193 protein-coding genes, 1 other RNA gene, 3 pseudogenes and 1 riboswitch (2 of these 198 cut by a window edge) are annotated in these 228,454 nt (G+C 73.1%); of the genes and pseudogenes, 88 read left to right on the forward strand and 109 right to left on the reverse strand.

Going from position 1 to position 228,454, the window contains the following annotated elements; translation table 11 throughout:
* A protein-coding gene (locus ACH4EB_RS01145; protein WP_398345146.1) for a PLP-dependent aminotransferase family protein crosses the window boundary here: on the reverse strand, nt 1-659 show its beginning. 724 nt of this gene lie to the left of the window's left edge; the window shows 659 of its 1,383 coding nt (coding positions 1-659); its start codon is at nt 657-659; its stop codon lies off the left edge, out of view.
* Between the two features lie 164 nt (nt 660-823).
* Between ACH4EB_RS01145 and ACH4EB_RS01150 the strand changes: the two genes are divergently transcribed.
* The gene (locus ACH4EB_RS01150; protein WP_398345712.1) at nt 824-1,696 is read left to right on the forward strand and encodes an alpha/beta fold hydrolase; all 873 of its coding nucleotides are present in this window, start codon (nt 824-826) and stop codon (nt 1,694-1,696) included.
* 165 nt (nt 1,697-1,861) lie between these two features.
* Nucleotides 1,862-3,787, forward strand: a complete 1,926-nt coding sequence (locus ACH4EB_RS01155; protein WP_398345147.1) for an anthranilate synthase family protein — start codon at nt 1,862-1,864, stop codon at nt 3,785-3,787.
* On the opposite strand, the gene ACH4EB_RS01160 is transcribed toward ACH4EB_RS01155, so the two are convergent.
* From ACH4EB_RS01160 to ACH4EB_RS01180, 5 genes are all read right to left on the reverse strand, one after another.
* Nucleotides 3,753-4,769 (reverse strand): 2-hydroxyacid dehydrogenase, encoded by a 1,017-nt coding sequence (locus ACH4EB_RS01160; protein ID WP_398345148.1) that lies wholly within the window; start codon nt 4,767-4,769, stop codon nt 3,753-3,755. The genes ACH4EB_RS01155 and ACH4EB_RS01160 overlap by 35 nt on opposite strands.
* 197 nt (nt 4,770-4,966) lie before the next feature.
* Nucleotides 4,967-5,995, reverse strand: coding sequence for a 6-phosphofructokinase (locus ACH4EB_RS01165; protein WP_398345149.1), 1,029 nt, complete (start codon nt 5,993-5,995; stop codon nt 4,967-4,969).
* 245 nt (nt 5,996-6,240) lie between these two features.
* On the reverse strand, nt 6,241-6,885 hold the full coding sequence (locus tag ACH4EB_RS01170; RefSeq protein ID WP_398345713.1) for a response regulator: 645 nt from the start codon (nt 6,883-6,885) through the stop codon (nt 6,241-6,243).
* 23 nt (nt 6,886-6,908) lie between these two features.
* The gene (macS, locus tag ACH4EB_RS01175; protein ID WP_398345714.1) at nt 6,909-8,141 is read right to left on the reverse strand and encodes a MacS family sensor histidine kinase; all 1,233 of its coding nucleotides are present in this window, start codon (nt 8,139-8,141) and stop codon (nt 6,909-6,911) included.
* 112 nt (nt 8,142-8,253) lie between these two features.
* Complete coding sequence (locus tag ACH4EB_RS01180) at nt 8,254-9,021, reverse strand: lysophospholipid acyltransferase family protein (protein ID WP_398345150.1); 768 nt, start codon at nt 9,019-9,021, stop codon at nt 8,254-8,256.
* Between the two features lie 186 nt (nt 9,022-9,207).
* On the opposite strand from ACH4EB_RS01180, the gene ACH4EB_RS01185 reads away from it, so the two are divergent.
* From ACH4EB_RS01185 to ACH4EB_RS01195, 3 genes are all read left to right on the forward strand, one after another.
* Nucleotides 9,208-10,005, forward strand: coding sequence for an alpha/beta hydrolase (locus tag ACH4EB_RS01185; RefSeq protein ID WP_398345151.1), 798 nt, complete (start codon nt 9,208-9,210; stop codon nt 10,003-10,005).
* Nucleotides 9,992-10,711: a hypothetical protein gene (locus ACH4EB_RS01190; protein WP_398345152.1), complete on the forward strand. Its 720-nt coding sequence runs from the start codon at nt 9,992-9,994 to the stop codon at nt 10,709-10,711. Before ACH4EB_RS01185 ends, ACH4EB_RS01190 begins: the two co-directional genes overlap by 14 nt.
* A 196-nt stretch (nt 10,712-10,907) precedes the next feature.
* On the forward strand, nt 10,908-12,131 hold the full coding sequence (locus tag ACH4EB_RS01195) for a hypothetical protein (protein WP_398345153.1): 1,224 nt from the start codon (nt 10,908-10,910) through the stop codon (nt 12,129-12,131).
* A 17-nt stretch (nt 12,132-12,148) separates the two neighbouring features.
* On the opposite strand, the gene ACH4EB_RS01200 is transcribed toward ACH4EB_RS01195, so the two are convergent.
* The 6 genes from ACH4EB_RS01200 to ACH4EB_RS01225 all read right to left on the reverse strand — a co-directional run bounded on the left by ACH4EB_RS01200 (nt 12,149) and on the right by ACH4EB_RS01225 (nt 17,302).
* The gene (locus tag ACH4EB_RS01200; protein WP_398345154.1) at nt 12,149-12,850 is read right to left on the reverse strand and encodes an endonuclease/exonuclease/phosphatase family protein; all 702 of its coding nucleotides are present in this window, start codon (nt 12,848-12,850) and stop codon (nt 12,149-12,151) included.
* Between the two features lie 102 nt (nt 12,851-12,952).
* Nucleotides 12,953-13,894: an ROK family glucokinase gene (locus tag ACH4EB_RS01205; RefSeq protein WP_398345156.1), complete on the reverse strand. Its 942-nt coding sequence runs from the start codon at nt 13,892-13,894 to the stop codon at nt 12,953-12,955.
* A gap of 88 nt (nt 13,895-13,982) precedes the next feature.
* The gene (locus tag ACH4EB_RS01210) at nt 13,983-14,522 is read right to left on the reverse strand and encodes a DUF5304 domain-containing protein (RefSeq protein WP_398345157.1); all 540 of its coding nucleotides are present in this window, start codon (nt 14,520-14,522) and stop codon (nt 13,983-13,985) included.
* Between the two features lie 107 nt (nt 14,523-14,629).
* Complete coding sequence (locus ACH4EB_RS01215) at nt 14,630-15,838, reverse strand: ArsA family ATPase (RefSeq protein WP_398345158.1); 1,209 nt, start codon at nt 15,836-15,838, stop codon at nt 14,630-14,632.
* A gap of 2 nt (nt 15,839-15,840) precedes the next feature.
* Nucleotides 15,841-16,314, reverse strand: a complete 474-nt coding sequence (locus tag ACH4EB_RS01220; RefSeq protein WP_398345159.1) for an SRPBCC family protein — start codon at nt 16,312-16,314, stop codon at nt 15,841-15,843.
* A gap of 223 nt (nt 16,315-16,537) precedes the next feature.
* The gene (locus ACH4EB_RS01225; protein WP_398345715.1) at nt 16,538-17,302 is read right to left on the reverse strand and encodes a metallophosphoesterase; all 765 of its coding nucleotides are present in this window, start codon (nt 17,300-17,302) and stop codon (nt 16,538-16,540) included.
* A 321-nt stretch (nt 17,303-17,623) separates the two neighbouring features.
* Here ACH4EB_RS01225 and ACH4EB_RS01230 point away from each other — a divergent pair, with 321 nt between their 5' ends.
* A complete protein-coding gene (locus tag ACH4EB_RS01230) occupies nt 17,624-19,420 on the forward strand; it encodes an AMP-dependent synthetase/ligase (RefSeq protein ID WP_398345160.1) in 1,797 nt (598 codons plus the stop codon).
* An 81-nt stretch (nt 19,421-19,501) separates the two neighbouring features.
* On the opposite strand, the gene ACH4EB_RS01235 is transcribed toward ACH4EB_RS01230, so the two are convergent.
* A complete protein-coding gene (locus ACH4EB_RS01235; RefSeq protein WP_398345161.1) occupies nt 19,502-20,644 on the reverse strand; it encodes a glycosyltransferase family 4 protein in 1,143 nt (380 codons plus the stop codon).
* Between the two features lie 138 nt (nt 20,645-20,782).
* Between ACH4EB_RS01235 and ACH4EB_RS01240 the strand changes: the two genes are divergently transcribed.
* Complete coding sequence (locus tag ACH4EB_RS01240) at nt 20,783-22,228, forward strand: glycosyltransferase 87 family protein (protein WP_398345162.1); 1,446 nt, start codon at nt 20,783-20,785, stop codon at nt 22,226-22,228.
* On the opposite strand, the pseudogene ACH4EB_RS01245 reads toward ACH4EB_RS01240, so the two are convergent.
* From ACH4EB_RS01245 to ACH4EB_RS01265, 5 genes and pseudogenes are all read right to left on the reverse strand, one after another.
* Nucleotides 22,111-23,394 (reverse strand): annotated as a pseudogene (locus ACH4EB_RS01245) (hypothetical protein); the annotation flags it as partial. The gene ACH4EB_RS01240 and the pseudogene ACH4EB_RS01245 overlap by 118 nt on opposite strands.
* A gap of 40 nt (nt 23,395-23,434) precedes the next feature.
* Nucleotides 23,435-24,463 (reverse strand): NlpC/P60 family protein, encoded by a 1,029-nt coding sequence (locus ACH4EB_RS01250; protein WP_398345163.1) that lies wholly within the window; start codon nt 24,461-24,463, stop codon nt 23,435-23,437.
* 267 nt (nt 24,464-24,730) lie between these two features.
* Nucleotides 24,731-25,765, reverse strand: a complete 1,035-nt coding sequence (locus ACH4EB_RS01255) for an NlpC/P60 family protein (RefSeq protein WP_398345164.1) — start codon at nt 25,763-25,765, stop codon at nt 24,731-24,733.
* A 418-nt stretch (nt 25,766-26,183) separates the two neighbouring features.
* Nucleotides 26,184-27,560 (reverse strand): NYN domain-containing protein, encoded by a 1,377-nt coding sequence (locus tag ACH4EB_RS01260; RefSeq protein ID WP_398345165.1) that lies wholly within the window; start codon nt 27,558-27,560, stop codon nt 26,184-26,186.
* 31 nt (nt 27,561-27,591) lie between these two features.
* Nucleotides 27,592-27,831, reverse strand: a complete 240-nt coding sequence (locus ACH4EB_RS01265; protein WP_031004082.1) for a hypothetical protein — start codon at nt 27,829-27,831, stop codon at nt 27,592-27,594.
* Between the two features lie 319 nt (nt 27,832-28,150).
* Between ACH4EB_RS01265 and ACH4EB_RS01270 the strand changes: the two genes are divergently transcribed.
* Nucleotides 28,151-28,870 carry a rhomboid family intramembrane serine protease gene (locus tag ACH4EB_RS01270; protein ID WP_398345716.1) on the forward strand — a complete coding sequence of 240 codons (720 nt, stop codon included), beginning with the start codon at nt 28,151-28,153 and terminating at the stop codon, nt 28,868-28,870.
* Nucleotides 28,867-29,148 carry an Lrp/AsnC ligand binding domain-containing protein gene (locus ACH4EB_RS01275; RefSeq protein ID WP_031004087.1) on the forward strand — a complete coding sequence of 94 codons (282 nt, stop codon included), beginning with the start codon at nt 28,867-28,869 and terminating at the stop codon, nt 29,146-29,148. The genes ACH4EB_RS01270 and ACH4EB_RS01275 overlap by 4 nt, the downstream gene beginning before the upstream one ends.
* Nucleotides 29,149-29,226: 78 nt before the next feature.
* Here ACH4EB_RS01275 and ACH4EB_RS01280 read toward each other — a convergent pair whose 3' ends face one another.
* The 6 genes from ACH4EB_RS01280 to ACH4EB_RS01305 form a co-directional block, all read right to left on the reverse strand.
* Nucleotides 29,227-30,693, reverse strand: a complete 1,467-nt coding sequence (locus ACH4EB_RS01280; protein WP_398345166.1) for an aminotransferase class V-fold PLP-dependent enzyme — start codon at nt 30,691-30,693, stop codon at nt 29,227-29,229.
* Between the two features lie 172 nt (nt 30,694-30,865).
* Nucleotides 30,866-30,983: riboswitch (SAM riboswitch) on the reverse strand.
* Between the two features lie 85 nt (nt 30,984-31,068).
* Nucleotides 31,069-32,133 (reverse strand): anthranilate phosphoribosyltransferase, encoded by a 1,065-nt coding sequence (trpD, locus tag ACH4EB_RS01285; RefSeq protein WP_398345167.1) that lies wholly within the window; start codon nt 32,131-32,133, stop codon nt 31,069-31,071.
* Nucleotides 32,134-32,279: 146 nt separating this feature from the next.
* Nucleotides 32,280-33,917 carry a cytochrome bc complex cytochrome b subunit gene (locus ACH4EB_RS01290; RefSeq protein ID WP_398345169.1) on the reverse strand — a complete coding sequence of 546 codons (1,638 nt, stop codon included), beginning with the start codon at nt 33,915-33,917 and terminating at the stop codon, nt 32,280-32,282.
* The gene (locus ACH4EB_RS01295) at nt 33,914-34,978 is read right to left on the reverse strand and encodes a Rieske 2Fe-2S domain-containing protein (protein ID WP_398345170.1); all 1,065 of its coding nucleotides are present in this window, start codon (nt 34,976-34,978) and stop codon (nt 33,914-33,916) included. The genes ACH4EB_RS01290 and ACH4EB_RS01295 overlap by 4 nt, the downstream gene beginning before the upstream one ends.
* Complete coding sequence (locus ACH4EB_RS01300) at nt 34,975-35,784, reverse strand: c-type cytochrome (RefSeq protein ID WP_398345171.1); 810 nt, start codon at nt 35,782-35,784, stop codon at nt 34,975-34,977. The genes ACH4EB_RS01295 and ACH4EB_RS01300 overlap by 4 nt, the downstream gene beginning before the upstream one ends.
* 79 nt (nt 35,785-35,863) lie before the next feature.
* The gene (locus ACH4EB_RS01305; RefSeq protein ID WP_031004096.1) at nt 35,864-36,484 is read right to left on the reverse strand and encodes a heme-copper oxidase subunit III; all 621 of its coding nucleotides are present in this window, start codon (nt 36,482-36,484) and stop codon (nt 35,864-35,866) included.
* 298 nt (nt 36,485-36,782) lie between these two features.
* Here ACH4EB_RS01305 and ACH4EB_RS01310 point away from each other — a divergent pair, with 298 nt between their 5' ends.
* The gene (locus ACH4EB_RS01310; RefSeq protein ID WP_398345172.1) at nt 36,783-37,184 is read left to right on the forward strand and encodes a hypothetical protein; all 402 of its coding nucleotides are present in this window, start codon (nt 36,783-36,785) and stop codon (nt 37,182-37,184) included.
* Nucleotides 37,185-37,215: 31 nt separating this feature from the next.
* Here ACH4EB_RS01310 and ACH4EB_RS01315 read toward each other — a convergent pair whose 3' ends face one another.
* From ACH4EB_RS01315 to coxB, 4 genes are all read right to left on the reverse strand, one after another.
* A complete protein-coding gene (locus tag ACH4EB_RS01315) occupies nt 37,216-38,490 on the reverse strand; it encodes an Ig-like domain-containing protein (protein WP_398345173.1) in 1,275 nt (424 codons plus the stop codon).
* A gap of 109 nt (nt 38,491-38,599) precedes the next feature.
* On the reverse strand, nt 38,600-38,998 hold the full coding sequence (locus tag ACH4EB_RS01320) for a cytochrome c oxidase subunit 4 (RefSeq protein ID WP_030593216.1): 399 nt from the start codon (nt 38,996-38,998) through the stop codon (nt 38,600-38,602).
* Entirely contained in the window at nt 38,995-40,725 is a 1,731-nt protein-coding gene (gene ctaD / locus ACH4EB_RS01325; protein ID WP_125047521.1) for a cytochrome c oxidase subunit I, read from the reverse strand. Before ctaD ends, ACH4EB_RS01320 begins: the two co-directional genes overlap by 4 nt.
* The gene (gene coxB, locus ACH4EB_RS01330; RefSeq protein ID WP_385238471.1) at nt 40,722-41,684 is read right to left on the reverse strand and encodes a cytochrome c oxidase subunit II; all 963 of its coding nucleotides are present in this window, start codon (nt 41,682-41,684) and stop codon (nt 40,722-40,724) included. Before coxB ends, ctaD begins: the two co-directional genes overlap by 4 nt.
* Nucleotides 41,685-41,964: 280 nt before the next feature.
* Here coxB and ACH4EB_RS01335 point away from each other — a divergent pair, with 280 nt between their 5' ends.
* Nucleotides 41,965-43,353, forward strand: a complete 1,389-nt coding sequence (locus ACH4EB_RS01335) for a cysteine desulfurase/sulfurtransferase TusA family protein (RefSeq protein WP_398345174.1) — start codon at nt 41,965-41,967, stop codon at nt 43,351-43,353.
* Nucleotides 43,354-43,487: 134 nt separating this feature from the next.
* Here the strand turns inward: ACH4EB_RS01335 and ACH4EB_RS01340 are convergent, their stop codons facing one another.
* A complete protein-coding gene (locus tag ACH4EB_RS01340) occupies nt 43,488-44,462 on the reverse strand; it encodes a carbohydrate kinase family protein (protein ID WP_398345175.1) in 975 nt (324 codons plus the stop codon).
* A gap of 141 nt (nt 44,463-44,603) precedes the next feature.
* Between ACH4EB_RS01340 and ACH4EB_RS01345 the strand changes: the two genes are divergently transcribed.
* Nucleotides 44,604-44,852, forward strand: coding sequence for a hypothetical protein (locus tag ACH4EB_RS01345; RefSeq protein ID WP_398345176.1), 249 nt, complete (start codon nt 44,604-44,606; stop codon nt 44,850-44,852).
* 98 nt (nt 44,853-44,950) lie between these two features.
* Nucleotides 44,951-46,477, forward strand: a complete 1,527-nt coding sequence (locus ACH4EB_RS01350) for a hypothetical protein (protein WP_398345177.1) — start codon at nt 44,951-44,953, stop codon at nt 46,475-46,477.
* Between the two features lie 170 nt (nt 46,478-46,647).
* Here ACH4EB_RS01350 and ACH4EB_RS01355 read toward each other — a convergent pair whose 3' ends face one another.
* The gene (locus ACH4EB_RS01355; RefSeq protein ID WP_031004115.1) at nt 46,648-47,001 is read right to left on the reverse strand and encodes an iron-sulfur cluster assembly accessory protein; all 354 of its coding nucleotides are present in this window, start codon (nt 46,999-47,001) and stop codon (nt 46,648-46,650) included.
* Nucleotides 47,002-47,314: 313 nt separating this feature from the next.
* Here ACH4EB_RS01355 and nadA point away from each other — a divergent pair, with 313 nt between their 5' ends.
* Complete coding sequence (gene nadA / locus ACH4EB_RS01360) at nt 47,315-48,502, forward strand: quinolinate synthase NadA (protein ID WP_398345178.1); 1,188 nt, start codon at nt 47,315-47,317, stop codon at nt 48,500-48,502.
* Nucleotides 48,503-48,609: 107 nt separating this feature from the next.
* Here nadA and ACH4EB_RS01365 read toward each other — a convergent pair whose 3' ends face one another.
* The gene (locus tag ACH4EB_RS01365) at nt 48,610-49,158 is read right to left on the reverse strand and encodes a Uma2 family endonuclease (RefSeq protein WP_398345717.1); all 549 of its coding nucleotides are present in this window, start codon (nt 49,156-49,158) and stop codon (nt 48,610-48,612) included.
* Nucleotides 49,159-49,302: 144 nt separating this feature from the next.
* A complete protein-coding gene (locus ACH4EB_RS01370; protein ID WP_398345179.1) occupies nt 49,303-49,671 on the reverse strand; it encodes a hypothetical protein in 369 nt (122 codons plus the stop codon).
* A gap of 345 nt (nt 49,672-50,016) precedes the next feature.
* Between ACH4EB_RS01370 and ACH4EB_RS01375 the strand changes: the two are divergent.
* Nucleotides 50,017-50,861 (forward strand): annotated as a pseudogene (locus ACH4EB_RS01375) (helix-turn-helix domain-containing protein).
* Nucleotides 50,840-51,039, forward strand: a pseudogene (locus tag ACH4EB_RS01380) (DUF397 domain-containing protein). Before ACH4EB_RS01375 ends, ACH4EB_RS01380 begins: the two co-directional pseudogenes overlap by 22 nt.
* Before the next feature lie 81 nt (nt 51,040-51,120).
* Here the strand turns inward: ACH4EB_RS01380 and ACH4EB_RS01385 are convergent.
* The 5 genes from ACH4EB_RS01385 to ACH4EB_RS01405 all read right to left on the reverse strand — a co-directional run bounded on the left by ACH4EB_RS01385 (nt 51,121) and on the right by ACH4EB_RS01405 (nt 57,842).
* Nucleotides 51,121-54,282 carry an efflux RND transporter permease subunit gene (locus ACH4EB_RS01385; protein WP_398345180.1) on the reverse strand — a complete coding sequence of 1,054 codons (3,162 nt, stop codon included), beginning with the start codon at nt 54,280-54,282 and terminating at the stop codon, nt 51,121-51,123.
* A 272-nt stretch (nt 54,283-54,554) separates the two neighbouring features.
* Nucleotides 54,555-55,241, reverse strand: a complete 687-nt coding sequence (locus tag ACH4EB_RS01390; protein ID WP_398345181.1) for a response regulator — start codon at nt 55,239-55,241, stop codon at nt 54,555-54,557.
* Complete coding sequence (locus ACH4EB_RS01395; protein WP_398345182.1) at nt 55,238-56,536, reverse strand: sensor histidine kinase; 1,299 nt, start codon at nt 56,534-56,536, stop codon at nt 55,238-55,240. Before ACH4EB_RS01395 ends, ACH4EB_RS01390 begins: the two co-directional genes overlap by 4 nt.
* A gap of 79 nt (nt 56,537-56,615) precedes the next feature.
* Nucleotides 56,616-56,894: a hypothetical protein gene (locus ACH4EB_RS01400; RefSeq protein ID WP_398345183.1), complete on the reverse strand. Its 279-nt coding sequence runs from the start codon at nt 56,892-56,894 to the stop codon at nt 56,616-56,618.
* A gap of 147 nt (nt 56,895-57,041) precedes the next feature.
* Entirely contained in the window at nt 57,042-57,842 is an 801-nt protein-coding gene (locus ACH4EB_RS01405) for a PspA/IM30 family protein (protein WP_398345184.1), read from the reverse strand.
* Between the two features lie 303 nt (nt 57,843-58,145).
* Here ACH4EB_RS01405 and ACH4EB_RS01410 point away from each other — a divergent pair, with 303 nt between their 5' ends.
* The 3 genes from ACH4EB_RS01410 (at nt 58,146) to ACH4EB_RS01420 (ending at nt 60,823) form a co-directional block, all read left to right on the forward strand.
* Nucleotides 58,146-58,742 (forward strand): DUF3043 domain-containing protein, encoded by a 597-nt coding sequence (locus tag ACH4EB_RS01410; protein WP_398345185.1) that lies wholly within the window; start codon nt 58,146-58,148, stop codon nt 58,740-58,742.
* Between the two features lie 98 nt (nt 58,743-58,840).
* Nucleotides 58,841-59,557 carry a class I SAM-dependent methyltransferase gene (locus ACH4EB_RS01415; protein WP_398345186.1) on the forward strand — a complete coding sequence of 239 codons (717 nt, stop codon included), beginning with the start codon at nt 58,841-58,843 and terminating at the stop codon, nt 59,555-59,557.
* A 156-nt stretch (nt 59,558-59,713) separates the two neighbouring features.
* On the forward strand, nt 59,714-60,823 hold the full coding sequence (locus ACH4EB_RS01420) for a S1C family serine protease (RefSeq protein WP_398345187.1): 1,110 nt from the start codon (nt 59,714-59,716) through the stop codon (nt 60,821-60,823).
* Between the two features lie 95 nt (nt 60,824-60,918).
* Here the strand turns inward: ACH4EB_RS01420 and ACH4EB_RS01425 are convergent, their stop codons facing one another.
* Nucleotides 60,919-61,128, reverse strand: a complete 210-nt coding sequence (locus tag ACH4EB_RS01425; protein ID WP_398345718.1) for a hypothetical protein — start codon at nt 61,126-61,128, stop codon at nt 60,919-60,921.
* Between the two features lie 239 nt (nt 61,129-61,367).
* On the opposite strand from ACH4EB_RS01425, the gene ACH4EB_RS01430 reads away from it, so the two are divergent.
* The 5 genes from ACH4EB_RS01430 to ACH4EB_RS01450 all read left to right on the forward strand — a co-directional run bounded on the left by ACH4EB_RS01430 (nt 61,368) and on the right by ACH4EB_RS01450 (nt 67,676).
* On the forward strand, nt 61,368-62,636 hold the full coding sequence (locus ACH4EB_RS01430) for a bifunctional adenosylcobinamide kinase/adenosylcobinamide-phosphate guanylyltransferase (protein WP_398345188.1): 1,269 nt from the start codon (nt 61,368-61,370) through the stop codon (nt 62,634-62,636).
* Nucleotides 62,637-63,006: 370 nt separating this feature from the next.
* Nucleotides 63,007-64,056, forward strand: coding sequence for a class I SAM-dependent methyltransferase (locus tag ACH4EB_RS01435; RefSeq protein WP_398345189.1), 1,050 nt, complete (start codon nt 63,007-63,009; stop codon nt 64,054-64,056).
* A gap of 10 nt (nt 64,057-64,066) precedes the next feature.
* Nucleotides 64,067-65,113, forward strand: a complete 1,047-nt coding sequence (gene cobT / locus ACH4EB_RS01440; protein ID WP_398345190.1) for a nicotinate-nucleotide--dimethylbenzimidazole phosphoribosyltransferase — start codon at nt 64,067-64,069, stop codon at nt 65,111-65,113.
* Nucleotides 65,114-65,205: 92 nt separating this feature from the next.
* Nucleotides 65,206-66,975, forward strand: a complete 1,770-nt coding sequence (locus ACH4EB_RS01445) for a phosphatidylglycerol lysyltransferase domain-containing protein (RefSeq protein WP_398345191.1) — start codon at nt 65,206-65,208, stop codon at nt 66,973-66,975.
* Complete coding sequence (locus ACH4EB_RS01450) at nt 66,972-67,676, forward strand: hypothetical protein (protein WP_398345192.1); 705 nt, start codon at nt 66,972-66,974, stop codon at nt 67,674-67,676. The genes ACH4EB_RS01445 and ACH4EB_RS01450 overlap by 4 nt, the downstream gene beginning before the upstream one ends.
* 116 nt (nt 67,677-67,792) lie before the next feature.
* Here the strand turns inward: ACH4EB_RS01450 and ACH4EB_RS01455 are convergent, their stop codons facing one another.
* Nucleotides 67,793-68,530, reverse strand: coding sequence for a hypothetical protein (locus ACH4EB_RS01455; protein WP_398345193.1), 738 nt, complete (start codon nt 68,528-68,530; stop codon nt 67,793-67,795).
* 78 nt (nt 68,531-68,608) lie between these two features.
* On the opposite strand from ACH4EB_RS01455, the gene ACH4EB_RS01460 reads away from it, so the two are divergent.
* Entirely contained in the window at nt 68,609-69,421 is an 813-nt protein-coding gene (locus ACH4EB_RS01460; protein ID WP_398345194.1) for an adenosylcobinamide-GDP ribazoletransferase, read from the forward strand.
* Between the two features lie 42 nt (nt 69,422-69,463).
* Here the strand turns inward: ACH4EB_RS01460 and ACH4EB_RS01465 are convergent, their stop codons facing one another.
* From ACH4EB_RS01465 to ACH4EB_RS01485, 5 genes are all read right to left on the reverse strand, one after another.
* On the reverse strand, nt 69,464-70,357 hold the full coding sequence (locus ACH4EB_RS01465; RefSeq protein ID WP_398345195.1) for an endo alpha-1,4 polygalactosaminidase: 894 nt from the start codon (nt 70,355-70,357) through the stop codon (nt 69,464-69,466).
* Entirely contained in the window at nt 70,354-71,049 is a 696-nt protein-coding gene (locus tag ACH4EB_RS01470; RefSeq protein WP_398345196.1) for a spherulation-specific family 4 protein, read from the reverse strand. The genes ACH4EB_RS01465 and ACH4EB_RS01470 overlap by 4 nt, the downstream gene beginning before the upstream one ends.
* A gap of 141 nt (nt 71,050-71,190) precedes the next feature.
* A complete protein-coding gene (locus tag ACH4EB_RS01475) occupies nt 71,191-72,654 on the reverse strand; it encodes a hypothetical protein (RefSeq protein WP_398345197.1) in 1,464 nt (487 codons plus the stop codon).
* Nucleotides 72,651-74,150, reverse strand: coding sequence for a GT4 family glycosyltransferase PelF (gene pelF / locus ACH4EB_RS01480; protein ID WP_398345719.1), 1,500 nt, complete (start codon nt 74,148-74,150; stop codon nt 72,651-72,653). The genes ACH4EB_RS01475 and pelF overlap by 4 nt, the downstream gene beginning before the upstream one ends.
* 661 nt (nt 74,151-74,811) lie before the next feature.
* Entirely contained in the window at nt 74,812-76,905 is a 2,094-nt protein-coding gene (locus tag ACH4EB_RS01485; RefSeq protein ID WP_398345199.1) for a hypothetical protein, read from the reverse strand.
* A gap of 366 nt (nt 76,906-77,271) precedes the next feature.
* Here ACH4EB_RS01485 and ACH4EB_RS01490 point away from each other — a divergent pair, with 366 nt between their 5' ends.
* From ACH4EB_RS01490 to ACH4EB_RS01515, 6 genes are all read left to right on the forward strand, one after another.
* A complete protein-coding gene (locus ACH4EB_RS01490) occupies nt 77,272-78,822 on the forward strand; it encodes a leucyl aminopeptidase (protein WP_398345200.1) in 1,551 nt (516 codons plus the stop codon).
* A gap of 322 nt (nt 78,823-79,144) precedes the next feature.
* Complete coding sequence (lpdA, locus tag ACH4EB_RS01495) at nt 79,145-80,533, forward strand: dihydrolipoyl dehydrogenase (protein WP_398345201.1); 1,389 nt, start codon at nt 79,145-79,147, stop codon at nt 80,531-80,533.
* Between the two features lie 54 nt (nt 80,534-80,587).
* On the forward strand, nt 80,588-82,387 hold the full coding sequence (sucB, locus tag ACH4EB_RS01500) for a 2-oxoglutarate dehydrogenase, E2 component, dihydrolipoamide succinyltransferase (protein ID WP_398345202.1): 1,800 nt from the start codon (nt 80,588-80,590) through the stop codon (nt 82,385-82,387).
* A 176-nt stretch (nt 82,388-82,563) separates the two neighbouring features.
* Nucleotides 82,564-83,187: a GntR family transcriptional regulator gene (locus ACH4EB_RS01505; RefSeq protein WP_365848327.1), complete on the forward strand. Its 624-nt coding sequence runs from the start codon at nt 82,564-82,566 to the stop codon at nt 83,185-83,187.
* A gap of 216 nt (nt 83,188-83,403) precedes the next feature.
* Nucleotides 83,404-86,064, forward strand: coding sequence for a pyruvate dehydrogenase (acetyl-transferring), homodimeric type (gene aceE / locus ACH4EB_RS01510; protein WP_398345204.1), 2,661 nt, complete (start codon nt 83,404-83,406; stop codon nt 86,062-86,064).
* A 315-nt stretch (nt 86,065-86,379) separates the two neighbouring features.
* Nucleotides 86,380-87,351 (forward strand): helix-turn-helix transcriptional regulator, encoded by a 972-nt coding sequence (locus ACH4EB_RS01515; protein ID WP_398345205.1) that lies wholly within the window; start codon nt 86,380-86,382, stop codon nt 87,349-87,351.
* Between the two features lie 36 nt (nt 87,352-87,387).
* On the opposite strand, the gene ACH4EB_RS01520 is transcribed toward ACH4EB_RS01515, so the two are convergent.
* Nucleotides 87,388-88,386 (reverse strand): SDR family oxidoreductase, encoded by a 999-nt coding sequence (locus ACH4EB_RS01520; protein ID WP_398345206.1) that lies wholly within the window; start codon nt 88,384-88,386, stop codon nt 87,388-87,390.
* A 132-nt stretch (nt 88,387-88,518) separates the two neighbouring features.
* Between ACH4EB_RS01520 and ACH4EB_RS01525 the strand changes: the two genes are divergently transcribed.
* From ACH4EB_RS01525 to ACH4EB_RS01535, 3 genes are all read left to right on the forward strand, one after another.
* Nucleotides 88,519-89,037, forward strand: a complete 519-nt coding sequence (locus ACH4EB_RS01525) for a DUF4240 domain-containing protein (RefSeq protein WP_398345720.1) — start codon at nt 88,519-88,521, stop codon at nt 89,035-89,037.
* 133 nt (nt 89,038-89,170) lie between these two features.
* Entirely contained in the window at nt 89,171-89,764 is a 594-nt protein-coding gene (locus tag ACH4EB_RS01530; protein ID WP_398345207.1) for a TetR/AcrR family transcriptional regulator, read from the forward strand.
* Nucleotides 89,761-90,615: an alpha/beta fold hydrolase gene (locus ACH4EB_RS01535; RefSeq protein ID WP_398345208.1), complete on the forward strand. Its 855-nt coding sequence runs from the start codon at nt 89,761-89,763 to the stop codon at nt 90,613-90,615. The genes ACH4EB_RS01530 and ACH4EB_RS01535 overlap by 4 nt, the downstream gene beginning before the upstream one ends.
* Before the next feature lie 37 nt (nt 90,616-90,652).
* Here the strand turns inward: ACH4EB_RS01535 and ACH4EB_RS01540 are convergent, their stop codons facing one another.
* Entirely contained in the window at nt 90,653-91,144 is a 492-nt protein-coding gene (locus tag ACH4EB_RS01540; protein ID WP_398345209.1) for a GNAT family N-acetyltransferase, read from the reverse strand.
* Nucleotides 91,145-91,185: 41 nt separating this feature from the next.
* On the opposite strand from ACH4EB_RS01540, the gene ACH4EB_RS01545 reads away from it, so the two are divergent.
* Both ACH4EB_RS01545 and ACH4EB_RS01550 read left to right on the forward strand, forming a co-directional pair.
* Nucleotides 91,186-92,118: a TIGR01777 family oxidoreductase gene (locus tag ACH4EB_RS01545; protein WP_398345721.1), complete on the forward strand. Its 933-nt coding sequence runs from the start codon at nt 91,186-91,188 to the stop codon at nt 92,116-92,118.
* Between the two features lie 910 nt (nt 92,119-93,028).
* Entirely contained in the window at nt 93,029-94,255 is a 1,227-nt protein-coding gene (locus tag ACH4EB_RS01550; RefSeq protein WP_398345210.1) for an FAD-dependent oxidoreductase, read from the forward strand.
* Nucleotides 94,256-94,422: 167 nt separating this feature from the next.
* Here ACH4EB_RS01550 and ACH4EB_RS01555 read toward each other — a convergent pair whose 3' ends face one another.
* Nucleotides 94,423-95,997, reverse strand: a complete 1,575-nt coding sequence (locus ACH4EB_RS01555) for a regulator (RefSeq protein ID WP_398345211.1) — start codon at nt 95,995-95,997, stop codon at nt 94,423-94,425.
* Between the two features lie 367 nt (nt 95,998-96,364).
* On the opposite strand from ACH4EB_RS01555, the gene lipB reads away from it, so the two are divergent.
* From lipB to ACH4EB_RS01575, 4 genes are all read left to right on the forward strand, one after another.
* A complete protein-coding gene (gene lipB / locus ACH4EB_RS01560; RefSeq protein ID WP_398345212.1) occupies nt 96,365-97,180 on the forward strand; it encodes a lipoyl(octanoyl) transferase LipB in 816 nt (271 codons plus the stop codon).
* Nucleotides 97,181-97,357: 177 nt separating this feature from the next.
* Nucleotides 97,358-98,308 (forward strand): lipoyl synthase, encoded by a 951-nt coding sequence (gene lipA, locus ACH4EB_RS01565; protein WP_398345213.1) that lies wholly within the window; start codon nt 97,358-97,360, stop codon nt 98,306-98,308.
* Between the two features lie 234 nt (nt 98,309-98,542).
* Complete coding sequence (locus ACH4EB_RS01570) at nt 98,543-98,761, forward strand: hypothetical protein (protein WP_398345214.1); 219 nt, start codon at nt 98,543-98,545, stop codon at nt 98,759-98,761.
* Between the two features lie 10 nt (nt 98,762-98,771).
* A complete protein-coding gene (locus ACH4EB_RS01575) occupies nt 98,772-99,485 on the forward strand; it encodes a DUF4191 domain-containing protein (protein ID WP_398345215.1) in 714 nt (237 codons plus the stop codon).
* Nucleotides 99,486-99,946: 461 nt separating this feature from the next.
* Here ACH4EB_RS01575 and ACH4EB_RS01580 read toward each other — a convergent pair whose 3' ends face one another.
* Nucleotides 99,947-100,414 carry an RDD family protein gene (locus tag ACH4EB_RS01580; RefSeq protein WP_398345216.1) on the reverse strand — a complete coding sequence of 156 codons (468 nt, stop codon included), beginning with the start codon at nt 100,412-100,414 and terminating at the stop codon, nt 99,947-99,949.
* Nucleotides 100,415-100,834: 420 nt separating this feature from the next.
* Here ACH4EB_RS01580 and glnA (ACH4EB_RS01585) point away from each other — a divergent pair, with 420 nt between their 5' ends.
* Nucleotides 100,835-102,244: a type I glutamate--ammonia ligase gene (gene glnA, locus ACH4EB_RS01585; RefSeq protein ID WP_031004201.1), complete on the forward strand. Its 1,410-nt coding sequence runs from the start codon at nt 100,835-100,837 to the stop codon at nt 102,242-102,244.
* 99 nt (nt 102,245-102,343) lie between these two features.
* Here the strand turns inward: glnA (ACH4EB_RS01585) and ACH4EB_RS01590 are convergent, their stop codons facing one another.
* A complete protein-coding gene (locus ACH4EB_RS01590) occupies nt 102,344-103,561 on the reverse strand; it encodes a Shedu anti-phage system protein SduA domain-containing protein (protein WP_398345217.1) in 1,218 nt (405 codons plus the stop codon).
* Nucleotides 103,562-103,845: 284 nt separating this feature from the next.
* On the opposite strand from ACH4EB_RS01590, the gene ACH4EB_RS01595 reads away from it, so the two are divergent.
* Entirely contained in the window at nt 103,846-106,143 is a 2,298-nt protein-coding gene (locus ACH4EB_RS01595) for a germacradienol/geosmin synthase (protein WP_398345218.1), read from the forward strand.
* Between the two features lie 129 nt (nt 106,144-106,272).
* On the opposite strand, the gene ACH4EB_RS01600 is transcribed toward ACH4EB_RS01595, so the two are convergent.
* From ACH4EB_RS01600 to ACH4EB_RS01620, 5 genes are all read right to left on the reverse strand, one after another.
* Entirely contained in the window at nt 106,273-106,635 is a 363-nt protein-coding gene (locus ACH4EB_RS01600) for a hypothetical protein (RefSeq protein WP_398345219.1), read from the reverse strand.
* A gap of 204 nt (nt 106,636-106,839) precedes the next feature.
* Complete coding sequence (locus tag ACH4EB_RS01605; RefSeq protein ID WP_398345220.1) at nt 106,840-107,418, reverse strand: hypothetical protein; 579 nt, start codon at nt 107,416-107,418, stop codon at nt 106,840-106,842.
* Nucleotides 107,415-108,959, reverse strand: a complete 1,545-nt coding sequence (locus ACH4EB_RS01610; RefSeq protein ID WP_398345722.1) for a sensor histidine kinase — start codon at nt 108,957-108,959, stop codon at nt 107,415-107,417. Before ACH4EB_RS01610 ends, ACH4EB_RS01605 begins: the two co-directional genes overlap by 4 nt.
* A 221-nt stretch (nt 108,960-109,180) precedes the next feature.
* Nucleotides 109,181-110,017, reverse strand: a complete 837-nt coding sequence (locus ACH4EB_RS01615; protein ID WP_398345221.1) for a response regulator — start codon at nt 110,015-110,017, stop codon at nt 109,181-109,183.
* A 312-nt stretch (nt 110,018-110,329) separates the two neighbouring features.
* Nucleotides 110,330-111,871, reverse strand: coding sequence for an AMP-binding protein (locus tag ACH4EB_RS01620; RefSeq protein ID WP_398345222.1), 1,542 nt, complete (start codon nt 111,869-111,871; stop codon nt 110,330-110,332).
* 389 nt (nt 111,872-112,260) lie between these two features.
* On the opposite strand from ACH4EB_RS01620, the gene ACH4EB_RS01625 reads away from it, so the two are divergent.
* On the forward strand, nt 112,261-112,734 hold the full coding sequence (locus tag ACH4EB_RS01625) for a hypothetical protein (protein ID WP_398345223.1): 474 nt from the start codon (nt 112,261-112,263) through the stop codon (nt 112,732-112,734).
* An 81-nt stretch (nt 112,735-112,815) separates the two neighbouring features.
* Here ACH4EB_RS01625 and ACH4EB_RS01630 read toward each other — a convergent pair whose 3' ends face one another.
* A complete protein-coding gene (locus tag ACH4EB_RS01630; protein WP_398345224.1) occupies nt 112,816-113,727 on the reverse strand; it encodes a Gfo/Idh/MocA family protein in 912 nt (303 codons plus the stop codon).
* 172 nt (nt 113,728-113,899) lie between these two features.
* On the opposite strand from ACH4EB_RS01630, the gene ACH4EB_RS01635 reads away from it, so the two are divergent.
* Nucleotides 113,900-114,550: a rhomboid-like protein gene (locus tag ACH4EB_RS01635; protein WP_398345225.1), complete on the forward strand. Its 651-nt coding sequence runs from the start codon at nt 113,900-113,902 to the stop codon at nt 114,548-114,550.
* 303 nt (nt 114,551-114,853) lie between these two features.
* A complete protein-coding gene (locus ACH4EB_RS01640; protein WP_398345226.1) occupies nt 114,854-115,468 on the forward strand; it encodes a winged helix-turn-helix domain-containing protein in 615 nt (204 codons plus the stop codon).
* Nucleotides 115,469-115,471: 3 nt separating this feature from the next.
* Here the strand turns inward: ACH4EB_RS01640 and ACH4EB_RS01645 are convergent, their stop codons facing one another.
* A complete protein-coding gene (locus ACH4EB_RS01645; RefSeq protein WP_398345227.1) occupies nt 115,472-116,422 on the reverse strand; it encodes a lysophospholipid acyltransferase family protein in 951 nt (316 codons plus the stop codon).
* Nucleotides 116,419-117,297 carry a GNAT family N-acetyltransferase gene (locus ACH4EB_RS01650; protein WP_398345228.1) on the reverse strand — a complete coding sequence of 293 codons (879 nt, stop codon included), beginning with the start codon at nt 117,295-117,297 and terminating at the stop codon, nt 116,419-116,421. Before ACH4EB_RS01650 ends, ACH4EB_RS01645 begins: the two co-directional genes overlap by 4 nt.
* A gap of 552 nt (nt 117,298-117,849) precedes the next feature.
* Here ACH4EB_RS01650 and ACH4EB_RS01655 point away from each other — a divergent pair.
* The 6 genes from ACH4EB_RS01655 (at nt 117,850) to ACH4EB_RS01680 (ending at nt 123,853) form a co-directional block, all read left to right on the forward strand.
* A complete protein-coding gene (locus tag ACH4EB_RS01655) occupies nt 117,850-118,095 on the forward strand; it encodes a DUF397 domain-containing protein (protein WP_361143235.1) in 246 nt (81 codons plus the stop codon).
* A gap of 148 nt (nt 118,096-118,243) precedes the next feature.
* On the forward strand, nt 118,244-120,220 hold the full coding sequence (locus tag ACH4EB_RS01660; RefSeq protein WP_398345229.1) for a hypothetical protein: 1,977 nt from the start codon (nt 118,244-118,246) through the stop codon (nt 120,218-120,220).
* 167 nt (nt 120,221-120,387) lie between these two features.
* Nucleotides 120,388-121,347 carry a metal-dependent hydrolase gene (locus ACH4EB_RS01665; RefSeq protein WP_398345230.1) on the forward strand — a complete coding sequence of 320 codons (960 nt, stop codon included), beginning with the start codon at nt 120,388-120,390 and terminating at the stop codon, nt 121,345-121,347.
* A gap of 1 nt (nt 121,348) precedes the next feature.
* Nucleotides 121,349-122,443 (forward strand): PDR/VanB family oxidoreductase, encoded by a 1,095-nt coding sequence (locus ACH4EB_RS01670; protein WP_398345231.1) that lies wholly within the window; start codon nt 121,349-121,351, stop codon nt 122,441-122,443.
* 112 nt (nt 122,444-122,555) lie between these two features.
* Nucleotides 122,556-123,272, forward strand: a complete 717-nt coding sequence (locus ACH4EB_RS01675) for a TetR/AcrR family transcriptional regulator (RefSeq protein ID WP_398345232.1) — start codon at nt 122,556-122,558, stop codon at nt 123,270-123,272.
* A 53-nt stretch (nt 123,273-123,325) separates the two neighbouring features.
* Nucleotides 123,326-123,853, forward strand: coding sequence for a GNAT family N-acetyltransferase (locus tag ACH4EB_RS01680; RefSeq protein WP_398345233.1), 528 nt, complete (start codon nt 123,326-123,328; stop codon nt 123,851-123,853).
* A gap of 380 nt (nt 123,854-124,233) precedes the next feature.
* Here ACH4EB_RS01680 and pulA read toward each other — a convergent pair whose 3' ends face one another.
* From pulA to ACH4EB_RS01695, 3 genes are all read right to left on the reverse strand, one after another.
* Complete coding sequence (gene pulA, locus ACH4EB_RS01685; protein ID WP_398345234.1) at nt 124,234-126,873, reverse strand: pullulanase-type alpha-1,6-glucosidase; 2,640 nt, start codon at nt 126,871-126,873, stop codon at nt 124,234-124,236.
* Nucleotides 126,874-126,932: 59 nt separating this feature from the next.
* On the reverse strand, nt 126,933-128,345 hold the full coding sequence (locus ACH4EB_RS01690; protein WP_398345235.1) for an alpha-amylase family protein: 1,413 nt from the start codon (nt 128,343-128,345) through the stop codon (nt 126,933-126,935).
* A gap of 194 nt (nt 128,346-128,539) precedes the next feature.
* Nucleotides 128,540-128,956: a hypothetical protein gene (locus tag ACH4EB_RS01695; protein WP_398345236.1), complete on the reverse strand. Its 417-nt coding sequence runs from the start codon at nt 128,954-128,956 to the stop codon at nt 128,540-128,542.
* Between the two features lie 258 nt (nt 128,957-129,214).
* On the opposite strand from ACH4EB_RS01695, the gene ACH4EB_RS01700 reads away from it, so the two are divergent.
* Both ACH4EB_RS01700 and ACH4EB_RS01705 read left to right on the forward strand, forming a co-directional pair.
* Nucleotides 129,215-132,031, forward strand: a complete 2,817-nt coding sequence (locus ACH4EB_RS01700) for a BTAD domain-containing putative transcriptional regulator (RefSeq protein WP_398345237.1) — start codon at nt 129,215-129,217, stop codon at nt 132,029-132,031.
* 36 nt (nt 132,032-132,067) lie between these two features.
* On the forward strand, nt 132,068-132,538 hold the full coding sequence (locus ACH4EB_RS01705; RefSeq protein ID WP_398345238.1) for a hypothetical protein: 471 nt from the start codon (nt 132,068-132,070) through the stop codon (nt 132,536-132,538).
* Between the two features lie 69 nt (nt 132,539-132,607).
* On the opposite strand, the gene ACH4EB_RS01710 is transcribed toward ACH4EB_RS01705, so the two are convergent.
* From ACH4EB_RS01710 to ACH4EB_RS01735, 6 genes are all read right to left on the reverse strand, one after another.
* A complete protein-coding gene (locus tag ACH4EB_RS01710) occupies nt 132,608-133,264 on the reverse strand; it encodes a 1,4-alpha-glucan branching protein (protein WP_398345239.1) in 657 nt (218 codons plus the stop codon).
* An 86-nt stretch (nt 133,265-133,350) separates the two neighbouring features.
* Nucleotides 133,351-134,430, reverse strand: a complete 1,080-nt coding sequence (locus ACH4EB_RS01715) for a LacI family DNA-binding transcriptional regulator (RefSeq protein ID WP_398345240.1) — start codon at nt 134,428-134,430, stop codon at nt 133,351-133,353.
* Nucleotides 134,427-136,055, reverse strand: a complete 1,629-nt coding sequence (locus ACH4EB_RS01720; RefSeq protein ID WP_398345241.1) for a glycoside hydrolase family 13 protein — start codon at nt 136,053-136,055, stop codon at nt 134,427-134,429. Before ACH4EB_RS01720 ends, ACH4EB_RS01715 begins: the two co-directional genes overlap by 4 nt.
* A 1-nt stretch (nt 136,056) precedes the next feature.
* Complete coding sequence (locus tag ACH4EB_RS01725) at nt 136,057-136,896, reverse strand: sugar ABC transporter permease (protein ID WP_398345242.1); 840 nt, start codon at nt 136,894-136,896, stop codon at nt 136,057-136,059.
* A complete protein-coding gene (locus tag ACH4EB_RS01730) occupies nt 136,896-137,858 on the reverse strand; it encodes a carbohydrate ABC transporter permease (protein WP_398345723.1) in 963 nt (320 codons plus the stop codon). Before ACH4EB_RS01730 ends, ACH4EB_RS01725 begins: the two co-directional genes overlap by 1 nt.
* Before the next feature lie 14 nt (nt 137,859-137,872).
* Complete coding sequence (locus ACH4EB_RS01735) at nt 137,873-139,135, reverse strand: extracellular solute-binding protein (RefSeq protein WP_398345243.1); 1,263 nt, start codon at nt 139,133-139,135, stop codon at nt 137,873-137,875.
* Nucleotides 139,136-139,486: 351 nt separating this feature from the next.
* Between ACH4EB_RS01735 and ACH4EB_RS01740 the strand changes: the two genes are divergently transcribed.
* The 3 genes from ACH4EB_RS01740 (at nt 139,487) to ACH4EB_RS01750 (ending at nt 143,244) form a co-directional block, all read left to right on the forward strand.
* Nucleotides 139,487-141,094 (forward strand): glycoside hydrolase family 13 protein, encoded by a 1,608-nt coding sequence (locus ACH4EB_RS01740; protein ID WP_398345244.1) that lies wholly within the window; start codon nt 139,487-139,489, stop codon nt 141,092-141,094.
* 91 nt (nt 141,095-141,185) lie between these two features.
* Complete coding sequence (locus tag ACH4EB_RS01745; RefSeq protein WP_398345245.1) at nt 141,186-142,277, forward strand: LacI family DNA-binding transcriptional regulator; 1,092 nt, start codon at nt 141,186-141,188, stop codon at nt 142,275-142,277.
* Nucleotides 142,278-142,407: 130 nt separating this feature from the next.
* The gene (locus tag ACH4EB_RS01750; RefSeq protein ID WP_398345246.1) at nt 142,408-143,244 is read left to right on the forward strand and encodes a phosphatase PAP2 family protein; all 837 of its coding nucleotides are present in this window, start codon (nt 142,408-142,410) and stop codon (nt 143,242-143,244) included.
* A gap of 34 nt (nt 143,245-143,278) precedes the next feature.
* On the opposite strand, the gene ACH4EB_RS01755 is transcribed toward ACH4EB_RS01750, so the two are convergent.
* Both ACH4EB_RS01755 and glnA (ACH4EB_RS01760) read right to left on the reverse strand, forming a co-directional pair.
* Complete coding sequence (locus ACH4EB_RS01755; RefSeq protein ID WP_398345247.1) at nt 143,279-146,314, reverse strand: bifunctional [glutamine synthetase] adenylyltransferase/[glutamine synthetase]-adenylyl-L-tyrosine phosphorylase; 3,036 nt, start codon at nt 146,312-146,314, stop codon at nt 143,279-143,281.
* A 70-nt stretch (nt 146,315-146,384) separates the two neighbouring features.
* A complete protein-coding gene (glnA, locus tag ACH4EB_RS01760) occupies nt 146,385-147,746 on the reverse strand; it encodes a type I glutamate--ammonia ligase (RefSeq protein ID WP_398345248.1) in 1,362 nt (453 codons plus the stop codon).
* Between the two features lie 318 nt (nt 147,747-148,064).
* Here glnA (ACH4EB_RS01760) and ACH4EB_RS01765 point away from each other — a divergent pair, with 318 nt between their 5' ends.
* The gene (locus tag ACH4EB_RS01765; protein ID WP_398345249.1) at nt 148,065-148,682 is read left to right on the forward strand and encodes a hypothetical protein; all 618 of its coding nucleotides are present in this window, start codon (nt 148,065-148,067) and stop codon (nt 148,680-148,682) included.
* Between the two features lie 34 nt (nt 148,683-148,716).
* On the opposite strand, the gene ACH4EB_RS01770 is transcribed toward ACH4EB_RS01765, so the two are convergent.
* Both ACH4EB_RS01770 and ACH4EB_RS01775 read right to left on the reverse strand, forming a co-directional pair.
* A complete protein-coding gene (locus tag ACH4EB_RS01770; protein ID WP_398345250.1) occupies nt 148,717-149,619 on the reverse strand; it encodes an alpha/beta fold hydrolase in 903 nt (300 codons plus the stop codon).
* On the reverse strand, nt 149,616-150,320 hold the full coding sequence (locus ACH4EB_RS01775) for a DUF998 domain-containing protein (RefSeq protein ID WP_398345251.1): 705 nt from the start codon (nt 150,318-150,320) through the stop codon (nt 149,616-149,618). The genes ACH4EB_RS01770 and ACH4EB_RS01775 overlap by 4 nt, the downstream gene beginning before the upstream one ends.
* Nucleotides 150,321-150,509: 189 nt before the next feature.
* Here ACH4EB_RS01775 and ACH4EB_RS01780 point away from each other — a divergent pair, with 189 nt between their 5' ends.
* Nucleotides 150,510-150,965 carry a hypothetical protein gene (locus ACH4EB_RS01780; protein ID WP_398345253.1) on the forward strand — a complete coding sequence of 152 codons (456 nt, stop codon included), beginning with the start codon at nt 150,510-150,512 and terminating at the stop codon, nt 150,963-150,965.
* A 93-nt stretch (nt 150,966-151,058) separates the two neighbouring features.
* Complete coding sequence (locus tag ACH4EB_RS01785) at nt 151,059-152,702, forward strand: multicopper oxidase family protein (protein WP_398345255.1); 1,644 nt, start codon at nt 151,059-151,061, stop codon at nt 152,700-152,702.
* 127 nt (nt 152,703-152,829) lie between these two features.
* Here ACH4EB_RS01785 and ACH4EB_RS01790 read toward each other — a convergent pair whose 3' ends face one another.
* From ACH4EB_RS01790 to ACH4EB_RS01805, 4 genes are all read right to left on the reverse strand, one after another.
* Entirely contained in the window at nt 152,830-154,050 is a 1,221-nt protein-coding gene (locus ACH4EB_RS01790; protein ID WP_398345256.1) for an MFS transporter, read from the reverse strand.
* A gap of 281 nt (nt 154,051-154,331) precedes the next feature.
* Entirely contained in the window at nt 154,332-155,255 is a 924-nt protein-coding gene (locus ACH4EB_RS01795; RefSeq protein ID WP_398345724.1) for an endonuclease/exonuclease/phosphatase family protein, read from the reverse strand.
* A 410-nt stretch (nt 155,256-155,665) separates the two neighbouring features.
* Nucleotides 155,666-156,322, reverse strand: a complete 657-nt coding sequence (locus tag ACH4EB_RS01800; protein WP_398345257.1) for a TetR/AcrR family transcriptional regulator — start codon at nt 156,320-156,322, stop codon at nt 155,666-155,668.
* Nucleotides 156,319-157,941 carry an MFS transporter gene (locus tag ACH4EB_RS01805; protein ID WP_398345258.1) on the reverse strand — a complete coding sequence of 541 codons (1,623 nt, stop codon included), beginning with the start codon at nt 157,939-157,941 and terminating at the stop codon, nt 156,319-156,321. Before ACH4EB_RS01805 ends, ACH4EB_RS01800 begins: the two co-directional genes overlap by 4 nt.
* 188 nt (nt 157,942-158,129) lie before the next feature.
* On the opposite strand from ACH4EB_RS01805, the gene panB reads away from it, so the two are divergent.
* The 3 genes from panB (at nt 158,130) to ACH4EB_RS01820 (ending at nt 161,090) form a co-directional block, all read left to right on the forward strand.
* The gene (gene panB / locus ACH4EB_RS01810) at nt 158,130-159,050 is read left to right on the forward strand and encodes a 3-methyl-2-oxobutanoate hydroxymethyltransferase (protein ID WP_398345259.1); all 921 of its coding nucleotides are present in this window, start codon (nt 158,130-158,132) and stop codon (nt 159,048-159,050) included.
* Nucleotides 159,051-159,198: 148 nt separating this feature from the next.
* Complete coding sequence (locus tag ACH4EB_RS01815; protein ID WP_398345260.1) at nt 159,199-160,251, forward strand: ATP-binding cassette domain-containing protein; 1,053 nt, start codon at nt 159,199-159,201, stop codon at nt 160,249-160,251.
* Entirely contained in the window at nt 160,248-161,090 is an 843-nt protein-coding gene (locus ACH4EB_RS01820; RefSeq protein ID WP_398345261.1) for an ABC transporter permease, read from the forward strand. Before ACH4EB_RS01815 ends, ACH4EB_RS01820 begins: the two co-directional genes overlap by 4 nt.
* Before the next feature lie 24 nt (nt 161,091-161,114).
* Here the strand turns inward: ACH4EB_RS01820 and ACH4EB_RS01825 are convergent, their stop codons facing one another.
* On the reverse strand, nt 161,115-164,843 hold the full coding sequence (locus ACH4EB_RS01825; protein WP_398345262.1) for an AfsR/SARP family transcriptional regulator: 3,729 nt from the start codon (nt 164,841-164,843) through the stop codon (nt 161,115-161,117).
* Between the two features lie 378 nt (nt 164,844-165,221).
* Here ACH4EB_RS01825 and ACH4EB_RS01830 point away from each other — a divergent pair, with 378 nt between their 5' ends.
* A complete protein-coding gene (locus ACH4EB_RS01830) occupies nt 165,222-166,010 on the forward strand; it encodes a site-2 protease family protein (protein ID WP_398345263.1) in 789 nt (262 codons plus the stop codon).
* Nucleotides 166,011-166,033: 23 nt separating this feature from the next.
* On the opposite strand, the gene ACH4EB_RS01835 is transcribed toward ACH4EB_RS01830, so the two are convergent.
* From ACH4EB_RS01835 to ACH4EB_RS01875, 9 genes are all read right to left on the reverse strand, one after another.
* Nucleotides 166,034-166,330: a hypothetical protein gene (locus tag ACH4EB_RS01835; protein WP_398345264.1), complete on the reverse strand. Its 297-nt coding sequence runs from the start codon at nt 166,328-166,330 to the stop codon at nt 166,034-166,036.
* Nucleotides 166,331-166,423: 93 nt separating this feature from the next.
* On the reverse strand, nt 166,424-167,665 hold the full coding sequence (locus ACH4EB_RS01840; RefSeq protein ID WP_398345265.1) for a helix-turn-helix domain-containing protein: 1,242 nt from the start codon (nt 167,663-167,665) through the stop codon (nt 166,424-166,426).
* A gap of 68 nt (nt 167,666-167,733) precedes the next feature.
* Entirely contained in the window at nt 167,734-167,931 is a 198-nt protein-coding gene (locus ACH4EB_RS01845; protein WP_398345266.1) for a hypothetical protein, read from the reverse strand.
* A 202-nt stretch (nt 167,932-168,133) separates the two neighbouring features.
* Nucleotides 168,134-168,886, reverse strand: coding sequence for an NADPH-dependent F420 reductase (gene npdG, locus ACH4EB_RS01850; protein WP_398345267.1), 753 nt, complete (start codon nt 168,884-168,886; stop codon nt 168,134-168,136).
* A gap of 13 nt (nt 168,887-168,899) precedes the next feature.
* A complete protein-coding gene (locus ACH4EB_RS01855; protein WP_398345725.1) occupies nt 168,900-169,718 on the reverse strand; it encodes a carbohydrate ABC transporter permease in 819 nt (272 codons plus the stop codon).
* Between the two features lie 89 nt (nt 169,719-169,807).
* Complete coding sequence (locus ACH4EB_RS01860; protein WP_398345268.1) at nt 169,808-170,761, reverse strand: carbohydrate ABC transporter permease; 954 nt, start codon at nt 170,759-170,761, stop codon at nt 169,808-169,810.
* A 107-nt stretch (nt 170,762-170,868) separates the two neighbouring features.
* Nucleotides 170,869-172,269: an ABC transporter substrate-binding protein gene (locus ACH4EB_RS01865; protein WP_398345269.1), complete on the reverse strand. Its 1,401-nt coding sequence runs from the start codon at nt 172,267-172,269 to the stop codon at nt 170,869-170,871.
* Nucleotides 172,266-173,396: an exo-alpha-sialidase gene (locus tag ACH4EB_RS01870; RefSeq protein WP_398345270.1), complete on the reverse strand. Its 1,131-nt coding sequence runs from the start codon at nt 173,394-173,396 to the stop codon at nt 172,266-172,268. The genes ACH4EB_RS01865 and ACH4EB_RS01870 overlap by 4 nt, the downstream gene beginning before the upstream one ends.
* Before the next feature lie 326 nt (nt 173,397-173,722).
* On the reverse strand, nt 173,723-173,953 hold the full coding sequence (locus tag ACH4EB_RS01875; RefSeq protein WP_398345271.1) for a hypothetical protein: 231 nt from the start codon (nt 173,951-173,953) through the stop codon (nt 173,723-173,725).
* Nucleotides 173,954-174,020: 67 nt separating this feature from the next.
* On the opposite strand from ACH4EB_RS01875, the gene map reads away from it, so the two are divergent.
* On the forward strand, nt 174,021-174,878 hold the full coding sequence (gene map, locus ACH4EB_RS01880) for a type I methionyl aminopeptidase (RefSeq protein WP_398345272.1): 858 nt from the start codon (nt 174,021-174,023) through the stop codon (nt 174,876-174,878).
* Nucleotides 174,879-175,104: 226 nt separating this feature from the next.
* Entirely contained in the window at nt 175,105-175,794 is a 690-nt protein-coding gene (locus ACH4EB_RS01885) for a heme oxygenase (biliverdin-producing) (protein WP_398345273.1), read from the forward strand.
* Nucleotides 175,795-175,938: 144 nt separating this feature from the next.
* On the opposite strand, the gene ACH4EB_RS01890 is transcribed toward ACH4EB_RS01885, so the two are convergent.
* The 3 genes from ACH4EB_RS01890 to ACH4EB_RS01900 form a co-directional block, all read right to left on the reverse strand.
* Nucleotides 175,939-176,715 carry a PhzF family phenazine biosynthesis protein gene (locus ACH4EB_RS01890; protein WP_398345274.1) on the reverse strand — a complete coding sequence of 259 codons (777 nt, stop codon included), beginning with the start codon at nt 176,713-176,715 and terminating at the stop codon, nt 175,939-175,941.
* Nucleotides 176,716-176,897: 182 nt separating this feature from the next.
* Nucleotides 176,898-178,532, reverse strand: a complete 1,635-nt coding sequence (locus tag ACH4EB_RS01895; protein ID WP_398345275.1) for an HtaA domain-containing protein — start codon at nt 178,530-178,532, stop codon at nt 176,898-176,900.
* Nucleotides 178,533-178,576: 44 nt separating this feature from the next.
* The gene (locus ACH4EB_RS01900) at nt 178,577-180,022 is read right to left on the reverse strand and encodes an HtaA domain-containing protein (RefSeq protein WP_398345276.1); all 1,446 of its coding nucleotides are present in this window, start codon (nt 180,020-180,022) and stop codon (nt 178,577-178,579) included.
* Nucleotides 180,023-180,161: 139 nt separating this feature from the next.
* Between ACH4EB_RS01900 and ACH4EB_RS01905 the strand changes: the two genes are divergently transcribed.
* From ACH4EB_RS01905 to ACH4EB_RS01920, 4 genes are all read left to right on the forward strand, one after another.
* Nucleotides 180,162-181,208 carry a hemin ABC transporter substrate-binding protein gene (locus ACH4EB_RS01905; RefSeq protein WP_398345277.1) on the forward strand — a complete coding sequence of 349 codons (1,047 nt, stop codon included), beginning with the start codon at nt 180,162-180,164 and terminating at the stop codon, nt 181,206-181,208.
* Nucleotide 181,209: 1 nt separating this feature from the next.
* Nucleotides 181,210-182,358, forward strand: coding sequence for a FecCD family ABC transporter permease (locus tag ACH4EB_RS01910; RefSeq protein ID WP_398345278.1), 1,149 nt, complete (start codon nt 181,210-181,212; stop codon nt 182,356-182,358).
* A complete protein-coding gene (locus ACH4EB_RS01915; RefSeq protein ID WP_398345279.1) occupies nt 182,355-183,209 on the forward strand; it encodes a heme ABC transporter ATP-binding protein in 855 nt (284 codons plus the stop codon). Before ACH4EB_RS01910 ends, ACH4EB_RS01915 begins: the two co-directional genes overlap by 4 nt.
* Nucleotides 183,210-183,384: 175 nt before the next feature.
* Complete coding sequence (locus ACH4EB_RS01920) at nt 183,385-184,362, forward strand: hypothetical protein (RefSeq protein WP_398345280.1); 978 nt, start codon at nt 183,385-183,387, stop codon at nt 184,360-184,362.
* Nucleotides 184,363-184,446: 84 nt separating this feature from the next.
* Here the strand turns inward: ACH4EB_RS01920 and ACH4EB_RS01925 are convergent, their stop codons facing one another.
* Together ACH4EB_RS01925 and ACH4EB_RS01930 are read right to left on the reverse strand one after the other, a co-directional pair.
* Nucleotides 184,447-185,193, reverse strand: a complete 747-nt coding sequence (locus tag ACH4EB_RS01925; RefSeq protein WP_398345281.1) for a bifunctional DNA primase/polymerase — start codon at nt 185,191-185,193, stop codon at nt 184,447-184,449.
* Between the two features lie 214 nt (nt 185,194-185,407).
* Nucleotides 185,408-186,010, reverse strand: coding sequence for a TetR/AcrR family transcriptional regulator (locus tag ACH4EB_RS01930; RefSeq protein WP_398345282.1), 603 nt, complete (start codon nt 186,008-186,010; stop codon nt 185,408-185,410).
* A 124-nt stretch (nt 186,011-186,134) separates the two neighbouring features.
* Between ACH4EB_RS01930 and ACH4EB_RS01935 the strand changes: the two genes are divergently transcribed.
* Entirely contained in the window at nt 186,135-186,323 is a 189-nt protein-coding gene (locus ACH4EB_RS01935) for a DUF6243 family protein (RefSeq protein ID WP_398345283.1), read from the forward strand.
* A 106-nt stretch (nt 186,324-186,429) separates the two neighbouring features.
* Entirely contained in the window at nt 186,430-187,260 is an 831-nt protein-coding gene (gene ddaH, locus ACH4EB_RS01940; RefSeq protein ID WP_398345284.1) for a dimethylargininase, read from the forward strand.
* An 88-nt stretch (nt 187,261-187,348) separates the two neighbouring features.
* Here the strand turns inward: ddaH and ACH4EB_RS01945 are convergent, their stop codons facing one another.
* From ACH4EB_RS01945 to ACH4EB_RS01960, 4 genes are all read right to left on the reverse strand, one after another.
* Nucleotides 187,349-188,335 (reverse strand): small ribosomal subunit Rsm22 family protein, encoded by a 987-nt coding sequence (locus ACH4EB_RS01945; RefSeq protein ID WP_398345286.1) that lies wholly within the window; start codon nt 188,333-188,335, stop codon nt 187,349-187,351.
* Nucleotides 188,336-188,407: 72 nt separating this feature from the next.
* Nucleotides 188,408-189,553 (reverse strand): serine hydrolase domain-containing protein, encoded by a 1,146-nt coding sequence (locus tag ACH4EB_RS01950; RefSeq protein ID WP_398345726.1) that lies wholly within the window; start codon nt 189,551-189,553, stop codon nt 188,408-188,410.
* Between the two features lie 56 nt (nt 189,554-189,609).
* Nucleotides 189,610-190,929, reverse strand: coding sequence for a multidrug effflux MFS transporter (locus tag ACH4EB_RS01955; protein ID WP_398345287.1), 1,320 nt, complete (start codon nt 190,927-190,929; stop codon nt 189,610-189,612).
* A gap of 178 nt (nt 190,930-191,107) precedes the next feature.
* Nucleotides 191,108-192,712, reverse strand: coding sequence for an alkaline phosphatase D family protein (locus tag ACH4EB_RS01960; RefSeq protein ID WP_398345727.1), 1,605 nt, complete (start codon nt 192,710-192,712; stop codon nt 191,108-191,110).
* 322 nt (nt 192,713-193,034) lie between these two features.
* On the opposite strand from ACH4EB_RS01960, the gene ACH4EB_RS01965 reads away from it, so the two are divergent.
* The 6 genes from ACH4EB_RS01965 to ACH4EB_RS01990 all read left to right on the forward strand — a co-directional run bounded on the left by ACH4EB_RS01965 (nt 193,035) and on the right by ACH4EB_RS01990 (nt 200,008).
* Nucleotides 193,035-193,967, forward strand: coding sequence for a DUF4429 domain-containing protein (locus tag ACH4EB_RS01965; protein WP_398345288.1), 933 nt, complete (start codon nt 193,035-193,037; stop codon nt 193,965-193,967).
* 47 nt (nt 193,968-194,014) lie between these two features.
* Nucleotides 194,015-194,839, forward strand: a complete 825-nt coding sequence (locus ACH4EB_RS01970) for an SDR family oxidoreductase (RefSeq protein ID WP_398345289.1) — start codon at nt 194,015-194,017, stop codon at nt 194,837-194,839.
* 256 nt (nt 194,840-195,095) lie between these two features.
* Complete coding sequence (locus ACH4EB_RS01975; RefSeq protein WP_398345290.1) at nt 195,096-196,175, forward strand: trypsin-like serine peptidase; 1,080 nt, start codon at nt 195,096-195,098, stop codon at nt 196,173-196,175.
* 429 nt (nt 196,176-196,604) lie between these two features.
* Nucleotides 196,605-197,492, forward strand: a complete 888-nt coding sequence (locus tag ACH4EB_RS01980) for an SAM-dependent methyltransferase (RefSeq protein ID WP_398345291.1) — start codon at nt 196,605-196,607, stop codon at nt 197,490-197,492.
* 54 nt (nt 197,493-197,546) lie between these two features.
* Nucleotides 197,547-199,745, forward strand: a complete 2,199-nt coding sequence (locus ACH4EB_RS01985; protein WP_398345292.1) for an ArnT family glycosyltransferase — start codon at nt 197,547-197,549, stop codon at nt 199,743-199,745.
* Nucleotides 199,746-199,930: 185 nt separating this feature from the next.
* Nucleotides 199,931-200,008: a 50S ribosomal protein bL37 gene (locus tag ACH4EB_RS01990; RefSeq protein ID WP_370443954.1), complete on the forward strand. Its 78-nt coding sequence runs from the start codon at nt 199,931-199,933 to the stop codon at nt 200,006-200,008.
* A gap of 135 nt (nt 200,009-200,143) precedes the next feature.
* Here ACH4EB_RS01990 and ACH4EB_RS01995 read toward each other — a convergent pair whose 3' ends face one another.
* The 3 genes from ACH4EB_RS01995 to rnpB form a co-directional block, all read right to left on the reverse strand.
* Nucleotides 200,144-200,644: a peptidylprolyl isomerase gene (locus ACH4EB_RS01995; protein ID WP_398345293.1), complete on the reverse strand. Its 501-nt coding sequence runs from the start codon at nt 200,642-200,644 to the stop codon at nt 200,144-200,146.
* 714 nt (nt 200,645-201,358) lie between these two features.
* Nucleotides 201,359-201,664 (reverse strand): hypothetical protein, encoded by a 306-nt coding sequence (locus ACH4EB_RS02000; RefSeq protein WP_398345294.1) that lies wholly within the window; start codon nt 201,662-201,664, stop codon nt 201,359-201,361.
* Nucleotides 201,665-201,894: 230 nt separating this feature from the next.
* An RNA gene (gene rnpB / locus ACH4EB_RS02005) (RNase P RNA component class A) lies at nt 201,895-202,297 on the reverse strand.
* Nucleotides 202,298-202,417: 120 nt separating this feature from the next.
* Here rnpB and ACH4EB_RS02010 point away from each other — a divergent pair.
* Nucleotides 202,418-203,137: a hypothetical protein gene (locus ACH4EB_RS02010; protein WP_398345295.1), complete on the forward strand. Its 720-nt coding sequence runs from the start codon at nt 202,418-202,420 to the stop codon at nt 203,135-203,137.
* Here ACH4EB_RS02010 and ACH4EB_RS02015 read toward each other — a convergent pair.
* Nucleotides 203,124-204,587: an RNB domain-containing ribonuclease gene (locus ACH4EB_RS02015; RefSeq protein ID WP_398345296.1), complete on the reverse strand. Its 1,464-nt coding sequence runs from the start codon at nt 204,585-204,587 to the stop codon at nt 203,124-203,126. The two genes, ACH4EB_RS02010 and ACH4EB_RS02015, sit on opposite strands and share 14 nt — an antisense overlap.
* 131 nt (nt 204,588-204,718) lie before the next feature.
* Here ACH4EB_RS02015 and yaaA point away from each other — a divergent pair, with 131 nt between their 5' ends.
* Nucleotides 204,719-205,516 carry a peroxide stress protein YaaA gene (yaaA, locus tag ACH4EB_RS02020; RefSeq protein ID WP_398345297.1) on the forward strand — a complete coding sequence of 266 codons (798 nt, stop codon included), beginning with the start codon at nt 204,719-204,721 and terminating at the stop codon, nt 205,514-205,516.
* 74 nt (nt 205,517-205,590) lie between these two features.
* Nucleotides 205,591-206,244, forward strand: coding sequence for a bifunctional 4-hydroxy-2-oxoglutarate aldolase/2-dehydro-3-deoxy-phosphogluconate aldolase (locus tag ACH4EB_RS02025; protein WP_398345298.1), 654 nt, complete (start codon nt 205,591-205,593; stop codon nt 206,242-206,244).
* 187 nt (nt 206,245-206,431) lie between these two features.
* On the opposite strand, the gene ACH4EB_RS02030 is transcribed toward ACH4EB_RS02025, so the two are convergent.
* The 4 genes from ACH4EB_RS02030 to ACH4EB_RS02045 all read right to left on the reverse strand — a co-directional run bounded on the left by ACH4EB_RS02030 (nt 206,432) and on the right by ACH4EB_RS02045 (nt 211,573).
* Nucleotides 206,432-208,498 (reverse strand): alkyl/aryl-sulfatase, encoded by a 2,067-nt coding sequence (locus ACH4EB_RS02030; RefSeq protein ID WP_398345299.1) that lies wholly within the window; start codon nt 208,496-208,498, stop codon nt 206,432-206,434.
* 271 nt (nt 208,499-208,769) lie between these two features.
* Entirely contained in the window at nt 208,770-209,963 is a 1,194-nt protein-coding gene (locus ACH4EB_RS02035; protein ID WP_398345301.1) for a bifunctional RNase H/acid phosphatase, read from the reverse strand.
* A 3-nt stretch (nt 209,964-209,966) separates the two neighbouring features.
* On the reverse strand, nt 209,967-210,710 hold the full coding sequence (locus ACH4EB_RS02040; protein WP_398345728.1) for a zinc ribbon domain-containing protein: 744 nt from the start codon (nt 210,708-210,710) through the stop codon (nt 209,967-209,969).
* Nucleotides 210,707-211,573 (reverse strand): Nif3-like dinuclear metal center hexameric protein, encoded by an 867-nt coding sequence (locus ACH4EB_RS02045; RefSeq protein ID WP_398345302.1) that lies wholly within the window; start codon nt 211,571-211,573, stop codon nt 210,707-210,709. The genes ACH4EB_RS02040 and ACH4EB_RS02045 overlap by 4 nt, the downstream gene beginning before the upstream one ends.
* A 335-nt stretch (nt 211,574-211,908) precedes the next feature.
* Between ACH4EB_RS02045 and ACH4EB_RS02050 the strand changes: the two genes are divergently transcribed.
* Both ACH4EB_RS02050 and ACH4EB_RS02055 read left to right on the forward strand, forming a co-directional pair.
* On the forward strand, nt 211,909-213,294 hold the full coding sequence (locus tag ACH4EB_RS02050) for a hypothetical protein (protein WP_398345303.1): 1,386 nt from the start codon (nt 211,909-211,911) through the stop codon (nt 213,292-213,294).
* Nucleotides 213,295-213,444: 150 nt separating this feature from the next.
* Nucleotides 213,445-213,609 (forward strand): hypothetical protein, encoded by a 165-nt coding sequence (locus tag ACH4EB_RS02055; RefSeq protein WP_398345304.1) that lies wholly within the window; start codon nt 213,445-213,447, stop codon nt 213,607-213,609.
* A 112-nt stretch (nt 213,610-213,721) separates the two neighbouring features.
* Here ACH4EB_RS02055 and ACH4EB_RS02060 read toward each other — a convergent pair whose 3' ends face one another.
* From ACH4EB_RS02060 to ACH4EB_RS02070, 3 genes are all read right to left on the reverse strand, one after another.
* Nucleotides 213,722-214,684 carry a 3-oxoacyl-ACP reductase gene (locus ACH4EB_RS02060; RefSeq protein WP_398345305.1) on the reverse strand — a complete coding sequence of 321 codons (963 nt, stop codon included), beginning with the start codon at nt 214,682-214,684 and terminating at the stop codon, nt 213,722-213,724.
* Between the two features lie 62 nt (nt 214,685-214,746).
* Nucleotides 214,747-215,832: a Zn-dependent alcohol dehydrogenase gene (locus ACH4EB_RS02065; RefSeq protein WP_398345306.1), complete on the reverse strand. Its 1,086-nt coding sequence runs from the start codon at nt 215,830-215,832 to the stop codon at nt 214,747-214,749.
* Nucleotides 215,833-215,946: 114 nt separating this feature from the next.
* Nucleotides 215,947-216,825, reverse strand: a complete 879-nt coding sequence (locus ACH4EB_RS02070; protein ID WP_398345307.1) for a MaoC/PaaZ C-terminal domain-containing protein — start codon at nt 216,823-216,825, stop codon at nt 215,947-215,949.
* Between the two features lie 368 nt (nt 216,826-217,193).
* On the opposite strand from ACH4EB_RS02070, the gene ACH4EB_RS02075 reads away from it, so the two are divergent.
* Together ACH4EB_RS02075 and ACH4EB_RS02080 are read left to right on the forward strand one after the other, a co-directional pair.
* Nucleotides 217,194-218,513: a sensor histidine kinase gene (locus ACH4EB_RS02075; protein WP_398345308.1), complete on the forward strand. Its 1,320-nt coding sequence runs from the start codon at nt 217,194-217,196 to the stop codon at nt 218,511-218,513.
* Between the two features lie 70 nt (nt 218,514-218,583).
* A complete protein-coding gene (locus ACH4EB_RS02080) occupies nt 218,584-219,222 on the forward strand; it encodes a response regulator (RefSeq protein WP_398345309.1) in 639 nt (212 codons plus the stop codon).
* Between the two features lie 18 nt (nt 219,223-219,240).
* Here the strand turns inward: ACH4EB_RS02080 and gcvH are convergent, their stop codons facing one another.
* The 5 genes from gcvH to ACH4EB_RS02105 all read right to left on the reverse strand — a co-directional run bounded on the left by gcvH (nt 219,241) and on the right by ACH4EB_RS02105 (nt 225,115).
* Nucleotides 219,241-219,636, reverse strand: coding sequence for a glycine cleavage system protein GcvH (gene gcvH, locus ACH4EB_RS02085; RefSeq protein WP_398345310.1), 396 nt, complete (start codon nt 219,634-219,636; stop codon nt 219,241-219,243).
* A 93-nt stretch (nt 219,637-219,729) separates the two neighbouring features.
* Nucleotides 219,730-220,509: an SDR family NAD(P)-dependent oxidoreductase gene (locus tag ACH4EB_RS02090; RefSeq protein ID WP_398345311.1), complete on the reverse strand. Its 780-nt coding sequence runs from the start codon at nt 220,507-220,509 to the stop codon at nt 219,730-219,732.
* The gene (locus ACH4EB_RS02095; protein ID WP_398345312.1) at nt 220,502-221,950 is read right to left on the reverse strand and encodes an MFS transporter; all 1,449 of its coding nucleotides are present in this window, start codon (nt 221,948-221,950) and stop codon (nt 220,502-220,504) included. The genes ACH4EB_RS02090 and ACH4EB_RS02095 overlap by 8 nt, the downstream gene beginning before the upstream one ends.
* Nucleotides 221,951-222,120: 170 nt before the next feature.
* Nucleotides 222,121-223,317: a lipid-transfer protein gene (locus tag ACH4EB_RS02100; protein WP_398345313.1), complete on the reverse strand. Its 1,197-nt coding sequence runs from the start codon at nt 223,315-223,317 to the stop codon at nt 222,121-222,123.
* A 58-nt stretch (nt 223,318-223,375) separates the two neighbouring features.
* Entirely contained in the window at nt 223,376-225,115 is a 1,740-nt protein-coding gene (locus ACH4EB_RS02105) for an acyl-CoA dehydrogenase family protein (RefSeq protein WP_398345314.1), read from the reverse strand.
* A 277-nt stretch (nt 225,116-225,392) separates the two neighbouring features.
* Between ACH4EB_RS02105 and ACH4EB_RS02110 the strand changes: the two genes are divergently transcribed.
* The 4 genes from ACH4EB_RS02110 to ACH4EB_RS02125 form a co-directional block, all read left to right on the forward strand.
* The gene (locus ACH4EB_RS02110) at nt 225,393-226,043 is read left to right on the forward strand and encodes a class I SAM-dependent methyltransferase (protein ID WP_398345315.1); all 651 of its coding nucleotides are present in this window, start codon (nt 225,393-225,395) and stop codon (nt 226,041-226,043) included.
* Between the two features lie 21 nt (nt 226,044-226,064).
* Nucleotides 226,065-227,024 (forward strand): N-acetylmuramoyl-L-alanine amidase, encoded by a 960-nt coding sequence (locus ACH4EB_RS02115; RefSeq protein WP_398345316.1) that lies wholly within the window; start codon nt 226,065-226,067, stop codon nt 227,022-227,024.
* A 175-nt stretch (nt 227,025-227,199) separates the two neighbouring features.
* Entirely contained in the window at nt 227,200-228,036 is an 837-nt protein-coding gene (locus ACH4EB_RS02120) for a DUF5336 domain-containing protein (protein ID WP_398345318.1), read from the forward strand.
* A 205-nt stretch (nt 228,037-228,241) separates the two neighbouring features.
* On the forward strand, nt 228,242-228,454 hold the start of the coding sequence (locus ACH4EB_RS02125; protein WP_398345319.1) for an LLM class F420-dependent oxidoreductase. It continues 798 nt past the right edge of the window; 213 of the gene's 1,011 nt are visible here — the first part of the coding sequence; it begins with the start codon at nt 228,242-228,244; its stop codon lies off the right edge, out of view.

The following is a 228,454-nucleotide window of genomic DNA, read 5'->3' on the forward strand; positions in this document are numbered from 1 at the left end:
GCGCCGCGGTGGGCTTCCCGTACGGCGTCCGGGCGCACGCCGTGCCCGTCGCCGGCCAGGGGTACGAGGGTGCAGCCGAGGCGGGCGGCGACGGACTTGACCAGGGGGTAGGTCAGCGCTTCGACGCCGAGGCGGCCGCCGGGCGGCACCAGTGAGGCGAGCGCGCCGGCGATGGCCTGGCGGCCGTTGCCCGCGAACAGCAGGCCGGCGGGGTCGGGGCGGAAGTCCGCGCGGGTCAGGAGGGCGGCGCAGGCCTCGCGGGCGGGCGCGGAGCCGGTGGCGGGGGCCACGGCCAGGGCCGCGCTCAGGACGTCGGGGCGCAGCAGGGGCTCCAGCCCGCGGGCGAGGAGGGCGGCCTGCCCGGGGACCTCGGGGTAGTTGAGTTCGAGGTTGGTCCGGGTGCGGCGGGCGGGGTCGGCGGGTTCGGCGAGCGCGGGCCCGGGGGCGTGCTGGGCGGCGCGTACGTAGGTGCCGCGGCCGACCTCGCCGACGGTCAGGCCGCGGCGGGCCAGTTCGCGGTAGACGCGGGTGGCGGTGGAGCCGGCGATGCCGTGGGCGCGGGCGAAGGCGCGCTGGGTGGCGAGCCGGTCGCCGGGGCGCAGGCGCCCGGCGGCGATGTCGGCCGCGACGGCGTCGGCGATACGACGGTAGTCCTCCACGGGCCCTCCCGGCCGTCGTGCCATGCACCGGCATTGCACCGAGTGCAATGTTTTCATTGCACCGCGATGATGCGCGCCCTAGCATCGGGCCGTCAACAGGCCGACCGCCACGAACCGACACACCGACGAACCGACGGACAGGGGCAGTCGTGCTGCGCACAGCCATGGTCAACGGCATCACCACCGCATACGAGGACACCGGAGGCACCGGAGACACCGAAGGCACCGAAGGCACCGGAGACACCGGCGGGGAAACGGTCCTTCTGGTCCACGGGCATCCCTTCGACCACACGATGTGGGCCCCGCAGACCGCCACACTGGCCGCCGCCGGCCACCGCGTCCTCGTCCCGGACCTGCGCGGCTACGGCGCCTCCCAGGTGGTGCCGGGCCCGACCCGCCTGGAGACCTTCGCGGCCGACCTCGCCGCCCTCCTGGACCACTTGGAGGTGCGCGACCGCATCGTCCTCGGCGGCCTGTCGATGGGCGGCCAGATCGCCATGGAGTTCGCCCGCCGCTTCCCCGGGCGGCTGCGGGCCCTCGTCCTCGCGGACACCTCCGCCGGCGCCGAGACCCCCGAAGGCCGCCGGAACCGCGACGCCATGGCCGACCGGCTGCTGCGCGAAGGGATGCGCGGCCACACGGAGGAGGCCCTGGCCAAGATGGTCTCGCCGCGCACCGTCGCCACCCGGCCCGCCGTCGCGGACCACGTACGGCGCATGATGCTCGGCACGCCGCCCGAGGGCGCGGCCGCCGCGCTCCGCGGCCGCGCGAAGCGCCCCGACTACACCGACTCGCTGACTCGCCTCGCCGTACCCGCCCTCGTCCTGACCGGCCGCGACGACACCTACACCCCGGTCGCCGACGCCGAGTTCCTGCGCGCCCGCATCCCGGACGCGCGGCTGACCGTCATCGAGGACGCCGCGCACCTGCCCAACCTGGAACAGCCCCGGGCCTTCGACGCCGCGCTGACCGCCTTCCTCCGGACGCTTCCCGCGGCTCCCGCCGCGGCACCGCTCCGGCGGCCCGCCCTCGGGTAGGGTGACGCCCATGCACGCGCAACCGGCCATGAACATGAACTGGTGGTGGACCGCTCATCCGGCGGCCCACTGATCGCGCGTACCACTGACATCGCGAAGGCCGCCCGAGGGGCGGCCTTCCGTGGTGTGCGGGCCGTTCCTCCCCTCCTGGAAGGAACCGCCGCCATGCCTCGCTCCACCGCCGACGTCCTGCGCCGCCTGCTGGCCCCCGGCTGCCCGCCGTTCGCCCTGCTGCACCGCCGTACGCCCGGCCGCCCCGCCGCCGACACCGTCGAGGTGCTGGTCGGCGCGGTGACCGAGGTGCCGCGACTGGCCGACATCCCGCTCGGCGACGGTGTGCCAGCGGGCGGCGCGGCGGTCACCGACGCGCTGGCGCTCGTACCGTTCCGGCAGATCCGCGAGCGCGGGTTCGACGTCCGCGACGACGGCACGCCGCTGGCCGTCCTGCGCCCGGCCGAGACGTACGAACTGCCGTCGGCCGAGGTGCTGGCGCACCTGCCCGCCCATCAGGTCCGGGTGGAAGGCGGTGCCTTCGACGTCGGCGACGACGCGTACGCCGGGATCGTCGAGCGCGTCCTGCGGGACGAGATCGGGACCGGCGAGGGCGCCAACTTCGTCATCCGGCGCACCTTCCAGGGCGCCATCCCGGACTTCGGCACGGCCGACGCGCTGGCCCTGTTCCGGCGGTTGCTGGCCGGTGAGCGCGGCGCGTACTGGACGTACGTCGTGCACCGGCCGGGCGTACGCACGCTGGTGGGCGCCAGCCCCGAGGTGCACGTGCGGATGTCCGGCGGGACGGTCGTGATGAACCCGATCAGCGGCACCTACCGCTACCCGGACGGGGGCCCGAGCGCGGAGCACCTGCTGGAGTTCCTGGGCGACCGCAAGGAGGTGGAGGAGCTGTCCATGGTCGTCGACGAGGAGCTGAAGATGATGTGCACCGTCGGCGACAAGGGCGGTGTGGTGATCGGGCCGCGCCTCAGGGAGATGGCGCACCTCGCGCACACCGAGTACGAGCTGCGCGGGCGCTCCTCGCTCGATGTGCGCCAGGTGCTGAAGGAGACGATGTTCGCCGCGACCGTCGTCGGCTCGCCGGTGCAGAACGCCTGCCGGGTGATCGGGCGCCACGAGGCGGGCGGGCGCGGCTACTACGCCGGTGCGCTGGCCCTGATCGGGCGGGACGCGGGCGGCGCGCAGACGCTGGACTCGCCGATCCTGATCCGTACGGCGGACATCGGCGCGGACGGCGGGCTGCGGGTGGCGGCCGGCGCCACGCTCGTGCGGGCCTCCGACCCGCGCGCCGAGGTCGCCGAGACGCACGCCAAGGCCGCCGGGGTGCTGACCGCGCTCGGCGTGCGCCCCGCGCCGGACCGCGGCGCGGACGCGGACCGGCGGCCCCGGCTGGCCGACGACCCGCGGGTGCGGGCCGCGCTCGACGCCCGCCGCGCGGACCTCGCGCCCTTCTGGCTGCGGATGCAGAGCGCCGAGCCGACCGCCGCGCTCTCCGGGCACGCGCTGGTGATCGACGCGGAGGACACCTTCACCGCGATGCTGGCACACCTGCTGCGCGCCTCGGGGCTGACGGTGACCGTGCGCCGGTACGACGAGCCGGGGCTGCGGGACGCCGCGGCGGCCCACGAGGGGCCGGTGGTGCTCGGCCCCGGCCCCGGCGACCCGGCGGACGCCGCCGACCCGAAGATGCGGCTGCTGCGCGCGCTGACCGCGGAGCTGGTCCGCGGCCACCGGCACGGCCTGCTCGGCGTCTGCCTCGGCCACGAGCTGATCGCGGCGGAACTGGGCCTGGAGATCGTCCGCAAGGAGGTGCCGTTCCAGGGCGCGCAGGAGCGCATCGACTTCTTCGGCCGCCCGGAGACCGTCGGCTTCTACAACACCTTCACGGCCCGCTGCGACGAGGCGGCGGTGGCCGAACTGGCCATGCACCGGGTCGAGCTGAGCCGGGACGCGGGCACCGGTGAGGTGCACGCGCTGCGCGGCCCGGGCTTCGCGGGGGTGCAGTTCCACCCGGAGTCCGTGCTGACGCTGGACGGGGCGGCGATCACCGCGCACCTGCTGGCCGCTGTCCTGGTGTGACGAGGAGGTTCTCGTTGGTGCGGCCGGCCAGGTAGTCCTCGACATTGCGTACGGTGGCGTCGACGATCTGGCCGACCGCGTCCTCGGTGAAGTACGCCTGGTGCGAGGTGACCAGCACGTTCCCGAAGGTCATCAGGCGGGCGAGGGTGTCGTCGTGGATGACTTCGAGGGACTTGTCGAAGAAGAAGAGTCCGGCCTCCTCCTCGTAGACGTCCAGACCGACACCGGCGAGCCGGCCGGCCTTGAGGGTCTCCACCAGCGCCGCGGTGTCGACGAGGCCGCCGCGGCTGGAGTTGACCAGGATCGCGTCGTCCTTCATGGCGGCCAGCGCGGCGGCGTCGACGAGGTGGCGGGTCGATTCCATCAGCGGCACGTGCAGGCTGATCAGGTCCGACTCGGCGAACAGCCGGTCCTGGTCGACATAGCGCAGGCCCAGCTCGGTGCAGCGCGGGTTCTCGGCGATGTCCCAGCCCAGCAGGTTCATCCCGAAGCCGTGGGCGATCCGGGTGAACGCCTCGCCGATCTTGCCGGTGCCGAGCACGCCGACGGTGCGGCCGTGCAGGTCGCGGCCCATCAGCCCGTCGAGGCGGAAGTCGAAGTTGCGGGTGCGGTTGGCGGCCCGGACGATCCGGCGGTCGACGGCCAGGGCCAGCCCCCAGGCGAACTCCGCGACCGAGTACGGCGAGTAGGAGGAGACCCGGCCGACGGTCACGCCGAGGTCGGCCGCGGCCTGGAGATCGATGTTGTTGTAGCCGGTGGCACGCTGGGCGATCATCTTCGTGCCGCCCACCGCCAGCTCCTGGATCACCTCGGCGCACAGGTCGGCGTTGACGCTGACGCTGACCACCTCGTAGCCCGCGGCGATGGGGGCGGTGTCGCGGTTGAGGAAGACGTCGAGGCAGCGGACCTGGTGGCGGCCGGCGAAGGCCTCCGCCAGCAGCGGCCGCTCGTCCGCCTGCACGCCGAACGCGATGATCTCCACGGTGTCTCCCGACGTTGCCGGTCATGCGGTCCGGTCACCTTCGCCCGCTTCGGGGCATATGCGGCGACACGGCCGAATATACGGCGCGGAGCGCGACCCGGCCGCCCGCCCGGCACGCACGGCGACGTCCGGGCGGGTACGGCGACACGCGGGCGCGTACGGCGCCGTGCGGGTCCGGCCGCACGCCGCCCGCCGGCTCAGCCGAAGAAGACCCCCGCCTCCGCGTACAGCTTCGGGTCGACGGTCTTGAGCTTCGCGGTCGCCTCCGCCAGCGGCACCCGGACGATGTCCGTGCCGCGCAGGGCGACCATCGTCCCGTAGTCGCCGTCGCGCACCGCGTCGATCGCGTGCAGACCGAAGCGGGTGGCCAGCCAGCGGTCGAAGGCGCTGGGCGTGCCGCCGCGCTGGGTGTGGCCGAGCACCGTCGTACGGGCCTCCTTGCCCGTACGGTCCTCGATCTCCTTGGCCAGCCACTCGCCCACGCCCGACAGCCGCACGTGCCCGAACGAGTCCGTCGACCCGTCCTTGAGGACCATCTGGCCGTCCTTGGGCATGGCCCCTTCGGCGACCACCACGATCGGCGCGTACCGCACCTTGAAGCGGGACTCGATCCAGGCGCAGACCTGGTCGACGTCGAAGCGCTGCTCGGGGATGAGGATGACGTTGGCGCCGCCGGCCAGGCCGGAGTGGAGCGCGATCCAGCCCGCGTGGCGGCCCATGACCTCGACGACCAGGACGCGCATGTGCGACTCGGCGGTGGTGTGCAGCCGGTCGATGGCTTCGGTGGCGACGCCGACGGCGGTGTCGAAGCCGAAGGTGTAGTCGGTGGCGGACAGGTCGTTGTCGATCGTCTTGGGCACGCCGACGCAGGGCACGCCGTACTCGCCGGAGAGCCGGGCGGCGACGCCGAGGGTGTCCTCACCGCCGATCGTGATCAGCGCCTCGACCTCCTCCTTGGCGAGGGTGTCCTTGATCCGGCGGACGCCGTCCTGCTGCTTGAGGGGGTTGGTCCGCGAGGAGCCGAGGACCGTGCCGCCGCGGGGCAGGATGCCGCGTACGGCGGGGATGTCGAGCGGTACCGTGTCGCCCTCCAGGGGGCCGCGCCAGCCGTCCCGGAAGCCGACGAAGTCGTAGCCGTACTCCTGGACGCCCTTGCGCACCACGCCTCGGATGACCGCGTTGAGACCGGGGCAGTCACCGCCGCCGGTCAGTACTCCGACCCGCATCGCTTCTTCACCTTCATCCCGTGAGGGGCCGCGCACCCGCCGGTGGCCGCGCGCGGCCGTGCTGTGCCGACGCCGGTCACGCTAATGGTGACGCACGTCACCCAGGGATGGGGAGGAAAGCGAATTCCCCGGAAACGCCGGGGACTTGGCGCGATGCGTTCACTCGTACGAGAGCATTGCACCCACGCGGCCGACGCCTCACGGGACGTACGGACCGGCTCGGGACCGAGGTCCGGCCCCGGCAATCAGACCTCGTCGAGGCCGCGTTCTATCGCATACCGGACCAGTTCGACGCGGTTGTGCAACTGGAGCTTGCCCAGGGTGTTCTGCACGTGGTTCTGGACCGTGCGGTGCGAGATGACCAGCCGCTCGGCGATCTGCTTGTACGACAGCCCCTTGGCGACCAGGCGCAGCACCTCGGTCTCCCGCTCGGTGAGCTGCGGCGCGCCCGGCTCGTCCTCGGCGGCCGGGGCGGGCTCGGTCGCCAGCCGGCGGTACTCCCCCAGCACCAGCCCGGCCAGGCCCGGCGTGAACACCGGGTCGCCGGCCGCCGTACGGCGCACCGCGTCCAACAGTTCCTCGGTGCTGGCCGACTTGAGCAGATAGCCCGTCGCGCCGGACTTGACGGCCTCCAGCACATCGGCGTGCTCGCCGCTGGCGGAGAGCACCAGCACCCGCAGCGCGGGATCGGCGCCGACCAGCTCCCGGCAGACCGTCACCCCGGGCAGGCCCGGCAGATTGAGGTCCAGCACCAGGACGTCGGGCGCCGCGGCCTGCGCGCGACGCACCGCCTGTGGCCCGTCCCCGGCCGTCGCCACCACCTCGAACCCGGCCTCGGCCAGGTCGCGGGCGACCGCGTCCCGCCACATCGGGTGGTCGTCGACCACCATCACCCGCACGCTCTGCGGCTCGCTCACGCCGTGCTCCTGCCCCGTTTCCGGCCCTCGGGCGCACCGCCCTTGGGGACTTTCAGCTCCACTTCCGTGCCCTGGCCGGGGACCGAGATCCACTCGGCGCTGCCGCCCAGGTCCCGCAGCCGGCCGCGGATCGACAGGGCCACCCCCAGCCGGCCCTCGCGCTCGGCGTCCGCGAGGCGGCCTTCGGGAATGCCGGGGCCGTCGTCCCGGACCGTCACGACCACCTCGTCCGGCTCGTCCTCCACCAGGATCCACGCCTGCGCCCCGGCACCCGCGTGCACCCTGACATTGTCCAGGGCGGCGCTGACAGCGGCCGCCAGCTCCGCGGCGGCGGCCGCCGGGAGCACGACGGGCGCGCCCGGCTCGGAGAACGTGACGCGGGCGCCGGCGTGCGGCGCCAGCAGGGCCCGTATGTCGCAGGGCCCGGCGTCGGGGCCGTCCGCGGCACACGGCACCGGCGTGGCCGACGCCTCCTCCGGGGTGCGGACCGCGGCGTCCCCGGTACCGGAGCCGGCCGTGCGCGGCGGCACCAGCCCGCTGGAGACCAGCGTGCGCAGCGCGACCTCCTGCTCGCCCGCCATCCGGCCCAGCTCGGCCGCCTCGCCGCCGATCGCGGCACCGCGCCGCTGCACCATGGCCAGGACCTGGAGGACGCTGTCGTGGATGTCCCGGGCCAGCCGCTCCCGCTCACGGGTGGCGGCCTCGATCTGGAGGGCGCGGGCGAGGGTGCGCTCACTGGCGCGGGCCACCTCGACCACGTAGCCGATGGCGACGCTGGCCACCCACACGAGCACCACGTTGTGGATGGTGTCGCGGGCGAACTCCTGGCGCTCGACCAGGTTGACGACGGCGACCAGCGCGGAGGCCACCGCGGCCCAGCGCCAGCCGCCCTTGATGGCGAAGCCGAGCACCGCGCCCGCCGTCCAGATGGAGGGCAGCGTCGGCCCGCCGCCCATGATCCGGGCGTGGCTGTCCGCCACCAGGGTGAGCAGGATGCCGCCGAGCGCGAAGGACAGGTCGCCGATGAGGAAGGCCCGGGTGCAGCGCTCCGCCGAGGTCGTACGGCGCCAGGTGAAGGCCATCCACACGGTCAGCGCCGTCATGTAGGCGGCGGCGACGAGGGGGTGGGCGTACTCGCGGTAGGAGACCACGAACAGGACCAGGACGTAGGCCAGGGTCAGGACGCGGTATCCGGTCAGCGCCCGCCACAGCGGGAGCTCCACGGACATCCGGACCGCGCGCTGCGGCCGTCCCCTGCCCTTGCCCTTGCCCGCCACCGTGCCGGCCGCGGGCCGTATCTCTGCCTCTGCCATTTCGCCCCCACCCTGTGCCGGGGCGCGACTACGCCCCGGTGCCGGTCCTGCCCTGCTGGTCCGCGGCCGGTGCGGCCTGTCCCTTGCCGGCCTTGGCCGCCTTCTCCGCCTCGGCCTTCTTCTTGGCCGCCTCCGCGATCTGCCGCTTGGCGGCGGTCGCGTAGATGTCCACGTACTCCTGGCCCGACAGCTTCATGATCTCGTACATGACCTCGTCGGTCACCGAGCGCAGGATGAAGCGGTCGCCCTCCATGCCGTGGTACCGGCTGAAGTCCAGCGGCTTGCCGATGCGGATGCCGGGCCGGATCATCTTCGGCATCACCTTGCCCGGCGGCTGCACCTTCTCCGTGTCGATCATCGCGACGGGGATGACCGGGGCGCCGGTGGCCAGCGCCACCCGGGCCAGGCCGCCGGGCTTGCCGCGGTAGAGCCGGCCGTCCGGCGAACGGGTGCCCTCCGGGTAGATGCCGAACAGCTCACCGCGCTCCAGCACCTCGATGCCGCTCTTGATCGCCGCCTCGCCCGCGCCGCGCCCGCCCGAGCGGTCCACGGGAAGCTGGCCGACCCCCTTGAAGAACGCGGCGGTCAGTTTGCCCTTGACGCCCGGGGAGGTGAAGTACTCGGCCTTGGCGATGAAGGTGACCTTGCGGTCGAGCACCGCGGGCAGGAAGAAGGAGTCCGAGAAGGACAGATGGTTGCTCGCCAGGATCGCGGGTCCCGTTGCGGGGATGTTCTCCAGGCCCTCCACCCAGGGACGGAAAGCCAGCTTCAGCGATCCGCCGATGGAAAACTTCATTGCGCCGTAGATCAACCCACTGCCTCCTGTGTGTGACGCAAAGACCTTAACCTGCCCCGGCGGCCCCCTCTTCTCGGCGGGCTCCGAGGGGGCCGCCGGACCTACCCGCCCGGCGCCGCTCCGCGTAGGCTTCCGGTGACCCGCGCAACCCGTTGCCGCCCGGCCCCTCACCGATCGGAGTCCCCGGTGCCGCTGCTTCCCGGAGCCGAGCCGTTCCGCCGCGACGGCGGCCGGACCGGCGTCCTCGTCTGCCACGGTTTCACCGGCTCCCCCCAGTCCGTACGCCCCTGGGCCGAGTACCTGGCCGACCGCGGCCTGACGGTCTCCCTCCCGCTGCTGCCCGGCCACGGCACCCGCTGGCAGGACATGCAGCTCACCACCTGGCAGGACTGGTACGCCGAGGTCGACCGCGAGCTGCGGTCGCTGTCCGAGCGGTGCGAGCGGGTCTTCGTGTGCGGCCTGTCGATGGGCGGCGCGCTGGCGCTGCGGCTGGCCGAGCGGCACGGTCCGGCCGTCAGCGGTCTGGTGCTGGTCAACCCGGGCAACAAGGTGCACGACGCCGCCGCCCCGCTGCTGCCGGTGCTGCGGCATCTGGTCCGTACGACCAAGGGCCTGGTCAACGACATCGCCAAGCCCGGGTCCGAGGAGATCGGCTACCACCGGGTGCCGCTGCACGCCGCGCACTCACTGCGCCGCTTCTTCCAGCTCGTCGACGCCGAACTGCCCCGGGTCACCCAGCCCTTGCTGGTGATGACCAGCCCGCAGGACCATGTCGTGCCGCCCGCCGACTCCGAGCGCATCCTGAGCCGGGTGTCCTCGAAGGACGTACGGCAGACGCTGCTGGAGCGCAGCTTCCACGTCGCCACGCTCGACCACGACGCCGAGCGGATCTGCCAGGACACCTACGACTTCATCGCCCGTCTGGCGCCGAGCGTGCGCGCGGGCGTGAAGAGTGAGGAGACGGCTTCCGGTGGAGGAGCGTAGCCCCCGCGATCCCCGCGATCCGCTGGACGAGGAAGCCGCCTGGGCCGAGATCGTGGCCGGGTACGGCACGGCGCCCGCCTTCCCGGACGAGGAGGGGCCGTCCGGTACGGGCCCGAAGGCGGCCGGCGGGCCGTCCGGCGGCGACGGTACGGGCCCCGGGCCGGACCGCGCCGATCCGGCCGAGTCGGGCAAGGACGGTGCCGACGGCGGGCGGCGGGCCGACGGCAAGCCCCCGGAGAAGACCGGCCCGGGGCGTCCGGACCGCCCCGACCGCACGGACCCGGACGACGGCGGTCCGACGGTCGAGGAGCGCCCGCGCGGCGAGTCCTCTCCCGGCGCGCCGGACCGGCCGGGCGGCAACTCCGTCGGCAGCTTCGTGGTCTTCGCGCCCGGGGTCGGCCCGCGCGACTGGTCGGCGTCCGAGGCGTCCGACGGCGACGCCGACGGGACGGACGAGGGGCACTTCGTGCCGCCCGAGCCGCCTCCGCTGCCGAAGGGCGACGCGACGGCCACGTTCGCCTGGATCGCGGTGCTCGGCGGGCCGCTGCTGCTGGTGCTGATGGTGCTGTTGCAGCAGCCCGTCACCTGGTGGATCACGCTGCTGGGCATCGGCGGTTTCCTGGGCGGCTTCGCCACGCTCGTGGCCCGGATGAAGCACGACGACGAGGACGACGAGGACCTGCCCGGCGGTGGCGCGGTCGTATGACCGCACCGGCCGCCGCGGGCGGCCGGACCCCCGTCCCCCGCCCGGGCAGGGGTTCACCCTCGCGCGCCGGGTGTCCTGAGCGATGTTGACGCTCCGAACGGGGAGGATCACGCCGAGTATCCGGCCGTGTTCCCGGGAGGACCCCGTGCGCCATCCGCTCTCGTCATCATGCCCACGTCCACGTCGTCGGGCCCGGGTGGCCACGGCCGCCGCGGCGGCCGCCGCGGTGACGGGCCTGCTGGCCACCACGCCCGCCGCCGCCGGCCCGCCGCGGCAGGTCCCGGGGCCGGGGGGCGCGGTGGTCTCCCTGGGTGACTCCTACATCTCCGGCGAGGCCGGGCGCTGGGCCGGCAACACCGACGCCAACCCGGCCAACTACCCCCGCATCGACGCGCTGGGCCCGACCGCGTACTTCGACAACGCGGACCGCACCGCCGAGCGGATCGCGAAGTGCCACCGCTCGCGCTCCGCCGAGATCCACCTCGGACTGCCCGGCACCGCGAGCGAGAACCTGGCCTGCTCCGGTGCCCGTACCGACTCCTTCCTCGCCCCGAAGGGCGTCGCCAAGCCGGGCCTGGACTTCTCCTACGCGGCGGGCGTGCCCGGCCAGGCCGGACAACTGGAGGAGTACGCCCGCGACCACCACGTGGACATGGTCGCCGTCTCGGTCGGCGGCAACGACTTCCGCTTCGGCGACGTGGTCACGTCCTGCGTCCTGGCATACCTGAGCCCGCTGCCGAAGTCGTGCAGCCAGGACGCGGCCAACCGGGCCAGGTTCTCCGACCGGGCGGTGGAGCAGCGGGCGGACGACATCGCGGGCGGGCTGCGCAACGTCGGGCGGGCGATGCTGCGGGCGGGCTACGAGGCCGACGAGTACGACGTGGTCGTGCAGAACTACCCGGCCCCCATCCCGCACGGCCGCGACTTCCGCTACCCGGCGGCGCTGGGCGCGCGCCAGACGCTGGGCGGCTGCGCGTTCACCGACCGGGACGCCGACTGGGCGGTGGACACGGTGCTGCCGGCGGTCAGCCGTGCGGTCGAGCGGGGCATCGACAAGAGCGGGCTGGCCAACGTCCGTTTCCTCGACCTCACGCACAGCTTCGACGGGCACCGCCTGTGCCAGCGCGGCGTCGGGCTGGTCGAGCCGGTGCGCGGCACGGTGAGCCGGTGGACCGACCCGGGGGCCGCCGACAAGACCGAGTGGGTGAGCTGGGTACGGACGGTCACCGCGGTGCTGCCGCCGTTCCAGACGCAGGAGGCGCTGCACCCGAACCACTGGGGCCAGTTGGCGCTGCGGAACTGCCTGCGGCAGGCGTACACCGCGGTGAACAGCGACAAGGCCCCCAAGAGCCGGCTCACCTGCACCGGCGGCGGCCCCGGCCTCAACGAGCGCGGTGAACCGCGGATGAAGCTGTCCTGAGCCGCGCCGGGTGCCGGTTACGCGGCCGGCACCCGCAGGACGGCCAGCACCGGCAGGTGGTCCGTGGCGGCGAGCAGGTCGCCGCGGCGAACGCCCGGCAGGTCGTACGGTACGCCGCAGGCCAGCACCTCGACGCCGTCGGTCGTGAAGACGGCGTCGATGCGCTGGTGCGGGTCGTGGGGCGTGGAGGTGAACTCCCCGCCCCACGGCGCCGCCGCCCAGGCGTCGGTGAGCGAGCCCGCCAGCAGCCGGAAGGCACGCCCGTCCGGCCGGTCGTTCAGGTCGCCGGCCGCGACGGCGTACGGGGTGTCCAGCGCGCGCAGCCGCTCCAGCAGCAGGCCCGCCTGGGCGAGGCGCTCGTCGGCCCGGAGGCTGAGGTGATGGCTGAGCAGGCCGATCCTGGCGCCCCCGACCCGTACCACCGCGGTCGCGAAACCGCGCTGGTGCAGGCCGGGGGTGCGGGGCAGCAGGACGTCCTCGGTGCGTTCCACGTGGGCGCGCAGCGAGGACAGGATCATCGGGCCGGCGGCGGTGGCGCCGCCCGTCACGTACACCAGGTCCGTCGCCCGGCAGAGCTTCGCCACGCTCTTGCGCCAGCGGAAGAAGCGCGGCGCCTCCTGCACGAACACGACGTCCGGGGCGCAGGCCCGGATCACCCGGGCCAGCGCCGCGCGGTCGTCGCGCAGGGACCGGACGTTGTAGCTGAGCACGCGGAGCACGGCCGAGCCGCTCCGCTCCGCTCCGTCTCCGTGCGATGCGAGGTCCTGGGAAGCGGAGCCCGGCCCGGTCCGGGCCGCGGGCAGCTCGGCCGGCACCGCGGGTCAGCCCTGGCGCGCCAGGTCGGCGGCGCCGACCAGTCCGGCCTTGCCGCCGAGCTGGGCGGCGAGCACCTGGGCGTGCGGCCGCCACTGGTTGCCCACCAGCCAGCGGCGGAAGGACTTGCGGATCGGGTCGAGGACCAGTTCGCCCTCGTCCGAGACGCCGCCGCCGACGATGAAGGCGGACGGGTCGAAGAGCGAGGCCAGGTCGGCCAGGCCCGCGCCGGCCCAGCGGGCCAGTTCGCGGAAGGAGTCGACGGCGACCGGGTCGCCCTGGCGGGCGGCCTCACTGATGTGCCGGCCCTCGATGCCCGCGGAGGTGCCGTCGCCCAGCGACAGCAGGACCTCGGCGTTCTCGGGGGTGGCGAAGGCGCGCTGGCGGGCGTAGCGCAGCAGGGCGCGGCCGGAGGCGTACTGCTCCCAGCAGCCCTGGCTGCCGCAGCCGCACAGCAGGCCGTCCGGTACGACGCGGATGTGGCCGAACTCGGCGGCGACGCCGAACCGGCCGCGGCGCAGCTTGTTGCCGATGATGATGCCGCCGCCCAGGCCGGTGCCCAGGGTGATGCAGATGACGTCGCTGTGGCCCTGGCCGGCGCCGAAGCGGTACTCGCCCCAGGCGGCCGCGTTGGCGTCGTTCTCGACGACGACGGGCAGGCCGACGCGCTGCTCGACCTTGTCCTTCAGCGGCTCGTGGCGCCAGTCGATGTTGGGCGCGAACAGGACGGTGGCCCGCTTCTCGTCCACGTAGCCGGCGGCGCCGATGCCGACGGCCTCGACCTGGTGGTCGGCGCCGACGGTGCGGACCGCGTCGGCGATGGCCTCCGTCAGCTCGTCGGTGGCCTGCGGGGTCGGCACCTTGCACGTTTCGAGGATCGTGCCCTCTTCGTCGACCACGCCGGCCGCGATCTTCGTGCCGCCGATGTCGACGCCGATGGTGAGTCCCATGTGTCCCTCAGTTATTGGTCGTACCCCGCCGCGTACAACCGTACCGGAGTGCGGGGCGGCGCCCGTGCCCTCCGGCGGGGGACGCGGGTCAGTCGAGGTCGATCCGCTCGGTGCCCGTCGGCCCGTCGTCGTCGCGGCGGGAGCCCTGGTCACCGCGCTGGTCGCGGGCGTCACCCGGGCCGTCGCCGGTGTCCGGTCCGGTGGCCTCCCGCGCGTCGGCCGGCGCGGCCTCGCCCGCCGCCTCGCGGGTCCAGCGGCGCTCGCCGCTCTCGACGGCCGAGCGGTAGGCGGCCAACAGCTCGGACCCGGCGGCGGCGAGGTGGTCGAAGACCTCCGGGTTGCGCTCGACGACCGGCTCGACGGCGGCCTTGGCCTGCCGGAAGAGCTGCTGTACGGCGCCCTGCGCGGCCATTCCGGCGAGCGCGCCCGGCAACTGGAGGCCGGCGAGCTTGTCGGTGAAGGCCTCCGCGAGGCGGCGCAGCTCCTCGGCGGCGCTGCCCGGCGGCGGGCCGTACTGCGCGCGACGCCGGGCCTTCTCGGCCGCGAGGTCCTCGGCACAGGCCGTTTCCCAGGCATCGGCGTCGAACTGGTCCGTACGGTCGGCGGGGCGCTCGGTGGCATCGCTCATGGCGGACTCACTCCTGCGGCGGCGAGGCGGATCTGGACCCGTCGCGTGCGCGGCGGGTTCGCGGCGGTGCTGCTTCTCCCGACGTTACCCGAACGGCGGCGGGCCGTTCAGCGACCGCGGGGCCAGAGGTCCGGGTCGGGAGTGAAGCGGATGTGCAGCGCGCCGTCGCGCAGCCCTGCGCCGGAGACCGAGCAGCGGCGCAGCGCGGAGGGCAGGGTGCGTATCCGCCGAAAGCGGCCGACGGTGACGATGACCTCGTCACCGCGCCGCAGCAGTCCGAGGCCGTCGCGTTCGGCGCCCGGCAGCGGCACCCGCCACACGAGGATGCCGTCCGAGGCGAGCCGGTCCTCGACGGTCCAGGGGTCCGCGGTGTCGCCGGGTACGGCCGGTTTCCCCGTGGCCCCGCGGACCAGCGCGTCCAGCTCTTCGAGGCCCTCGGGGTCGCGTCCCAGGTGGGGCACCTCGACGACCGGCGCTTCGGGGAACTCCGCGCGCAGCGCCTTGAGCGCGCTCTGCTGCTGTCCGGAGAGGGCGGCCAGGAACGGGTCGGCCGACCCGGTGGGCAGCAGCCGGTTCACGACGACGGCGTCGGTGCGGTGGCCGTACAGGGCGAGGCCCGAGCGCACCTCGCGCAGGTCCGCGACGGCGGCCGGGCCCGCTTCGGTGACGATCCGTACGGTCGTGCCGGGGTGGTCGATGATCCGCTGCACGGCGGCGAGTTCGTGCTCCCAGCGCTCCGCGGCCTCGTACAGCTTCTGCGTGGGCATCTGGACGCCCGCCAACTGCGCCAGCACCGGCCGCAGCGCGCGGGCGGCCTGTCGCTCGGGCGGCAGCAGGCGGCGCAGGTAGCGGCGTGCCTGGCCGGGCAGGGCGAGCAGGGCGACGGCGTCGGCGGCGGGCGGCATGTCGACGACGACCGTCCGCGGGCCGTCGGGCCCACCGGCCGCCTCATGGGCCGCGCGCAGCTCGTGGAGCAGCGCGAACGCTTCCGCGCCCGGCAGTTCGGTCAGTTCGTCCTCGTCCAAGGGGGCGGCGCCGAGGAGGTCGAGGGCGGCTGCCGCGCGCTCCTGGAAGGCGAGGGTCTCGCGGCGGAAGTGGTCGCCGGCGTCGACGCACCGGGCGTGCAGGCCGGGGGCGACGGGCACCGGGCCGTCGCCGGGGCGGCCGAGGCGGGTGCCCAGGACGCGTTCCGCCGCGCCGCCGCAGGCGGTGAGCAGCAGGACGCGCTCACCGCGGCGGGCACCGGCCAGTGCGGTGGCGGCGGCGAGGGTGGTGCGGCCGGCGCCGCCGGGGCCGGTGACGAGGACGGTACGCACGGTCAGAGGCTCTTGGCCTCGCCGGCGGGGGCCGCGGGGCCGCTCTCGACGCGCTTCTTCAGCCCGTCCAGCGCGCGGTCGATGATGACCTTCTCGGCCTTCCGCTTGATCATGCCGAGCATCGGGATCTTGACGTCCACGGTGAGCTGATACGTCACTTCGGTGTGCGCGCCGTCGGCCAGCGGGACCAGCCGGTAGGAGCCGTCGAGCGTGCGCAGCATCTGGGACTTCACCAGCGACCACTTCACCTCGTGGTCGCTGATCCAGGTGTAGGCGAGGGTGTGGTCGTCCTTGATCGCGCCGGCGTCCAGCAGCAGGCGGACCTGCTCGGCACGGCCCTGGTCGTCCTTGCTGAGGATCTCGGCCTCCTTGACCTCGCCGGTCCAGTCCGGGTAGCGGTCGAAGTCGGCGATCACTCCCATCACCTCGGCGGGTGCCGCCTCGATCGTGATGCTAGAGCTGGTGTGTTCGGCCATCGCCGTGACTCCTCCATGCCGATTCGTGCCGGTCCGCCAGACGCGTATCCCTGCTGCTGAAGGCTACCGCGCGGCGAAAGGGGCCCGGACAGGCTCCCCGGCCGATCCGGTCGGCCCCGGCGGCGGCCCCCGAAGGTCCTTCGGAGACGGCCCTCAGGAGGCTCCCGGGAAAGATCCGGGAAAGGGTCCCGGAAAGGTCCCCGGGCGATCCTTCGGAAGGCCGTCACCACTCCAGGACGTACGGCGTTCCCGTCGCGTTGAAGTGCCCCACGTTGACGCACTCGGTGGCACCGACGCGTACCCGCGGGGCCAGCGGCTGATGCACGTGTCCGAAGAGCGCGTAGCGGGGGCGGGTCCGGCGGATCGCGTCCAGCAGGGCCGCGCTGCCGCGTTCGAAGCGGCGGGCGACGACGTCGTAGCACAGCTCCGGGACGTCCGGCGGGATGTGGGTGCACAGCACGTCCACCTCGCCGACGGCCTCGACCTTGGCGGCGTACTCCTCGTCGCTGATCTCGTACGGGGTGCGCATCGGCGTCGTCAGTCCGCCGCCGACGAAGCCGAAGACGCGGCCGCCGATCTCCACCCGCTCACCGTCCAGGACGGTGGTGCCGGGCCGGGCGTACTCGGGCCACAGGTGAGGGAGGTCCACGTTGCCGTACGTGGCGTACGTCCGCTCGGGGAGAGCGGCGAACAGTTCGGCGTACTGCCGGCGGACGGCTGCCTCGATGACGGCCGTCCGGCCGCCGCCCTCGCGTTCGACGGCGCCCCAGAGCCGCCGGCCCAGCGCGCGGGCCTCCTCGAAGCGGCGGGCGGTGCGCAGCTCGACCAGCCGGTGGGCGTTCTCGACGCCGAAGAGGTCGGGGAAGATGCCGCGCGAGTGGTCGGCGTAGTCGAGGAAGAGCACCAGGTCGCCCAGACAGACCAGGGCGTCGGCCCCGTCGCCCGCCGTGGCGAGGTCCCGCCCGTTGCCGTGTACGTCGCTGACCACATGCACTCGCATGACGGTCACCCTAGATCGAAAGGCGTACGGCCGGGAGGGGGTTGGACGTGCCGCCGGGAGAGGGGTCCGACCTGCGGTTACTTCCCGGTCACCGAAAGCCTGGTCTAGTCTGCGCGAAGCAGTCCCAAGGCGTGTCCGGACGCGTGTCACGCAGCGTGTGACGCATCGAACATCTGGGCGTAACCCCCTATCCCAAAAGCAATACCGGTGGGTAACGTCCGGGCAGTCCACCACCCCCCTGCCTGATCATGGACCGCAGCCGGCCAGCACACAGCGTCGTGACGCCGGCGCCGATGAGGAGCAGCAGTCTTGCGCGAGTTCAGCCTTCCGGCCCTGTACGAGGTCCCCGCGGACGGCAACCTGACGGATCTGATCCGCCGCAATGCCGCGCAGCACCCCGATGTCGCCGTCATGGGCCGCAAGGTCGACGGCCGGTGGCAGGACGTGACGGCCACCGTCTTCCTCGCCGAGGTACGGGCCGCCGCCAAGGGCCTGATGGCCGCCGGCATCCGGCCCGGCGACCGGATCGGCCTGATGTCGCGCACCCGCTACGAGTGGACGCTGCTGGACTTCGCGATCTGGAGCGCGGGCGCGGTCACCGTCCCCGTCTACGAGACGAGCTCCGCCGAACAGGTGCAGTGGATCCTCGGCGACTCCGGCGCGGTGGCCTGCCTGGTGGAGTCCCCCGCGCAGGAGGCCGCCGTCGAGTCCGTACGCGACCGGCTGCCCGCGCTGGAGAACATCTGGCAGATCGAGCGGGACGCGATCGCCCGGCTGCGCGCGGCCGGCGCCGGCGTCACCGACGAGGAGGTGGACGAGCGCAGCGCGCTCGCCGACGCCGACTCCCCCGCCACCATCGTCTACACCTCCGGCACCACCGGCCGGCCCAAGGGCTGTGTGCTCACCCACCGCAGCTTCTTCGCCGAGTGCGGCAACGTCGTCGAACGCCTCAAGCCCCTCTTCCGCACCGGCCACTCCTCGGTCCTGCTCTTCCTGCCGGTGGCACACGTCTTCGGCCGGCTGGTCCAGGTGGCCTCGGTCATGGCACCCATCAAGCTCGGCCACGCCCCCGACATCAAGAACCTCACCGACGACCTCGCCGCCTTCCGCCCCACGCTGATCCTCGGCGTCCCGCGGGTCTTCGAGAAGGTCTACAACGCGGCACGGGCCACGGCGCAGGCCGAGGGCAAGGGCAAGATCTTCGACCGGGCCGCCGGAACGGCCATCGCCTACAGCCGCGCGCTGGACACCGGGGCCGGGCCCACCCTCGGCCTGCGGATCAAGCACAAGCTCTTCGACAAGCTGGTCTACGGCAAGCTGCGCGCCGTGCTCGGCGGCCGCGCCACCCACGCGATCTCCGGCGGCGCGCCGCTGGGCGAGCGCCTGGGCCACTTCTTCCGGGGCATCGGTTTCACGGCCCTGGAGGGCTACGGCCTGACGGAGTCCTGCGCGGCCACCGCCTTCAACCCGTGGGACCGGCAGAAGATCGGTACGGTCGGCCAGCCGCTGCCCGGCTCGGTGATCCGCATCGCCGACGACGGCGAGGTGCTGCTGCACGGCGAGCACCTGTTCACCGAGTACTGGAACAACGAGTCGGCGACCAAGGAAGCGCTCTCCGACGGCTGGTTCCACACCGGTGACATCGGCACCCTCGACGAGGACGGCTACCTCGCGATCACCGGCCGCAAGAAGGAGATCCTGGTGACGGCGGGCGGCAAGAACGTCGCCCCGGCCGTCATCGAGGACCGCATCCGCGCGCACGCGCTGATCGCCGAGTGCATGGTCGTCGGCGACGGCCGGCCCTTCGTCGGCGCGCTGGTCACCCTCGACGAGGAGTTCCTGCCGCGCTGGGCGGCGGAGCACGGCCGCCCGCCCGGGCAGAGCGTCACCGAGCTGAGCGCGGACCCGGAGCTGCTGGCCACGGTCCAGCGGGCGGTGGACGACGGCAACGCGGCCGTCTCCAAGGCCGAGTCGGTACGCAAGTTCCGCATCCTGCCGACGCAGTTCACCGAGGAGTCCGGACACGTGACGCCGTCACTGAAGCTCAAGCGCAACGTGGTGGCGAAGGACTTCGCCGAGGAGATCGAGGCGATCTACCGCGCGTGACGCGCGGACCGGCACCACTACCACCGTCCCGGACGCCGGGCGGGCCGCGCGCTCCGGCCCGCCCGGCGTCCGCGCGTACGGCTACAGCAGTGCCTCAAGCCGTTCGGCCAGCAGGTCCCAGCGCCACTTCTCCTCCACCCAGGCGCGGCCGCGCTCGCCCATGCGGCGGCGGGCGGCGGGGTCCGTGAGGAGCGCGACGACGCGTTCGGCGGTGACCGTCGGGGAGCCGCCCGGGACGACGTACCCCGTCTCGCCGTCCAGCACGGCGTCCGGCGCGCCGCCGGAGTCGCCCGCCACGACCGGGAGCCCGGTGGCGGACGCCTCCAGGTAGACGATGCCCAGGCCCTCGACGTCCAGCCCACCGCGCCGGGTGCGGCAGGGCATCGCGAAGACGTCGCCCGCGCCGTAGTGGGCGGGCAGTTCCTCCCACGGGACGGCGCCGGTGAAGCGCACCGCGTCCGCGACGCCCTTCTCCCCGGCGAGCGCGTGCAGCCGCTTCTCGTACGGACCGCCGCCGACGATCAGCAGCACCGCGTCCGGCACGTCGGCCAGGATGCGCGGCATCGCCTCGATCAGGGTGTCCTGGCCCTTGCGCGGCACCAGCCGGGAGACGCACACGACGACCGGCCGCTCGGCGAGCCCGAGGCGGGCCCGTACCGCGTCGCCGCCCGAGCCGGGGTGGAAGGTCTTCTCGTCCACGCCGGGCGGCAGTTGCGTCATGCGCCCGGCGGCGGCCGGTGTCAGCGCGGCGGCGATCCGCGAGCGGGTGTACTCGCCGAGATAGGTGATCGTGTCGGTGCCCTCGCCGATCCGCCGCAGCAGTTGACGGGAGGCGGGGAGCTGCGCCCAGCCCGCCTCGTGCCCGTGCGTGGTGGCCACGATCCGGCGGGCGCCCGCCCGGCGCAGCGCCGGCGCCATCAGGCCGAGCGGCGCCGCGGCCCCGAACCACACCGAGGAGCAGCCGTGCCGGCGCAGCAGGCCGGTGGCCGTCCGGGTCACCCTGGGCGTCGGCAGCAGCATCGTCGTACGGTCGCGGACGACCGGGAAGGGCTGCTCGGCGTCGAAGCGGGCGGTGGCCGCGACGCCCTCCTCGCTCCGCTTCCAGGTGGAGGCGTAGACCACGACCCGGTCCGGGTCCAGGCGCAGGGCCATGCTGTGCAGGAAGGCCTGGATGCCGCCGGGGCGGGGCGGGAAGTCGTTCGTGACGATCAGCGTCTTGTCCATTGCCCTGGCACAGTACCGCCTCACCGGACACGTACGGCGGGGGCCGCCCCGGCACGTGCGTGACTCGTCTACGGTCGTGACACGGCGCCGTCCGCCGGTACGGGCGCGGGCGGCCGGAGACGACGGGACGAGATGGTGATGAGCGGGGCCGGCAGTCGGCGGCCGAGGGACGCGGTGCGCACCCTGGCACCGCCGGTGGCGGTGTGGGCCGCGACCCGGGCGGTGCTCCTGCTGTGCGTGTTCAAGGTGCTGGTGCTGCCCGGACCGGACGTGACCAGTGACATCTCGGGGATCTACCACGGCTGGTCCGAGGTGCTGCGGTCCGGTGCCTTCCCGGAGTCCGACGTGACCTGGCAGTACCCGCCGGCCGCCGCGCTCCCCGTCCTGTCCCCCGGGCTGCTGCCCTTCCTGGACTACGCCTCGGCGTTCTTCCTCCTGGCCTGCGCCGCCGACGCGGTCACCTTCGCGCTGCTCCTGTACGCGGGCCGGCGGCCGGGCAAACGGCTCACCGGCGCCTGGGTCTGGACGGCGGGCGTCGCCCTGCTCGGCCCGACCGCGTACGCCCGGTACGACCTGATGGTCACCGCCGTGGCCGTCGCCGCGCTCTTCGCCGCCGCCCGGCACCCGCGCGTCTCCGGCGCCCTGATCGCCTTCGGAGCGCTCCTGAAGGTCTGGCCGGTGCTGCTGCTGACCGGCGCGCCTCTGCGAGGGCGCCGCGGGCGGGAGATGTGGGGCACCGCGGCGCTCGGCGCACTGGCGCTCACGCTGCTCTTCGCCGTGTGGGCCCCCGGCGGGCTGGCCTTCCTCACCTTCCAGCGCGACCGGGGCACGGAGGTGGAGTCGCTCGGCGCGCTCGTCTTCCACCTCGCCCGGCAGTTCGGCTGGGACGGCGAGGTGCTGCTGAGCTACGGCTCCGTGGAGTTCGTCGGCCCGTACGTGTCGCTGGTCAGTTCCCTGGCGCTGGTGCTGACCGTGGCGGCCTTCGGCTGGCTGCTGCTGTGGCGGCTGCGGGCGCGGAGGTTCACGTCCGGCACGCTCGCCGACGCCGCCTTCACCGCCGTGCTGCTCTCCGTCACCACCAGCCGGGTCATCAGCCCGCAGTACATGATCTGGCTGGTCGGCGCGGCGGCCGTGTGCATGACGCTGCGGGCGAGCCGGATGGGGCTGCCCGCCGTCCTGGTGCTGCTGGCGACCGGCGCGACGCTCCTGGAGTTCCCCGTCTGGTTCGCGGACGTCGTGGCCAGTGAGGGGCGCGGTGTGGTCCTGCTGACCGTACGCAACGCCCTGCTCGTGGCCGCCTCGCTGGCCGCCTGCCGCCGGCTGTGGCGTTCGACGGTCACCGGGCCGCGGCGGCAGGAGGGCGGCCCGCTGCGGCGGACCGCCGGGCACGGGCGGGGAGCCGCGGCGGAACCCGGTTCGGTGGCGACGCCCCGGGCGGCGGCACCGGCGCGCCCCGCGCCTCAGTTGAGCTGCCGCACCACGTACGACTGCCACCGCCGGGTGAACTCGGCCGGACTCAGGCCCAGTTGGTCACGCATCGCCCGTCCGGCGCTCTCCTTGCCGCCCCGGCCCGCCGCCCGGTAGAACGCGCCCAGCTTCCGCTCGCCCCAGTTGTCGGCGATCATGCGGCAGGCCAGCCAGCCGCTCTCGTAGGCCCGGGCCAGCTCCCGCGCGCCGCGGCTGAAGCGGAAGTCGCCGTCGGCCGGGAGCCGGGACGGCGGGCTGCCCTTGGCGACGGCGTGGGCGAGTTCGGGGGCGGTGGCCGCGGCCGGGCGGCCGCCGCCGCGGTAGGCGGCCCAGTCGGCGAAGCCCTCGGAGAGCCAGAGCGGGGTGGCGGACGTGGTGGCCGTGCGCGTCGCGACATGGGCGGCCTCGTGCGTCAGCACCGTCTGGCGCCCGGCGGCGGACAGTTCGCCGTACGCCTCCGGGTTGACGACGACCCGGTCGGCGGGGGCCGCCGGTGCCGCGCCCGCCTCGCCGGTCGTGACGGCGGCTATGCCCCGGTAGCCGGAGGGGTCGGTGGAGTTCAGCAGCTCCGCCATCCGGTCCAGGGACTGCGGTGCCTCGACGACCACCCGGCCGGCCCACTTGCCGGGCCACACCGTCCCGACGGCGGGCACGGCCGCGTCCGTACGGTCCGCCAGTTCGCGCAGCGCCGCGGTGCCGCGGCGCACCCCGAGGACCAGGCTGTGACGCCCCGCGACCACCTGGACCGGCCCCTGGTCCCACAGTTGACGCGCGCTGCGCCGCCCGCTCCGGGCACCGTCCGTGTCGGAGCTGATCAGCCACCGGCCGCCGCGGTCGGTGAGGGTCAGGTACTGGACGGAGGTGACCGGCACGGCGTCGTAGCCGGTCAGCCGGTAGCGCAGCCGCACCTCGGCGGCCACCCGGCGGCCGTCCGCCCCGACCACCGCCGGCAGGCCGAACGCGTCGGTCTTCACCAGCTCGTACGACCAGGAGGCCAGCGGAACCCGGGCGAGGTGGGCGAACACCGACCGCTGCCGACCGCGGAAACCGGCCGCGCGCGGGTCGACCGAGGCGAGGAAGGCCCCGGCGTCCCGGTCGCGCACCGCGGCCGCGCGCCGGTCCAGCATCCGCTGGATCCCCGGCGGGGCGTCGGCCGCCCCGGCCGGGTCCTCACAGCCCGCGAGCAGCGGCAGCAGCAGCGCGAGCGGCAGGACCGCGCAGAGCGCCGACCCGACCCGCCCGGTCCACCGGACCTTCCACCGCTGCGCCTGTTGACCTGCCACGCGGCTGATCGTAAGCACCGTCCCGGGATACGGACAGCGGTCAGGGTCGGGTTACGGACGAGATCGGCATCATGCCGACGGGGTCCGAGCGCACCCGGGCACCCGGGTACGGCGCGTGCACCACCTGTCCGTTGCCCACATACATACCGACATGGCTGGCGTCGTCCCGGTAGATGACCAGGTCCCCGGGCCTGGCCTGACTGACCTGAACCTGCTGCCCCGCGCCGCGCTGGGCTTGCGAGGTGCGCGGGATGGACACTCCGGCGCGCGCGTAGGCCCACTGCATCAGCCCGGAGCAGTCGAAGGCGGTGGGCCCGGACCCTCCCCAGGCGTACGGGGAGCCGATCGCCGCGCGCACCGCCTGGACCGCGGTCCCGGCCCGGCCGGAGGCGGGCGACGCCCCGGACAGGTCGGGCAGCGAACGACCGACCCCGCGGTTCGCCCGGTCGTACGCGGCCCGGTCGTCGTCGGTCAGTGAATTCAGCAGGCGCCGCGCCGCGGCCAGCTTGCCCTCGACGTCCTTCTTGTGGCGCGCGACGTCCCGCCGGCTCGCCTCCAGGGCCGCCAGCTTCCCGGTCGCCTCCCGGCGCTCCTGCTCCAGGCCGCGCTGGGCGCCCTGGAGTTCCCGCAGTTCCCCGGCCTGTTCGCCGTGGACGCGGTCCAGGACGGCGGCCTTGTCGAGGTAGTGCGCCGGGTCCTCGGACAGGATGAGCTTGAGGGCCGGGTCCAGGCCGCCGGAGCGGTACTGGGCGGAGGCGACGGCGCCGAGCCGGCCGCGCAGCCGGTTGACGTGCTCCTGGCCGCGGGCCACCCGGTCCTGGAGGGCCGCCACCTCGGTCCGCAGCTTCCGCGCCCGTTCGTTGGCCCCGTTGAACTGCTCGGTGGCCTTCTCGGCCTGCTCGTAGAGGGCGTCGACGCGCGAGGTGACCTCGGCGGGCGCCGGGCCGGGGACGGCGTTCGCCGCTCCCGCGGACAGGGCCGCGGCGGCGGTGACCGCGGCGGCGGACAGGACGGTGGCCCTGGTCGCACCGGCCAGGCCGGACTGTGAGACACGGCGGTGGGACGCCACGTGAGGCCGCACTCCCTTCCGTGCAGCCCCTGCCGCCCGGGGCGGGCGGACGCGGAACCGGCGGCTGCGAGGGCAGACAGTAACGGCGCCGGTGGCCCGCGGCCAAAGACCCGCAACGGCCGCCGCCGGTGGGGAAAAAGCCGCCCCGCCGGTGACTGCGCAGGTCACCGGCGGGGCGGGAAGTCAGCGGCAGGCACCGCAATTCGCCCGATCGGGCGGCAGTGGCGGGCGGTTCACGCGGGCACGGGAACCGGGCCCCGCCCGCGTTCAGACGCGGACGCCGAACTGGAAGGGCATGTTGTTGATCGACTCGTAGCGCACGGACGCGCCCGGCTTCGGCGCGTGCAGCACCTGGCCGTTGCCCGCGTACAGGCCGATGTGGTGCAGGTCGCCGTAGAAGAGCACCAGGTCGCCCGGCTTGAGGGCGCTCTGCGAGCCGATCCGGGTACCGGCGTTGGCCTGTGCCTGCGAGGTGCGCGGCAGCGACTGGCCCGCCTGCTGGTACGCCCAGGAGGTCAGCCCCGAGCAGTCGAAGGAGGACGGGCCGGTGGCGCCCCACACGTAAGGAGAGCCGATCTTGGAGGCGGCGGCGGACAGGGCGGCGGCGCCGCGCTGCGAGGCCGGCACGTCGTTGCCCAGGTCGGGCCGCTCGTTGCCGCGGCTGGAGCGGCTCTTCTGCTGCTCCTCCCGCTGGAGCGCCTCCTTCTCCTTGGCGGTCAGCGTGTTGAGGAGTTCCTGCGCCTTGGCGAGCTTGCCCTTGATCTCGTCCTTCTTGTCACCCAGTGCCTTGCGGGTGTCAGAGAGGTCCTTGATCTTGCCCGCGGCCTCCGCGCGCTCCTGGGCGAGCCGGCGCTGCTTGTCCGCGATGGTCTTGAGCTGCTCGGCCTGCTTGCCGCTCAACTGGTCGAGGGTGGCGGCCTTGTCGAGGTAGGTGTCCGGGTCGCCGGAGAGGAAGAGCTGCACGGACGGGTCGATGCTGCCGCTGCGGTACTGGCCGGAGGCGACGGCGCCGAGGCCCTTGCGGAGCTGGTTCAGCTCGCCCTGGCCGCGGGCGACCTTGTCCTGGAGGGCGTCGACCTCCTTCTGCAGCTTCTCCTGGTTCTCCTTGGCCCCGTTGAACTTCTCGGTGGCCTGCTCCGCCTGCTCGTAGAGCTTGTCGACCTCGGACTTGACGTCTTCCTTCTTCGGCTTCGGGTCGGCGTGGGCGGCCTGGGACGAGAGGGCGACGGCTGCGGCGGCGGTCGCGGTGAGGACGGTCACGCGCGTGCGGCTCGGCTGCTTGGGTCGACGGTGGGACGCCACGGAGGCGAGCTCCTTCTTCCTTCAGCCGCCTACCGGGCGTGGGGGGTACGGGACCCCGGCTCCGCGTGAACACCGCGGACTCGGCGGTTCCTTCACTGTTCATCCCGGGTGGATGATCAACTGCATGAAGGGTTGAGGCCTGACCTTAGTAACCGAGTTGTGATCGCTTCAAATCCTCACCGGAAAAAACTGCTGGATGCTCCTCATCCTTTACCAACATCACACACGCAGTAATGGCCACTTGACGCACAGACACGAACGGCAGGCATGAAGTGCCTCGTTGATGGGTACACCTTTACCTCCGTCCCGAGCGCCACAACCGGCCGCGGACTCCCCCGCGAGCACACCGGCGAGACCTGCCCCGCAGCCCTCGTCGGGACACCCGTTCCGGACACGTCGTACGGACGGAACGTACGACTCAGATACGGGCAAGCCGCTTGAGCAGCAAGGCCGATGCGACCGGCCGTGCCCCCGCCTTGGCCACCCCGTCGGCCACCTCGCGGTCCGTGGAGACCACCACCACCGGCCGGCCGGGCGGCTCGGCCCGTACGAGCTGGCGGATCAGCTCATCCGCCGTCACACCCGGTTTGCTGAACAGGACACGGACCCCGCGCGGCGGCGCGAGCAGCACCGGCGCGGCCAGCTCCGCGCCGTCGAAGACACACGTCATCTCCGCGCCGGTCTGCGCGGCCAGCACCGACAGGCCGCCCAGCAGCCGCAGCCGCTGCTTGTCCAACGGCATCGTGGGATAGCCGGTCTTGGTGACGTTGTAGCCGTCCACGACCAGGTGGGCCTGCGGCAGCGCCAGCAGTTGGTCCAGCAGGGCGGGGTCGGTCTCCGACAGCGCGCGCGTGGCGATGTCCTTGGGCGTCATCTTGCCCGGGGCCACCGCGTCGACGGTATCCGCCGGGTGGGTGTCGGCGGGCGGCAGCGCCAGCTCCCGGCGCAGCCCCTGGGCCGCGTCCAGGACGGTGTCCAGCAGCAGCCGCAGCCGCATGTCCTCGACGCTGCGGCCCTCGCGCGTGGCACGGCGGCTGGCCTCCAGCAGCGCCTCGACCTCCGCGACACGGGCCTTCAGGCGGCGCGCCTCGCTGTCGGCCACGGTCTTCTCCTGCGCGGCGGCGGCCCGTACGGACTCCACCTCCGCCGCGGCCTTGCGCGCCGCCGCCTCGCCCCGCTTGACGTCGCTGAGCGCGCTGCGCAGCTTGCGCTGCAACGACTCGTTCTCCTTGCGCAGCGCGTCCAGGTCGCCGCGGGTGCGCTCGGCCTCGGCGCGGGCCTGCGCGCGGACCTGCGCCAGCTCCTCGCGCAGCGCGGCCAGCTCGCGTTCGGCCTCCTCGCCGGCCTGTTCCGCGCGGGCGCGCTGCGCCTCCTCGCCGGCCGCCGCGACCAGCTTGACCCAGCCCTCGGGACGCAGCACATAGGCCGCCGCCGCGACATCGAGCGGGTCGGCGGCGGCGGGCGGGGTGCCGTTGTCCAGCGCCTCGGCCAGTTCCGGCTGGGCCTCGCGCAGCCGGCCGGCGATCCGCTGCCGGAAGACCGCGTCGTTCTCCAGCGCGGCGGCCATCGCGTTGCCCGCGAACTTGGCCCGGCGGCTGGGGGTGAACCGGGCGTACTGGCGCAGCGGCGGCGGGAGTTCGGCGACCGTCAGGCCGCCGAAGGACTCCGCGGTGAGCGCCACGACACGGCGCCGCACGCCCTCGGGCAGCGGACGGTCGAGCACCTCGTCCGCCTCGGCCGCACCGGCCTCGGCATCGTGCTCCGCCCCCGCAGGCCCTTCTGGACGCTCCACCACTGCTGCATCGCTCCGATCTCAGGCGCTCGACTCAGGCACTGGCGCCCGGCCGGTCGACCAGCTCGATCTGGTCGACCGCGTTGCACCAGCGGCAGCGCACGGACTCGATGCTCTCACTGAGCACCTCGCGTTCCTCCACCTTCGGCTCCCCGGCGAGGTCGAGGTGGAGGTACTCCACGACCTCGGAGCGCCGGGTCACGTCGAAGCGCGTCAGATTGCCGCACAGCGTGCAGCGCCACCGGGTCCCGTCCGTCGGCAGGGGAACAGCCATGGTGTCGTCCTCTTTCGTCACGCTAGGGCGAGCGGGGCCCGTGCTGTCGTTCGGGGGGGTTCCCGCGGTGCGCCGTCGGACTGCGGAAGTACGCGGGGTACTGCCCGTCAGAGTCTGTGCCATAACCCCGGCCGGGGTTATGGCACAGGCTCTTACCCTACGTCCTGACGCGTGTACGGTGCGGGCCCGCCCGGGGGGCGGGACGCGGCGAGGCACTCTGTCCCGATTGCCCGTATTACGGCATGATCACTTCATGACGGCCCCGCCCCTGTTCCCCCGGACGCCCCGCGCCCGCTCGGCGCTGACCGTGTTCTCCCGCATGACGAACGTCCTGATCGCGCTGTGCTGTGTGGTCTTCGTCGTCGGGCCCGCCTCCGGCCTCAACGGCATATACGGCACCGGCGACGCCGTCGTCCAGGCACAGACCGCGTACTTCGAACACTGGGGCGTCATCCCGCGCGACCTGTGGAGCGGCTCGCCGAGCGCGCTGCTCACCCCGCTGACCGCCCTCTTCGTGCACGGGAGCTGGCTGCACCTGCTGGGCAACGTCCTCTTCCTGTACGTCTTCGGAGGCATGACCGAGAACCGGATGGGCCGCCTGCCGTTCACCCTCTTCTACCTCGTGACCGGCTACCTGGCGCTGATGGGCTACGCGGCCGCGCACGCCTCCTCGGGACAGACCCTGGTCGGCGCCTCCGGGGCGATCTCCGGGGTGCTGGGGGCGTTCCTGTACCTCTTTCCCAGGGCCCGGGTCACCAGCATCTATCCGTTCCTCTTCTTCCTGCCGCTGCGCTTCCCCGCCTGGATCGTGCTGCTGTTCTGGTTCGTGCTCCAGTGGATCGCCGCGCAGCGCGACCCCAGTACCCCGGGTGTGGCCTACCTCGCCCATGTCCTGGGCTTCGCGGTGGGCTTCGTGTACGCCTGGGTGCGCTACCGGCCGAGCCCCGCTCCGCCCGAGGAGACCGCCGCGGCCCCCGGTAGTGTGGAGTCCGCCGGAACGGCGAAGCAGCAGACGGCCGAGGGAGAGAGCCAACCGTGATCACTTCGATCGTGCTCATCAAGACCAGCGTGGACCAGATCCCGGAGATCGCGGAGAAGATCGCCGCGCTGGAGGGCGTCAGCGAGGTCTACTCGGTCACCGGTGCGCACGACCTGATCGCGCTGGTGCGGGTGGCCAAGCACGACGACCTGGCGGACGTCATCCCGGGCCGGATCAGCAAGGTGCCCGGCGTGGCCTCCACCGAGACGCACATCGCGTTCCGTACGTACTCCCAGCACGACCTGGAAGCGGCCTTCGCGATCGGCCTGGACGCCTGATCCGGGTCGCCCCCGCGTACGAGGCCCGCGCCGCGGCGCCCGGACAGCGGAGCGCCGCGACGCGGGCGGTCAAAGGGGCTACGCCGCCGTGTCCGGCACGCAGCGGCCGTCCTCGGTGCGGTAGCTCCACCGCGCGCCCTGCGTCACCAGCTCCTTGACGGCCCGTACGAAACGGTCCACGTGCTCGTCCGGTGTGCCGGCCCCGAAACTCACCCGGATGGCGTTCAGGCTCCGCTCCCCCGGTGCCCCTTCGGGCGCGCCGCATTCCCCCGGGGCCTCGGACTCGGCGCCCAGCAGGGTCCGTACGAGCGGGTGCGCGCAGAACAGCCCGTCGCGCACGCCGATGCCGTACTCGGCGGAGAGCGCCGCCGCGAAGTGCGAGCTGTTCCAGCCCTCGACGACGAAGGACAGCACGCCCACCCGCGGGGCGTCGTCCCCGAACAGCGAGAGCACCGTGACCTCGGGCACCTCCGCCAGGCCCGCCCGTACCCGCTCGACGAGCCGCTGTTCCCGGGCGACCAGGCCCTCGAAGCCCGCCTCGGTGAGCGCCTTGCAGGCGGCGGCGATGGCGTAGGCGCCGATGACGTTGGGCGAGCCGGCCTCGTGGCGGGCCGCGGTGGTGTGCCACTCCACGTCCACGCCGCCGTCGGCGCGGCGGGCGACCGTGCGGCTGGCGCCGCCGCCCGCGAGGTACGGCTCGGCCGCCCGGAGCCAGTCGGCGCGCCCGGCCAGCACGCCGGCCCCGAAGGGCGCGTACAGCTTGTGGCCGGAGAAGGCCACCCAGTCCACGTCCAGTTCCGCGATGTCGACCGGGTGGTGCGGGGCGAGCTGGGCGGCGTCCAGGACGATCCGGGCGCCGTGCGCGTGTGCCGCGGCGGCCAGCTCCCGTACGGGCCACAGCTCACCGGTCACGTTGGACGCGCCGGTCACGCAGACCAGCGCGTTGCTGTAGGGCTCGCGCTCGGCCAGCGCCCGCTCCAGCGTGTCCACCGCCTGCCGCGGGGTGCGGGGAGCGTCGAGGTACGTCACCTCGACATCCGCGCGCTGCTCCCAGGGCAGCAGCGAGGCGTGGTGCTCGGTCTCGAAGACGAACACCCGGGTACCGGCCGGCAGCACGGCGGCCAGCAGGTTCAGCGAGTCGGTGGTGGAGCGGGTGAAGACCACCTGATCGCCCTCCCGCCGCCCGCCACCACCCCTGCCGGTCCGGGCTTCGCCCGGGCCCCCTTCGATCCGGCACCCGAGGAAGCGGGCGACCTCCGCCCGGCTGTTCTCGAACAGATCGGTGGACAACTGCGAGAGGTAGCCCGCGCCACGGTGGACGCTGCCGTAGTACGGGGCGTACGCGGCCACGTCGTCCCAGACGCGCTGGAGCGCCGGGGCGCTGGCGGCGATGTCCAGCGCCGCGTACTCGACCTCACCACCGGTGACGAGCGGGACCAGCACGTCCCGGCCCAGCACGGGCAGCGGGGCGCAGACGGCGGCAGCGGAGGCGGTATCAGTGGTGGAATCAGTGGTGGAATCGGTGGCGGCAGCGGAAACAGGCATGGCGAACTCCCGTGAAGGCAGGGCGACTTCGCTGCGGGGCGCGCACGCCGAAGCGGGGCCGGCCGACAGCGGTGAAGGGAAAAGGGGGTGCGGAAAAGGGGCCCGTACGGCCCTAACGCATTCGCTGCATCATGAGAGATCTCCCTCAAGGACCAGGATCCCTGGCACGAGGGATCCGCGCTTGCCGCAGACCTCGCTGCCTGCGACCTGGTCATCACCCGGGGCACCCCGCCACGGACGGAGGGTTGCCGGACAGCGGGCCGGGGCCGTAGTCGCTGTCACTCGTGACCTGGGCAGAATCATGCCACACGATCGGGAACGCGCAAGGCCCGGTCCGCATCCCGGACCGGGCCCCGCGGCACACCCCTGCCGCCGTCAGGCGTTGCTGGCCGCCACCCAGCGGTCCAGCGCCCGGCGGGCCGCGCCCGAGTCGACGGCCTCGGCGGCCCGCTCGATGCCCGCCGAGATCTGCTCGGCCAGCGGCGCCCCGGTCGGCTCCAGGGCCACCAGCGCCGCCGCGGAGTTGAGCAGCACCGCGTCCCGTACCGGCCCGGGCTCGCCGCCCAGCACGCGGCGCGCCACGTCGGCGTTGTACGAGGCGTCGGCGCCGCGCAGCGCCTCCACGGGCACCAGGTCGATGCCCACGTCCCGCGGGTCGAAGGTCTCCTCGCGGATGCCGCCGTCCCGTACGATCCACACCTTCGACGTGGCCGTGGTCGTCAGCTCGTCCAGTCCGTCGTCGCCCCGGAAGACCAGGGCGCTGGAGCCGCGTTCGGCGAGGACCCCGGCCAGGATCGGCGCCATCCGCGCGTCGGCGACGCCGGTGGCCTGCGCCCGTACCCGCGCCGGGTTGGTCAGCGGGCCCAGCACGTTGAACGTCGTACGGATGCCCAGTTCGCGCCGCGCGGGCGCCACGTGCCGCAGCGACGGGTGGAACTTGACCGCGAAACAGAAGGTGATCCCGGCCTCCTCGGCGACCTCGACGACCCGGCGCGGGGCCAGGTCCAGGTTGACGCCCAGCTTCTCCAGCACGTCGGACGCGCCGCTGGCCGACGAGGCGGCGCGGTTGCCGTGCTTGACGACCTTCGCGCCGGCGCCGGCCACCACGATCGAGGACATCGTGGAGATGTTGACGGTCTTGGCGCCGTCGCCGCCGGTGCCGACGATGTCCACGCTCGGGCCCGGCACCTCGATGAGGTTGGCGTGCGCGTACATCGCCCGTACCAGGCCGGAGATCTCCGCGACGGTCTCGCCCTTGGCCCGCAGCGCCACCGCGAACCCGGCGACCTGCGCGTCGGTGGCCTCGCCGCGCATGATCCGGTCCATCGCCCACGCGGTGTCGTCGGCGCCCAGGTCCCGGCCCTGGAGGAGGGCGTCCAGCACACCCGGCCAGGTCTGGGCCGCCACGCTGTCGCCGCCACCCGGGGTCACAACGTTCATGGTCCACACTCCTGGATTCGTGTCCTGCTGGTGCCGAAACCCTATCCGGCGCCGTGGCGTGCCGAAGGGCCCCGCCCAATGTATGGACGGGGCCCTCTGGGTGGCGTACTTACGCGGGGGTACTGCCGTGCGTCACACGGCGGCGATCAGTGGTGGCCGTGGCCGCTGGTGATCTCCTTGTACTCCTCCGGGGTCGGCTTCGGGATGACGTTGTCCTCGCCGTAGTAGCCCTTGGAGAGCTTGGCGCGGAGCTTGGTCGTCCGCTTGACCTTCCGCTCGACACCGTTCTCGTCGACCTCCGGGCCGATCTCGAACGGCTTGGGCTGCTCGTGCTGGGTGAGCGTGTGGAGCTGCTCCTGGTTGAGCGGCTCGTGCACCTCGATGAACTCACCGTGCGGCAGCCGCTTGATGATGCCGGACTCGCGTCCGTGCAGCACCTTGTCGCGGTCCCGGCGCTGCAGACCCAGGCAGATCCGCTTGGTGACGATGAAGGCGAGCACCGGCCCGACGAAGAAGCCGATCCGGACGAACCAGGTCAGCGAGTTCAGCGACAGGTGGAAGTGGGTGGCCCACAGGTCGTTGCCGCCGCCGATCAGCATGATGAGGTAGGCGGTCAGCCAGGCCACACCGAAGCCGGTACGGGTCGGGGCGTTGCGCGGGCGGTCCAGGATGTGGTGCTCGCGCTTGTCCCCGGTGACCCAGGACTCGACGAACGGGTAGACCGCGATCGCGACCAGCACCAGCGGGAAGATGAGGATCGGGATCAGCACACCGAAGTTGATCGTGTGGCCCCAGATGTCCCACTCCCAGCCGGGCATCACACGGACCAGACCCTCGGCGAAGCCCATGTACCAGTCGGGCTGGGCGCCGGTGGACACCTGGTCGGGCCGGTACGGGCCGATGGCCCACACCGGGTTGATGCTGGCGATCGCCGCGATCACCGAGATCACGCCGAAGACCAGGAAGAAGAAGCCTCCGGCCTTGGCCATGTAGACCGGCAGCAGCGGCATGCCGACGACGTTCTTGTTGGTCTTGCCGGCACCCGGGAACTGCGTGTGCTTGTGGTAGAAGACCAGGATCAGGTGCGCCACCAGCAGACCCAGCATGATGCCGGGCAGCAGCAGCACGTGCACCGTGAAGAACCTCGGGATGATGTCGTGCCCCGGGAACTCCCCGCCGAAGATGAACATCTGCAGGTACGAGCCGACCAGCGGCATCGCCAGGATGACACCCTCGATGAAGCGGACGCCGGTGCCGGAGAGCAGGTCGTCCGGCAGCGAGTAGCCGGTGAAGCCGGTGAACATGCCCAGCACCAGCAGCAGGAAGCCGAACAGCCAGTTGACCTCGCGCGGCTTGCGGAAGGCGCCGGTGAAGAACACCCGCATCATGTGCACCATCATGCCGCCCAGGAAGACCAGGGCCGCCCAGTGGTGGATCTGCCGGATGAGCAGACCGCCGCGCACGTCGAAGCTGATGTCCAGCGTCGACTCGAACGCCTGCGTCATCCGGATCCCGTGCATGGGCACGTACGAGCCGTGGTAGGTCACCTCGGCCATGCTCGGGTGGAAGAACAGCGTCAGGTAGACGCCGGTCAGGATGATGATGATGAAGCTGTAGAGGCAGATCTCGCCCAGCATGAAGGACCAGTGGTCCGGGAAGATCTTGCGCATGTTGGACTTGGCGAGGCTGTAGATGCCCAGCCGGCCGTCCGCCCAGTCGGCGATCCGCTCGCCCCGCGGCGCCTGGCCGCGGCGCGTGGTGGTCGCGCTCGTCTCGTTACTCATCCGCGCTCCCAGAAGCTCGGGCCGACGGGCTCCGCGAAGTCGCTGACGGCTTCGAGGAAGCCGTCCTTCACCGTGATGTGCAACTGCGGCAGGGCGTGTCCGGCGGGGCCGAAGATGACGCGTCCGCCGTCGGACAGGTCAAAGGTCGACTGGTGGCAGGGGCACAGCACGTGGTGCGTCTGCTGCTCGTACAGGCTGATCGGGCACCCCACGTGGGTGCAGATCTTCGAGTAGGCGACGATGCCCTCGTGCGACCAGTCCAGTTCCTGCTTGTCCTTGATGTTCTGCGGCTGGATCCGCACGAGCATCAGGGCGTCCTTGGCGATCTTCTGGTTGAAGTCGTGGTCGTCCTCCTCCAGGCCCTCGGGCTTGGCGAAGGTCAGCGAACCGACCGCGATGTCCTCGGGACGCAGCGGAAGGTTGGTCGACTGGTTGACCAGGCGGATGCCCTTCTTCCAGCCGGTCGTGCGGAGCTTCTTCTCCGGCAGCGGACCGAGGTCGCGCAGCAGCACCACACCGGAGAGCGGCACCAGGGCCAGCGCGCCGAACATGGTGTTGCGGACCAGCTTCCGGCGGCCCATGCCCGACTCTGCCGCACCCTGGCGGAAGTCGTCCATGACCTTGGCCTTGACGTCGGGCGTCGCCTCGATCGGGTGCCGGTCGTCGGCGACCTCCTCGTCGGACATCAGCGTGCGGGCCCAGTGGACCGCGCCGGCGCCGATGCAGAAGAGCGCCACACCGAGCGTCAGACCGAGCCAGAAGTTCAGCGCGCTGACGTGGCCGAACGGCCAGATGTAGGTGATCTGGTCGACCGGGAAGATCACGTAGGCGGCGATGAAGCCGACCGTCGCGAGCATCGACAGGGTGAAGAGGAAGGCGACCGCGCGCTCGGAGCGCTTGGCGGCCCGCTCGTCGATGTCCTGGATGCGGGGCTCGTGGGGCGGCAGCCCCGGGTCGGCGAAGGGGTTCTCCGCCGTCTCGACCGCGCCGCCGTGAGCCGTGTCCCGCTCACTGGGGAGGTTCTTTTCTGGCACGTCTTCGTGTCGTCCAGTCTCACTCATGACTTCTTGGCCTTCGTAGTCCGGGCTGCGACCCAGATGGCGACCGCGATCAGCGCGCCCAGGCCGGCGATCCAACCGAAGAGGCCCTCACTGACCGGGCCGAGACCGCCCAGGCCCAGACCACCGGGGCTGGGGGTGTCGTCGCTGTTGACGGCGCCGAGGTAGGACACGATGTCCTTCTTGTTCTGCGGGGACAGCGAACCGTCACCGAAGGAAGGCATGTTCTGCGGGCCGGTCTCCATGGCCTCGTAGATGTGCTTCGGGTCCACGCCCTCAAGCGACGGTGCGAACTTGCCGTTGGTCAGGGCGCCGCCCTTACCGGTGAAGTTGTGGCACTGCGCGCAGTTCGTACGGAACAGTTCACCGCCCTTGGCGATGTCCGCGCCGTCCTTGCCGTACTGGTCCTTGCCGGGCACGCTGGGACCGGCACCCAGCGACGCGACGTACGCCGCGAGCTGGTCGATCTCGGCCTGGCTGTAGATGTTCTTCTTCCGCGGCACCTGGGCGCCGGGCTGCTGCGCCGGCATCCGGCCGGTACCGACCTGGAAGTCGACGGCGGCGGCGCCCACGCCGACCAGGCTCGGGCCGTCGGAGGTGCCCTGACCGCCGGTGCCGTGGCAGCTTGCGCAGCCGACGGCGAAGAGCTTCTTGCCCTCCTTGATGGCAAGAGACTGGGCGGTGTCATCGGCCTGAGCCTTGTCCGCAGGCGCGAACGCGGCGTACAGCCCCCCAGTGACCGCCAGCGCGAAGAGTAGGACGACGAGCGCCGCCAGCGGATGGCGCCGTCGTGCGGAGAGCTTTTTCACGGATTACCCCGGTGTCAGGATCTTCTGCGTCGATGCTTTGGCTATGTCTGTCTGAAATGCGGTTCCGGTACGGGACCGGTCACCGGATCAGGTAGATCGTGGCGAAGAGGCCGATCCAGACGACATCGACGAAGTGCCAGTAGTAGGACACGACGATGGCCGCGGTGGCCTGTTCGTGGGTGAACCTCTTGGCCGCGTACGTCCTGCCCAGGACCAGCAGGAAGGCGATGAGTCCGCCCGTCACGTGCAGTCCGTGGAAGCCGGTGGTCAGGTAGAACACCGAGCCGTACGGGCCGGACGAGAGCGAGAGGCCCTCCTCCTTGACCAGATCGGTGTACTCGAAGACCTGACCGCCGATGAAGATCGCACCCATGATGAAGGTGACCACGAACCAGGTCCGGAGCTTCTTGACATCGCCGCGCTCGGCCGCGAACACACCAAGCTGGCAGGTCAGCGAGCTGAGTACCAGGATCGTGGTGTTCGTCGCGGAGAACGGAAGATTCAGCGCATCGGCGGATTCCTTCCAATACTCGGTCCCGGTCACCGATCGGAGGGTGAAGTACATCGCGAAGAGGGCCGCGAAGAACATCAGCTCGGAACTCAGCCAGATGATGGTTCCGACGCTGGTGAGGTTCGGCCGATTGACCGACGGGTGCGCGTGCCCGGTTTCTACTGTCGTTGCTGTCGCCACGACCGACATTATGTCGGTCGCTTATCCCGCCCTCACTCCGGGGGGTGCCGTTCGGTGTGTCAAGGGCGTATGCCCTGCTCGTACGGCCCACCGCGACAGTCGCCCGAAGGGAGGACCCGGGACCCGCCGGACGGCCCCGTACCCCCGCCCCGACCAGTCCTGACGGGCCGTCGGCCAGATCTTGGATCGTGCCGAACCCTCCTGCGCGCCGCCGTACGAGCAGTAGCATCCGCGCAGGAGGCACCTCCCGGCGGCGGCCGGGCGAGGCCCCGCCCGAAGCCGTACCGCCGAGATGTGTGGAGGAACGATGCAGGCGACTGCCACGGTGCTGGTCTACAGCGACAACGCCGACACCCGCGAGCAGGTACGGCTCGCGACGGGCCGCCGGCCTGCCGCCGACGTGCCGCCGGTGGAGATCCTGGAGTGCGCGACCCTCCCCGCCGTCCTGGCGGCCCTGGAGCAGGGCGGGATCGACGTGTGCGTCCTGGACGGCGAGACGGCGCCCGCGGGCGGCATGGGCGTCTGCCGGCAGATCAAGGACGAGATCTTCCACTGCCCGCCGGTGCTGCTGCTCATCGGCCGCCCGCAGGACGCCTGGCTGGCGACGTGGAGCCGCGCGGACGCCGCTGTGACGCATCCTGTGGACCCCGTGGCCTTCACGGACGCCCTGGCCGGGCTGCTGCGCCGCAGGCTCCTCACGGGCGCCTGAGCGGCCCCCTGGAGGCCGTTCTGAGGGCCCTTCAGGTCTGCGGGCGCAGCCGGGCGGCATTCTCGGGTCCCGGCCGCTGGTCCTGCTCACCTGTGGTGCTGGGCTTGTTCTTGTCCAGCGCGCTGCCCTCGCGCCACTGCTTCCACGACATGTTCCAGTCGCCGAAGCCGTTGTCGAAGGGCGTCATGGTCTCGCCGCCGCTGTTGACGACCTTGACGATGTCGCCGACCCGCACGGTGTCGAAGAACCACTTGGCGTTGCCGGTGGACATGCCGGTGCAGCCGTGGCTGACGTTGGCGGCGCCCTGCGACCCCACGGACCAGGGCGCCGCGTGCACGTACTCACCGCTCCAGGTCACCCGGGTGGCCCAGTAGACCGGCAGGTCGTAGGAGTCCGAGCTGCCCGACGGGATGCCGATGCTCTCCCCCCGCATCCGTACGAAGCCCTCCTTGCCCAGGATGACCTTGGTGCCGTTGCGGGTGGAGTAGCCGGGCTTGCCGGTGGTGACGGGGATGGTGTTGATCTCCTCGCCGTTGCGGGTGACCGTCATGGTGTGCGCGGCGGCGTCCGTGACGGCCTCCACCCGGTCCCCCGTACGCAGCTTCACGGGCTTGGCGGGGCCCCCGTACAGCCCGCCGGTGATCTTCAGGCCCTCCAGGTTGCTGCGGACCTCGATGTCGGCGTGCGTGGGCCAGTACTCGCGCGGGCGGAAGTGCAGCGTCTTGCTGTCGACCCAGTGCCAGGAGCCCTCCACGCGCGGGCTGGAGCGGACCTTGAGGGCGCCCTCCACGATCGCGCGGGCCTTGGGGTCCTTGACGGGCTTGCTCAGCGCCGCCGTGACGGGCTGCCCGACCCCGTACGTGCCGTTCTCGGGCCCGAGCTTGACGCTCAGCCGGTCGCCGGTGTCCTCGGTGTCGATCCGGAGGACCTTGCGGCCCGGGGCGCCGTCCTCGTCCTCGGTGCTCACCCGCACCGTGTAGCGGGTGCCGGCGGCCAGCGGGACGGTGGTGCGCCACTGCTTGCCGTCGGCGGCCAGTTCGCCCCTGATGTAGCGGCCGGAGGCGTCGGTGGCGGTCACGTCCGTGATCCGGGCCTCGTCACCGGTGGTGGAGATCTCCAGCGGCTTGTCCGGGTCCGCCTTGTGGCCGTCTCCGGGCGCGTTGGCGGCGATCTGCCCGGCCGCGTCGTACGGCGCGGCCGAGAGCGGGTCCGACGACGAACCGCCGCAGGCGGTGGCGCCTGCCGCCAGGGGCGCCAGCAGGAAGGCGCAGCCGAGCGCCGTCCGGTGTCGTGGTCTGTGGCTCATGACCCCAAAGTAGGAAAGTCCCCCGGCCGCGGCGCGCTGGAGGACTGCAAACGGGCGGGCCCGGACACCTGGAGAGGTGTCCGGGCCCGCCCGTGGTGCGGGGACCGCGTCACTGCGTGCGGTTCTCGCCCCGGTAGTACTCGAAGACCCAGCCGAACAGGCCGATCAGGATGACCGGGGCCGAGAAGTAGAGCAGCCACCAGCCGAAGACGACGCCCAGGAAGGCGAGCGCGCCGCCGACGCCCAGGGACAGCGGCTGCCAACTGTGCGGGCTGAAGAAGCCCAGCTCACCGGCGTCGTCGGAGACCTCGGCCTCGTCGTTGTCCTGTGCTCCGGCGTCCACCCGGCGCGCCGTGAAGGCCAGGTAGTAGCCGATCATGATGCACAGGCCGAAGGCGAGGAACAGCGCGGTGGTGCCCGCCGGCTCCTTCGACCAGACGCCGTAGACGATCGCCATGGCGAGGACGAAGACGGAGAGCCAGATGAACATCTTGCCCTGGATCTTCACTTGCCGACCTCCTTGCCGCCGAACAGCGCCGTGTCCTTCTGGCCCTCGTTCTCGACGGCTTCCAGCGCCGCGATCTCGGGGTGGTGCAGATCGAACGCCGGGGATTCGGAGCGGATGCGCGGCAGCGTGAGGAAGTTGTGCCGCGGCGGCGGGCAGGAGGTCGCCCACTCCAGCGAGCGGCCGTAGCCCCACGGGTCGTCGACCTCGACCTTCTTGCCGTACTTGGCCGTCTTCCAGACGTTGTACATGAACGGCAGCATCGACAGACCCAGCAGGAACGAGGCGATCGTCGAGATCGTGTTCAGCGTGGTGAAGCCGTCCGCGTTCAGGTAGTCCGCGTAGCGCCGCGGCATGCCCTCGGCGCCGAGCCAGTGCTGGACCAGGAAGGTGCCGTGGAAGCCGACGAACAGCGTCCAGAACGTGATCTTGCCGAGCCGCTCGTCGAGCATCTTTCCGGTGAATTTCGGCCACCAGAAGTGGAAGCCGGCGAACATCGCGAAGACGACGGTGCCGAAGATGACGTAGTGGAAGTGCGCCACGACGAAGTACGAGTCCGAGACGTGGAAGTCCATCGGCGGCGACGCCAGGATGACGCCGGTCAGACCACCGAAGGTGAAGGTGATCAGGAAGCCGACGGCCCACAGCATCGGTGTCTCGAAGGACAGGGAGCCCTTCCACATCGTGCCGATCCAGTTGAAGAACTTCACACCGGTCGGTACCGCGATCAGGAAGGTCATGAACGAGAAGAACGGCAAGAGCACGCCGCCCGTCACGTACATGTGGTGCGCCCAGACGGTGACCGAAAGGCCCGCGATCGAAATCGTCGCCGCGATCAGACCGATGTAACCGAACATCGGCTTCCGGGAGAAGACCGGAATGACCTCGGAAATGATGCCGAAGAACGGCAGCGCGATGATGTACACCTCGGGGTGTCCGAAGAACCAGAAGAGGTGCTGCCAGAGCAATGCGCCGCCATTGGCCGCGTCGAATACATGTGCCCCGAATTTACGGTCCGCCTCCAGGGCGAACAGCGCGGCCGCCAGGACCGGGAAGGCCAGCAGGACCAGCACACCGGTCAGCAGGACGTTCCAGGTGAAGATCGGCATCCGGAACATCGTCATGCCGGGAGCGCGCATGCAGATGATCGTGGTGATGAAGTTGACCGAGCCGAGGATCGTACCGAAGCCGGAGAAGGCCAGACCCATGATCCACATGTCGGCGCCGACGCCCGGCGAGCGGACCGCGTCCGACAGCGGCGAGTAGGCGAACCAGCCGAAGTCCGCCGCACCCTGCGGGGTGAGGAAGCCGGCCACCGCGATCAGCGAGCCGAAGAGGTACAGCCAGTACGCGAACATGTTCAGCCGCGGGAACGCCACGTCGGGCGCGCCGATCTGCAGCGGCATGATCCAGTTCGCGAACCCGGAGAACAGCGGCGTCGCGAACATCAGCAGCATGATCGTGCCGTGCATCGTGAACGCCTGGTTGAACTGCTCGTTCGACATGATCTGCGTGCCGGGACGAGCGAGCTCGGCGCGCATCAGCAGCGCCATCAGGCCGCCGATGCAGAAGAACGCGAACGAGGTGACCAGGTAGAGCGTACCGATGGTCTTGTGGTCAGTGGTCGTCAGCCAGCTCACCACGACGGAGCCGGGAGACTTCTTTCGGGCGGGTGGTGCTGCCGGAGCCGTTGCGGCGGCGGCACCCTGAGGTTCGTTGAGGATGCTCACTTGTTGTTGGTCTCCGCGTTCCTGGCGTGATCCGTCTGCTTGATGCCCGACGGCAGGTAACCGGTCTGGCCCTTCTTCGCCAGGTCCTTCAGGTGCTCCCGGTACTTCTCGGGGGAGACGACCTTGACGTTGAAGAGCATCCGGGAGTGGTCGACGCCGCAGAGCTCGGCGCACTTGCCCATGAAGGTGCCCTCCTTGTTGGGGGTCACCTCGAAGACGTTGGTGTGGCCGGGAATGACGTCCTGCTTCATCAGGAACGGCACCACCCAGAACGAGTGGATGACATCACGCGACGTCAGGACGAACTGGACCGTCTCGCCCTTGGGCAGCCACAGGGTCGGACCCGGGTTGCCGGTCTGCGGGTTCCGCGTGCCCGGGATGCCCTCGTCGTACACGCCGTCGGCGCCGGCGGGGACATTCTTCTTCCACTTGTCCGGGATCGCGTCGAGTTCCTTGGAGTCGATGTTCGTGGTGTCGGCCTTGCCGTCCACGTTCTCCAGGTAGTTGAACGCCCAGCTCCACTGATAGCCCACCACGTTGATGACGTGGTCGGGCTTCTTCGAAGTCTTGAGGAGTTCGCTCTCATCGCGCGCGGTGAAGTAGAAGAGCACCGCGATGATGATGAACGGAACGATGGTGTACAACGCCTCGATGGGCATGTTGTACCGCGTCTGTGCGGGGACCTCCACCTTGGTCCGGCTGCGGCGGTGGAAGATCCAGCTCCAGATGATCAGGCCCCACACCAGCACGCCCACTGCGAGGGCGGCGGCCCAGGAGCCCTGCCAAAGGGAGAGGATCCGCGGCGCCTCTTCAGTAGCCGGATTGGGCATGCCGAGGTTGGGAAAGTCCTTGTATGTGCAACCGGTCGAGGTTGCCAGGACCAGTCCCGCAGCCAGCACCTGCGGCAGCTTCCGCCGCATCGGGCGCCGCGACGAGCGGTCGGAGCCGTTGGGACTCACGTAGCGCCTTCCCGAGAGTCTCGCCCGCGAGACCGGCTGCGGCCGTCTCGCTGGTCGGTCGCCGGCCCTGGCACGGGCAGGGGTTTGGATGTTTATGCGGACCAAACCCTACTGGACGCTATTTGGGGTCGCGCGGGGAGGGTGCCCAACGCGCCGCACGGCTCCCCGAAGGGGTGGCTGCGGCATCCGGGGGAAGCCCCCGGAGCCCCGGAATGCCGGGCTCCGGCAGCCATCTGACGCCGCGCCCGGCACCGGCTCACGACGCGCTAGCGTCTGGGGCGTGTCCTACTTCGATGCCGCCTCGGCCGTTCCGCTGCACCCGGTCGCCCGGGAGGCCCTGCTCGCCTCGCTCGACGAGGGCTGGGCCGACCCGGCGCGCCCCTACCGGGAGGGCCGCCGCGCCCGGCTCCTGCTGGACGCCGCGCGGGAGGCCGCGGCGGAGGCCGTCGGCTGCCGCCCCGACGAGCTCGTTTTCACTCCATCGGGGACGCAGGCGGTGCATTCGGCCATGTCCGGCACGCTCGCCGCGCGTCGGCGTGTCGGCCGCCACCTGGTGCACTCCGCGGTGGAGCACTCCTGCGTCCTGCACGCCGCCGCGGCCCACGAGGCGGCGGGCGGCACGGTGACCGAGGTCGGCGTGGACCGTACGGGCCGGGTGGCCGCCGGGGACCTCGCCGCCGCGCTGCGCCCGGACACCGCGCTGGCGGCCCTGCAGTCCGCCAACCACGAGGTGGGCACCGAGCAGCCGGTGGAGGAGGCTGCGGCGGCCTGCCGGGAGGCGGGCGTACCGCTGCTGGTGGACGCCGCCCAGTCGCTCCCCTGGGGGCCGGTCGGCGGCGCCTGGTCGCTGCTGACGGGCAGCGCGCACAAGTGGGGCGGTCCGCCGGGTGTGGGACTGCTGGCCGTGCGCAAGGGCACCCGGTTCGCGCCGCAGGGCCCGCAGGACGAGCGGGAGTCCGGCCGGGTGCCGGGCTTCGGGAACCTGCCCGCGGTGGTCGCCGCGGCGGCCTCGCTGCGGGCCGTACAGGCGGAGGCGGCGGCCGAGGCGGTACGGCTGCGGGAGCTGGTCGGCCGCATCCGGGCGCGGGTGGCCGAGGCGGTGCCCGACACCGAGGTCGTCGGAGACCCCGTGCGCCGGCTCCCCCATCTGGTCACCTTCTCGTGTCTCTATGTCGACGGGGAGACCCTGCTGCACGCGCTGGACCGGGCGGGCTTCTCCGTCTCGTCCGGGTCGTCCTGCACGTCCAGCACGCTGACGCCCAGCCATGTGCTGCGGGCGATGGGGGTGCTGTCGGAGGGCAACGTCCGGGTGTCGCTGCCGGCGGGCACCGCCGAGGCCGACGTCGACCGCTTCCTGGACGTCCTCCCGGAGGCGGTCCGCTCCGTACGGGAGCACCTGGGCGCCCCGGCGGCCGCGCGGCCGGAGACCGCCCCCGCCCCCGCCGCGGAACACGTCGTGGACGCGCTGGGCAAACGCTGCCCGGTGCCCGTCATCGAGCTGGCGAAGGTGATCGGCGACGTGCCGGTGGGCGCCACCCTGACCGTCCTGGCGGACGACGAGGCGGCGCGGCTGGACATTCCCGCGTGGTGCGGGATGCGGGGCCAGGAGTACGTGGGCGAGCGGGCGGCCGGGCGGGGCACCGCGTATGTGGTGCGGCGCCTCGTCTGACCGGGGCGGCCGACCGGCCGGGCGGCCGCGGGCGTACGGACCGGGAGCGCCCCGGCACCGTACGGCCCGGGGCCGCCCCGGAACCGCACGGTGCGGCGGCCCGTGCCCGGACCGCCGCACCCGCGAGGACCGGATCAGGCCAGATGCGCCTGGATGTCGGCGGCGGCCTCGTGCCCGTACGCCTTGGTGAAGCGGTCCATGAAGTTGCTGCGGTGCAGCTCGTACTCCTGGGTGCCGACGGTCTCGATGACCAGCGTCGCCAGCATGCAGCCGACCTGCGCGGCGCGCTCCAGGCCGACGCCCCAGGCCAGACCGGACAGGAAGCCGGCGCGGAACGCGTCGCCCACGCCGGTCGGGTCGGCCTTGGTCTTCTCCTCGGCGGTGCCGACGACGATGTCCGGCTCGCCGGCCCGCTCGATCCGGACGCCGTCGGCCCCCAGCGTCGTCACCCGGGTGCCGACCTTGGCCAGGATCTCCTCGGAGGTCCAGCCGGACTTGGACTCGATGAGGCTCGACTCGTACGCGTTGTTGAACAGGTAGGCGGCGCCGTCCATGAGGGTACGGATGCCCTCGCCGTCCATCCGGGCGATCTGCTGGGAGAAGTCGGCCGCGAAGGGGATGCCGCGGGTACGGCACTCCTCGGTGTGGCGGACCATGGCCTCCGGGTCGTCCGCACCGATCAGGACGAGGTCGAGGCCGCCGACGCGCTCGGCGACGGCCTGCAGCTCGATCAGCCGCGCCTCGCTCATCGCGCCGGTGTAGAAGGAGCCGATCTGGTTGTGGTCGGCGTCGGTGGTGCACACGAAGCGGGCGGTGTGCTTGACCTCGGAGATGCGGACCGAGCGGGTGTCCACACCGTGCCGGTCGAGCCAGGCGCGGTACTCCTCGAAGTCGTTGCCGGCGGCGCCGACCAGGATCGGCGCGGTGCCGAGCTGGCCCATGCCGAAGCAGATGTTGGGGCCCACGCCTCCGCGCCGGACGTCGAGTTCGTCGACAAGGAAGGAGAGGGAGACCGTGTGCAGTTGATCGGCGACCAGTTGGTCGGCGAAACGGCCGGGGAAGGTCATCAGGTGGTCGGTGGCGATGGAGCCGGTGACTGCGATACGCACGACGGGTCTGCTCCTGCGGAAGGCGGAAGGACGGGACGGACGTTGGTCAACGGTACCGGCTGGCCCGATCCGCTCCCACCAGCAAAAACTACCCAATAGTAGGGCTTTCTTCGCGAGGCGGAAGATGCGTACGGTGCCCGTATGACCAAGCATGTGAAGGGCGTCACACCCCGTTCGGCCGGCGTTCGCGCCGCCGTCCCCCGCTCCGTCCCCGGCTCGGCGGACGGACCGGAGTCCATGGCCCAGTTGCTGGGTGACTGCGCGCGGATGGCGCCGCACTGGCGCAGCGGCCGCCAGGCACCGCCGCCGCCCGCCCGCGAACTGCACGGCATCAGCGTCCCCGCGTCCTCGAAGGCCCTGGTCAGCGGCATGTCCGAGTACGGGGACTGAGTCCGGGGGAACCGCGGACGCGTCGGCTCCGTCCAACCGGCGTCCTCCCCACGGAGGGGGACATGTCAGTTGTTCAGCGGAGCCGAAGGAGCGATGCGGTGAGCACCGAGGACACTCCCCCCGCGTCCGGCGGGGAGCATTCCAGCGACGACACCCGGGAGACGACCGCACGGCGGCGGCGCAGCCCGCTGATCGCGGCCTCGGTGGCCGCGGCGGTGCTGTTGGCCGGCGGTGGCGCGGCGTACTGGGCCTCGACCGCCGCCGGCGGCGGGGACAGCGGCGCCGGTGCCCGTCCGGAGGGCGGCCCGCCGCCGCTCGCCCTGGACGGTCACGCGAAGGAGGCGGGCTCGCGCAGCGGGATCGCGCCCGGCGAGCCGAACCCGCAGGGCTCGGGCTACCGGGCGACGGGCCAACTGCCCGAAGGCCCCTCCTCGGCGCCCGTCTACCGGCCCGGCCAGGTCACCCAGGAGGCGGTGGCCCGGCTGGCGAAGGCCCTGGGCCTGCCCGGCAAGGTGCGCTCGGACGGCGACTCCTGGAAGGTGGGCGGCCTGACGCGGGACGCGCGCATCCCCGTCCTCCAGGTGGCCAAGAGCGGCACGGGCGCCTGGACGTACTCGCAGTACGGCACCCCCGGCGGGACCGGCTGCGCGGAGCCCGCGCCGAAGGGCGGCGGCAGCGGCTCGCAGGCGGGCGGGCCCGGCTGCCCGTCCTACCGGGGCGGCGACGGCACCACCCAGGGGGACGCCAGCGGCACGGACGCCGTCTCCCGGGAGGAGGCCGAGAAGGCGGCGCAACCCGTTCTGGACGCGCTCGGGCAGAAGGACGCCGAGCTGGACGCGAGCGGGCTGTCCGGCGCGGTACGCATCGTCAGCGCCAACCCGGTCGTCGGCGGGCTGCCCACGTACGGCTGGCAGAGCGAGATCCAGATCGGCTCGGACGGCCAGGTCGTCGGCGGCAGCGGGCAGTTGGCGCAGCCCGTGAAGGGCGACACGTACCCGGTGCAGAGCGCCGAGAAGACGCTGGAGCGGCTCAACGCCGCGCACGGCGGCGCGGACTCCGGCTCCGGCGGGTGCGCGACGGCCGAGCCGCAGAAGAAGGCCGACGGCCGGGGTGTCGAGCCGTGCGCGGGCAACGCCGCCGCGCGCAAGCCCGCCGACGTGACCGGCGCGGTCTTCGGGCTCTCGGCCCAGTACGTCGACGGCCGCCAGGCGCTGGTGCCCTCGTGGCTCTACACGGTGCGGCAGACGGGCGCCGGCACGGTCACGCACCCCGCCGTCGACCCAAAGTACGTCAAGGACGGCGACGGCGGCGCCTCCGCGCAACCGCCCCGCAGCGGCAAGCCGTCGGGCAAGGCCGGGGCGATGGGCCTGGAGTCGTACTCGCTCAGCGCGGACGGCAAGTCGCTCAAACTGCACTTCTGGGGCGGCGTGTGCAGCACCTACTCGGCCACCGCCGAGCAGACCGGCAAGAGTGTGCGGGCCGAGGTCATCGGCAAGGAGAAGAAGCCGAACCAGATCTGCGTGAAGATGGCGAAGCAGTTCACGCGGACGGTGCCGCTGGACAAGCCGCTGGCCGGGCGGGACGTGATCGACGCGGCCACGGGCAAGGAGGTCCCGGCGCAGTAACGCCGATGGTTCCGGGCGACGAATGACCGGATCTCGCGTACCCCGGGCCTCGCGCGCCCCCGAGGCGCCCGCCCTCCCGAGACTCTCGCCCCCGGCGGACACGACAACGGCGGCGCTCCCCCTGAGGGGAGCGCCGCCGTCGTACGTTCTGCCGTCCTTCGCCGAGCGGGTCAGCTAAAGGAGTCGCCGCAGGCGCAGGAGCCCGTGGCGTTCGGATTGTCGATCGTGAAGCCCTGCTTCTCGATGGTGTCGACGAAGTCGATCGAGGCGCCGCCCAGGTACGGGGCGCTCATCCGGTCGGTGACGACCTTGACTCCGTCGAAGTCCTTGACGACATCGCCGTCGAGCGACCGCTCGTCGAAGAAGAGCTGGTAGCGCAGTCCGGAGCAGCCGCCGGGCTGGACGGCCACCCGCAGCGCGAGGTCGTCGCGGCCTTCCTGCTCCAGAAGGGCCTTCACCTTCGACGCGGCCGCGTCGGACAGGATGATGCCGTCGCTGACGGTGGTCTCGTCCTGAACGCTCATCTACATCTCTCCCGGGTTGTACGGACCGCTTGCCCTCGGCTGCAACCGACGGGGCCCGGAATTCATTCCGGCTGGCGCGACGTGTACTCGTTCTTTCGTCTTTCATGCTCGCACACCGGGGCGGGGTCGCGGGCGGTCCGGGCACAGGGATGCGTCACATCGACGCTATGCCCATCGTCAAAGTGACGTGAAGCGGCTATGATAGATAGCGTCAAATCGACGAAAAGGGTTCCGGCGTCACCGCCGGCCCCCGGTGCCGGAACCGGCTCTCCATTGGAGCGGCTACGCCGCGCTCATACACGGAAAAGAGAGGGTGCGTGTCGTGACCACCGCCCAGCCCCTGGACGTCCAGCCGACCCCGCTCGCGCTGCTCCTCCTCGGCCGCGAGGCCGATGCCAAGAGCGAGCGCGGCGTGGACTGCCCCGGCGATCTGCCGGCCCCGTCCGACCCCGGACTCGTCGAGCGGGCCCGCGCCGCCAAGGCGAAGCTCGGCGACCGGGTCTTCGTCCTCGGACACCACTACCAGCGCGACGAGGTCATCGAGTTCGCGGACGTGACCGGCGACTCCTTCAAGCTGGCGCGCGAGGCGGCGGCCCGGCCGGACGCCGAGTACATCGTCTTCTGCGGTGTCCACTTCATGGCCGAGTCCGCCGACATCCTGACCTCCGACGACCAGCAGGTCGTCCTGCCCGACCTGGCGGCCGGCTGCTCCATGGCCGACATGGCGACGGCCGAGCAGGTCGCGGAGTGCTGGGACGTGCTCACCGAGGCCGGCGTGGCCGAGCAGGTCGTCCCGGTCTCGTACATGAACTCCTCCGCCGACATCAAGGCCTTCACCGGCAAGCACGGCGGCACGATATGCACCTCCTCCAACGCCAAGCGGGCGCTGGACTGGGCCTTCGAACAGGGTGAGAAGGTGCTGTTCCTGCCCGACCAGCACCTGGGCCGCAACACCGCCGTACGCGACATGGGCATGTCCCTGGACGACTGCGTCGTCTACAACCCGCACAAGCCCAACGGCGGCCTGACCGCCGAGCAGCTCCGCGCGGCGAAGATGATCCTGTGGCGCGGGCACTGCTCCGTGCACGGCCGGTTCTCGCTCGAATCCGTCGAGGACGTACGGGCCCGGATACCCGGCGTGAACGTCCTCGTGCACCCCGAGTGCAAGCACGAGGTCGTCGCCGCCGCCGACCACGTGGGCTCCACGGAATACATCATCAAGGCCCTGGAAGCCGCCCCGCCCGGCTCCAAGTGGGCCATCGGCACCGAACTGAACCTCGTCCGCCGCCTGGCCAACCGCTTCGCCGCCGAGGACAAGGAGATCGTCTTCCTCGACAAGACGGTCTGCTTCTGCTCCACCATGAACCGCATCGACCTCCCGCACCTGGTCTGGGCCCTGGAATCCCTGGCGGACGGCAAACTCGTCAACCGCATCCAGGTCGACCGGGAAACGGAGAGCTTCGCCAAGCTGGCGCTGGAGCGGATGCTGGCGCTGCCGTAGGGCACCTTGGGCGCGCAGGACCAAGGCCCGTGGGGCCCGCACCGGCCGGGGAGGCCGGTGCGGGCCCCACGGCCACGTGGTGGTGCCGTGACGCACGGCAGCCGGGGTCAGGGCACGAGGCTGTCGAGGTCGATGTCGACGAGGAACGGTACGGAAACCCTCAGCCGGTCCCGGTGAATGCCGGTGGCCACATAGGCGCAGGTCATGCCGTCGAATTCATAGGTGTGGACGGCGGGGACGCCGGCCTCGTCCTCGATGCGCCAGAAGTGGGGGATCTTGGCTTGTGCGTACTTGAAGGGCTTCAGGGACCTGTCACGGTCCGCTGATTCCTCCGAGACGACTTCGATGACCAGGGCAACGTCTTCGGGCGCGTACCAGGTCCGGTCGGGATCGTACGCGGCGGTGGTGACCAGGATGTCCGGCTCGGGGCGGCTCTTCTTGTCGAGCCGGACGGTCATTTCCCGCTCGGTCTCGAACCCGGCAGGGGCGGATTGCCGCAGGGCAAAGGTCAGGTTCTCCACGAGCCGGGAGTGCCAGGACCGCTGCGGCGACATCATGAAGATCAGGGCTCCGTCGATGAGTTCGGTGTGCCGCGGCGCCTGAGGGAGGTGGTCGAGGTCGTCGGCTTCCCAGCCACTGGGCCTCGGCGGGATCATCCAGTCGGGGAGTTCGGCGGTCACGGCTTCCTCCAGGCGCCTCGAAGACGGCGGTCAGGGGCCTTGATCCCGGATCGCGGACGCGGTCGGACGGCTGATGCCAGCGTAGTTGATACGGCTGGCGGACACGGCCCACGGCCCGGCTCACAGATAGATCTGCCGTCGGCAGCCGCAGCAGAACGTCTTGCCGCCGCTTCGCTCGGTCGCCCCGTGCGCACAGGGCGGCGCCTCGTCCCGCGTCAGCCGGGCGCCCCGGCTGACCGCGATACGCAGTACGTCGCGCAGCGCGCGGCGCAGCTCCCCAGGACCGGCGTCCGCCGTCACCAGGTCCTCCGCGGCCCTCAGCAGCCCTTCCTCCACCTCGTCGGCGAGCAAGGACAGAAGGCTCCCCGCGTCATCCGTGCTCAGATAGCACGCCCCACCCCCGGGCGCGGCCCACGGAAGCAGTCGCAGCGGTACGCCGCGCCGTTCACCGGTCATCGCGCCGTGGATCCGGCGCGGCTCGACCGCCACGCACGGAACTCCTCCGGCGACAGGGCATACGGCCGTACCAGCGCGCTCGCCTCCCCGCACAGCGGAACCTCGGGCCGCCGGCGCGGCGCCCTGACGGCGGACCCGTAGTACTTGGCCGGTACCGGCAGCGGGACGGCTGCCCGCTGCCGCCCGCACATCAGCGCCGCGGCGAACCGCGCGATGCGATGAAACCGCGATGCGATGAAACATGGGTTCTCGCCTTCTACAACGCCCTTGAACACCCGGCGACCACCGTGTGCATCACCATCGTCACCGTGTGACGTGGGCCTCAACAGGGGCGTGCCGTCCCATCGTTGAGATGGGGACGGCAGAGAGGCGGACGCCGTGAAATTCACACCCCAGAACCTGACCCCGTACGTCTCCGCCCGCCACTACTTCGGCTCCGAACAGCGCCGCCTGCGCGAGGCCGCGAAACTGTCGCTGGTGCAGTTGGCATCCGTGGTCAGCTCCAGCAAGAGCACCCTGGCCCGCATCGAGACGGCGGAACTGATGCCCCCCCGACCTGCCGCCCCGGCTGGACGCGGCCTTCGGAACGGGGCGAGTACTTCCACGGGCTGTACCAACTCGCGAAGCGGGAAGCGCATCCGGATCAGTACCGGCGGTTCATGGATCTGGAGGCGCGGGCCGAGACGATCGAGAACTACGAGCCGCAGGTTGTGCCTGGGCCGTTCCAGACGGAGGCGTACGCCCGAGTGCTGCTCCGCTGCCAGGAAGACCTGACCGAGGAGCAGGTCGAAGAACGGGTCGCAGCACGAATGTCCCGCAAGGAGCGCCAACAGACGGACTCTGCTCCCTTCCGCTGGGCGATCATCGATGAGTCGGTGTTGCGGCGGCAGGTCGGCGACAAGAGCTGCATGTCCCAGCAGTTGGCTTCGCTGCTGGAGCAGGGGAATACTCCAAACAGCGAGGTTCAGATGATGCCCTTCAGCGCCGGCCCTCACTCACTGATGAGCGGCGCCCTGACTTTGCCGGCACTGCCCAACGGCTCCACAGCAGCCTACGAAAAGGGCATCGAGGCCGGTCACCTCTGCGAGGATCCGGAAGCGGTGAAGAAGTGGCGGCGGCAGTACGAAGTGCTGCGCGCCAACGCTCTCTCCCTGACTGAGTCGGCGGAGCTGATCCGAAAGGCGATGGAGGACCACAAACCATGCGACACACGCCCGAGCTGAGCGCGGCCCGCTGGCGCAAGAGCAGCTACAGCAACACCAATGGGGGCAACTGCGTCGAGATCGCCGAAGACTTCCCCGGCATCGTCCCCGTACGCGACAGCAAACCCCCCACGGCCCCATACTCACCTTCCCCACCGCCTCCTGGACCGCGTTCATCGCTGTCCTCAAGGCGGCCTGACGCAGCAGCTCAGCCCGTCCCGGAGACCTCCTGGGACGGGCTGGACCATGGCTGCCGGACGGGCCGGTCGTGCCGGAGGCGTCAGACGCCCGCCGGCTCCGCCGTGCGGGGCTCCGGTTCGTCGGCGGCTTCGGCCCGGCGGGCCGCCCGCTTGGCCGCGCGCCGTTCCTTGCGGAGTTCGATCATCGCGTAGAGCGTCGGAACGAGGAGCAGCGTCAGGAGGGTGGACGTGATCAGGCCGCCGATGACGACCACGGCCAGCGGCTGGGAGATGAAGCCGCCGTCGCCGGTGATGGAGAGGGCCATCGGGAGCAGGGCCATGATCGTGGCGAGGGCCGTCATCAGGATCGGGCGCAGGCGGTGGCGGCCGCCCTCGACGACGGCTTCGACGACGCCGTAGCCCTGGGCGCGGTACTGGTTGATCAGGTCGATCAGCACGATCGCGTTGGTGACGACGATGCCGATGAGCATCAGCATGCCGATCATCGCCGGGACGCCCATCGGGGTGCCCGTGGCGACCAGCAGGCCGATCGCGCCGGTGGCCGCGAACGGGATCGAGATCAGCAGGATCAGCGGCTGGACGAGGGACCGGAAGGTCGCGACCAGCAGCATGAACACGATCGCGATGGCGGCGAGCATGGCCAGGCCGAGCGAGGAGAACGCGTCGCTCTGGTCCTGGGAGACACCGCCGATCTCGGCGGTGGCGCCCTCCGGCAGCTCCAGGTCCTTGATCTTGGACTGGAGCTGGGCGGTGACCGCGCCGGTGTTGTCGCCGGTCGGCTTGGCCGTGACGGTGGCCGACCGGGCGCCGTCGATACGGGTGGTCTGCACCGGGCCCGCGACCGTACGGATCGTGGCCAGGTCGCCGAGCTTCGCGGGGCCGGCCGGGGTCGGTACGGCCAGGTCGCGCAGGCCGGCCTCGGAGGTGACCGGGTGGGCGGACTTGATCACGACGTCCCGCTCGGTGTCGTCGATCGTCGCCTTGCCGCTGGTGGTGCCGCGCACCGCCTGGGCGACGACCTGGCCGAGGGTGGCCTGGCTGTAACCGGCCGCCGCGGCCTTCGCGTTGGCCTGGACGGAGATGCGGGGCACGCTCCGTGCCAGGTCGCTCTGCACGTCGGTGACGTGGTCGAGCCCGGCGACGGTGGCCCGTACCTGCTCGGACGCCTTCTTCAGTACGTCCGCGTCGGCGGCCTTGACCACGACGCTCAGGTCCTGGCTGCCGAAGCCGCCACCGGAGGAGACGGTGGTCTCGCCGATGTCCTTGCCGAGCTTGTCGAGTGCGGCGCGGAGCTTGTCGGTGACCTTGGCGGAGTCCGCCGAGTCCTTCAGCTTGAGCTGGTAGGACGCCTGGTTGGCGCCGCTGCCCCCGCCGAAGGCCGCCATGAAGCCGGACGAGCCGACGGTGACCTGGTAGTCCTCGACCTCGTCGAGCCCGCCGAGGACCTGCTCCACCTTCTTGGCCTGCGCGTCGGCGGCCGCCAGGCTCGTACCGGGCGTCAGCTCCTGCTTGATGCTGAGGGTGTCCTGGTCGCCCTGGTCGAAGAAGTTGGTCTTCAGGAGCGGGGCCATGCCGAAGGTGCCGAGGAGGACGACGACGGCGATGACCAGGCTGGTGACGCGGCGGCGGGTGGCGAAGCGCAGGACGGGGACGTACAGGCGCTGGAGCGGGCTGCCGCTCTCCTTGGCCTCGGCGGCCCGGCGCAGCTCCTCGGGGTCGGTGCCCTCGGGAATCTCCGGGGCGCGCAGGAACCAGTAGGAGAGGACCGGGACGACGGTCAGGGAGACGAGGAGGGAGGCGAGCAGGGCGACCGTCACGGTGATGGAGAACGAGCCGAACAGGGCGCCGACCATGCCGCCGACCACGCCGATGGGCAGGAAGACCGCCACCGTGGTGAGGGTGGAGGAGGTGATGGCGCCGGACACCTCGCGAACGGCGGTCAGGATGGCCTCGCGGCGCTCCTCGCCGTAGCCGAGGTGGCGTTTGATGTTCTCCAGGACGACGATCGAATCGTCGACGACCCGTCCGATGGCGATGGTCAGCGCGCCGAGGGTGAGCATGTTCAGCGACAGGTCGCCGGTCCACAGCACGATCAGCGTGATGACGACGGACAGCGGAATGGAGACCGCGGTGACCAGCGTCGAGCGCAGGCTGAGCAGGAAGACCAGGATCACGATCACGGCCATGACCAGGCCGAGCAGGCCCTCGGTGGTCAGCGACTCGATGGACTTGGAGACCGCGGGGCCCTGGTCGGAGACGACCGTGACCTCGGTGCCCTTGCCGAGGGCCGTACGGATGCCGGGCAGTTGGTCCTGGACGGCCTCGGAGATGTCGACGGCGCTGCCGTCCTGGCCCATGGTCACCATGACGGCCAGGCTGGGCTTGCCGTTGGTGCGGGTGAGGGAGGCCGGGGTGGCCTGCTCCTCCGTGACGGTGGCGACGTCACCGAGGCGGACCGGCTTGCCCGCCGCGCCGCCCCCGGAGCCGCCGGGGCCCGCCGCCGGGGTGAGCGTCAGGTCCCGGATCTGCTGCGCGGAGGTGAAACCGGAGCCGACCTGGACGGTGTTGCTGCGGCCCCGCTCGGCGAACGAACCGGCGGGCACGGACGCGCCGCCCGCCTCCAGCGCCTGGCCGAGCGCCGCGGCCGTCATCCCGGCCTGCGCGAGCTTGGCGTCGTCGGGGGTGACGGCGACGACGCGGTCCCGGACGCCGTCCACGGTGACCTGGCCGACGCCCTCGATGTTCTTCAGGCCGGGCACCACGCTGCGGTCGAGCCGGTCAGCCAGCGCCTGCTGGTCCGTGCCGGTCGCGGAGACGGCCAGCACGACGGCCGGGATGTCGTCCGTCGAACCGGCCACGACCTGCGGGTCCACGTCCTTCGGCAGCTTGGCCCGGGACCGGTTGACGGCCTGCTGCACGTCGGCGACCAGCCGCTTGGAGTCGTTGCCGTAGTCGAACTGGGCCATGATGACGGCCGAGCCCTCGCTCGCCGTCGAGGTGACGCCCTTGATGCCGTCGACCGCCTGGATTCCGTCCTCCAGCGGTTCGATCACCTGCTTCTCGACGACGTCGGGCGAGGCACCCTGGTAGGGCGCCAGCACGGACACCATGGGCAGTTCGATGGTGGGCAGGAGCTGCTGTTTGAGCTGGGGGATCGCGATGGCGCCGAAGGCGACCGCGACGATCGACATCAGCGCTATCAGGCCCCGCTGTACGAGGCTGAGTCGGGACAGCCAGGACATGGGTGGGGTCTCTCTTCTGTTCTGTACGGCGGTTCTGTACGGCCGTTCCGTACGGCGTTGTCGTACGGCGTTGTCGTACGGCACCGCCGCACGGCGTGGCGGTACGCACTGCCGCACGGCGTGGCGGTACGCACTGCCGCACGGCGTTCCGGCGGGCGGGCACCACTGGCCCGCATAAACGATCCGCCACGCCCCACCCGCTTTTCCTCGATCGCAGGTCGGTTTCCGCCCCACCCGCCGTACAGCGATCGGAGTACGGCGGTCTCCACCCGCTACTGCACCCGTGGGCGGACCAGCCCCGATTCGTACGCGATGACGACGAGCTGCGCCCGGTCGCGCGCGCCCAGCTTGGCCATGGCCCGGTTGACGTGCGTCTTGACCGTGAGCGGACTGACCGCGAGCTGTTCGGCGATCTCGTCGTTGGACAGGCCGCCCGCGACCAGCCCGAGCACCTCGCGCTCCCGCCCGGTCAGCGCGTCCAGCCCGGCCGCCCCCGGCCGCCCGGGGCCGCCCTCGGCCGGCCCCTCCCCCTGGGCCAGGAACTTGGCGATCAGCCCCTTCGTCGCGGCCGGTGACAACAGCGCCTCCCCGGCCGCCGCGATCCGGATGGCGCTGAGCAGCTCGTCCGGCTCGGCCCCCTTGCCGAGGAAACCGCTGGCCCCGCCGCGCAGCGCCTGCACCACGTAGTCGTCCACCTCGAAGGTGGTCAGGATGACCACGCGTACGGCGGTCAGCCCGGGATCGGCGGTGATCATCCGCGTGGCCGCGAGCCCGTCCACCCCCGGCATCCGGATGTCCATCAGGACGACGTCGGCTCCCGTCGCCCGCGTCAGCTCATACGCCTCGGCCCCGTCGGACGCCTCCCCCACCACCTCCATGTCGGGCTCGGAGTCGACGAGGATACGGAAGGCACTGCGCAGGAGCGCCTGGTCGTCGGCGAGCAGAACTCTGATGGTCACTCGGGCTCCCCCGGGCAGCAGATGCGGCCGGACCGGCCGGCCCGGTCGGTGGCTTGCGCCGCCTGGAGCGGCAGGTGTACGCGTACCCGGAAGCCACCGGCCGGGCGGGGGCCGGTCTCGACGGTGCCGCGCAGGGCGGCGACGCGTTCGCCCATGCCGATCAGGCCGTGGCCGCCGCCCGGCCCCGGGGCGCCGGGGCCGTGGTCCGGGCCGGTGCCGTCGTCCAGGACCGTGACGGTCAGGGTCTCGGCGTCCCGCACGATACGGACCGTCGCCCGGGCGCCCGCGCCGGCGTGCTTGTGCACATTGGTCAGCGCCTCCTGGACGACGCGGTACGCGGTGAGGTCGATGGCCGCGGGCAGCGCGTCCACCGGCCCCGGGACGTCGAGTGCGACGGGCAGGCCGGCGCGTTCGAAGCCGTCCACGAGCTGATCCAGCACGCCGAGGCCCGGCGCGGGTTCGGTGGGCGCCTTCGGGTCGTCGCACTGGCGCAGCAGGCCGACGGTGGCGCGCAGCTCGTCGAGGGCCGAGCGGGAGGCCTCGCGTACGTGCGCCAGCGCCTGCTTGGCCTGGTCCGGGCGGCTGTCCATGACGTGCGAGGCGACCCCGGCCTGCACATTGACCAGGGCGATGTGGTGGGCGACCACGTCGTGCAGCTCGCGGGCGATGCGCATCCGCTCCTCGGCGACGCGGCGCCGCGCCTCCTCCTCGCGGGTGCGCTCGGCGCGTTCGGCCCGTTCCCGGATGGCGGCGACGAAGGCGCGCCGGCTGCGGACCGCGTCACCGGCCGCGGCGGCCATGCCGGTCCACGCGAAGATCCCCAGGTTCTCCTGCGCGTACCAGGGACGGTCCCCGAGGAGCATCGCGGCGGCGGTGAGCACGACGACGGTCAGCGCGCCGACGCGCCAGGTGGTGGAGCGGTCCGTGCGGGCGGCGAGGGTGCACAGCGCGATGACCACGGAGCAGAAGACCGGGGCGCGCGGCGCCCCGCTCTCCAGGAGCAGTTCGAGGACGGTGCAGACGCCGGTGACCGCCAGGACGCTGCGCGGGAAGCGGCGGCGCAGTACGAGGGCGCCGCCGGCGGCGACGGCGAGGACCACGGTCGTGCCGGTCAGTTCGCGTCCGCCGAACCGGGGCCCGTGCGGTCCGTGCGGCTCGGCCACCGCGCCGACCAGAACCGTCACGACGACGGCGAGTGCCAGCGCGGCGTCGAACGCGCGAGGGTGGGCGCGTATCCAGGCGAGCGGGCCGCCGCCCGGACGCGGACCGGGCTGCCCGGGGGCGAGGGGAGTCACGGGAAAACGGTAGCGCCCCGGTCCCGTGCGGGATCCGGGGCGCTGCCCGCGCTGGAGGTGGTGCGGGCCGGGCGGCAGGTCAGCCCGGGATCAGACCGTCGTCGCTGAGCATCTGCCTGACCTCGTCGAGGGAGGCGTCCCCGGCGGGCAGGATCAGCTCGGACGGCTCCAGGGCGTCGTCCGGCAGCGGGCTGCCGAGGCGGCGGACCGCGTCGAGAAGGGCCCCGAGGGTGCGCCGGAAGCCTTCCTCGTCGCCGCCCTCCATCTCCTCCAGCAGCTCGTCGTCCAGCTTGTTCAGCTCGACGAAATGCGCGTCGTCGAGCTTCACCTGCCCCTCCCCCATGATCCGTACGATCACGACGGTCTCCTTCTGGTCCGGTGCGACGGCTTGGTCCGGTGCGCGGACCCGGTCCGGTGCGGCGGCCTGGTCCGGTGCGCGGACCCGGCCCGGTACGCGGGCCCGGCCCCGTGCAGCGGTCCCGACGAGGCTAACCGCCGCAGGCCGTCACTGCTTGTCGAAACGCGGCTGCCCGGGCTGCGCCTGCGGGGCCTGCTGCCCCTGGCCCGCCTGGCCGCCCTCGATGGCCTGCTTGTCGGCGCCCGGGCCGGCCAGCTCGGCCTTCATCCGCTGGAGCTCCAGCTCGACGTCCGTGCCGCCGGAGAGGCGGTCCAGCTCGGCGGTGATGTCGTCCTTGGCCATGCCGGTCGGGTCGTCGAGCGCGCCGGAGGCCAGCAGCTCGTCGATGGCGCCGGCCCTGGCCTGCATCTGCGCGGTCTTGTCCTCCGCGCGCTCGATGGCCATGCCGACGTCGCCCATCTCCTCGGAGATGCCGGAGAACGCCTCGCCGATCCGGGTCTGGGCCTGGGCGGCGGTGTACGTGGCCTTGATCGTCTCCTTCTTCGTACGGAAGGCGTCGACCTTGGCCTGAAGCCGCTGGGCGGCGAGGGTGAGCTTCTCCTCCTCGCCCTGGAGGGTCTGGTGCTGCGTCTCCAGGTCCGTCACCTGCTGCTGGAGGGCGGCCCGGCGGGACAGTGCCTCGCGGGCGAGGTCCTCGCGGCCGAGCGAGAGGGCCTTGCGGCCCTGGTCCTCCAGCTTGGCGGACTGGTTCTGGAGCTGGTTGAGCTGGAGCTCCAGGCGCTTGCGCGAGGTCGCCACGTCGGCGACGCCGCGACGCACCTTCTGGAGCAGCTCCAACTGCTTCTGGTACGAGTAGTCAAGGGTCTCGCGCGGATCCTCGGCCCGGTCCAGGGCCTTGTTGGCCTTCGCGCGGAAGAGCATCCCCATCCGCTTCATGACACCGCTCATGGGCCTCGCGCGCCCCCTTCTGACCGAGTTACATCGGGCTTCGGCTCCAGCACATCTACAGACCCCACAGTACGGGCCCCGGTTCCATTACCGCACTGTTCGGGCCCGGATGCGCTCCTCCTGGAGGACGATCAGGATGCCGCCCTGTCCGGCGCAAGGAGTAGGGACCGTCCCGGGAACCCACGCCGCGCCCCTTTCGCCCCATATGCCCCACGAGGGGTGGCCGCCATGGGCCCGCGCCGTTGCCGGATCGTTCCCCATGCCGCTGTGGTCCATGCGCGGTCAACCCGTACTCTTGCGTGTGTGTTCCGAAGCCGTTCGAAGGATGAGCAGGCCGCGACCGCCAAGGTGACCGCGTCCGAGCCAAAGCAGCCCCGCGACCCGCAGGCCCCGAAGGGCCGCCCGACGCCGAAGCGCAGCGAGGCGCAGTCGCAGCGCCGCACACGCGCGCACACTCCGGCCAACCGCAAGGAGGCGCAGAAGGCTGCGCGTGAGGCGCGCCGCTCCGACATGGCCCGGCAGCGCGAGGCACTGGCCAATGGTGACGAGCGGTTCCTGCCGGTGCGCGACAAGGGCCCGGTGCGCCGTTTCGCGCGCGACTTCGTCGACTCGCGCTGGTGCGTGGCGGAGTTCTTCCTGCCGATGGCCGTGATCATCCTGGTGCTGACGATGCTGCGCCAGCCCGGGATCCAGAACATCGCGCTCCTGCTGTGGCTGTTCATCATCGTGCTGATCGTCATCGACTCGTTCGTGCTGTGGTTCTCGCTGAGCAAGCGCCTCAAGCAGCGCTTCCCGGACGAGAGCCACAAGGGCGTCAAGCCCTACGCCCTGATGCGCACGCTCCAGATGCGCCGACTGCGCCTGCCGAAGCCGCAGGTCAAGCGCGGAGAGCGGCCCTGAACGCAACCTCTTCGGGCTTCTCGCCCGGCGCTCGGCGATGGCTCGGCGGGCTGGGCGGACTGCGCAACACGGTCCGCCAGGAACTGGTCGCCCGCCAGGTGGAGGAGCAGATCGCGGCGCGCTTCCCGGTCGGGCAGCGGCTGCGGGTGCTCGACGTGGGCGCGGGGCAGGGCACCCAGGCACTGCGGCTGGCCCGGGCCGGCCACAAGGTCACCGGCCTGGAGAACGACCCGGCGATGCTCGCGGCGGCCCGTACGGCGCTGGCGCAGGAGCCGGCCGGCATCCAGGAACGGATGGAGCTGATCGAGGGGGACGGCCGGGACACCGGCGCGCACTTCCTCCCCGGCGCCTTCGACGTCGTGCTGTGCCACGGCGTGCTGATGTACGTGGCGGAGCCGGACCCGGTACTGGCCGGGCTGGCGCGCGTGCTGGCCCCCGGCGGACTGCTGTCCCTGGTCGTGCGCAACGCCGACGCGCTCGCGATGCGGCCCGGCCTGGCCGGTGACTGGGACGCCGCCCTGCCGGCCTTCGACACGACCGAGTACGTCAACCGCCTCGGCCTGAAGGCGCGCGCCGACCGCCTGGCCGCGCTGACCGCGACGCTCGACGGGATCGGCGCGCCCCTGGAGACCTGGTACGGCGTACGGATCTTCACCGACCTCGCGGCGGACGACGCGCCACTGCCGCCCGACGGCGAGCTGGAACGGCTGCTGGCCGCCGAGGACCGGGCCGGGCGCACGGACCCGTACCGTGCGGTGGCGGCACTCCTGCACCTGTGCGGCGTACGGGGCGGGCCGGGCGGCGAGGCACGGTAGCCGGGGGCGCGCGGTAGCGGGAGGCGGCGCGCACGCGGTACGCACGCGGAGCCGGTGGCGTCCGATCCGCGGTACGGGGAGCCGGCGGTGACGCGGTTTCTCGCCACGGCGCCCGATCGGGCGGCGGGCCGGGCGCCCTGACGGGACACTTCAGACATGACGCCTTCACTGACTTCCCGTCACCGGGCGACGGTCGCCGCGGCCGCCGCCCTGTGCGCGACCGCACTGGTGGCCGGCTGCTCCGGTGCCGGCTCCGACTCCTCCTCCGGGCCCGGCACGGACGTCTCCTCGTCGGCCCCCGCCGCCGCCACCTCCCCCGCGAAGGCGGTGGCCCCCAGCATCAGCAACGACCTCCAGAGCGCGTACCAGAAGGTGGTCAAGGACGTCCTGCCGTCGGTCGTCCAGATCACCACCGGGGAGGGGCTGGGCTCCGGCGTGGTGTACGACGTGCGCGGCCACGTCGTCACCAACGCCCACGTCGTCGGCGCGGGCAAGAAGTTCAAGGTCACCACGGCGCGCGGCAGCCGCTCCCTGAACGCGTCGCTGGTCGCCTCGTACCCGGAGCAGGACCTCGCCGTCATCAAGATCGACAACGCGCCGAAGGACCTGAAGCCCGCGACCTTCGGCGACTCCGGCAAGGTCGAGATCGGGCAGATCGTGCTCGCCATGGGCAGCCCGCTGGGGCTGTCCGGCAGCGTCACCCAGGGCATCGTCTCGGCGACCGGGCGCACCGTCAGCGAGCCCAGCAGCGGCGGCGGTACGGGCGCGACCATCGCGAACATGGTGCAGACCTCCGCCGCGATCAACCCCGGCAACAGCGGCGGCGCACTGGTCAACCTCTCCGACCAGGTCATCGGCATCCCCACACTGGCCGCGACGGACCCGCAGATGGGCGAGGGAGCGGCCCCCGGCATCGGGTTCGCGATCCCGGCGTCCACCGTCCGCAACATCGCCGACCAGATCATCAAGGACGGCAAGGTCACCAACTCGGGCCGGGCGGCGCTCGGCATCACCGGCCGCACCCTGGTCGGCGCGGACTTCGAGGGCGCCGGGGTGAGCGTCGCGAGCGTCAAGGAGAACGGACCGGCGGACCGGGCGGGCATCGAGGCCGGTGACGTCGTCGTGAAGTTCGACGGGACGGCCGTCCGGACGATGCAGGCCCTGTCGGAGGCGCTGGCGGGCCACAAACCGGGCGACAAGGTGGACGTCACGGTCGACCGGGACGGCTCCGAGAAGACGGTGCGGGTGACGCTGGGGACGATCTAGACGGCCCGGTGGCGGGCAGGCACCGGGCCCGCCGGAGCGGACCGGCGCCGGGCGCCTGCCGGACCGGTGCGTGCCCGGTCCGGCAGGCGCGCCGCTCAGCCCGCGGCGTGCAGGCTCATCGGTGCCGCGTACACCTCGGTACCGTCCTCGAAGAGCCTGACCTGGTCCACGCCCCCGTCGAGCAGGTCCTTCCACACCTCGCCGACCCAGGACTCCGCGTCCCCCTGGGTCGTGAAGTCCTCGGGCCGCACCGCGGGCTCCGCCTCCGTGCCGTCGGCCTTCTCGAACCGCCACGTCCATGCCATGTCCGCCTCCTGGGTCCCACCGAGTGCCTGCTGGTTCGCGTACCGCCGCGGCACCGCGGCGCGCCGCGGTGCCGTCCTGCTGCTGTCCTTCGACGAGCGCCGTACGAGCGGCGTATTCCCCGCGAACGCGCGGCGTACGTCCCTCATACGTCCTGCGTACGTGCTGTTCCGCAGCCTAACGGCCGTGTCGAGACGGGCCCCCGCGCGCCCGGTCGGCGCGGGCGGGAGAAAATCGGCGCGTGGAACTGACTCTCCTCGGCACCGGAGCCCCCCGCGGGCTGCCGCGCCCCGGCTGCCCCTGCGCCGCCTGTGCCTCCGCCGTCGGCGACGAGGCGCGGGCGGCCACCGCACTGCTCGTCGACGGGGCACTGCTCCTGGACCTGACGCCGGGCCCGGCCTTCGCCGCCGCCCGCGCCGGGCACTCGCTCACCGCCGTACGTCAGGTGCTCCTCTCGCACCCGCACGACGGGCCGGCCATGGAGGTGCCCGCCGGGCTGCCGCAGCCGGGCCGGGTCGCGGACGGCCGGGAACTGGCCCTGCTGGACGGACACCGGGTGCGGGCCGTCGCCGTGGACGTGCCGGGCACCGGCTACGAGGTCGGCGGCGCCGACGGCGAACGGCTGCTGTACCTGCCGCCGGGCGCCGCGCCGGCCGGCCCGGTCGAGGGCGAGGGGCACGGCCGGGGCACCCGCCCGTACGACATGGTCCTGCTGGACGTGCCGGGCCGGCCGGACGCGCTGGCGCGGCTGCGGGCGAGCGGCGCCGTGGACGCGGCGACCGACGTGCTGGGCGTCCACCTGGACCACACCGTGCCGCCCGGCCCCGAGCTGCACCGCCGGCTGGCGGCGGCGGGCGCGCGTACCGTGCCGGACGGCACGTCGCTGCTGGTCGGCGAGTACCACGCGGTGCCCGACCTGCCGCGCCGCACACTGGTGCTGGGCGGTGCGCGCAGCGGCAAGTCGGCGGAGGCCGAGCGGCGGCTGGCCGCCTTCCCCGACGTGCTGTACGTCGCGACCGGCGGCACCCGGGACGGGGACACGGAGTGGGCCGCGCGGGTCTCGGCCCACCGCGAGCGCCGCCCGGCGTCCTGGCGTACGACGGAGACCTGTGACCTGCTGCCGCTCCTCGAAGGCGGCGCCCGGCCCGAGGACCGGCCGGGCGGGCCCGCCGGACCGGCCGCCCCGGACGACTCGCCGCTGCTCATCGACTGCCTCGCCCTGTGGCTGACGCACGCCATGGACGAGGTCGGCGCGTGGGACGACGAGAAGTGGGCGGCGGGCGGCGAGCGGGAGCTGCGCGCGCGGGTGGACGAGCTGGTGGCGGCGGTGCGCGGGGCCCGGCGTCCGGTGGTCGCGGTGAGCAACGAGGTCGGTTCGGGGGTGGTCCCGGCCACCGCGTCCGGCCGCCGCTTCCGCGACGAGCTGGGGCGGCTCAACGCGATGTTCGGCGCCGAGTGCGAACACGTCCTGCTGGTCGTCGCCGGGCAGGCGCTCGCGCTGCGGGGGTGACGGCGCGCCGTGGAGTGACGGCACGCCACGGGGCCGGCCGCGCCGTGGAGGTGGCCTTGCGCTGGGGGACGAGCTTGCGCCGCGGGGGCGGCCGCGCTGCGGGGGCGGCCTCCCGACGCGCGGCTGACCACGCGCCACAGGGCGGCCTCGCGCTGCGGGGACGATCTTGCACGACGTGGGTGGCCTCGTGCTGCGGGGACGGCCTCGCCTGGTGGCCGAGCGCCGCGGCCTCGCGTCGTGACCGAGCGCCGTGACCGAGCGCCGCGGCCTTGCGCTGCGCGGATGACACGGGCCGGGCCGCGCCCGTGTCCCCTTGCCCGCGCCCGCGACGCCGGGTGGTCTTGGTCCTGTGACCGATACGGATGACCCGGTGACCGATAGGGACAGCCCGGCGACCGGCTCGGACAGCCGGGTGACCGAGATAAGCGATCAGGTGACCGAGGCGAATGGTCAGGTGACCGAGGTGGGCGACGCTCAGGTGAGCGAAGTGGGCGACCCTCAGGTGACCGGCGTGAACGGCACCGCCCCGGCCGGCCGGACGACCGGCCCGGGCACCCGGATGCCCGGCGCAGGCAGCCCGGCAGCCGGCCCGGCCAACCGGCCCGCCGCCCCGGCCACCGGCCCCGGCAGCCACATCACCACCCCGGGCGCCCCGCTCGCCGACGGCGACAGCTCGGTGACCAGCGCATCGCGTCGTATCGACGCCGCCGTCCGCGCGTACGTACGGCGGCATCCGTGCGCCACGGTCGTCGCGCTCGGCGAGGGGCTGGGGGCCGCGTTCTGGCGGCTGGACAACGGGCGGCTGCGCTGGCTGGCCGTCGAGCCCCCGGAGACCGCCGCGGTCCGCCGGATGCTGCTGCCGGACGGGCCACGGCGGTGGACGCTCGCCTGCCCGGTGACCGACTCCGGCTGGCTGGACGCGGTCGGCGCGCCGGAACGCGGGGTCGTGGTGACGGCGCGCGGGCTGCTGATGTTCCTCCGGCCGCCCGAGGTGCGTGCCCTGTTCGCGGCGTGCGCGGAGCGCTTTCCCGGCGGGGCGCTGGTCTTCGACACGGTGCCCCGCTGGTGTGCGGGCCGGGCCCGGCCGCGTACGGGCGTCCGTACGGCCCCGGGCACGCCGCCGCTGCGCTGGGGCATGAACGCCGGCGACCGGCCGGGGGTGGCGGGCGCGCACCCGAACATCGTCGCGGTGCGCGAGGTGCCGCCGCCGGGCCGCGGGCCGCTGGCCGGGCGCCTGGCCCGGTGGCGGGAGCACGTACCGCTGCTGCACACGCCCGCCCGCTCGGTCACCGAGATCCGCTTCGGCACGCGCGGGAGTGCCCCGGGTCCCGGCCCGGACGCCCGCCCGGCCGGGGCGGGTCCCGGCTCCGGCGGCGCCCCGGCCGACCCGGAGCGGGCCGCCGGGCGCCGTTCCCGGTAATCTGCGCCGAATGAGCGCCCTGAACCTCGATGACTTCGCCCACCTGATCGAGCGCCCCGACGGCGGCGCGCGCCGCGATGCCGAGGAGCGCCGGCAGCGGCTGGCGGTGCCGCCCGGGGCCCTGGGCCGACTGGACGAGCTGGGCGAGTGGCTGGCCGCCGCGCAGCAGCAGGTACCGGTACGGCCGATCGAGCGGCCGCGTGCGGTGCTGTTCGCGGGCGACCACGGGGTGGCGTCGCTGGACGTCTCGGGCCGCCCGGCCGGGACCACCGAAAAGCTCGTCCGGGACGTGCTGGACGGGGCCGGCCCGGCGGCGGTCCTCGCGCGGCGGGCCGGGGTCCCGGTGCGGGTCGTGGACATAGCGGTGGACTGCGACCCGGCGGAGCTGCCGGAGGACGTCACCCGGCACCGGGTGCGGCGGGGTTCGGGCCGGATCGACATCGAGGACGCGCTGACGTCCGAAGAGGCGGAACGTGCCTTCCGGGCGGGCATGGCGGTCGCCGACGAGGAGGCGGACGCCGGTACGGACCTGGTCGCGCTCGGCGACCTGAGTGTGGGCGGCACCACCGCGGCGAGCGTGCTGATCGCCGCGCTGTGCGGCACCGACGCGTCGGTGGTCACCGGGCGCGGCGGCGCGGGCATCGACGACCTGGCCTGGATGCGCAAGTGCGCGGCGATCCGGGACGCGCTGCGCCGGGCCCGGCCGGTCCTCGGCGACCAGGTGGAGCTGCTGGCCGCCGCCGGCGGCGCCGACCTGGCCGCGATCACCGGGTTCCTGCTGCAGAGCGCGGTCCGGCGCACCCCGGTGATCCTGGACGGGGTGGTCTCGGCGGCCTGCGCGCTGGTCGCGCAGCGGGTGGCGTTCCGGGCGCCGGACTGGTGGCTGGCCGGGCAGGTCAGCGGCGAGCCGGCGCAGTCCAAGGCACTCGACCGGATCGCACTCAACCCTTTGCTCGATCACGGCGTCACTGCTGGTGAGGGGACGGGATCGCTGCTCGCTCTGCCACTGGTGCAGGCGGCCGCGGCCCTGGCGGCAGACCTGCCCGTGCGCGACTGAGGGACGCCGGCCGGAAACGGCTCGCGGACCTGCGAAGGAGCCGGATTCCAGTGGATCCGGGGATCGGCGGCGCCCCCATATGATCAAGCTTCATGGGAGAAGTCCGTTTGAGCCCGGATGAGGACCGCACCCGCGGTCGGTGGTCACAGCGCGGTGCCGCGTATGCCGTCTGGTACCTGCGTGCCGTCACCTTCATCAATATCCTCAGCGCCGTGTGGGTGTCGGTCGGACAGGACATCCGCCGGCACAACGTCGATGAGTTCTTCACCCCGTATCTGCTCACCGCGGGCTTCGCGTCCGGCGTCTTCTCGCTGTTCTTCGCGGTCACCATGCGCCGCCGCAAACGCGCCGCATGGATACTCAACCTCGTACTGTCCGGGCTGTTCCTGGTGCTGTTCGCCTTCGCGATGGCGGCCGAGCCGGAAACCCGCCGGCACGGGCAGAACTGGTTCTCCTTCTTCGTGACGCTGCTGTTCGTCGTCTCGCTGGTGATGGGCCGCAAGGAGTTCTACGCCAAGGGCGACCGCGCCAACCCCAGGCTGGCCGCGGCCGTGGCGCTCGGCGGCCTGCTGGTGACCTCGCTGCTCGCCGGGCTCCTGGTCACCGTGGCCAACACCGCCGGCGACGGCCACCACTCGACCTTCCTGGACCGCTGGCGCTACGGCGCCATGCGGCTGGTCTCCATCGCCCCCGACGAGACCCGCTTCCCCGGCATCGCCACGCCGAACTGGGTCAACGTCGTCATCAACGTACTGAGCACGGTCCTGCTGCTGCTCGTACTGTGGGCCGCGTTCCGGTCCGTACGCAGCACCGACCCGATCACCCCCGAGGACGAGGAGAAGCTGCGCGGCCTGCTGGCCCGCCAGGGCGACCGGGACTCGCTGGGCTACTTCGCGCTGCGCCGCGACAAGAGCGTCATCTGGTCCCCCACCGGCAAGGCCGCCGTCACCTACCGGGTCGTCGGCGGGGTCTCACTCGCCTCCGCCGACCCGATCGGCGACCCGGAGGCCTGGCCCGGCGCCATCGACCTGTGGCTCGCCGAGGCCCGCTCGCACGGCTGGACACCCGCCGTCATGGGCGCCAGTGAGGAAGGCGGCACGATCTACGCCCGGCACGGCCTGGACGCGCTGGAGCTGGGCGACGAGGCGATCGTGGACACCGGGGAGTTCACGCTGGAGGGGCGCGCGATGCGTACCGTCCGGCAGGCCTACAACCGCGTCCAGCGGGCCGGGTACACCGTCCGCATCCGCCGCCACGAGGACCTCCCCGAGGAGGAGCTGGACCGGCTGCTGAAGCTGGCCGACGACTGGCGCGACGGCGAGACCGAGCGCGGCTTCTCCATGGCACTGGGCCGGCTCGGCGACCCCGGCGACGGGCGCTGCGTGATGCTCGAATGCACCGACGCCGACGGTGAACTGCGCGCGCTGCTCAGCTTCGTACCGTGGGGCGCCAAGGGGCTGTCGCTGGACCTGATGCGCCGCGACCGGGACTCCGAGAACGGGCTGATGGAGTTCATGGTGCTGGAGCTGATCCAGCGGGCCAAAGAGGTGGACGTCACTCAGGTGTCACTGAACTTCGCGATGTTCCGCTCCGTCTTCGAACGCGGTTCGCGGCTCGGCGCGGGCCCGGTGCTGCGCCTGTGGCGCTCGCTGCTCAGCTTCTTCTCCCGGTGGTGGCAGATCGAATCGCTCTACCGCGCCAACGCGAAGTACCGGCCCATCTGGGAGCCCCGTTACCTGCTCTTCGAGAAGAGCACCGACCTGCTGCGCATCGGTGTCGCCGCCGCCCGCGCCGAGGGCTTCCTGGAAGCCCCCGGCCTGCCGAAGTGGCTCAACCGCAAACACCTGGAGACCAAGAGATGAGCGAGCCGGTCCTGCGCCGCGCGGTGCGTGCCGAGTGGGGCCTGCTGTTCCGGACCGTGTGGTCCGGCCTGCGCACGAGGAAGCTGCTGGCGATCCCCATGACGGTCGCCGCCGTCCTGCTCACCTCGCTCTTCCAGATCGTCCAGAACCAGTCCTGGGGCTACCAGCTCGTCCAGAACATCGGCTCGGTGCAGGCCGACGAGCACCTGTGGCTGGCGCTGCTGCGTACGCCGCTGTCGCTGTTCGTGCCCGCCCTGGACCTGCCGGTGTGGGGCGCGCTGGCGCAGCTCCTGCTCGTCTTCGGCATCGGTGAGATCTGCCTGGGCCGGGCCCGGACGCTGCTGATCGCGTACGCGGCCACGCTCGCCGGGACGATGTACGCGCGGATCGGCATCTGGCTCGGGCCGGACAACCCGATCGGCCTGCCGCCGACGGACGCGTTCGTGCACGACACCGGCCCGTCGGCGGCCGTGGTGGGGCTCGGCATCTTCGTGTGCTGGGTCTACCGGGCGTGGTTCACCTGCGCGCTGGTGGTGCTGGCGATGGTCTACGAGGTGGTGTTCATCAAGAACAACCTGGCGGGCCGGGAGCACATCGCCGCGGTCGTGGCGGTGCTGGCGCTGTGCGGGGTGTGGGAGGTGCTGCACCGGCGCAAACCGCGGGGCGAACAGCGGGTCAGCGGCTCGGCGCCCGGCCGGTGACGCGCTGGACGAAGAGGGTGCGGCCGGGCGCCGGGCCGGCGGCTGGGCGTCCCGCCCGGTGACGTGCCGCGCCGGGCCTGTGGCCGGGCGCTCCGCCGGTGACGTGCCGCGCCGGGTCAGTGCGTGGGCGTCCCGCCGATGACGTGGTTCACCCGGCGGCGCAGCCCGTTCCAGCGCCGGTCGTGCCGGTAGGCGCGGACCTTCGCCTTGGCACGGGCCTTGGGGCGCCGCCGGTAGAATCGTTTCGCCCAGGGAGAGTTGGGCCGCGCCAGCCGGACCGCCCCGAACAGCGCGACGAACGGGACGAACACCCCGATCACCGCCAGCCGGCCCTTCCCCTTGAAGAGCGCCACCAGCGCGAACAGGAAGTTGATCCCCACCGTCCGCACCACCCGGAAGCGGTTGTGGAACTCCTCGGGCCCCAGCTCGTTCACCCCGAACGGCAGCGCGCCGCCCAGGATCAGCGCCACCAGCGCGGCCGTGACGATCACGATCTCCACGCTCTTGGTGCCCTGCTCGCTCCAGTACACGTCGTCCAGGTGCAGGATCAGCGCGAACTCGTCCAGCACCAGCCCGACCCCCATCCCGAACAGCACCGCCGCCATCCCCGACCCGTACCCGTGGCGCCCACCGGCCAGGGCGGTGAACCCGCCGACCACCATGAGCACCACGCCCGGCACGACGTGGTGGATGTGCAGGCCGCCCGGCGCGATGTTGCGGAAGGGGCCCTTCCCGGCCCGGATCAGCCGGGTGATCACCCGGGTCACGACGAAGGTCAGGACGAAGGAGACGAGTGCCAGCAGCAGGGGGAGCTTCCCCGGCTCGACGATGTTGCGGACCCACCAGTGACCCATGCCACGTACTCCCCATTTGTCGCGTATAGCGGCAATTTAGCGCCGTACGGTCCGGGGCGGCCGGGTTAGCCTGCCGCGATGAACGACGCCGCCGCCCCGTCCGGCCCCTCGCCTTCCCCCACCCTCGGGGACGCCATGCGCTTCGCCTTCGGCACGCTGACCGTGCTGCCCGTACGGCTCCGCCGCTGGGACCGGCCCGCGGCGCGCGGCGGCATGCTGTGCGCGCCGGTGGCCGGGCTGGTGATCGGCCTGGCCTCGGCCGCCCTGGGCACCCTGCTGCTCCTCCTGGACGGCGGTCCCCTCCTCGCCGCCGTCGCCACGGCGGCCGTACCCGCCGTCCTCACCCGCGGTCTCCACCTGGACGGCCTCGCCGACACCGCCGACGGCCTGGGCAGCGGCAAGCCCGCCGAGGACGCGCTGCGCATCATGAAGCAGTCCGACATCGGCCCGTTCGGCGTCATCACGCTGCTGTTCACCCTGCTGGCCCAGGTGGCCGCCCTGGCCCATCTGTACGAAGGCGGCTGGGCCCACGGCGCGGCGGCCGCCGTCGTCGCGGCCGTCTCGGCCCGCTGCGCCCTCACCCTCGCCGCCCGTCCCGGCGTCCCCGCGGCCCGCCCCGACGGCCTGGGCGCCGCCGTGGCCGGCACCGTCCCGCCGCGCCGGGCCATGGCCGCGGCGGCCGCGGTCATCGCCCTGTCCGCCGCCCTCGGCACCCACGCCGGCGGGTACGGCGCCCTCCACACGGCCCTGGCCGCCCTCCTCGCGCTCGCCGCGGGCGAAGCGGTCCTGCGCCGCTGCCGCCACCGCTTCGGCGGCATCACCGGCGATGTCTTCGGCGCCATCGCGGAGACGACGGGGGTGGCGGCGCTGGTGGTGCTGGCGGTGGGGTGAGGGGACGGTCGCGGTCCCCTGCGGGCCGTCAGGTGCCGTACGTCAGCACGCCTGGCGCCAGGCGTCCAGGTGGAGGCGCTTCTGCATCGAGCTGAGGCGGAGCCGGTTCGTCGAGGCGCAGAAGCGGGACGCCGGGAGTTCGTACTCGACGTGGAAGACGGCCTTGCCGGCCTCGATGAAGGGGGTCATCTTGGCGCACTCGTCGTACTGGGCGCACTGCTCGTTGACGGCGAAGTCGAAGTCGCCGACGAGCTGGGGGATCTGGTCGAGGTCGTTCTTGAGGCCGACGGACAGGCCGCGGTCGTGGGCCAGCTTCGCGATCATGCGATTGAAGGCGAGCTGGTCCTCGGCCGTCAGGTCGAAACCGGTCTCGTTCTTGTAGCCGTCGACGTTGTCCGGCTCGACCGCGTCGAAGCCCTTGTCGCGGCACATGTCGAAGCGCTTGGCCAGCAGCGGCCGCAGCACGTCCAGGCGGCGGACGTCGAGCCAGCGCTCGCCTTCCCAGCCGTTGTCCTCGCCGATGACGCCCTTGGGGAAGTGGCGCGCGTCCGGACGGAAGTCCTCGTACGCGCCGACGCTGACGTAGCAGATGACCTTGCGGCCCCGCTTGTGGAGGTCGGCGACCGTGGACGCCTCGTGGCGGAAGCCGTCGATGTCGTAGACGGGCGCGTCCACGGAGAGGTCGAGCTTTCCGGTGAGCTGCCACTGCCAGTCGACGCCCGGCTTCGGGTGCCAGACGGGACGCGGCTTGGCGCCCCCGGGGCTGCTCGGGCCGCCACTGGGCGTGCTGGGGCTGCTGGGGCCGCCGGTGCCGGGGCTCGTGCTGTGGCCGGGTCTGTCGTGCGGGCCGGACGGGGTCTGTGAGCAGGCGGTGCCGACGAACAGGAGCGCGCCGAGGAGGAGCAGGAGTTTCTTGCGGTGGTGCGGGGCGTTCATCGGGGTGTCTCCAGGTAGGGCGGAAGTGCGTCCCAGGGGTGCGGCGCGGTGCCGGGGACGGCGCAGTGCACGGCGGCCCCGCGCTGCCGGACCAGCTCGGCGGCGGCCCGTGCGCAGGTTTCGGGGAGGCCGTGGATGAGGTGGCAGAACCGCTCGGGCGGGTGGTGGGCGGTCCACGGCGGGATCTCGGCGGCCTCGTACGCGGCCCAGTCGTCCTCGAAGGTGACCAGGAGGTCGGCGAAGTCCAGGTAGCGCGGGTGCGGGTGGACGCCGTGGTTGAGGACGACGGTACGGGCCCCGGCGGCGCGCGCGGCGACCGTCAGGCGGCGGTAGTGCGCGAGGAGCCCGGCGTCCGCCGCGGCCTGGTCGAGGAACACGCCGTCGGCCGCGTACCAGTCGCGGTGCCGCAGCAGGTCCTGGACCACGGCCGCGTGCGGGCGGCGGCCGTAGTCGGTGTCCGCGTAGCCGAGGACCCGTACCCCCGCGGCGCGCAGGAGCCCGGCGACCTCGGCGAAGTCCGGGTCGGGGGCGGTGCCCGGTCCGCTGGCCGGATTCAGTACCACGCCGTACAGGTCGGGCGCCGCCGCGATCAGCCGACGCCAGGCGTCGGGGCGTTCGGCGGGGTGCTCGTAGAGCGGGACCAGGAGCTGACGGGAGGGCGCGCGGAGCTGCCCCGAGGACGGCCGGGTCATGGTTCGGGGGCTCCTGTCGGAAATGGGACGAGACGCTGAGGATACGAGGGCGGCGGACGGCACGCGGGCCCGGCATCGATTACCGGCCAAGTGCGGGGAGCGGAGGCGGAATTCGAGCGGCCGCCTCCCCCCTGCCGCCCCTCAGCGGTGTGCCGTAGCGCGCCCCAGCAGCGCGGAGCCCACCGCCGCCAGGACGAGCGCCGCGGCACCGCAGACCGTCAGTTGGGCGACGGCCGGGGACAGCGGACCGGCCACCAGGACCACGGTCTGGGCGGTCGCGGCCAGTCCGCACACCACCGCCGCGACCGGCACCGCCCCGAACGCCTGGAGGAGCAGCGCGGTCCACAGCACCGTGCCCAGGCACAGCAGCCCCAGACCGTGTGCCGCGTCCATCGGCGGCCCCTGCCGCCACAACAGGCTGCCGACGCCGCCGAGCAGGGCGAGCACGGCGAGATAGGCGGCCAGGCACCGGGCCAGCGCGCCGGAGGTGGCGCGCCAGAACCCGGCGGGGGTGGTGCTGGCGCGCAGCCCGGCGAGGGCCCGGCTGCGGTAGCGGTACAGCAGCCATTCGGCCGGGCCCATGCTGAGCGTGAGGGCCACCGCCGCGGGCGCCGCGACCTCGGCCTCGGCCCCGTACCGCAGGACGTCGCCGAGCGCGGTGAGCAGCACCAGCACCCCTATGGCCAGGCCGAAGAGCCCGTACGGCACGGAGGCCACGGCTCGCGGCGCCGGCCCGTCCGGCCGCGGTTCGCGGCGGCAGCGCAGGACGGTGACGGCGGCCAGCGCGACGGCCGCGCCGAGCGACCCGGCGAGCAGCGCGCCCCGTACGGCGTCCGGCGGCACGTACACCGTCATCGTGGCGGCGCCGAGCGCGACCGGGGCCAGGGCGCACAGCAGCCACCGTTCCCGGCCGAAGACGAGCAGGGTGGTGGCCGCGCCGAGGTAGGCCGCCTGGCCAGCGGCGAAGACCACCGAGCCGGAGGCGTCCGCGTCGGCGGCGCCGACGGCCCAGGCGACCGCCGCGCCGGCCAGCGCGCCGAGCGGCGCGCCGACGGCGAGGGCCCGGGCGGCGGCCCGCCGTTCGCCGAGGCCGAGCCAGGAGTACGCGCGGTGGGCGAGCGCCTGGTTCCAGACCCAGCCCGCCAGGGCGCCCGCGAGCAGCGGCAGCGTTCCCGCGGGCAGTCCGCGGGAGTCCGGCGGGCCGGTCAGCAGGTGGGAGCCGACGACGTAGGCGAGGCCCGGCAGCGCGAAGACGACGGCGCGCAGCAGGCAGCCGAGCGCGCTGACCCGCCAGGGGTCGGTGAGCGCGCGGTCCGGTTCGGGGTAGCGGCGCGGCACGCGCTCCCACAGTTCCTCGGCGAGGGCGAAGGAGTTCTCGCGCCCGTAGGTGAGCTTTATCTGGTCGTCGCTCATGCCGTCGGACTCGATGATGGCGGCGATCTCGTCGGGGTGGACGGCGGCGGCGATCAGGTCGCCCATGCGCCCGGCGAGTTCGTCGACCGGGTCGGGCGCGGCCCAGTGCGGGCGCCGGGGCCGCGGTACGTCCGGCAGGTCGTCCGCGCGGTCCGTGCCCTCCCCCGGCACCAGCCACAGGGATCCGCTCACCAGTTGGCCCCGTCGGCGGCGAGGGGGGCGGGCCACGGTCCGCGGAGCTGGAGCGTCCACTCGTCCTGCGGCTGCCCGGCGCCGGACCGGCCGGCGCCGTCGAGTTCGCGGTAGATGGTGCGGAAGCCGTCGACGGAGCGGCGCAGCGTGAACTGGTCGATGACCCGCTGCCGGGCCCGGCTGCCGAGTTCGGCGCGCTTCTCCCAGCCGCCCCTGAGCAGCCCCAGGGTGGCTTCGGCCATCGCCTCCGGTTCCCGGGGCGGGACGACGAGCCCGGTGTCGCCGACCGCCTCACGCACCCCGCCGACGTCGGTCGAGACGGTCGAACGGCCGCAGGACATGGCCTCTATCAGGCTGAACGGGAAGCCTTCGGAGATGCTGGAGAGCATGACGATGCTGCCGGCGGCGTAGGCACGGGCCACGTCGTCGATGCGTCCCTCCCAGCTCAGCCCGTCGGTCACGCCGAGCGAGGCGGCCAGCTTCTCGCAGCGGGTCTTGTACGCCTCGCCGCCGGCCGGCACCCCGCCGAACAGCCGCAGCCGCAGGTCGGGGACCTCGGCGCGGCACAGCGCGTAGGCGCGGATGAGGGTTTCCAGGTCCTTGATCGGGTCGATCCGCCCGGCCCAGCTCAGCGTCGGCGCGTCCGGCTCCTGTTCGGCGTGCGGGAAGAGCTGGACGTCGACGCCGTTGTAGACGGTGCGGATCTTCTCGGGCGGGGTGCCGCCGCGCTCCTCCCAGCGCTTGTTGTACTTGTTGCAGGGCGTGACGAGGTCGGCGGCCCGGTAGCTCTCGATGGTGAGCTGACGGTAGAAGCCGAGCATCAGGGCCTTGACGGGCCAGCGCTGGGCGTCGGAGCGGTAGCCGAGGTAGCGCTCGCGCAGGTAGATGCCGTGCTCGGTGAGGAGGAACGGTACGCCGTCGAACTCTTTGGCGGCGAGCGCGGGCAGGCAGGCCAGCCCGTTGCTGACCGCGTGCGCGACGCTGTCCAGCGGTACGCGTACGGACAGCGGACGCAGCGCGTGTTCGAGCAGGTCGGTGGCGGTCAGCGCGTCGTGCACGGTGGGCCCGGCGGCGCGCGTGGCGACGTGCGGCAGGGTCCAGATCCACATCAGCGAGCGCAGCGCGGACTCGGTGCGCAGCGCGGCGCTCAGGCGCCCTTCGCGGGCGAGCGCGGCCAGCGCGTACAGCTCGGTGCCGAAGTCGGTGCAGGACTGCGGGTCCAGCATGGACAGCAGGAAGCGTTCGTAGGTGTCGACGAAGCGGCGGCGCTCGCGTCCCCGGAACAGCCCGGCGGTGCGCCGGCCCGGCGGCGGGCCCCACATGGGGACGGAGGAGCGCGCGTAGACGTTGTCGGGCAGGTCCCAGGTCACCGGCTCACGGCCGCTGCCGGTGAGCGCGATGACGTTGAAACGGACTTCGGGCATGCCCCGTACGAGCTGGTCGCACCAGGTGGAGACGCCGCCGTGGACGTGCGGGTAGGTGCCCTCGGTGAGCATGGTGACGTGCCTGCCGGGCTGTGGCGCGTCGTCGGGCTGCCGACTTCGGCTGCCGACCTCGTACAGGGTTGCGTTCATGGCGGGTCCCCCCGGGAAATGAGTGCTGGGTGGAGCGGTACGGAGCGCGCGGGCGCGGGTGCTGCGGGCACCGTGCGGGCGCGTCGCGCGGGGCGCGGCCGGCGGCCGTGCCGGCCTGGTGCGGCGTGCGCGTGCGGAGCTGCGGGGTACGTGTGGGTGCTGACGGGCTGCGGTGCGGGGGTGTGGGCGGTGCGCGGGGGCGGGGGTGCGGTGGGCCGGCGCCGGTGTGCGGACACGGCCGCGGGACACCTGTGCGGGCGCGTCCGTACCTGCGCGTCCGTCCAGATGTCCGGGTGCGGGTGCGCCGTCGTGCACCGGTGCGTCGGTGCGGGCGCGGTGGTTGCGTGCGGGTGCCTCGGTGCGGGATCTGCGGTGCGACGAGTGTGGTGCGGCGCGGGGTGGCGCGGGTGCGGGAGCGGCCGTGCGCGTGCTGCGGTGCGCGGCAGGGCCGCCGTGCGCCGTTGGGAGCGGTGGCGGGCGGGGGACGGTGCGGGGCGTCGGTTCCGGCGGTGGCGGTACGCGGCGGCCGCCCGGCCCCGGCGCGCCCGGCCGGGTGCGCGGGCCGGGCGGTACCGGGGACGCGTCAGGCGGTCGTCGGAAGCTTGAGCGTGATGGCCGCTCCGGGCGACTGCGCTGTGGCCCACTCCGATACCCGTCCGGCATAGCGTTCGCCGAATTCCGCGGTCCCGTCGGCGAGTTGCTTTCTGGTTCCGTCGGGCATCGTAGCCGCAGCGGCCACTCCGGCCGGCGACGTGATGGTGACAGCGTCGCCGATTCTGTACGCCGTCACCGAACCGTCGTCCAGCGCCCGCTGCCAGGCCGCACGCTGCTGCATCTCGCGTCCGATGTCCCGGTGGCGCTGGTTGAGGACCGGGGTGTTGTCCTCGAAGAACCCGCGATAGTCGGCCAGAACTTTGTCCAGAACCGGATAGGCGATCCGGTCCTCGGCGAGGTTCGACTGGTGGATGTAGTGCGGCCGCGGATCGTTGGCCAGAGCATGCCCGAGGGCGGTCCGCGCCTCCTGCGGGACGATGTACGAGGCGTAGCCGGTGGACGTCGGCAGCGGCCCGGGCATACAGGTGGAGTTGGGGTCCGTCTCGCAGATCCCGCTGCCGCCGTCGGCCTTGCTGGTGTAGATCCAGTTGTACTCGTCGACCTCTTCGGCCGCCTTGCCCACGTTGTAGTACACGTTCATCGGGTAGCGCGGCACGGTCAGTGCCGCCCCGGCCGGGCGCTGCGCGGACTCCCGCGAGTTGTCGCTGGCCAGCCACTTGACGCCGGTGGCGGCGAGCGCGGGCGCGAGGTTGGGGTTGTCCTGCGGCTGCTGCGGCAGGGTCTTGAGGCCGGAGTGCTCGCCGGTGACCAGCTCCGAAGGGTCCACGTCCAGGCCCTTGGCCACGCCCCAGGCGTGGTTCTTGTCGATCTCGGCGGTGATCTCGCTGCGGCTGGTCCACCGGGTGTTGCCGAACAGGTCCTTGGCACAGCGCCAGGGGACGACCGAGGTGTCCTGGACGCAGCCGAGGAAGGGGTGGGTCCAGGTGTGGTTGACCCAGCGGTACTCGGCCTTGTCGGCGAGCAGCCGGTCGGCCATCGCGTCCACGCCGCCGTGCTCGTACTTCCACTCCTCGCCGGAGCCGGCGTTGTAGACCATGTCGAGCCGGTAGTCCCGGTCGCGCTGCCACTGCGCGGCGTACGCGGCGTCCGCCTCGCTCATCCGGATCGGCGTGGTGTCCGGGACGCCGGCGGGACAGTCGAAGTCGCCGGGGGTGCAGTTGTTCCTGACGTCCCAGCGGGCGTCCGGGGCGAAGATGTCGTCGACCTGGACGGAGAAGTAGTTGCGGCTGCGGCCGAGGTGGACGCCCTGGGTGAGCCAGTCCACGATGCCGCGGGCGAGCAGCCGGAACTGCTGCTGGTAGCGGTTCTGCGCGAAGGTGACGACCAGTTCGCGGCGGCCGTCGCGGGCGTACTCGCCGACCAGCGAGCCGCGCGCGGAGCCGCCCGGCACCGCCGCGTCCAGGTACGGGGTGAACGTGGCGCCGGCCGGTGGGTCGGCGAGCGGCTGCGCTATGTAGCCGTAGCTCTCGGAGACCTGCGGGTCGGCGTCCTCGAAGGGCACCGCGCCCTTGAGGTAGCCGAACGGGCCCGCCTTGCCCGCGGCGGTGGTGCGGGTGGCGAAGCCGTCCAGCACTCCGGCGTAGCCGCCGTCGTCGGGCGTGCGCAGGCCGATGTCGGGCCGGGCGTAGGTGTACGCGTCCACCTGCGGGATCTTGTACGTGGTCTCGTACGCCTTCAGGGCGGCCAGCTCCGTGGACGCGGCGTTGCCGAAGGGGTTGTCGTTCGGCAGGACGACGCCCTGGAACTTGGCGCGCGGCCGGCCGTCCACGGTGTCACTGAGGAACGCCGCGTCGATGACCGGGCGGCCGGAACGCGTCAGGTCGACGGTGGTGTACGGGATGCCCTGGCCGCGCAGTTCGGCGGCGATCGCGTTGACGGACTCACCGCCGTCACTGACGACCAGCACCCGCAGGTCGATCCGTGGCACCACGTCCGCCACGGCGGGCGCGGTCCGCGCGGCGGCGGGGGCACTCACCGCCAGCGGCAGTGCCGTGATCATCGCCGCGGTGAGCGCGGCCAAGGCTCTGGCCGGTCTGGCGGCCGGCGTGCTGTTGCTGCCCATGGGCGCAGTCCCTTCCCCCCCGGAAGTCCCCCCTGCTTCCGGAAGCGGTACCGGGCAGGCTCGTGCACATCATGCGAAGGTTCGCACCCGTCTATCCCACAGTCGCCACTACTGTGACGCACGTCTCATTCGGTGCACGGGGATTGACGGCGAACCCCGATGTGTGAACCGACCCGCCTTTCCGCGGAACCGACAACTCCTCCGCCTTCAGGAGGCATTGGGGCCCCAGAGACGGGTGGTGAAGACGTGACAAGCCGGGCCGATACGGCAGCAAGCGGTTACGTGCGCGGCACCCGAGCGTAGGCTCGGCCGCAGCAGCGCCCTCGGCGCGAACGGACACCCGGACGGAACAGGACTCTCATCACCGTGACTGCACTGACCCTCAGCACATCCTCCGCCGCGACGTTGCGTGCGGACACCGTTGTCGTCGGCGTGGCCAAGGGCGCCAAGGGCGTCGTACTGGCCCCCGGCGCCGAAGCCGTGGACAAGGCGTTCGACGGCGGGCTCGCCGCCGTCCTGGAGACCCTCGGCGCCGGCGGTGCCGAGGGCGAGATCACCAAGCTGCCGGCCGCCGCCGGCCTGAAGGCCGCGGTCGTGCTGGCGGTCGGACTGGGCGACGCCCCGGCCGGGGACGAGGAGTACGACCCCGAGGTGCTGCGCCGGGCCGCCGGCTGCGCCGCCCGCGCCCTGACGGGCACCAAGAAGGCCGGCTTCGCGCTGCCCGCCGCCGACGCCGGGGACGCCGCGGCGGTCGCCGAGGGCGCGCTGCTCGGCGCGTACGCCTTCACGGCGTACCGCAGCGACAGCGGCGAGGTGAAGACCGCCCGCGGCGGCAAGAAGGCCGACGGCAACGGCAAGGCTCCGGTGGCCGAGATCGCGATCCTCGGCGGCAAGCCGCGCGACAAGGCCTTCAAGGCCGCCGCCGAGCGCGCCGAGGCGCTGGCCGCCGAGGTCAACCGCGCCCGCGACCTGATCAACACCCCCTCCAACGACCTCACCCCGAAGTCCTTCGCCGCGCAGGCCCAGGCCGCCGCGAAGGAGTTCGGCCTCAAGGTCGAGGTGCTGGACGAGAAGGCGCTGAAGAAGGGCGGCTACGGCGGCCTGATGGGCGTCGGCCAGGGCTCGGACAACCCGCCGCGGCTGGTGCGGATCGCCCACACCCACCCGAAGGCCGAAAAGACCCTGGCGCTGGTCGGCAAGGGCATCACCTACGACTCGGGCGGCATCTCCCTGAAGCCGGCCGGCCACAACGAAACCATGAAGTGCGACATGAGCGGCGCCGCCGCGGTGTTCGCCGCGGTCGTGGCCGCCGCCCGGCTGGGCCTGCGGGTCAACGTCACCGGCTGGCTGGCGCTCGCCGAGAACATGCCGTCGGGCAACGCGATGCGCCCCGGCGACGTGCTGACCATGTACAACGGCAAGACCGTCGAGGTGCTGAACACCGATGCCGAGGGCCGCCTGGTGCTGGCCGACGCGCTGACCCGCGCCTCGGAGGAGTGGCCCGACGCGATCGTGGACGTCGCGACGCTGACCGGCGCGATGGTGCTGGCGCTGGGCAACCGGACCTTCGGGATCATGGCCAACGACGACGCCTTCCGGGCGAGCCTGCACGAGATCGCGGAGGAGGCCGGCGAGCCGTCCTGGCCGATGCCGATGCCGTCCGAACTGCGCCGGACCATGGACTCGCCGGTGGCCGACCTGAAGAACGTCGGCGAGCGGGCCGGCGGCGGCCTGCTGGCCGGGGTCTTCCTCCAGGAGTTCGTGGGCGAGGGCATCACCTGGGCTCACCTGGACATCGCCGGCCCGGCCTTCCACGAGAGCGCACCCTTCGGCTACACCCCCAAGGGTGGTACCGGCTCCGCGGTCCGCACCCTGGTGCGGCTGGCCGAGCGCACCGCGGACGGCGACCTCGGCTGACCCTGTCGCGGTTGCCGCGGTTACGGCGTTTTTGTCGGTACGGCCCCGGGCCCGGCGCCCGGGGCCGTACCCGCGTGTTCGCCCTCGACGAAATCCGTACGCCCGTACGCCCGGGCAACCGCGCGCGCAACCCCCGGGAACGGCCGTCGTGCCGTCCCACAGCCCGGCCCGCCGTCCCGTCCGCCTTCAACAAGTGCGAAGATGGGTTCTTGGCAGGACAGGGCCCCCCTTAATCAGGGCCGAACCAACCAGCGGCCGATCAACAGCCGCCGCCCGGTCATCGGAGACCGGCTCCGGCGTACCCATGCATGGAGGACGTGACGTGGCGAACGACGCCAGCACCGTTTTCGACCTAGTGATCCTCGGAGGCGGTAGCGGCGGTTACGCCGCTGCTCTGCGCGGGGCGCAGCTTGGCCTGGACGTCGCCCTGATCGAGAAGAACAAGCTCGGCGGCACCTGCCTGCACAACGGCTGCATCCCCACCAAGGCCCTGCTGCACGCCGGCGAGATCGCGGACCAGGCCCGCGAAGCCGCGCAGTTCGGTGTCAAGGCCACCCTCGACGGCATCGACATCGAGGGCGTCCACAAGTACAAGGACGAGGTCATCTCGGGCCTGTACAAGGGGCTGCAGGGCCTGGTCGCCTCCCGCAAGGTGACCTACATCGAGGGTGAGGGCCGGCTGTCCTCCCCCACCTCCGTCGACGTGAACGGCCAGCGTGTCCAGGGCCGCCACATCCTGCTGGCGACCGGCTCCGTGCCGAAGTCCCTGCCGGGCCTGACCATCGACGGCGACCGGATCATCTCCTCGGACCACGCACTGAAGCTGGACCGCGTGCCGAAGTCCGCGATCGTGCTGGGCGGCGGCGTCATCGGCGTCGAGTTCGCCTCCGCGTGGAAGTCCTTCGGCACCGACGTGACCATCGTCGAGGGCCTCAAGCACCTCGTCCCGGTCGAGGACGAGAACAGCTCCAAGCTGCTGGAGCGGGCTTTCCGCAAGCGCGGCATCAAGTTCAACCTCGGCACCTTCTTCGACAAGGCCGAGTACACCCAGGACGGCGTCAAGGTCACGCTGGCCGACGGCAAGACCTTCGAGGCCGAGGTGCTGCTGGTCGCCATCGGCCGCGGCCCGGTCTCCCAGGGCCTGGGCTACGAGGAGGCCGGGGTCGCCATGGACCGCGGCTACGTCCTCGTGGACGAGTACATGCAGACCAACGTGCCGACCATCTCGGCCGTCGGTGACCTCGTCCCCACCCTCCAGCTCGCGCACGTCGGCTTCGCCGAGGGCATCCTGGTGGCGGAGCGGCTGGCCGGTCTGAAGACCGTGCCGATCGACTACGACGGCGTGCCGCGCGTGACGTACTGCCACCCCGAGGTCGCTTCGGTGGGTATCACCGAGGCGAAGGCCAAGGAGCTGTACGGTGCCGACAAGGTCGTCGCTCTGAAGTACAACCTCGCGGGCAACGGCAAGAGCAAGATCCTCAAGACCGCGGGCGAGATCAAGCTCGTCCAGGTCAAGGACGGTGCCGTGGTCGGCGTCCACATGGTCGGTGACCGTATGGGCGAGCAGGTCGGCGAGGCCCAGTTGGTCTACAACTGGGAGGCCCTGCCGGCCGAGGTTGCGCAGCTCATCCACGCGCACCCGACGCAGAACGAGGCGCTCGGCGAGGCCCACCTGGCCCTGGCCGGCAAGCCTCTGCACTCCCACGACTGATCCCGGTCCGGGCGCGACCACATCCGCACTTTTCTGTAAGGAGCAAGAGAAACCATGGCGGTTTCCGTAACCCTTCCGGCGCTCGGCGAGAGCGTCACCGAGGGCACCGTCACCCGCTGGCTCAAGGCCGAGGGTGAGCGCGTAGAGGCCGACGAGCCCCTGCTGGAGGTGTCGACCGACAAGGTCGACACCGAGATCCCCGCCCCCGCCGCCGGCGTGCTGGCCTCCATCAAGGTGGCCGAGGACGAGACCGTCGAGGTCGGCGCCGAGCTGGCCATCATCGACGACGGCAGCGGCGCCCCCGCGGCCGAAGCCGCCCCGGCGCAGGCCGAGTCCGCCGCAAGCAGCGGCTCCACCGGAGCGGCTGACGCCGCGCAGCCTGCTGAGGAAGCCCCGGCCCAGCCGGAGCCCTCCGCGGCCCCCGCCCAGGAAGCCCCCGCGGCCCCGGCCGGCGGCACCCAGGGGACGGACGTCGTCCTCCCCGCGCTCGGCGAGAGCGTCACCGAGGGCACCGTCACCCGCTGGCTCAAGGAGGTCGGCGAGGAGGTGGCCGAGGACGAGCCGCTGCTGGAGGTCTCCACCGACAAGGTCGACACCGAGATCCCCGCCCCCACCGCCGGCACCCTGCTGGAGATCCTGGTGGGCGAGGACGAGACCGCCGAGGTCGGCGCCAAGCTGGCCGTCATCGGCGCGAAGGGTTCCGCCCCGGCGCAGGCCGAGGCCCCCGCCGCCCCGGCCCCGGCCCCGGCTCAGGAGGCCCCGAAGCAGGAAGCCCCCAAGCAGGAGGCCCCCGCGCCGCAGGCCCCGTCGGCGCCCGCGCCGCAGCAGGTCACCACCCCCGCCCCGGACCCGGCCCCGGCCGCTCCGGCCCCGGCGCCGGCTCCGGCCGCCGCCCCGGTCACCCCGGCCCCGGCCGCGGGTGAGGCGGACGCCGCGTACGTCACCCCCCTGGTCCGCAAGCTGGCCCAGGAGAACGGCGTGGACCTGGGCTCGGTCAAGGGCACCGGCGTCGGCGGCCGGATCCGCAAGCAGGACGTCATCGCCGCCGCCGAGGCCGCCAAGCAGGCCGCCCCGGCCGCTGCCGCCGCTCCGGCCGCGGCGTCGAAGGCCCCGGCCATCGAGGCGTCGCCGCTGCGCGGCCAGACCGTCAAGATGTCGCGGATGCGCAAGGTCATCGGCGACAACATGATGAAGGCCCTGCACAGCCAGGCGCAGCTCACCTCCGTGGTCGAGGTGGACATCACCAAGATCATGCGGATGCGCAACAAGGCCAAGGACGCCTTCGCGCAGCGTGAGGGCGTCAAGCTCTCCCCGATGCCGTTCTTCGTCAAGGCCGCCGTCCAGGCGCTGAAGGCCCACCCGGTCGTCAACGCCCGGATCAACGAGGACGAGGGCACGATCACCTACTTCGACACCGAGAACGTCGGTATCGCGGTGGACGCGGAGAAGGGCCTGATGACCCCGGTCATCAAGGGTGCGGGCGACCTGAACATCGCCGGCATCGCCCGCAAGACCGCGGAGCTGGCCGGCAAGGTCCGCACCAACAAGATCAGCCCGGACGACATGTCGGGCGCGACCTTCACGATCAGCAACACCGGCTCGCGCGGTGCGCTGTTCGACACGGTCATCGTGCCGCCGAACCAGGTCGGCATCCTGGGCATCGGTGCCACCGTCAAGCGCCCGGTGGTCGTCGACCACCCGGAGCTGGGCGAGACCATCGCCGTGCGCCACATGACCTACCTGGCGCTCTCCTACGACCACCGCCTGGTGGACGGTGCCGACGCGGCCCGTTACCTGACGACGGTCAAGCAGATCCTGGAGGCCGCCGAGTTCGAGACCGAGATCGGTCTCTGAACACGGTAGCCACCGCGTAGGTGTGCAGGGTCGGCCCCGGTTCGTACAAGTTCGTACGAGCCGGGGCCGACCCGTTTTCGTTGCACGGATAATGGCCGTCCTGCGGTGGTCTCCCGTACCGCCTTCCGGCGCGGGCATCCGGCCGCCGTCTGCCGCACGCTCTGAAGGAGCACGTCATGACCCCGCCCGTCGTCCATTCGCTCCGCGAGCAGATCCGCGAGCACATCCTGGAGGGGATCGTCAGCGGCCGCTGGCAGCCCGGTGAGCGGATCGTGGAGCGGCGGATCGCGGTCGAGCTGGAGGTCAGCCAGACGCCCGTACGGGAGGCGCTGCGTGAGCTGGAGTCACTCCAGTTGATCGAGTCCGCCCCGAACAAGGGCGTACGGGTACGGAATCTGACCGCCGACGACCTCAAGGAGAGCTACCCGGTACGGGCCGGTCTGGAGCAGGTGGCCGCCGAACTGGCCGCCGGGCGGCTGGCCGAGGACACCGCGGCGCTGGACCGGGAGGTGGCGGCGCTGTGCGAGGCGGACCGGCACGGTGACGGCGAGGCGCAGGTGCGGCACACGGTGGCCTTCCACCGCGAGATCGTGCGCGCCGCCCGCAACGCCGTCCTGCTGCACACCTGGGAGTCGCTGGGCGTGGAGGTGTGGACGACGCTCTCGATCCGCTGGTTCAGCCCGGAGCCGCGTTCGCACGCGCGCGACCATCAGGAGATCGTGGACGCGTTCCGGCGCCGCGATCCGCGGATCGGTGAGCTGCTGAAGACGCATGTGCTGAGCTGCGCCCCCCGGGTCTGATTCCGCAGGTCCGCGGCGCTTTCACCTACGATTCGGAGCCGCAGACAGCCTGGCACCCCGTGCCTAAAAGGCTGGCACCCCGTGCCGACCTGCGGTTTTTCCTTCAACTTGCGTTGATCGATCATCGATCAGAGGCGTATCGTCGTCGGTGGGGCGCGACCCCTGCCTGCCAAGCACTCATCGCACCTCCCTCCTCCGTCCGGAAAGGGGCCACCCATGCCCGATCCCGTACGTATGCCGTACAGCCAGCTCGACCAGGTCCCGGACCGCGACCCGGAGGAGACCGCCGAGTGGCGCGAGTCCCTGGACGCCGTCACCAAGGCGGCCGGTCCGCACCGCGCCGCCTACCTGATGCGCCGTGCCGTGGAGCACACCGGTGCCCCGGGCCTCGCGCCGCTGGAGACCGACTACGTCAACACCATCCCGACCTCCGCCGAGCCCGAGTTTCCGGGTGACGAGGCGATGGAGGCCCGGATCACGGCGTGGAACCGCTGGAACGCGGCCGCCATGGTCACCCGCGGCTCCCGCCTCGGCCTCGGCGGCCACATCGCCACCTTCGCCTCGGCGGCCTGGCTCTACGAGACCGGCTTCCAGCACTTCTTCCGGGGCAAGGAAGGCGACGGCAGTGGCGACCAGCTCTACATCCAGGGCCACGCCTCCCCCGGCATCTACGCCCGCGCCTTCCTCGAAGGCCGCCTCACCGAGGACCAGCTCGACCGCTTCCGCCAGGAAGCGGCCGGTGACGGCCTGCCCTCCTATCCGCACCCGCGGCGCATGCCCTGGCTGTGGGAGTTCCCCACCGTCTCCATGGGCCTCGGTCCGCTCTCCGCGATCTACCAGGCGCGCTTCAACCGCTACCTGGAGCACCGCGGCATCAAGGACACCGCCAATTCCCACGTGTGGGCGTTCCTCGGTGACGGCGAGATGGACGAGCCCGAGTCGACCGCCGCCCTGGCGCTGGCCGGCCGCGAGGGCCTGGACAACCTGACCTTCGTCATCAACTGCAACCTCCAGCGCCTGGACGGCCCGGTCCGCCCCAACTTCAAGATCGTGCAGGAGCTGGAGGCCCAGTTCCGCGCCGCGGGCTGGAACGTCATCAAGTCCCTGTGGGGCCAGGCGTGGGACGAGGTCTTCGCCCGGGACACCGACGGCGCCCTGCTGCGCCGCCTGCGCGAGACCCCGGACGCGCAGTTCCAGACGTACGCCACCCGCGACGCCGCCTACCTGCGCGAGCACTTCTTCGGCTCGGACCCGGCGCTCGGCCGCATCGCCCAGGGCCTGTCGGACGCCAAGCTGCTGGAGCTGTTCCAGACCTCCCGCGCCGGCCACGAGCCGCGCAAGGTGTACGCCGCGTACAAGGCCGCCGTCGAGCACAAGGGCGCGCCGACCGTCATCCTGGCGCAGACCGTCAAGGGCTACACCCTCGGCGAGGGCTTCGAGTCCCGTAACGCCAACCACCAGATGAAGAAGCTCACCGGCGAGCAGTTCCGCGCCATGCGGGACCTCCTGGAGCTGCCCATCCCGGACAGCGCCCTGGACGCGGACGTGGTGCCCTACGCCCGCCCGGACGAGAACTCCCCGGAGATGGAGTACCTGCGTCAGCGGCGCGCCGCCCTCGGCGGTCCGGCCCCGGCCCGCAAGGTCGTCGCCAAGCCGCTCCCGATGCCCGCCGACAAGGCGTTCGACGCCCTGAAGAAGGGCTCCGGCTCGCAGGAGATCGCCACCACCATGGCGTTCGTCCGCCTGGTCAAGGACCTGATGCGGGACAAGGAGACCGGCAAGCGCTGGGTGCCGGTCGTGCCCGACGAGGCCCGTACGTTCGGCATGGAGTCGCTGTTCCCGTCCGCCGGGCTCTACTCCCCCGTCGGCCAGACCTACGACCCGGTCGACCGCGACCAGCTCCTGTACTACAAGGAAGCCAAGGACGGCCAGATCCTCAACGAGGGCATCACGGAGGCCGGTTCGCTGGCCGACTTCACCGCGGCGGCGACCTCGTACGCCACCCACGGCGAGCCGATGATCCCGTTCTACATCTTCTACTCGATGTTCGGCTGGCAGCGCACCGCCGACCAGTTCTGGGCGCTCGCCGACCAGCTCGGCCGCGGCTTCGTCATCGGCGCCACGGCCGGCCGGACGACGATGACCGGCGAGGGCCTCCAGCACGCGGACGGCCACTCGCACCTGATCGCCTCCACCAACCCGGCGGCGCTCTCCTACGACCCGGCGTTCGCGTACGAGGTCGCGGTGATCGTCAAGGAGGGTCTGCGCCGGATGTACGGCCCGGACGCGGAGGACGTCTTCTACTACCTGACGGTCTACAACGAGACCAAGGTGCAGCCCGCCATGCCGGAGGGCGTCGAGGAAGGCATCCTCAAGGGCCTCTACCGCTTCAAGGAGGCCGAGCCCGCCGCCGCCGACGCGCCGCGCCTGCAACTGCTGGCCTCCGGCACCGCCATCCACTGGATCCTGGAGGCCCAGGAGATCCTGGCCCGCGACTGGGGCGTGGCGGCGGACATCTGGTCGGCGCCGTCCTGGACGGAGCTGCGTCGCGACGCGCTGGAGTGCGACGCCGCCCGTCTGGAGGGCGAGGACCGCGTCCCGTACGTGACCCGTGCGCTGGCCGGTGCCCCCGGCCCGGTCGTCGCGGTCAGCGACTGGATGCGCGCCGTGCCCGACCAGATCGCCCCGTGGGTCGAGCAGGACTGGACCTCCGTCGGCACCGACGGCTTCGGCCTCTCCGACACCCGCGAGGCGGCCCGCCGCCACTTCGGCGTCGACGCGCAGTCGGTCGTGGTGCAGGCCCTGGCCGCACTGTCCCGCCGCGGCGACGTGAAGGCGGAGACGGTCAAGGAGGCCAAGGAGCGGTACGGCCTGTAGGCCACCGACACGGCCTTTCGGGCCACCACCGGACGCGGCGGTCCGTCCGCCGCGTCCGCACCCCCGCGCCGGGCTCCGGTCCGGTGCCCCCGGCTCCCGTGCGGAGGCCACCTCAACCGCGCCCGGGGCCTTCGCACGGGATTCTCCCGGCAGGGCGCGGCTCCCTCGTGGGCCGCGCCCTGCTCGCTCCGTATCGCCTCTCGGGGAACGAGCCGAGGGATCAGTTCGGGGAAACGATTCAGGGGGTCGGTTCGGGGGATCGGTTCACGGAAACGATCCGTCGCACGGTCGCGCCCCGCCCGGCATGATGCAGCCATGCGCGCTGCCCGGCTGATCAGAATGGTGCTGCTGCTCCAGTCCCGCCCGTCCATGACGGCCGCCGAGCTGGCGCGCGAGCTGGAGGTGTCGGAGCGTACGGTCGCCCGCGACGTGCTCTCCCTCTCCGAGGCCGGCGTGCCCGTCTACGCGGACCGCGGCCGGGCCGGCGGCTACCGCCTGATCGGCGGTTACCGCACCCGGCTGACCGGCCTGGGCCGCAGCGAGGCGGAAGCGCTGTTCCTGTCCGGCGTGCCCGCCGCGCTGCGCGACATGGGCCTCGCCGACGCCGCGTCCGCCGCCCGCCTCAAGGTCTCCGCCGCGCTGCTGCCCGAACTGCGGGACGCCGCGGACGGTGCCGCCCAGCGCTTCCACCTCGACGCGCCCGCCTGGTACCAGGAACCGGCCACCCCGGAACTGCTGCCCGCCGTCGCCGACGCGGTCTGGGACGACCGGCGGATCGCCACCCGGTACCGCCGCAAGGACACCGAGGTCGAGCGGGAGTTGGAGCCGTACGGCCTGGTCCTCAAGGCGGGCGTCTGGTACCTCGCGGCACGGGTCGGCGAGGACGTGCGGGTGTACCGGATCGACCGCTTCACCGCCGTCACCCCGCTCGCCGAGCGCTTCACCCGCGGCGCGGACTTCGACCTGCCCGCCTTCTGGGCGGAGCGGTCCGCCCAGTTCGCCCGCTCGATCCTGCGGGACGAGGTGACCGTACGGCTGACGCCTTCGGGCGCCCGGCGGCTGCGCTACGTCACCGACCGCGCCGGCGCCGACGAGGCGCTCGCGGCGGCCGGCGAGCCCGACGAGCAGGGGCGGCTCACCGTCACCCTGCCCGTCGAGTCCCTGGACGTCGCCTACAGCCAGCTTCTGGGCCTCGGGCCGGACGGGGAAGTACTGGCTCCGGTCGCACTGCGGGAGCGTTTCGCCGCCGCGGCGGCACGTACGTACGACCTCTACCGGGAGCCGTGACGGCGGGAGGCACCGGGGCCCGTACCCGGCGGGTCTCTACCGGTACCCCGTCGTGTCCGCCGGCTTCCCCTCCTGCTCGACCTCGGTGATGTAGCGCCAGGCGTCCGGCGCCGACCCGTCCACGTCCGTGAAGCCGTACTCCTTCGCCAGGCCGCCGCTGGAGAGCGCCTGCCCGTTGAAGCGGGCCACGTCCGGGTCGCGGGCCAGCGCCGCCAGCGCCCGCCCGACGAACACCGGTGTCTCGGAGATCGCGAAGTGCGGGTTCTGCTCGCAGCCCGCCCGCCAGTTCTCCTCGGTGACCTCGAAGTGGGTGTCCAGCATGGCCTCCGACCGCAGCCAGCCCGGGGTCAGGCACACCGCCGTGCAGCCGTACTCCGGCAGTTCCCGGGCCAGCCCCTTCGTCATCCTGATGGGGCCGCTCTTGGCCAGGTCGTAGTAGAAGGGCTCCCGGTAGCGCCGGTTGAACTCCTCCGTACCGTCCGTCACCTCCACCACCAGCCCGCCGGGCCGGCGGACCAGCAGCGGCAGCGCGCAACTGCTGGTGACGATGTGGCTCTCCACCCCGAGCCGCAGGACGCGCAGCCCCTTCTCCAGATCGTGCTCCCACATCTTCTTGCCCCACTCGACATGCACGTCACCGCCCCACAGGTCGTTGACGAGGACGTCCAGCCGCCCCTGCTCGCGGTCGATGCGCTCCACCAGCGCCCGTACCGCCGCCGGGTCCAGATGGTCCGTCGGTACGGCGATGCCGGTGCCGCCCGCGCCGTCCTCGTGGGCCGAGGCCCGCCGGGCCGCTTCTCCCGCCGCCGTCACCAGCTCGGCGGTCTCCTCGATCGTCTCCGTCGCCCGGCCGACCTCGCTGGTGTGCTCCCGGGTCGTACGGCCGGTGACGTAGACCGTGGCACCGGCCCGGCCCAGCTCCACCGCCATCGCCCGGCCCGCGCCTCGCGTGGCGCCGGCGACCAGCGCGACCTTCCCGGTGAGCGGCTCCTGTTCAGTGGTGGCCCCGGCCATGGTGAGTTCTCCTTCTCGCATGGCACGACCTTCGCGCCGAAACCCGACACCTTGTGTCCGCTTTTCCGCGCGAAGGGGCGCGGATAACGACACCGTCGCATCTGGGGTACTCCGCGTGCGGCGCCGTGCGGCAGCAACGATGCTGGACCCGTGATGGACGAGACGGAGTTCTGGCAGTTGATCGACAGCTCCCGCGACGCCGCCGAGGGCGACCCCGAGGAGCAGGCGGACGCGCTCGTCGAACGGCTGGTGGCTCTCGACCCCGACTCGGTGGTGGACTTCGCCCGGCACTTCGAGTCCCGGGACAACCGCGCCTATGGCTGGGACCTGTGGGCCGCGGCGAGCATCCTGCTCGGCGGTGCGAGCGACGACGCCTTCGACTCCTTCCGTAGCTGGCTGATCGGCCAGGGCCGGGAGGTGTTCGAGGGCGCCCTGCACGACCCCGACCACCTCGCCGACCTGCTGGACACGTTCGACGACGAGGTGGACGGCGACGCGGAGGAACTCGGCTACGCGGCGGACGAGGCGTACGAACAGCTCACCGGCGCCGAGATGCCGGACCTCGGCCTGCCGGCGCAGCCCCGCGAACCGCTCGGCACCTACCTCGACCTGGATGACGACCGCGCCCTGGCGGAGCGCTTCCCCCGGCTGTGGGACCGCTTCGGCACCTGACCACGGCAGGAACGATTTTCGCTTGCGAAACCCGTGCCCCACAGCGCTAACCTAGAGCCCCTAGGAAATACCTAGGGGCTCTAGGAGTGTTAGAGGCTCCAGGACCACTTCGGGAACACAGGGGCGTGGGCACATGGCGCGGGCCGGGCTGACGGCGGAGCGGGTGACGGTCGCGGGCGCCGAACTGGCGGACGAGGCCGGCTTCGACCAGGTGACCATGTCGCAGGTGGCGCGGCGGCTCGGCGTGAAGGACGCGAGCCTGTACACGCATGTCCGCGGCCTGGAAGAGTTGCGCGGACGCATCGCGCTGCTGGCGGCGGACGAGAAGACCATCCGCATCGCGGAGGCGACCGCCGGGCGCGCGGGCAAGGAAGCCCTGGTCGCCTTCGCCAACGCCTGGCGGGAGTACGCCGGCCGGCACCCGGGCCGCTATGCGGCCACGCAGACCCCGCTGCGCATCGACCCCGAGCTGGCCGCCAACGCGCCCGGCCCACGGCGCGCGGTCGAGCTGACCTACGGCATGCTGCGCGGCTACGGCCTGGCCGAACCCGACCTCACCGACGCCGTCCGCCTGCTGCGCAGCACTTTCCACGGCTTCGTCGCCCTGGAAGCCGCCGGCGGCTTCGCGCACGACCGCTCGCCGCAGCAGACGTGGCTCCGCGCCCTCGACGCCCTCCACACCCTCCTGGAGAACTGGCCCCCGTCCCGAGAAGGAGACCCGTCATGACCGGCCCCACCACCGGCAGCCTGCGCGTGAACGGCGCGACCCTGCACTACGAAGTACGCGGCCGGGGCCCCCTCCTGCTGCTGATACCCGGAGGGTCGGGCGGCGCGGCCTCCTTCGACGGCATCGCCGACGCCCTGGCCACCGCGTACACCGTCGCGACGTACGATCCGCGCGGCATGTCCCGCAGCCCGCTGGACGACCCCGAGGCCGAGCAGCGGGTGGCCGAGCACGCCGACGACGCGTTCCGGATGCTGGAGCTGCTGTCGCCCGGCGAGCCCGCCCGGGTCTTCGGCGCCAGCTCGGGCGCCATCGCCGCCCTGCACCTGCTCGTCACCCGCCCGGAACGCGTCGCGCGCCTCGTGGCGCACGAGCCGCCGGTGGTGGAGGTCCTGCCGGACGCCCCCGAACACCGCGCGCTCGTCGCCCGCGTAGAGGAGACGTTCCGTACGCAGGGGCTCGGGCCGGCGATGGCCGTCTTCGCCGCGGGCCTGAAGAAGGACGGCGGCACCACCGCGCCGGAGCCCGAGAAGGCCGAGAAGGCCGAGATCGAGCTTCCGCCGCAGGCGGCGGCGCGGGCCGAGCGGACGATGGCCGACCTGCCGTACTTCGTCGGCCGTATCGTCCCCGGCTTCATGTCCTATGCCCCGGACCTCCACCGGCTCCAGGCGGTCTCGGACCGGCTGGTGCTCGCCTGCGGCCAGGACTCGCGCGGCGAGCTGCCCTACCGGCCGGCGGCCTTCCTCGCCGACCGCCTCGGCACGGAACTCCTGCACTTCCCCGGCGGCCACACCGGTTCGACCACACACCCCGCCGAATACGCCGAAGCGCTCAAGAAGGCGCTGAGCGCATAGCGGCCCGACGGGCGGGGCGCTTCGTCGGCGCCCCGTCTCAGACCAGCGCCATACCCATCAGCACATCGTCGACGTACTCACCCTCCAGCAGGAACTCCCCGGGCAGTACGCCCTCCACCGCGAAGCCCGCCGACTCGTAGAGCCTGCGGGCCGGGGTGTTGTGGCCGAGAACACGCAGGGTGATGCGGCGGGCCCCCTCGTCCGCCGCCTGTGCGCAGGCCGCGTCCAGCAGCGTACGGGCGACGCCCCGGCCGCGCGCCCAGGTGTCCACGGCCAGTCCCTGGATCTGCCGGACGTGGGCGTTGCAGGGCAGCGCCGTCGGCGGCACCAGGCGCAGATAGCCCGACAGCCGCCCCGCCGTCTCCGCCACGAGCAGGTCCTCGGGCCGGTGCCGGTTGTCGAAGAACCGGACGTACGGGGGCCGCGGCCGGGGCGTCACGGAGTGCAGCGTCGACCACGTACGGCGGTCCAGGACCGCGAGCGGCTCCTCGTCGGCGAGAACGGCGGTACGGACGAACGATTCGGACATGCGTGCCACTGTGCCACGAGCGCGCCTCCGGGCAGGGCAGTATGGCCGGCATGCGGATCGCCATCACCGGCTCGACCGGCCTCATCGGAACGGCACTCCTGCGCTCCCTCCGCGAGAAGAGCGCCACCCGCCCGTCGGACACCGGGCAGCAGCCCGACATCGTCCGGCTCGTCCGGCACCCGCCGCGCGCCGCCGACGAGGTGCGCTGGGACCCCAAGCGCCAGACGGTGGACGCCACCGGACTCGCGGGCTGCGACGCCGTCGTGCACCTCGCGGGCGCGGGCGTCGGCGACCACCGCTGGACCAAGGCGTACCGACGCGAGATCCGGGACAGCCGCGTCCTCGGTACGGCGGCGCTCGCCGAGGCCATCGCCTCCCTCGACACCCCGCCGCGGGTCTTCGTGTGCGGCAGCGCCATCGGCTACTACGGCGACACCGGCGACCGGCGGACGGACGAGTCGGCACCGCCCGGCGACGGCTTCCTGGCCCGGGTCTGCGTCGACTGGGAGGAGGCCGCCGCCCCGGCCGTCGAGGCCGGGATCCGTACGGTCTTCCCCCGCACCGGGCTGGTCGTGGGGCGCCAGGGCGGCGCCTGGGGACGGCTGTTCCCCCTGTTCAAGCTGGGCCTGGGCGGACGGCTCGGCAACGGCCGCCAGTACTGGAGCTTCATCTCCCTGCACGATCACATCGCCGCCCTCCGGCACCTCATCGACACCGAGGAACTGAGCGGCCCGGTCAACCTCACGGCACCCGAGCCGGTCACCAACCGCGAGGTCACCGCGGCGATGGGCCGCGTCCTGCGCCGCCCCACCCCGTTCGCCGTCCCGGCCCCCGCCCTGCGGCTGGCCCTGGGCGACTTCGCCGACAACATCCTGGCCAGCCAACGCATCATCCCCCAACGCCTCCTGGACACCGGCTTCACGTTCACCCACCCAAAGGCCGACGACGCCATCCGGGCAGCACTCACGTCCTGACCCTCCACCCCACTCAGGCAGCGCACACGCCTTGCTGTTCACCCCATTCGGACAGCGCGCACGCCTTGATCTTTTCCCTCACCACCGGGGCGCGGCCCGCCACGAGACCGAGGGGCCGGGGCGGAGGGGCGGGTTCCAGGACGTAAAGCGCAGCAGTCCAGGAACGCGCCCCGGAGCCCCGGCCCCGGCCCACACCACCCACCAGCGGCGGGCCCCGCCCCACACCCACCTTCGCCGAAGGCCCACCGCCCCCACCCCACACCTGCGGCCACGGCCACACCACACCGCACCCACACGCGGGCAGTCACGGCCGCACCCGCACCACGCCCACCACGCACCTGCGGCTACGGACGCACCGCACCCGCCACACACACCCGCGGCCACGGCCACACCGCACCGCATCCATCACGCGGCCCGGTCACGGCCGCACCCGCGGCTACGGACGCATCGCACCGCACCCACCGCGCGACCCGGTCACGGCCGCACGCGCACCCGCACCGCAGAGCCCCCACACGGCCGCAGCCGAAAGACCACCCGCGACCGGACGCCCAGCACCCTCCGCCCACCGCCCGGCAGACGCACCGCGCGGCAGACGCACCGCGCCCAGCACCCCACCCCCGCGCCGAAGGCGCACCGCACCCCGCCCACCGCGCCGAAGGCGCACCGCACCGAGTGCCACCCACCCGCCACCGCAGGCGACCGCGGCGCCGCACCCACCGACGTACCGGCCGCTCGCGGCACTGCGTGCCGCATTCCGTGCCGCATCGTGCGCCCGTGCGCGGTCTACGCGCGATCGCGCCCCCGCCACCGCCCTTCTTAAGGTTCCAACCTCACGAACTCGGCATCCCGCGCGCCGGTTCGGGGCAGAAGCCCCATAGCGCCGGCACCGGGACCGACCTCGGGAGGGCACGTGCTGCGCACCGCATCGACCGTGGACGTCGTCATCGTCGGGGCCGGCCTCGCCGGTCTCGCCGCCGCCCACCATCTGACCAGCGCGGGAGCCACGGTCACCGTGCTGGAGGCCGCCCCACGCACCGGCGGCCGGACCACCACCGATCATCTGGACGGCTTCCGGCTGGACCGCACCGGCCAACTACTCGTCACCTCGTATCCCGAACTGCGCACCACCCCCGGCCTCGACGGCTTGGTCTTGCGTCACTTCTCCCCCGGGCTCTGTCTCCACAACGGCCAGCGGGCGCAGCGCGTCGGTGCGCCCCGGAGCACAAGGGGCGCACTTTCGGCCGCGCGCGCCCTTTCACGCTCCGAGCGGCGCGCCGACCGCCCCGTCGCCCAGGCACTGGCCGCCCGTCCGGCCTTCCCGCCGTACATTCCCGACGGGTTCCTGCGCCCCCTCCTGTCCGCCCTCCTGTGCGACCCCGGGCTCACCGGCTCCAGCCGCAGCGCCGCCCAGGCCCTGCGCTCCTTCGCCCGCGGACGGCTGTGCCTGCCCGCCGGCGGCGCCTCGGCCCTGCCGGAACTCCTCGCCGCCTCCCTTCCCCCCGGCACCGTGCGCACCTCCGTACGCGCCGTCTCCGTCTCGACCACCAGCGTCACCACCGCCGACCACGGGCAGCTCCCCTGCCGCTCGGTGCTCGTGGCCACCGGAGCACGCGACGCGGCAGAGCTGCTCCCGGGGCTGCGGGTCCCCGATTTCCACCCGGTGACCATCGTGCACCACACCACTGACAGTCCCCCGGCCCGCGAACCGGTGTTCTTCCTGCCCGCCGACGGCCCGGTCGCGCACACCTACGTCGCCAGCGAGACCGACCCCTCCCGTGCCCCGGCGGGCCGCGCCCTGGTCACCACGACCGTGCTGGGCGCACCGGCCACGCTGCCCGCCCGGGCGCTGGACAAGACGGTCCGGCCCCAGCTCGACCGGATCTACGGCACGTCCACCGACACCTGGGAGCTGCTGGCCGCCCACCACGACCCGGAGGCGGTCCCGGCCATGCCCGTACCGCACGACCCGGACCGGTCCGTGCGGCTGCTGGCCGGGCTGTACGTGTGCGGCGACCACCGGGACACCGGCACCGTCCAGGGCGCCCTGCGCTCCGGCCGCCGGGCCGCCCGCGCCGCGCTCGACGACCTCCGCCTGCCCCCGTTCCGCGAGCCCTGCGAACTCTCCGCGGCAGCCTGAGCCCCGGCCTCCCGGCCCCCGCCGGCCGTCCCCGACCGCACCTCACACCCCCACCTCACCCACCCACGCGTCCGAATACCGGCACACGAAGGGGGCGGGACCGCGATCACGCGCCCCGCCCCACCGGCCTCACCAGCCGCTCCCGCACCCCTCTCGGGCCCCGCCCGTCACCCCTTCATGGCCGCCACCCGGTCCCGGTACCCCCGTACCGCCGCCGCGTCCCGGTACGGCTCCAGCCGGCGCTCGAACTCGCGGACGTACTCGTGTGCCCGTACGGACCGCATCTCCGACGCCTGGAGTGCCGCCTCCGCGCCCAGCGCGCAGGCCTGCTCCAGCTCGCCCAGGCCGAGCCGGGCCGTCGCCAGCACCACCCGGCAGAACAGGCGGCTGCGCGCGAACCCGGCGCCGCGCAGTTGCAGCGAGCGCTCCGCGTGCTGAGCCGCCGCCCGGAACTGCTGGAGGTCGCGGTGGCAGTGCGCCAGCTCGTCGGCGAGCTGCGCCTCGTCGAAGAAGCGCGCCCAGTAGGGCGTGTCGTCCCCGGGCCGCGCCGTCTCCAGCGCCCGTTCCGCCCGCGCGAGCGAGGCCGTGCACGCCCGTACCTCGGTCAGTACGCCGTGCCCGCGCGCCTCCGCCGAGTGCAGCAGGGCCTGTACGACGGGCGGCGCGTTGCTGCCGACGCCCTGCTGGGCGACCCGCGCCAACTGGACGGCCTCCCGCCCGTGGCCCAGGTAGACGGCCTGCCGGCTCATGGTCACCAGGACGTACGCGCCGTACGCGCGGTCCCCGGCCGCCTGTGCCAGCCGCAGCGCCTGGACGAAGTAACGCTGCGCCAGGCCGTGCGCGGCGATGTCGTACGACGTCCAGCCGGCCAGCCGCGTCAGGTCGGCGGCCGCCGCGAACAGCCGCCGCCCGGCCGCCTCGCCGTACGTGCCGCGGAGCATCGGCTCGACCTCGTGCTCCAGATAGCGCACCAGGGCCTGGCGGGCGTGGCCGCCGCCGTACGCGTGGTCCAGCGCCCGGAACAGCTCGCCGACCGACCGGAGCGCCTTGATGTCACCGGCGGACACCCGGTAGGCGTGCGCCCGGTCGGAGCGTTCCGTGCGTTCCGTGCGCTCGGGGCGCTCGGGACGGTCCGTGCGCCCGGCGCGTTCGGCGGCCCCCGCGCGCTCCGCCCGTTCGGGGTGGCCGGCCCGGTCGGGGCCGCCGCGGTCCATCTGCCGCTGCCGGGGCACCGACACCTGCATCCGTCCCGGCCCGGACAGCCGGCCGGCGGGCTCGGCCGCGTCACCGTGCGCGACCCGCTCGTCGGCCCGCCCGATCAGCCAGTCGCGGCTGGGCACCACCAGCCCGGCCGGGGTGAAGGCGATCTTCCGCAGCTCCGCGTGGCTGCCGGAGTCCTTGCGCCACAGACCGCTGACGATGTCCACCGCCTCGCTCGGCGTGGACGCGAACTCCAGTCCGGCGTACACCGGCGCGCAGGCGTCCAGGCCGAGGTCCTGGGCCGACAGACGGCGTCCCAGTCTGCGCGTGAAGACCTCGGCGATCAGTGCGGGCGTGGTGCCTCTGGGCTGCTGCCCGCGCAGCCAGCGCGTCACCGACGTCTTGTCGTACCGGAGGTCGAGCCCGTGCTCCAGGCCGAGCTGGTCGACCCGGCGGGCCAGCCCTGCGTTGGAGAATCCCGCCTCCGCGATGAGCGCGGCGAGCTGTCGGTTGGGCGTGCGCTGTGGGGGTCGTTCCGTCATCAGCTTTACCGGTCTCCTGCCTTCCGGGCCGAGCTGCCCGGGTTCGGCTGACCCTGTCCGGCGCTGCTCCCTGCCCTCGTGGAACGGCGTGAATGTAACGGCCTTGAGCGGCTTTCTCGCCGCCTTCGCCACGCGTTCATCCGATCGTGTGAGCAGGGCTCGTACTGTCCTCCGCGCATGTCCGGGCGGCCCCGCCCCATCCCGTGACGGCGGCCCCATGAGCGGCCACGGGGCTCCCGGGGCACTTCCGTGCGCCCGCGCACCGGGCCCGCGCACCGGGTGCCTGCGGGACCCGTCCGCCCCCGCCGTACAGTTGGCGTGGGCGCGAAGGACTCGACAAAGTTCGAAGAGGAGCTGAGGAGCTGCCGTGACTGCGATCTCTCGGGGGGACACCCCCGCACCCGAGGGGCTGCGCTTTGTCCAGCTAGGCTTCGGCGCCGACGCCGTCGATTACGAGACGGCCTGGCAGGAACAGCGCAGGGTGCACGCCGCCCGGTTCGCCGACGAGGTCCCGGACACCTGCCTGCTGCTGGAACACCCGCCCGTCTACACGGCGGGCCGGCGCACGGACGACAGCGAGCGCCCCCTGGACGGCACCCCGGTCATCGACGTCGACCGCGGCGGCAAGATCACCTGGCACGGTCCGGGCCAGTTGGTCGGCTACCCGATCCAGAAGCTCCCCCGCCCGGTCGACGTGGTCGCCCACGTACGGCGTCTCGAAGAGGCCATCATCCGCACCTGCGCCGAGTTCGGCGTGGAGACCACCCGGATCGAGGGCCGCAGCGGCGTCTGGGTGCTGGGTGACCCGATCGCGGACCGCCCGTCCCTGGGCGGCCTCTCGCTCGACTTCGACCCCCGTACGGCCGACGAGGAGTTCGACCCCCGGCTGAACGGCCCGGAGTACGCCCCGTCCAACGCCGGCCAGCGCCGCGAGGACCGCAAGCTGGCCGCGATCGGCATCCGCGTCGCCAAGGGCGTCACGATGCACGGCTTCGCGATCAACGTGAACCCGGACAACACCTCGTTCGACAAGATCGTCCCCTGCGGCATCCGGGACGCCGGGGTGACCTCCCTCGCGGGCGAACTCGGCCGGGACGTCACCATCGCCGATGTCCTGCCGGTCGTCGAGAAGCACCTGCGCGACGTGCTGGAGAACGCCGTGCTGCTCCCGCGGGCGGTCTGAGCCGGTCACCGGCCGGTCCGGTCCGATCCCGGACCGGCCGAACCGGTCACCGAGCCGCGAAAACCGACCGCGAGGAATGCGCCCCTGCCATACGGGGTTGGCCTGCACGTAAAGACGTGCGAATTGACGGGCGTACCCTGGTGTACGCCGAAGAAACGAAGTCGTAGGGAGCCGGACGTGTCCGCTGTCGCACCCGACGGACGCAAGATGCTGCGCCTGGAGGTCCGGAACAGCCAGACCCCCATCGAGCGCAAGCCCGAGTGGATCAAGACCCGGGCGAAGATGGGCCCCGAGTACAACCACCTGCAGGGCCTGGTCAAGAAAGAGGGCCTGCACACGGTCTGCCAGGAGGCGGGCTGTCCCAACATCTACGAATGCTGGGAGGACCGCGAGGCGACCTTCCTCATCGGTGGTGACCAGTGCACCCGCCGCTGCGACTTCTGCCAGATCGACACGGGCAAGCCGCAGGAGCTGGACCGCGACGAGCCGCGCCGGGTGGCCGAATCCGTCCGGACCATGGAGCTGAAGTACGCCACCATCACCGGCGTCGCGCGCGACGACCTGGACGACGGCGGCGCCTGGCTCTACGCGGAGACCGTCCGCCAGATCCACGCCGCGATGCCCGACACCGGCGTCGAACTGCTCATCCCCGACTTCAACGCGGTCCCCGAGCAGCTCGCCGAGGTCTTCTCCTCGCGCCCCGAGGTGCTCGCGCACAACGTCGAGACGGTGCCGCGGATCTTCAAGCGCATCCGCCCCGGCTTCCGCTACGAGCGGTCCCTCGACGTCATCACCAAGGCCCGCGAGGCCGGCCTGGTCACCAAGTCCAACCTGATCCTGGGCATGGGCGAGGAGCGCGCGGAGATCAGCCAGGCGCTGCAGGACCTGCACGACGCGGGCTGCGAACTCATCACGATCACGCAGTACCTGCGCCCGTCGGTGCGGCACCACCCCATCGAGCGCTGGGTCAAGCCCGCCGAGTTCGTGGAGCTGAAGGAAGAGGCCGAGGAAATCGGCTACGCCGGTGTCATGTCCGGTCCGCTGGTCCGCTCCTCCTACCGCGCCGGCCGCCTGTACCAGCAGGCGATCGAGCGCCGCCAGGTCGAGGAGTCGGCGCAGGCCCTCTGACCCGTACCCGGCACGAGCCGTCCGGACCGCATGGGGCGGCGCTGACCCCTGGGCCGGAATGTGAGTCCTGGCACACGCTGCGCTGACGCGGCCCGCACACCCCCAGGCAGGGGAGGTGCGGGCCGCGTCAACGTTTCATCGGTGTTTGACCGGTGGGTCATCAGTTGGTAACACCGATCTGTAACGATGGCTTCACAGAAAGCATCCATCATTCCTCCAGAAGGGGAACCCGCCATGCAGGCCGCGCCCGCTCGCGCCACCGCCGCTCTCCCCATCCCGTCGGTCACCGACGCCCTGCGCGCGGTGGAGTCCGTACTGATGCGCTCGGGCCAGCGCACCGCCCGCCGGAACGCGTGGACATCGGTGCTGGAGGACCGGCGCCGCGCCAGGGACCGGAACGAGGCCCAGCACGTACTGGAGGCCGCGGCGACCGAAGGCCCGAACGCCACGTAAACTGCGCCCCATGGCGAGGAAGGCAAAAGCAGACAGCGCTGAGGGCGCTGCGAACCCCGGGCGACTGAAGCAGATCGCCCAGACCTACAAGATGACCCGTCGGGTCGACCCCAAGGTCGGTCTTGTCGTCGCCGGCGTGGGCATCGTCGTTTTCGGCGTTCTCCTCGTCCTCGGCTTCCTGATCGGCCACCCCGTCTACCTGGGCATCCTGGGATTCGTCCTGGCCTTCCTCGCGATGGCGATCATCTTCGGCCGCCGTGCCGAGCGGGCCGCCTTCGGACAGATGGAAGGCCAGCCCGGCGCGGCGGCGGCCGTACTGGACAACGTGGGCCGCGGCTGGACGGTCACCCCGGCCGTGGCGATGAACCGCCAGCAGGACGTCGTGCACCGCGCCGTCGGCAAGGCGGGCATCGTCCTCGTCGGCGAGGGCAACCCGAACCGTGTACGCGGCCTGCTGGCCGCCGAGAAGAAGCGGATGGCCCGGATCATCGCCGACGCCCCGGTCCACGACTTCGTGGTCGGCGACGGCGACGGCGAGATCCCGCTCAAGAAGATCCGTACGACCCTCCTGAAGCTCCCGCGCACCCTGCCCGGCGGCCAGGTCACGGCCGTCAACGACCGTCTGCGCGCCCTCGGCGACCTCATGAGCAACATGCCGGTGCCGAAGGGCCCCATGCCCAAGGGCATGCGGATGCCGAAGGGCGGCGGCGGCAAGATGCGCTGAGCCGCATCGCCCGCGCGCCGCGCGGCTCCCATCACCGGAACGGCCGAGGGGCCCAGGACCTTGTGGTCCTGGGCCCCTCGGGGGTTGGGGGATGACGGCAGCGGGGGGGGGCAGTGGGCGGGCGTGGCCGGGTGCGCGCGCCTCGGGGCCGCCGTGGGAGATGGGGGCGCTTGGCTGGGGGCGTGTGGCGCCCGGCTGGGCCATCCGGTTCGTAGGGCTTGTACGGCCCGGACGTGTACGGCCATAGGACGTGTACGGCCCGTACGAGGTCCCCGTACGGCGCACGCGGGTGCCTGGTCCGTACGTCCCCGTACGTCCCCATACACTCCCGCACGTCCCCGTACGCCCCTCCGGATCAGACCGAAGATCAGACCGAAGATCAGATCCGGACGGGAATCAGACGCGGTGGGAGCAAACCCGCACTGGGAGCAAACCCGCACCGGATCAGACCCGCGCTGGAATCAGATCCGCACCTGTACGGCGCGCGCCAGGCGGTCGTGGAGGCCGCGGCCGTCGCGGTCCCAGATCACCGCCGGGATGACCACCACCAGGAGCAGCGTCCGCAGGACCACGCGCAGCAGGGGCAGCCGTCCGCCGCCCTCCGCGACGACCCGCAGGCCCACCAGCCGCTTGCCGGGCGTGAAGCCCACCGTGCCGACCGTCAGCACGCTGAGCACCGCGAAGACGGCCAGCGCCCAGTTGCTCGTCGCGTCGGCCCGCCCCTGGCTGAGCAGCCCGTACGCGACGAGCATGCACAGCGCCCAGTCGATGAAGAGGGCGGCGAAGCGCCGGCCGGGGCGCGCGATCGAGCCCGGCCCCTCCTCCGGCAGCCCGAGCCGCTGCCCGCGGTGGCCGAATTCGACGCCCATGTCCTCGGCTGCCGCGCGGGGCCCGGAGATCCACGATCCGATTGCTTGCCTGTTGTCCACCCGTCCACGGTACTGCGACCGCATACGTTCTCCCGTTCGCGGGGCACCACCGGCGGCCCCCGAGGGCCGCGCCGAAGCCGCCGTACGACGCCCACCGCCACCCGACGCGACCGTAGGGGCCTGCCCAGGGACCTGTCCCCGTACCGCCCCGTACCGCCCGGCCCCAACCCCGCGTCACCCCACGCACCCGGCACCTCCCGCCCCCTCGGAATGACCGATTCCGCCCTTCCTCTCCGCCCCCCTTCCCCGCACATCACCTCCCGAAATGGGCCGCGCGGCGGTTAACCTCGGCGAAACAAATGGGTCATGCTTGGGAAATCCCGCCTGCCTATGGTCGGGCAAGCGCGCCACCGCACATGGCGCGCTCCGAGTAGCAATCCCGCGCCGCCGACCGCCGGTGACCGGGCTAGGAGGAGTTGGATGTTCCAGAACGCCGATGAGGCCAAGAAGTTCATCGCGGACGAGGACGTCAAGTTCGTCGACGTCCGGTTCTGCGACCTGCCCGGTGTGATGCAGCACTTCACGGTTCCGGCGGAGGCGTTCGACCCGACCGAGGAGCTCGCCTTCGACGGCTCCTCGATCCGCGGCTTCCAGGCCATTCACGAGTCCGACATGGCCCTGCGCGCCGACCTCTCCACCGCCCGCGTGGACCCGTTCCGCCGCGACAAGACCCTGAACGTCAACTTCTTCATCCACGACCCGATCACCGGCGAGCAGTACAGCCGTGACCCGCGCAACGTGGCGAAGAAGGCCGAGGCGTACCTCGCCTCCACCGGCATCGCGGACACCGCGTTCTTCGGTCCGGAGGCGGAGTTCTACGTCTTCGACAACGTCCGTTTCGAGACGTCGGCGAACCAGTCCTTCTATCACATCGACTCCGAGGCCGGCGCCTGGAACACCGGTTCCGAGGTCAACAACCGCGGTTACAAGGTCCGCTACAAGGGCGGCTACTTCCCGGCTCCCCCGGTCGACCACTTCGCCGACCTGCGGGCCGAGATCTCCCTGGAGCTCGACGCGGCCGGCCTGAAGGTCGAGCGCCAGCACCACGAGGTCGGCACGGCCGGCCAGGCGGAGATCAACTACAAGTTCAACACGCTCCTCGCCGCCGCCGACGACCTGATGCTCTTCAAGTACATCGTGAAGAACGTCGCCTGGCGCAACGGCAAGACCGCGACCTTCATGCCCAAGCCGATCTTCGGTGACAACGGCTCCGGCATGCACGTCCACCAGTCCCTGTGGACCGGCGGCGAGCCCCTCTTCTACGACGAGCAGGGCTACGCGGGCCTCTCGGACACCGCCCGCTACTACATCGGCGGCATCCTCAAGCACGCCCCCTCGCTGCTCGCCTTCACCAACCCGACGGTGAACTCCTACCACCGCCTGGTCCCCGGCTTCGAGGCCCCGGTCAACCTGGTCTACTCGCAGCGCAACCGCTCCGCCGCGATGCGCATCCCGATCACGGGTTCCAACCCGAAGGCCAAGCGCGTCGAGTTCCGCGCCCCGGACCCGTCCTCGAACCCGTACCTCGCCTTCTCCGCCCTCCTCCTCGCGGGCCTGGACGGCGTCAAGAACAAGATCGAGCCGGCCGAGCCGATCGACAAGGACCTCTACGAGCTGGCCCCCGAGGAGCACGCGGGCGTCCCGCAGGTCCCCACCTCCCTCCCGGCCGTCCTCGACGCCCTTGAGGCCGACAACGAGTACCTCCAGCAGGGCGGCGTCTTCACCTCCGACCTCATCGAAACCTGGATCGACTACAAGCGCACCAACGAAATCGCCCCGATCCAACTCCGCCCGCACCCGCACGAGTTCGAGCTGTACTTCGACCTCTAAAGGCCAAGGCCACGCGCCGGTAGCTGTGCACATGGCTGTGCCCCCGACCAAGCGGTCGGGGGCACAGCCATGTGCACAGCTACCGGCAGTGCCCGGAGGTCAGGTGGCTTCGGTCGTTGTTGTTGTCAGGAGGCGGTCGGCGTTGTCGAGGAGGTCCTTGTAGGTGAGGACTTCGACGCGGTTGAGGTGGGTGTTGAGGGTCCGGAGGGCTTCGTTGATCTCCTCCTCCGGGACGTCGGGCTGGGCCGCCGGGTGTCCTATGAGTACGAGTGCGCTGGCGCGACGGGTCTCGATGCCCAGGTCGCGGCGTATGCGCTCGCGGTGTTCGTCGAGTCCCACGAGATAGTTGACGGCTTGCGCCACGGCGTCGTGGACCTCGGCCGTGGGGACCCAGGCGTTGCGGTGCTGTTTGACCAAGGGGCCGCGCAGGCCTGCGGCGCGTTTGAGTTCTACGACGTGGAGGGCCCCATCGCCGCGAATCAGCGGGATGTCCAGTTCGTCGCCCGGTACCAGGCGGCGGTGCGTGGCTTCGCTGACGAACTGGCCCCCGAAGATCCAGTGCTGCCCGCGCAAGGCCTTGTGGAGGTCCCCTTCCGATGCGGCCGGGTCCTCCGCCAGGCGACGGAGCGCAGCCAGTCCGGCGGAGCGGCGTTGCAGTCGGAGTGCCTGGAGGAGGACTTCTCCTTCGGGGTCGGACGCGAGCACGCTGAGCGCCTTCGGAGAAGAAGCAATCCGTTGCGCCGCCTCTTCGGGGTCCTCCACGTCGATTCGGTTGCGCAGAACGCGCTCCGCCCAGACGGCGATCTCCGCCCGGCCCCGAGGGATCCGGTACCGTCCCGGGCGGTCTTCGGGGGCTTCGAGGAACTTGGCATCCCGGCCCAGCGCCTCGACATGGCGGAGGAGTTCGGCGGGGCCGGCCTCCGGGTGCTCGGCCAGGAATTCGGCTCCGGCGCGGATCACGAAGTCGCTCGCCGCCCAGACGGTCCGTGAGAGGAATTGTCGGCTGTTTTCGTCCCGCGCACCGTCCTGGAACAGGCGGTATCTCTCCTCGAACTCCGGCTTGAGGATTCTTCCCTCCGCGTAGTCCAGCGAGTCCTGCAGGAGGCGTACCACGTGCCACTCCTCCTTGTCTGCCGCCGTGGCGCGAGCTGCCGCCAGCAGGTCGGTGAGCGCCCGGCCGCCCCTGCGGCTACGGCTGTTGCCGCTCAACATGTGGTCGATCGCGGCAGTCACGGCGTTTTTGACCTGTGGGTCGGCGGCCTCGTCGCGGGCGCTTCCGAGCTGGAGCTCCAGGGCGAAATCAGATCTTACGGTCATGTGGACATGGTGCGGGGTGGCACTGACAACGCTCCGGTCGGAGGCAACCCTTCGCCCGCGAGGCACCGGGCATTCGATTCCCGGCGGACGGCAAGGCACCGCGCGGGGCGGAAATCATACGTGCTTGCGATATGTCAAGAGGGTGGATACGGGACGGGCGAGGTGGGTAGTGCTGTGGCCGCTGGGCGGGTGGTGGCGTGGAGGTGGCCGGCGGGTGGCTTGCTGCGCCGCGGGGGCGCGCGTCCGGTGGAGTGGAGAGAGGGCCGACGAAGGGGAGTGCCGTGATGGCGCAGCCGTTTGAGTTGCCGGGGTTTTATTTGCCGTATCCGGCGCGGTTGAATGGGCATGTGGGGGAGGCTCGGGGGCATTCCAAGGAGTGGGCTCGGGGGATGGGGATGTTGGAGGGGTCGGGGATTTGGGAGGAGGCGGATTTGGATGCGCATGATTACGCGTTGTTGTGTGCGTATACGCATCCGGATTGCCCGGCGGATGTGCTGTCCCTGGTGACGGACTGGTACGTGTGGGTGTTCTTCTTCGACGATCATTTTCTGGAGGCGTTCAAGCGGACGCAGGACCGGGTCGGCGGGAAGGCGTATCTGGACCGGCTGCCGCTGTTCATGCCGATGGATCCGGATACGCCGGTGCCGGAGCCCACCAATCCGGTCGAGGCGGGGCTGGCGGATCTGTGGGCGCGGACGGTGCCTTCGATGTCGGAGGGGTGGCGGGCCCGGTTCCGGGAGAACACCGAGCATTTGCTCAACGAGTCGCTGTGGGAGCTGTCGAACATCAACGCGGGGCGCTTGCCGAACCCCGTTGAATACATCGAGATGCGGCGGAAGGTGGGCGGGGCTCCGTGGTCGGCGGGGCTGGTGGAGTTCGCGGCGGGGGCCGAGGTACCGGCGGCGGTTTCCGGGGCGCGGCCGTTGCGGGTGCTGAGGGACACGTTCGCGGACGGGGTGCATCTGCGGAACGACTTGTTCTCGTATCAGCGGGAGACCGAGGACGAGGGGGAACTCAGTAATGGGGTGCTGGTACTGGAGAACTTCCTCGGGTGCACCACTCAGGAGGCGGCGGACGCCGTCAATGATCTGATCACCTCGCGGGTGCAGCAGTTCGAGGACACGGTGGTGACGGAACTTCCGGTGCTGTTCGCCGAGGAGGGTCTGAGTCCGCAGGAGTGTGCGGACGTGCTGGCTTATGCCAAGGGGTTGCAGGACTGGCAGTCGGGCGGGCACGAATGGCACATGAGGTCGAGTCGGTACATGAACGGGAGCGGGGCGGCGGCGGAATCGGCGGGGAACTGGTCGCCGTTCGCGTTCGGGGGGCTGGGCACTTCCGCGGTGGATGTGCGACGAGCCGTGGCGGTCACGGGCGCCAAACGGCTGCGGAACTTCACGCATGTGCCGTTCCGCCGGGTGGGGCCCTCGCAATTGCCGGACTTCTACATGCCGTTCACCACGACGCTGAGTCCGCATCTGGACGGGGCCCGGGTGAACGCGGTGGAGTGGGCACGGCTGATGGGAATGTTGCGGCCGCAGGCGGGGGTGCCGCTGTCCGACGTCTGGAGTGCCGGGAAGGTGGCGGACTACGACTTCCCGTTGTGCGCTGCCGGCCTGCACCCCGAGGCGACCCCGGAGGAACTGGACCTGGCGTCGCAGTGGCTGACCTGGGGGACGTACGGCGACGACTATTACCCCGTGGTCTTCGGGGCGACGCGGGACATCGCCGGGGCGAAGGCGTGCAATGCGCGGCTTTCTACGTTCATGCCCGTGGCGGAGGGGGAGGCGATTCCGGAGCCGGCGAATGCGATGGAGCGTGGGCTGGCGGATTTGTGGCGCCGGACGACAGCGCCGATGGACGCCGCGGCGCGGAAGATGTTCCGGGACGCCGTCGAGGTCATGACGGCCGGGTGGATCTGGGAGCTGGAGAACCAGGCGCGGCACCACATTCCCGACCCGGTGGACTACATCGAGATGCGGCGGGCGACGTTCGGTTCCGACATGACGATGAGCCTGAGCCGTATCGGGCACGGGCGGCGGGTGCCGGAGGAGATTTACCGCAGCGGTCCGATGCGTTCGCTGGAGAACGCTGCCGTCGACTACGCGACGCTGCTGAACGACGTGTTCTCGTATCAGAAGGAGATCGAGTACGAAGGGGAGGTGCACAACGGGGTTCTGGTGGTGCAGAACTTCTTCGACTGCGACTACCCGACGGCGCTCGCCATCGTCCATGACCTCATGACGTCACGCATGCGGGAATTCCAGCATGTGGCGGCGAATGAACTGCCGGTGCTGTACGACGACTTCGGGCTGTCGGGTGAAGCGCGGGCGCTGCTGGACGGGTATGTGAAGGAGCTGGAGAACTGGATGGCCGGGATTCTCACCTGGCATCAGGGGTGCCGGCGGTATCGCGAGGAGGACCTGGTCCGGCACAAGGGCCGGGGCCAGGGGGCGGGGGCTGTGGGGGCGAAGGCCGTGGAGGCGAAGCCTGTGGAGGCGGGAGCCGTAGGGGCGCGGGCCTTCGTCGGTCGGCCCACTGGGCTGGGAACGGCGGCGGCCCGGGTGATTGCTCCGCGGGCATGACGTGTGGCCCCTCCCGGGCGGGCCGGGAGGGGCCGGTCAGGTCAGGAGTGCGGCAGTCGCTGGGCCGTGGTCAGGGTCGGTGGGAGTCGTCGCTCGTGTTCACGCGCAGGCGGCGCGTCGCCTGCCGGGTCAGCGGGCGTTCTCGGTGATCAGGGAGCGGACCAGGCGGCAGGTCGTGTTGGAGGGCGGGTGCACTCCGATACGGGCCGCTGTCGTGCGGATGGTGCGGTTGCGGGCCCGCTCCGGGGTGTAGACACCGCCGTCGAGCAGGGCTATCGCCAGGCGCATGGCCTTCAGGCGGCGGTTGTGGGACTCGTACCACTCGCGCGGGAGACCGGCGGGCAGCGGCTTCTTGACCATCGGCGTGTGGCGGGCCACCCGGCGGCGCGCGGCGGTCTTTCCGTACGCGGTCTTCGCGGCCTTCGCAGCCTTCGCGGACGTCGTGGTCTTCTTCGGGATCGCGGTGTTCGTGGACAGTGTGGCTACGGCCATCGGCAACCTCCTGGGACAGCGGAGACGCAGTCCTGGACTGCTTCCTTACTGCCTCCGATTTTAGTGCCCACCACTGACAAAGCCGCCTGGTCAGGGAGTACTTCGGGGGTGGGTGACGGGGCGTACGCCAGGGGGCCCAGGGGGCGCTGGAGCTGTTCGGGGCGAGGGTGGGGGCGGGGCCCGGGAGGCGTCCGGGGCGGCTGCCTAGGAGGCGTCCGGGCCGGTGGCCGGCAGGGCGATTCCGTTGCTGGAACAGCGCACCGTCCAGGGGCGGTCCCGGCTCATCGGCTCGTACATCCGCACGTCCACCTGAGTGGCGGGGCGGCCGCCGGGGATGTCGGCGTGGGCGGCGGTGCACGCGATCTGGTGGGTGGCCGCCGCCTCCAGCCGGGCCACCGGCGTCGGTAGGTGGACGTTGACCGCGCCGGTCGCGGGGACGGCGGTGAGCCGGCCGGGCATCGGCGGTACGACGCTGACCAGCCCCCGCGCCCGTTCGGCCTCGGTGGGTCCCTTCACCAGCAGGTCCAGGGCCTCCTGGGGGCCGACCGGGCCGTCGGCCGGGCGGGCGGCGGCGTGGACGCCGAGGGGCGAGAGGAAGAAGATCCGGGCGGTGTAGGTGTGGGTGCCCGGCTGGCGGACGCCCTGTGCGGGTGCGCCTGCCTGTACGTAGCCGGTGGGGGCGATGCCGCAGCCGGTGAGGAAGAGGGCGAGGACGAGGAGGGTCGCGGCGAAGAGGGCCAGGTACGAGGCCGTGGCCGGCGCCGCTCGGGTCGGGCTCCTCATGGGCGGTCCTCGGGGGCGGGTGGGGCGGGTGGGGGTGTCAGCGGCAGCTCCACCGTGAACACCGCTCCCCCGCCCGGCGCGTTGGCCACGCGCAGGGTGCCGCCGTGCAGCCGTACGTTCTCCATCGCGATGGCCAGGCCCAGGCCGCTGCCGCTGGAGCGGGCACGGGCGGCGTCGGCCTTGTAGAAGCGGTCGAAGACGTGCGGGAGGGCCTCCGGGTCGATGCCGGGCCCTTGGTCGGCCACGTCGATACGGAGCCGTCCCGCCGTCGCGTACGCCGTCAGCCGTACGGGAGCGCCGCCGTGCCGCAGCGCGTTGCCGACCAGGTTGGCCACGACCACGTCGATCCGGCGCGGGTCGAGGCGGGTGCGCAGGCCCTCGGGGAGGGTGGTCTCGACCTGGTCCTGCCAGCCGCGCAACTGGAGCGTCTTGCGCAGGGCGACGGCGACGTCGATCTCGTCGAGGAGCAGGGCGGCGGCGCCCGCGTCGAAGCGCGAGACCTCCATCAGGTCCTCCACCATGCGGGCCAGCTTGGTGGTCTCGTCGCTGATCAGGCGTACGGCGTCGGCGGTGTCCGGGTCCAGCCGGGCGGCGTCCTCGTCGAGGACCTCGGTGACGGCGGCCATGGCGGCCAGCGGGGTGCGCAGTTCGTGGGAGACGTCGGCGGCGAAGCGCCGGGCGTTGGCCTCCATGCGGCGCAGCTCGGCATCGTCCTTCTCCAGGGCGCGGGCCATCTCGTTGAAGGTGACGGTGAGGTCGGCGAGTTCGTCGCGGCCGGTCACCGGCGAGCGGGTGTCCAGTTCGCCGGAGGTGATGCGTTCGGCGGCCTCGCGCAGTCGGCGGACCGGCCGCAGTACGCGGCGCGCGGCGAACAGCGCCGGGACGACGGCCAGCGCGAGCGCGGGCACCGCGCCGGCCTGGGCGGCGGTGACCAGGGCGGAGATGTCGGCCTGCTCGTCGTCGAGGGCGAACTCCGCGTAGACGATGAGGCCGGAGGGTTTGGTTTTACCGGGTGGGGAGGGTGAGGAAGACGTGGGGGACGAGGGGTGAGGAGAGTTGGTGTCGGAGGGGACTGGTGTGCCGGGTGTGCCGGTCGCCCCGGACCTCTGCCCCTCGGCGCCCGGGTCGGTGAAGTCCACCGGCATACCGATCGCCAGCCAGGGCACGCCGCCCCGCTCGACGCGTTGGAAGATGGGCGCGTGGTGCCGGCGTACGGCGGCGCGCAGGCCGTCGGTGACCGCGCTCCCGCGCTCTCGCCCCGGCGCATGGCTCTCCGCCACCCCCGGCGCGCCGCCGCTCGCGCGCCCCGCCCCTCCCCCGGCCCCGCGCCCCGTCTGCCCGCCCTCCGTCTGTCCCGTCTGCCCCGCCCGTCCCGCCTGCCCGTCCTCGCCGCGCCACGGCTCGGGGAGCACCGGCCCGCTCTCGTACTGCGCGTAGGTGTGCCAGTTGCGGGCCCCGCCGGCCCGGTCGAGCTGGACGACCAGGTTCTGCAGATCCTCGGGCCGCGGCGGGAAGGACAGGTCGGGGCCGAGGGATTCCATCTGGGAGCGCAGGTCGTGCACGGCGGTGTTCTGCGTGCGGGCCAGTATGGCCGTACGGGCCTGCCGGAAGGTGAGGGTCGCGGTGATCAGCGCGCTGAGCGCGGACACGACGAGGAAGCCGACGACGAGGCGGGTGCGCAGCCCGCGCAGCCTGGTGTACGCGGCGGTCAGCCACTCCCCGCCCCGCCCCGGCGCGGCCCCCCGCCGGGGCCACCCCGTGCTCACAGCGGCCCGAACCGGTAACCGAACCCCCGTACCGTCTGTACGTATGCGGGCGCCCGCGAATCGTCCTCGATCTTGGAGCGCAGCCGCATCACGCACGCGTCCACCAGGCGCACGTCCCCGTAGAAGCTGTGCTCCCAGACCTGTTCGAGGAGCTGCTGGCGGCTGAAGACCTGGCCGGGGGAATCGGACAGGAAGAGCAGCAGCTTCAGTTCGGAGGGGGCGAGGACGACTTCGCGGCCGTTCTTGGTGACCAGGAGCGCCGCGCGGTCGATGGTCAGCGCGCCGAAGGACGTCAGGGACGTGCGGGAGGAGGGCCCGGACGAGAAGGCGGACGGCGCGGCGTCGGCCTGCGCGCCGTCGGACGCGCCCGCTCCCGCGCCACCGGTCGCGCCCGTCGGCAGCGCCTGGCTCCCCGGCCCGCCCCCGTACGCCCCTCCGTGCGCGCCCCCGTACCCGTCCCCGTCCGGGTCCCCCACCACCCGCCGCAGCACCGCCCGCATCCGTGCCTGGAGCACCTCTCCGCCGGCGGGCTTGACCACGTAGTCGTCCGCGCCGGCCTCCAGCCCCACCACCATGTCGATGTCGTCGCCGCGCGCGGACAGGATGATGATCGGGATCTGCTGTGTCTCGCGGATGCGGCGGCACACCTCCAGGCCGCTCATGCCGGGCAGCATCAGGTCCAGCAGCACCAGCTCCGGCCGGAAGCGTTCCAGTGCGAGGAGTCCGGTCTCGCCGCTGGCCGCCGTCTCGACCTCGTGTCCGCGGCGGCGCAGCGCGAGATGGACGCCCTTGCGTACGGCGGGATCGTCCTCGATGAGCAGCACACGGGTCATGGGGCGGTGTTCTCCGAAGCGGTGGCCGGGCGGACGCTCGTCGAAAGCGTACGGCGGGGACGGGGGCTGACCATGGTGCGTGGCGTTCGTGACGTCGTGTCGCGCATTGTGTGAGGAAACGATGACGGTCCCGGTACGGCGGCGGCCCGGCCCCACGGCCTCCGGCCATCGCCCCGCCCCGCCGGGCCCGCACCGCTCCTCCTGCCGCGTCACCGGTTCCACAGCTCCACCGGCCCTACCGCACCACCGGCTCCACGGCTCCACCGCCCCGCTCCCCTCAGCGCCCCGGCTTCCCCTACTCCTCCGCCGGCCCTACCCCTCCACCAGCTCCGCCTTCAGCCGCTTCTTGTCCGGCTTGCCGACGGAGGTGAGCGGGATGGTGTCCACCTGGTGCACGCCGCTCGGCGCGTACATCGCGCCCTTGTGCGCCACCACGAAGTCGGTGATCGCGCCGGGGTCGATGGTGCGCCCCGGCGCGGGGACGACAGCGGCGTGCACCTCCTCCACCGCGTCGGCGGTGCGTACGCCGAAGACCGCGCAGTGCGCGACGTCCGGGTGGGTGTGCAGCAGGTCCTCCAGCTCGGCCGGGTAGACGTGCCCGCCCACCACGATGACCATCTCCTTGACCCGGTCCATCAGGTAGAGGTAGCCGGCGTCGTCCAGGTAGCCGACGTCGCCGGTGCGGACCCAGCCGTCGCGGATGACCTGTGCGGTCAGTTCGGGCTTCTTCCAGTAGCCGGTCATCATGCCCTCGGAGCGGACGTACACCTCGCCGCTGGTGTCCGGCGGGAGGCGGCGGTCGTCCTCGTCGCGGATCTCGATCTCCACGCCGGGTACGGGGCGGCCGACGGTGATCTGGCCGCCCTGCCCGGTCCGGCCGTGCTCCTCCGGGCTCATCTCGGTGAGCAGCAGGGCTTCGGACTGTCCGTACCAGCCGTAGAGGACCGGACCGAGGACGTCGAGGCCCTGCCGCAGGCGGGACGGGGAGGCCGGGCAGCCGCCGTAGGTGATGCGGGTGAGGCTGCTGAGGTCGGTGGTGGGCAGGTCGGGGTGGTCGAACAATTGGTAGAGGAGGGGCGGCAGTAGCCACATGTGGGTGATGCGTTCGCGGGCGACGGCGGCGAGGACCGCACCGGGGTCGTACCCGTCCTGGAGGACGACACTGCCGCCGGCGGCCAGCGTCATGTCGGACATCTGGCCGGCCAGGTGGGCGAGCGAGGTGCAGGCGAGCAGGCGGGGCGGGTCGCCGGCGGCTGCGAGGCGGTAGGCGACGGCCTTCGCGTAGGGGCCGTGCGCCATCTGGATGCCCTTGGGGATGCCGGTCGTGCCGCCCGTGTAGCGGACGCACCAGTCGTCGTCGGGGCGGACCGCGCTCTCGATCGTACGGCCCGAGGGGCGGGCGGCGGCCGCGGCGGTCAGGTCCTCGGCGTCCAGGCCGCTGCCGCCGGGGCCGAGGAGCAGCACGTCCGGTGCGGCGCCGTCGAGGTGGGAGAGGAGTTCCGCGGCGGGTGCGGCCGATTCCGGGCCGACGAGGAGCAGGACGGTCTCGGCGCTCTCCACGACGCGCGCCTGGGTTTCCGGGGCCTGCCCCTCGTACAGCAGCACGATCCTGGCGCCCAGCAGGTTGACCGCGTACCGGGCGGACAGTGCCTCCGGCCGGTTGCCGGACAGCATCGAGACGGTGTGGCCGTGCCCGATGCCGCGGCCGGCCAGTTCCGCCGCCGTGCGGTGGACGCTGTCGTGAAACTCGGCGGCGGTGATGTCCCGTCCGTCGGAGGTGGTCAGGACGCGGCGTTCCGGATGGTCCGCCAGTTCCCTGAGGATGTTTTCGACGTAACTCGTGAACGTTGTCAAGAGCTGCGCCTCCTTGTCGTACAGCGCACAGGCGCGCGGCGCGGAGTGCGTGCGGATGGGGAGCGCGAAGGGCGCGAGCACGACGTTAAGCGGGATCTCCCATGCATTCCAAGACCGATTTCGGCATGTGGCGATACCCGATAGGACAAAAGAGGCCGTTTCCCCGAGGCCGAAGAGGCCGAGCCCCGTCGCCAGGCGTTGTCATACCTTCGGCCCTTTCTTTCTCCCCCGTTACGCCGAGGAAAGGAGCACACCCGCCGATTAGCGTGGACGGCTCATTACGCCATGACGCCCTCACCGTGAAGTGCCGGTGCACCGCCGGCACCACCCGCCATTACGCCGCCCGCCACTCGGCCGCCCGCGCCGCGTCGCCGGAGAACGGAGATTCCATGCGGTCCAACATGCTGTTCGGAGGCGTGTACGGAACGGTGCTCGCCAGTGCGCTGCTGGCCGCTCTGCAGAGCGAGGGGGCGCCGTTCACGCCGGTGTACGACGCGCTGTGGGTGCTGGTCACGGCCGCCACCGCCGCGCTCGCGCACGGCTACGCCCATCACATGTCCACCCATCGCGGCCACCGCGCGGGCCACCGCTGGTACGCGCTCGGGCACCGGCTGCTCGACGAGTGGCCGCTGGTCGTGGCCTCGCTGCCCACGGTGGTGCTGCTGCTGGCCGCCGGGAACGGGGACTGGCCCGAAGGGCCCACCACGGCGGCCGGTCTGACGCTCAACGCCACGCTGCTGTTCGGCTGGGGCACGGCCGCCGCGCTGCGGATGGGCTACCGCAGGCGCGGGGCCGTGTTCATCGGGGTGGCCGATGCCGCGCTCGGGCTACTGATCGCGGTGGCGAACGCGCTGATCAAGTAGGGATCGCATGCGGCGAGGCACGTGCGGCACGTACCGGGCGCCGGTCACCCGCCTCCCTGGTCAGGCGAGGGCCGCGGACCCCTAGCCGCCCGCTCCCCCGCCGTCTTCGAACGACGCCTCCGCCGCCGCCAGCACCTCCGTCACCCGCAGCCCGAACCGGGCGTCGCAGGGGTGCCGTTCACCTCCGCGTACGGCCGTGAGCAGCGCGTCCACCGCGCGCTCGTACGCCACTTCCGGACCGTCCCGGCGGCTCGGGAGCGAGGTGGTGCCCGAGGTGCCGTACAGCGTGACGGACACCCCGGAGGCCGCGCGCGGCGCGGTCAGGCTGACCGTCGCCGAGCTCGCCGCGCCGCCCGCGTGCCGCAGCGTGAGCAGCACGGTGTCGCCGGGCCCGCGGGCGGCCGTGACGTGCTCCGCGTCCCCGAGGACGGGCAGCAGGAGGGACAGTGCGTGCGGGCCGACGTCCCACAGGGCGCCCTTCTCGCGCCGCCAGGGGGACGCCGCGTACGGGCTGTCGCTGTCGGCCGCGAAGACCGAGCCGAGCCAGTCGGCGTGCGCGGTGAACCAGCCGCCGGCCGCGGCCGCCCGGTCGACCCACTCCCCCTCCGCGACGCCGAAGCGCGCGGTGAAGAACACGACGGAGGCGATGCCCGCCCGGTCGGCCGCGTCGGCCACCGCGCGGGCCTCGGTGACGGTGGTGGCGACGGGCTTGTCCAGGAGGAGGTGCCGGCCGGCTTCGGCGGCCCGTACGGCGAGGTCCGCCTGGACGGACGGCGGGAGCGCGACGGCGAGGGCGTCGGTGTCGGCGAACAGGTCCTCGGGGGTCGCGTACGGGCGGGTGCCGTGACTCTCGGCCAGCGCCACGGCGGCTTCCGGGCGGCGTCCCCAGACGCCCGTGAAGCGGACGCCGGGGTGGGCGGCGAGGGCGGGGGCGTGGACGCGCTGCGCCCAGGGGCCGGTGCCGAGGAGTCCGATGCGCAAGGTCGTCGTCATGACCGCCAGTGTGCCCCGCGCCGCAAGGGCGCCTCCGTAACGGCGGGGCGCCTCGCGGAGCCGAGGTGTCTCCGCGCCGCCGACGCGTTGCGTGAGCGCCGGTCGGAGCGGTGCGGCGCCGACCGCGCGCTGGCCCGGCCGGTACGGTCCGCCGCCGGGGATGATGGACAGCATGAAAGCGCCATCCGCCTACGCTCCCTGGCTCACCCCGCTGTACGTCGGCGCCGTCCAGCTCGGCGCGTACGCCACCGCGCGGCTGCCCGCGCAGGAGCGCGCCGAGTTGCTGCGCGCGCACTCCACCAACGTCCACAACCTGCGGGCGGGCCGCTGGCGGACGCTGGCGACCAGTGCCGTGTTCGTCGAGAGCCCGCTGCCCGTGCCGTACGGGCTGGCGCTGCTCGCGGCGCTCGGCACGGCGGAGGCGGCGTGGGGCACCCGGCGCGCCGCCGGGATGTTCGCCGCCGGGCACATCGGCGCCAGCATGCTCGTCTACGGCGGGCTGCGGGCGGCCCGCGCGCTGTCCCACAAGGCGGTCACGCCCGACACCGAGCGGGCCGTGGACGTGGGCGCGAGCTACGGCTTCTACGCCACGGTGGGCGCGCTCGCCGTCTCCGTACCGCACCCCGGCGCGCGGGCGGCGGCCTCGGCGGGGGTGCTGGCGATGGGGGTGAGTCCGGTCCTGCGCCGGCGGCCGGACTTCACGGACGCGGGGCATCTGACGGCGCTGCTGCTGGGCATGGGCACGGGGGCCGCCTTCAAGCTCCGCCACCGCGACCGGCATCGTGGCCGGCACCGCGGCCGAAACGGCGTCCGGCACCCGTGAACACCCCGCCGGGCCGCCCGCTCCGCCGACCGTCGCGTGCCGGTCCGCAGCCCATGTGAAGGACAGATCAACGGCTGTCTGGTTGAATGGGGGCATGGCCAGCCTTACCGACACCGCGACAGGTCGCAGCGACCTGGAGCCCTTCTGGCCGTCCCGGCAGGGACATCACTTCGACCGTCTGTGTTGCCGCGCGCACTGAGCGCGGGCCCGCACACGCCTCACCGACGCCTTCCAGCGCGTCCCCAGCCCTGCCCGCGCGCACGACGTCCACCGACGCCCCTCTGCGCGAAAGAGCTGACGATCATGACGAACGTCCGTACCCTGCCTGCCCCTTCCGCCTCCGCCCCCGTCTCCACGTCCGCGACGGCCACCGCCTCCCCCGCCCCCGCCGTGCCCGGCAGGCAGCGACAGCGCCTGCGTGCCGTGGCGCCCGACGAGCTGCCGCCGGTCGCCGACCTGCTCGCCTCCGGCGCGACCTGGCTCCCCGCGCCACAGCACAGCCTGCCCGCACTCCCGGGGCAGCCGGCGATGGTCGGCTACCTCGTACTCGTCCCGGCGGAGCAGGTGCCGGCGACCGTCCCCGCGCCGCCCGGAGCGGCCGGGGGGCCCGCCGCCCCGGCCACGACCGGTGACGCGAACGTACGCATCGACCCCGAGCGGCGCACCGTGCACGTCCACGGCCGGCAGCTCGACCTGACGTATCTGGAGTTCGAGCTGCTCGCCCATCTCGTGGCGCACCCGCACCGGGTGCACACCCGCGACCAGTTGGTGACCACGGTGTGGGGGTACGGGCACGTCGGCGACGGCCGTACGGTCGATGTGCATGTCGCCCGGCTGCGCCGCAAGCTGGGCGCGGGGCTGCGGTCGTCGATCGTGACCGTACGGCGCGTCGGCTACAAGTACGTACCGAGCGTCTGACCGTCAGGAACGGGCTCCTCCGCCCTGCCACGTGGTCAGCAGCCCGGCCTCGGGGCGGCCGGGGCGGCGGCCGGACGCGTGCGGCCGGACCGGTTCCCCCGCGGTCCCGGTGACGGCCGCGCGGGCGAGGTCCGCCAGCGCGCGCCGGTCGGTCCCGGGCCGTGGCGGCAGCGGCGGGTGCACGGTGACGCGGACCGTCAGACCGCGCGCGCCCACCACCCGCCGTACGGAGGACAGGAATTCCTCGTCGCCGAGGAAGCCCGCGACCGTACTGGGCAGGCCCTCCTGCTCGTACGCGATGGTCACCGGCCGTACGGGGGCGCCCGCGTCCAGCGCCGCCTGGAAGGTGGCCCGGCGGAAGGCGCCGTACGCCACCGAGCACCAGGTGGTGGCCTGCGGGAACGCCGCCACCGACCGCCCGGAGCGCAGCAGGTCCGTCAAGGCGGCCACGGTGGCGGGCAGTTGGCGCGGGCTGTCCCGGTCGATGAAACGGGTCCCGGCGCGGCGGGCGAGGGCGCCGACCAGCGGCCAGCCGCCGACCTCGCGCTTGGCGAGCAGGGTCACCGGCTCCACGGCGAGGAGGGCGGGGATGTCCAGCCAGGAGATGTGGTTGGCGACGACGAGGGTGCCGAGGCGGGGCACGGCCGGGGAGCCGATCGGCCGGGCGGCCGGGAAACCCGCCGGGGCTTGCGGCGGGCGCGCCGGTGGGACCGTGAGCCCAACCGTGTCCCCCGGCGTCTCGACGACGAGCCGTACGCCGATCGCGCCGAGCACCGCGCGCGCGTGCGCCCGCAGCCGCGCCGGTTCGGCCATCCGCTCGCCGTCCCGCAGCGCGCGGCCCGCGGCGCGCACGAAGGCGGCGCAGCGCCGGGCGGTCTCCGTGACCGGGGCCCGTGGCACGGCGTGCGCGGCACAGCCCGTCGTGCACTCGGACCGTACCTCCCAGGTGCTCACGCCCGGCTCCCGGCCGCCGTGTCCCGCCGCGGGGCGCCCGGTCCGGCCGGCCGGTCGCCCAGGAAGAACCGGCGGTGCCGGTCGTTGAGGCGCTCCATGTCCAGGACCACGAAGAAGTCGGCCACGTCGAACTCCGGGTCGTGCGCGGGCGGTCCGCACACCCACGCGCCGATCCGCAGATAGCCGCGGAGCAGCGGCGGCAGCAGCGACGGGTCCGGCCGCGCGTCCGGCCCCGGCCCGGCGGGCCGCCACGGCCGGTGCGGGGTGACGCGCAGTCCGGGCGGCGCGGCGTGCCGGGTGCGGCCCAGTTCCCAGGCGGCGGCCGCGGCCGTGCCGCCGTCCCCCAGTGGTACGGAGGCGCAGCCCGCCAGGTAGCGGTGCCCGGAGAGCAGGGTGTAGCGGGCCAGCGCGGCCCACATCAGGTTGATGACGGCGCCGCCGCGGTGGCCGGGGTGGACGCAGGAACGTCCCGCCTCGATGAGGGAGGGGCGCAGCGCGGCCAGCGCCGTCAGGTCGAACTCGCCGTCGGAGTAGAGGCGGTCGCCGCGTCCCGGCGGCACCAGCCGGTAGGTGCCGACCACGTCGCCGGTCGCGGTCTCGGTGACGATCAGGTGGTCCGCGAGGGCGTCCACGGGGTCGATGTCGTGGCCCGCCAGGGGCGAGTGCAGGGTGGCGCCCATCTCCTCGCCGAAGACCTGGTGGCGCAGGCGCTGGGCGGCGCGTATCCGCTCCGGTGTGCCGGTGATCGAGGTCTCGTACGCGGCGGGGGTGCCCGGCTCGGGGGCCGGGGCGGTGCCGGGTGTGCCGGGGGTGCCGCCCGGAGGCGTGGCGGTGGCGGCTGGTGTGGTGGCGGACACGGTCGCGGGGACACTCATGGGGCTCTCCGTCCGGGGAGTCGAGACGTGGTGAGGCCGGCAGGGGTCGCGGATACGGGAAGGGGGGAGGGCCGGGGCACCGGGCCCGGTGGCGTGCGGCGTCCACCGGCCGCGGCCGCCCTGAACGGTGGGTCCGGGCCCCTCGGTGGCGGAGCCCGGTGACCTGGTCTTCGCCACCCGGCAGACTGTTCCCGGGCCCGGCGTCCGGGCGCGTGAAGCGCAGGGAGCGTACGGATGAGGGTCCGCCGAACACTGGTGGCCGGAGCCCGCGGGTCCGGGCGCGCCGTCGTCCCGGTCGGCCTCGTCGCGCCACCGGGCGCGCCGCCGCCGAGCACGCCTCTCCCTCTTCGGGACGCTCCAACTGCCGCTGTCCGACGACGACTAGCGCCGGGACCCGGCGGCGCTCGCCCACCTGGGCCGGCGGCTGGACCCACCCGCCTCCCGGGAGCCCGTAGCACACCTCGTGGGAACGCTGGAAAGCTCGTCCGGCCACCGCGTACGCTGACGATCCGTACGTAGCCCCGTACGGACCGCGAGCGAGGAGTTCACCGTATGAGTGCCGCAGCAGACAAGGAGTGGCTCTACGCCCTCGACATCTCCGGCGCCACCTGGCAGCGCGCGCCCGGTGAGTCCGAGGAGGCGGTGGAGATCGCCTTCCTGGAGCAGGGCGCGGTGGCCATGCGCAATTCCAAGGAGCCGGACGTGGTGCTGCGGTACACCGAAGCGGAGTGGCGCGCCTTCGTCCTGGGCGCCCGGGACGGCGAGTTCGACCTCGACCGCGCGCAGCGCCCGGAGTAGCGCGCGAAAGTCCATGGCGGTACGGCGGCGGCCCGTTCCGGCGGGCCGCCGCCGTCGTGCCGGAGCCGGTGGGACGGGGCGCGCCGTAGCACGTGGGGGCGCGCGCCGCGCGAGGTGACCATCCCAGGATTCACTCGTTTCACCGAACGTGGAGCAGCAGCAGGCAACAGCCCCCCGTCCGGACCACCCCCGCCCCGGTGCCGCCCCGGCCGCCTTCATCGGCGTCGGCCAGGCCGAGGCCGCCCTCGTCGAGCACTACCCGCGGTTGACGCGCCTCGCCTACCTGGTCCTGCCGCCCACGCTGGGGCGCAACCGGCGCGTTCTGACCGCGCATTCGCTCGTCCAGCGCGCCCTGCCGCGCAAGGACACCCCGGTGCGGCCCCTCGTCCCGTCGGCCCGGCGCCGCCCCGGCCACCCGGCCACCGACCCCGGCTACGCGTGGGTACGACTGCGGGTGCTGCGCGCGGCCCTGGCGGCCGAACGGCCTCGGGTGCGCCTGCCGTTGACGCGCCGCGAGGTGCCCGTACCCCCGCTGCCGCCGCTGCTGCCGCAGGTCTGGGGCCTGCGGCTGTTCCCCCGGTCCGGCGGGGTGGACGAACTCGTCCTGGACCGGGCCCTGTCGGCGCTGTCCGCCCCGGCCCGCGCGGCGTACGTGCTGCGCGCGCTGGAGGGCCTGGGCGACGCGGACGTACGGGCGGTCCTGGAGGCGGCCGGGGCCGAGGACGTGCCGGGCGCGCTCGCCGCGGCGGCCGGTGCGGCACCGGCGGCGGGCGGCCGGGACCGGTCGCTGCTGGAATCCGCCGAGTTCGATCCCTGCTCCCTCCAGGTCCGGCCCACCGACCTGCTGCGGCGCCGCCGGTACGCGCGCACGGTGCTCGCGGCGGGGGCGGCGGTGCTGGTGTGCGGTGCGCTGCCGGGCGGCGGTCGGGGCCCCGATGGCGCCGCGGCTCCCCCGTACGCCGAGAACGCGGCAGCGCGGGCCGCCCTGGACCCCGCCGAGGTGACGCGGGCCGCCGCCGGTGCGTGGCGGAACGCGACGCGGCGGGGCCTGTCGGCCTGGCCCGCCCGTGGAGACCGTACGCACGACCGGGCGCTGCTGCGGCGCGCACTGGCCGTGTGGGCCAGGCCCGGCCCGGACGTGCGGGTCTCGGCGACGCCGGGCACCGCGCAGGGCCCCGCGGCCGGTCCGCCACAGCTCCTCTACGCGGGCGTGGCGGACCGTGCCACGGTGGTGCTGCTGTACGACGGCCTGCGCGTGGTGCGGTACGCGGAGCCGGCCGACGCCTCCGACGGGCAGGGCGGCGCGGCGCTGGACTTCGCCCGTACGGACGGCGCGGACGACACCTCCGCCCCGGCCCTGGTGCTCAGCCGCGCGGACGGCAACGTCCGCTATCTGACCGCCCCGTGGGTCGGGCACGCCGGGCTGACCGACCTGCTCAGGCCCGCCGAAGCGGCCCGGCCGCTGCCCCTCGGCGACGACGGTACGACCGGCCCCGTGCCGACGCCCGCGCAGGCCACCGCCTGCGCGGCCTGGCAGGCCCTGCGGCTGGACGGCCACCTCTTCACCGACCTCGGCGAACTGCTCCCGGCCCATCTGACGTCGGGCGCCCCGGAGCGGCCCGGCGAGCCGGACGGGGCACCGGCGCGCGCGGTCTGGGCGCGCACGGCGTGCCATCTCGGCGGGCTGCGCGGCCAGGGTGTCCGCGCGGTCAACTCCTGGGAGTTCGCGCAGCAGCCACTGCCCGCCGGGGGCGGAACCGCGACGTGGGTGTGCACGCGCGCCGAGACCTGGCGGGGCGCGGGCAGCCGGACGTTCGCGCAGGCCCAGATGCCGCCGGCGGGCGGGCGGCGGTACGCGCCGGGCGTGGTGGTGGCGCGTTCGGCGGACGGCCCGGGGTGTGGCCCGCGGGAGCCGTGGGCGCTGGCCGGGGTGCTGTGGAAGGCGCCCGGCGGGCAGTGGTGGCTGGTGGCCGCGGGCAGCGGACAGCTCACGGAGATCAGCGCGAGCGGCGGGCTCACGGGCCGCGCGGCGGGCTCCCGGCTCGCCGTACCGGCCACGGCGGGCGCCCGGGCGGAACTGTCGGGGCGGCTGCGCAGCGGGGAGCGGGTGGCGGGGCTGCGGTAGCGCCGGGGACGGAGGGGGTGGGGCTCCGGCAACAGCGGGGGCGGGGTCACGGTGGTGCGGAGCACGAGGGTGACGGGTTCGCGGTAGCGGCAGGGTGCGGGAGGGGCGACGGAAAATCCCGGTGCGAGACCTGTTGCCGATCCCGTACCCGCCAGTACATTGACGCCATGTCTAATACGGCCTCGTTGCGGCCCCGGCCGGTCGCGTCCGAGCACACCCCGCTGAAGGCCCGCGACGTCGCCTTCGACTGGGCGGACACTCCCCTGCACTGGATCCCCGGCGACCCGGACAGCACCCACACGATCAATGTGCTGCACCTGCTGCTGCCCGCCGGTGAACGCTGGTTCGTGCACGTCTACAAGCAGGTGCTGCCGCAGATCCGGGACGCACGGCTGCGGGAGGACGTACGCGGCTTCATCGGCCAGGAGGCGATGCACTCCCAGGCGCACGACGACGTGCTGCCGCACCTCAAGCGGCTCGGCCTGGACCCCACCCCGTACACCGCGCAGGTCGACTGGCTCTTCGAGAAACTGCTCGGCGACCGTCCCCCACTGCTCAACGCGTGGGTGGCACCCCCGTCGCCGCCGGGGCGGGCGCGCCAGTGGTGGCTGATGGAGCGCGTCGCGATCATCGCCGCGATCGAGCACTACACGGCCTTCCTCGGCGACTGGGTGCTCAACGCCGAGGCGCTGGACGCCCGCGGCGCCGACCCGACGATGCTGGACCTGCTGCGCTGGCACGGCGCCGAGGAGGTCGAGCACCGCTCGGTCGCCTTCGACCTGTTCCTGCACCTCGACGGCGGCTACCGGCGGCGGGTGCGGACCTGGGCAACCGCCTTCTCCGCACTGGTCTTCCTCTGGCAGCGCGGCGTCCGCTTCTTCATGGCGAACGACCCCTCGCTCCCGGACGGCCGGGCCAGCTTCAAGGAGTTCTTCCGGGCGGGACGGCAGGGCGTCCTGCCCGCGCCCGGCGCCATGGCCCGGTCCATCCCCCAGTACCTGAGCCGCACGTACCACCCCTCGCGGTACGGCAGCACCGAGCAGGCCGCCGCCTATCTCGCCGGTTCGCCCGCCGCGACCGCCGCCGAGGCCCACCCGACGAAGGCCCACCCGACAGGAGCCGCCTGAGATGCCGTCCCTCCCCCGGATACGTACGGTCCTGGTCGCCGCCGGCGCCGCGCTGGCCGTCCAGCGGGCCCTGCGGCGGCGCGTCGGCCGGTCGCCGCTGTGGCCGCTGCCCACGCTGGAACAGCCCGTCTCCGGACGGGGCCGGAACCGCTCCGGCCCCTTGCGGCTCCTGGTCGCCGAGCGCACCGACGAGGCCGAGGGTGTCGTCCGGCTGCGTCTGGAGGGCGACGGGCTGCCGGCCTGGGAGCCCGGGGCGCACCTGGATCTCGTCCTGCCGTCGGGGGCCGTACGCCAGTACTCCCTGTGCGGCAGCCCGGCCGACACCGGCTCGTACACGATCGCGGCGCGCTTGATCGAGGACGGCCGGGGCGGCTCGCGCGAGGTGCACGAGCGGCTGCACGAGGGCGCGGCCGTCGAGGTGCGCGGGCCGCGCAACCGCTTCCGGCTGGAGGAGTGCCACGCCTACCTGTTCATCGCGGGCGGCATCGGCATCACGCCGATCCTGCCGATGCTGCGGCAGGCCGAGTCCGAGGGCGTGCCCTGGCGGCTGGTGTACGGCGGGCGCTCGCGCGCGTCGATGCCGTTCCTGGAGGAGATCGAGAAGCTGGCGGGCGCCGCGTCGGACCGGGTGACGGTGGTCGCCGAGGACGAGGACGGCCGGCCCGATCTGGCGGGCGCGCTCGCCGACGCCCCGCCGCACGCCGCCGTCTACTGCTGCGGCCCCGGCCCGCTGATGGACGCCGTGGCCGGGCTGCTTCCGCAGGGGGCGCGCGGACTGACCCTGTACACCGAGCGCTTCGCGCCCGTCGAGGCGCTGCCGCCGGGCGGGGACGGGGAGTTCGAGGTGGAGCTGCGGCGTAGCGGCCGCACGGTCACCGTCCCGGCGGACGGCAGCGCCCTGCGCGCCATCCGCGAACAGGCGCTGCCGGACCTCCCGTACTCCTGTGAGCAGGGCTTCTGCGGCACCTGCCAGCAGCGGGTGCTCTCCGGCGAGGTCGATCACCGCGATGAACTGCTCACCGACGCCGAGCGGGACGACTCGATGCTGATCTGCGTCTCGCGGGCCCGGGGGGAGCGGCTGGTGCTCGATCTCTGAGAGCCGGTGCCCGGGCCGCGGACCGGGTTCAGGCACCGGTGCGCGGCCGGGCCGGTGTCCGGTCCCCGGTCGCTCGATTCCGCGGCGCGTTCCCGGTCGTTAGGGTGTGCGCATGACCAACGGGGCGCGCCGCAGGATGGGTGTCGAGGAACGACGTGAGCAGTTGATCGCGGTGGCGCTCGGTCTGTTCAGCCACCGGGCCCCGGACGAGGTCTCGATCGACGAGATCGCCGAGGCCGCCGGCATCTCCCGGCCGCTGGTCTACCACTACTTCCCGGGCAAGCAGAGCCTGTACGAAGCGGCGCTGCGCCGGGCCGCCGACGAACTGGCCGCCCGCTTCGTGGAGCCGCGCGAGGGGCCGCTCGGCGCCCGTCTGCTCCGCGTGATGGAACGATTCTTCGACTTCGTCGAGGAGCACGGCCCCGGCTTCTCCGCGCTGATGCGCGGCGGCCCGTCCATCGGCGCCATGGAAGCCGTGGGATCGGGCCGGACGAGCGCCATGATCGACGGGGTGCGCCAGGCCGCGTACGAGCAGATCCTCTCCCACCTCGGCATGACGGACCCCGCCCCGCGCATGGAACTGGTCGTCCGCTCCTGGATCTCGCTCGCCGAGACCACCGCGCTGATCTGGCTCGACAGCCGCGCCATCCCGCGCGGCGAGCTGGAACGCCAACTGGTGCACGACTTCGCGGCGCTGGCGGCGGTGAGCGCCGCGTACGACGAGGAGACGGCCGGCGTCCTGGGCCGCGTCCTGGCCGATGAGCCGTCCGACGGGCCCTTCGGCGATCTGCTCACCCGGCTGCTGGCGCTGGCGCCGCAGCCGTCCTGAGCCGTCCTGAGCCGGACGAGCCCGTTCCGGCGCCCCTGCGGCACAATCCGCGCATGGACATGATCACCTTCCGCCGCGCCGCGGACACCGACGCCGATGTGGCGGCGCTCGTCGCGCTCTACGACGGGGCCGCCCGCTGGATGCGGGGCCGGGGCATCGACCAGTGGGCGCCGGGTGAACGGGACGCGGAGCACTTCCGGTTGCGGATCAAGCAGGACGAGGTCTGGTTCGCCGAGGTGCGTGGCGAGATCGCCGGTGCCTGGGAGCTGTGGTGGGAGGATCTGCCCGCCTGGGGGCCGCAGCCGCCCGTCGCGGGCTATCTGCACCGGCTGATGACCGACCGCGAGCGGGCCCCGGCGGGCACCGGCCGCGCGATGCTGGCCCGTGCCGAGCGGCGGATCGCCGGGGCGGGCCGCCCGCTGAGCCGCCTCGACTGCCAGTCGGGCAATCCGCGGCTGCGGCCGTACTACGAGAGCGCGGGCTATCGGGTCGTCGGCGAGCGGCGGGCGAAGGAGGGCCCGGACGGGAGCCGGTACACCGTCACGCTGCTGGAGAAGCGGGTGCTCGGAACGGGGGCGTAGGCGGGTGGGCGTAGGCACGGGCGCACGAGGGCGCACAACCGGCGCAGTGCGACGGCGCGCGCCGGGCTGCCGCGCAACCGGTCCGGGTTGTACGGCCCTTTGTCCGGCGCCTCCAGGGCTTTCGGACAATTGCCCGGGGGCCCACAGTGGTGTCACCGGGGCCTGAGGGCACGGATCACGGGGGCCCATGGAGTCCGCTCCGGCGGACGGATGGGGGAACCATGGGGACGATCCACGGGGGAACGGGCCCCGGAACCGCCGCCGGCGGATGGGCCGTCCATGGGCAGGGCGGCCCATGGACGGCCCCATGAGGCAGCGGGCACGGCCGCCGCACGGTCCGGCCGCCCGCGAGCACCGGCGTCCGAGCGGCCACCGGCCGGCTACCGCGCCGCGAACACCGCGACCGTACGCGCCGGGACACGGAACGTTCCCGTCCGCTTCTCGTACGCGGCCGTCTTCACCACCGGGTCCGCGCCCCGCGCCTGGACGCGGTGCAGGCCGTACCGCCGGCCCGCGAGTGACGCGACGCGCTGGAGCTGCCGCCGCGGCGTCGCGTTGAAGACCACCACCAGCTCGCCCAGCCGCATGGTCACGACGCCCGGTGTCTCGGCCGTCCCCGACAGGGGGAAGGAGAGCGCGTCCTGTACGGCGTCGGCGCTGTCGAGTCCGAAGGCCGGTTCGGTGGCGTGGACGCGGAGCAGGTCGCGGTAGGCGGCGGAGGCGGCGGTGATCTGCGCGCAGCCGGGGCGCAGGGCGGGGTCGGCGAGCAGGGGCCGGGCGTGGGGCCACGCGTTCCGGTTGTCGGCGGCGGGCGGCAGGCCGCGGCCGAACCCGTTGCCGTCCCGGCAGTCCCAGTGCAGGGCGTTGTACCAGTCGCCGCTCTCGTAGGAGTTGCGGTCCAGGGACTTGGAGCGGAGCAGATCGCTGCCCGCCTGGGAGAGGGCCGGCCCCTGCGAGAGCGCCGCGACGCCCATGGCCACGACCTGCATACGGGCGCGGTCGGCGGCCGGGGTGCCCTGCGGGAGTTTGTAGGCGAGGGCGTCGTACAGCGTCTCGTTGTCGTGGGCGTCGGCGTACGCGAGGGCGTCACCGGGGGCGGCGGCGTATCCGGCGGGCGCGCCGTTGTAGTCGACCTGGGAGCCCTTGACCGTACGGCCGGAGGTGTCGGTGAAGGTGTAGTCGGCGAGGTTGCCGGTGAGCCCGACCTTGACGAGGTCCTGGTAGTGGAGCAGGCGGGCGCGCTGTTCGGCGGGGGTGCCGTTGGCGGGAGAGGGGTTGGGGTCCGTGGAGAGGCCGGAGGCGAAGCCCTGGACGCGCGGGTCGGCGTCGAAGGGGCCACCGCCACGGACCGCGTCGCGCGAGCGGTCGTTGAAGGTCGCGATCCCGGTGCCCGCCATGTTCCGCTGGGTGGCCTGCACGAAGCGCGCGTCATCCGCGACCTCCCCGAAGTTCCAGCCCTCGCCGTACAGGACGATCGCCTTGCCGTCCACGCCGTCCTTGGCGGGGGTCAGGGCGTCCAGGGCCTGGCGCACGGCGAGGATGTTGGCCTTCGGGTGGTGCCCCATCAGGTCGAACCGGAACCCGTCGATCTTGTACTGCCGGGCCCAGGTGACGATCGAGTCCACGACGAGCCGGCCCATCATCAGGTGCTCCGGCGCGGTGTTGGCGCAGCAGGTGGAGGTGGCCACGGACCCGTCGTCGAGCAGCCGGTGGTAGTACCCGGGCACGATCCGGTCGAGGACGGACCGCGCGTCCTGCCCGTCGGCAGCGGTGTGGTTGTAGACGACGTCCATGACGGTACGCAGCCCGGCGCCGTTCAAACCCTGCACCATGCGGCGGAATTCGCCGGTCCGGGCCGTCGGCGAGTCCGGATCGGAGGCGTACGAGCCTTCCGGCACGGTGTAGTGGAACGGGTCGTACCCCCAGTTGTACGCGTCGCGGGCGGCCGTCTTCCCGACGCACTCCTGCTGCCGCTCGAAGTCGGCGGGCAGCGCCGCCAGGTCGCAGTCCGGCCGGGCCTGGTCGGCGCGCCGCTCCGGGATGGTCGCGATGTCGAAGGCGGGGAGGAGGTGGACGTACGAGGTGCCGGCGTCCGCGAGCGCCTTCAGGTGCCGCATCCCGTCCGAGCGGCGGTCGGTGAAGGCGAGGTACTGGCCGGGGTGGCGCGAGGTGCGGTCCTCGACGGAGAAGTCCCGGATGTGCAGCTCCTGGATGCGGGCCCGGTTCAGCGGCACGGCGGCGGGCTTCCTGAGCCGGTTCCACCCCTTCGGGGCGAGGCGCGGGTCGGCGAGGTCGACGACGAGGCCGCGCGCGGAGTCGGCGGTCAGGGCGGTCGCGTACGGGTCGGTGACCTTGTTCGTGACGAAGCGGCCGACGCTCGGGGCCCAGACGGTCACGACGTACCGGTACGGCTTGCCCGTCCAGCCCCGCGTGCCCCGCGCCCGCCACACACCGCTCGCGTCGTCCCGCCGCATCGGGACCGTACGGCCGTCGAGTTCGAGCGCGACGGTGCGGGCGGTCGGCGCCCAGACGGAGAGGGTGGGGCGGCCGCGCCGGAAGACCGGCCCGAGCGGCGCCCCGGCCGCCGCCGGGCCGTACAGGTCGTCCAGTACGCCGGGGATCTGCACGCCGGTGGTGACGGGCCGCCCGTCCGCGTCCGGCTGGACGGCGACGAGCCGGTCGCGCAGCGCGGTACGGGCCAGGTCGCTGTCGCGCGGGTCCACGGCGAAGGCCGGGAAGCCCTTCAGGTGCGGGTGGGCGGCCTGCTCGGCCGGGGTGAGCGCGGCAGGCGTGAGCCGGATCCGCCCCTGCCGCCGTCCCTGCCCCGCCGTCCCGAACTCCAGTCGGGCGTCCGCCCGCCGGGCGCCCTTCCAGACCACGGTGTCGCGGTCGATCCACTGCGCCGCCGCCTCGGCGGGAGCCGGTGGCGGCGCGGCGTTCGCGGAGGGCGGGGCGGGCAGGGCCGCCGCGCACAGGGCCATGGCCACGGCTGCGACGGTACGGCGGAGGGTGCGCCTCACGTAAGGGCTCCTTCAGGACGTTCGGGATGATCGGGGCCGGGTGCTCGGGGCGCCCCGGCTCACCCGCAGCCACGCGCGCCGACGTGCAGCGCCAGCGCCGTGTCCGGGGCGAGCGTGGCCGTGAACCGCCCGTCCCCGCCCACCGTCACCGGTTTGCGGCTCTGTACGTCGCAGTAGGTGCCGGCGGGCAGTGACGTCTGGAAGGTCCGGGTGAGCGCGCTGCCCTCGTGGTTGAGCACGGCGTAGCCCCGGTCGCCACGCCCGAAGGCGATGGCGTCGTTGCCGTTGTCCCACCAGTGGGTGACGGCCGTGCCGTGGGTCGCGTTGCGGAAGCCGACCATGCCGCGGATCTCGGGCCAGTTGTGCTGGCACTTCCAGCGGTCCTGCCAGCAGGCGCGCACCGCGCCACCGTTGGGCGGCCCCGTGTCGTGGTCGGAGAACTCGTACCCGGAGTGCACGTCCGGCGCCCCGTACGGCCAGGCCAGCATGAAGACGTTGGCGAGGGTGTAGTCCGCGCCGTCCTTGTAGCTGAGCGTGGTGCCGTTGCGCTCGGTGTCCCAGTTGTCGACGAACACACCGGACCTGTCCGACGGCAGATGGGCCCAGCCCTCACCGAAGTTCTTCAGGTAGGCCAGCTTCTCGTTCCGCAACACGCGCTTGAGGTCCCGTCCGTACCGGAATTCCTGTACGTCGCCGTTGCCCAGGTACTCCGCCGGCGAGACGGCCTCGCCCTCCCCGTGGATCGCCTCCTGCTTCCAGTAGACGGACGGGTTCGTCAACTGCCGCTTGACCGCGGCCAGGTCTTCCGCCGGCATGTGCTTGGCCGCGTCGATCCGGAAGCCGTCCACGCCGAGCGACAGCAGGTCGTTGAGGTACCCGGCGATCCGGGACCGGACGTACGGTTCGCCGGTGTCCAGGTCGGCCAGCCCGACCAGTTCGCAGTGCTGGACGTTCCACCGGTCGCGGTAGTCGGTGATCAGCCCGGTGCAGTCGTCCATGTCCTGGCGCTGGTAGGTGCCCGGGTAGTCGTATTTCGTGTACGGCGAGCCGCCCGTCCCCGTGCCCGACCCGGCCGCCATGTGGTTGATCACCGCGTCCGCGACCACCTTGACCCCGGCCGCGTGGCAGGCGTCCACCATGTTCTCGAACGCCGCCCGGTCACCGAGCCGCCCGGCGATCCGGTAGCTGACGGGCTGGTACGAGGTCCACCACTGGCCGCCCCGGATGTGCTCGGTGGCCGGTGACACCTCCACGTAGCCGTAACCGGCGGGTCCCAGCGTCTTCCCGCACTCCTCGGCGACCGAGTCGTACCGCCACTGGAACAGCTCGGCGGTCACGTCCTTGGCCCCGGGCGGCGCCGCGTGCGCGGGCTGTGGCGGCGGGGCGAGGACGGCCGTCGCCGCGCCGGAGAGGAGGGCGAGCGCGGCGGCCACGGGTCTGCGGGCGGACCGGCGCCGACGGGTGGGGGGCATGGTTCCTCCTGAGGGGGTGGGAGGTGTTCAGCCGTTGTTCTATCCGCCGTGGTTGATGGGTGCAAGAGTTTGCGCAAGGGATTGCAAAGACGTCACGGCGGTCCCCACCCCCCATGCCACACGCCCGGCGGGACGTACAGCCCTGTGGCCGTACGTCCCGCCGGGCGCGGAGGGGAGCTGCCGGACGCGGGGGGCTACTTCGACCAGTTGGTCCAGGTGCCGCTCGCCAGGCGGTGGCGGTACCAGCGGTCGCCGTCGTTGCCGATGACGGAGATGGTGGGGGTCCAGGTGCCGTTCCCGTCGACGCGCACGCCGCTGCGGGCCACGCCGCCCAGGGACGTCCAGTCGTACCAGGAACCGCCGGAGCCCCAGCGGGTCCAGACGCCGAAGTCGCTGCCGACGATGAACACCTGCTTCCCGCCGTCCGGGTAGGTCAGCCAGGCCTCGCCGTACTCGCAGATGTAGTCACCGCCGAGGCCGGACACGTGGCAGTAGCCCGACGCGGACGAGGGCGCGGCGTGCGCCGGTGCCGCCACACCGGCCAGCGCGGCACCGGCCAGCAGGACGGTCGTGGCCGCGAGGGCGGGCTTGCGGAGGAAGGACAGGGCCATGAGGACTCCTAGGCAAGGCGGTGTCGGGTGGATGCCGGACGGCCACCCGCCGCCGCCCCTGAACGGGGGTGGGGTGTAGCGGCGGGTGGGCCGTTCGGCACGGCACGAGACTGGCGGGCACCGGGAACAATCCGCTGAGCGGCGGCTAACGGCTTTTCGTCAGCGGCGGGTGCGATTGGCCGGGTTCCCCCTCATGGCCCGAAATGGATCACCATAAGCTCCTCCCGGGTCGTGACGCGGATCATCAGGGGGGCCGGCGTGGAATTCCGGGTGTTGGGGACGGTCGCCGTCGTGACGGAGTACGGGCGGCCCCTCCCGCTGGGGCCCGCCAAGCGCCGCAGCCTGCTCGCCATGCTCCTGCTGAGCCCCAACACGGCCGTCAGCGTCGAGCGGCTGACCGAGGCGCTGTGGGACGGGGAACCGCCCCGGCACTTCCGCACCATGCTGCAGAGCCACGTCTGCGGACTGCGCGCGGCGTTCGCCGGGCACGGGGCGTCGGCGCACGGCGTCGAACTCGTCACACAGGGGCGGGCGTACGCCCTGACACTCCCCGCGGCCCTGGTGGACGCGCACCGCTTCGAACAGGGGCTCCGGCTCGCCCGCGCCCAGCGCGAACCTGCCGAGGTCGTACCGCTTCTGCGGGAGGCTCTCGCGCTCTGGCGGGGCCCCGCACTCACCGGGACGCTCCCCCACCCGCCGCTCCAGAACGCCGCCCACGTCCTGGACGAGCTGCGGCTGACCGCAGTCGAGGAACTGGCCGCCGCCCACGGGCTGACCGGCGAGCACACGGCCGCGGCGGCCGTCCTGCGGGCCGAGGCCGCCGCGAACCCGCTACGGGAGTCCCTGATCGCGGCGCTGGTGCTGGCCCTGGGGCGGGCGGGCCGCCGCCCGGACGCGCTGGAGCTGTTCCACCGTACGCGGCGGCTCCTCGGCGAACAGTTGGGCATCGGCCCCGGGGCGGCGCTCGCCGACGCGTACGCGACGTTGCTGGCGGAGGACGCCCCAGGGCCCTCGCGCGCCCGGGTCGCGGTCGCCACCCGCCCGGCCGGCAGCCCGTCCGGCGGCCCTGCCGACCGTCCGGCCACGCGCCCGCCCACCGGGCGGCCCGCCGGACCCGGCGAGCCGGGGCCACCGGAGCAGCCCGCGCAACCGGGGCACCCGGCCGAGCCCTCCCCCGTACCCGCCGTGCCCCACCCCGGCACGCCCGGCCCCCAGTTGCTCCCCCGCCGCCCGCGGGGCTTCACCGGGCGCGGGAGCGAGCTGGCGGCGCTCGACCGGGCCGCGGCCGACGCCCCCGACCCGATCGTCATGATCACCGGCAGTGCCGGCGTCGGGAAGACCGCGCTCGCCGTCCACTGGGCCCACCGCCACCGCGCCGCCTTCCCCGACGGCCGGCTCTTCGCCGACCTGCACGGCTACAGTCCCCTCCCGGCCCGCGAGACCACCGACGTCCTGCGGGACTTCCTCCTCGTCCTCGGCGTCCCCACCGAACGGATGCCCGGGTCGCCCGAGTCGCTGGCCGCCCGCTACCGCGAACTCACCACCGGCCGCCGCATGCTGGTCGTCCTGGACAACGCCCGCGACGCCGGGCAGATCCGCCCCCTGCTGCCCGGCGGCGAGGACTGCCTCACCCTCGTCACCAGCCGCGACCGGCTCGCCGAACTCGTCGCCTCGGACGCCGCCCGGCCCGTCCCCCTCGCCGAACTCCCCACCGCGCAGTCCACCGACCTGCTCGCCGCCGTCCTCGGCCGCGAAGTGATCGACGCCGAGCCGGAGCCCGCCGCCCGGCTCGCCGGCCTGTGCGGCGGGCTCCCGCTGGCCCTGCGCGTGGCCGCCGCCCGGCTCGCCACCCGCCCGCACCGGGGCCTGGCCGCCTTCGCGGACGAACTCGCCGACGAGCACACCCGGCTGGACCTGCTCAACGTCGGCAGCACCGGCGTGGCCGCCGCGCTCGGACTCACCGTGCAGCACCTGCCCGTACCGGCCCGGCAGCTCTTCCACCGGCTCGGCCCGCACACCGGCGGCACGCTCGACACCCCCACGGCCGCCGCGCTGGCCGGCTGTCTGCCCAGCCAGGCGGCCACCGCGCTGGACCAGCTCGCCGCCGCCCAGCTCGTCGTGGAGACCGCACCCCATTCGTACGTCCTGCACGACCTCGTCCGGCTCTACGCCCGCAGCCTGTCCCCCGGCCACGACGCCGAAGCGCTGCTCCGCCTGCTGGACCACTGGCTTCAGACGCTCATCGCGGCCGTGGCCGCCGCCGAGCCGGGCAGCGAGCCGTGCTGCGACCTGCCCGCCGATCTGCGCCGGGCCGCCGCCGTCCGGCGGTTCAGCGACCGTACGAACGCCCTGGCCTGGTTCTCCGCCGAACGCGACACCCTGCGCGGCGCGGTCGAGGCGGCCGTCGCGGCCGGACTGCACGGCCGGGCGTGGCGACTCGTCCTGCTCCAATGGCCCCTGATCCTGTGGCAGGTCCGCGACGGGTGGGAGCCGCTGCTCAGACAGGGCCTCACCGCCGCGGAACGGGACGAGAGCCCCGGCGGCCAGTCCCGCGCGCGGGCCCTGCTGGGCTGGGTGCTGACCGAGGAGGGCAGGCACGGGGCAGCCCTGGCGGAGCTGGAGCGCGCCCCCGGGCTTGCCGCGCTGGCCAGGGACCCGGGCGGGGAAGCGACCGCCCTGCTCAACCTCGCCGAGGCGCTGATGCGGCACGGCGACCGCGACCGTCCCCGCGCCCTCCTCCTGCGGGCCCTGGCCCTCGCCGAAGAGATCCGCGCCGCCGGGACGCTGGCGCTGGCCCACCTCCACCTGGCGCGCTACCGGCTCTCCGTCGGCGCCCCGGAAGCCGCCCTCGGCCACGCCGTCCGCGGCCTGGCGCTGGCCGCCCCGCCCCACCCCGCGCCCCGGCGGGTGCTGCTGCGCACGCTGTACGGCGAGGCGCTGGCCGGCACGGGCCGCACGGACGAGGCGGTACGCCAGCTCCGGGACGCGATCGAGGAGGCACGGACGCACGCGTACGAGGCGGGGGAGACGGCGGCGCGGGCGGTGCTGACGACCCTGGTGACGGACGGGAGTTGATGGTGCTCCCGGTGCAGCACCGGTACCGTCGGTGGTATGGGGGATGACATACCGCGCCGGGACGTCGACGGGCGAACCGTCACGAACGTGTTCAACGGAGAGGTCAACCACGGCCTGGTGATCCAGACCGGCTCCTTCGAGGGCGATGTCCATGTGCACACGCCGCCGGGGCAGAGCGCCGGGCAGGACTCCGCCGTGGCGGAACTGAAACAGCGCCTGGAAGAACAGGAGCGGGCGGAGCGGGAGGCCGCGTGCCGCAGGGACCGGGAGCGCCGGCGCCGGCGGCGCGACCAGGAACTCGCGTCAGCGCTGCGGGCCCGGGAGGAACGCGTACGCCCCATCAGGGTGCTGGCGCCCCCCGTGTTCTGCGTGCTGGCGTTCGTCCTGCTCCTGGTCACGGACTTCTCCCCCGTCTCCTACCTGGGGCTGTTCCTGTGCTTCACCGGCGCGGCCGTGGCCCGCTATGCGTCCACCTCGACCCTGGAAGGGTTCCTCGGCAAGAAGTGAGCCCGGGGCCTCCGCGGCACCCGCTCCCCGGGGCCGGCTCCGGCGGCCCGCGCACGGACCGGGGCCGTGTCAGGCCGACGGTTCGTGGACCGTCACGAACACCCCTCGCGCCCGCTCCCCCGACGGCTCGGTCCACGTGGCGCTGAGGTGGCCCGGCGCCGCCCCGGCGGCCTCGTCGCCCGCGGTCAGGACGCGGTGCACGCGGAGGATCAGCGGACGCGCCGACCGGACGAGGATGTCGCTGGCGTCCGCGCTCTGGACGACCGTCTCGGGGCCCGGCACCGCGCCGAGTCCCGTTTCCGGGAAGTGCGGGCGGACCGTGGGGTCGGGGGTGTCGGTCTCGCTCTGGGCCTGGGGTTCGGCCTTGCCGGTGAGGAGGGCGAAGAGCTGGGCCACCAGCACCGGGTCGTGGGTGCCGTCGTAGACCCAGCGCTTGCCCAGCACTCCGTGTTCCATCGTGCCGATGAGCGCGTGGCCGGCGCCTTCCAGGGGTGCGCCCCGGTAGGTGAGCGGTGTGAAGTACCTGACCGGTGCGGGTCCGGCGGTGTCGGTGGCCACCATGAACTCCATGCCGACCTCGCCCTCCGGATCGTCGAGCCGGAAGCCGCCGGCCTTGGTCAGGACCGGGGCGGACCCGCCGTCCGTGTACCAGGGCTGGGCGGGGAGCCAGCGGGCGAGCAGCTCCAGTTTGGTGGGCGAGAGGGTGGTGTGGTGGATGACGGCCATGGTGCGGCACCTTCCCGTGGGTGACTGCGCCGAGCGCAGGGCTGCGGCGTCTGCGGCGGCCATCCTGCCATTCGCGGCCGTGGGCGTTACCCCGCCGGCTTCGGCAGCCGGGCCGTCGAGCCCCGTACCACCAGCTCCGGCTGGAAGACGAACTCCGTGTGCCGGTCCGGCGGCCGGTCGCCGTCGGCACGGGCGCGGATCTCCTCGACCAGCGCGTCGACGGCCGCCGAGGCCATCGCCCGCACGGGCTGGCGCACGGTCGTCAGGGGCGGGTCGGTGAAGGCGATGAGCTGGGAGTCGTCAAAGCCGACGACGGAGACCTGTGCCGGTACGTCGAGGCCGCGCCGGCGGGCCGCCCGTACGACGCCGAGGGCCATCAGGTCGCTGCCGCAGACGACCGCCGTGCAGCCCGCGTCGAGCAGGGACGCGGCTGCCGCGTGGCCGCCTTCCACGCCGAAGAGGGTGTGGCGTACGAGGCGTTCGGCCTGCCCCCTCCGCAGGCCGAACGTCTCCGTCAGTGCCGCGACGAAGCCTTCGGCCTTGCGGCGCGACGGTACGTAGCGGGCCGGGCCGACGGCCAGGCCGATGGTCCGGTGGCCGAGTTCGGCGAGGTGGCGTACGGCCATGCGGGACGCCGCCCGGTCGTCCGGGGAGACGAAGGGGGCGGCGATGTCCTCGTGGTAGCCGTTGATGAGGACGTACGGGAGGCCGCGGTCGGTGAGGCGGGTGTAACGGGCGGGGTCGGTGGTGCTGTCGGAGTGCAGGCCGGAGAGGAAGAGGATGCCGGTGACGCCGCGCGCCGCGAGCTGTTCGACGAGTTCGTCCTCGGTGGCCCCGCCGGGGAGCTGGGTGCACAGGACGGGGGTGTAGCCGTGCCCGGCCAGGGCCTGTTCGATGAGCTGGGCGAAGGCCGGGAAGATGGGGTTGGTCAGTTCGGGGACGATCAGGCCGACGAGTCCGGCGCTGGCCCGCCGCAGCCGTACGGGGCGTTCGCCGCCCAGCAGGTCGAGGGCGGCCAGCACCCGCTGCCGGGTGCCGCGGGCCACACCCGCCCTCCCGTTGAGCACCCGGCTCACGGTCGCCTCGCTGACCTGGGCCTGCGCGGCGATGCGGGCCAGGCGGGGGCCGCTGCCCCCGCCCGGCGGCGAGTCCGAACGGTCGGTCACGCTTCCCACCAGACGGCGGTGTCCCCCGGGAGGGTCAGTTCGTCGTCGACGGTGTGGAGTTCGGCGGAGGAGAGCAGGACGCGCCAGTCCGGCCGTGCGGGGGCGCGTACCGGCTCCGCGGTCGTGTTGACCGTGCAGACGAAGCCGCCGGGGCGGCGGAAGGCCAGCACGCCTTCGGGTGCGTCCAGCCACTCGACCGCGTCGCCCGCGCCGAGCCCGGGGTGGGCGCGGCGCAGCCCGAGGGCCGTGCGGTACAGCTCCAGCATCGAGTCCGGGTCGCCGGTCTGGGCGGCGACGCTCAGGCGCGCCCACTCGGCCGGCTGCGGGAGCCAGCTACCGCCCGTACCGAAGCCGTACGGGGCGGTGTCGCCGGACCACGGGATCGGCACGCGGCAGCCGTCGCGCAGGCCGTCCTGGCCGTCGCCGCGGAAGAACGCGGGGTCCTGGCGCACTTCGTCAGGCAGGTCGGTGACCTCGGGGAGGCCCAGTTCCTCGCCCTGGTAGACGTACGCGGAGCCGGGCAGGGCGAGCATGAGCAGGGCCGCGGCGCGGGCCCGGCGGCCGTCGCCGCCGAGGCGGGTGGCGTGCCGGACCACGTCGTGGTTGGACAGGACCCAGGTGGTGGGGGCGCCGACGGGCCGCATGGCGTCGAGGGAGGCGTCGATGACGGCCCGGAGCCCGGCCGCGTCCCAGCCGGTGTTGAGGTAGTGGAAGTTGAACGCCTGGTGGAGTTCGTCGGGGCGGAGGTAGAGGGCGGTGCGGTCGGCGCTGGGGGTCCAGGCTTCCGCCACGCCGATGCGCTCGCCCGCGTACTCGTCGAGGACCGTGCGCCAGGAGCGGTAGATGGCGTGGACGCCGTCCTGGTCGAAGAAGGGCAGCACCTGGCTCCCGAGCAGTTCGATCTGGTCGGTGCGGCCCATGTCGGGCAGGCCGGGGGCCTTGACCAGGCCGTGGGCCACGTCGATGCGGAAGCCGTCCACGCCGAGGTCGAGCCAGAAGCGCAGGATGGAGCGGAACTCGTCCTGGACTGCGGGGTGGTCCCAGTTGAAGTCGGGCTGTTCGGGGGCGAACAGGTGGAGGTACCACTCGCCGTCGGCGACGCGCGTCCAGGCGGGGCCGCCGAAGACGGACTCCCAGTCGTTGGGCGGGAGTTCGCCGTTCTCGCCGCGTCCCTTGCGGAAGTGGAAGCGGTCCCGGAGCGTCGAGCCGGGGCCCTCGTCCAGCGCCTGCCGGAACCAGGCGTGCTGGTCGGAGCAGTGGTTCGGGACGACGTCGACGATGATGCGCAGGCCCAGGCCGTGCGCGTCGCGGATGACGGCCTCGGCGTCGGCGAGGGTGCCGAAGGCCGGGTCGATGACGCGGTAGTCGGCCACGTCGTAGCCGGCGTCGGCCTGCGGGGAGGCGTAGCAGGGGCTGAGCCAGACGGCGTCGACGCCCAGGTCCTTCAGGTACGGAAGGCGGGTGCGGATGCCCGGCAGGTCGCCCATGCCGTCGCCGTTGCCGTCGGCGAAGCTGCGCGGGTAGACCTGGTAGATGACCGCGTCGCGCCACCACTGGGTGGCGCCGGGCGCGGTGGCGCCCGCGGCGTCGGCGGTGGCTCCGGTGGCGGGGTGCTGGGTGGTCATGTCATCCCTTGGTGGTGCCGGAGGTCAGTCCGGCGACGAGGTGGCGCTGGGCGAAGGCGAAGACCAGGGCCGCGGGCACCGCGATGATCACGGCGGCGGCGGTCATCGAGCCCCAGTCGTTGAGGTACTGGTTGACGAAGGTCTGGAGGCCGCCGGCGAGGGTCAGGTTCTCCTCGCCGGTCATGAAGGCGGAGGCGTACGCGACCTCGGCCCAGGCCGTCACGAAGGTGTAGAAGCCGGTGACGGCCAGGCCGGGGCGGGCCAGTGGCAGGACCAGGCGCCAGAAGGTGCCGAAGGGGTTGAGGCCGTCGACGCGTCCGGCTTCGTCGATCTCCACCGGGATGGTGTCGAAGAAGCCTTTCATCATCCAGGCGCAGAACGGGACGGCGATGGTCAGGTACGTGATGACCAGGCCGGCGGGCTGGTTGAGCAGGCCCAGTCCCGCCAGCAGGTTGTACAGCGGCACGATCAGCACGGCCACCGGGAACATCTGGGTGATCAGCAGCAGCCACATCAGCGGGCGCATCCCGGGGAACCGGAAGCGGCTGACGGCGTAACCGGTGGTGGCGGCGATGAAGACGCCGATGACGGTGGTGACGCCGACGACGAGCACCGAGTTGCCGAACCAGGTCAGGAACGCCGTGTCGGCGATCACGTGCCGGTAGTTGGCGACGGTGAAGTGGATGACCAGGTCGGTGGAGAAGGCGTCGTTCTTCGGCTTGAAGGAGGTGACGAGCAGCCACAGCGGCGGGAAGACCGCGACGGCGGCGGCGATCAGCAGGGTCGCGTGCAGCCCGGCGGAGGCCAGCGGGCTCCGCCTGCAGCGCGGGGTCCGGTCCATCACCACACCTCTCCCTGCTTGCGGAGCGAGCGGCGGTAGACCACCGCGATCAGGGACAGCAGGAGCAGGATCAGTACGCCCCAGGCGGCCGAGCCGGAGAAGTCCCGCGGGCTGTCGACGAAGGAGAGCCGGTAGGCGTACGTCACCAGGATCTCCGTGGCGTCGCCGGGGCCGCCGCGGGTGAGCAGGTAGATCACCGGGAACATGTTGAACGTCCAGATGGTGGAGAGCAGGATCACGGTGCTGCTCACGCCGCGCAGCCCGGGCAGGGTGATGTTGCGGAACCGCTGCCAGGCGCCGGCCCCGTCCATCTCGGCGGCCTCGTACAGCTCGCCCGGGATCGACTGGAGACCGCCGAGCAGCGCGACGAGCATGAACGGTACGCCCAGCCAGACGTTGACGGCGATGACCGACAGCTTGGCCCAGGTCGGGTCGTTCAGCCACGGCACGGCGTCGATGCCGCCGCCCGCCAGCACCTTGTTGAGCAGCCCGTTCTTCTCGTTGTAGAGCAGCCGCCAGGTGAAGACGGACACGAAGGCGGGGATGGCCCAGGGCAGGATCAGCGCCAGCCGGTAGAAGGTGCGGCCGCGCAGCGTGCGGTTGAGCAGGTTGGCGAGGGTCAGGCCGATGGTGAAGGTCAGGCCGACGCAGGCCACCGTCCACAGCACGGTCCAGCCGAGCCGGTCCCAGAAGACGGCGTCCCCGAGGATCTCGGTGTAGTTGTCCAGGCCGGTGAACGTGTACGTGGCCGGGATGTGGTTCATGCCGATGTGGCGCTCGACGTTGGCCTCGTTGGCGTCCGTCAGCGACAGGTACAGGCCGCGGACCAGCGGGTAGCCGATGATGACGCCGATGACGAGCACCACCGGGGCGACCATGGTCCAGGCGTACCAGTGGGTGCCCAGGGCCTTGCGCACCCGGCCCGGCGGCGCGGCGGCTCCCTTCCGCCGGGCCCGGGACATCCGTACGGTGTCCGTCACTTGTAGTCCTTGAGGATCTTGCGGTAGCTGTCGCCGACGGCCTCGGCGGCCTGTTCGGGCGTGCTGGACCCGGTCAGGACCTTGTTCATCTGGACCTTGATGGGCTCGAAGAGGGCGTTGCCCTCGGCGATCCAGGGGCGCTGGACGGCCTTGTCGACGGCGGGCTTGAAGAAGCCGACCATCTCGTTGTTCCGGACGGACGGGATCTCGTACACGGACTTGCGGGTGGGCAGCAGGCTGAGCTGCTCCGTGGTCTGCTGCTGGATCTTCGCCGAGCTCATGTACCGCACGAAGGCGTAGGACGCCTGGAGGTTCTTCGAGCCCGCGTAGACGGAGAGGTTCCAGCCGCCCTGCGGGGAGCCCTGGGAGGCGCTGCCGCCGGGGACGGGCGCGACACCGAGGTTCTTCCGGTCCTTGAACTCCTTGCCCGCGCGGACGCCCTCGATGTCCCACGGGCCGCTGACGGCCATCGCGACGCTGCCGTCCTTGAGGGCCTTGAGCTGGTTCTCCTGGCCGTCGGTGGCGTCGGTGACGGCGGCCTTGGAGTCGACCAGGCCCTTGATCGTCTTGAACGCCTTGACGCCGGCGTCGTCGTCGATCTCGACGATCTTGTCGCGGGCGTCGACCATGTTGCCGCCCTCACCGTAGAGGTACGGCAGGAACCAGTACGGGTCGTCGCCGCGCAGGTACAGGGCGGTGGCGCCGGTCTTGTCCTTGATCTGCTCGGCGGCGGCCGCCAGCTCGGCGAAGGTCTTGGGCACCTCGACGCCGGCCTGCTTGAGCAGCCGCTTGTTGTAGAAGAGGCCGAGGGTGTCGGTGACCTGCGGCGCGGCGTACGTCTTGTCCTTGAATCGCGTGCTGCCGAGGGCCTGCGGGAGGTAGTCGCCGGTGTCGTCCAGGGCCGGGGTGTCGTCCAGCGGGGCCAGGTAGCCGAGGTTGGCGAAGTCGGCGACCCAGGCGACCTCGGTGCGCATCACGTCGGGCGCGCCCGCGCCACCGCCCGCGGCGTTCTTGAACTTGGCGTTGGCGTCGCCGAACGGGACGCTGACGTACTTCACGTCGACCTTGGGATGTTCCTTCTCGAAGCCTTCGGCGAGCTTCTTGTACGTGGCCTTCTCGGCGTCGTTGGAGGTGTCCCAGAAGGTCACGGTGCCCGACAGCTCGCCCCCGCTCGGCCGGCCGCCGCCGTCACCTCCGCAGGCTGTCGCCGCCATTGCCAGACCCGCGACCAGCGCGGTGGCCACTGTGCCACGCCGCATGTGAACTCCTTAGGGGGACGCCCGAGATGGCGCCGGAACGCCTCGCTCGGCCGTTCGGAACGCCTGTGATGGCGGACAGGAACGTAACAGCGCGGAAATCAAACCGAAAGACCTTGCGGCAATTTTCTGCAAGATGATGGGAAGGTGGTGCGGGGGGCGGCGCCCGCGCGCGCCACGCCCACCGCACCCCAGCAGGCCGCTCACCAGCGGCCCGAGCGCCCGCGGGCCCGTCACCCCGCCGTGTTCCGCGCGTTGAGCCATGGATGACCGTCCGACGATCGATGCCTGGATCCTGCAAGACGATGCATGGACGCTCTGCCCCGAATCGCCCACTCTCGACAGGGATGCCAGATGACCCAGGAGCTGACTTCGACCGACCCCGGCCGCCCGGCGGCGGAGCCCGGCAGACGTACCGGCTGGTGGCGCGACGCCGTCATCTACCAGGTGTACGTCCGCTCCTTCGCCGACTGCGACGGTGACGGCATCGGCGATCTGCGCGGCGCCCGCGCCCGCCTGCCGTACCTGCGGGACCTGGGCGTGGACGCCGTCTGGCTCACCCCGTTCTACGCCTCACCGCAGGCCGACGGCGGGTACGACGTCGCCGACTACCGCTCCGTCGACCCGCTGTTCGGCAGCCTCCAGGACGCCGACGACCTCGTACGGGCCGCGCACGCGCTCGGCCTGCGGGTGATCGTCGACATCGTGCCCAACCACACCTCCGACCAGCACCCGTGGTTCCAGGACCCGGAACTGGCCCGGCAGCGCTACCTCTTCCGCCCCGGCCGGGGCGCGTCCGGCGAGCTGCCGCCCAACGACTGGGAGTCGGTCTTCGGCGGACCCGCCTGGACCCGTACCGAGCGCGGCGACTGGTACCTGCACCTGTTCGCCCCGCAGCAGCCCGACCTGAACTGGGACAACCCGGAGGTGCACGCCGAGTTCGAGTCGGTCCTGCGGTTCTGGCTCGACCTCGGTGTGGACGGCTTCCGCATCGACGTCGCCCACGGCATGGTCAAGGCACCGGGCCTGCCGGACATCGGCCGCAAGGAGCAGGCCAAGCTCATCGGCAGCCAGGTGCTGCCCTTCTTCGACCAGGACGGTGTCCACGAGATCCACCGCTCCTGGCGCCGGCTGCTCGACTCCTACCCCGGCGAACGGATCGGCGTCGCCGAGGCGTGGGCCCCCAGCCCCGAACGCCTCGCCCTGTACGTCCGCCCCGACGAATGCCACCAGGCGTTCAACTTCCAGTTCCTGACCGCCGACTGGTCCGCCCCCGCGCTGCGCGCCATCGTCGACGCTTCGCTCGCCGCGACCACCTCGGTCGGCGCCACCACCTCCTGGGTGCTGTCCAACCACGACGTGGTCCGGCACACCACCCGGCTCGGCGGCCTGTCACGCGCCCGCGCCGCCACCCTGATGATGCTCGCGCTGCCCGGCTCGGCCTACCTGTACCAGGGCGAGGAACTGGGCCTGCCGGAAGTCACCGACCTGCCCGACGAAGTGCGCCAGGACCCCGCGTTCTTCCGCGGCGACGGACAGGACGGGTACCGCGACGGCTGCCGCGTCCCGCTGCCCTGGTGCGGCGACTCGGCCGCGTACGGCTTCGGACCCGGCGGAAGCTGGCTGCCCCAGCCGCGCGCCTGGAAGGACCTGTCCGTACGGGCCCAGACCGGCGACCCGACCTCCACCCTGGAGCTGTACCGCGCGGCGCTCGCCCTGCGCCGCGAGCACCCCTGCCTGGGCGACGGGGTCCTCGCCTGGGCCGACGCCCCCGACGGGCTGCTGGCCTTCACCCGTACCGGCCGCTCGGGCCGTACGGAGCTGCTGTGCACCCTCAACACCCTGGAGCGCGCCGTCGAACTCCCCCGCCCCGGGCGGGCCCTGCTCTCCTCCGCGCCGCTCCCCGCCGACGGCGCCACCGCCGTCCTGCCGGGCGACTCCTGCACCTGGTGGGCCCTCTGACGGGCGTCCCGGCGGCCGGACGGGACGCCGGGGCCACCGGGCGGCGCGGGCAACGTGGGCAATCCGACAGGCGACCGGTACAGTCCCACCCATGACCGCCCGGCTGGCCGACATCGCAGCGCAGGCGGGTGTCAGCGAGGCCACCGTCAGCCGGGTGCTCAACGGAAAACCCGGTGTCTCCGCCACCACCCGCCAGTCCGTGCTGGCCGCGCTCGACGTGCTCGGGTACGAGCGTCCCGTACGGCTGCGGCAGCGCAGCGCCGGGCTGGTCGGCCTGATAACGCCGGAGCTGGAGAACCCGATCTTCCCGGCGTTCGCGCAGGTCATCGGCCAGGCGCTGACCCGGCAGGGCTACACCCCGGTGCTGGCCACCCAGACGCCGGGCGGCTCCACCGAGGACGAGCTGACCGAGATGCTGGTGGACCGCGGGGTCGCCGGGATCATCTTCGTCTCCGGTCTGCACGCGGACACCTCCGCCGACATGCGGCGTTACGAGCAGTTGCGCGGCCAGGGCGTGCCCTTCGTCCTGATCAACGGCTTCTCCGACAAGGTGCAGGCGCCCTTCGTCTCGCCGGACGACCGGGCCGCGATCCGCCTGGCCGTCACCCATCTGGCGGCGCTGGGTCACGAGCGGATCGGGCTGGCCCTCGGGCCGAAGCGCTTCGTGCCCGTTCAGCGCAAGATCGAGGGCTTCCTGCACAGCGTGCGGGAGCAGCTCGGCCTGGACCGGGAGGCGGCTCAGGAGCTGATCCAGCACTCCCTGTACACCCTGGAGGGCGGTCAGGCCGCGGCCGGCGCGCTGCTCGCCCGCGGCTGCACGGCGGTGGTGTGCGCCAGCGACATGATGGCGCTCGGCGCGATCCGGGCCGCCCGGCAGCGGGGCCTGGACGTCCCCCGGGAGGTCTCCGTCGTCGGCTTCGACGACTCCCCGCTGATCGCCTTCACGGACCCTCCGCTGACCACGATCCGGCAGCCGGTCACCGCGATGGGGCAGGCGGCGGTGCGTGCCCTGCTGGAGGAGATCGGCGGCACCCCGGCGCCGCACAGCGAGTTCGTCTTCCACCCGGAACTGGTCGTTCGCGGGTCCACCGCCTCGGCGCCGAGGACCGCCCGGATTCCCGGTCCGGCCGCCTCCCCCGCCACGGAGGGCAGCCGCTCCGATACGGACGCGGCCCCCGGCTGAGCGGCCGGGCGCCAGGGATGCCCCCGACCCGGAGGGGCGGCGCCTCCGTCTCAGGTGCTACGCGCGGGCCCGCCGGTACCCGACCGGAGGGTGATCGGCGGCCGACCCCTTTCTGGCAGACTGTCTGCCTATGGGTGAAGCGCATGTGAAGACTCTTGACGGCCGTACGGCCGTGCCGCCACCCACCGAGGACGACGCCCCGAGCGCGTCCTCCGGTGGCCGGCTGGCCCGCCTGCGCTCGCCCGGCACCCCGCGGCTGTGGTTCGAGATCCTCCTGATCGCGGTCAGCTACTGGGTGTACTCCCTCATCCGCAACGCCGTGCCCGAGCAGAAGGCCCAGGCGCTGAAGAACGCGGACTGGATCTGGCAGGCCGAGCACACCCTCGGCATAGCGGTGGAGAAGACCGTCAACCACGCCGTCGACTCGGTGACCTGGCTCATCGTCTCGATGAACTACTACTACGCCACTTTGCATTTCATACTGACCATCGGTGTGCTGGTCTGGCTCTACCGCTGGCACCCCGGCCGGTACGCGGCGGCCCGCCTCGCGCTCTTCGCCACCACGGGCGTCGCCCTCCTCGGCTACTACTTCTACCCGCTGGCACCGCCCCGCCTGATGAACGGCGGCGGCTTCATCGACACCGTGATCGTCCACCACACGTGGGGCTCGATGGCGTCCGGCAACCTGGCGTCGATGTCCAACCAGTACGCGGCGATGCCGTCGATGCACATCGGGTGGTCACTGTGGTGCGGCGTGATGATCGCGCTGATTGCCAAGCCGGTGTGGGCCAAGGTGCTGGGCCTGCTCTACCCGGCGACGACCCTCATGGTGATCGTCTCCACCGCCAACCACTTCTGGCTCGACGCGGTGGGCGGCATCCTGTGCCTCGCCTTCGGGATCGGCCTGGCCTTCGCCTGGTACGCGGCGCTGCCGCACCGGCTGCCACGGCGGGTGGCCACGGCCTGAGAGCCGCCGGCCGCCGCTCCCCGGGCCGCCCGGCTCAGGACGACGCCCCGTAGAAGATCTCCTCCACCACCGCGCGGGCCCGCCGCGTCGTGCGCCGGTAGTCGTCCAGCATCTCCCCGACGTGCCCCTCCTCGTACCCGAGGTAGCGGCCGACCGCCGCCAGCTCCCGCGCGTCGGCCGGGAACGTGTCGCCGGGGCGGCCCCGTACCAGCATCACGGCGTTGCGCACCCGTGACGCCAGCACCCACGCCTCGTCGAGGATCTGCGCGTCCTCCGTGGCGAGCAGCCCGGCGTCACGGGCCGCGGCCAGCGCCGTACGGGTACGGGTCGTACGCAGCCCCGGCTCGGCCCAGGCGTGCTGCATCTGGAGGAGCTGCACGGTCCACTCCACATCGCTGAGGCCGCCGCGCCCCAGCTTGGTGTGTGTGGTCGGGTCGGCGCCGCGCGGCACCCGCTCGGTCTCCATCCGGGCCTTGAGCCGGCGGATCTCCCGTACGGCGTCCTCGCCCAGGCCCTCCATCGGATAGCGCAGCGGGTCGACCAGCTCGATGAAGCGCTCCCCCAGGCCGGCGTCGCCCGCGACCGGCTCGGCGCGCAGCAGGGCCTGCGCCTCCCACACCAGCGACCAGCGCCGGTAGTAGGCGGCGTAGGAGGAGAGGGTGCGCACCAGCGGGCCGGTCTTCCCCTCCGGGCGCAGGTCGGCGTCGATCGGCAGCGGCGGGTCGGAGGACGGGAGCTGGAGCAGGCGGCGCATCTCGTTGGCGACGGCGTGCGCGGCCTTGGCGGCCTCCTGCTCGTCGGCGCCCTCGCGCGGCTCGTGCACGAACAGCACGTCGGCGTCGGAACCGTAGCCCAGCTCCCCGCCGCCGAAGCGACCCATGCCGATGACGGTGAAGCGGGTGGGCAGGGTGTCGCCCCACTGGTCGCGTACGGCGGCGCGCAGGGCGCCCGCGATGGTGGCGGCGGTCAGGTCGGAGACGGCGGTGCCGACCACGTCGGCGGCGTGGCCGCGGTCCGCCTCGGCCGGGTGGCCGTCCGTGCCGTACGCGCCGATCAGGTCGGCGGCGGCCGTGCGGAACAGTTCGCGCCGCCGCACCCCGCGGGCCGCCGCGACGGCCTGCTCGGCGCCCTCCGCGCGGCCGACCGCGGCCAGCACCTCCTGCTCCAGCGCGGCCCGGCCGCGCGGCCGCAAACCGTCCTTCGCGCCGAGCAGCGCGACCGCCTCGGGGGCGCGCAGCAGCAGGTCGGGGGCGAAGCGGCCGGCGGACAGGACGCGGGCCAGGTTCTCGGCGGCGGCGCCCTCGTCGCGCAGCAGCCGCAGATACCAGGGGGTCTTGCCGAGCGCGTCGGAGACCTTGCGGAAGTTCAGCAGGCCCGCGTCGGGTTCGGCGGAGTCCGCGAACCAGGCCAGCAGGACCGGCAGCAGGGTGCGCTGGATGGCGGCCTTGCGGGTGACGCCGGAGGCCAGCGCTTCGAGGTGGCGCAGCGCGGCGACCGGGTCGGCGTAGCCGAGTGCTTCGAGGCGCTGGCCGGCGGCCTTGGCGGAGAGCCGGGTGCCGCCGGGCTCCAGGTGGGCCACGGCGTCCAGCAGCGGACGGTAGAACAGCTTCTCGTGCAGCCGCCGCACCTCGCGGGCGTGCCACTTCCACTCCCTGCGGAGGGTCGCCACCGGCTCGGTGCGCAGGCCCATGGAGCGGGCCAGGCGCCGCAGGTCGGGCTCGTCCTCGGGCATCAGGTGGGTACGGCGGAGCTTGTGGAGCTGGATGCGGTGTTCCAGTGTGCGCAGGAAGCAGTACGCGGCGTCCAGCGCCTTGGCGTCCTCCCGGCCGACGTAGCCGCCGGTCGCCAGCGCCGAGAGGGCTTCCAGGGTGGCCGGGCTGTGCAGCGTCGCGTCGGTGCGGCCGTGCACCAACTGGAGGAGCTGTACGGCGAACTCCACGTCGCGCAGGCCGCCGGGGCCCAGCTTCAGTTCGCGGTCGACCTGGGCGGCGGGGATGTTCTCGACGACGCGGCGCCGCATCTGCCGTACGTCGGTCACGAAGTTCTCGCGCTCGGACACCTGCCAGACCAGCGGGGTGACGGCGGCCACGTACTCCTTGCCCAGCTCCGCGTCGCCCGCCATCGGCCGGGCCTTCAGCAGCGCCTGGAACTCCCAGGTCTTGGCCCAGCGTTCGTAGTAGGCCAGGTGGCTGTTGAGGGTGCGGACGAGCGGGCCGTTGCGGCCCTCCGGGCGCAGGTTGGCGTCCACCGGCCAGATCGTGCCCTCGGCGGTGACGTCGGAGCACACCCGCATCATCCGGCCCGCCAGCCGCGTCGCGGCCTGGAGCGCCTTGGCCTCCTCGGTGCCGTCGCGGGCCTCCGCGACGAAGATGACGTCCACGTCCGAGACGTAGTTCAGCTCCCGGCCGCCGCACTTCCCCATGGCGATGACCGCGAGCCGGCAGGCGGCGGCGTCGGTGGGCTGCTCCTCGCAGGCGATCTCCAGCGCGGCGCGTACCGTCGCGGTCGCCAGGTCGGCCAGTTCCGCCGCGGTTTCCGCGACATCGGTCGTCCCGCACACGTCGCGGGCCGCGATGCCCAGCAGACAGCGGCGGTACGCGGCGCGCAGCGCGTCGGGCCGCGGCCGGTCCCGGCCCCGCTCGCCGCGGACGCCCTCGGCGAGCGCCGCCTCGAACTCCGGCGTGCTCGGGTGGAGGTCGGCCGCCTCGTACGTGACCAGGGAGTGCCAGTCGTGCGGGTGCCGTACGAGGTGGTCGCCGAGTGCCTCGGAGGCGCCGAGCACGCCCAGCAGCCGGTCGCGCAGCGGCTTCGCGGTGATCAGCGTGGACAGCAGTTGCTGCCGCTCGTCCTCGTCCTGCGCCTCCGCCAGCCGGACCAGCGCGGTCAGCGCCAGGTCCGGGTCGGCGGTGGCGCCCAGCGCCTCCAGGAGCACCGAGTCGTCCCGTACGGCGGACAGTTCGGGCGCCTCAAGGAGCCGCCCGGCCGCCGACGGGTCGGTGAAGCCGTACCGCAGCAGCCGGGAGAAGGCGCTGCTGCGCCGCCCCTGCCCCTGGGGAACGGGATGTGCCATGGCCGTGCCGCCTCTCGAAAGGCTCTCCGAAGTCCGCCGAAGGTCGCTCAGGCCCCACGAGGGCCGCCGGTCACAGCACCGGCAGCATCTTGCGCAGCTCGAAGGCGGTGACCTCGGAGCGGTACTCCTCCCACTCCTGCTTCTTGTTGCGCAGGAAGAAGTCGAAGACGTGCTCGCCGAGGGTCTCCGCGACCAGTTCGCTGCGCTCCATCAGGGCGATGGCCTCGCCGAGGTTCTGCGGCAACGGCTCGATGCCCATGGCGCGGCGCTCGGAGTCGGACAGCGCCCACACGTCGTCGTCGGCGCCGGCCGGGAGTTCGTAGCCCTCCTCGATGCCCTTGAGGCCGGCGGCCAGCAGCACCGCGTACGTCAGGTACGGGTTGGCGCCGGAGTCGATGGAGCGGACCTCGACCCGGGTGGAGCCCATCTTGCCGGGCTTGTACATGGGCACGCGGATGAGCGCGGAGCGGTTGTTGTGGCCCCAGCAGATGTACGAGGGGGCCTCGCCGCCGGCGCCCGCGGTGCGGTTGGCGCCGCCCCAGATGCGCTTGTAGGAGTTGACCCACTGGTTGGTGACGGCGGAGATCTCGCCCGCGTGCCGCAGCAGGCCGGCGATGAAGGAGCGGCCGACCTTGGAGAGCTGGTACTCGGCGCCGGACTCGTGGAAGGCGTTGCGGTCGCCCTCGAAGAGCGAGAGGTGGGAGTGCATGCCGGAACCCGGGTATTCCGAGAAGGGCTTGGGCATGAACGTCGCCTGCACGCCCTGCTCCAGCGCGACCTGCTTCATCACCAGCCGGAACGTCATGATGTTGTCGGCCGTGGACAGCGCGTCGGCGTAGCGCAGGTCGATCTCCTGCTGACCGGGGGCGCCCTCGTGGTGGCTGAACTCCACCGAGATACCCATCGATTCGAGCATGGTGATCGCCTGGCGGCGGAAGTCCATGCCGACGTTCTGCGGGGTGTGGTCGAAGTAGCCGGAGGAGTCCGCGGGGCTGGGCCGGGTGCCGTCCACCGGCTTGTCCTTGAGCAGGAAGAATTCGATCTCGGGGTGGGTGTAGAAGGTGAAGCCGAGGTCGGAGGTCTTGGCCAGGATGCGCTTGAGGACGTAGCGCGGGTCGGCGTAGGACGGGGAGCCGTCCGGCATGAGGATGTCGCAGAACATCCGGGCGGTGCCGGGGGCCTCGGCGCGCCACGGCAGGATCTGGAAGGTGCCCGGGTCCGGCTTGGCGATCATGTCGGACTCGTACACCCGCGCGAAGCCCTCGATCGCGGAGCCGTCGAAGCCGATGCCCTCGTCGAAGGCCTGCTCCAGTTCGGCGGGCGCCACCGCCACCGACTTCAAGAACCCCAGTACGTCGGTGAACCACAGTCGTACGAAGCGGATGTCGCGCTCCTCCAGCGTGCGGAGCACAAACTCCTGCTGCTTGTCCATGGCTCACCAATCCTTGCAGGTCAATCGGCCTGTCCACACTCCGTCGGGCAACGAGGTGTGGCACACCAGTATCACGTGAGGGGGTTACCGTCACATTACGCACCCTGGGCCGAGATCAGAACCGCCGGGCCGGGCGGCGGCACCGGCACGTTTGCCCGCGAGCGGCGGACGGTACTCCAGGAGAGGGCGACCCGGATCGTCCGGCTTTGTTCCGTCGGGACGCGGGGCCGTGCCGGAGCGGCAGCGGTTGCGCACCGGCACCGCGCGGCGCCGGGACCGTACCGGTCGCCCAGCCCGTACGACGGCCGAGGAGAGCCCGTGAGCGACCACTTCGACGTCACGGCCGTGACGTTCCACTTCGACCCCGTGTGCCCCTGGACCTGGCGCACCGCGCAATGGCTGGTGGCCGCCGTCCGCCGGCGCGGCATCCCGCTCGCCTACCGCGCCTTCGACCTGTCCGACGGGGTTCCGCTCGACGAGCTGCCCGCCGAGCGCCGCCCGGCCGTCGCCGGGAGCCGCTGCCTGCTGCGGCTGGCCGAGGCCGCGCACGCCGACGGCCGGGACACGCTGACCGGCGCCGCCTACGCCGCGTACGGCGCCGCGGTGCACGACGGCGGCGCCGCGCCGTCACCGGAGCTGGCCGAACGCTCCCTGGCGGAGGCGGGCGGCGCGACCTACGCCGACGTGCTGCACGACCCGGCGCTGGACCGGCCGGTGGCCCGGGCCCGCGCACAGGCGCAGGAGTTCTCCGGCTCGAACGCGGGCTCGCCCGTCACCGTCCTGACCACGGCGACCGGCGAGCGCGGCTTCTTCGGCCCGGTGCTGGCGCCCGCGCCCACCGGCCCGGACGCCGACCGCCTGTGGGACGTGCTGGCCGGCGCGGCGTCCGTGCCGCAGTTCTTCGAGCTGCGGGCGCGGCGGACAGCGAAGCCCTGAGCGGCCGGGAGCGCCGGGGCGGCGGGCCGCGCGCTCAGCGGCCGCGCCGCGGGCCCTCCAGGTCCGGGTCGGCGGTGAGCGTCAGGACGGCCGCGGCGACCGCGTCCGGCGCGTCGGCCATCACCAGGTGCCCGGCCGGGGCGGCGACGGCGAAGGTGCCGCCGAGCCGCGCGGCCAGCGCCCGCTGGCGCTCCAGCCAGCGCAGCTCACGCGGCGTCTCGCTGCCCTCGTAGGCCGCCAGGACCGTCACCGGCACCCCGTCCAGCGGGTGGTCCGGGCGCAACGCGGCGACCTCGGCGGCCTGATGGCCGTACGTCGCGTTCTCCAGGACGCAGGCGCGCAGCACCCGGCTGGTGCGGTAGGCACCGGCCTCGTTCGGGTCGCGCGGGTGGTCGCGTACGGTCAGGACGCGGGTGGTCAGGCGGCGCGCGGCGGGGCCGAGGGCGCGCGGCACCCCGGCGGCCGAGAGCACCGAGGCCACGCCGCCCGCCCAGGCCGTACGGACGGTACGCGGCAGCAGCGGGCGCGGGTCCTCCTCCACGCTGCCGTCGGCGAGCACGAGGCCCGTGACGCGGTCCGGGTACAGCCGGGCGAACGCCTCGGCGTGGAAGGCGGCCAGGCTGTGGCCGACGACGGTGCACGGCCCGGGCAGCCCGAGCGCGTCCAGGACGTGCGCGATCCGGGCGGCCTCGCCCGCCGCGGTGGGCGGCTCCGGGGCGGGCGCGCTCAGCCCCAGCCCGGGCCGGTCGAAGCGGACGACCGTACGGTGCGGGGCGAGCCGGGCCGCGACCGCGTCCCAGTCGAACCAGCCCATGCCCAGCCCGCCGCTGAGTACGCACACCGGACCGCTGCCCTCGCGCAGCACGTGCAGCACCACGCCGTCGACGCGCAGCATGCGGCCGGGGGCCGCGCTCTTCCGCCTGCCGTCCCCACTCATGCCGTGTCCCCTTCCCTCCCCGTAGAGGTGCCCGCTCGCCCGACGCACCACGCGAGCAGCCCCACGTACAGGGCGACGAGCAGCACCTGGAGGCGCTGGCCGACGCCGAGCGCCCAGGTGCCGTGGCCCTCGGTGAAGGCCGCGATGGAGGTGAGCGTCCAGGCGGTGGCGGCCAGTTCGGCGAGGGTCAGCCACGGCGCGAGGCGGCCGAGCGGCGGCCACCAGCCGTACCGGCGGGCCGCGACGGTCAGCAGGACCAGCGCGGCCAGCGCACCCACCATGGCCAGCGAGCTGCTGATCGCGTGCGCGGTGTGGGTGGCGGGCACCAGGCCCGCGGTCTCGCGGGCCGCGCACTCCGGGTCGCTGGTCGGCGCGCAGCTCAGCGGCAGCCGGGAGTCGACGGCGGTGGCGGCGCCGAACAGCGCGAGCGCCATCCAGCCCGCCGTCGCCCAGGGGCGGCGGCGCAGGGTGCGCAGGGCCGCGACCGCGCCGGCCAGCACCAGCAGTCCGGCGAGCAGGTCCGTGGCGCGGAACAGGCCGCCGAGCGGCTGGTCGGCGGCGGCCAGTTCGCTGACGTACGTCCGGACCGGGTCGAGACCGGTGGACAGGACCACCTCCAGCACCCAGGCGGTGTACGTCACCGCGCCGAGCAGGAGGAGTACGGGGGCGGCACGGCGGCTCTTGCTCGGCTGCACGGACATCCTGGTGGTCGGGGCGCACCCGGGGCGGGTGTGCGGGACGTGCGGGACGCCAGAGGCGTGGGAAGGTCAAGGATAAGCAAAGTGCGCACAGGGCCCCGGGTGCGGCCCGGATCGGCCGGGGCGCCCAGGAGGGCCATACCCCGCAGGGGTAAGGTGCTGGACGCCGACGGTGTCAGGAGGACCGTTCACATGCCGTACGAGGTGCGAGAGCAGGGCAAGGCCGCCGCGTGGTGCGGCCGCCTGCTGCTGTTCGCCGCGCTGCTCGTCGGCATCGTCGGCATGCACACGCTGGGGCATCCGGTGGGCGGGCACGGCGCCGGCCCGATGCCGGGCCTGCACCAGGAATCCACGGCCCGGCACCACCACGGCCCCGCCCCGGCACCGGCCGCCGCCCCGGCACTCGTCCCGGCCGGCGCCTCCTCCGCCACCGCCGACGACCACCACGCCATGGACCCCGGAGCGGTCTGCCTGGCCGTGCTCTCCCTCTGCGTCCTCGTCCTCGTCCGTACGGGGCGGCTGCTGGGGCGGCAGGCCGCCGACCTCCTCGCCGCCGTACGGGCCCGGCTGCTGCGCGGCCTGCGCCCGCTGCCGCCACCGGTCCCCCGGCACAAACACCTCGCCCGGCTCTCGGTCCTGCGCGTATAGCCGCGCGGCCCGGCCGCCGACGCCTGCGCGCGTCCACGGCCCGGCCCCGCACGCTCACCGCGAACCGACTCCACCACGAGGTGTTTCTCCAGCATGCGTACACACACCCGCCGCGCCGTACTCGGCGCGGGCATCGCGGCCGCCGGCGGCGGCCTGCTCGCCGCCTGTTCGGCGGGCTCCGGCACGGACAGCACGAAGGGCCGCCCGGGCCGGGCCGGCGACCCGGCGGAGGCGCCGGGCGGTTACGTCTCGCCCGACGGCCCGGAAGTGGCCGCCGCCGAGGCGAAGCGGGGCTCGGGCCCCGTACGGAAGGTCGCGCTCACCGCCACCGCCGCCCGGCTCGACCTGGGCGGCCGTACGGTCGGCACCTGGGCGTACGGGGACGGCCTGCCCGGCAAGGAAGTACGGGTCACCGCGGGCGACACCCTGGAACTGTCGCTCGCCAACCACCTGCCCGAGGCCACCTCCCTGCACTGGCACGGTCTCGCCCTGCGCAACGACATGGACGGCGTGCCGGACCTGACCCAGCGCCCCGTCAAGGCGGGCGGCTCCTTCACGTACCGCTTCACCGTCAGCCACCCTGGCACGTACTGGTTCCACCCGCACTCCGGCGTGCAGCAGGACCGCGGCCTGTACGCGCCCCTGATCGTCGAGGATCCGAAGGAGCCGCTGGCGTACGACAAGGAGTGGGTCGTCGTCCTGGACGACTGGGTCGACGGCGTGGACGGCAGCACGCCGGACGCGGTGCTGGCCGAACTCTCCAAGGGGATGGGCGGGATGGACCACGGCTCCGGCTCGGGCGGGATGGACCACGGAAGCTCCGGCTCCGGCTCCGGTGGGATGGACCACGGCGGCATGGCTCACGGAGCGCACTCCATGGGCGGCCGCAAGGCGCCGTCCCCCGCCGGCCCCTCCCGCATGCTGATGGGCGCCACCAGCGAGCTGCTCGGCGGCGACGCGGGCGACGTGGACTACCCGTACCACCTCGTCAACGGCCGCACGCCGCAGGACCCGCAGACCTTCCGCGCGCGCCCCGGCGACCGGGTCCGCATCCGCTTCGTCAACGCGGGCGGCGACACCGCGTACCGTGTCGCGCTCGGCGGCCACACCATGACGGTCACCCACACCGACGGCTACCCCGTCGCCCACGCGCCGACGGACGCCCTGCTGCTCGGTATGGGCGAACGCTACGACGTGGTGGTCACGGTCAAGGACGGCGTCTTCCCGCTCACCGCGCTCGCCGAGGGCAAGAAGCGCACCGCGCTGGCCGTGCTGCGCACCGGCGGCGGGGCGGCGCCCGGGGCGTCCGTACGGCCGAAGGAGCTGGACGGGCGGCTGCTGACGGCCGACCGGCTGAAGGCCGGCGGGCCGGTGCGCCTGGCCTCGCGCGAGCCGGACCGGACCCTGCGGTTCGACCTCACGGGCTCGATGGCGAAGTACGACTGGGCCGTCAACGGCAAGAAGTACGCGCCGACGCGGCGCTACCCGATGCGGGCCGGGGAACGCGTCCGGCTGTCGTTCCGGAACAACACCACGATGTGGCACCCGATGCACCTGCACGGGCACACCTTCGCGCTGCCGGACGGCGGTCCGCGCAAGGACACCGCGATCGTGCTGCCGGGTCGCCGCCTGGACGTCGACCTCGACGCCGACAACCCCGGCCTGTGGATGCTGCACTGCCACAACGTCTACCACGCGGAGTCCGGGATGATGACGGTCCTCGGCTACCGGAAGTAGCCCTCGGCGGCGCGGTTCCGGCACCCCTGCCGAGGGCCCGCCCGCCGGACGGCACGAAGGAGGGCTCCCCGCCACAGCCGTGGCGGGGAGCCCTCCTCGTCGAGCTTCGGCGGGGCCGGTGCCCGGTTCAGCCCACCCGGCCCGGCAGTTCCGCCGGCACCTCGTCGGCGTCCTCGCTGCTCGCGACGATGCGCGAGGAAGCCGGGCCGCCGCGGTCGAGCAGTCCGGCGGTCACCGCGATGCCCAGGCCGATGACGGCCAGGACCGCGCCGACCAGCGCCGGGGAGGTCCAGCCCCAGCCCGCCGCGATGGCCACCCCGCCGATCCAGGCACCGCCCGCGTTGGCCAGGTTGAACGCCGAGTGGTTGGAGGCCGAGGCCAGGGTGGGCGCGTGCCGGGCCTTGCGCATGACCAGCATCTGGAGCGGCGTGGTGGTCATGAAGCCGACCGCGCCCAGGATGACGACACAGACCAGGGCCGCCCACTTGACGTGCACCGCGTAGGTGAACGCCACGAGGGTCGCGGCGAGGGCGCCGAGCGCCCCGTACAGCGTGGGCCGCAGCGCGCGGTCGGTGAGCGGGCCCGCGGCCAGCGCGCCCAGCGTCATACCGGCGCCGAAGAGCGCCAGGACGAGCGGGACGGACCCCTCGGCGAAGCCGGAGACCTCGGTCATCATCGAGGCGAGGTAACTGTAGACGGCGAACACGCCGGCGAAGCCGAAGACCGCGGTGACCAGGCCGAGGACGACCTGCCGGTTGCCCATGGCGCGCAGTTCGTGGGCCACGCCGCCGTGCTCCTCGCGCGGCATGTGCGGCACGAGGCGGGCCAGCGAGGCCATCGCGACCAGGCCGATGGCGGCCACGACCAGGAAGGTCGCGCGCCAGCCGAGGTGCTGGCCGAGCAGCGTGGCGGCGGGCACGCCGACGATGTTGGCGACGGTCAGGCCAAGGAACATGGTGGCCACCGCGCGGGCCTGCCGGCCCTCCTTGACCAGCCGGGCGGCGACCACCGCGCCGACGCCGAAGAACGCGCCGTGCGGCAGCCCGGCGAGCAGCCGGCCCGCGATCAGCAGGCCGAAGTTGGGGGCCAGCGCCGAGGCCAGGTTGCCGACGGTGAAGACGGCCATCAGCAGCAGGAGCATCCGCTTGCGCGGGATGCGCGAGCCGAGCGCGGTCAGCAGCGGCGCGCCGATGACGACACCGAGGGCGTAGGCGGAGACGAGATAGCCGGCCGTGGGCACGGACGTACCCAGGTCGCCCGCGACATTGGGCAGCAGGCCCATCATCACGAACTCGGTGGTGCCGATGCCGAAGGCGGAGACGGCCAGCGCGAGCAGCGCCAGGGGCATGAGAGACCTTTCGAAAACGGTGCGTACGGACCCCGGGCACGGTGGTGCGGTGCGCCGGGGCACCGGAGCGGGTCCGTGCGGGTGCGCTGGGGCACCGAGGGGGGTCCGTACGTCGTACGCGGCTGGATGTCCGTAAGTTCTTCTACGGAACAAAGTCTCTCAGCCCATTCATTCCGGCGGGAGAACGGAATGTTACGGCCCAGGGGCGAGCAGGCCCGGGCGGCCCCGCACAGAGCGGGAAGGGCCTGCTCGGCCGGGGTGCGGCGGCCGTCCCGGCTTTGTCAGATCTTGACCGAGGCGGCGAGCGGAAGATGATCACTGCCGGTGCGGGGCAGCGACCAGGAGGACACCGGGTCGATCCCCTTCATCATGATCTGGTCGATCCGGGCCATCGGGAAGCCGGCCGGCCAACTGAAGCCGAAGCCGTCGCCGGCCGCGCCCTGGGCCGAGCGCAACTGCGAGGTGACCGGGGCGAGCGAGCGGTCGTTCATCGTGCCGTTGAGGTCGCCGAGCAGGATGACCCGCTCGACGCGCTCCCGGGAGATCGCCTCGCCGAGGGCGGCGGCACTGTCGTCGCGCTGGTTGGCCGTGAAGCCCGCGTTGAGCTTGACCCGTACCGACGGCAGGTGCGCGACGTAGAAGGCGACCTGCCGGCCGTCGGGCGCCTGGACGGTGGCGCGCAGCGCGCGGGTCCAGCCCATCTTGATGTTGACGGGCGCGGCGTCGGAGAGCGGGTACTTGCTCCACAGCCCGACCGTGCCCTGCACCGTGCGGTACGGGTACGCCTTGGCCAGCCCCTCCTTGTACTGGGGCAGCGCGTCACCGGTCAGCTCCTCCAGGGCCACCACGTCCGCACCGGACTTCACGATGTCCCTGGCCGTGCCGGCCGGGTCGGGGTTGTCGGCGTCGACGTTGTGGGTGGCGACGGTGAGGTTGCCGCCGGTGCCCTTCTTGTCCGTGACCTGCCCGCCGAAGAGGCTGATCCAGACGACGGCGGGCAGCAGCAGCGCGACGACCGCCGTCGTGGAACGCCGCAGCACGGCGGCGATCAGCAGCACCGGGACGCCGAGCATGCCGAGCCACGGCAGGAACGTCTCCAGCAGACTGCCGAGGTTGCCCACCGTGTTGGGGACGTGCGCGTGCACCATCATCAGCAGCCCGAGCAGGACCGCCAGCACCGCGAGCACGATGCCCCGCCGCCACATGCCCTCCGGGCGCCACCAGTCGCGCAGGCGCCGCGCTCGGGAGGCGGTCCGCTCGGGGCCGTGCCCCTGACCCGACTCCGTCCTGAATGCCTGCGCCATGCCGCCGTCCTCACTGCCTTGCTCGTACGCCCCGCCTGTGATCTCCGACCCTAGGCGATGGCCCGTAATGCGCTTTCTTAGAAGTGATGACGGCACGCTGACGGCCCGGGGTTCCTCCTCCGGGGGTCATGGCGGCGGCTGTGACAGAACGGGCATAGTCCCGTCATGGAGCGGTCAGGTGATGTGCCTTTTGCGGCCGCTTGTCGCTCGATGGAGCGCTGCCGCGCCGTGGTTGACGCCCGGCGCGGGGGGCGGCCCGGTGGCCGTACACCTGCGGGCGATCAGCGCGGTGGCCGTACACCGACGGATGATCAGCGCGGTGGCCGTACGCCGTCCAGCACCGTGTCGACGATCTCCTCGGCCAGCCCCTCCGGCAGATCCGCCCACTCGTGCAGCAGGGCCCGGGAGAGCACCGGCCCGACGAAGAGGTCGGCGAGCAGGTCGATGTCCCGGTCCGCGCGCACCTCGCCGCGCTCCATGCCGCGGCGCAGCACGGACAGCAGCACCTCGCGCCGGGCCTGCACGACCGTCTCGTGGTACTCCCGCCAGAGCGCGGGCTGCGCCTTGACGTGCGTGACGACGGTACGCAGCAGCGCCGAGTTGCGCTTGGCCAGACCGCGGATGCGCAGGAACTCGATGATGCCCACGAGGTCGTCGCGTACGCAGACCCCGGCCGGCGGCGGGATGTCCGTGTCCAGCGAGCGCATCACGTCCAGCATCAGCGCGCTCTTGCCCGGCCAGCGCCGGTAGACGGTGGCCTTGCCGACGCCTGCCTCGCGGGCGATGCGCTCCATCGACAGCTCGCCGATGGAGACACCGTCCTCGATCAGGCGCAGGACGGCCTCGATGATCGCGGTGTCGGCGGCGGGGCTGCGCGGGCGCCCGCGGCGGGGGTCGGCGGGCCCGGTGTGTACCGCCGTGCCCGCCCCGCCCGTCCGCGACGTGTCCGCCCCCGCCGTCCCGCTCATGCCCGTGCTCCCGCCTTTTCCCGCTCCGCCCGGTCCGCACCGCGCGCGCCGGACCCCGTCCTGCCCGGCAGGAAGGCCGCGACCACCACGGCGCCGAGCACCGCGACGGCGGCCGAACCGAGCGCGGTGACGTGCATGGCGTGGATGAACGCGGCGTTCGCCTCGTCGGCCAGCGCCTTCCCGGCCGGGCCGAGGTGCCGGGCGAGGCCGAGCGTCGCCTCGATGGACTCGCCCGCCGCGTGCCGGGCGTCCTCCGGCAGGCCGGGGACGGACTTCAGCGTCCCCTCGATGCCGTCGCGGTAGACGGTGGACAGCAGCGAGCCCAGTACGGCGACCCCGAGCGTGCCGCCGACCTGCCGGAACGTGTTGTTGAGCGCCGATCCGGAGCCCGCCTTCTCGCGCGGCAGCGCCTGCATGACCGAGACGGTGACCGGCGGCATGATGTGCGCCATGCCGGTGCCCTGGACGAAGAAGAGCACCTCCAGCACCCAGATCGGGGTGCCGGTGTCCAGCAGCAGGAAACCGGCCATGGTGGCGGCGACCAGCAGCATGCCGACCGTGCAGACGGCGCGCGAGCCGAAGCGGTCGACGACGTGCCGGGCCCGCGGGGCGAAGATCATCTGGGCGGCGGCCAGCGGCAGGATCAGCAGGCCCGCCTGGAGCGGCGTGAAGCCGCGCACGCTCTGGATGTAGAAGACGACGAAGAACGTGACGCCCATCAGGGCGAAGAAGACCAGCGCGATGGCGCCGACGGCGGCGGAGAAGGCCGGCTTGCGGAAGAGACTGACATCGATCGACGGGTGATCGACCCGCTTCTCGTACAGCACGAAGGCGATCAGGACGAGTAGGCCGCCCAGGACGGTGCCGAACACCTGCGGATCGGTGAAGTCGGCGAGCTGGCCGCCCTTGATGATTCCGTACACCAGCAGCACCAGGCCGACGACCGAGAGCAGCACGCCGACCGGGTCCAGCTTGCCCGGCCGGGGGTCCTTGGAGTCGGGCACCAGGAGGAGCATCGCGACCAGCGCCACGAGCACGATCGGAACGTTCACGAGGAAGACCGAACCCCACCAGAAGTGGTCCAGCAGCAGACCGCCCGCGATCGGGCCGATCGCGATGGCCAGGCCCACGCCGCCCGCCCAGATACCGATCGCCTTGGGCTGCTCGTCCCGCTCGAAGACGTTCATCAGGACGGCGAGGGTGGCCGGCATCACGAAGGCGCCGCCCAGGCCCATCACCGCCCGGAAGGCGATGAGCTGGCCGGGCGATCCGGCGACGGCGGCCAGCACCGAGCCGGCACCGAACACCAGCAGGCCGAAGATCAGCACCTTTTTGCGGCCCAGCCGGTCGCCGAGCAGTCCGGAGGTGAACAGCAGCCCCGCGAAGACCAGCGTGTAGGAGTTGATCGCCCATTCGAGCTGGCTCTGCGTGGCCCCGAGGCCGGTGGGGGCCGGGGTGGCGATCGTCTTCATCGCGACGTTCAGGATCGAGTTGTCCAGCACCACGATCAGCAGGCTGAGCATGAGGACGGACAGGATCGCCCAGCGGCGGCGGTGGATGTGCTCGGGTACGTGCCGCGGCTCGGCGGCTATGCCGGGGGGTGTGGAGGAGCTGGCCATGGCGCCAGCTTACGCCCGTTCCGATACGGCACCGTTCCGTATCGGTCGCCGGTACGGCCGGGTCCGGCCGGGTCCTGAGGCTCCCCCCGCCGGCACCCCTTCCGCTCCCCCGGCAGCGCGTGCCAGCATGGAAGGGAGTCCGGAGACGCCGTCAGGGCGCTTCGAGATGATGAACAGGAGCCGTCACCATGACGCAGCTTTCGCCTGCCCGGAATCCGGCCGCGGACGGGACACCCGCGCCCGGTGGGACCGCCGCCAAGCCCGCATCCGACAGCAGTTCCGGCAAAGCGCTGTACGGAGGGAAGAGCTCGCGGCGGGTGACCGTCCGCGACATCGCCGCCGCCAAGGGGCGCGGCGAGAAGTGGCCCATGCTCACCGCCTACGACGCGATGACCGCGTCCGTCTTCGACGAGGCCGGCATCCCGGTGCTGCTGGTCGGCGACTCGATGGGCAACTGCCACCTCGGGTACGAGTCCACCGTGCCGGTCACGATGGACGAGATCACGATCCTGTCCGCGGCGGTCGTCCGCGGCACCAAGCGCGCCCTGATCGTCGCCGACCTGCCCTTCGGCGCCTTCCAGGAGAGCCCGGTCCAGGCCCTGCGCAACGCCACCCGCCTGGTCAAGGAGGCCGGCGTCGGCGCGGTCAAGCTGGAGGGCGGCGAGCGCTCCGCCCACCAGGTCGAGCTGCTGGTCTCGTCCGGCATCCCGGTCATGGCCCACGTCGGCCTGACGCCGCAGTCCGTCAACGCGTACGGGGGCTACCCGGTGCAGGGCCGCGGCGAGGAGGCGGCCCAGCAGCTCCTGCGCGACGCGAAGGCCGTGCAGGACGCGGGGGCCTTCTCCGTCGTCCTGGAGGCCGTACCGGCCGAGCTGGCCGCCGAGGTCACGCGCTCGCTGCACATCCCCACGGTCGGCATCGGCGCGGGCATCGGCTGTGACGCGCAGGTCCTGGTGTGGACCGACATGGCGGGTCTGACCAGCGGCCACGTCCCCCGCTTCGTGAAGCGGTACGCGAACGTCCGTGAGGTGCTGGGCGCCGCGGCCAAGGACTTCGCCGAAGAGGTCGTCGGCGGCACGTTCCCGGCCGAGGAGCACAGCTTCCGCTGAGCCGTACCGAGCCGTCCGAGCCGTCCCGGGCCGGCGGAACGCCCCGGGACGGCTCGGGCACGGCTGCCGGTCCGGCTGTCGGTCGGCTGTCGGTCGGCTGTCGGTCGGCTGTCGGTCGTTTGTCAGTGGGGCCTGTCATCGTGGGGGCATGACGCGAAAGACGACATCCAGCGGCGCGGGGAACGCCGTCGAAGTGCGGGGGCTGGTCAAGCACTTCGGCGCCGTGAAGGCCGTGGACGGGGTGGATCTCGACGTAAGGGAAGGCACCGTACTCGGCGTGCTCGGGCCGAACGGTGCGGGAAAGACGACACTGGTGCGCTGCCTGTCCACGCTGCTGGTGCCGGACGCCGGCACGGCGACCGTGGCGGGCTTCGACGTGGTGCGCCAGCCGCGCGCGCTGCGCCGCACGATCGGCCTCACGGGCCAGTACGCCTCGGTCGACGAGAAGCTCTCCGGCCGGGAGAATCTGTACATGATCGGGCGGCTGCTCGACCTCTCCCGCAAGGACGCCCGCACCCGGGCCGACGAGCTGCTGGAGCGGTTCTCGCTCACCGAGGCCGCGGGGCGGGCCGCCGCCAAGTACTCCGGCGGTATGCGCCGCCGCCTGGACCTGGCCGCCTCGATGATCGGCCGGCCCGCGGTGCTGTATCTGGACGAGCCGACGACCGGCCTCGACCCCCGCACCCGCAACGAGGTCTGGGACGAGGTCCGCAGCATGGTGCGGGACGGCGCGACGGTCCTGCTCACCACCCAGTACATGGAAGAGGCCGAGCAGCTCGCCCATGAGCTGACGGTCATCGACCGCGGCCGGGTCATCGCCGAGGGCGAGGTCGACGAGCTGAAGACCAAGGTCGGCGGCCGTACGCTCCAGATCCGCCCGGCGCGGACCGCCGAGCTGGACCGGATGGCCGGCGCCATCGCGCAGGCCGGCCTGGACGGCATCGCGGGGGCCACCGCCGACCATGAGGACGGCGTGGTCAATGTGCCGATCGTCAGCGACGAGCAGTTGTCCGCCGTGGTCGGCATGCTCGGCGAGCGGGGCTTCGTGATCTCCGGCATCAACACCCATCTGCCCAGCCTGGACGAGGTGTTCCTGGCCATCACCGGCCAGAAGACCTCGGAGGCCGGCAGCGGCCCGCAGGACGGGCCGCAGGACCCGCAGGGCGTACAGGACAAGCAGCTAGAGGAGGTTCCGGCATGAGTGCCGCGACGGTGGCGGCACCGGTCAGGCCGCAGCGGCCGGGTGCCGACGAGGGCCGGATCGGCCTGCGCGCCCATTTGCGTCACACGGGCGCCCTCGTGCGCCGCAACGCGATGCAGATCAAGAACGACCCGGAGTCGATGTTCGACGCCCTGTTGATGCCGATCGTCTTCACGCTGCTGTTCGTGTACGTCTTCGGCGGCGCGATGGGCGGCAGCCTGGGCGGCGACCGCTCCGCGTACGTGAACTACATCATCCCCGGCCTGCTGGCCATGGGCGGTCTGAACATCGCCATGTCGGTCGGCTCCGGCGTCAACGACGACTTCAACAAGGGGGTGATGGACCGCTTCCGCACGATGCCGATCGCCCGTTCCTCGGTGCTGACGGCGAAGATGCTCGTCGAGTCCGGGCGGATGCTGGTCTCCACGGTCATCCTGCTGTCGCTGGCGTTCCTGATCGGCTTCGACCTGCGGACCGGCCCGCTGGAGCTGCTGGCGGCCGTCGCCCTGGCGCTGCTCTTCGGCTCCTCGCTGACCTGGATCTTCATGCTGCTCGGGCTGACCATGAAGACCCCGCAGGCGGTGCAGGGCGTCGGCTTCATGGTGCTGATGCCGCTGCAGTTCGGCTCCTCCATATTCGCCCCGCCCACGACGATGCCGGGCTGGATGGAGGCGTTCACCAAGATCAACCCGCTGTCGAACCTGGCGGACGCGGCCCGCGCGCTGATGAACGGCCAGGGCGCGGTCGCCCAGCCGGTGCTGATCACCCTGGCCTGGACCGTCGGCATCACCCTGGTGTTCGCGCCGCTGGCGGTGAACAAGTTCCGCAAGAAGACCTGACGCGTCACCTTCGCCCGGCTCGCGTCAGATGAGGGCGGTGGCTTCCCCGAGGGAGAGGCCGCCGCCTTCTGCGTGCGCCCGTTCGTACGCGGCGTCGTCGAGCACCGCGCGGGTCGCGGCCTCGGCGGCGGCCCGGTTCTCCCGGACGATCCGCTGCGGCAGGTGCGAGCCGGACCGCAGCGCGTCGTACGCGCCGATCAGCCGTGCCGCGTCCGGACCGGCATCCGCGCCCCGCACGCACAGCAGTACCCGCGCGCCGGTCAGGAGCTGGACCACCGGCAGGTCGGGCGCGACGAGCTGCGTCAGTTCGTCCTGGAAGAGCGTCAGCGCCGTCCGGAGCCGGGGCAGCGCGTCGGCGCACTTGCCCTCTTCGACGTCCAGGGCGGCCAGGGCCGCCATCAGCACGCCCTTGAACATGTCCGGTCCGCGCTGGCCGAACGGCTTCTCCACCTCGTCCAGGTGGCGGCGCGCCTCCCGCAGCCGGCCGACGCAGGTGAGGTGCATGGCGAGCGTCAGGTGGGCGAACGGCACCGCGTCCCGGCCGCTGTGCTGCTTCGTCCCCAGCTCCAGCACCTCGTGCAGCAGGCGCTCGCCGACCGCTTCCTCCCCCGCCTCGATCAGTACGGCGCCCAGCCGCGTCCGCAGCAGCAGGGTCTGGCCGGACGCGCCGAGGTCCTGGGCGTAACGGATGGCCGCCCGGTAGTCCTCCGCGGCGAGCGCGTACTCGCCACGGCCCTCCCGTGACTCGCCACGTCCCGCGAGGGCTTCCGCCACGCCCCACGCGTCCCCGAGCCGTTCGAAGATCTCCAGGGATTCGTCGGCGTCCCGGCGGGCCTGGGCCAGGCCGCCCGGCCGGTCGTTGTAGATCTTGGCGCGCAGTTGCAGGACGAACGCCAGCTCCCACTCGTAGCCGTACTCCCGGCAGGCGCGGACAGCTTCGTCGGACATGTGCGCCAGGTCGGCGAACCGACCGGTCAGCAGGACCGCGTAGTACCACATGACGCCCGGCACCTTGCAGGTCTGCGGCAGGCCGCTGCGGTACGCGGCGAGGATGCCGGCCAGCTCCTCGCGCCGCTCCGGGTTGCGCAGCACCTCGATGTCGCTCTCCACACTGGCCAGCCCGACCAGCCGGACCTCGCGGCGCGCCTCCTTCAGTTGCTCGGGGTCCATCGGCGGCGGCGCGTCGATGGGCCGCGTGTGCAGGGCGGGCGCGGGCTCGACGGGCAGCGCGAAGGGGTCGGGGCCGAGGGCCGCCACGGTGGCCGACCAGACCCGGGCGTCGGAGCGGTGGTCGCGCAGCGACCAGAACCACTGGAGCGACAGCACCAGGCACAGCGCCTCGTGCTCGTCGTGGGCCGCGACGGCCCGGCGCAGCGCGGTCCGCAGGTTGTCGTGTTCCAGTTCCAGGCGGTCCAGCCAGCCGCACTGGGCGGGGCCGCGCAGCAACGGGTCGGCGGTACGGGCGAGTTCGCGGTAGGCGACGAGGTGGCGGTGTTCGGCCGCGGGCCGCTCCCCGGCCTCGTCCAGGCGCTCGCCGGCGTACTCCGAGACGGTCTCCAGCAGCCGGTAGCGCATCCGCCCGTCCCGGCCCGGCGCGGCGACCACCAGCGACTTGTCGATCAGCGAACCGAGCAGGGCGGCCACGTCCCGCGGGCCGACGCGGTCCTGAGGGGACGGTGCGGGCCCCGTGGCGTCCGGCCCGTCCCCGCAGACCTCCTCCGCCAGGGCCAGGTCGCAGCCGCCCGAGAAGACGGACAGGCGGCGCAGTACGGCCCGTTCGGCGGCGTCGAGCAGGTCCCAGGACCAGTCCACCACCGCGCGCAGCGTCTGCTGCCGGGGCAGTACGGTGCGGCTCCCGCTCGTCAGCAGCCGGAACCGGTCGTCCAGCCGGTCGGCGAGCTGCCGCGGGGTGAGCAGCCGCAGCCGCGCCGCGGCCAGTTCGATGGCGAGCGGCAGCCCGTCGAGCCGCCGGCAGATCTCGGCACACGCGACCGGGTCGTCCTCGACGCGGAACCCGGGCCGGGCGGCGGCGCCCCGGTCGGCCAGCAGCCGCAGCGCGACCGGGTCGGGCAGCGGCTCCACCGGCCGCAGCGCCTCGCCCGGCACCGCCAGCGGTTCCCGGCTGGTGGCCAGCACCGTCACGCCGGGGCACTCGGCCAGCAGCCGGTCCGCCAGCTCGGCGGCGGCGCCGATCACATGCTCGCAGTTGTCCAGGACGAGCAGCATCCGCCGGGTCGCGCAGTGTTCGGCGAGGCGTGCCATCGGGTCGTACGCGGTCGGGTCGGTGACGGCGCGCAGTTCCTCGGCGGTGGTCCGTACGACGGTCTCGCGCGCCCCGAGAGCGGTGAGCACCGCTTCCGGGACGGTCTGCGGGTCGTCCACGGGCGCCAGCTCCGCGAACCACACGCCGTCCGGCCACAGGCCGGGCGCCGCGACCGCCGCCGCCTCCGCGCTCTCCTGCGACAGCCGCGTCTTGCCCGCCCCGCCCGGCCCGAGCAGCGTCACCAGGCGGTGCGCGGCCAGGTCGGCCCTGATCACCGCCAGGTCGTCCTCCCGCCCGACGAAGGAGGTCGGCCGGGTCCGCAGATTGCCGAGGCGGGGCGCGGGTCCCGGGCGGGCGCCGTTCCCGGCGTCCGGCCCCGGGGACGTACCGGTGGCCGGCCCGGCCCCGTGCCGGTCGGGGCGTTCCGCACCGGGCGCGGGGGACGGTACGACGGTTTCCGGCGTCACCGGGCGACCGACGGACGTGTCCTCTGCTGCCGCCTGCGCCGCTGCCGCCTCCGCCGGACGGTCGACGGCCGTGCCCCCGCCCGCCGTCCGGGCCGCTTCCGCCACTGGCCGACCGCCGGACGTGTCCTCTCCCGCCCCCAGCGCCGGGCGACCGACGGACGCATCCCCGCCCGCCGCCTGTACCGCCTCCGCCACCGCCGGGTGACCGCCAGGCGCGCCCCCGCCCGCCCCCAGTGCCGCCTCCGCCCCGCGCCGGTCCGCAGATACGACGCCCTCCCCCGCGCCGCCCCCCGCGGGAGCGTCCTCCAGCCGCAGCAACTCCGCGTGCAGACCGCGCAGTTCGGGGCCCGGCTCCGCGCCGAGGCGGTCGGTGATCGCGGCCCGCACCGAGGCGTACGCGTCGAGCGCCTCCGCCGTGCGCCCCGCGGCCCGCAGCGCGCGCAGGCGCAGGGCCTGGAGCGGCTCGTCGAGCGGGTGGTCCTCGCACACGGCCGTCAGCGCGGGCAGCGCCTGGCCGGGCCGGCCGAGGGCGACCTCGGCGGCGAGCCGGGTACGCCGGGCGTCCAGGTGACCGCGCGCGGCGCGGGCGGCCTCGCCCGTCGCCGCCGGGAGATCGGCCAGCGCCGGCCCGCGCCAGAGCGCCAGGGCGTCGTCGAGCAGCGCCGCGGCCTTGACCGGGTCGGCGTCGGCCAGGGCCTGCGTCCCCTCGGAGGCGAGCTGCTCGAAGCGGTGCAGGTCCACGGCGGACGGGTCGGCGCACAGCCGGTACCCGCCGTGTACGGAGGCGATCGCGTCCCGGCCGACGGAGCGGCGCAGCCGCGCGACCAGGGCCTGTAGCGCGCCGTTCGCGTCGGCGGGCGGCTCCGGGCCCCAGACGTCATCGATCAGCAGCTCGACGGTGAGCGCGCGGCCGGGCCGCAGCGCGAGCGCCGTGAGCAGTGCGCGCAAGCGGGGGCCACCGAGGGCGACGGGCGTACCGTCGCTCCGGTGGGCCTGGGCGGTCCCGAGGATTCCGTAGCGCACCGACCCATTGTCCTGTACGGACGGCGGCCGCACCGTCGGCACTCCTCTTGCGTCGCGTCCGCCCCGAGGAGCACGCCGCACGCGGCCCGGTGCCGGGGCCGGTCGCCCCGGCCCCCGCCCCCACTGTCGGTCCGCCCCGTGCCCCGTATCCGTCATGGGTTCAGACTGCCCGGAAGCTCCCGCCCGCCGCCCGTCGTTTTCCGTGCACGGCCGCCCCGTCCGCCGATACGGTCGTGGCGACCCGTCACGCCCGCACAGCAGCCCTCAGCAGGCACCCAGCAGCACACCGCACCCCTCGGCAGCACAACAGCAAGCGCCCGAGCACCGCCCAGCACCACACCACACCGCACCACTCAGCGACACCGGGAGCACCACACGATGACCACAGCAGCTCAGCGCGCCGACCACCGCGTCAGCCCGGTCTTCCTCGCGCTCGTCGCCGTCATGGCGGTGTCGGGGTGGGCCGTCTGGACGGGGCGGCTCGCGGCGAGCCCCGGTTTCGCCGTCTTCCTGTTCGTGGTCTCCGGCTGGATCGTCTCGCTGTGCCTGCACGAGTACGCGCACGCCCGCACGGCGCTGCACAGCGGCGACATCTCCATCGGCGCGAAGGGCTACCTCACGCTGAACCCGCTGAAGTACACCCACGCGCTGCTCAGCATCGTGCTGCCGGTGATCTTCGTCATCATGGGCGGGATCGGCCTGCCGGGCGGCGCGGTCTTCATCGAACGCGGCCGCATCAAGGGCCGCTGGCGGCACAGCCTCATCTCGGCCGCCGGCCCCCTGACGAACATCCTCTTCGCAGCGGTCGTCTCGGCCCCCTTCTGGCTGGGCGCCATGGACGGCGTCCCCCAGCAGTTCCGCTACGCTCTCGCCTTCCTGGCGCTCCTCCAGGTCACGGCCGCCATCTTGAACTTCGTTCCGGTCCCGGGCCTGGACGGCTACGGCGTCATCGAGCCCTGGCTCTCGTACAGGATCCGCCGCCAGGTCGAGCCCTTCGCCCCGTTCGGCCTGATCGCCGTCTTCGGCCTGCTGTGGATCCCCGGGCTCAATCACCTCTTCTTCGACGTGGTCGACGCCATCCTGCGCGCCCTCGGCGTCAGCAACTGGGACACGTACTTCGGCCAGCAGCTCTTCCGCTTCTGGCAGAGCGGGCCGGCGCTCCGCTGAGCCGGCCCACCGCTGCTCCCGCCCTACGGGAGGGCGCCCACGACGTCCCGCGGCTCGTCCGACCCGCCACCCCCGTGCTTCTTGCCGCTGTCGCTGCCGTCCTGCGGGTGGCCCATCGCGGGCGTGTGACGCGGGTGCCGCCGGATCTCGTGACTCGCCTCCACGGCCACGAAAACGAGCCCCGCGGCCCGCGCCCCCGCACGACACTCGGCTTCGGCGGCGCAGCGGGCGCAGCCTTCCTTCGGGTCAGGGTTGATGTCCCTGGCGAAGGGGTCCAGGAGGTGTACGGGCCGGTCGAGGGTTCCTCGGTGTTCGTTCATGAGGCCACCATTTCGTCTCCGCGCGGGGCATTCCAGACACTCCGCGTGACAGTCCGGCGTGCGGGGGAACGCGAGCACCACGTGACGTGGTAGTCAACCGCTGATTCCCAGGTGGGAGGCGAGAGTTCGCATGTCTGCGGTGAGCGTGCGGGCCCGGGTAGACAGCACCTTGTCCAGTACGCGACGTGCCATCGGCTGATGACGCATCCACTCCGGCTGCGACCGGTAGATGCCCATGAGTTCGCCCGTGGCGTCATGGTGCGCGCCGGTCAGGCTGTGGGCACGTGCGACATCGAGCCGGTACCGGCCCCAAACATTGCTGGTGGGGGCGCCGTACGTCGTGAGACTGTCCCGGTGGAGCGGTCCGGTGTCCGCCCGTCGCAGCACTCCCCGCACGTCGCCCTTCAGCGACAGGTCCTCGATGACCTTGATCTCCGCCGTGGCCGGGCCGAACGCTCCCCATTGGGTCCGGAAGTCGGTGCGCTCGCGGCCGATGGCGTGGGCGGCCGTAGCGGCCATTCTGCGGGCGTCCTTCGCCTCCGGCTTGCGGTTGTTGCGGACTGCGGCGGCGGCGACGCGGAGCAGCAGCTCCCCCCAGACGGCCAGTTCCTGCGGCATCGCCTTCGAGATGCGGGGCTCCATCGCGTCAGCCGTGTCGGACGCGAGGTCCGCGCATTCGGCGAAGCGGTCCTGCCGCAGCAGGAGCCAGCACATCCCGATGACGCCGACGGCGGCTGTGGGCATCGCTTCGATCCCACGGGCGTCCCGGATACCTGAAGCCAGCGCCTGGTACGCCAAGTCGTACTGCCGGACCTGCGTCAGGTACTTGCCCGTCAGGAAAAGGGCGCGTGCTCTGGTCGACACCGACTGGTGCCGCTGCTCGTCTCCGTCGGCCACACACACGCCTCCCTCGGCGGCGGAAAGGATGCCGGGCAGCCGCCGCGCGACCGCGTCGTAGCGGTCGGCCTGGTAGAGCGCATGCGCTTCATCGATGTCGTGCAGCAGGCCGCCGCGAAGCCCTTCCCCCGCAGGCGGGCCGGCTTCGTCGGCGAGACCGACGGGCGGCATCAGATGGCGGCGGAGATCCAGTAGCTGCTGACGGCTGGGGCCGTCGTCACTGATCGGCTCGGGGCTGGCGGCCGGGGCGAACAGTGCCGCCGTATCGACGTCGAGGGCCTCCGCGAACCGCGCCAGCGTCTCGACGCGCGCCACGCCGCCCTGCTCCAGTTTGCGTACGGTGCCCAGGGACACTCCGGCCGCCTCGGCCAGCCGTTCCTGGCTCCACCCCAGGCAACGGCGGTGGTTGCGGATGTTGGCCGAGATCTCCGGAGACATGGACATCACCTACCTCTGGCACCCAGAGTAGGGGTCACTGCCGAGCCCCCGCGGCGCGGAAGCCGGGATCAGCCTGCCACGGCCGATCCTTCCCGCCGGGCGCGGTCCATCTTCGCCTTGCGTACGTAGAACCACGCCATGTTGCTGGAGATGCCCGCCATCAGGATCCACACGATGCCGAGCCAGCTCCCCTGGACGAACGAGACGACGGCCGCGGCGACGGCGAGGGCGCAGACGACGAGGGCGAAGACGGCGAGGCGGGGCATGGGGTCGGCTCCTGTGCGAGGGGGTATGGCGTTTCCTCCAGTGTCCCCCATGGCCTCGGAGGCGGAACCCGAGGGCCCGGCGGCCGGGGCGTACGGGCGGGGCCCCGGGCCGACGGGCCCGGGGGCGCAGGGCCGGAGGGGCGACGGAACGGCCGGCCGCTCTCCGCCCCGCGCGTCCAGGTCCCTCCGGCCGGGCTGCGTCCTACACGTCCGTGACCCGCAGCCCCGCGTGCGCCTTGTAGCGCCGGTTGGTGGAGATCAGGTTGGCGACCAGGGATTCGACCTGGTGCGCGTTGCGCAGCCGGCCGGCGAAGACGCCGCGCATGCCGGGGATGCGGGCGGCCAGGGCCTGGACCTGGTCGGTGTCGGCGCGGGACTCGCCCAGCACCATCACGTCGGTGTCGATCTCCGCGGTCTCCGGGTCCTGGAGGAGGACGGCGGAGAGGTGGTGGAAGGCGGCGGTGACCCGGGACTCGGGGAGCAGGGCCGCGGCCTGCTCGGCGGCGCTGCCTTCCGCCGGCTTGAGCGCGTAGGCGCCCTTCTTGTCGAAGCCGAGCGGGTTGACGCAGTCGATGACGAGCTTGCCCGCGAGTTCCCGCTGGAGAGCCTGGAGGGTCTTGGCGTGGCCGTCCCACGGTACGGCGACGATCACCACGTCGGAGCGCCGCGCGCACTCCGCGTTGTCGGCGCCCTCGACGCCGTGGCCCAGCTCGTCGGCGGCTGCCCGGGCACGCTCCGCGGCACGCGAGCCGATGATCACCTTCTGGCCGGCCCGGGCGAGCCGGTAGGCCAGGCCGCGTCCCTGGTCGCCGGTGCCACCGAGGACGCCGACGACGAGGCCGGACACGTCGGGGAGGTCCCACGGGTCCCGCTTGAGGGCCTTCTTGGCCTCGGTCGCGACATTCACAGGCTGCGCACCGTCGGTCGCGGGCCGCGCATCGTCAGAAGTAGTCATGACAGCGATACTGTCACGCCTTCACGCTGCCCTCGGTGAGTCCCGTACGCCAGTACCGCTGGAGGACGGTCATCAGCACCATCAGCGGCAGTACGGACAGGAAGGCGCCGCCCACCGTGTACTGGTACAGCTCCGGTTGCCGGTCCGCGTAGCCGGTCCAGGAGGTCAGGCCGAGCTGGATGGGGTACAGGTCGGAGTCGGAGAGCATGACCAGCGGCAGGAAGTAATTGTTCCAGATGTGCACGAACTGGAACAGGAAGACGGTGACCAGCGCCGGTGTCATCAGCCGCAGCCCCAGCCCGGCGAAGATCCGGGCCTCCCCCGCGCCGTCGATGCGGGCCGCCTCCAGGAGCGAGTCGGGTACGGCCGCCGCCGCGTAGATCCGGCAGAGGTAGACGCCGAAGGGGCTCACGACGCTGGGGATCAGCACCGCCCAGTAGGTGTCGGCCAGGCCCAGGGAGCTGAAGAGGAAGAAGAGGGGGAGGGCCAGGGCGGTGCCGGGGATGAGGACGCCCGCCAGGACGAGGTTGAAGACGGCCTCGCGGCCCGGGAACCGGAATTTGGCGAGCGCGTAGCCGGCCGCCGCGGAGAGCAGCGTGGCGGTGAGCGCGCCGAGGCCCGCGTACAGGAGGGAGTTGGCGAACCATCGGACGTAGATGCCGTGGTCGTAGGTGAGCACGGCACCGAGGTGGTCGAGGGGCCGCGGGTGCGCGAACCAGAGGCCGAAGGTGCCGAAGAGGTCGGCACTGTTCTTGGTGGCGGAGACGACGAGCCAGTAGACGGGGGTGAGGAAGTAGATCGCGGCGAGGGCGAGGAGGGCAGCGGTGATGATGCGGTGGCGGAGGGGCGGGAGGGTGGCCGTGCCGGAGGGACGGGTGGGGGCGGCGGGGCGTACGGGAGCGTCCCGGGCGGCGGGCCGGCTCACCGGTCGCTCCCGTCACCGCGCTGCCCGACCAGCCGCAGGAAGCCGAACGACAGCACGCAGGCGACCAGCGCCAGCAGCACCGCCTCGGCCGCCGCGACATGCTGATTGTTGCTGACGAACGCCTCGCTGTAGGCGTGCAGGTTGGGGGTGAAGCCGGAGTCGATGGTGGCGGCGAGGGGCCGTAGCACCATCGGCTCGGCGAACAACTGGAGCGTGCCGATGATGCTGAAGACCGTGGTCAGCACGAGCGCGGGCCGGATCAGCGGGATCTTGATGTGCCGGGCGAGGTGCCAGGCATTCGCGCCGTCGATGCGCGCCGCCTCGTACAGCTCGTCCGGTACGGCCTTGAGCTGGGAGATCAGTACGAGCATGTTGTAGCCGGTGAACTGCCAGGTGACGATGTTGGCGATGGACCACAGGACGGTGTCGCGGGCGAGGAAGTCCACGTGCAGGCCGAGCGACCCGGCGATCTCCACCAGTGGGCTGATGCCCGGTACGTACAGGAAGCCCCACAGGATGGAGGCGATGACGCCGGGGACGCCGTACGGCAGGAAGAACGCGCTGCGGAAGAACGTGATGCCGCGCGCGCTCGCGCTTTCCAGGAGCAGCGCCAGCACCGTCGCCAGCGCGATCATCAGCGGTATCTGCACGGCGCCGAAGAGCAGCACCCGCCCGAAGCCGGTCAGGAAGCGGTCGTCGGCGAGCGCCTGCGCGTAGTTGGCGAGGCCCGCGAAGACGTCGCGCTCCCGGCCACCGAGGCCGAGCGGGCCGGTGCGCTCGGTGCGGTGCAGGCTCTGGTGGACGGCGTGGACGATCGGGGCGACGAAGCAGAGCAGGAAGAGGGCGAGGAAGGGCAGGACGAAGCCGGCGGCGGCACGGGCGTTGCGGGCTTCGGTACGGGTGAGGCGGCGGGGCGTACGGCGTACGCGAGGGGCTTGTGTGTGCCGCACGGAGGGGCCCCGTGCGCGCCGTACGGAAGCGCCTCGTGTGCCCCGTACGCGCCCGGCGGCGTCCCGGATCCGGTTCCGACCCCGGCCCCGGTCCCGCTCCCGTCCGCTCACCCGCCGCTCTCCACCTTCAGGCCCTTGCCCCGCAGGTCGGAGACGGTCTGCCCCTGGACCGTCTTGAGTACGGACCGGAACGTACCGCCGCTGTCGAGCGCTTCGGTGAAGGCGTCGCCGAGCCGCTGGTAGAGGGTGTCCACGCCCGGCCCCCACTGCCAGCTCGTGTCGACGTGCGCGCCCGCGTCCGCGAAGACCCTGCTGTACGCCTGGCCGCCGAAGAAGTCGCGGTGCACGTCGAGGTCGGTGGTGGCGTAGCCCTCCTTCGCACTCGGGAAGCCGTAACCGCCCTTGATGAGCAGGGCGATGGACCGCGGGTCGGAGTTGAGCCAGACGGCGAAGTCCAGCGCGTCCTTCGGGTAGGCGGCCCCGGCGAAGACGGCGGTGGTCGAACCGCCCCAGTTCGCCTGCGCGTTGCCGCCCGCCTGCCACTGCGGCAGGGGCGCGGCCCGCCACTTCCCCTTGGTGCCGGGCGCGTTGCCCGCCAGCAGCGCGTCGCCCCAACTGGCACCTATCCAGGCGGGGATGGCGCCGGTCTGGATGTCCTTGTACCAGGCGTTCTGCCGGTCCGGGACGGTCTTGACGAGCTTGCGCCGGACCAGCGACTCCCAGTAGTCGGCGACCTTGCGGGTGGGCTCGTCGTCGATGTGCACGGTCCAGGTGTCGCCCTGCGCGGCGTACCACTTGGCGCCCGCCTGCCAGGCCAGCCCGGCGAAGCGGTTGCCGTTGGCGGGGGCGAACGTCTCGATCCAGGCGCCCTGCCGGCGGACCGCCTCGGCGGCCTCTTCGTACGCGTCCCAGGTCTGCGGGAGCTGGATGCCCCACCGGTCGAAGAGGTCCTGGCGCAGGAAGAGGCCCATCGGGCCGGACGCCTGCGGGATCGCGTAGACGCCCTTGCCGAACACCGACTGCTGCCACTGCCAGCCCACGAACCGGTCCTTGGAGCGGGCGGCGCCGAGCGCGGACAGGTCCATCAGGGCGTTGTCGAGCAGGAAGCCGGGGACGACGGGGAACTCGATCTGGGCGAGGTCCGGCGGGTTCCCGGCTCTGACGGCGGCGTGCATCTTGGCGTACTGGCGGCCGTCGACGGCGGACACCTTCTCCACCTCGACCCGGACGTCCGGGTGCTCGCTGTTCCACAGGTCCACCGGCTTGTCGATACCCGGCACCCAGGACCAGAACGAGAGCTGGATCCGCTGGCCCTTCTCGCGCTCCTTCGGGATCGCGCCGCCGTCCGCGTCACCGCCGTCGCCGCAGCCGGCCAGCGTGAACCCGGCGGCCGCCGCGGCGGCCCCGCCGAGCAGGGCCCGGCGGCGGATCCGGCGCGCCCGGAGACCGCGGTCCCCCTCGCGGCCCGCTTCGTGACCCCGGCCGCTGTCGTACGTACCGGTGCTCATACCAGCTCCTCCACGGGGATGCGGCGGAAGGTGATCGTCGAATAGGCGCCGAAGTCGCCCGTCTCGTAGAGCAGCCCGACGGTCGCGCCGTCGATCCGTACCAGGTCGGAGTAGGCGGCCGGCAGCCCGTCGACGGTGTGCGCGGGGCGCCAGGTCAGACCGCGGTCCCGGCTGGCCCGTACGGTCATCAGCGCGCGGGCGTCCGGGTCGGCGGGGCCGGAGAAGAGCAGCACGTCGGGCTCGCCCAGGTGCAGCACGCTGCCCTCGACGACGGGCCCGGTCAGTCCGGCCTGCGGGCGGAAGGGCCTGATCAGCCGCTCGCCGGCGTGGTCGGGGGCGGAGTGGGCGTCGGCGCGGTTGCCGGGGGCCGGGGAGTCGTTGCGGGTGTTGAAGTAGAGGGTGCCGTCCGGGAGTTCGGCGGCGGTCGTCTCGTTGGCGTTGATGTAGCCGTTGGGGTTGCTGTCCGTGTAGCCGATGCGCCAGTTCCCGCCGCCGTCGTCGTCGCTGAGCAGGACGTGGCCGCCGTTGTAGCGGCCCTCGGTGCCGTTGTCGCCGGAGACGGTGGGGGCGATGGAGTGGTTGGCGGGGACGACCAGGCGGCCGGCGTGCGGGCCGTACCGGAGCTGGAGGGCGTGCCCGGGAGTGGTGGCGTACCAGCGCCAGTTGGCGCGCTTGACCTGCGCGGTGATCTCGCGGGCCGGGCTCCACGTGGCGCCTTCGTCGTCGCTGTGCTGCACCCACACGCGCCGCCCGTCGGCGGCGGACACCAGGCCGCGGCGGATGCGCTCCTCGGTGGCGGTGGCGGCGTTGCGCAGGTGCACCAGCAGGACCCGGCCGCCGTCGAGCACGACCGGGGCCGGGTTGCCCGCCGTACCCGTGCCGTTGCGGGCGACGGCCTGGAGCGGGCCCCAGGTGCGGCCGCCGTCGGTGGAGCGCTTCAGCACGATGTCGATGTCGCCGTGGTCGGCGGCGTCGCGCACGCGGCCTTCGGCGAAGGCGAGCAGGGTGCCGGGGGTGGTGGCCGGGGCGGTGCCGTCCGGGGGGCGGGTGGTGACCACCGCCGGGATGCGGAAGCTCGCGTAGCCCTCGGACCCGGCGCGGAACGGAAGGGAAGTCTCGTGAGCCATGGGTCCTCCCCCGACGGCCGGACGTAGGACGTCCTCTGTCAGCGTGACCATAGGGAGCCCCCAACTGACCGTCAAGGCACGGCACACGTCTGGCGCGGGCCACCACCCGACTGCGCCGCCGGGGCGCGCACGGCACCGGAAAGCCGCCTTCCGGACACCTCGCGTCCACCTGCCGACCGGCCCCTACGCGGGCCCGGACTCGGCCCCGGGCCCGGACTCACCCCCGGATCCGGATCCCGGCCCCCCTCCCCTCAGGCCCCTCTAAAGGCCCCTCTAGGCACTCTCGCCCCTCAACCCCCTCAAGCTCCCCGGCCCCCCTCGGACCCCTAGGTCCCCTCAGGTCCCTTGGGTCCCTTCTCGTGCCAGCGGGGGTCGGTCTCCCACTCCAGATTGCGTTCGCGGGCGGTCTCCATCGCGTGGGCCGCCTCCTCGCGCGTCGCGTACGGGCCGAAGCGGTCGGCGGCGCGGCACTCGGGGCCTTCCTCGACCGTTCCGTGCTTGAGGCAGTAGTACCATTCGCCGGGTTTGCCGGCCGTCTGCCTCTTGAACAGCGCCATTACGGCCTCCTGTCTGCGACTCCTGTGCCGCCATCCTGCCCGATGGGCCACGGATACACTCGCTGGCATGTCTGGCCAGTCGCTTCTTGCCCCGGGGACGATCTCCCCCACCCGCCCCGTCCCCGCTTCCGTCCCGCGCCCCGAATACGTGGGCAAGCCCGCGCCCACCCCGTATACGGGTCCGGAGGTGCAGGACGCGGAAACGATCGAGCGGATGCGCATCGCGGGGCGGATCGCCGCCCAGGCGATGGAGGAGGCCGCCAAGCTGATCGCGCCGGGTGTGACCACCGACGAGCTGGACCGAGTCGCCCATGAGTTCATGTGCGACCACGGCGCCTACCCCTCCACCCTCGGCTACCGCGGCTTCCCGAAGTCTCTGTGCTCCTCGGTCAACGAGGTCATCTGCCACGGCATCCCCGACTCGACCGTCCTACAGGACGGCGACATCGTGAACCTGGACGTGACCGCGTACATCAACGGCGTGCACGGCGACAACAACGCCACGTACCTCTGCGGTGACGTGGACGAGGAGTCCAAGCTCCTGGTGGAGCGGACCCGCGAGTCGCTGAACCGCGCGATCAAGGCGGTCAAGCCGGGCCGTCAGATCAACATCATCGGCCGGGTCATCGAGTCGTACGCCAAGCGCTTCGGCTACGGGGTCGTCCGCGACTTCACCGGCCACGGGATCAACACGGCGTTCCACTCCGGCCTGATCGTCCCGCACTACGACAGCCCGCACCACACCACCGACATCAAGCCCGGCATGACCTTCACCATCGAGCCGATGCTGACGCTGGGCACGTACGAGTACGACATGTGGGAGGACGGCTGGACGGTGGTGACGAAGGACCGCAAGCGCACCGCGCAGTTCGAGCACACCCTCGTCGTCACGGAGACCGGCGCGGAGACCCTCACGCTTCCGTAGGCCGGTCGGTGCGGCCGGGGTACGGCCCCGAGCCCGCGCCCCGAGAAGCACATGCACCGCTGCCGACGAGCCCGCGCCCCGTGTCGCGGGCTCGTCGGCAGTGGTGTTTTGCCGACACGCCGTCGGGAAGGTTACCGACAGGGCGTCGGGAACGGGTTGACTTAGGTAAGCCTAACCAACCACAATCGGAGCCCGTACGCACCCCATCGGTCCCCGGAGGTCCGTCTTGGCCGCGCCCAGCTCGACCCCGTCCGCGCACTCCGCCGCATCGGTGCCGTTCTCCACCCTGATCCGCACCGCCTCGCACGAGCAGCACACGGAGGCCGAGAACTCCTCGTTCATGGGTGACCTGCTCGGCGGCAAACTCGGCGTCACGGCCTACCGGCGCTACACCGAGCAGTTGTGGTTCGTCTACCGCGCGCTGGAGGACGCCTCCGAGGCGCTCGCCGGGGACCCGGTCGCCGGGCCGTTCATCCGGCCGGAGCTGGCCCGTACGGCGGAGCTGGAGCGGGACCTGACCCACCTCGGCGGCCCCGCCTGGCGTACGGGGCTCCAGCCGATGCCGGCCACCGCCGCGTACGCCGACCGCGTCACCGAATGCGCCCGCCGCTGGCCCGCCGGGTATGTCGCGCACCACTACACCCGCTACCTCGGCGACCTCTCCGGCGGCCAGATCATCCGGGGCACGGCCGAGAAGACCTGGGGCTTCGCCCGCAAGGGCGACGGCGTGCGCTTCTACGTCTTCGACGGCATAGCCAACCCCGCCGCCTTCAAGCGCGAGTACCGCGGCCTGCTGGACGCGCTGCCGGTGGACGACCTGGAGAAGCAGCGGGTGGTCGACGAGTGCAAGCGCGCCTTCGCGCTCAACACGGCGGTCTTCCGCGAGCTGGGGGAAGCGTTCCCGCTGAGCGCGTGAGCGAGCGGCCGGCCGTTCGTCAGGGCCGCCGGACCGGTTCCCGCGCGCCGCGCCTGGACCGGTTCCCGTCAGGGCCGGACCGGCTCCCGTCAGGACCTGACCGGCTCCCCTCATGACCGGGCCGGCGGACCACGCCGGCTTCCTTCAGGACCACGCCGGTACGGGCAGGACGCGGCCGCCCAGTGCGATCGTGCCGTCCTCGTGTGGACGCGTCAGGATGCGGGAGCCGGTGCCCTGGCGGACGTCCAGGGCCCGGCCGAGTTCGTGGGTGAGGGTGAGCGCCGCGGCGCCCGTGGCCTCGTCCTCCACGATGCCGTCGCCGCGGCGCGGGAAGTAGCGGGCGCGTACCGTCCCCGCATCGCGGTCCCGCCACGCCCACACGTAGAGCGGGCCGTCCCCGGGCGGCGGCCCGGGCAGCGCGGCCACATCCGCCGCCGTCGCCAGCTCCTGGGTGCGGCGCCCCGTGGACCACTCCGGCCGCCCGCGCACCCAGACGTACTCCCCGTCGTACGTGACCGGCACCTCGCCGGCCGGCGGGCGCAGCGCGGCCACCGGCCGCCCGAGGTACCGCAGCAGCCACGCCGTACCGACCAGCGGATGCCCGGCGAAGGGCAGCCGCACGCCGGGCGTGTAGATGTCGAGCGGAGCGCCGCCCGCGCCGTCCGCATCATCCGCGCCGCCCATACCGCCCGCGCCGTCCACGGCCCCCGTACCGTCCGCGTCGTCGAGGAAGACGGTCTCGCTGAAGCCGAGTTCGGCGGCCAGCGCCTGGCGGGCGGCCCGTCCCGGCACGGCGGCGCCGTTGCGTACGACGCCCAGCGGGTTGCCGCCCCGGCCGTCGGGGCCGCAGAAGACGCGGACGACGTACAGGTCGTGGCCTGGCAGCTCATGGGGGGCGCGGGGCGAACGGGGTGCTGTCATGCGGACATCTTCGCCCCTGGCGCCCGCCCGGGAACGCCGGGTACCCGCCGCGCGGAGGCATGCGCGGCGGGTACGGCCGACCCCTGGGCCCGGGGCGCGCCTGTGTGGGGTGTGTGAGGGGAGGCGGCCCCTGGGGTGCGGAGCCCGGGGGAAGTGGGGGGTGGGTCCGAAGGGTTACCGGGTCATCGGGCGGTGCGGCGGCGTACGGCGTAGGTGGCGGCGGCGCCCGCCGCGATCAGGGCGGCGGCCGCGCCGGCCAGCGCGCCGTTGGGGGTGGCGGTACCGGTGGCCGCGAGCGCGGCGCTGCCGCTGCTGAAGCCGGCCGACCCGGCGCTGTCGACGGCGGCGCCCGGCGTACCGGAACCGGTCGCGGCGGACGGCAGTTGAGCGTTCGGGTCGACGGTGACGACAGCGGTCACGGGGTCGAGGGCCTGACCCGCAGGGTAGTCCGCGAACGCCTTGGCACCGGCGGCGGTCAGCGTCGCCGGCACGTTCTTGAGCGTGACGACACCGTTCTTCGCGGTGAGGGCACCGGTCGGGATCTTGAGGTCGGCGACCGCCATGCCCGCAGTGTTGGTCACCTTGCCGGAGGCGCGGGACTTCGCCGAGACGTCCGCGATCAGGGTGCCCTTGGTACCGGCGGCCTTGACCTTGAGGTTGGCGAACTTCAGGTCGAGGGCGCCCGCGTGGCCGGTGAAACGGACCGAGCCGTTGAACTCGACGGCGAGGGAGGCCGCCGCGCCGTCGTATGTGCCGTGGCCCTTGGGGAAGCGGTAGCCGGCGGCGGAGGGGGCGGCGCCGCCCGCGAGTTCGGCCTTGCCGCCGGCGATGGGGCCGGCGATGTAGTCGCGGAAGGACTTCTTGACGCCCCAGTCGAGGTTGCCGTCGACGATCTTGCCGGAGGCGGAACCGGAGGCGAGGGCGGAGCCCGCCGCGGAAGCGGGTGCGGCGGCCTTCTCGCCGGTGTCGCGACCGGAACCGGAGCCACTGCCCGAACCTCTGCCGGACGCCGGTCCCGACCCCGCGCCCGAACCGGAGCCGCTGCCGGCCCCCGCCTGCTCCCCCGTCTCGCCGCCCTTACCGCCCCGGCCGCTCTCGCCGCCCTGGTCCCCCTTGCCGCCCCGGCCGTCCTGTCCGCTCCCACCTGGCGCGGGCTTACCCGGTGCGGGCTCACCCGGCGTCGGCTCACCGGCCGTGCTCGCCGGGGTCACCGTCAGCGTGGCCGGGTCGAGTTGCTGGCCTTCCTTGTACATGCCGTTGAACGCCGCCGCGCCCTTGGCGGTCAGTTTCACCGGGATGCCGGCGAACTTCATCGTGCCGCCCGCGCCGCTGCCCGGCCGTACCGCCGACAGGTCGAGCGAGGCCAGCGCCACGTCGCCCTGTGTCGTGCCCGCGGCCGTGATGTCGGCGGTGATGGCGCCGGACGTGCCCTTCGTGGTGACCTTCAGGTCGGCCAGCTCGATGTCGAAGCCGTGTGCCTTGGAGGTGAAGCGGACACTGCCCTTGAAGGTGGTGGCGACGGCGTGCGTACTCATGTCGTACGTGCCGGTGCCGCCCGTGAAGGTGAACGGGCCGTTGCCCGGTGCCTGCCGCGCGCCGCCGGCGGTGGTGATGTCGCCGAGCGCCATGCCCTTGACGTACCTGCGGAAGGACTCCTTGACGCCCCAGTCGAGCGTGCCGTTCTTCAGCTCGGTCTTCGGCGTCGCGGTGCCGGCGGCGGGGGCGGCCGTGGCGGTGGACGGCAGGCACAGGGCAGCGGTGGTGGCGGCGGTGGCGATGGCTGCCGCGAGGGCGAGCGGACGGCGTATGGCGGCCATGGTCGGTGGCTCTCCTTGGTGGTGGGGGCGGTGGATCGGGTGGGTCAGTCCTGCGGGGGCGCCGTGGGGGTCGTACGGCGGCGGGCGCGCAGGACGAGGAAGGCGGCGACGGCGACCAGCGCGCCGGCCGCGACGAGGAGGATGACGGTGCGGCCGGAGCCGGACGAGGCGGACGCGGCCCGCTCGGGGGCGGTCTGCTCGGGGGCGTCCTGCCTCGCCTGCTCGCCGTCCGCGGTGGCCGATTTGGGGTCGGTGCCGAGGTCGGGGAGGGCGGGCAGCGCGGCCTTCTTGTCGACGGCGACGGCGAGCGAGACGGGGTCCATGTCCGTGCCCGCCCGGTACAGCCCGCCGAACGCCTCGGCCCCGTCGGCGGTGAGCCGGGCCGGTGCCTCGGTGAGCTTGACCAGGCCGTTCTCGGGCGTGAGCCGCTTGGCCTCGAAGGTGGCCAGCGGGGTGCCCCTGGCGGTCGTACCGCCGGTCGTGACGTCGGCGGCGAGGGTGCCGCGGCCGTCCCGCACCGTGACCGAGACGGCGGCGAGGGTGAGGTCCAGGTTCTGGCCGGTGAAGCGGATCCTGCCGGTGAAGTCGGCGTTCAGGGTGCCCCGTTCGGCGTCGTACGTGCCCTTGCCGCGCGGGAAGCGGAAGAGCGCGCCGCCGTCCTGGGCGCCGTCGGAGAGCTGCCACCTGCCGTGCGCGATGTCGCCGGTGACGTACTCGCGGAAGGTGCGGCGGACGCCCCAGTCGACGGCGGCGTCGGTGAAGGCACCCTGCCGGGCGTCGCCGCCCTCGGTGCCGTCGCGGGAGGGGGCGGGTGTCGGGCCAGGCGCCGCCCCGGCCCGTACGTCCGCGGACAGGCTCACCGGGTCGAGCCGGGTGCCTGCGGTGTAGTACCCGGCGAAGGCCCGCGCGCCCTGCGCGGTCAGCTTCGCCGGGACGTTCGTCAGCGCGATGGGCGTACCGCCGCCCCGGGTGTCGACCCCGTCGAGTCCGAGGGTGGCCAGCGGCACCCGGGCTGCCGTGGTGACGCGGCCGGTGCCCTTCTCCTTGCTGGTCATGTCGGCGAAGAGGGTGCCGCGACCGTCGGCGACGGCGACCCGGGGGCGGCTGATGGTCAGGTCCAGTTCGTACGAGCCGTCCGGCCTGCGGTGGCCGGTGAAGTGGACCCCGCCGGAGAAGCCCGCCGTCAGGGCGCCGCTGTCCGGGTCATAGCTCCCGGTGGCGGAGTGGAAGCGGAACCGGCTGTCGCCGACGGTGGCGGCACCGCCGTTCAGGGACCAACTGCCGTGCGCGATGGGCCCGGTGACGTACGACTGGAAGGAGGACTTGATGCCCCAGTCCAGCCGCCCGCCCGCGACCGTGCGGGCCGCCGCCTGTGCGGGGGCCGCGGGCAGTGCGGGGAGCAGCGTGCCCAGCAGTGCCGCCAGGAAGGCGGCGGCGAGCACGCGGGCGCGGCCGCGAGTACGGCCGCGGGCCGGTCTGAACGGCAGCATCGGGGACCCCTCCAGGGCTAGCGGATAAGGTAAGGCTAACCTAAGCTAACCGCGACCGAAGCGGAACCCCGGGACCCGGCCGGGCACCCGCCCGCTCCACCGGCCCCGGGCCAACCGACGTACACAGAAAGGCGGGACAGTGACAGCAGCCATCCGGGAGCCGGTCCGCCGGCGCCTGTCACGGCCCGCCGCGGCGCTCGCCGCCACCCTGGCGCTCGCCCTCGCGCTCACCGGCTGCGGCGACGGCCCGGACACCGCCGCTCCCCCGGCGACGTCCGCCGCCCGGCCCACCGCCGACCGCATCGAGCCGCTGTCCGGGCCCGCGCCCCGGCCCGCGCTGCCCACGACCGTACGGTCCGCGGACGGCCGGGACGTGACGGTGCGCAAGGCCGACCGGATCGTGCCGCTCACCGGCTCCCTCTCGGAGACCGTCTTCACGCTCGGGCTCGGCGGCCGGGTCGTCGCGCGCGACATCACCGCCACCTTCGAACAGGCCGGGCACCTGCCCGTGGTGACCCGGGCGCACGAGGTGTCGGCGGAAGGCGTGCTGTCGCTCAAGCCCGACGTGGTCCTCGCGGACACCACCACCGGACCGGCGGAGGCCATCGGCCAGATACGGGACGCCGGTGTCCCGGTCGTCACGTTCCGGCCCGCGACCCGGCTCGCCGACGTGGCCACCCGCATCGACGCGGTGGCGGCGGCACTGGGGGTACCCGAGGCGGGCGCCGCCCTCACGTCCCGGACGGACCAGCGGATCGCGGCCGTACGGAAGGAGATCCCGCACGCCGGTACGGCGGCCGACCGCCCCCGGGTGGCCTTCCTCTACCTGCGCGGCTCGGCCTCCGTCTACCTCATCGGCGGCGCCGGGTCCGGCGCCGACTCCCTCATCGAGGCGGCGGGCGGCGTCGACGCGGGCAAGGAGTCGGGGCTGAAGAAGGACTTCACGCCGATCACCAGCGAGGCCCTCGCCCGGGCCGCGCCGGACGTGATCCTGGTGATGGCCAAGGGCCTGGAGTCCGTCGGCGGGATCGACGGCCTGGTGAAGATCCCCGGCGTGGCGCAGACACCCGCCGGCATGGACCGGCGGGTGGCCTCCGTCGACGACGGTGTGCTGCTCAACTACGGGCCGCGCACGGACGCCGTCCTGCGCTCCCTGGTCCGGCAGATCCACGCCGAGGGGAAGTGAGATGACGGCACTCCCCCACGCGGACGCGAGCCCGGGTACGGATCCGGGAACGGGAACGACAGCGGGCACCCCTGCGGAACCGGGCACGGACGCGGGCACACCCCCTGCCGCGCCCTCCCGCCGCTTCCCCCGCACCACCCTGCTGACCACCGGCCTCACCCTCGCCCTGCTCACGGGCTGTCTGCTCTCCGCCGGTCTCGGCGCGTACCGCATCCCGCTCGGTGACGTCCTCGGCTCGCTGCTGCACCATCTGCACCTCGGCGGCGCGGAGCTGGACCGGGTCGGCGAGAGCGTGCTGTGGAACGTGCGCCTGCCGCGCGTCGTCCTGGCGCTGCTCGTCGGTTCCTCGCTCGGCTGCGCGGGCGCCCTCATGCAGGGCGTGTTCGGCAACCCGCTCGCCGAGCCGGGCGTCATCGGCATCTCGTCGGGCGCCGCGGTCGGCGCCGTGGGGGCCATCGCGCTCGGTCTCGGCTTCCTCGGCACCTGGACGGTCCCGGCCTGCGCGTTCGTCACCGGCCTGCTGACCGTCCTGGTCGTCTACGCGCTGTCCCGCTCGGGCGGCCGGACCGAGGTCGTCACGCTGATCCTCACCGGCATCGCGGTGAACGCCTTCGCGGGCGCGCTGATCGGCCTGTTCCTCTTCTTCGCGGACAACGCGCAGGTCTCCCAGATCACCTTCTGGCAGCTCGGTTCGCTGTCGCAGGCCGTGTGGCCCAAGGTGCTGGCGGTCCTGCCCTGCGCCGTCGCCGGACTGGCCGTCGCACCGTTCTCCGCCCGGAAACTGGACCTGCTGGCCCTCGGCGAACGCCCCGCCCGGCACCTCGGCGTCGACGTGGAACGGCTGCGCGTCGTCCTCATCCTGGTCGTCGCCCTGCTCACCGCGGCGGCCGTGGCGGTGGCCGGTGTCATCACCTTCGTCGGGCTGCTCGTCCCACACCTGCTGCGGATGGCGGCCGGTCCCGGGCACCGCTTCCTGATCCCCGGCAGCGCCCTGGGCGGCGCCCTGGTGCTGGTCGTCGCCGACCTCCTCGCCCGCACGGCCGCCCAGCCGGCGGAGCTGCCGCTGGGCGTCCTGACCGCCCTGTTCGGCAGCCCGTTCTTCTTCTGGCTGCTGCGCAGGACCCGCCGCAGGCAAGGAGGCTGGGCATGAGCCGGGGCCGGTTCCCGATGACCCGTATGTGGTGCGCGGGGCGCTCCCGGGCCCTCCCCGCGCCCGTCCCCGCGGGCACGGCCTACGCGCGGGCCCGCGGACTCGGCGTGAAGCTGGGCGCCCGTACGGTCCTGGACGGGGTGGACCTGGACGTGACCGCGGGCCGGGTAGTGGCGCTCGTCGGGCCGAACGGCGCGGGCAAGTCGACGCTGCTCGCCGCGCTCGCCGCCGACCTGCCCGCCACCACCGGCGAGGTACGGATCGACGGCCGCCCGGCCACCGGCTGGACCGCGCCCGAACTGGCGCTGCGCCGGGCCGTCCTGCCGCAGTCCGCCGCCCTCTCCTTCCCGTTCACGGTGGAGGAGGTCGTACGGATGGGCCGCGCGCCCTGGGCGGGGACGCCGCGCGAGGACGAGGACGAGTCCGCCGTCGCGGAGGCGATGGCGGCGACCGAGGTGACCGGATTCGCCGGCCGGCCGTTCGCCGCGCTGTCCGGCGGTGAACGGGCCCGGGCCGCGCTCGCCCGCGTCCTGGCGCAGCGCGCTCCGCTGCTGCTGCTCGACGAGCCGACCGCCGCGCTGGACCTGCGCCACCAGGAACTGGTGCTGCGGCTCTGCCGGGAGCGGGCGGCGGCGGGGGCCGCGGTGGCGGTCGTCCTGCATGACCTGGGGCTGGCCGCGGCGTACGCGGACCGGGCGGCCCTGCTGCACGGCGGGCGGGTCGCCGCGCAGGGCCCGCCCGCCGAGGTCTTCGGCGCGGAGCTGCTGAGCCGGGTCTACCGGCAGCCGGTCGAGGTGATCGGGCACCCGCGCACCGGTGTTCCCCTGGTCATGCCGGTGCGTGAATCCTGACCCGCGCCGGGACCCGCGCGGCAGCCGGTGGCCTCCCAGGTCACGGTGTGGACGCTGTTGCCGGTCCCCGCGCCCGCCCGCTTCCCCGCCCCCGGTAGGGTTGCGCCGAATCGTGCCACCCCGGCGGCCGCCCAGACCGCCCCGGCCCCGGTCGCCCCGAAGGAGCCCGAGCCCCATGACACGCAGGTCGCCGTTCCGGGTGCCCGTAGCGCTGACCGCCGCGAGCGCGGCGCTGCTGACGCTGAGCGGGTGCATGACCGTGCACGGCGAACGGGAGCTGCTGCCGGCGGTGTCGAAGGACGAGGCCGCCAAGGCGCTCCAGCAGTTCGTCGACGGCTTCAACACCTCCAACAGCACGCTGGACCCGAAGGTCAACCCGACCTACGAGACGGAGTCGCTGCTCGCCGTCGACCAGGCGCTCACCAAGGCGGGGCACGCGGTCAGCCCGCGGGGCAACCCCAGGTTCCCGCCGCTGAAGCTGACCAACCCGGCCTTCACCGTGCCCAAGCAGGCGGGCTGGCCGAAGGTGTTCCTCGCGGACGCGGTCAGCAACCGCAACAACGCGCGGTGGTTCCTGGTGTTCACCCGGGACTCAGCCGGCGCGAAGTGGAAGGCCGGCTATCTGTCGTCGCTGACCGACCGCGAGATCCCGCAGTTCAAGACGGACCGGGACGGCTTCGCCGAGGTGGTGCCGGCCGACGCCGGGGACTCCGGCCTGAAGATCGCGCCGGGCAAGCTGGGCGCGGCGTACGCGGCGTACCTGAAAACCGGCAAGGGCGACACCTTCGCCCCGGGGCCGCACACCGACCGGTGGCGGGCGCTGCGCGAGCGGCAGGGCCGGCAGCCGGGCTCCCGCATCCAGTACGAGGACCAGGCGTCCGGATTCACGCCGGTCGCGCTGCGGACCAAGGACGGCGGGGCGCTGGTCTTCTTCTCGACCTACTACCACCAGCAGAAGACCGTCTCCGAGGGGTCGCGGATCAGCATCGGCCCGGAGATCAAGGGGATCATGGAGGGGCCGGCGAAGCCGTCCAACCGGATGACCTTCACGACCCTGTCGCAACAGGCGGTGAAGGTCCCGGCCGCGGGCGCCCCCGGGAAGGTCGGCGTCCTGCACCGGCTGGAGGCGAAGACCTCCGCCAAGTCGCTGTAGGCGGGACCCGGCCCGGGCACCCCGGGCGTCCCGCTCGGGCGGGGCCCGGCGGCCGTGCCACGGACCCGGCCGCCAAGACGCGCGTCAGCGGCCGATCGGCCAGGCCGCCGCTTCGTGATCGTGGTCGGGCTGCTGGTCCGCGTACGCGGCGCAGGCGTCGGTGAGCGACTCCAGCAGCGTCAGCGGGTCCGGCACCGGCCGCTCGGGGCCGCGCAGCCAGGCCACCTCGGGCTGGTCGCCGGGCAGGCGGGAGGGCGGCAGGAGGACGTAACTGCCGCGGCAGTGCCAGCGCAGGCCCGGATGCTCGTCCATCGTCTCCGGATGGCAGTCCAGCTCACAGGGCCACCACTCGTCCTCGTCGTCCGGGGTGCCGCGGGTGGCGGTGAAGAACAGCATCCGGCCCTGCCCGAGCGCCGCGCCGCTCAGCGCGACCGGACCGACCTCGACGCCCGCAGCCTCCAGCCGCTCCAGGGCGCTGCGGCCCGCCTCGACGGGGACGTCCAGCACGTCGTGGGCGATGCCGGTGGCGGTGATGAAGTTGGCCTGCGGATAGGCGCGCGCCCAGCCGGCGACCTTCTCGCGGTCGGTGCTGGCGACGGTCTGCCAGCCGAAGGAGACGGGGTGCCGGCCGGGGGTGGGACAGCCGATGCGCTCACAGGAGCAGCCGTAGCCGGAGGGGTGGGCTGCCGGGGCGAGCGGGAAACCGGCGTCGGCGACCGCCAGCAGCAGGTCCTCGCGGCTCTGCGCCGCTGATCCCGTGTCCGTATCGCCGCCGTCCGAACCGCTCCTCGGCCGGCGAAGCCACTGGGAGAACCTGCTCTTGCGTTCCATCTATCCCCTCACTTCGAGCGGTGGTCTGGGATCAATGCTGCCACCATCCTCCTCTTCGGGTGACCGGAGTACGGATCCGGGGTGACCGGAGAACGGGCGAATCCCACCAATACGGTCGGTTTCCACCCCACTTCGTTCACTTTCCTTTACCTTTCACGCCCCCTGGGCGATCCCGGCGCCTCATCCGGGGATGCGGGCCGCCCGGCTCCGCGGATCACCCGGCGGCGCGGGGCCGCAGACCGGCGAGCGCCAGGTCGACCAGCGCGTCCACGTACGCGTACGTCAGCTCGCCGGTCCGCATCAGCCAGCGCTGCGAGAACGGGCTCAGCACCAGCTCGGCCGCCAGCCGCACGTCCACGTCCGGCCCGATCTCGCCCGCCTCCTGGGCGGCCCGCATCCGGTTCACATAGACCCGGATGCCGGGCTCCAGCAGCCGCTCGACGAACCGCGCCGACAGCTCCGCGTCGTTCGCGCCGGCCGCCGCGAGCGCCCGGTAGGGGGCCTGCCACTTCTGGTCGTTGAACTCGTCCGCGGTGGCCCGCAGGACGAACTTGAGGTCGGCGGCGAGGTCGCCGGTGTCCGGCAGCCCCGCCTCGTAGCCCTCCACGTCCTGGGTGAAGGCGTCGAGCAGGACGGCGGCCTTGGAGGGCCACCAGCGGTAGATCGTCTGCTTGCCGACGCCGGCGCGGGAGGCGATGCCCTCGATCGTGAGCTTGTCGTAGCCGACCTCGCCGACGAGACAGAGGGCCGCGTCGAAGATGGCGCGGCGCGAGCGTTCGCTGCGGCGGGTGGAGTCGGGCGCTGTCTTGTTGGCCATGTCCGGAGTCTACCGACAAGTGAACCGAGACGTATCGTCTTGACAATACGGATCGTCTCGCCTAGACTCGCCATCGAGCGAGACGACGCGTCTCGCCGGTCGGCGGACGAAGGAGATGACCCACATGGGCAAGGGCAGCGCGGGCAACATGCTCGGCGTCGGCGGCACCCGCAGCAAGCTCTCCCGCGGCGCGCTGCGCGGCGGCCGGGGCGGCAACGGACCGGGCGGCGGCACCGACCCGATGGCGCAGCGGCGCGCCCTGCTGCGCAAACTTCAGGAGCAGCGCGGCGCCGGGGAAACCCGCCAGGGGTGAAAATCACCCGATCGGATCACTGCGCAACAGGCTCCTCACGGTGGACGATTTGAGCGCGTACGCACCTCGTACGCCTCCGTGTCCCACCCACCGTGAGGAGCCTTCCTTGCGTACACCCCGGCGCAGCACCCGGCCCCGGCGTTATCTGATGTGCCCGCCGACCCACTTCAAGGTCAGCTATTCCATCAACCCCTGGATGGACCCGGACAAACCCATCGACCTGCCGCTGGCACTGGCCCAGTGGGAGGTGCTGCGCGACCGCTACCGCGCGCTCGGCCACACCGTCGAGGAGCTGCGGCCCCGCCCCGACCTGCCGGACATGGTCTTCGCCGCGAACGGTGCCACCGTCGTGGACGGCCGGGTGCTCGGCGCGCGGTTCGCCTTCGAGGAGCGCCGCGGCGAGGCCGCGGTCCACGCCGCGTGGTTTCGCGCGAACGGCTTCACCGACGTCCGCGAGCCGGAGAACGTCAACGAGGCGGAGGGCGACTTCGCGGTCACCGCCTCATGGCTGCTGGCCGGGCGCGGCTTCCGCAGCAGCCCGCTCTCGCACGCCGAGGCGCAGGAGTACTTCGGCCGCCCGGTGATCGGCCTGGACCTCGTCGACCCGCGCTTCTACCACCTCGACACGGCGCTGTGCGTCCTGGACGACGCGACGGACTCGGAGGTCATGTACTACCCGGGCGCCTTCTCGGCGGGCAGCCGGGCCGTGCTGGCCCGGCTCTTCCCCGACGCCCTGATCGCCTCGCGCGCGGACGCCGAGGCGTTCGGCCTCAACGCGGTCAGCGACGGCCGGCACGTACTGCTGCCGCAGGCCGCGGTGGGGCTCTTCGACCCGCTCCGCGAGCGGGGGTACGAGCCCGTCGGCCTGGACCTGACCGAGCTGCTCAAGGGCGGCGGCAGCGTCAAGTGCTGCACACAGGAGCTACGCGCGGCCTGACACCCGGCCCACCGCGTGCGCGCGGCGCGGTCGCGGGCACCACGTCCCGCGCAGCACCGCGCGCTGCCCTGTCGTGCGCGCGGCGCGGTCAGCCCGAGGGCCGCTCCCAGGCGTCGCCCCACTCGGCGTCACGGGCGGTCTTGTAGCGGTCGCCGTGCCGCTTGGTGACCGTGTCGCGCCGCAGCCCCTCCTCCGTACAGAGGTCCAGCAGGACCTGCCCCTTGCGGAGCTGGGGCTTGCGGACGATCCGCGCCGGGGCAGCGACGGCCGCCGCACCGTCCGCGCCGCCCACCACCGCCGGCCGCACCGCCGCGACATAGCTGAACTTCTCGTCCTCGTACGGCAGCGAGCCGCCCTTGACCTGGCGGTGCAGCGAGGAGCGGGTCACCCGGGCGGCCATGTGGCACCAGTCCTCGCCCGGCGCGATCGGGCACACACCGCTGTGCGGGCACGGGGCGAGGATGCGCAGCCCGGCGTCGGTGAGCTGCTCGCGGGCCTCGCGGATCCGCAGATAGCCGTCCGGGGTGCCGGGTTCGGTCAGTACGACGGCGTCCGCGCGCGCCGCGGCGGCGACGACCGCGCGGCGGTCCTCCGGGCGCAGCTCGCCGAGCACGTACGAGACGGTGACCAGGTTCGTGCCCTCCGGGACCGTCAGGCCCGCGCCGATGACCCGGCGCTGCCAGTCGGTGTCCGGCAGGACGCCGGCGGCCAGCTCGCGACCCAGCTCCAGGGCCGGTTCGGCCCAGTCGTACACGGTCGTGCGGTGTCCGGCCCAGGTGGCCGCGACCGCCCAGGTCGCGGCGCCGGTGCCGCCGCCGATGTCCACGTGGGAGGCGGGCGCCCAGTCCGGCAGCCGCGCCGCGAAGGCGTCCAGGGCGTGCCGTACGGCCTCGAAGGTCGCGGGCATCCGGTACGCGGCGTACGCGGCGACATCCGCGCGGTCCCTGAGGACCGGGGCATCGGTCGGTGTCCGGCCCCGGTAGTTGGCGATCAGCCGGTCGACGGCCCGCGCGGCCTGCGTGGGCGGCAGGCCGTCGAGCAGGCCGGCCAGTGCGGCGCGCAGTTCATCGTGCATTCCGGCCATTTTACGGGGCCGTGGCGGGCACCCGGACCCGTCTCACGGCGGGCCGGGAGGCTCGGTCCCGTCTCACGGCCTGCCGGGGCGCCCCGGCCCGGTCGGAGGCCGCCCCGGGGCCCCGGCTCCGGTTCCCGGTGGTCCGCCTCCGGCCCGTACCGCCCGCGCGAGCCGGGTCGCGGCCGCCGCCCGTGGCGCGCTGCCCGCCGCGCGCCGCCGTGGGTGCACCGTGTTGGCCAGCAGCACCAGGAACGTGTCGGTCGCCCGGTCCAGCACCAGGCTCGTGCCGGTGAAACCGGTGTGCCCGGCCGCGCCGCGCCCCGCCAGCTCGCCCATGAACCACGGCTGGTCCACGCCGAAGCCGAGGCCGGGCGGGTCCAGCAGCAGCGCCACCGACTCCTCGCCCAGGATGCGGGCGTGGCCGTACGCGCCGCCGCCGAGCAGCGTCCGGCACAGCACCGCCAGGTCCTGCGCCGTCGAGAACAGGCCCGCGTGCCCGGCGACGCCGCCCAGCGCCCACGCGTTCTCGTCGTGCACCGCGCCGCGCACCATGCCGCGGTCGGCCTTGGCCCACGGCCGCCGCTGGTCCTCGGTCGCGGCCACCCCCGCCGGGGCCAGCGGCCCGAACGACGTGCTGGTCATGCCCAGCGGGCCGGTGATCCCCCGGGCCACCAGGGCGTCCAGCCGCTGCCCGGTGAGCCGTTCCAGGACGAGCTGGAGGGCGATGAGGTTGAGGTCGGAGTAGCGGTACCCGCTGCCGGGCGGCGCGGCGGGCGCCGCCGCTTCCCGCCACAGCAGCTCCCACTGGGCCGCGCGCCCCCGGCGCTCGTGGAACGGCAGCTCCGGGCGCAGGCCCGAGGTGTGGGTGAGCAGGCTGCGGACCGTGATGCCGGCGGCGAAGCCCGGCAGCCAGCGGCCCGCCGCGGCGTCCAGGTCGAGCAGGCCCCGCTCGGCCTGCTGGACCGCCACGATCGCGGTGCACAGCTTGGTCAGCGAGGCCAGGTCGAAGACCGTGCCGACGCGCATCGGCTCGCGGCGTTCGCGGGGCAGCTCCACCCCGCGGTCGTGTTCGGGGTCGTAGCCCGCGTAGCGCAGCGCCCAGCCGGCCGCCTCCTCGGCGGCGACCACCGGGCCGCGCCCGGCGAGCACCACGGCGCCCGCGCACCAGGGCGCCGGCCCCTCGGTCGCCTCCCGTACCCCGCGGACCAGGCGCCGCATCCAGGCGGGGTCCAGCCCCGCGGCCGCGGGGGTGCCGTGGCGCAGTCTCGGTGCGTTCAGAGCCTGGTCCTCTCGCCGGTCCCGGTGGCGGTCTCCTCCCCACGCTGCCACGGGCGGCACAGTCCCAGGAAGCTCAGCAGCGCCAGTACGCCGCAGGAGAGCTGGACCACCGCCATCGGTACGGCGGTGTGCTCGCCCGCGATGCCGACCAGCGGGGAGGCGACGGACCCCAGGAGGAAGGTGGAGGTGCCCAGCAGCGCCGAGGCGGAGCCCGCCGCGTGCCCGGAGCGCAGCAGTGCCTTGGTGTTCGCCGACGGCATGACCAGGCCCATCGCGGACATCAGGACGAACAGCCCGCCCGCCATCGGCCACAGCCCGACGTCACCGAAGACGCCGCCGGCCATCAGCAGCAGCGCCGTCGCGGCGGCGGTGATCAGGCCCAGGCCGATGCCCAGCACCGCGTCCAGGCTGACCCGGCCGATCAGCACCTTGCCGTTGAGCTGGCCGACCAGGACCAGACCGATGGAGTTGACGCCGAACAGCAGGCTGAAGGTCTGCGGGGAGGCGCCGTAGATCTCCTGGATCACGAACGGCGAGGCGGAGATGTACGCGAACAGCGCGGCGAAGGCGAACGCGCCGACGATCAGATAGCCGGAGAAAGCGCGGTCGGCGAGCAGGGAGCGCATGGTGTGCAGGGCCTCGCCGAGGCCGCCGGAGTGCCGCCGCTCCGGCGGCAGCGTCTCGTGCAGACGGCGCCAGACCAGCAGGGTGAGCAGCACCCCGACCACGGTGAGCACGACGAAGACGCCGCGCCAGTCGGTGAACCGCAGGATCTGCCCGCCGATCAGCGGCGCGACGACGGGGGCGACGCCGGAGATCAGCATCAGGGTGGAGAAGAAGCGGGCCATCGCCACGCCGTCGTACAGGTCACGCACCACGGCCCGCGCGATGACGATGCCGGCCGCGCCCGCCAGTCCCTGGAGCAGGCGGAGGGCGATGAGCAGTTCGGCGTTGGTGGCCAGGGCGCACAGCGCGGTGGCGACGATGTAGACCACCATGCCGACGAGCAGCGGACGGCGCCGGCCCCACTTGTCACTCATCGGCCCGACGACCATCTGTCCCAGGGCCATGCCCGCGAGGCAGGTGGTGAGGGTGAGCTGGACGGTGGCGGCCGGGCTGTGCAGCACCTCGGTGACCTCCGGCAGGGCCGGGAGGTACATGTCCATGGACAGCGGCGGCACCGCGGTCAGGCCGCCGAGGATGAGGGTGACGAGCAGGCTGGTGCGGCGGGACGCGGCGGGCGCCGCCGCCACGTCCCGCTCGGCTATCGGAACGCTGTCCTGGGGCTCCGTCGTTCCGGTGCCGGGGTCCGTCATGAGTGTCTCCATGGATGATTGATGGCTTGACCATGGTGTCATGCACGGAACGGGCTCCGGCGCGCTTTCGGCCAGGACCTTGGACGGGAACCCCGCGACCCGAGGACCGGGGCGCGGGACCTAGGACCGGCGGCGGAGCCCTGGTCCGCGGGCCCGCCCGGCCTCCCGGGTACGGGCCTCAGGCCGGCTTGAGCCCCGGGTCGCCGGCCTCCGACACGAACGACCCCGCCGTGATCACCGGCGCCCCCGGCCTGGTCACCGCCGACACCGTCCGGAAGTCGGCGCGCGCCTTCTCCCGGTCCAGCGTGACGGTCACATAGCCGCGCCGGCCGTTGTAGAACTTCAGGTGCGGGTTGGCCGCCATGTACGTGCCCCAGTTGGCCGGCTTGTCCGCGCCGTCCTCGCCGCTGGCGATCGAGGTGGTCACGAACTCCACACCCGCGGTACGCGACTTCTCGTCCCGGAAGTCCCGCTTGATGTCGAACGCGTAGTGGACGTGCACATCGCCGGTCAGGACGACGAGATTGTCCACGCCCGCCGCCTCCGCCCCCTTCAGCACCCGCTCGCGGGAGGCGGGGTAGCCGTCCCAGGAGTCCATGCTGAGCTTGTAGCCGGGGCCGGTGGCGTTGCGGCGCTCGGAGAAGGTGACCTGCTGCGGCAGCACGTTCCACAGCGCCGACGAGGACCGCCAGCCGTCGATCAGCCAGCGCTCCTGCTGCGCGCCGGTCAGGGTGCGCCCGGGAGCGGTGGATTCGGGGCCCGGCGCGTGCCAGCCGTCGCCGTACGCCTGGTCGGAGCGGTACTGACGGGTGTCGAGCACGTCGAACTGGGCGAGCTGACCGAAGTGCGCGCGCCGGTAGAGCCGGGCATCCGGGCCGTGCGGGCGCTGTGGGCGGCGCAGCGGCTGGTTCTCCCAGTACGCGCGGTAGGCGGCGGCCCGGCGCAGCAGGAACTCGCCCTTGGGCGCGTTGTTCTCGCTGGTCTCGTCGGCGTAGTTGTTCTCGACCTCGTGGTCGTCCCAGGTGACGATGAACGGGTGCGCCGCGTGCGCGGCCTGGAGGTCGGCGTCGGACTTGTAGAGCGCGTACCGCAGCCGGTAGTCCTCCAGAGTCACCGTCTCGCGGTGGAAGCGGGCGGGCAGGTGGCGGTCGGTGTACTTGCGGGCGCCGCCGACGGCGTCCACCGGGTACTCGTACAGGTAGTCGCCGAGGTGGAAGACGACGTCGAGGTCCTCGGCGGCCAGGTGCCGGTGGGCGGTGTAGTAGCCGTCGTGGTATGCCTGGCAGGAGACGACGCCCAAGCGCAGTTCGGCGAGCCGGGCACCGCGCGCGGGGGCGGTGCGGGTACGGCCGACCGGGCTGATCCAGCTTCCGGCCCGGAAGCGGTAGTAGTACACGCGGTCCGGCGCGAGGCCGGTGGCCTCGATGTGCACCGCGTGGTCGAACTCCGGGTGCGCCTCGGCCCGTCCGCGCCCGGCCAGCCGCGTGAACCGCTCGTCGTACGCGACTTCCCAGCGCACCGTGACACGGGCCCGGGGCATGCCGCTGCCCGGTTCGTACGGCTTCGGGGCGAGCCGGGTCCACAGGACGACGGAGCCGGGCAGCGGGTCGCCGGAGGCCACGCCGAGCGTGAAGGGGTTCTCGGTGATCTTCCGGGCGTCGACCTCGGCCGCGGCGTACGCGACGCCGGTGCCCGGCAGGTTGGCCGCGAAGGCCAGCGCCGCGGCGGTCCCGGTGCCGGTGAGGAAGCGGCGCCGGGCGAGGTGGGCGGCGGCGGCCCGCATCTCGTGCGGGTGCGGGGCGCCCTGGGGCCCCTGCTCGGGCCGCGCGTCCTGCTCGTACTGACCTTGACGGGCCATCTGCCCCTCCCTGGACCGGTGTTGTCACCAGCGATTGGAGGGGCGGGCGACGGCATTCCGCTGTCCCACGTTCGACGCACACATGACAACCGGGTGATGTCTGCGCCCGCATCGGACGCCGGCGGACAATCACGGCGGGTCCGGCGCGGAGGAGCCAGTACGGAGGGCCCGGCGCGGCGAGGACCGTCCCGGTCCGCCCGGAAGCGGATTCTTCGCCGCGCCCCGGCGCCTCCGTAGGATTCGGGACATGGCTGAACTGATGGTGCGCGACGGCACATGGTCCTTCGACGGTGACCGGGTGTGGATCGTGCCGGGGCGGGAACGGGGCGTGCACCGGCTGCGACAGGACCTCGGCGAGATCTCCGTACCGCTGGAGGCGCTGGCGGGCATCGCGTACGAACCGGCCCGCAAGGGAGGGCGGTTGCGCCTGCGGCTGCGGGACGGCGCCGACCCGCTGCTGTACGTCACCGGCGGCGGCCTGCCGGACGACGCCAACCCCTACCAGGTGAGCGTGGACCCGGACCGTACCGGCGTCGCCGAGTACTTCGCCGACGAGGTACGCCAGGCCCTGCTGCTCGACCAGGCGGGGACCGGGCCCGCCGACCGCTATCTGCTGCCGGGGCCGGCCGTACCGCTGTCCGCCGCGGGCGTGGACGGCGTGGCGTCCTTCGACGGCGAGCGGGTGCACATCGACTGGCGCTGGACCACCAGCGAGAGCAAGAAGCACGCGGGCGCGCGGGACTTCGCCCTCGCCGACCTGGCCGGGGTCGACTGGCGCCCCGCCTCCGGCCTGGAGTCCGGCTATCTGCGCTTCCGGCCCAAGGGCGTCACGGCGCAGCTCAAGCCGGAGCACGACCCCAACGCCATCGAACTGTGGGGCTTCAAGAAGGAGAGCGGCCGCACGGCGCTCCTCGCGGCGGCGGTCGCGGCCCGGCTGCCGCACCCGTCGGGCGGGTCCGCGCCGACGGCCGTGGGCTCGGTGACCGGGGCACCGGCCGCCCCGGCCCTGGAGAAGACGGCGGGTACGGGCGGTACGGGCCACAGCGGCGGCGAGGGCGCGGACGTCCTGCTGCGCCGACTGCGCGAACTCGGAGAACTCCACCGGGACGGCATCCTGACCGCCGAAGAGTTCGCCGCGGCCAAGGCGGCGGTGCTCAAGGACTTTCACGCGGCCGGCTGAGCGGGGAGGCCGGGCCCGGGGGCGGCCCCGCGCCGTACCCTGCCGCCATGACGACACCCGACACCGGCCCCGCGGCCCCCACCGACGGCCCGCCCGTGCCCCCGCCCACCGCTCTGATCACCGGCGCCGGTTCCGGCATCGGCCGGGCCGTCGCCCTGGCTCTCGCCGGGGCGGGCTGGTCGGTGGCGCTCGCCGGGCGGCGCGCCGACGCCCTGGAGGAGACCGCCCGCCGGATGGAGCGGAGCCCGCACGGCTCCGGCGCCCCCAACGGCCCCGCCGCCCTGTGCGTCCCGGCCGACGTGTCCCGCCCCGACCAGGTGAGCGCCCTCTTCGCCGCCGTACGCGACCGTTTCGGCCGGCTGGACCTGCTCTTCAACAACGCCGGTACGTTCGGCCCGCCCGTACCGCTGGACGAGCTGACGTACGACGACTGGCGCACGGTCGTCGACGTCAACCTCACCGGCGCCTTCCTCTGCGCCCAGGCCGCCTTCCGCGCGATGAAGGAACAGGACCCGCGCGGCGGGCGCATCATCAACAACGGTTCGGTCTCCGCGCACACCCCGCGCCCGCACTCCGTCGCGTACACCGCCACCAAGCACGCGATGACCGGCCTGACCAAGTCGCTGTCCCTGGACGGGCGTCCGTACGACATCGCCTGCGGGCAGATCGACATCGGCAACGCGGCGACCGAGATGACCGGGCGGATGCGGACCGGCATCCTCCAGGCCAACGGCACCACGGCCGTCGAACCGGTGATGGACGCGGCGGACGTGGCCCGCACGGTCCTGCACATGGCGCAGCTCCCACTGACGGCGAACGTGCAGTTCGCGACGGTGATGGCGACGGCCATGCCGTACATCGGCCGCGGCTGACGACCGTCCCGCCGTCCGGTTCCGCCCGCCACCGGCCACCCGGCCGACTCCCGGCCGGTCCCCGACCGCCCCGGCCCCCCAACCGTCCGCCTTCCGGACTTCGGCGCGACGCGCTCCTGACAGACGGCGCGTCCGGTGGCACTCTTCCTGACGCACGTCCATCCGCACCGCTCATCTGCCGGGCTGCGGAACCCGCGGCCACGTAGTCGACGGCCGCGCGGTTCGTCACCCCGCGGCCCCGCAGAAGGAGTCACGCGTGAGACGAATCGTCAGCACCTCCCCCGGCCCCCGTCGGCACGGTGCGTCCCGTGCCGTCGCCGGTGCCCTGACCGCCGCCGGCGCCCTGCTCGTCTCGGCTCTCCAGACCGGCCCGGCGGGCGCGGCCGGCCCGGCGGGCGCGCCCGGTCCGCACGGTCCGGCCGTCACGGGCACCGCCTCCGTGGCCGGCTTCTGGACGGCGGAGCGGATGCGCGCGGCCACTCCGCTGGACCTGCTGCCGGCCGGGACCGACGCTGCGGCGAAACGATCCGGCAACGCGGCGGACCCGGCCGCCGCCCCGGTCCGGCGCGGCGCCGAACGCACCGTACGCCCCACCCGCCCCGCCCCCAGCACGAACACCCCCACCGCCGCCGCCCCCGCACCGGCCCTGAAATCCTTCCCCCAGGCAGGCGCCCCGTGGACCGGCGACGGCGCCGTGGCGAACACCGCGGGACGGGTGTTCTTCACGTACCAGGGCCGTACCGCCTCCTGCTCGGGCAACGCCGTCACCAGCGCGAACAAGAGCACGGTGGTCACCGCCGGGCACTGCGTGAAGCTCAACGGCGCCTGGCACGGCGACTGGGTCTTCGTGCCCGGCTACCACGACGGCCAGGCCCCGTACGGCAAGTGGGCCGCTTCCAAGACCCTCGCCACGCCGCAGTGGACGGCGAGCGAGAACATCAACTACGACATCGGCGCCGCGGTCGTCGCCCCGGTCGGCGGGCAGCGGCTCACCGACGTCGTCGGCGGCCAGGGCCTCGCCTTCAACACCGGCTACAACAAGCCGATGTACGCCTTCGGTTACCCGGCGGCCGCGCCCTACGACGGCAGCAAGCTCATCTACTGCAGCGGCAACACCATCAAGGACCCGCTGTTCTCCACGGACCACGGGATGTCCTGCAACATGACGGGTGGCTCCAGCGGCGGTCCCTGGTTCACCTCGTTCGACGAGGCCAGTGGCACCGGCCTGCAGTCCTCGGTGAACAGCTTCGGCTACACCTTCCTGCCCAACACGCTGTTCGGGCCGTACTTCGGTGATGACGCCGAGAACCTCTACGACGAGGCGCAGTCGAGCTGACGCACCGGCCCCGCCCGGCCCCGGTACGGAACCGGGCCGCCACCGGGCCGGAACCGGACACCGTCCGGAGGGGTGCGCCCACCGGCCACCCCTCCGGACGGCAGACACCGCACGGGGTTGTTCCCCGGAGCTCTCATTTCCGGGGCGGTCCGCCAATTCACGCACAGATTATGGTGCAGCCGGTATACCCGTAGCGTCATTCTCACGCTTTTCATGCCCTTCTCATGGAAAACTCATCGACGCCCGGCCACCGGCCACCATTCCTCTGAAGCAGCACACCCGGGCGGATCTTGAATTCCCTGTCCGATTTCTTTCCGTGCGGAATGAAGAACTCCCACTCCGGGCTTTTCGGTGCTAGCGTCACCGGACAGAAGTGCACTTCATGCTCACTGATTCCTTGCCCGACCATCCGTCGCCGAGGGGACTTCCATGACAGTGACCGACAGCAGTGCGGGCAACGGCCCGGCGCCCGCCCCCGAAGAGGTCGGCGCGATGTACGACCGGTTCGGCGACCTGCTCGCCATGGTGCTCGGCGGCAGCGCCCTGCACGTCGGCATGTTCGTCCCGCACGGCGACCGGCACCGGCCCACCACCCTCCTCGGTCTGGCCGACCTCGCCCAGGACCGGCAGACCGAGTTCCTCGCCGACGTCCTGGCCGACGGCCTCCCGCCGGACGCCCGCCTGCTCGACATCGGCTGCGGCACCGGCGGCCCGGCCATCCACCTGGCCCGGCGCACCGGCGGCCGGGTCACCGGCATCACCGTCAGCAGGGAGCAGCTCGCCCGGTGCGGGGAACGGCTGAGCGCCACGACCGGCCTCGCCGACCGGGTCGACTTCGCGTACGGCAACGTCATGCGGCTCGGTTACCCGGACGACTCCTTCGACGCGGCCTGGTCCATCGACTGCTTCCCGCACCTGTCGGACCGGCCCGCCGGGCTGCGTGAGGCCCGGCGCGTCCTGCGGCCCGGCGGCCGGCTGCTGATGACGGAATTCACCCGGCGCGGCACCGCCGCACCGGCCGAGACGGAGGCGTTCACCCAGTTGTGGACGAGCCCGCCGCCCACCACCTTCGCGACGCTTTCCGGCGAGATCGAGGAATCCGGCTTCCGCGTCGAGCGAATGCAGAACATGACAGCGAACGTCGCACTGTGCGGCGAACTGATGCACGTGCTCTACAAAGAACAGCGCGACGCCATCGAGCAGCGTTTCGGAAAAGAGGCGACCGCCCATACCGACCCGCTGATCGAGCCGTTCCGCACGTTCTGCCAGCACCATGTGGACTATCACCTGCTGCTGCTCAGCAAGCCGGAGAGCTGATCGCCCCGGGCCCGGCAGCCCCGCCCCGCACCGACCCGAGAGCCGACGTCCCCCATGTTCGCCAAATTGCCCTTCGGCCTGCCCGTTTCCCCGCCCCCCGCCGGGTCCGCGCCGTACTCACCCCCCGGCCGGCGCGCCCTCGCCCCCCTGGACGCCGTACCGGACCGCCGACCGCGCCGCCGCTGGGAGCTGTGGCGCTCGCCCGAGGGCCAGCCCCGCTGGGCGCGGCCCGCCCTGCTCGGCGTCGCGGCACTGGCCGCGCTGCTGTACGCGTGGAACATCACCACCAGCGGCCTGGCCCCGTACTACTCCGTGGCCGCGCGCAGCATGACCGAGAGCTGGAAAGCCTTCCTGTTCACCGCCTACGACCCGGCCGCCACGATCACCCTCGACAAGATCGGCGGCTTCCTGTGGCCGCAGGCCCTCTCCGCCCGCCTCTTCGGCTTCCACGCCTGGGCCCTGACCCTGCCGCAGTGCGTCGAGGGCGTCATCTCCGTCCTGGTCATGTACCGCGTCGTACGCCGCTGGCAGGGCCCGGCAGCCGGACTCCTGGCCGCCGGGCTGCTCACCCTCACCCCGGTCACCGCCGCCATGTTCGGCCACGCCATCCCCGACGCGGCCCTGATCATGTGCCTGCTGCTGGCCGTCGACCGGTTCCAACACGCCGTGTGCGGGGCCCGGTTGCGTTCGCTGGTGTGGGCCGGTGTCTGGGTGGGACTGGCCTTCCAGGCCAAGATGATGCAGGCGTGGCTCGTCGTGCCCGCCCTCGCCGTCGCCTACCTCGTCACCGCCCCCGTCACGGCGCGCGCCCGGATCGGCCACGTACTGACCGCCGGGGCCGTACTGTTCGCGGTGTCGTTCTCGTGGGTGCTGATGATGACGTTCACACCGAAGGATGTCCGCCCGTACGCGGACGGCTCGACGAACAACAGTGCGCTGTCGATGGTCTTCGCGTACAACGGGTTCAGCCGGCCGGCGGACAGCGGGCCGGGCGGGCCTGGAGGGGCGGGCGGTCCTGGAGGGCCGGGCCATGGCCAGGCAGCGGGCGGACCCGGCTCAGGCCGTACGGCAACCACCCCGCCCGCCGACACGAAGCCCCCCGGCACGAACCCCGTCGCCACCAAACCCACCGACACCGGAACCACCGGCTCCACGCCCACCGGCCCCGACCCCGCCCGCAAAATGGTCAGTCTGGGCAGCGAGAAGAACACCTGGTACAAGCTGCTCACCTCCCGCTTCACCTCCCAGATCGGCTGGCTCTACCCGCTCGCCCTGATCGGCCTGGCGCACGGCCTGGTGCTGCGCGGCAGGCGCCCCCGTACGGACCGACGGCGCGGCGGCTACCTGCTGTGGGGCACCTGGCTGCTGACCACGGCCGCCGTCCTGAGCGTGGTCGACATCCCGCACACCGCGTACGTGGCGGGCCTGGCCCCCGCGCTGGCCGCACTGGCCGCCGCCGGAACCGTCGCCCTGTGGCGGGTCCACCGCGCCGCCACCGACGGCCCGGAGCGCCGGCTCCTCCCCCTGGCCGTCGCCGCCCAGACCGCCTGGGTGTGCTCCGTCGCCGCCGACCACGCCGATTTCGCCCCTTGGCTCGTCCCCGTGGTCATCACGGCGGCGCTCGTCGCCATCGCGAGCCTCCTGACGTACGGCCGCGCCACCGGCCGCCGCCTGCGCCCCGTCGCCCTGACCGCTCTGGCCGCCACCTGCGTCGCCCTGTTCGCCGCCCCGGCGGCGTGGTCGCTGTCCGTACTGGACCAGCGGTACGCGGGCTCGTCCTTCGAGGCACACGCCGGGCCGGGCGGCCAGAACGCCACGGCCGGCGCACCGGGCAGCGCGGTCTACGGGGGCGCGGGCGGCGCCTCGTACGACATGTCACCGGCCCCGCTGACCGCCGCCCAGAAACGCCTGCTGGACTACGTACGCCGGCACAACGGCAACGCCGCGTACACCCTCTCCGCCGACGGCGGCTGGGCCCGCTCCCGGGCCATCACCCACACCGGCCTGCCGATCCTGCCGCTCGGCGGCTTCGCCGGAATGGCCACGTCGTTCACCCTCGCCGAGTACCGGCACCTCGTCGCCTCGGGCCAACTGCGCTTCGCCCTGCTCGGCCCCGCCACGCCCGCGGGCGTGGCCCCCTCCGAAACGGCGAGGATCAACGCCTGGGTCCGCGCCACCTGTACCGAGGTCGGCCCGAAGGCGTACACCGCGGACCCCTCGGTCCCGGACCCCCTCTACAACTGCACTCCCTGAGCCCCTCCCTCTCCTCTCCCCCCGTACCCTCCCACCCCTCCCCTCGTTCTCCGTGATGTGTCTCACGAGGTGTGTTGTGTCCCGTGAGGCGGGTATCCGGCCCCGAGGCTGCGGAGCAGGACACCGCTGTGAAATGGTAGAAATGCGGAGGAAAGCTCCCCAAAGCCCCACGGAGAGGAGACGCCATGTCGTCGAAGCGACGCCGTAAGAAGAAGGCACGCCGCAAGAACGGTGCCAACCACGGCAGCCGCCCCCAGTCCTGAGCGGCAGCGCCCGCCGGACGCCGCCCGCGGCGCCCCCGCCCGGCCATGCCGGGCATTCGGAGACTTTGCGGCTCCACGCGAAGACCCCCGGGACACCGTCCCGGGGGTCTTCGCTCGTATCGGCGCGGTGCCGCGTTACGCGGCGTCCACCACGCCCGAGGCCTGCACCTCGATCTTCGCGGAGGTGGCACCGGAGCGCGAGCCCAGCCCCTCGATCTTCTTCACCAGGTCCGAACCCTCGACGACCTCGCCGAAGACCACGTGCGCCCCGTCCAGCCACGGCGTGGCCACCGTCGTGATGAAGAACTGCGAGCCGTTGGTGTTACGGCCGGCGTTCGCCATGGACAGCAGGAACGGACGGTCGTGCTTCAGCTCGAAGTTCTCGTCCGCGAACCGGTCACCGTAGATGCTCTTGCCGCCGGTGCCGTTGCGACGGGTGAAGTCGCCGCCCTGCAGCATGAACTCCGGGATGACCCGGTGGAAGGGCGAGCCCGCGTAACCGAAGCCGTGCTCACCGGTGGCCAGCTCCCGGAAGTTGCGCGCGGTCTTGGGCACGACGTCGTCGTACAGCTTGAAGACGATGCGGCCCGCGGAGGCGCCGTCGATGGTGATATCGAAAAATACGTTGGAAGTCATGGAACCCATCCTTCCACCTCCCCGGCCCCCTCCCGCGCAGCAGGTCAACGTCGCTGGTCAACGTCGTCCGTCAGCCGTTTGTCCGGCCCGCGTGGGGTTGAGCACGCCTGTGCAGGCCCAGCCGGGCGCTCCCCGGAGCGCCGGGAAGCGGACGGCCCGATGCCGGGAAGGGCCCCTGCGGCCCGGGTGGCCATCGGCACGCTCAGCACGGGGAAGGGTGCCGATGGGGCCGCGGCCTGCCGGTGCCAGGTGGCCGGGGTGGCCTTGACGTAGCCGAACTCCCGGAAGTTGGGCAGGCCGGTGTTGAACATCTGGAGCCATCCCTCGCCGCCGACCGAGTAGGTGACGCAGTTCCGGGTGGGCCAGGTAGTACGGCTTGCCGGACACGACGGGGTCCGCCGCCGGTGCCGCGGCGCTCGCGCTTGGAGCGGCGCGGGTCATCATCACGGCGAGACAGCCGGCTCCCGCAGCGGCCGCGGTGCGGGCGGGACGGCGGAGTAACGCGCGCATCACGATCTTCTCCTCCCATGGAGACGGGGTATGCCGATCTTCGACGTGAAGATCGGGCCGCCGTCGCCACAGGAGCCCTGAACAGGAGGTTTCCACTGCCAGTAACGACTCGAACACGAAGAGTGCCGTTCGAATCTGCATGCGGATGACTGGCGCGGGCAACTCGCCCCGGCCGGGCCGGCCCATGAGGACCACCGCGCTCGCCTAGCTCCAGTCCACGGTTCCGGATTGGACGATGCGGCCGAGGAAGTCACTGTCGGCGATGTCGGTGCCGCCGCACTGGTCGACCGATCCGCCGAAGGAAATGCCGACGAGGAGACCGGTACCGGTTCCGGCGCCGTGGGCGGTGGCACCGGCGGCATGGGGCGACGCGCCCTGGGCGCAACGATTGCCGAACGCCGGAGACAGGAATGCCCCGACACCTCCTGCGGAGGCGGGTGCGGCAGCGGCGAGAGTCTGTGCGCATACAGCGGCGACGACACCCAGGACGGCGCCGATCCGAAAAGTCATGACAGACAGCGAACGACTGACCCATGGTTTGGGTCACCGCCACGCCGGCCGGTACACCGGCACCGCCGTCCAGCAGGACCAGGCGGACGGTCGTGGGCATGGAGGGCGGGCCCGGGTGGACGATCGGCGTATGGCCTGGACCGCGGCAGGCCATGGAAGGCGTCGGAGACAAGCGAAAGGCGGCCCGGGCGCAGGTCAGCCCGCCCGCCTGCCGGAGCGGGGAAGTGAGGCGGACGAGTCGGCCTGTACGCCGGGTTCTGTCGCCGGCGGGCCTTGCGGCCCGTCGGGAGACGGCCATCCATCTAGGGCTGCCGTTGCCGGCAGCCTCGTGCGGTCTACCCGCGGACTCGGGCGGGCAGCCCTCGGTCGTCCGCGCAGGGCCGTCAGCCGACGGCCCCTCTTGACCTTGCTCCGGGTGGGGTTTACCTAGCCCCCCGAGTCACCTCGGAGGCTGGTGGTCTCTTACACCACCGTTTCACCCTTACCGGCGCCTCGCGGCACCGGCGGTCTGTTTTCTGTGGCACTGTCCCGCGGGTCACCCCGGGTGGGCGTTACCCACCACCCTGCCCTGTGGAGCCCGGACGTTCCTCGGGAGGATCTCGATGACCCCCACGCGGCCGTCCGGCCGGCTCGTCCGCCGTGCGGACCATGGTACCTGCCTGCCGACCGGGGCTTGACCTTGTCGCTGCGGCAACGTTTTTACTGTGAACCGTGAGGAGACCGCTGGGGAAGAACTGCCGGAAGGGGAGTGCCGTGGGGGGCTCGGGGAGTGTGGGGAAGGGGCGGCTGCTGCTGGCCTACGAGGGGCGGTGGATGGCCGGCCTGGGGTTGTGGGTGGCGCGGCGGCGGCATGGTGTGGGGGCCGGGGAGCGGCCGCTCGGGTACGCGCGGGCGCAGGCGCCGATGATGTACGGGTTCGCGTTCGTGTGCGTGGTGGAGACGGTCGGCCTCGGGTTCCTGCTCGCGGACCATCCGGTCGTGCACTGGGTCATGTTGGTGCTGGACGTCTACACGGTGGCCATGGTGCTGGGCTTCCAGGCCGCCGCCGTGACCCGGCCGCACGTCGTGGGGCCCGGCGGGCTGCGCGTACGCAGCGGTGCCCGGATGGACGTGTGGATACCGCTGGAGCGGATCGCGTCCGTCCGTTACGACCTGCGCTTCCCGAAGACGGAGCCGGCCGGGCGGCTGGCCGTGGAGCGGGACGGGGTGCTGGAGCTGCCGGTGGCGGCGCAGACCTGCGTGAGCGTCGAGCTGACCGAGCCGGTCACCGCCGTGAAGCTGCTGGGCCAGCGGGTGGCGGCCCGTACCGTCCGGTTCCACGCGGACGAGGGCCGGGCCGCGGTCGCCGCCATCAGGGAGCGGTTGGCCGCGCGGGAATCGGCCGCGGAGCAGCCGGTCGCGGGACAGTCAGTCGTGGGGCAGTCGATCGCGGGGCAGCCGGTCGCGGGGAAGGGCGCTGCTACGCCGGTGTGAAGCGGACGGGGGCGACGCCGGGGGCGGCCTCGGTGAGGCGGACTCGTAGGCGCCGGCCCAGCGGCAGGTCCGGGACCTGCTCGCCGCCGTCGACGCGGCCGATGACCGCCGGGTCGTCCAGGTGCACCGTGCCCCGGTCCGGCCGCTCGTCCTGGACGTCGACCACGTACCCGTCGAAGATCTCGCCGAGCCGGTCCTGCATCAGGGCCGCCTCGATCAGGTCGACGCACTCCCGCTCGACCTGACCGGCCCGGCGGCTGCCCTCCGCCATTTCGCCGGGGAGGCCGGACAGTGCCGTACGGGCCCAGTCCGGCGCTTCCCGGCCGGCCGCCGCGGCCAGGCACAGCTCGGCGCCGTAGCGGTCGGCGAGGCGGCGCAGGGGCGCGGTGACGTGGGCGTACGGGGCGGCCACGGCAGCGTGCCGGGCGTGTGCCGGGACCGGCGGGTCGCCGTCGAAGACGGTGTAGCCGGCGCCGCGCAGCAGGGCCGTGCAGTCCTGGAGGAAGGCGGCGTGCGTGGTGCGGGAGGGGTCGAGGGTGCGGATGAGGGCGGCGTACGAGGTGTGGGGCGGCCAGTCGACGCCGAGGGCGCGGGCGGTGCGGCGCAGGCGGGCGACCGCGCCGTCCGGGGCGGCGGGCAGCGTACGCAGCACGCCGGTGCCGGAGGCGAGCATCAGCTCGGCCGCGGCCATGCCGGTGAGCAGGGAGATCTGGGCGTTCCAGGCGTCGGCGGGGCGGGGCGCGCGGTAGGCCAGGGCGTAGCCGTCCGGGTGCTCGATGATCTCTTGCTCGGGGACGTTGAGGGAGATGCCGCCGCGGGCGACCTCCAGGTCCTCGCGGAGGCGGCCGATGTCGCGCAGGAGGGCGAGCGGTTCCTCGGCGGCGCCGGAGTCGATGGCGCGCTGTACGCCTTCGTAGTCCAGCCGGGCCCGCGAGCGGACGAGGGCCCGGCGGACGTCCGTGGAGCGCAGCGCGCCGTCCGCGTCGAGGTCGAGCCGCCACAGGACGGCGGGGCGGTCCTCGTCGGGGAGCAGGCTGGCGGCGCCCTCGCCGAGGACGGGCGGGTGCAGCGGGACGTGTCCGTCGGGGAAGTAGAGGGTTGTCACGCGGCGGTGCGCCTCGGCGTCCAGGGCACCGCCGGGGGTGACGAAGGAGGCCACGTCGGCGATGGCGTAGTCGACGCGGAAGCCGCCGCCGGGGCGCCGGGACAGGTACATCGCCTGGTCGAGGTCCATCGAGCCGGGCGGGTCGACGGTGAACAGCGGGATGTCGGTCGCGTCGGTGGCGGCCGTGTCGGCGGGCGGGTGCGGCCAGCGCGCGGCGCTGTCCGCCTCGGCCTGCGCGGAGGGCGGGAACACCTGCGGGATGTCCAGCCGCGCCCGCAGCTCCCGCAGCGCGGTACGCACGGGCGCCTCGGCTGCGGCGGTCACGCGGAGGTGGCGGCGGGGCATGTTTTTGAGCGTAGGGGGCTTACGGGGCGGGGGCACGTCAGGGACGGGAGGGGCGGGGTCGCTGTGCGGGGCCGGCTCTCCCCGAACCGTAAAGTGGCGGAGCCAGTGCACAGGAGGCTGAGGAGAAGCGCGTGCTCGTGTTGTTGCCGCCGTCCGAAGGGAAGGCCGCGTCCGGGGGCGGAAAGCCGTTGGACCTGGGCTCGCTGTCGTTGCCCGGGCTGGGCCCGGCGCGGGAGGCGGTGCTCGAAGAGTTGGTCGGGCTGTGCGCGGCGGACGAGACGAAGGCGCAGGAGGTCCTCGGGCTGAGCGACGGCCTCAAGGGCGAGGTCGCGAAGAACGCCGGGCTGTGCGAGGCCGGTACGCGGCCGGCCGGGGAGATCTACACCGGCGTGCTGTACGACGCGCTGGGGCTCGCCACGCTGGACGCGAAGGCGCGGCGCCTGGCCGGGTCGTCGCTGCTGGTGTTCTCGGGCCTGTGGGGCGCGGTGCGGGTCGGCGACCGGATTCCGTCGTACCGCTGCTCGATGGGGGTCAGGCTGCCGGGGCTGGGTGCCCTGGGCGCGTACTGGCGTACGCCGATGGCCGAGGTGCTGCCGGAGGCCGCCGGGAACGGGCTGGTCCTCGACCTGCGATCGGCGGCGTATGCGACGGCCTGGAAGCCGAAGGGCGAGGTCGCGGGCCGTACGGCGACGGTACGGGTGCTCCAGTCGAAGATCGTGGACGGGGTGGAGAAGCGGTCGGTGGTCAGCCACTTCAACAAGGCGACGAAGGGGCGGCTGGTACGTGACCTGCTGACGGCGGGGCGCGCGCCGGAGGGGCCCGCGGAGCTGGTGGAGGCGCTGGGCGACCTCGGGTACGCGGTGGAGGCCGAGGCGCCCGCGAAGGCGGGCAAGGCGTGGGCGATCGATGTGGTGGTGCAGGAGTTGTAGGGGCGCGGCATCGCCATACAGTCGCGTTGCAGCATCCGCAACGATCATTGCGGATGCTGCCGCATCGGCGCACTATGGGCACCGTGACCGACGCTGCCCCCACTCCCGCCGCCCCGTCCTCCGTGCTGGGCCTCGCCCCCGTGATCCCGGTCGTGGTCCTCGACGACGCGGCCGACGCCGTCCCGCTCGCCCGCGCGCTCGTGTCGGGCGGACTGCCCGCCATCGAGGTGACGCTGCGCACATCCGCCGCGCCGCAGGCGATACGGGCCATCGCCGACGCGGTCCCGGAGGCGGTCGTCGGCGCGGGCACGGTCCTGACCCCCGAGCACGTGGACACGGCGGTCGCGGCGGGTGCCCGCTTCCTGGTGAGTCCGGGGTGGTCGCCGCGGCTGCTGGCCGCGCTGAAGTCCTGCGGCCTGCCGTTCCTGCCGGGCGTCTCGACGGCGTCGGAGGTGGTGACACTGCTGGACGAGGGCGTGACGGAAATGAAGTTCTTCCCGGCGGAGGCCGCGGGCGGCACGGCGTACCTGAAGTCGCTCGCCTCCCCGCTCCCCCACGCCCGGTTCTGCCCGACCGGCGGCATCGGCCTGGCCTCGGCCCCCGACTACCTGGCGCTGCCGAACGTGGGCTGTGTGGGCGGCACATGGATGCTGCCGGCGGACGCGCTGCGCGCCAAGGACTGGGGACGGGTGGAGCAACTGGCCCGCGAGGCGGCGGCGTTGCGCTGAGGGGCCGCACCGGAGAACCTCACCTGGGCGCCGCACCGAGGCACCGTACCTGCGGCGTCGCCCCGAGGCACCGTACCTGCGGCGCCACACCGAAGGACCGTACCGAGGAGCCGCCCGGCGGACGGGACGCGGACCGGCGGGAGTACGGATCGGCGTGCGCACCCCGACCGGCCCGGCCCGCCCGGCGTTACGCCGGGCGCTCCCGCCGCGGGGTCACGATCGGGAACGACGGGTCCGGCGCCGTCAGGTAGCCGAAGACGGTGTCCGCCGCCGCCTGGTCGTCGACGCGGACGGTGCCGTCCTTGACCGCCGCGTCGAAGTTCCGCTGGAAGAGCGGGCCCTCCAGGGCGAGCGCGTCGAAGGCCGCCCTGGTCAGCACGATGGTGGCCTGCGGCTTGCCCGCGTAGAGGTCCTCACCCGCCACGTACACCAGGACGCCGTTGCGCAGGGTGGTGGTGCACTCCTGCCCGGTGTCCGTGAAGCTCCAGCGCAGCACGATCGCGGCACGCTGTTCCCGCGCCGCCCGCGGCCCGTCCACGCTGCGGGCCATCGCGGCGAAGACCTGGTCCAGGGTCATGCTGCGGACCAGGTCCGGCGCGCCCTTGCCGGTGGGCTTCTGCGGGCCGTTGCGCAGTTCCTCCGCGCCGGTCAGGAAGAAGTTGCGCCACGGGCCGTTCTCCGCGCCGTAGCCGAGCTGGGTGAAGGTCTTGGCCTGGAGCGCCTTGGCGTCCTGGACCGCCTGTTCGGAGACGGTGGCGGGGTCGGCGAAGATGACGTGGTTGAGGAGTTCGACGACCCAGCGGTACGCGTCCGGGTCGCCGTCGTGGCGGTCGTACGTCTCCTGGGCCTGTCGTATGACGTTCTCGGCGCCGCCCATCGCGGCCACATAGCGGGTGCCGGCCTCGGTCGGCGGCAGATTCCACAGGTGGGCCGGATTTCCGTCGAACCAGCCCATGTAGCGCTGGTACACCGCTTTGAGGTTGTGGCTGAGCGAGCCGTAGTAGCCCTGGTTGTACCAGTGGTCGGCGAGGCCGGGCGGCAGGTGCCGCAATTCCTCGGCGATCTGGATTCCGGTATATCCCCGGTTGACGAGCCGCAGCGTCTGGTCGTTGAGGTACGCGTACATGTCCCGCTGATCGCTCAGGAATTCAAGGATTTTCTCCTTGCCCCAGCGCGGCCAGTGGTGCGAGGCGAATTCCACATCGGTGTGCTCGCCGAAGGTCTGGATCGCGTCGGTGAGGTAGGCCGCCCAGGCGTGCGCGTCCCGCACCTGGGCGCCGCGCAGGCTGACGATGTTGTGCTGATTGTGGGTGGCGTTCTCCGCCATGCACAGGGTGCGCAGCTCGGGGAGGTAGATGTTCATCTCCGCGGGCGCCTCGGTACCGGGCGTGAGCTGGAAGAGCAGCCGTACGCCGTCGATGACGCGGCGGTGCAGCCCCTCCCGCCACGGGATGACGTCGGCGGGCGACCAGTCGTCGCTGGTGACGGCGCGGGTGGCGCCGATGCTGTCGGTCGGCGGCAGCAGGGTGATCTCGCCGGTGGAGACGGTCAGCCCCAGGCCGGTACCGACCTGCGCGTACGGGGACTTGTCGAGCGCCGCCGCGTACATGTACTCGGCGCGGCGCGCCATGGCCGGGCCCGCGTAGACGTTCTCGCTGACGGCGTGCTCCAGGAATCCGTCGGGCGCGATGACCGGCAGTCCGGCGGGTACCTCGTCGCCGCGCTCCGCGAACAGGCCGCGGGCGCCGCCGAAGTGGTCGACGTGGCTGTGGGTGTAGATCAGCGCGGTGACCGGGTTCCGGTTGCCGGTGGTGTCGCGGTACAGCCTGAGAGCGGCCTGCGCGGTCTCGTAGCAGGCCAGCGGGTCGATGACGATGATCCCACGGTCGCCCTCGATGATCGTCATGTTGGACAGGTCGTAGCCGCGCACCTGGTAGACGGCCCGGTTCTCGGCCGCGGTGACCTGGTACAGGCCGGCCTGAGCGGTCAGCTTGCCCTGGCGCCACAGGCTCGGGTTGACCGTGGGCGGCGCCTGCTCGTCGCTGGTGAGGAAGTCGTACGTCGCGAAGTTCCAGACCGCCTTGTCGCGGTCCGTGCGGGAGACGATGACGGGCACGTCCGGTGGCGCGAGCAGCCCCCGGCTCGCGTCCTCGAAGTCCTGCGAATCGCCCGTCGGCATGCGTTCCGCGGCCTTCCGGTTGGCTTCCCGCACGGTCGGGGAAACCTCGACGGGCTCGGTGTACTCGCTCGGCATACCAACCTCCGTACAGGCATGCGAAATACACGCATGCGGCGGGGAAAAGGGCGCTGACCGCGCCCTGGTGTGCGAGCGACGCTATGAAAGAGATGTGCGGGGTACAAGGAACCAATCAAGCCAGCCGCACGCTCAAGCCCCGCACGGATGAAAAGCGCAGGAATCACGCCAGGCGGAAAGGGGCTGGAAAGGGGGGAGCCGGAGGCCGGAGGCGGACGGGGAATTCCGAGCCGACGGCAAGGAAACCGGCGGCCGCCCGGCCCCTGCCCCCTCACCTCAAATGCGCCGTCTCGTTCACCAGCCGCACCGACGCGTTCCCGTCGGCGTAGTAGGCGACGGCCGACAGGGACGCGGCGGAGAGTTCCATGCGGAACAGCGACTCCGGCGGGGCGCCGAGGGCGAGCCGTACCAGTGTCTTGACCGGGGTGACGTGCGTGACCAGCAGCACCGTGCGGCCCGCGTACCGGGCCAGCAGCTTGTCGCGGGAGAGGGCGACACGGCGGGCGACGGCGGCGAAGGACTCGCCGCCGGTGGGGGCGGCCTTGGCGGAGCCGAGCCAGGCGGCGAGGTCTTCGGGGTGGCGCTCCTGGACCTCGGCGAAGGTCAGGCCCTCCCAGGCGCCGAAGTCGGTCTCGCGCAGCCCCTCGTCGACGCGGACATCCAGGCCGAGGCGGGCCGCGACGGTCCCGGCCGTCTGCCGGCAGCGCCTGAGGGGGGAGCTGACGATCGCCTGGACGGTGCCGCGCGCGGCGAGCGCGGCGGCGACCGCCTCGGCCTGCCGGTGTCCGGCCGCGGACAGTTCGGGGTCCGAGCCACCACTGCCGGAGAACCGCTTCTGCGGGGTCAGCGCGGTCTCGCCGTGCCGCAGCAGGACGAGCGTGGTCGGCGTGCCGAGGTCGGCGGGCGCCCAGCCGGCCGGCGGCGCCTTCGGCTCGGCCGCCGAGGCGGCTCCCGCCGTGTCCGCCGCTTCATCGGCCGCCCGCGCCGCCGCGCTGCGCGCCGTACCGCCCGCGTCGAGCTCGGCCCGGGAGTCCCGCGGCTCCCACGGCCGGCCGGCCTGGCCCGCGTCCATGGCCTCGTTGGCGAGCCGGTCGGCGTGCTTGTTCCGCTCGCGCGGGATCCACTCGTACGTCACCCGGCCGGGCGGGAAGACGCTCCGCGCCTCGGTGGCCAGCGGCCGCATGTCCGGATGCTTGATCTTCCAGCGGCCCGACATCTGCTCGACGACGAGCTTGGAGTCCATCCGTACCCGCACGTCCGCCTCCGGGTCCAGCGCGTGCGCGGCGCGCAGCCCGGCCAGCAGGCCGCGGTACTCGGCGACGTTGTTGGTCGCCGTGCCGATGTACTCGGCGGCCTCGGCGAGCGCCTGCCCGGTCTCCGGGTCGAGGACGACCGCGCCGTAGCCCGCGGGCCCCGGGTTGCCCCGGGACCCGCCGTCGGCCTCGACGACGAACGTTCGGGACACGGCCTACAGGCCCGAGTCTGGCGTGCGCACCAGGATGCGGCTGCAGTTCTCGCAGCGCACGACCTTGTCGGCGGGCGCGCTGCGCACGTCGTTCAGCTCGGTGATGTCCAGCTCCAGGCGGCAGCCCTCGCAGCGGCGCTGGTAGAGGCGGGCGGCGCCGAGACCGCCCTGCTTCTCGCGCAGCTTGTCGTAGAGCTTGAGCAGGTCGGCCGGGATGTCGGCGACGGTCAACGCGCGCTCCTTGCGGACCGTGTCGGCCTCGGCGTCGATCTCGCCCCAGGCGGCGTCCCGGCGGCCGGTGGCGTCGTCGACCTTGGCCTGGACGGACGCCACGCGTTCGGTCAGCTCGGCGACCCGCGCCTGGGCGGACTCCCGGCGCTCCATGACCTCCAGGACGACGTCCTCCAGGTCACCCTGGCGCTTGGCGAGGGAGGCAATCTCCTTCTGGAGGTTCTCCAGGTCCTTGGGCGAGGTGATGGCACCGGAGTCCAGGCGCTGCTGGTCGCGGGCGGCGCGCTGGCGCACCTGATCCACGTCCTGCTCCGCCTTGGTCTGCTCGCGGGTGGTGTCGCTCTCCTCGGTCTGCGCGGCGACGAGCAGGTCGCGCTGCTGGGTGAGGTCGCTCTCCAGCGTCTGGATCTCGTCCAGCTCGGGGAGGGTCCGGCGCTTGTGCGCGAGCTGGCTGAGCCTCACGTCCAGGGCCTGGACGTCGAGGAGGCGGATCTGGTCGGCGGGCGCGGCGTTCAGCGGGGGGCTCCTGTGGTGTGCGTAGGGGTCATGCGGGCGTCGGACGCCGCGTGGGCGGTCCAGGGGTCGGTGACCGTGCGCGACACGTGGGTGCGCAGGTTCCAGCCGTGCCGGTCGGAAATCTGGTCGAGCTGGGCCGCGGCCTGCTCGCACCAGGGCCACTCGGTGGCCCAGTGGGCGGCGTCCAGCAGCGCCAGCGGGCTCTTCTGGGTCGCCTCGGAGGCGGGGTGGTGGCGCAGGTCGGCGGTGAGGAACGCGTCCACGCCCGCCGCCCGTACGTCGTCGAAGAGGCCGTCGCCGGAGCCGCCGGAGACGGCGACCGTGCGGATCGTGCGGGCCGGGTCGCCGGCGATCCGGACGCCCTGCGCGGTGGCGGGCAGCCGGGCGGCGGCGTACGGGCCGAACTCCGCGAGGGTCATCGGGTGCGGCAGCTCGCAGATCCGGCCCAGGCCGCGGCGGCCGTGGGCGTCGGTGGCGTCCGGCACCAGGGGGCGCAGGACGCGCAGGTCCAGGGCGCCGGCCAGGGCGTCGGAGACGCCGGGGTCGGCGGTGTCGGCGTTGGTGTGCGCCACGTGCAGGGCGATGTCGTTCTTGATCAGTGTGTGCACGACGCGGCCCTTGAAGGTGCCGGCCGCGACCGTGGTCGTACCGCGCAGGTAGAGCGGGTGGTGCGTGACGAGCAGGTCGGCGCCGAGCCGGACCGCCTCGTCGGCGATCTCCTGCACGGGGTCGACGGCGAACAGGACCCGGCGCACCTCGGCGTCCGGATCACCGCAGACCGTGCCGACGGCGTCCCACGATTCGGCCCGCTCGGGGGGCCAGAGGGCGTCGAGCGCGGAGAGGACTTCAGACAGTACGGGCACGGGTGGAAGGTTACCTCCCAGCCGTGCCGCCGTGCCGGGCCGCTTCGGGCACCGGCCCCGGGCGGCCCCCGCGGGCCGGGAGCCCGGTGGCCACCGGGGCGCATGGCGGGCTCCGGGGCTGCCGGGGCGTGCGGCGGGCGGGGGCCGTTCCACGAGGACGGCGGCGTCCCCCCGTAGCCGTCCCCGGCAGTCCCGGTTCACGGAGCACAACCGTCCCCCACGCCTCAGGCGAACCGGACATCGGCCACTCTTTTGCGTGAAGTGCCGCAACCTTCGCTGCTCGTTTGGGAGTGCGAAAACTAGCTTCGAGCGCACTGACTGGAGGTGAGCACTCGATGACGGCCTGTGTCACCGCGGAAGCCGCGACGCCGGACACCCGGCAGCACCGCGCGGCGCTGACGATCGCCGCCGACGGCTCCTACGCCGCCCGGCTCGCGCGGCACGAGAGCACCGGGGGCTGGTTCCCCGAGCGCTGGACGCTGGCGGGGCCCGAGCCGTACGCGGTACCGCTGCCCGGCCACCAGCCCGAGGAGGCGGACGCCGGGCTGCTGCCCCTCGCGGACGGCCGGGTCCTGATCCGGCGCCGGGCCGCGGACCGCTGCACCCTCGGCCTGCTCTACCCGACCGGCCCGGGCACCGGCGAACTGCCGCTCGGCGCCGTCGAGGCGGCGGAGCTGACGCTGCTGCCGGCCGCGCCGTGCGGCTCGCGCGCGTACGCCCTCGCGCCCGGCGAGCACTCCACCGTGCTGTGGCTGGTGCACGACGGCCGGCCGTCCACCGTCCCCGGCCGGCCGCGCTCCGTGCCCGCCTGCGTCGCCGAGATCGAGGGCCGCTGCACGGGCGGCGTCTGGCTGGACCGTACGGGCCGGCTGCTCGCCCTCGACCAGGAGCTGGACGGGCGCACCAAGACGGTGGCGGTCGACCTGGAGCGCGGCGGCGAGGTCAGCCCGCTGCTGGAGATCACCGAGGAGAGCAACGACCGGCTGCTGCTGGCCGACCCGGACAGCGGGCTGCTGGTGCTGCGGTCGGACGCGGCGGGGCACGACCGGCTGGGCTGGGGCGTGCTGGGCAGCGCGCTGCCGGTGCGCTTCCCGGAGTGCCTGCGGCTGCCGGACGCCGCGCTCCAGCCGTTCGCCGTGCAGTCGGGTCAGGCGCTGGCGCCGGAGAGCAGCGCGGTGGCGTTCCGCATCGACGCGGCCGGCGGCACCTGGCTGGGTGTCTGGCGGCCAGCGGAACGCAAGCTGCGGCAGTTGCCGCCGCCGCGCGGGTGGCTGGCGGGCACCGGCCTGTGGACGCCGGACGGTGAACTGCGGCTGCCGTTCGAGACGCCGGCGGTGCCGTGCGGGGTGGCCCGGATGCCGGCCCCCGCCACGGGGACGCGGTCCGGCGACGAGGCGCCCGGCGCGCCGTCCGCCGACGCCGGGCGTCGCGCGGACCCGCCGGCCGCGGACACCGCCTCCACGGGCCCTTCCGCCACGCCGCTCCCCTCCGGGGAACTCGCGCCCACCGGCTTCCCGGTCAGAACGGCACGATGGGTGCGAGTCCCCTCAACTCCCCCGCCGCTGTACCTGCGTACGTACGCTCCGCACCCCGCGGCCTCCCCACCATCCGCAGCAGCGGAGTCCGTGCCGCAGGAACCGTTCGGCGCGTCCGCGCATCCCTCTCCGTGCAGACCGGTGCCCCTGCAACAGGCGCCGTTGGCGGCCCGGGAGGCCCGGTAGAGCAAGATCTTCCGCTTCGTTAGTATCGGGCGGGGGCTGCGCGGCCGGTCGGCCGGCCATCGACGGCATCCGCCGCGGCACATCCCGGCGGCGGCCGGGAGAGGTCCCGACGCGTACAGCCGCAAGCGATCCGACGGAGTGACTCCTCGCATGTCCGAAGCCCGAACCCACACGACCCAGGCGCGCCCGCAGGACGCCGCCCAGGCCGCCGCGGCGGCAGGCTCCGGCAAACACCGTGGCCCGGCCGCCTCGGAGGACACCGACGCGTCCCCGAACGGCAGGCACCGCCGGAGCAAGCAGACGCAGGACGCCTGAGCCCGCGGGCCCGCCCCGGACCACGCGCCGCGCGACGGCCGTGGCGCCCGTACCGCCCGGTCAGGGGTACGGAGGCCACGGCCGTCGTCGTGCGTGCCGTACCCGGCGGCGCTCAGCGGCGTTTGAGGGCGAGCACCTGCGCCGCCGCGAACGTCTCGTCCGGCGGGCGCTGCGCGTAGTACGGCGTCAGAACGCCGTCCAGCTCCGCGTACGTGAAGGCGTCCTTCGCGGTGTCGAACTGCGCGGCCACCTTGGGCCGTTCGACCACCGCGACCATGCCGCCGTGCACCACGAGCACCTGCCCGTTGACCCGTGCGGCGGCGGGCGAGGCCAGATAGCCGACCAGTGGCGCGACATGTTCGGGGGCCAGTGCGTCGAGGGCCCCGTCCCCCGGCACCTCGAACCCGGCGAAGACGTCCTCGGTCATCCGGGTGCGGGCGCGCGGGCAGATGGCGTTGGCGGTGACCCCGTACTTGGCCAGGGCGAGGGCGCAGGAGGTGGTGAGGCCGACGATGCCGCCTTTGGCCGCCGCGTAGTTGGGCTGGCCCGCCGAGCCCGCGAGGAACGCCTCGGACGAGGTGTTGACGATCCGTCCGTACACGGCGGTGCCGGCGGCCTTGGACCGCTCGCGCCAGTGGGCGGCGGCGAAGCGGGTGGTGTTGAAGTGTCCCTTGAGGTGGACGCGGATCACCGAGTCCCACTCGTCCTCCGTCATGGAGAACACCATCCGGTCGCGCAGGATGCCCGCGTTGTTGACCAGGACGTCCAGTCGGCCCCAGCGTTCGACGGCCTGCCGGACCAGGTCGCGGGCCGTCTCGTGGTCGGCGACGTCACCGACGTGCGCGACGGCCTCGCCACCCGCCGCGCGGATCTCGGCGGCGGTCTCCTCGGCCGGGCCCGCGGACGCCGCGCCGGAGCCGTCGCGCCCCGGCTGCCCGTAGTCGTTGACGACGACGGCCGCGCCGAGCCGGGCCAGTTCCAAGGCCTCCGCCCGGCCCAGGCCGCGGCCCGCCCCGGTGACGATCGCGGTCAGTCCGTCCAGCGGCCGGGCGGGCCGTTCCGTGGGAGCGCTCACGTTCTCGGCTTCCTCTCGTGGGTCGGGGCGTCCGTCGGGGCCGGGCCGTGTCGGCGGCCGGCTCACATCTCGATGCACGTACGCAGGGCCGTACCGGTCCGCATCTGCTCCAGCGCCTCGTTGATCTCGGGGAGCCGGACCCGGTGGGTGATCAGCCCCTCCAGGTCGATGCGGCCCGCCCGCCACAGGCCGATGGCCCGCCGGTAGGAGCGCAGCACGTCCCCGCCCCCGTACAGCGACGGCAGGATGCGCTTCTCGTCGAAGAACAGCTCGAACATGTTGACCTGGAAGTGGTCGTCCACCGCCCCCGCGCCGACGACGCAGAGGGTGCCGCCGCGCCGTGTCGTCTCGTAGGCGGTGCGGGCGGTGGCGGACCGGCCGACGACCTCGAAGACGTAGTCGAAGCCCTCACCGGCGGTGATCCGCTGCTTGGCGTCGGCCAGCCCGTCCGGGGACACCGCTTCGGTGGCGCCGAAGCGCAGGGCCGCCTCGCGGCGCGCGGCCACCGGGTCCACCGCGACGATCTGCGCGGCGCCGCACACCCGCGCGCCCTGCACGGCCGAGATGCCGACGCCGCCGCAGCCGATGACCGCGACCGACGCGCCGGGCTCCACCTGGGCGGTGTTCAGCGCGGCGCCCAGCCCCGTCGTCACCCCGCACCCGATCAGCGCCGCGATCTCGTACGGCACGTCGTCCGGGACCGGTACGGCGCAGTGGGCGGCAACCACGATCTCCTCGGCGAAGGTGCCGGTGCCCGCGAAACCGAAGACGTCGCACGGATCGGCGCCGGGGCGGCGGAAGTTGGGGGTGCCCGCGCTCATGAAGCCGGCCAGGCACAGGTGGGTCTGGCCGCGCTCGCAGGACGGACACGTCCCGCAGGCGGGCAGCCAGCACATCAGCACCCGGTCCCCCGCCGCGAGGCCCTCGACACCGTCGCCCACCTCGACGATCTCGCCCGCGCCCTCGTGGCCGGGGACGAAGGGCGTGGGCTGCGGCAGCACCCCGCTCATCGCGGAGAGGTCGGAGTGGCACAGCCCGGTCGCGCGGATGCGGACGCGCACCTTGCCCGGCCCGAACCCCACCGCCTCGACACCGTCGAGGACCTCCAGTTTCTCCTGCCCTGTCTGGTGCTGTATCGCTGCGCGCATGGTGCGTTCCCTTCGGGGGGCGGCGGGTCGGATGGCCAGGTGGCGGACAGCGCTCCCCCGTGCTGAACGGCGCGCTCCCGTGCCGTGCGGCGTGTCACCTGTCGTGCGGCGTGCTCACGTGCCGGACGGGCTGATGTCGACGGCGGTGTCCGCCAGGATCGGCGCGTCCTCCCGGTCGGCCGCCGTGACCGACACCAGGACCCGCTCCCGCGCCGGCTCCTGCTCCCGCCACATGCGGACGCGCAGCGTCTCGCCGGGAAAGACCACCCCCGCGAACCGGGTCGTGTACGCGGCGACGCGCGCCACATCGCCGCCCAGCACCTCGTCCACCACCGCCTTCAGCGTGATGCCGTAGGTGCACAGCCCGTGCAGGATCGGCCGGTCGAAGCCGGCCAGCTCGGCGAACTCGGGGTCGGCGTGCAGGGGGTTCCAGTCGCCGGACAGGCGGTAGAGCAGCGCCTGGTCCTCCCGTACGTGCCGCTCGACGGTATGGTCCGGCGCGCGCCCGGGCAGTTCGAGGCGGCTGGACGGGCCGCGCTCCCCGCCGAACCCGCCCTCTCCCCGCACGAAGATCTGCGTGTCGCACGTCCACAGCGGCCCGTCGTCGTCGGCCGTCTCGGAGCGCAGCACGATGACCGCCGCCTTCCCCTTGTCGTACACGGCGGGCACGGTCGACGTCTGGACGGCCCGCCCCCGTACGGGAAGGGGCCGGTGCACGGTCACGGTCTGGCCGCCGTGCAGGACGGCGGCGAGGTCCACCTCGATGCCGGGCGCGGACAGGCCGCCGGCCAGCGCCATGCCGCCGCCCGCCACGGTCGCGAAGCTGGGCAGCACGTGCAGCCTGCTCTCCAGGGTGTAGCGCAGTTCACCGGGGTCGGTGGCGGGCACGCCGGCGCCGATACCGAGGTGGTAGAGCTGGACGTCCTTGGGCTCCCAGGCCAGCTCGGTGGTCCTCGGCTCGGCCGAGGTGGCCTTGGCGGCGTCGATGGGCATGGGGCTGCTGCTCCTTCACCACGGTGTGAAGACCCCGGCCCGGCCGTCCGCACCGTCGGCCGTGCCGGGGTCGCCTGCGGTCGGCGGTCCGGGCCCGTCATGGCTGGCGACCGCGCCCGGGCGTGCCGTTCTAGAACGCGTTCTATCCGACGGCTTTCATGTATAGCCGATCCGGCGGAAGCCCGGAACCCCCTGACGCCCCGTCAGCACAAGGCGGCGCCCGGGCCCGCCCACGCCCGTGACATTTGTCGGTATCGGCCGCGTACATTCACCTCTGCCGGGTCCGTCGGCAGCGTCGGTAACGTCGCGAGCGGAGCGCGGCAGAGAACGGATTCGGCGGCGCGGAAGAGGAAGAGGCAGTACGGAACGTGCGCGGGAAACGGCAGACCGGACAGAACGGCCAGTGCGGGCGGGGCGAGCGGGGTGGACCCGGCCGCCGCCGTACCCGCGGACCGGCCGCGCCGGGCTGGGCCGGCCTGCTCGAACTGGACGCCGGACCACAGGAGGACGGAGCGCGCGGAAGCGGCGAAACCGGAGGCCGCGGCCGACGCGGCCCCGCCAAGGGCGAGGGTCCGCGCGGCTACACCTTCCTGCCGTGGCTGCTGATGGGCGTCGGCGCCCTGTCCAACATCTTCAGCGGCAAGTCCCAGAACACCTGGCTGGCCGGCCTCGGCCTGCTCGCCTTCAACTCGATCTACATCTTCGTCGTCTTCGCGGCCTTCAATCCCCGCTACCGCGACTCCCGGGTCCCCGTGTACGGCCTCGCCGCCCTGGCGGCGGTCACCTATGCCATCGCGATCGCCTTCGGCCACTCCTGGCTGCTGTTCTTCCCCCTGCTCTCACTGGCCTCCGGCGCGGTCCGCAAGATCCACGGCAGACCCCACTTCATCCTGCTGCTCGTCCTCAGCGCCTCGGCCGGCACCATCGCGGGCCGGCTCTTCGGCGACCACTGGATGGCCGCCGCCATCGGGTACGGCACCTTCGTCTCCGGCATGGTCGCCGCCACCGTCCTGAGCCTTTTCGACACCGTCAAGCAGCTCGACGCGACCCGCCAGGAACTGGCCCGCACCGCCGTGGAGAAGGAGCGTCTGCGCTTCTCCCGCGACCTGCACGACCTGCTCGGCCACACCCTCTCGGTGATCGTGGTCAAGGCGGAGGCGGTACGGCGGCTGGCGCCGCGCGACCTCGACGCGGCGCTGGCCCAGGCCGCCGACATCGAGGCCGTGGGCCGCCAGGCGCTCACCGAGATCCGCGAAGCGGTCACCGGCTACCGCGAGGGCAGCCTGAGCACCGAGCTGGACCGCGCCCGCTCCGCCCTCCAGGCCGCCGGCATCGAACCCGTCGTACGCCACTCGGGACCGCCGCTGCCCCCGCAGGCGAGCGCGCTGCTCGGCTGGGTCGTCCGCGAGGGCGTCACCAACACCGTCCGGCACAGCGGCGCGACCCGCTGCGAGATCGAGATCCGCACGGACACCGCCAACGACCGCGCCCGCCTCACCATCACCGACGACGGCACCGGCCCCGCACCGTCGGACCCGCCCCCCACCACCGGCGGCACCGGCCTCAAGGGCCTCACGGAACGCCTGGCGGCCGCCGGGGGCACGCTGGACTCGGGTCCGGACGGGCGGCACGGGTTCCGGCTGGTGGTGGAACTGCCGGTGGACGTGGAGGAGCCGGGACCGCGGTAGCCGGCGAGGAGCGGCCGGTCCCGCTCGCGCAGCGCGCCGGGCGCGGCCGGCGGCTGGCTAGGCTTGTCCCATGACCGATCCGGGCGGCGAGCAGGCCGAAGCGTGTGTGAAGGTCCTCCTCGCCGAGGATCAGGGGATGATGCGGGGCGCCCTGGCGCTGCTGCTCAATCTGGAGGACGACATGGAGGTCGTCGCCCAGGTGTCGGCCGGGGACGCCATCGTGCCGGCGGCGCTGGAGGCGCGGCCCGACATCGCGCTGCTGGACATCGAGCTGCCGGGGCGCAGCGGGCTGGACGCGGCGGCGGAGCTGCGGGAGGCGCTGCCGTCCTGCAAGGTGCTGATCGTGACGACGTTCGGGCGGCCCGGGTATCTGCGGCGGGCGATGGAGGCAGGCGCCTCCGGGTTCCTCGTCAAGGACGGGCCGGTGGAGGACCTGGCGGCGGCGATCCGGCGGGTGCTGGCCGGGGAGCGGGTGATCGACCCGGGGCTGGCCGCGGCCGCGCTCAGCGCGGGGCCGAATCCGCTGACCCAGCGGGAGCGCGACGTGCTGACCGCCGCCGTGGACGGGGCGACCGTCGCCGACATCGCGGGAAAGCTGCACCTGTCGCAGGCGACGGTGCGCAACTACCTGTCCGGCGCCATCGGCAAGACCGGGACGCGCAACCGTATGGAGGCGGTACGGACGGCGCGGCAGAACGGCTGGCTGTAGGGGGGCGGGAGCGGTGGGTCACCCGGCCGACTCCTCCTTGAGGTGGTTCTCGTAGCCCTTCGCGTCCAGCAGGCCGTCGAGCTCGGCGGGCCGGGTCAGGCGCAGGACGATCAGCCAGCCGGAGCCGTACGGCTCGTCGTTGATCTGTTCCGGGGCGTCGTTGACGGTGTCGTTGACCGCGAGGACCGTCCCGGTCAGCGGCACGTAGACCTCGGTGACGGCCTTGACCGACTCCAGCGAGCCGAACGCGTCGCCCGCCTCGAACCGTTCGCCCTGCTTGGGCAGTTCGGCATAGACGATGTCACCGAGCTGCCGCTGCGCGTGGGCGGTGATGCCGACGGTGACCTGATCACCTCTGATCCGGACCCACTCGTGGTCCCTGGTGTACGAAAGGTCCGCGGGGATGTTCGCCATGCGGCGGACGGTGCCACCCCGCCCCGGCGGAGGGAAGGCTTCCGGCGGAGGGAGCCGAGCCCCTGGGGCGCGGGGGCGGATACGGCGCCTCCGTCACGTACGCAGATACGACGCCCCGTTGAGGTCCAGCACCGCGCCCGAACTCCACTGCGCCTCGGGGGAGGCCAGCCACCGTACGGCGGCCGCGACCTCTTCCGGGGCGGCGACGCGGCCGAACGGGCTCTGCCCGCGGATCGCCGCGCCTTCGGTGCCGGTCAGGCGGTGGGCCACGCGGTCCGTGTCGATGAAGCCGGGGGCGACGGAGGCCACGGCGATGCCGTGCGGGGCAAGGGCGACGGCGAGGGACTGGCCGAGGGCGTGCACGGCGGCCTTGGTGGCGCCGTAGGCGGGGTGGTCCGGTTCGCCGCGGAAGGCTCCGCGGGAGCCGATGTTGACGATCCGGCCGCCGGTGCCCTGCGCGATCATCGCCTGGGCCGCGCCGTGGCTGAGGTGAGCCGTACCGAGCAGGTTGACGGCGACGTGCTGCTGCCAGACGGCGGTCCACTCGTCGTACGGGGTGGTCGCGGGCGGGTGCGGGGTGTTGACGGCGGCGTTGTTCACCAGGACGTCGATGCCGCCGAGGGCCTCGACGGCCGCGCCGGCCAGGGCGGCGGCGCCGGACGGGTCGGACAGGTCGGCGCCGAGCAGGGCATGGCCGCTGCCGGGCAGCGACGCGAGGGTTTCCTCGGCGTCCGCGCGCCGCGATCCGTAATGCACCGCGACCCGGTCGCCGTTCCCGGCGAAGGCGTGCGCGACGGCCCGGCCCAGGCCGCGCGAGGCGCCGCTGACCAGCACCCGGCGGCCGGTGGCGGGGAAGGCGGCGGCGTCAGTCATGGTGGGCGTCCTCGGGGCGGCGCGGCAGGGCCAGGACCATCAGGAGCACGCCCGCCAGCAGGATGACCGTGCCGACCTGGAAGGCGAGGCCGTAGCCGTCGGCCAACGCGGCGGGGCTGCCGTGGCCCGACGCGATGCGGGTGGCCGCGACCGTGGACAGGACCGACAGGCCGAGCGCGCCGCCCATCTGCCGCGAGGTGTTGATCAGGCCGGAGACCAGGCCCTGGTCGGAGGGGGCGGCGCCGGAGGTGGCGATGGCGGCGACCGGGGTGGCGGTCAGGCCCGCACCGAACGCCATCAGGATGCCGGGGCCGAGCAGCGTGCCGAGGTACGTGCCGTCGGCGCCCATCTGCCCCTGCCAGAACATGCCTGCCGCGGAGATCAGCGCACCGGCGACCGCCAGCGTCTTGGCGCCCGCCCGGTGCATCAGACGCGGCGCGATCTTGGAGCCCAGCACGATGCTCAGCGAGTGCGGGATGAAGGAGAGGCCGGCTTCGAGGGGCGTGTAGTCGAGGACGTTCTGCACGTAGAGGGAGAGGAAGTACCACATGGAGAACATCGCGGCGCCCGCCAGCACCATGGCGCTGTTCGCCGCGTACACCGAGCGCAGCCGGAAGAGCGTGAGCGGCATCAGCGGTGCCTTCGTGCGGGCCTCGACGGCCACGAAGGCGAGAAGCACCAGCAGCCCCGCCGCCAGCGGCAGCAGCGCGCTCGCCGAGGTCCAGCCGACCGACTCGGTCCGCACGATGCCATATGCCACCAGCGCAAGGCCCGCCGTCACCAGGAGGGCGCCCGGGACGTCGAGCCGCCGGCCCTCGCCGCGCCGGCTCTCGGTGAGCCAGAGCACCGCCCCGGCCAACACCAGCGCGCCGACCGGCACGTTGATCAGCAGCACCCAGCGCCAGGACAGGTACTCGGTCAGGACGCCGCCGACCAGGCCGCCGACGGCGCCGCCGCCCGCGCCGACCGCGGTCCAGGTGGCGATGGCGCGGGTGCGCGCCGGGCCGGCGGGGAACGCGGTGGTGAGGATGGTGAGGGTGGCCGGGGACAGGATGGCCGCGCCGACGCCCTGGACCGTACGGGCCGCGATGAGCTGCCACGGCTCCTGCGCCAGGCCGCCCGCCAGGCTGGCGAGGGTGAAGAGGGTGAGCCCCACGACGAATATGCGTTTGCGCCCGAATATGTCGGCCACCCGGCCGCCGAGCAGCATGAACCCGGCGAAGGTGATCACGTAGGCGTTGACCACCCATTGGAGGCCCAGCTCGCTGAGCCCGAGGCCGGTGCGCATGCTCGGCAGCGCGACGTTGACGACCGAGACGTCGAGGACGACGAGGAACTGTCCGGCGCAGACCAGCAGGGTCACCAGCCAGACGGGTGGTGCGGGGCGGTGGTCGTTTCCGGGCAGCGTGGCGGGAGTGGCTGTCGGGGGCATGGTCTCCATAGTTGCACCCGGCACGCGTCAACGGCATCGGATTATCGGCCTGGAAGCCGCCGGTCACGGGACCTAGGCCGAAGGGCCCGGGGTCCTCCCGCGCCGCTCATCCACCGCACCCCTCCCATCTCACCCCGTCACCCCGTACGTCTCATTCCTTCCACCTCACCCCGTCCACCTCATCCCTTCCGCAGCAGCGTCACCACCGCCGCCCCGCCCAGCCCGATGTTGTGTGCGAGTCCGACGCGCGCTCCGGGCACCTGTCGCGCACCGGCCGTGCCGCGTAGCTGCCACACCAGCTCGGCGGCCTGGGCCAGGCCGGTTGCGCCGAGTGGGTGACCCTTGGAGATGAGGCCCCCGGAGGGGTTGACCACCCACCGGCCGCCGTGAGTCGTGGCGCCGTCCTCGGCGAGCTTCCCGGACTCGCCCTCCGCGCACATGCCCAGCGCCTCGTACGTCAGGAGTTCGTTGACCGAGAAACAGTCGTGCAGCTCGATCACGTCCACGTCCTCGATGCCGAGTCCGCTCGCCTCGTACGCCTGCCGGGTGGCCGCCCGGGACATCGGGCGGCCGACGACGTCGATGCACGACCCGGAGGCGAAGCTGTCCGGGGTGTCCGTCGTCATGGCCTGCCCGGCGATCTCCACCGCCCGGTCGGCCAGGCCGTGTGCGCGGACGAACCGTTCGGAGGCGACGACGACGGCGGCCGAGCCGTCGGAGGTCGGTGAGCACTGGAGCTTGGTCAGCGGCCGGTGCACGGTCCTGGCGGCGAGGATCTCCTCGACCGTGTAGACGTCCTGGAACTGCGCGTCCGGGTTGTCCGCCGAGTGCCGGTGGTTCTTGGCGCCGACCGCGGCGAGCTGCCGTTCGGTGGTGCCGTACCGGTCCATGTGCTCGCGCGCGGCGTTGCCGAAGATCTGGGCGGTGGGCGGGGTCGTCTCGAAACCGTGCGCGGCGGCCATCACGCCGTAGTGGCGGGCCACCGGCGATGTCGCGAAGTCGCCGCTGTCCGCGCCGCCGCCGAGCGCGCCGCGCTTCATCTTCTCGAAGCCGAGGGCCAGTACGCAGTCGTTGAGGCCGGAGGCGACGAACTGCCGGGCCATCATCAGCGCGGTGGCGCCGGTCGCGCAGTTGTTGTTGACGTTGTAGACGGGGATGCCGGTCAGGCCCAGTTCGTAGAGGGCGCGCTGGCCGGCCGTGGAGGCCTGGTAGCAGTAGCCGACCGCTGCCTGTTCCACGGCGCCGTACGGAATGTCCGCGTCGGCGAGGGCCGTGCCGCCCGCTTCCCCGGCCAGGTCCCAGTACTGCCGGTCGCGGGTCTCCGGCTTCTCGAACTTCGTCATGCCCACGCCGATGATGTACGCCTTGCCGGCCATGCCCGTCCTCCTCGTCGGTGACGCCTGGGGTCGAGTACCCGGGGTTCAGGTGCCCGGGTCAGATCAGCGGGCGCGGCTCCGGGTCCCTGGGGAGGCCGAGCAGCCGCTCCGCGACGACGTTGAGCTGCACCTGTGTCGTACCGCCCGCGATCGTCAGGCAGCGCGACATCAGGAAGCCGTGCAGCGCGCGCTCCGCCTCGCCCTCCCCCGTCGCGCCCTCCGGGCCGAGCAGTTCGAGCGCCAGCTCGGCGACCTTCTGCTGGTGCGCGGTCTGCACCAGCTTGCGGATGCCGGCCCCGGCGCCCGGATCCCGGCCCGCCACCTGCTGGAGCGTGGTACGCAGCCCGATGCAGGCCAGCGCGTGCGCCTCGGCGGCCAGCGCGCCCACCCGTTCGCGTACCGCTCCGTCCAGCCCGGCGGACCGCTCGATCAGGGCCTCCAGGCCGGTGCTGAAGGTCACCTGGTCGGCCATGTGGACACGCTCGTTGCCGAGGGTGTGCCGGGCCACCTTCCAGCCGTCGTCCACCTCGCCCACCACCGCGTCCGCCGGCAGCAGTACATCGTCGAAGTACACCTCGCTGAAGAGCGCGTCACCGGTGATCTCCCGCAGCGGCCGGACCTCGATGCCGGGTGCCGACATGTCGACCAGGAAGAAGGTCAGTCCCCGGTGCTTGGGGGCCTCCGGGTTCGTCCGGGCGAGCAGGATGCCGTGGCCCGCCCACTGCGCCGCCGAGGTCCACACCTTCTGGCCGTTGACCCGCCAGCCGCCGGCCACCCGTTCGGCCCGGGTACGCGGCGCCGCCAGATCGGACCCGGCCTCCGGCTCGGAGAAGAGCTGGCACCAGAGCTGGTCGCCGCGGAGCGTCGGCAGCAGGTGGCGCTCCTTCTGCTCCGGCGTCCCGTAGGTGATCAGGGAGGGCACCACCCAGGTGGCGATGCCCAGGTCGCTGATCCGGACGCCCGCGTCGCGCAGTTCCCGCTGGACGGCCAGTTGCCGCACGGGGCCGGCGTCCAGGCCGTACGGGGCGGGCAGGTGCGGCGCCGCGTACCCGGTGGGTGCCAGCTCGCGGCGTACGGCACCGGGGTCCAGGCCGCGCACCTTCGCGATCACCTCGCGGGCCTGCTCCCGGTACCGGGCCACCTCCCGCGAGCGCTCCACGGGCGGGTCCATCCGCAGCTCGCGCCGGGCACCCCGGGCACCGTGGTCGGCCGCCCGCAGCCGGTGTCCGGTGCCGCTGCCCAGCAGTTGGCGGGCCACGGTCGCCCGCCGCAGGTACAGGTGCGCGTCGTGCTCCCAGGTGAAGCCGATGCCGCCGAGGATCTGGATGCAGTCCTTGGCGCAGGTGAAGGCGGCGTCCAGGGCGGTGGCGGCGGCCAGGCCGCGGGTCTCCGGGGCCGCGTCCGCCGCACGCGCCGCGTCCCAGGCCAGGGCGCGGGCCTGTTCGAGGCATACGAGCATGTCCGCGCAGAGGTGTTTGACGGCCTGGAACCGGCCGATCGGCCGCCCGAACTGCTCCCGTACGGCGGCGTGCGCGGCAGCGGTGTGCACCGCCCGGTCCGCCGTGCCGCACGCCTCGGCGGCGAACAGGGCCGCGGCCAGGTCCCGTACGAGGCCGGAGTCGACGTTCAGCACCCGCGCGGCCGGAACCGTGACGTTAGCGGCCGTCACGCGCGCGACCGGGCGGGTCGGGTCGGCGCCGGACGGCTTGCGCACCTCCTCCGCGGGCACGGCCCGGGCCGCCCATCCCCGTACCGCCTCGGCCAGTTCTCCGTGCTCCGGTGTGACTCCGATGCCCATGCCGGGCAGACTAGAACACGTTCCAAACTGACGATAGGTCAGGTGGGCCCCTTCTCGGGGCCGGCCGGGCAGGCCGGGAGGACGGCCGCACCCCCATTCCGCACGGGCGCCCGCACCGCCGCATTCCCCCCGGAATTCCACGGCCCATTCCCCGCCGCTCCACCGCCGAACCCCGCCGGACGACCGCCCGCCCGGCCCGCGCATTACCGGCACGTACGATCCGTCGTTATGAGTCACCGGCGTACTCCGGTGACCGTACGACAGAGGAGGAATCCCCATGGCCGCCGCGAACGCTCCCAAGCCGGAGATACTCGCCGCATTCGAGGCCGCAAAGGGTTTCATGCCGCTCGACGAAGGGCTGGCCCTTTACGAGGCCGCCGGTGAAGCGGCCGCACTGGGGCTGCCTCTGGTCGAGGTCGGCACCTATTGCGGCCGTTCCACGATTCTGCTCGCCGACGCCGCGCGCGCGGCGGGCGTGCCGGCCGTCACCGTCGACCACCACCGCGGCAGCGAGGAGCAGCAGCCGGGCTGGGAGTACCACGACCCGTCCGTGGTCGACCCCGAGGTGGGCCTGATGGACACCCTGCCCACCTTCCGCCGGACCCTGTACGCGGCCGGCCTGGAGGACCACGTCGTCGCAATGGTGGGCCGCTCCCCACAGCTCGCCGCGCTCTGGAACACCCCCGCCGGCCTGGTCTTCATCGACGGCGGCCACACCGACGAGCACGCCACCGCCGACTACGAGGGCTGGGCCCCGCACGTCGCGCCCGGCGGGCTGCTCGTCATCCACGACGTCTTCGCCGACCCGGCGGACGGCGGCCAGGCGCCGTACCGCGTCTACCGGCGCGCCCTGGAATCCGGCGCCTTCACCGAAATGTCGGTACACGGATCGCTGCACGTCCTGCGTCGCACCGGTGAAGGGCACTGATCCCCCCACTACGATCGCGATGTGTCGAACGGCCGTACATTCCCCCCGCGCCGCCGCTTCGGCGGCACCCTCGTCGTCGTCCTGGCCGCGCTGCTGGCCGCCTGTGCGGCGGGCTGGCTGATCTGGCGGTCCACGAGCGGGCACGGCGGTGACAAGCCGCCCAAGGCCCTGCCCGCGGCGAGCCCGGACTCCCCCGGTGGCGCGCCCGGCAAGGACGGCGCGGGCAGACCGGACGGCGGGGGCGCCGCGGGCGACCGGGGCCCGGACGGCAAGGGGGACGGGGCGGGGCCGGCCGGCCGCGCCGGGACCCGCCTCAAGGGCAAGGTCGTCCTCCTCGACCCCGGCCACAACCCCCACAACCGCGACCACCCCCGCGAGATCGCCCGCCAGGTGGACGTCGGCAACGCGCGCAAGGAGTGCGACACCACCGGCACCTCCACGAACGACGGCTATGCCGAGGCGTCCTTCACGCTGGACGTGGCGCGGCGCGCCCGTACCCTCCTCCAGGCCGAAGGGGCCGAGGTCGTCTTCACGCAGGACGGCGACCGCCCGTACGGCCCGTGCGTGGACGAGCGCGCCCGCGCCGGGAACGAGGCGAAGGCCGACGCCGCGGTGTCCGTGCACGCCGACGGGGCGGGCCGGGGCAACCGGGGGTTCCACGTGATTCTGCCCGCGCGCGTCACCGCGGGCGCGGCGGACACCTCCGCCATCGTGGGCCCCTCGCGGCAGCTCGGCGAGCGCCTGGCGGGCCGCTTCGTGGCGGCCACCGGGAGCGCGCCGGCCAATTACCTCGGCGGCGGTACCGGGCTGGTCGTACGGTCCGACCTCGGCGGTCTCAACCTCTCGGCCATTCCCAAGGTGTTCCTGGAGTGCGGCAATATGCGCGACCCGCAGGACGCCGCGCAATTGACCGATCCGCAATGGCGGGAAAAGGCGGCGCGTGGGATCGCCGAGGGCATTACGGGCTTCCTGACCCGGTAGCGGCCACTGCCGATACCGACTCGATACCTGACCGATACCGACAAGACGACCCACAGGATCCGGCGGTAGGTTCCCCCTTACGATGGGGGGCCACCCCGTGCCTCGCCACGCGCCCACCAGCGCATACGGCAGCGACAGCGAAGACAGAACACCGGAACCGACAAAGGACCCTTACGTGAACATCCGCTCCCTCACTAGAGGCGACGGCGTGGTGATCGGAGCAGCGGTGTTGCTGTTCATCGCCTCGTTTCTCGACATCAGCTCGTACGACGGATCCGACTGCACCGGCAGCTTCTGCCCGAAGATCACGTCCTCGAACGCCTGGGACTCGCTGTCCCTGCTGATGGGCATGTTCCTGGCGGGCGTGATCGCGGCCGCCCTGATCGTGGTGGCGCGCGCCCTGCCGCAGCCGCTGAAGGTCGCGGGCCTGGACCTCGGGCAGTTCGGCGTCGCATGGACCGTGTTCGTCGCCTGGCTGGCCTTCTGGACGACCATCAACAGCGGCAGCGCGGGCGCCGGTCTGATCCTCGGCCTGATCGCCGCGCTCGTGCTGGCCGGCGCGGCCGTGGCCACGCCGCTGGTACCGGCGCTGAAGGCCGGCCTCGTCCCGGCCCCGCGGCCGCAGACCCCGTCCCCGTACGGCGCGGCGCCCGGCCAGGGCTACGGCTATCCCGGCGCCCACCAGCAGCAGCCGGGCCACGGCGGGTACGGCTACCCGGGCGCCCCGCAGCCCGGCCAGGGCCAGCCGGGTCCGCAGTCGTACGGCGGGCAGCAGCCCGCGCCGGCCGCCGCGCAGCAGCCGGCGCCCGCGGCCGACTTCGCGCCGTTCTGGTTCGCGGTGCCGGTGGCGCGCCCGCTGTACGGCGAGGACGGCGCACCGACGCCGATCGCCGAACTGGCGCCCGGCACGTGGTATCTGGCCGTGGACCAGCGCGGTCAGGCGCTCATCGCGCAGACGCAGGACGGGCGCCGCGGCGTCCTCCAGGACACGACCGGCATCCAGCGCGGCTGACACCGGCCGCGCCGCCCCCGCCGTCCGGCCCCTCGCCCACCCGGGCGGGGGGCCGTCGCCGTTCCGCGGACGGGGTGACGCCACACCCGCTCTTCCCTTCCCCTCCCACCCCTCGTACAGTGCACCGACCGCACCTGAGGACCGGACCTGACGGGCCGTCAGTACGCCGCCGGCGTCCGGCAGGCCGCCACGGGAGGGCACCGTCATGCGACTCGGCCTGGCACTCGGCTACTGGGGACGCGGCCCCGACCCCCGGCACGTCGAACTCGCCCAGGAGGCCGAACGGCTGGGCTACGACTCCGTGTGGACCGCGGAGGCCTGGGGCTCGGACGCGTTCACCGCGCTCACCTGGATCGCCGCCCACACGTCCCGGATCAAGCTGGGCACCGCCGTCGCCCAGATGGCCGCCCGCACCCCC

The organism is Streptomyces sp. NPDC018045 (assembly GCF_044327445.1).
GTDB lineage: Bacteria > Actinomycetota > Actinomycetes > Streptomycetales > Streptomycetaceae > Streptomyces.

Coding starts and splice junctions, on each gene's coding strand:
- ACH4EB_RS01150 (WP_398345712.1), top strand. CDS start 824: ATGGTCAACGGCATCACCACCGCATACGAGGACACCGGAGGCACCGGA.
- ACH4EB_RS01155 (WP_398345147.1), top strand. CDS start 1,862: ATGCCTCGCTCCACCGCCGACGTCCTGCGCCGCCTGCTGGCCCCCGGC.
- ACH4EB_RS01165 (WP_398345149.1), bottom strand. CDS start 5,995: ATGCGGGTCGGAGTACTGACCGGCGGCGGTGACTGCCCCGGTCTCAAC.
- ACH4EB_RS01170 (WP_398345713.1), bottom strand. CDS start 6,885: ATGGTGGTCGACGACCACCCGATGTGGCGGGACGCGGTCGCCCGCGAC.
- macS (WP_398345714.1), bottom strand. CDS start 8,141: ATGTCCGTGGAGCTCCCGCTGTGGCGGGCGCTGACCGGATACCGCGTC.
- ACH4EB_RS01180 (WP_398345150.1), bottom strand. CDS start 9,021: ATGAAGTTTTCCATCGGCGGATCGCTGAAGCTGGCTTTCCGTCCCTGG.
- ACH4EB_RS01205 (WP_398345156.1), bottom strand. CDS start 13,894: ATGGGACTCACCATCGGCGTCGACATCGGCGGCACGAAGATCGCGGCC.
- ACH4EB_RS01210 (WP_398345157.1), bottom strand. CDS start 14,522: ATGAGCGATGCCACCGAGCGCCCCGCCGACCGTACGGACCAGTTCGAC.
- ACH4EB_RS01220 (WP_398345159.1), bottom strand. CDS start 16,314: ATGGCCGAACACACCAGCTCTAGCATCACGATCGAGGCGGCACCCGCC.
- ACH4EB_RS01235 (WP_398345161.1), bottom strand. CDS start 20,644: ATGGACAAGACGCTGATCGTCACGAACGACTTCCCGCCCCGCCCCGGC.
- ACH4EB_RS01240 (WP_398345162.1), top strand. CDS start 20,783: ATGAGCGGGGCCGGCAGTCGGCGGCCGAGGGACGCGGTGCGCACCCTG.
- ACH4EB_RS01265 (WP_031004082.1), bottom strand. CDS start 27,831: ATGGCTGTTCCCCTGCCGACGGACGGGACCCGGTGGCGCTGCACGCTG.
- ACH4EB_RS01270 (WP_398345716.1), top strand. CDS start 28,151: ATGACGAACGTCCTGATCGCGCTGTGCTGTGTGGTCTTCGTCGTCGGG.
- ACH4EB_RS01280 (WP_398345166.1), bottom strand. CDS start 30,693: ATGCCTGTTTCCGCTGCCGCCACCGATTCCACCACTGATTCCACCACT.
- trpD (WP_398345167.1), bottom strand. CDS start 32,133: ATGAACGTTGTGACCCCGGGTGGCGGCGACAGCGTGGCGGCCCAGACC.
- ACH4EB_RS01290 (WP_398345169.1), bottom strand. CDS start 33,917: ATGAGTAACGAGACGAGCGCGACCACCACGCGCCGCGGCCAGGCGCCG.
- ACH4EB_RS01295 (WP_398345170.1), bottom strand. CDS start 34,978: ATGAGTGAGACTGGACGACACGAAGACGTGCCAGAAAAGAACCTCCCC.
- ACH4EB_RS01305 (WP_031004096.1), bottom strand. CDS start 36,484: ATGTCGGTCGTGGCGACAGCAACGACAGTAGAAACCGGGCACGCGCAC.
- ACH4EB_RS01310 (WP_398345172.1), top strand. CDS start 36,783: ATGCAGGCGACTGCCACGGTGCTGGTCTACAGCGACAACGCCGACACC.
- ACH4EB_RS01315 (WP_398345173.1), bottom strand. CDS start 38,490: ATGAGCCACAGACCACGACACCGGACGGCGCTCGGCTGCGCCTTCCTG.
- ACH4EB_RS01345 (WP_398345176.1), top strand. CDS start 44,604: ATGACCAAGCATGTGAAGGGCGTCACACCCCGTTCGGCCGGCGTTCGC.
- ACH4EB_RS01355 (WP_031004115.1), bottom strand. CDS start 47,001: ATGAGCGTTCAGGACGAGACCACCGTCAGCGACGGCATCATCCTGTCC.
- ACH4EB_RS01365 (WP_398345717.1), bottom strand. CDS start 49,158: ATGATCCCGCCGAGGCCCAGTGGCTGGGAAGCCGACGACCTCGACCAC.
- ACH4EB_RS01385 (WP_398345180.1), bottom strand. CDS start 54,282: ATGTCCTGGCTGTCCCGACTCAGCCTCGTACAGCGGGGCCTGATAGCG.
- ACH4EB_RS01405 (WP_398345184.1), bottom strand. CDS start 57,842: ATGAGCGGTGTCATGAAGCGGATGGGGATGCTCTTCCGCGCGAAGGCC.
- ACH4EB_RS01420 (WP_398345187.1), top strand. CDS start 59,714: ATGACGCCTTCACTGACTTCCCGTCACCGGGCGACGGTCGCCGCGGCC.
- ACH4EB_RS01425 (WP_398345718.1), bottom strand. CDS start 61,128: ATGGCATGGACGTGGCGGTTCGAGAAGGCCGACGGCACGGAGGCGGAG.
- cobT (WP_398345190.1), top strand. CDS start 64,067: ATGAGCGCCCTGAACCTCGATGACTTCGCCCACCTGATCGAGCGCCCC.
- ACH4EB_RS01445 (WP_398345191.1), top strand. CDS start 65,206: ATGGGAGAAGTCCGTTTGAGCCCGGATGAGGACCGCACCCGCGGTCGG.
- ACH4EB_RS01450 (WP_398345192.1), top strand. CDS start 66,972: ATGAGCGAGCCGGTCCTGCGCCGCGCGGTGCGTGCCGAGTGGGGCCTG.
- ACH4EB_RS01455 (WP_398345193.1), bottom strand. CDS start 68,530: ATGGGTCACTGGTGGGTCCGCAACATCGTCGAGCCGGGGAAGCTCCCC.
- ACH4EB_RS01460 (WP_398345194.1), top strand. CDS start 68,609: ATGAACGACGCCGCCGCCCCGTCCGGCCCCTCGCCTTCCCCCACCCTC.
- ACH4EB_RS01465 (WP_398345195.1), bottom strand. CDS start 70,357: ATGAACGCCCCGCACCACCGCAAGAAACTCCTGCTCCTCCTCGGCGCG.
- ACH4EB_RS01470 (WP_398345196.1), bottom strand. CDS start 71,049: ATGACCCGGCCGTCCTCGGGGCAGCTCCGCGCGCCCTCCCGTCAGCTC.
- pelF (WP_398345719.1), bottom strand. CDS start 74,150: ATGCTCACCGAGGGCACCTACCCGCACGTCCACGGCGGCGTCTCCACC.
- ACH4EB_RS01485 (WP_398345199.1), bottom strand. CDS start 76,905: ATGGGCAGCAACAGCACGCCGGCCGCCAGACCGGCCAGAGCCTTGGCC.
- sucB (WP_398345202.1), top strand. CDS start 80,588: ATGGCGGTTTCCGTAACCCTTCCGGCGCTCGGCGAGAGCGTCACCGAG.
- ACH4EB_RS01505 (WP_365848327.1), top strand. CDS start 82,564: ATGACCCCGCCCGTCGTCCATTCGCTCCGCGAGCAGATCCGCGAGCAC.
- aceE (WP_398345204.1), top strand. CDS start 83,404: ATGCCCGATCCCGTACGTATGCCGTACAGCCAGCTCGACCAGGTCCCG.
- ACH4EB_RS01515 (WP_398345205.1), top strand. CDS start 86,380: ATGCGCGCTGCCCGGCTGATCAGAATGGTGCTGCTGCTCCAGTCCCGC.
- ACH4EB_RS01520 (WP_398345206.1), bottom strand. CDS start 88,386: ATGCGAGAAGGAGAACTCACCATGGCCGGGGCCACCACTGAACAGGAG.
- ACH4EB_RS01525 (WP_398345720.1), top strand. CDS start 88,519: ATGGACGAGACGGAGTTCTGGCAGTTGATCGACAGCTCCCGCGACGCC.
- ACH4EB_RS01530 (WP_398345207.1), top strand. CDS start 89,171: ATGGCGCGGGCCGGGCTGACGGCGGAGCGGGTGACGGTCGCGGGCGCC.
- ACH4EB_RS01535 (WP_398345208.1), top strand. CDS start 89,761: ATGACCGGCCCCACCACCGGCAGCCTGCGCGTGAACGGCGCGACCCTG.
- ACH4EB_RS01540 (WP_398345209.1), bottom strand. CDS start 91,144: ATGTCCGAATCGTTCGTCCGTACCGCCGTTCTCGCCGACGAGGAGCCG.
- ACH4EB_RS01545 (WP_398345721.1), top strand. CDS start 91,186: ATGGCCGGCATGCGGATCGCCATCACCGGCTCGACCGGCCTCATCGGA.
- ACH4EB_RS01555 (WP_398345211.1), bottom strand. CDS start 95,997: ATGACGGAACGACCCCCACAGCGCACGCCCAACCGACAGCTCGCCGCG.
- ACH4EB_RS01570 (WP_398345214.1), top strand. CDS start 98,543: ATGCAGGCCGCGCCCGCTCGCGCCACCGCCGCTCTCCCCATCCCGTCG.
- ACH4EB_RS01575 (WP_398345215.1), top strand. CDS start 98,772: ATGGCGAGGAAGGCAAAAGCAGACAGCGCTGAGGGCGCTGCGAACCCC.
- glnA (WP_031004201.1), top strand. CDS start 100,835: ATGTTCCAGAACGCCGATGAGGCCAAGAAGTTCATCGCGGACGAGGAC.
- ACH4EB_RS01590 (WP_398345217.1), bottom strand. CDS start 103,561: ATGACCGTAAGATCTGATTTCGCCCTGGAGCTCCAGCTCGGAAGCGCC.
- ACH4EB_RS01595 (WP_398345218.1), top strand. CDS start 103,846: ATGGCGCAGCCGTTTGAGTTGCCGGGGTTTTATTTGCCGTATCCGGCG.
- ACH4EB_RS01600 (WP_398345219.1), bottom strand. CDS start 106,635: ATGGCCGTAGCCACACTGTCCACGAACACCGCGATCCCGAAGAAGACC.
- ACH4EB_RS01605 (WP_398345220.1), bottom strand. CDS start 107,418: ATGAGGAGCCCGACCCGAGCGGCGCCGGCCACGGCCTCGTACCTGGCC.
- ACH4EB_RS01610 (WP_398345722.1), bottom strand. CDS start 108,959: ATGGAATCCCTCGGCCCCGACCTGTCCTTCCCGCCGCGGCCCGAGGAT.
- ACH4EB_RS01615 (WP_398345221.1), bottom strand. CDS start 110,017: ATGACCCGTGTGCTGCTCATCGAGGACGATCCCGCCGTACGCAAGGGC.
- ACH4EB_RS01625 (WP_398345223.1), top strand. CDS start 112,261: ATGCGGTCCAACATGCTGTTCGGAGGCGTGTACGGAACGGTGCTCGCC.
- ACH4EB_RS01630 (WP_398345224.1), bottom strand. CDS start 113,727: ATGACGACGACCTTGCGCATCGGACTCCTCGGCACCGGCCCCTGGGCG.
- ACH4EB_RS01635 (WP_398345225.1), top strand. CDS start 113,900: ATGAAAGCGCCATCCGCCTACGCTCCCTGGCTCACCCCGCTGTACGTC.
- ACH4EB_RS01640 (WP_398345226.1), top strand. CDS start 114,854: ATGACGAACGTCCGTACCCTGCCTGCCCCTTCCGCCTCCGCCCCCGTC.
- ACH4EB_RS01650 (WP_398345228.1), bottom strand. CDS start 117,297: ATGAGTGTCCCCGCGACCGTGTCCGCCACCACACCAGCCGCCACCGCC.
- ACH4EB_RS01655 (WP_361143235.1), top strand. CDS start 117,850: ATGAGTGCCGCAGCAGACAAGGAGTGGCTCTACGCCCTCGACATCTCC.
- ACH4EB_RS01665 (WP_398345230.1), top strand. CDS start 120,388: ATGTCTAATACGGCCTCGTTGCGGCCCCGGCCGGTCGCGTCCGAGCAC.
- ACH4EB_RS01670 (WP_398345231.1), top strand. CDS start 121,349: ATGCCGTCCCTCCCCCGGATACGTACGGTCCTGGTCGCCGCCGGCGCC.
- ACH4EB_RS01675 (WP_398345232.1), top strand. CDS start 122,556: ATGACCAACGGGGCGCGCCGCAGGATGGGTGTCGAGGAACGACGTGAG.
- ACH4EB_RS01680 (WP_398345233.1), top strand. CDS start 123,326: ATGGACATGATCACCTTCCGCCGCGCCGCGGACACCGACGCCGATGTG.
- ACH4EB_RS01690 (WP_398345235.1), bottom strand. CDS start 128,345: ATGCCCCCCACCCGTCGGCGCCGGTCCGCCCGCAGACCCGTGGCCGCC.
- ACH4EB_RS01695 (WP_398345236.1), bottom strand. CDS start 128,956: ATGGCCCTGTCCTTCCTCCGCAAGCCCGCCCTCGCGGCCACGACCGTC.
- ACH4EB_RS01705 (WP_398345238.1), top strand. CDS start 132,068: ATGGGGGATGACATACCGCGCCGGGACGTCGACGGGCGAACCGTCACG.
- ACH4EB_RS01710 (WP_398345239.1), bottom strand. CDS start 133,264: ATGGCCGTCATCCACCACACCACCCTCTCGCCCACCAAACTGGAGCTG.
- ACH4EB_RS01720 (WP_398345241.1), bottom strand. CDS start 136,055: ATGACCACCCAGCACCCCGCCACCGGAGCCACCGCCGACGCCGCGGGC.
- ACH4EB_RS01725 (WP_398345242.1), bottom strand. CDS start 136,896: ATGGACCGGACCCCGCGCTGCAGGCGGAGCCCGCTGGCCTCCGCCGGG.
- ACH4EB_RS01730 (WP_398345723.1), bottom strand. CDS start 137,858: ATGTCCCGGGCCCGGCGGAAGGGAGCCGCCGCGCCGCCGGGCCGGGTG.
- ACH4EB_RS01735 (WP_398345243.1), bottom strand. CDS start 139,135: ATGCGGCGTGGCACAGTGGCCACCGCGCTGGTCGCGGGTCTGGCAATG.
- ACH4EB_RS01740 (WP_398345244.1), top strand. CDS start 139,487: ATGACCCAGGAGCTGACTTCGACCGACCCCGGCCGCCCGGCGGCGGAG.
- ACH4EB_RS01745 (WP_398345245.1), top strand. CDS start 141,186: ATGACCGCCCGGCTGGCCGACATCGCAGCGCAGGCGGGTGTCAGCGAG.
- ACH4EB_RS01750 (WP_398345246.1), top strand. CDS start 142,408: ATGGGTGAAGCGCATGTGAAGACTCTTGACGGCCGTACGGCCGTGCCG.
- ACH4EB_RS01755 (WP_398345247.1), bottom strand. CDS start 146,314: ATGGCACATCCCGTTCCCCAGGGGCAGGGGCGGCGCAGCAGCGCCTTC.
- glnA (WP_398345248.1), bottom strand. CDS start 147,746: ATGGACAAGCAGCAGGAGTTTGTGCTCCGCACGCTGGAGGAGCGCGAC.
- ACH4EB_RS01770 (WP_398345250.1), bottom strand. CDS start 149,619: ATGAGTGGGGACGGCAGGCGGAAGAGCGCGGCCCCCGGCCGCATGCTG.
- ACH4EB_RS01775 (WP_398345251.1), bottom strand. CDS start 150,320: ATGTCCGTGCAGCCGAGCAAGAGCCGCCGTGCCGCCCCCGTACTCCTC.
- ACH4EB_RS01780 (WP_398345253.1), top strand. CDS start 150,510: ATGCCGTACGAGGTGCGAGAGCAGGGCAAGGCCGCCGCGTGGTGCGGC.
- ACH4EB_RS01785 (WP_398345255.1), top strand. CDS start 151,059: ATGCGTACACACACCCGCCGCGCCGTACTCGGCGCGGGCATCGCGGCC.
- ACH4EB_RS01790 (WP_398345256.1), bottom strand. CDS start 154,050: ATGCCCCTGGCGCTGCTCGCGCTGGCCGTCTCCGCCTTCGGCATCGGC.
- ACH4EB_RS01795 (WP_398345724.1), bottom strand. CDS start 155,255: ATGTGGCGGCGGGGCATCGTGCTCGCGGTGCTGGCGGTCCTGCTCGGG.
- ACH4EB_RS01800 (WP_398345257.1), bottom strand. CDS start 156,322: ATGAGCGGGACGGCGGGGGCGGACACGTCGCGGACGGGCGGGGCGGGC.
- ACH4EB_RS01805 (WP_398345258.1), bottom strand. CDS start 157,941: ATGGCCAGCTCCTCCACACCCCCCGGCATAGCCGCCGAGCCGCGGCAC.
- panB (WP_398345259.1), top strand. CDS start 158,130: ATGACGCAGCTTTCGCCTGCCCGGAATCCGGCCGCGGACGGGACACCC.
- ACH4EB_RS01815 (WP_398345260.1), top strand. CDS start 159,199: ATGACGCGAAAGACGACATCCAGCGGCGCGGGGAACGCCGTCGAAGTG.
- ACH4EB_RS01820 (WP_398345261.1), top strand. CDS start 160,248: ATGAGTGCCGCGACGGTGGCGGCACCGGTCAGGCCGCAGCGGCCGGGT.
- ACH4EB_RS01830 (WP_398345263.1), top strand. CDS start 165,222: ATGACCACAGCAGCTCAGCGCGCCGACCACCGCGTCAGCCCGGTCTTC.
- ACH4EB_RS01835 (WP_398345264.1), bottom strand. CDS start 166,330: ATGAACGAACACCGAGGAACCCTCGACCGGCCCGTACACCTCCTGGAC.
- ACH4EB_RS01840 (WP_398345265.1), bottom strand. CDS start 167,665: ATGTCTCCGGAGATCTCGGCCAACATCCGCAACCACCGCCGTTGCCTG.
- ACH4EB_RS01845 (WP_398345266.1), bottom strand. CDS start 167,931: ATGCCCCGCCTCGCCGTCTTCGCCCTCGTCGTCTGCGCCCTCGCCGTC.
- npdG (WP_398345267.1), bottom strand. CDS start 168,886: ATGACTACTTCTGACGATGCGCGGCCCGCGACCGACGGTGCGCAGCCT.
- ACH4EB_RS01865 (WP_398345269.1), bottom strand. CDS start 172,269: ATGAGCACCGGTACGTACGACAGCGGCCGGGGTCACGAAGCGGGCCGC.
- ACH4EB_RS01870 (WP_398345270.1), bottom strand. CDS start 173,396: ATGGCTCACGAGACTTCCCTTCCGTTCCGCGCCGGGTCCGAGGGCTAC.
- ACH4EB_RS01875 (WP_398345271.1), bottom strand. CDS start 173,953: ATGGCGCTGTTCAAGAGGCAGACGGCCGGCAAACCCGGCGAATGGTAC.
- map (WP_398345272.1), top strand. CDS start 174,021: ATGTCTGGCCAGTCGCTTCTTGCCCCGGGGACGATCTCCCCCACCCGC.
- ACH4EB_RS01890 (WP_398345274.1), bottom strand. CDS start 176,715: ATGACAGCACCCCGTTCGCCCCGCGCCCCCCATGAGCTGCCAGGCCAC.
- ACH4EB_RS01895 (WP_398345275.1), bottom strand. CDS start 178,532: ATGGCCGCCATACGCCGTCCGCTCGCCCTCGCGGCAGCCATCGCCACC.
- ACH4EB_RS01900 (WP_398345276.1), bottom strand. CDS start 180,022: ATGCTGCCGTTCAGACCGGCCCGCGGCCGTACTCGCGGCCGCGCCCGC.
- ACH4EB_RS01910 (WP_398345278.1), top strand. CDS start 181,210: ATGACGGCACTCCCCCACGCGGACGCGAGCCCGGGTACGGATCCGGGA.
- ACH4EB_RS01915 (WP_398345279.1), top strand. CDS start 182,355: ATGAGCCGGGGCCGGTTCCCGATGACCCGTATGTGGTGCGCGGGGCGC.
- ACH4EB_RS01920 (WP_398345280.1), top strand. CDS start 183,385: ATGACACGCAGGTCGCCGTTCCGGGTGCCCGTAGCGCTGACCGCCGCG.
- ACH4EB_RS01925 (WP_398345281.1), bottom strand. CDS start 185,193: ATGGAACGCAAGAGCAGGTTCTCCCAGTGGCTTCGCCGGCCGAGGAGC.
- ACH4EB_RS01930 (WP_398345282.1), bottom strand. CDS start 186,010: ATGGCCAACAAGACAGCGCCCGACTCCACCCGCCGCAGCGAACGCTCG.
- ACH4EB_RS01935 (WP_398345283.1), top strand. CDS start 186,135: ATGGGCAAGGGCAGCGCGGGCAACATGCTCGGCGTCGGCGGCACCCGC.
- ACH4EB_RS01945 (WP_398345286.1), bottom strand. CDS start 188,335: ATGCACGATGAACTGCGCGCCGCACTGGCCGGCCTGCTCGACGGCCTG.
- ACH4EB_RS01950 (WP_398345726.1), bottom strand. CDS start 189,553: ATGCGGCGCCTGGTCCGCGGGGTACGGGAGGCGACCGAGGGGCCGGCG.
- ACH4EB_RS01955 (WP_398345287.1), bottom strand. CDS start 190,929: ATGACGGACCCCGGCACCGGAACGACGGAGCCCCAGGACAGCGTTCCG.
- ACH4EB_RS01960 (WP_398345727.1), bottom strand. CDS start 192,712: ATGCGGGCCGCCGCCGCCCACCTCGCCCGGCGCCGCTTCCTCACCGGC.
- ACH4EB_RS01965 (WP_398345288.1), top strand. CDS start 193,035: ATGGCTGAACTGATGGTGCGCGACGGCACATGGTCCTTCGACGGTGAC.
- ACH4EB_RS01970 (WP_398345289.1), top strand. CDS start 194,015: ATGACGACACCCGACACCGGCCCCGCGGCCCCCACCGACGGCCCGCCC.
- ACH4EB_RS01980 (WP_398345291.1), top strand. CDS start 196,605: ATGACAGTGACCGACAGCAGTGCGGGCAACGGCCCGGCGCCCGCCCCC.
- ACH4EB_RS01985 (WP_398345292.1), top strand. CDS start 197,547: ATGTTCGCCAAATTGCCCTTCGGCCTGCCCGTTTCCCCGCCCCCCGCC.
- ACH4EB_RS01990 (WP_370443954.1), top strand. CDS start 199,931: ATGTCGTCGAAGCGACGCCGTAAGAAGAAGGCACGCCGCAAGAACGGT.
- ACH4EB_RS01995 (WP_398345293.1), bottom strand. CDS start 200,644: ATGACTTCCAACGTATTTTTCGATATCACCATCGACGGCGCCTCCGCG.
- ACH4EB_RS02000 (WP_398345294.1), bottom strand. CDS start 201,664: ATGACTTTTCGGATCGGCGCCGTCCTGGGTGTCGTCGCCGCTGTATGC.
- ACH4EB_RS02015 (WP_398345296.1), bottom strand. CDS start 204,587: ATGCCCCGCCGCCACCTCCGCGTGACCGCCGCAGCCGAGGCGCCCGTG.
- ACH4EB_RS02025 (WP_398345298.1), top strand. CDS start 205,591: ATGGGCACCGTGACCGACGCTGCCCCCACTCCCGCCGCCCCGTCCTCC.
- ACH4EB_RS02030 (WP_398345299.1), bottom strand. CDS start 208,498: ATGCCGAGCGAGTACACCGAGCCCGTCGAGGTTTCCCCGACCGTGCGG.
- ACH4EB_RS02050 (WP_398345303.1), top strand. CDS start 211,909: ATGACGGCCTGTGTCACCGCGGAAGCCGCGACGCCGGACACCCGGCAG.
- ACH4EB_RS02055 (WP_398345304.1), top strand. CDS start 213,445: ATGTCCGAAGCCCGAACCCACACGACCCAGGCGCGCCCGCAGGACGCC.
- ACH4EB_RS02065 (WP_398345306.1), bottom strand. CDS start 215,832: ATGCGCGCAGCGATACAGCACCAGACAGGGCAGGAGAAACTGGAGGTC.
- ACH4EB_RS02070 (WP_398345307.1), bottom strand. CDS start 216,825: ATGCCCATCGACGCCGCCAAGGCCACCTCGGCCGAGCCGAGGACCACC.
- ACH4EB_RS02080 (WP_398345309.1), top strand. CDS start 218,584: ATGACCGATCCGGGCGGCGAGCAGGCCGAAGCGTGTGTGAAGGTCCTC.
- gcvH (WP_398345310.1), bottom strand. CDS start 219,636: ATGGCGAACATCCCCGCGGACCTTTCGTACACCAGGGACCACGAGTGG.
- ACH4EB_RS02090 (WP_398345311.1), bottom strand. CDS start 220,509: ATGACTGACGCCGCCGCCTTCCCCGCCACCGGCCGCCGGGTGCTGGTC.
- ACH4EB_RS02095 (WP_398345312.1), bottom strand. CDS start 221,950: ATGGAGACCATGCCCCCGACAGCCACTCCCGCCACGCTGCCCGGAAAC.
- ACH4EB_RS02100 (WP_398345313.1), bottom strand. CDS start 223,317: ATGGCCGGCAAGGCGTACATCATCGGCGTGGGCATGACGAAGTTCGAG.
- ACH4EB_RS02105 (WP_398345314.1), bottom strand. CDS start 225,115: ATGGGCATCGGAGTCACACCGGAGCACGGAGAACTGGCCGAGGCGGTA.
- ACH4EB_RS02110 (WP_398345315.1), top strand. CDS start 225,393: ATGGCCGCCGCGAACGCTCCCAAGCCGGAGATACTCGCCGCATTCGAG.